The sequence below is a fragment of the Rhodococcoides sp. S146-33 genome (assembly GCF_059489205.1).
On the sequence record NZ_JCAJWY010000002.1, the window covers coordinates 115,344 to 342,678 of the forward strand.

Below are 227,335 nucleotides of genomic sequence, written 5' to 3' on the forward strand. Positions count from 1 at the left end.
CCAGCATGGCGACGCAGCTTGTGCTTTCCGCGGCAGCGGCGTTCGAAGGCATTCAGTCCAGTGACCGGTCTCCGGCCCCCAGTCGCATGATTCAACCGGGCGGTGCCGCGAGTTCGGTACCGCCCGGTGCAGGCCGAATGTCGATGTCGAGAGCTTTCAGGGCGAATCGAAGCACTTCGATGCGTTCGCGTGGGCTCCAGAGTTCCGGGTGCTCGACAGTGGAGAGCACGATGCCATTGATGGTGGCACGGATGTAGGACACCGCAGCATCGAGTTTGACGGGCGCTACAAGGGGCCTCAGGTGCTCGGTGATGTTTTCACGCATCCGCGTTTCGTTGACGTCGAAAAAGTGGTCGACTGCAGCATGGTCGCCTCGGCGAGGGATCAGCGCGAGACGTCCCGCTTCGCTCTCGATGTCGTCATCGTCGAGCGGGATCATGTACTCCAGGAATATGCGCAGCCGTTCCTCCGGTCCGGCGTCGCCTTGGAGTTCCACCAAATGCTCATCGAAGGTTTGCAGCAGGTCCGCGACAACCGCTGCCAGGAGGTCATCTCGGTTCGAGACGAAGTGCGTAACCAGCGTGATCGAACCACCGAGTTCCTCGGCCAGACTCTTGAGCGTCAGGGCCTGACTACCGCCGCGTGCCAAAATTTTCAGCGATGCGTTCGTGATTTCGCGTAGGCGCTGCTCGGGGTCAACGTGCCGTGGCACAGGACCAACCTCCTTGGGGGTGACACCCGCGATCTGCGAGATGTTGGATGGATTACACAATAGGCTGCCTTGCCCCAACCATGTCGGTTCGACGATGTTTGCGCACGATGAGTGCGGCGAGCCCCCGGGACACCTGCTGGAGTCGATTCACTCGCACTTTCTCGACGCGATGCACGACGCGCTCGGCTGGCGACTCCCCGCAGAGGTCACCGCCGTATCCATGGTCTACGTGATGGACTTCTTCTCGCGGCACGTCGTCCTGGCGATGTTCGAGTGCTGATCCAAGACGAGACTTCGGTTCGGGCCGTGGCGGAGGTGGACGCAGCCGGCAAGCTGCACTGCTGGGGAACATCACCGATGGGGAAGCACCGAGATGTCGAGACGGCTATGCAGCGACGAACCTGTTCTCCTCCGAACCAGAGTTGGGTGGGAACTCCGGGAAGTCGGTCGACATGATCAAGAGTTGCAGTCGGTGGCCGGGCCTGAGTCTGTATCCGACATGACCGAGTTCGATCGGCGACGACGTGATCGGGTCCGGGGAGCGAAGCATGCTTTGGCCGCGAACAATTTGATGCGTCGCGCCGTCGGGTGCAACATCACAGAGCTTGGCGTATACGTCGGTAGTGGGGGCCGTAGTCGAGAGGTGAAGATGTAAATCGACCGGCCCGGCCAGGTCCAGGGCATCCTGGGCAGGTTCCGAGGCGAAAGTGGAGTAATAGGTCAAACGGTTTCGTCGCCCCTTTGTGCCGGGGGCCTCGGCCCCAGACACACGGCGCTGATTTGACGTGGATCCTGCTCGAACAGGAGATCCGCCGGAACTTCGATGTGTTCGGGGAGCGGCGGGGGTCAGGCTGATCGAAGGTCATGCACGATCAACGCGACCCCGAGAGACATCGCTGACTCGGCGTCGCCCAGGTCGATGCCCAAGATCGTCTCCAGCCGGCGCAGTCGACCGTAGAGGGCTTGACGACTGAGGTGGACATCCGCAGCCACCGCTGCTTTGTTGCCACTATGACGGATATAGGACCGAAGCAGCGCAAGAAGTTCGACGCGGTGTTTGCTGTCGTAGGCCAGCAATGGGCCGAGTTCGGACTCGACGAATGCTACGACTCTGTGGTCGTCCTGGAGTTCTGCCATGAGACCTCGGACGCGGACGTTGCTGGACCGGTACCACGACCGTCCTGGTTCGGACAGCACGTGGCCGGCGGACGCTATGTGCATGGTGGTCCGCAATCGAGCTGCCGCCGCGACCAGCGTATTCGCGGCCGGACCGACGCCCAACGTCGCTGGCTGCCGAGTGCCTCGGTGGGAGTCGAGGGCTGCAGTCAAGGCGGCGAGGGCGGCGTCCTCGACGTGTTCGGAAGACAATGCGAGCACGAGTCCGACCTGACCGTCGCTCACACCGCCGGCGATGGCGTCGAGTCGCGCGGCGCGAGCGGCTTCGCTGGTCGCCTCCAGCTGGGCCCGAGCTCGGCGCTGCCGGACGATCTGGTCAGGGACGGCCGTAGATCCGAAATGCGCCACCACCGGCAAGTACGACGGTCGCGGCGGCACGCCCAATGCGCGTGCTCTGGCAATCGCATCCACTTCATCGGCAACTCGGGCTTCCATGAGGTCGAGTAAGAGTGACTCGCGGGCTTGAAACTGTAGGCCGGCTGTATCTCGTTGCACCAAACGTGAGAGCTGAAGTGCCTGGGCAGCTCGTTGCAGCACGACGGCGGTCTGGACTGGGTCCGCGACCTGCTGCGGCGCGACCAGTCGCCCCCAGGCGGACCCGCGCAGACCGACCGGGCACGTCAGCCATTCCTCGGGTCCGGTCGTGCCTGGCTTCTCCAACACCGGCGCGGACCTGGACCGTTCCTGCCATTGCGCGAGAACCTCACGGGGGCTGCTGTCGAGCGACGCGAACGCGACGACTCGACGTCCAGCGTCCTCCAGGACGAGCGGTTCGCGGATGAGAGTCGCAGCCCGTCCGATGATGGTGTCGGAGTCGGCGCTGTCCAGGCTCAGCTCGGTGAACACCTCGTGGGTCTCCTGGGCGAAGGCCAGGCCGCGATATTGCTCGCCGACGATTGCGCGGTGAACGGCTTCGGTGACCTCGACGAACTTCACCGGCTCCCGTAGGGCGACCAACGGTAGCTCCAGGCGGACGGCCTCGACGACGACCTCGGACGGCAAGGTCTTCAGCTGGGGGCCGAGCTCGACGATCAATCCGCGAGCGTCGGCAGTCACCAGTTGGCGGACGAAGTCGGCCGCGTCGGCGGCACCGTTCGCGAAGGGCAGACCGGTGGTCAGGACGACCTCGTGGCCGTCGAGCAGGTCGCGCACTTCCTTGACCTCGGCCACGTGAACCCACCGCACCGGCCGATCCATTCTGTCGCCGCCGACAACAATGTCCGGGTGCCCGATCGACAATGCGTCCAGCCGCAGCATGGAACGCAAGGTCGGTGTAGCCACCACTACACAATACGACACTGTGCGCGAAATTGGACTGATTGCGTGACACAGTGATCGTTCTCAATACTCGAACTGCGAGTCACACTCGAGTCGTGAGCAATGACGACCGCCGGACGGCTACGACACACTGGATCAACGGCTCCTCGGTAGAGAGCACGGGTGACCGGCTTGGCGACGTGACGAACCCGGCTACAGGAAGTGTGTCCTCCACCGTGGCGCTGGCGTCGCACGACGACGTACTCGCCGCAGTGGCATCGGCGAAGAAGGCGTTTCCGGCCTGGCGTGACACTTCTTTGGCTCGTCGGGTCCAGATCATGTTCCGGTTCCGCGAGCTGCTCAACGAACGGGCACCCGAACTCGCTGCAATCATCACCGCGGAGCACGGCAAGGTGCTGTCCGACGCGGCAGGCGAGGTGGCGCGCGGCCAGGAGGTCGTGGAGTTCGCCTGCGGCATCCCGCACTTGTTGAAGGGCGGTTTCACCGAGAACGCGTCGACTCAGGTGGACGTGCACTCGGTGCGTCAGCCGCTCGGCCCCGTCGCGATCATCAGCCCGTTCAACTTTCCCGCGATGGTGCCGATGTGGTTCTTCCCCATTGCGATCGCGGCCGGCAACACCGTCGTGCTCAAGCCGTCCGAGAAGGTTCCGTCCGCCGCCAACTGGATCGCGCAGCTCTGGAAAGACGCGGGCCTGCCCGACGGTGTGTTCAACGTGCTGCACGGCGACAAGGTCGCGGTCGATGGCCTGCTGACCCACCCCGACATCAAGAGCGTCTCGTTCGTGGGCTCGACCCCCATCGCCAAGTACGTCTACGAGACCGGGACGGCGCACGGCAAGCGCGTGCAGGCGCTGGGCGGTGCCAAGAACCACATGATCGTGTTGCCCGACGCAGATCTCGACCTCGCAGCCGACCAGGCCATCAACGCAGGATTCGGCTCGGCGGGTGAGCGGTGCATGGCGATTTCGGCATGCGTCGCGGTGGGAGACATCGCGGACGAGCTCGTCGCCAAGATCAAACATCGTGCCGAGGCACTGCGCACAGGCGACGGCACCCGCGGCTGCGATATGGGCCCCCTGGTGACCGCCGCCTCGCGCGACCGTGTGGCGAGCTTCGTCGACGCCGGCGAGGCCGCGGGCGCGACGCTGGTCGTCGACGGTCGCAACCCTGAGACGGACGCTGACGGCGAGGGCTTCTTCGTCGGTCCCACCCTGTTCGACCACGTCACGACCGAGATGAGCATCTATACCGAGGAAATATTCGGTCCCGTGCTTGCCGTGCTTCGTGTCGACACATACGAAGAGGCAGTCGCGCTGATCAATGCCAACCCGTATGGAAACGGTACCGCGATCTTCACCAACGACGGCGGTGCCGCGCGCCGGTTCCAGAACGAGGTCGAGGTCGGCATGATCGGCATCAACGTTCCGGTGCCGGTCCCGATGGCCTACTACTCGTTCGGCGGCTGGAAGAACTCCCTGTTCGGCGACAGTCACGCGCATGGTGCCGAGGGAGTGCACTTCTTCACTCGCGGCAAAGTCGTGACCTCCCGCTGGCTCGACCCGAGTCACGGCGGAATCAACCTCGGGTTCCCCCAGAACGCATGACCCGTCACTACCGGAAGGCGAGAACCTCATGACCGCTCATCTCACAGTCTTCGAGCGGGAGGCACCGTCTTCGAGCGCGGTCGACGAGTCTCTCCGTTCGACGAAGTCCTCCGTCTTTTGGCTGGAGGACGCCCCTAACGCGTCGTACCCGCAGCTGACCGCATCGCATATGGCCGATCTGACAGTGGTGGGCGGCGGCTACACGGGACTGTGGACAGCGGTGCTGGCAAAACGGCGTGACCCTGCGGCCCGTGTGGTGCTACTCGAGGCGCAGACGATCGGTTGGGCCGCGTCGGGCCGCAACGGCGGGTTCGCCGAGGCGAGCCTGACGCACGGCGAGGAGAACGGTCGCACGCGCTGGCCCTACGAGTTCGACACGCTCGAGCGGATGGGTCTCGAGAACCTCGACGCGATCGAGCGTGATGTCTCCGAGCTGGGTATGGACGCCCAGTTCGAGCGCACCGGGACACTGTCGGTCGCCTACGAGCCGCATCAGGTGCAATGGCTGAAGGAGTCCGAGGAGGGTGTTTACCTCGATCGTGAGGCCGCGCGAAAGAGGATCGACAGCCCTGTCTTCGCCGCTGCCCGCCTCGAACAGCATCACTGCGGCTTGGTACACCCGGGACGCCTCGCATCCGAGTTGGCTCGCGTCGCCACCGACCTGGGTGTGGAAATCTTCGAGCACTCCGCAGTGACGGGGCTGCGCACACGCGGGTCCGAGGTCGCTGTCGCGACCGACCGTGGGGTCGTGCGCAGCAAGAAGGTTGCATTGGGTACCAACGTCTTCCGCCCCCTGCTGCGACGCTCGCGTTTGTCGACCGTGCCGGTCTACGACTACGTGCTGATGACCGAACCGCTCAGTGACGCACAGATGGACGACATCGGCTGGCGCGGTAGAGAGGGTCTCACCGACCTGGCCAATCAATTTCACTACTCCCGCTTGTCCGCGGACAACCGAATTCTGTACGGCGGCTACGACGCGATCTACCATGCGGGCCGCCGGGTGCGTCCGGAGTACGACGACCGCGAGTCGTCGTACCGAACACTTGCCTCCCACTTCTTGACGACCTTTCCGCAGCTGGAGGGGTTGAAGTTCAGTCACCAATGGGGTGGCGCGATCGACACGTCGACGCAGTTCTGTGCTTTCCACGGCCTCGCACGTCGGGGTCGGGTCGCGTACGCGGCGGGGTTCACAGGTCTGGGTGTCGCGGCAACTCGGTTCGCCGCCGAGGTCATGCTGGACCGCCTCGAGGGTGACCCGACACCGCGCACGCAGCTCGAGATGGTGCGCAAGAAGCCGTTGCCGTTCCCACCCGAGCCGTTCGCCAAGATCGGCATCGAAGCGACCAAGTGGTCGCTCGACCGTGCCGACCATCGTGAGGGTCAGCGCAACCTCCTGCTGCGGACGCTCGACCGCCTCGGCCTCGGGTTCGACTCGTGAACGGGCCAGAGCTGGCTGCCCACCGACTGCTCGCTCAGGACGCCGCAACGGTGCCGATCGAGCACGCACCCGTCGACGCCGGCGATGTGATCGAAGGGTGTCCATCGCAGGGCGCACACACAATGGACGTACACAACGGTGTCGAGGTGGGCGTCTGGGAGATCACGACGGGAACAGTGCAGGACACCGAGATCGAGGAGGCCTTCGTCGTGCTGTCCGGCCGCGGCCGGATCGAGTTCGCCGACAACAGCAGCCTGCACCTGCACGCGGGCACCGTCGTTCGGCTGCACGCCGGTGACCGGACCCGCTGGATCGTCCACGAGACACTCCGCAAGCTCTACATCCTCTTGCCCGACTCCACCAAGGAAGCAGCCTCGTGACCACAGCACACACCTCGGACGTCATCCAGAACTACGTCGACGGTGCGCTGACCGATTCGGCAGCGACCGATTTCATCGAGCTCATCGACCCCACGACGGGACGCCCCGACGGACGCTCGCCGATTTCCACCGCCGATGAGGTCGACGCCGCGTTCCGCGCCGCCAAGAGGGCTTCGAAGACATGGAAGCGCTCGACTCCGAAGGCGCGCCAGCTGGCGCTGCTGAAGATCGCGGACGCGGTCGAGGCCGCCCGCGACGAGCTGGTCGAACTGCAGTCACGCGATACCGGCCAGATCAAGGCGCACATCGCAACGGAGGAGATCGACCAGGGTGTCGACCAGCTGCGCTTCTTCGCAGGCGCGGCCCGGCTGCTGGAGGGCAAGGCAACCGCCGAGTACACCGAGGGGCTTTCGTCGAGCATCCGCCGGGAGCCCATCGGCGTCGTCGCGCAGGTGACGCCGTGGAACTACCCCTTTGCGATGGCGATCTGGAAGATCGCTCCGGCGCTCGCGGCCGGCAACACGATCGTGCTGAAGCCGAGCGACACCACCCCGCGCTCTACTGTCCGCCTGGCCGAGATAGCGGGCGAGATCCTGCCAGCGGGTGTGTTGAACATCGTCAACGGTGACGCCGGTACCGGCCGCCTGTTGGTCGAGCACCCCGTGCCAGGCCTCGTGGCGATCACCGGGTCGGTGCGCGCAGGAATAGAGGTGGCCGTCTCGGCAGCCAGAAACCTCAAGCGTGCGCACCTCGAGCTCGGCGGTAAGGCGCCTGCCGTGGTGTTCGCCGACGCCGACCTGCAGACAGCGGCCGAGGGCATCGCAGTCGGTGGGTTCTTCAACGCCGGTCAGGACTGCACCGCCGCTACTCGCGTCATCGTTCACGAGAGTGTGTACGACGAGTTGCTGCGGCTGCTGGTCGCGCAAGCGGAGGCCTCCACCCCGGGCGCACCGGACGATGAGTCCGCCGCGTTCGGGACGTTGAACAATGCGGGCCACCTCGCGTCGGTCGAGCGGATGATCGCGGGGCTCGGCGAGCACACAAGGATCGAGACCGGTGGTGCGCGCGTCGACCGTGACGGCTTCTATTTCCAGCCCACCGTGATTTCCGGTGTCCGTCAGGACGACGCGATCGTCCAACAGGAGGTCTTCGGGCCCGTTCTGACGGTGCAGTCGTTCACGACCGACGACGAGGCAACCGAGCTCGCCAACGACGTGCCGTTCGGCCTCGCGGCCAGTGTCTGGACCAAGGACCACGGCCGCGCACTGCGGATGACCGCCGAGCTCGACTTCGGGTGCGTATGGGTCAACACCCACATCCCGTTCGTGTCGGAGATGCCGCACGGCGGGTTCGGGGCTTCAGGGCACGGGAAGGACCTATCGGCGTACGGACTCGAGGAGTACACCCGGGTCAAGCACGTCATGAGCAACGTGGAGGCATGAGCATGGACACCCAACACAGCAGCACCGAAACCGCGGACGTCATCGTCGTCGGGGCCGGTGCCACGGGACTGTCCGCGGCGTACGCGCTGCAGCAGGCCGGACGGTCGGTCGTGGTTCTCGAAGCGCGCACCCGCGTGGGTGGACGTCTGTGGACCGACGAGGTCGACGGCGTCGACCTCGAGCTCGGCGGTCAGTGGGTCTCGCCCGATCAGGAAGAACTTTTGCGCGTCATCGACGAGCTCGGTCTCGAGACCTACCCGCGCTACCGCGAGGGCAAGTCGGTGTACATCGGAATCACGGGGGAGCGCCGCACGTTCGAAGGCGAGCAGGTCCCGGTTCCTCCGAACGTCGAGAAGGAGATGGTCCGTCTCACCGAGTTGCTGGATTCACTTGCCGCGCAGATGGATCCGGGCAGTCCGTGGGCCAGTCCCTCGGCCGACGAGTTGGACCGCCAGAGCTTCTCTTCGTGGCTGGACGACAACTGCTGCGAGCGCGAGGCCCGCGACAACATCGCCATGTTCATCGCCCAGGCGATGCTCACGAAGCCCGCGCACAGCTTCTCGGTACTCCAGGCCGTGCACATGGCCGCGAGCGCGGGCAGCTTCAGCCACCTCGTCGACTCCGAGTTCATCCTCGACAGGCGGGTCGTCGGCGGGCTCCAGAGCGTCCCTCTGACATTGGCCCAGCGCCTCGGCGACGCGGTGCGTCTCGGCGTCGACGTCGAGCAGGTGCGGTGGAGCCACGACGGTGTCGAGGTCGTTGCCGGCGACTTGACGGTAGCAGCGCAGCACCTGGTGGTGGCCATTCCACCGACCGTCGTGTCGCGCATCCGCTTCCACCCACCGCTGCCGTCCCTGCAGCGAGAAGCACGTCAACACCAGTCTTTCGGCCAGGTCATCAAAGTACACATCACCTACCCGACGCCGTTCTGGCGTGACGCCGGCCTGTCCGGGACGGTCTTCAGCCCGTACGAGCTGGTACACGAGGCGTACGACAACACCAACTACGGCGACTCACGTGGGACGCTCGTAGGCTTCGTCTCCGACGAACGCGCCGATGAAGTACGCGCAATGGCGACCGATCGTCGTCGCGACCTGGTGCTGACGTCGCTGGCGAACTATTACGGTCCCGACGCCTTGTCCCCGGCGTCGTACTACGAGAGCGACTGGACCTCCGAGGAACTGGGCCAAGGTGCCTACGCTTCCAGCTTCGACCTCGGCGGCCTGACCCGGTTCGGTCCGGTCCTGCGGCAGCCGGTCGGGCCAATCCAATTCGGCAGCTCCGACGTCGCTGGGCTGGGTTTCCAGCATGTCGACGGCGCTCTACGCGTCGGTACCGAGATGGCCGCGGCCATCGTGTCGTCTCGCTGATCCACCACCACCCACTTCCTGAGGAGCTGTTCATGAATGTCATCAACCCCGACCACGACCGTCTGCAGCAGTCGGCCAAGGATCACCTCATACTGCACTTCTCAAAGCAGGAGGTCGACGACCTCATGGTCCTGGACCGCGGCGAGGGTCCATACGTGTACGACACTCACGGTAAGCAGTACATCGACGCACTGTCGAGCCTGTTCTGCTCGCAGCTGGGCTACTCGTACGGCGTAGAGATGGCCGAGGCTGCCACCAAGCAGCTGACGCAGCTGGCGTTCAACACCAGTTGGGGCACTGCGCACCCCGCGACAATCGATCTGGCCGAGAAAATCAGCAGCCTGGCTCCGGCCGACGACTACCGGGTTTTCTTCACCGGCGGCGGTTCGGAGTCGGTCGAGTCGGCGTGGAAGATGGTGCGCGAGCACTTCATCGCGATCGGCCAACCACAGCGCACCAAGGCCATTGCACGTGACCGGGCGTACCACGGCGTCACGCTGGGGGCACTGTCGTTCACGGGCGTCCAGCCGTTCAAAGAGGGCTTCGGCACCCCGCCGATCGAGGTCACGAAGGTATCCAACACCAACCGCTTTCGTGCACCCGACGGCCATGACGAAGCCGCATTCTGCGCGCGTTTGCTGGCCGAGGTCGAAAACGCGGTCATCGCCGCCGGTACGGACGAGGTCGCCCTGATCATCGCCGAGCCAGTGCAAAATGCGGGTGGCTGTTTCACCGCGCCGGCGGGCTACTGGACGGGTCTGCGCGAAATCGCCGACAAGTACGGCGTCCTGCTGATGGCCGACGAGGTCATCACGGGGTTCGGCCGCATCGGTGAATGGTTCGCGTCGTCGCGTGAAGGTGTCGCTCCTGACCTGATCAGCGTTGCGAAGGGTCTGACGTCGGCCTATGCCCCGATGGGCGCTGTTCTGGTCCGCGACCACGTCGTCGCACCCCTCGTGGAGCACAAGAAGGTCTTCCGCCACGGCATCACGTTCGGTGGCCATCCGCTCAGCGCGGCGTTGGCGTCCAAGAGCATCGAGATCATCGAGCGTGACCAGGTCCTCGAGAACGTCCGCTCACAAGCCGGCGCACTCGGCGACCGCGTCAAGGGGCTGCTGGACCTGCCCATCGTCGGCGACGTCCGAGGGGCAGGCTTCTTCTGGGCGATGGAGCTGGTCAAGGACGACGACGCGACCCGATTCGACCAGGCCGAGCGCGACGATCTGCTGCGAGGTTTTCTACCCAAGCGGCTTCGCCAGGCGGGGCTCATCGCACGATGCGACGACCGCGGCGACGCTGTCCTTCAGATCGCGCCGCCGCTGATCAGCGACGCCGCGCTCCTCGACGACATCGCGGAACGGCTCCGCGACGTCCTGACCGACGCAAGCACCCACATGGCGCTCACCCCCTGACCTGAGCTCGAACGTCGGTGTCGGCGTGCTCAGGGAATGTCGAGCGCCAGTACGGCTGGACCGTTCGATCCCGCGACGCGTGATACGCAGGAGCACATCTTGCGGCAGGTGTCCTTCTGGGCTTCACTGAAGAACACGTCGCGATGGTCGACGGTGCCCTGAACGTCGAGTACGTCGACCTGGCACAGTCCACACTCGCCTTTTCTGCAGTCGAACATCATGTCGGCCCCCGCCTGTTGGAGTGCATCGAGCAGTGAATCACCTACGGCGACAGTGGTTTCGATCCCCAGGCGTGGGATTGTCACAGTGAATTCCTGCGCCTCGAACCAGCCGCTGTTGCCGAACGTCTCGTAGCGCAGGTTCGGTAGCGGGAGGTCCCGCTCGATCCACGCTCGCCGCACTGCATCCATCAGCCGGATGGGCCCACACATGTACAGCTCCACCGACTGATCGGCGTCGGCCACGACAGTCGAGACGTCGAGTCCTGTTCCCTCGTCGTCGACATGCAGAACGAGTCGATCTCCGTGTGCTGCAACGAGTTCTGAGACGAATGCCATCGCTGTACGGCTGCGACCGACGTAGTGGAATCGGTACTCGGCTCCGACACGTCGGAGAGCAGCCGCGATCGCGGCCATCGCGGTGATTCCGATTCCTCCTGCCAGCAGAACGTACCGAGGGGCACCTATGCGAAGAGGGAAGTTCTGAAGTGGCTCGGTCACGGCCAGTTCGTCACCGGGGGCGAGAGTGTGCATGAAACGCGAACCCCCACGTGAGGTCGGGGAAAGGTGCACGCCCAACGTCATGCTTCGACCGTCGGCGGCTCCCGAAACGACCGAGTAGGAGCGGATGCTCCCGTCGTCGATTCGGACGTCGACGTGTGATCCGGGTGTTACGCGATGGGGGTCTTCGGTCCCGATGACGATTTTCGCAATGTGTTCCGCGGCGGGCTCGACGGCCAGGATCGTACCGCGTTGCCACCGAGTCTTGTTGTCGGTCATGTCAGTTGACCGCTCCCGCGGCGAATGCGTCCAGGTTACCGGTGTGTGCGCGTTCGGTTTCGATCATCCGTTGAATGATGCGGCGAACCCACATTCCACCGGCGTCGATGTTCAAGTTGTAGAACTCGTGGTCAGGGTTGGCGTCGATGGCACGCTGCTGCGCGGTGAGCATCGCCTCGTCTTCGCCGAAGACCCCGTGGACACCGTCTCGAAGCTTGGTCGTGATCGCCTGGCTCTCGAGGCGGTAGTTGCGCATGAATGCCCAGAAATACAGTGCTGTCCTGTGATCGACGGGCGTGATCGTATTCATCACGAAGCCGTTCACTCCCTGGCTCCGGTCACCCTCGGGTGCCCCGGTGCCGGCCTTGGCGACACCGACATCGATACAGATCGTCCCGGGAGCCTGAAATTCGATGATCTGCCAACGATCGACCTTCCCGGCGAAGCCGGGAAACTTGTCGCGCATGTTCCCGAGCCAGAACGGCGGTGGATCGATGCCTCGCATCCATCGCGTCACGGTGACAGTGCGTTCGTCGTGGCTGACCTCGAAGTCCGATTCGCTCAATTCGTCTTGGCCGATCGTGGATGCATGGACGAATTCCTCGTGGGTGAGGTCCATGAGATTGTCCAGCACCAACTGCCAGTTCGCGTTCACGTCGATGGTGCGACCGTCACCCGCCCACTCGGCGGAGTCCATCTGGAACATGTCCGGGATGAGCGCCGGGTCGGCCAGTGTGGGATCGCCCGGCCACACCCACACGTAGCGGTGGCGCTGTTGTACCGGGAACGACGAGACCATGGCCGAGGGATTGATTGTGTCCTGCGCCGGCATGCTGGTGCATCGGCCGGCCGAATTGTAACGAAGTCCATGGTACGGGCATTGGACTTCGTCGTCACCGACGCGAGTTCCCTTCGAGAGCGGGGCCAGCCGGTGCCAGCATGCGTCGGCCAGAGCCACGGGGCGCCCCTCGGCAGTTCGGTACAGAGCCATCGGTGTTCCTGCGACGGTGCGTGAGATCAAACCGGTCGTATTCAGTTCGTAGTCCCAGGCAGCGACGTACCAAGCATTCGATGGATAGGCCATGTTCTTGGCGGTTGCTCCGCCCGGGCCGAGATCTGTCATGACGTGTCCTCGCAGTGGCAGGGCTTGTCGATAACTATCGACATAGTTATTGAGTGATGTGACGCACACACTAACTATGGATGTAGTGTTTGGCAACGCATCGCCGAACGATCGGGGGGACATGAGTCTTCGCTACGCGCTGTTGGCACTGCTGACCGCCGGTCCGGTCACCGGCTACGACGCAGCAAAGAGATTTCGTGGCTCCGTCGGCCACGTGTGGCATGCACCGGATTCCCAGATCTACCCTGAACTGCGGCGTATGCAGACCGATGGGCTGGTCGATGGAGTGCAGATCCGCTGGGGACCGCGCAGCACCAAAACGGAATATCACATAACCGAATCCGGCATCGAAGACTTCCGGCGCTGGATGTCCACACCACTGGACCACGCGCCCGAACGCGATGCCCACCACATGCAGGCCGCGTACCTCGAATGGGCGGACCCCGACGAGGGGCGGTCGATCCTGCGCACCCACATCGCTTATTACACGGAGCAGGTCGCTCTGCTCACCGCGGTTCGAGAAGGTATTTCGGCAAGGACCGATCCTGCAATCATGCGGCGGTTGAAGGGCCGCCCAGAATCCGAACACGAGAAGATCATCGCCTACAAGGTATTCAGCTATTCGGGAATGATCGCCCGTGGTCTGTCCGAGATCGACTGGGCCGAAGCCGGACTCGATCTGATGGATCGGCTCGATCCCGAGCCGTCCGCAGACGATGTTGTTTGACGGATCTACACAAACAGTGACCGTCGGAAGATGTTCTGACAGTTCGCCGTGCGGCCATGCGGAACCACTGAGGTCGTAGGGAGTCAACCGTTCGCGGGTGGTGCGATCGGCGACCGGCGTAGCAGCACGCAATCTCGTCGATTGCGCTGACGAAGTGCAGGGATCGTTATACAGTGGCCGCTATATATTCCACGATCAAAGGCGCGATATGAGTCCCGAACACATCGATCCGCAGCTCACAAGTCTGCTCAACCCTGAATCCGTTGCGATCATCGGTGCCTCGAGCAAGCGTGTGGCCGGCGGCAATCAGGCAATTCGCAACCTTCGGACGGTCGGCTTTCGAGGTCGAATCCACGTGGTGAACCCTGGTGGTGGAATCGTCGAAGGAATCGAATCGGTGCGGTCGATCGCCGAGTTGCCGCAGGTAGACGTCGCTATGGTGTGCCTGCCGGCCAGCAGCACGTCAGGCGTTCTGCGTGAATTGGACAAGATCGGTTGTGCGGCAGCGGTGGTGCCGTCCGCGGGTCTGATGCCCGAGGACGTGCGGGAATTCCGCGACGCCGTCGCCGACATCGACATGGTCGTTCACGGACCCAACTGCATGGGGTTCATCAATGTGTCGGATCAGGCAGCACTGTGGATCGATGAGGGGGTCCTGATGGACCTGCCCCGCGGCGGAATTTCACTCTTGGCGCAGTCGGGGTCGGCGGCGATTTTCGTCGCCCGAACCATCACCGCGGGCGGCTTCTCGAAGGTAATTTCGACCGGCAACGAATATGGTGCGGACACGGCCGGGTACATCGAGTGGTTGGCTCATGACGACGAGACCACTGTCATCGGACTCGTTCTCGAGTCGGTCCCGGATGGTCCGAGATTCGTCGATGCGGTTCGCATCGCCCGAGACGCGGGCAAACCGGTTGTCGCCCTCAAGGTCGGGCGCACCGAAGCGGGCGGTCGCGCAACTGTTGCGCATACGGGTGCCATGCTGGCGGCAGGCGCTGCCTACGACGCGTTGTTCGCCGATGCGGGTGTCGCGGTGGTGTCGGACTACGACGAGTTGGCCTCGTCGCTCGAGCTGATCGCGGCTCTCCGCGAGCGACCGGTCGGGCAGGGCCGCATCGGTGCGGTGACGATCTCCGGTGGTCAAGCAGGGCTGATGGCCGATCTTTCGGAGGAAGTAGGCACCGACCTGGCAGTGTTCGATGATGTTCTCACGCAGTCGCTTCAGAACTTGCTACCGGACGTGGCCATCAACAATCCGCTCGATGCCGGTGGCAGCGTCGTCGCCGAGGACACTGCCTACACCGAAGCACTGCGTCTGATCGCTTCCGCCCCCGATGTCGACGTCGTCGTGGCAGTGCTCGACGCGCAATGCACTCGAGCGTCCGTCGAGGTCGACTACGAGGCAGAGTTCTTCGACGAAGTTCGAGTCGTAGCGGGAGAGTTCCCGAAAGTTCCCTTTGTCATTGCGTCGAGCTCGTCTGTCTCGATTCACGTCGATGCGGCCGCTCTGTACGAGTCGAATGTCCCGGTCGTCCGCGGACTACGCAATTCGCTCGTGGCGATTCGCTCGGCGGCGACCAGTGTGGCGACGCCGACCCCGATGCGTCCCCTCGATCTCCCCGACGAGCCGACGTTGTCGGCTCTGCGTCTTTCGATCGCCGAGGGCGTCACGCCCGCCAATACCCGAGATCTGTTGAAGGCATACGGAATCGATTTCGTTCGATCCGCAATGACCGCCGACATCGAGGCGGCGGTCGAGTGGTCGCGTGAGGCGAGCTATCCGGTGGTCCTGAAAATCGACTCACCCGACATCGGGCACCGTACCGAGGTCGGTGGCGTCGAGGTGGGCATCGGCTCGGAAGCCGAGCTTCGGGAGGCCGGTTCGCGCATGATGGCCTCGGTGGCGGCAGCCGCACCGACTGCTCGCATCACGGGATTCGAGATTCAGGAGCAGCTGACCGGATCGTTGGAGGCGTTCGTCGGCTTCGTCTCGACTCCTCAGTTGGGCGTCACCGTGGCAGTAGGAAGCGGGGGAGTGCTGGTCGAGCTGTTCGGCGATGTCGAGCAGGGACCCGCACCGATGAGTCGAGACGCCGCTGAGCGGCTGATTGCCCGCAGCAATCTGCAGCGCTTGGCGGACGGCTACCGGTCGCTGCACCCGAAGACCGGGTTGGCCCGGTACGCCGAGCTGGCCGAGCGGCTCTCGTGGCTTGCGAACGACTTTCGCGACGACTTGTCCGAGGCAGACCTGAATCCGGTGCTGATCGAACACGAAACCGGCCGAGTACGGGTTGTCGATGCGCTTCTGGTCGGCCGTTGATCCGCGCGCGAAAGGACCGTGCGTATTACTTCCTCGTTAAAACCGTGAAACAGGCCACTTTTTGTGAAGCCCACGTTATATAGTTACCGCTATGCAAAGGCCTATCCGAGGCACCGACGCAGCCATCCATAGGGAGTTCGATGATGAATAACTCGAGCGCACGGCGGCTGATTCGCCGTGCAGCGATCACCGGTACGGCGTTCGCCACAGTCGCGTCGGTCGCGGCGTGCGGCGGCGGCAGCGGAGGCACCGGCGGCGTCGGTCGAGACAACGGCAGTCCAGAACTGACCAACTCTGCACCGGCCGCGAGCGGCGACGTCGATTCGATCGTGTGGAACCTCTCCGCAGGTGAGCCCGACACGTTGAGTCCAACGGAGGCAGCAACATTGGGCGGTGGTCAAGTTGTGGAGAATCTCTGCGACGCGTTGCTGCAGGTCGATGCCGACTTCAATCTGAAGCCTCGACTGGCAGACTTCGAGCAGAAATCACCGACCGAATTGGTGTACACGCTGCGCGGCGACGCTCGATTCTGGGACGGGTCACCCGTGACCACCGAAGATGTGGTGTACAGCCTCGGCCGCGCGCAAGCGAGCCCGTTGTCGGGTGGCTCGTTCGCCAACGTTGCCTCGATCACGGCAACAGGCGATCGGGAAGTGACCGTGACGTTCACACGGCCGGATTCGCAGTTCAACGCTGGAATGTCATCGCTGGGCGGATTCGTCGTTCAGAAGGCTTTCGCCGAAGCTCAGGGGCAGAATTTCGGAACGGCGGCAGGCGGTCTGATGTGTAGCGGACCGTTCGAGCTCGAGTCCTGGAAGTCGGGCGACAGCATTGTCATGACCCGCAACGACGATTACTGGAACAAGGACCAGTTGCCGAAAGTTCGCGAGGTCGAGTTCACATTCGTGACCGACGCCAACGCCTTGACTCAAGCACTGGAAACCGGCGAAATCGACGGTGCCTACGAGGTCAGTCCCGCGTCGATCGACACCCTCAGGAATTCGTCGACCGGCACGTTGTACTTCGGTCCTTCCACCCAGAGTACGGGTCTGTCCATCGCCAATGCCGGGGGTGCAACGGCCGATCCTCTACTCAGACAAGCGCTCCAACTGATGATCGACAGGGAAGGCATCGCCCAGGCGGTGTACAAGGGTTCGGCGACCCCGTCGTACACGGCGGTCACGCCTCGAACCTGGCCCAACGATCAGACCGACAAGTATCAGGCTGCCTACGACGAGTATGCAACCGATCGTGCATTCGATACCGACAAAGCCGAATCGTTGGTCGAGCAGTCGTCGTACGACGGGCAGCCGCTGGTGATGGCTACCGTCGCAGGCGATCCGACGGCCAACCAACTTGCCCAGCTCATTCAGCAGCAGGGCAAGCAGATCGGCATGAACATCGAGATCGCGCAGCTCGGCGCGCTGGAATACTCGCAGGCCGGCTACGACGCTGCCAAGCGCCAGGATTACGACCTTTTGCTCGGATCTTCGTGGAACGGCAAGACCGATCCGCTCGAACCGGCGCTCTTCAGCTACATGCCCGGTCAGCCTTACAACTACACAGGCATCGACGACCCTCGGCTCACCGACTTGCTGGAAGAGGCTCGGTCCGAAACCGACCCGGACAAGCGCGCCGAACTGACGATCGAGGCGCAGGAACTGTGGGAAGGCTACAACGCCACGATCGGTATCGAGCAGACGAACACAGTGACGTTCCTGAACAACAGGCTGGGCGGAGCGACGACATCGTTCGCGTACTGGACCGGACCGAACTTGGTCAACGTGGGCTCCGCGGAATGACGGGCGGTGCGTGGTGACGGACACGTCGATGAATGTCGAGACGGGTCAACCCGATTCGCACGGACGGTCTCTGCCGGCAGTGCCGACTGCTATCCGAAAACTCGCAGGAGCCGTGGCGACCGTTTTCGTGGCCAGCATCGTCATCTTCGGCGCGCTGCAGCTGACTCCGGGTGACCCCGTGAGCAGGATCGTAGGCCCGAAAGCCACCGCCGAACAACGCCAGGCAGTGCGCGACTCGCTGGGCCTGGACAGGCCTCTGCTCGTTCGGTACTGGGACTGGCTGTCCAGCTTCGTCACAGGCGACTTCGGTAACTCGATCACGTACCGGCAGGATGTCGAATCCTTGGTGGCACCCCGCGTCGCAACGACCCTCACCCTGGTGCTTCTGGCCGGCACGATGATCATCGTCGCCGGAGTGCTGCTCGGATCGTTCGCCGGCACCAAGGATCGGTGGCGGCCCGTGATCACGGCGCTGATCGGTGTCGGTATTGCTGTTCCGACGTTCGTGTCGTCGACCCTCCTCATCGCCGTGTTCGCGGTGAATCTCGGGTGGTTTCCCACGTTCGGATCAGGGTCCGGCCTGGTCGATCGGCTGCACCACCTTCTGCTACCCGCTGTGGCCCTGGCGCTGGGCTGGACCGCATACGTAGCGCAAATCACGACCGCGGCAGTCCGCGATCAGGCGAACAAGGAGCACGTGACCACTGCGGTCGGGCGAGGAATCAACGGGCGGACAGTCTTTCGTCGCCACGTGTTGCGAAATGCCGCTCTGCCGGTGTTGACGGCCTCGGGACTGACTGTCGCGGGTCTCGTGGCCGGCTCCATCGTGGTCGAGACGGCATTCGGTCTCGACGGGATGGGGTCGTTCCTGGTCAAGAGTGCTCAAGGGAAGGACTACCCGGTCGTGTTGGCCATTTCGATGCTGATCGTCGTGATCTTCGTTGCGGTGACCACAGCGCTGGACATCGCGCAGAGTCTGCTGGATCCGCGATCGAGAAAATCAGGGGCCGATCGATGACCGCCTTCGTTTCCGCCGCCGTCTCCCGGCCTCACCGCGATCGTCTCGGCCGCGCGGATCCCATTCTTGCGGGCTTCGGTGTCGTCTGCGTCGTCCTCGTTTCGGTCGCTGTATTCGGAACCTGGTTGGCACCGTACGATCCGTCGGAGATCGACATTCTGGCCGCAGGTCAAGGCCCGAGCGGTACTCATCTGCTGGGGACCGACTCGCTCGGCCGTGACATCTTTTCACGGCTGTTGGTCGGTGCGAGGCTCAGCTTCGCAGGACCCGGGCTCATCGTGCTGCTGAGCATCACTATCGGCACGACGCTCGGCATAACCGCTGCCTGGCGTGGTGGATGGCTGGACAACTGGTTGGCCAAGGGTCTCAACGTGATGTTCGCTGTCCCCGGCATTCTGGTCGCCATCATCGCGGCCGCCATCCTGGGAGCGGGTTTCTGGGCTGCCGTGCTGGCATTGGCCCTGGTGTACATCCCGTACACCGCCCGGATCATCCGTAGTGCGGCAATTACCGAATGCTCGTTGGCGTACGTCGAAGCGTGCACGCTGGCCGGCATGTCGACGTGGCGCATCTGTACGAGACACATTCTGCCGAACCTCATTCCGTTGATTCTTGCCCAGGCGACGATCGGCTTCGGCTCGGCCCTGTTGGACTTCGGTGCCACCTCGTTCATCGGCGTCGGTGTGCAACCCCCGGCTGCGGAATGGGGCGTGATGGTGAGCGATGGACGTACCGAATTGCTCGCCGGTGCCGCGCAACAGAGTCTTGCGGCCGGGCTGGCGATCGTGTTGGCCGTCGTGTCCTTCAATGTTGTCGGCGAGCGAATCGCCACACGAATGGGAGTGAACCGTTGACCGCAATCAACTTGCTCGACGTCGATCGGCTGAGTGTGGAGCTCGACGGTCGGCACCGAGGTGACGAACGGCGCACCGTCATTCACGACGTCAGCCTGAGCGTGGCCCCCGGCGAGTCGGTTGGGCTCGTCGGCGAATCCGGTTCGGGAAAGTCCATGACGGTCAAGGCTGCTATGGGTCTGCTGCCGCGGGGGGCCACTACTGCCGGGAGTCTGAAGTTCGACGGCGACGAGTTGAGTTCGTTCTCCAAACAGCGCTGGTCGCAGTACCGGTCGCGTGAGGTCGCGATGATCTATCAAGATCCCCGCGCTCACACCAATCCGCTCGTCACGATCGGAGACTTTCTTGTCGAGGGTGTCGTGGCGGCGGGTCTGATGACACGAGCCGAGGCGTTGGCGCGTGCATGTGCGCTGCTGCGTGAGGTAGGTGTTGCCGATGCCGACCGTCGAATGGGCCAGTATCCACACGAGTTGTCGGGCGGCCTGTTGCAGCGCGTGATGATCGTGATGGCGCTGCTTCCCTCGCCGATGCTGATCCTCGCGGACGAGCCCACGACCGCTCTCGATGTCACGGTGCAAGAAGAAGTAGTGGGAATCTTGCAAGAGCAAGTGCGAGAAAGGTCATTGGGCCTGCTGTTCATCACGCACGATCTCGACCTTGCCGCCGCGATCACGGACTCCATCACCGTCATGTACGCGGGTGTCATCGTGGAAAAAGGCCCGTCGAGCCTCATCTACGGTTCACCCCGTCACCCGTACACCGCCGGACTGCTTCTTTCGCGCCCCAGCATCACCGAGGTCCGTCGGCTGCACGCGATTCCCGGCCGGCCCCTCTCGGCCTTCGAGGTCGACACAGGATGCCATTTCGCCGGCCGGTGCGCGTTTGCCACTGACCGCTGTCGCGCTGAACGACCACTTCTACGTCGGTTCGACGGACGAGAAGTGGCGTGCCACCGTGCGGAAGAGCTGCGCGCGACTCTGAGTGAGGAGTTGGCATGACCGACCATGTGCTCGAGGTGGAGTCACTGACCAAGACGTTCCCGACGAGACTCGGAGGCCGAAAACAAGCCGGCCATCGCGCGGTCGACGACGTCTCGTTCGTTCTCGACGCGGGTGGGTCGCTGGCCGTCGTCGGGGAGTCGGGTTCCGGCAAGACCACGGTTGCTCGAATAATCGCGGGGCTCGAGACCGCAGATCACGGTGTCGTGCGTCTCGACGGCGAGGTGATCGTCGACGGTTCGCGTCCGCGTCAACGTCCCGCCGGAAAGATCCAGATGGTTTTTCAGGACCCGTTCGGCTCGCTCGATCCGCGGCAGCGAATCGGAGCTTCTATCGAGGAACTGCTGGTGATCGGGCTCGGCATGGGGCGTCGGGAGCGACGCCTGCGCTCTCTCGAACTGCTCGAGCAAGTGGGGCTGGACGCACGGCACGCGTCCGAACTGCCGGGGAATTTGTCCGGCGGCCAGAGACAGCGCGTTGCGATCGCGCGAGCCTTGTCGACCGAGCCGAAGGTCCTGCTGCTCGACGAGGCCGTGTCGGCGCTCGATGTGAGCGTCCAAGCTCAGGTGCTGAACCTCCTGATAGACATACGCGCCAACGCTGGCATCTCGTACATCTTCGTCTCGCACGACCTGGCCGTGGTTCGACAGATCAGCGATCAGGCCATCGTCATGAAGAGCGGCCGGGTAGTGGAGGAGGGCGCGACCGAGCGAATCCTCGACCAGCCTCGTGAGCCCTACACACGCCGACTCATCGACTCGATCCCACGCCCCGGCTGGTCGCCGGCGCGTTCCCGAAAAACTCTGAGTGAAACGAAAGGACACGTCTGATGACCACATCGACCTCGGCGACAACAGAGATCGCCGCCACATGGGACGAGTTACCCGAACTGGTGGGACGTGAGTTTCTGGGGGCATGGTTTTCGCCCAGCCCCGAGCGAAACACCATGTTCGACGAGGTGACCTATGTTCTGGACAACCCCAACGAAGTGGCGTCGAGCACCTATCCGGACGGACTGATCGAGGGATTCTATTCCCTCGCGCTACTCGATCACCTGGTCAACAAGGTCGTTTCTGTCGACGACCCTCGGTGGAGCGGATGGAACTACGGATTCGACCGTGTGCGTTTCGTCAGCCCGATGACCACAGGCGACCGCTTCCGGGTGAAGGGCACGGTAGCCGACGTCATTGCCAAGGGAGACGACTATCTGGTCGTGTTCGACTGCCAGTACGAGGTCGAAGGGCGCGAGAAGCCGGGAATGGTTGCCCTCTGGAGGGTCCTGTGGACGCGTGTCGTGGACGGGGGCGAAGAACAGTGAGCGACGAGATCGTGTGGATGAGCGGCCATGAGATGGCGGCGAAGATCCAAGCGAAGGAGCTTTCGTCGACCGAGGCCGTGACCGCGGTGCTCGCACAGCTCGAGAAGGTCGAGCCGTCGATCAACGCTTTCGTGACCGTCGTCGCCGAGCAGGCACTCGAAGCCGCCGCGCGCGCCGACGCCCGAACTGCGGCGGGCGCAGAAGTCGGTCCACTGCATGGAGTGCCGATCACGGTGAAGGACCTCACGAAGACAGCGGGTGTCCGGACGACGTTCGGGACGCCTGCATTTGCCGACTTCGTCCCGGACGAGGACGACGTTTCATGGGCCCGGCTGAAGTCGGCAGGATCGATCCTGATCGGCAACACGACCACCCCGGATTTCGGCATGCTCGGCGTCACGGAATCGAAGGTCACCGGACGCACGTCGACGCCGTGGGCTGCTCCCACACATACCTCGGGCGGATCGAGCGGCGGCGCTGCCGCATCGGTCGCGTGCGGAGTGGCCCCATTCGCATGGGGATCCGATGGCGGTGGATCGATTCGCGTTCCTGCAGCGTGCTGTGGTGTCGTCGGCCTGAAGGCGTCGCCGGGTCGTATCCCGGATGAAGACGTCTGGGGCACAACGAGTGTGGTCGGGCCGCTGACTCGACACGTCCGGGATGCAGCCCTGCTGCTCGACGTCACGTCCGGGCCGCACCCGAACAGTCCGCTGAGCCTTCCAGCTGCGGGTTTCAGCTTCGAGGCTGCGACGATCGACGCATCTCTGAAGGGTCTTCGTATTGCATTCTCACCGGATTTCGGTTCGGCCGAGATCGATACCGAGGTACTCGCGGTGGTCACAGCGGCCGTCCAGTCGATGGAGTCCATCGGGCAAGCACACGTGGACCAGGTCCGGATGTCGGTGCCCGACCCGATCGATTACTTCACCGACCTGTACGCCCCGGCCTTCGCCTCCATGCTGGACCTCGAGACTCCGGCGGGCCGGCTGGGAGACTCGGGCCTACATCCGGTGACGCTGAAGATTGCAGAGCTGGGCAGGACGATGTCGGCCGTCGACTATGCCAAGACTCAGAACGAGGTCCGCACTCGAATCCTGCACGGTTTCTTGGCCGTACTCGACGATCACGATCTGCTCGTATCGCCGACGATGACCGTAGCTGCGTTCCCGCATCCAGGACCTGAGGGCGGGAACACGACCGTGAACGGCCACGCTGTGCGCGACCCGAGGCTCGATTTCCATCGAATGACCGAATCGCCCACGCACGCAGCGCTTCCCGCGATCACCGTCAACTGCGGGTTCACCGCGAGTGGGCTTCCCGTCGGGCTGCAGATCATCGGTCCGCAGCATGCAGACGCGGCCGTGCTCGCCGCAGCCGCTGCGTTCGAGGCATTCAGCCCTGTGACGGGGGCGAGGCCGCCTATTGCGTGATCGGGACCGACGGTGCTGGATCCCCCAGCCTCACCCGCAGTGAGGCGGACGTCGATATCGAGTGCCTCGATCTCTGCGGGGGATGACCGAGACGGCCGGCTCAGGTTTCGACGTCCTCGCCGTCGAGCGGAATCATGGTTTCGACTCCTCGGCAGGGCATTCAGGGTCAGCGCCTGACTACCGCCACGCTCCGAAATCTTGACGGACGCGTTGGTGAGCTCGCGCAGACGTTTGCAAGGTCGACGTGCCGGGGACCAGAGCCCACCTCGTCGAAAACCGACGAGTCGATCGACGATATGTGCGACGCGCTACACGACAGGCCAGGGTATCGCACAACTGGGCTGGGGCCGGCGATCGATTCGGACCGACGAACACATCCCGGAGTGACGAAACATCCCGGAGTGACGACACAAGGAGAACCGATGAAGCTGATGCTCACCAACGCCAACATTCACACGTCGGACCCCGACCGGCCGTGGGCCGATACCATGGCGGTGGAAGACGGTCGCCTGACGTTCGTCGGTACCCGTGCCGAGTGGTCGAGCGACGAGCAGTTCATCGTCCACGATCTCGACGGCAGCACCGTGCTTCCCGGCATCGTCGACTCGCATACCCATCCTGGGGCAGTAGCGAGCAGTCGGTGGCACATCCGGCTGCCGTGGACCCACGATCTCGACGAGGTGCTTCGCTTCATCGGGGATTTCGGCCGCGCCCATCCGCCGGAAGAAATGCCGTTCATCTACTTCGAGTACTATCCGAGCACTCTGTTCGGTGACGGAGCTCCATCCAAGGAATTGCTCGACAAGGTCATCAGTGATCGGCCCGTTCTCTGCCAGGATTTCAGCGAGCACTCCCATTGGGTCAACTCTCGAATGCTGGAATTGATGGGCGTCACCGCTTCGACGCCCGATCCCGTTCCCGGCCTGGAGATGTTCGTGCGTGACGAGCACGGTGAACCCACCGGCCACCTTCTGGAGACGGTGCATGCGCACTTTCTCGACGTGATGTACGACGCGCTCGGATGGCGTCCTCCGGAGGAAGTCACGGTCGAGACTTTACGACCTGTACTGAGCTTCTTCACCGAGCGCGGAGTGACAGCGGTATTCGACGCCCTCGTGGAAGACGAGAGCTCGGTCCGAGCCATCGCCGAGCTCGAAGCCGCAGGTGAACTGAATTGCTACTACGAAGGTGCCCCTCGATTCCGGACTCTTGCCGATCTGCCCGATGCTCTGGCGTTGGTTCGGCACTACCAGCAGACGTACGGGTCGGCCAAAATTCGATTCAGGACACTCAAGCTGTTCCTCGACGGCACCAACGAGAGTGGGAACAGCGCTGTTCTCGCACCGATCACCAGCTCTTGCTCGCACAGCACCGGTTCCATCCAGATGGAGACCGAGGACCTCACTCGGTGTCTGGTGCTGTGTAACGATGCCGATGTCGACTTCCACATTCATATGGTGGGCGACCGTGCCTTTCGAACTGCATGCGACGCCGTGCAGGCCGCGCGAGAAGAATCGGATTCCCGCGGTGTCGGGTGGACGATCCAGGTCACGTTCGCGCACTGTGAATTGGTGGACCCAGCCGATATGCGCAGGCCTTCGGAGCTCGGAATAATCGTGAATTGGACGACTCATTGGTCGGGTGGTTATTTCGGTGAGGAGGCGAAGGCTCACCTCGGCTCCGAACGCTGGGATCGGATGTACACGTTCAACGAAATGGCCGACAGCGGTGCCACATTGACGTTCTCGAGCGACGTCGTCACCGACTACGAGTTGAACAGAGGGGATCCATTCTTCGGTATGCAGGTGGCCCACACCCGAGTGGATCCGCAATATCCTCTCGACGCAGAGCGTTTCCCGATGAGCGTGCGTCCGGGTGCAGATTCGGTGTTGTCGTTGGAACGCCTGCTGAAGGGCTACACGATCGACGGTGCCAAGCAGCTGCGGATCGATGACCGGACGGGATCTGTTCAGGTCGGCAAGTGGGCCGATCTGGTGGTCATCGATCGAGATCTGTTCGACGTAGAGCCGTCGAAAATTCGCGACATCCGACCGACAGCAGTTCTTTTTCAAGGCAAAGTTGTGGCCGGATGCTTGAAGACCGACAGATCTTCCACGAACTGAGATCGACGATGCTGTTTTTCGACCCTGCCGCGTCGGTCAGTCGTCGACGGAGGGTGCCGGGTCGATGGACAGTGCGTCGAGATGAGTTTCCCCCGTGGCGGATTCAAGGCGTACGAGTGTGGCGTCCAGGTGCCGGAACACACGGTCTGCCTGTGCGGCGGGCCACCTGTCCGGCAGGAGCTGAGGGGGCAACATCGGGTCTGCTCGCCCGAGTGACAGCCACTGAGCGTGCAATCGGATGCGCAAAGCGAAAGCATCTGTCGCAGGCATGTTCGATACGTCGATTTCAGCCCAGCGGGATTCGAAATCCTCGTAGTGCCGGGCAATGTCGTCGAGGTCGTACGCTGACGACACCAGCGAGCGGTCGGTGGTCGGCAGGTCGGCGCGTCCGATCATGACGGTGAGATCGACGGTGTCGAACCCCGGACCGAGCAGTTCTTGCACCTGGTGTCGACCGGGCGCAACCCAGAGCCCGGATCCGGTGTTGCCGAAGCCCGCCCACTCGAGCCGGGATCGCGCACGATGGCGGAGATGGCGAATGTCTTCCGGGATGGAGACGGCGACAGTAGTCCACTGGCCGTCCCACGCGGGATCGCCACCGCGTCGCCACACGCGGTTCCCACCGTCCTCGAGGATGACGGAACCGCGTCGAGTCAGAGAGTAGTACGTCTTGCGGCCGGCCTTGTGTCTCGCCACGATCTGCCGCTCGGTGTTGCGCGACAACAGGGAGCGGGTCGCTGCAGGCGCGACTCCCAACCATCCGAGTACCTCGACGATCGATGCGCTGCTGACCGCTATGGGTTTGCCCAGCACGTGCACTCCGAGAAAAGTCAGGAACAGCGACTGCGGCGTGCTCGTGACCTCGTCCGGTTCCATGCTCGAATGCTAACGAATCCTCGACACAATGCAGTCTGATGACGTAACGTAATTAATATGCATTGGAATGGACTCGGTCCCATCGATTCGGACGACGGTTCGCGTCGTTCGGCGCACTCGTGACACACCGGCCCGGTGTGGCGACACTGTCCGAACGTCGAGCCCGGATGAGCGGCGACGCGGTGGCTCTGGTGTACCTCGGCGCAGAACTGACGTATCGCGATGTGCACAGGCGCGTGCTGCATCGTGCCGCGGAACTCCTCCGACTCGGGGTCGGGCGCGGCGACCGCGTCGGATACCTCGGGCCCAACCACCCCGCGCTGGTGGAGACCATGCTCGCGGCCGTGCGGCTGGGGGCAGTGTTCATGCCGCTCAATTGCCGTCTGACCGCACCCGAACTGGCGTACCAGCTCGACGACTCGAACGCTGCTGTTCTCGTTGCAGATCCGACCCTGGCCGCGCTGGATGCCCTGCGGTCCGTCACCCGCATTCATGAAGTCGAATGGTCGACCGATGACGTGACCCCGCCCGAAGACGTCCCCGCTGCGAACGTCGGCGGAGACGACCCGGCCTTTCTCCTGTACACCTCCGGAACAACGGGGCATCCGAAGGGGGCGGTGCTGACCCACGAGAATCTGTTGTGGAACAGCTACAACATGCTGCTCGACGTCGATGTCTCGTCGGACGAAGTTGCGCTGGTCTCGGCTCCGATGTTCCATGTCGCTGCACTGAACCAGGTGGTTCTCACGGTATTCCTCAAGGGCGGAACCAGTGTCATCGCGCCGAAGTGGGATGTCGACGATACCTTCGATCTCATTGCGCGCCATCGGATCACATGGATGTTCGGAGTGACGTCCATGTATGTTCAGCTTGCCAGGTCGCCGCGGTGGCGCGACGCGGATCTCGGTTCGTTCCGCAGTGTCATGTCGGGCGGAGCGCCCATCCCGCTGCAGTTGATCGAGACCTATCGCGAGAAGCGCGTGACCTTCTGCCAGGGGTACGGCCTGACCGAAACTTCGCCCGGCGCAACCTTTCTGAGCCCCCGTGATGTAGAACGCAAGGCAGGCTCCGCCGGTCAGCCGGTGATGTTCGACGATATTCGGATCGTGGATTCATCAGGTCTCGACGCTGCCACGGGCACCGCAGGCGAGGTACTGGTCCGTGGTCCTAACGTGACGCCCGGGTATTGGAACAACGCCGGTGCGACCCGTGCCGCGTTCACCGACGGCGGATGGTTCCACACCGGCGACATCGCCTACCAGGACGACGAGGGGTTCGTGTTCATCGTCGACCGGGTGAAGGACATGTACATCTCCGGTGGCGAGAACGTCTATCCCGCAGAGGTGGAGAACGTGCTCTACCGGCATCCCGCGGTGGTGGAATGTGCAGTGGTCGGTACTGCCGACGAGCGGTGGGGTGAGGTGGGCCATGCCTATGTGGTGATCGAACATGATTCGTCACTGGACGCAGAGGCTCTGCGCGGCTTCGCCCTTGACCACCTGGCCAAGTACAAGGTGCCCGCCTTCGTCACGTTCGTCGATACGCTTCCCCGCACCGGATCCGGGAAGGTGCGCAAGAACGCCCTCCGTTCCGGAAACGCTCTCGGGGCTCACGGAAACACTACGACAAGTAAGGCCCGATGATATGACCGACCGCATTTCCGAATCCCTGATCTTCGAACGCCGCGCGGATATCGGGATTCTGACTCTCGATCGTCCCCGCAAACGTAATGCATTGAACGACGACACCGTTCGAGCTCTGGGTGACTTCTTTCGTTCGCCTCCTGCAGACATACGCGCAGTGGTCCTGACATCGACCGGACAACACTTCTGCGCCGGGTTGGACCTGTCCGAGCTCACCGAACGTGATGCCGTGGGCGGACTGCATCATTCTCGAATGTGGCACAAGGCATTGGGGGAGATGGCCGGCGGCGATGTCCCCGTCGTAGCGGTACTTCGAGGGGCCGTCGTCGGAGGCGGCTTGGAACTCGCTGCAGCCGCCCACATCAGGGTGGCCGAGCCGAGCACGTTCTTCGCGCTGCCCGAGGGGCAGCGTGGGCTGTTCGTCGGCGGCGGCGCGTCCGTGCGCATCCCGCGTCTGATCGGCGTCGCGAGAATGCAGGACATGATGCTGACCGGCCGTGTTCTGAGCGCTGTGGAGGGGGAACGCCTCGGCTTGGCCACGTACCTCGAGGACGACGGAGAGAAGCGAGCGGTGCAGCTCGCCACCACGATTGCAGCCAACTCTCGGGTCACCAACTACGCAGTGTTGCAGGCCCTTCCGCGTATCGCCGAGGTCGGCCGAGACGAGGGCTCGATGTTGGAGTCGCTGATGGCCGCCGTGGCGCAGTCGAGTGCCGAGGCCAAGGAGCGCATGGGATCGTTTCTCGACGGTAGCGGTCCCAAGGTGAAAGCGAGCCACGTGAAGTCGAGCCCGGTCGATGCGATCGAGGTGACAGCGACCGAGTCGACCGAGCCCCTTCAGGTGCTTCGCCCTGTTCCGGCAGACGTGCATGCGACGTCCCGTGTCGGAACCTACCTGAAGTGGCTCTCGACCGATCGTGGTCGTGAGTTCGAGGACTGGAATGCGCTGCAGCGCTGGTCCTCCACCGAGATCGAGGAGTTCTGGGAGTCGATCTGGGACTACTTCGGGGTGATCAGCCACGCTCCCTACGACGCCGTTCTGATCGAACGTGTCATGCCGGGAGCGCAATGGTTCCCCGGAGCGCGAATCAACTACGCCGAGCATTCTCTGGGAACCGCCGCTGATCTGGACTCCGTGGCCGTCAAGGCTCGGTCGCAGACCCGCGACGATCTGAACATGACATTCGCCGAACTGCGGGACGAGGTACGTCGGGTACGGGCCGGTCTCGTCGATCTCGGTGTCACCAGGGGGGATCGGGTGGCGGGGTACCTACCGAACATCCCTGAAGCATTGGTGGCGTTTCTCGCCACGGTGAGCTTGGGTGCGATCTGGGCGGCATGCGCGCCCGAGTTCGGTGCACCGAGCGTGATCGATCGATTCGGGCAGATCGACCCCAAGGTGCTGTTCGTCGTCGGTGGATATACCTACGGTTCCAAGGAAGTGGATCGCCGCGCCGAGGTGGCGCAGATCAGTAGCGCGTTGCCGACGGTGTCGGCGGTGGTGTCCGTTCCTTACGGGCCGGTCGTCGTGGACGAGGACGTGACGCTCTGGGGCGATCTGGGGGCAGCCGAGTCCGGCGCGACCGGGTCGTTGCCCGAGTTCGAGGCAGTGCCGTTCGATCATCCACTGGTGGTCCTGTTCTCCTCCGGCACAACGGGCAAACCCAAACCGATCGTGCACGGTCATGGCGGGATCCTGCTCGAGACGATGAAGAACCACGCCCTCCACTTCGATCTCGGGCCGGGCGACACGTTCTCCTGGTTCAGCACCACGGCGTGGATGATGTGGAACGCACTGGTGGGCGCGCTGGTGGTGCGGTCGTCGATCGTGATGATGGACGGCAACCCGACGTTCCCCGATGTGCGCTACCAGTGGGAGATCGCAGCCGAGACGCAGGCAACGGTGATGGGGATGAGTCCGAGCATCGTGATGGCCTCCCGCAGAGAAGGGGTCGAGCCTGTCGAGGAATTCGAACTGTCGGCAATTCGACAGTTCGGAGCAGCCGGAAGTCCGCTCCCCGTCGAAGGCTATCGGTGGGTCGCCGACCGGTTCGGGCAGGGCGTGCTGCTCAATGTCGGCAGCGGAGGAACCGACGTCTGCACGGGCATCGTGCAGGCTTCGCCGATGACACCGGTCTACGCGGGGGAGATGTCCGGGCCCAGCCTGGGTTTCGCAGCGACTGCGTACGACGAGGACGGCAAGGAAGTGATCGGACGACTCGGCGAGCTCGTCATCACCGAACCTGTTCCGTCCATGCCCGTGAAATTCTGGGGCGACGACAACGGATCGCGTTACCGTGCAACATATTTCGAGAAGTATCCCGGAGTCTGGTGTCACGGCGACTGGATTCGGTTTCGCGCTGACGGCGGTGTCGTCATCACCGGCAGGTCCGATGCAACTCTGAACCGTGGAGGCGTCCGTCTCGGGACTGCCGAGTTCTACCGCGTTGTCGAAGAACTGGACGGAATCACGGATTCACTCGTCGTTCACTTGGAAGACGACCAGGGTGGGATCGGCCGTCTTCTGCTTTTCGTCGTGACCGGAGACGGAACCGAGTTGACCTCCGCTCTGCGCACGACGATCTCGTCGACGCTGCGCCGGTCTTTGTCACCGCGTCACGTTCCGGACGACATCCGAGAGGTTCCCGTGGTGCCGTACAACCGCACCGGTAAGAAGCTCGAAATTCCGGTCAAGAGGATCCTGCTCGGTGCGGATCCGGCGACCGTGGTGGCTCCAGGTTCCTTGGCTCGCGCCGATTCCCTCGATGCGTTCGCGAGCGTCGAATGACAGGGACGGTCGGCGTCGTTGGAACCGGAGTCATCGGAGCAGCCTGGGCCTCGAGCTTTCTCGCAGCCGGACACGATGTGGTCGCCACCGATCCGGCGGACGGAGCGCAGGCGCGCCTGATCAGGTCCGTGGAGGACATGCTCGATATTGCGTCCGAGTTGTCCGGCCGGCCCGCGTCCGTACGCGGTTCACTGCGGTTCGTCGGTACCACTGCCGACGCCGTCCGTGACGCCGACTTCGTCCAGGAGAGCGGGCCCGAGCGTCTGGAAGACAAGCGCGCTCTCCTCGCCGACATCGATTCCGTTGCGCGGCCCGGGGTCGTCGTCGCGTCGTCCACATCGGGATTCGCACCGAGTCGGTTGCAGGAACTGTGTCGCGTGGACCCCGGTCGTGTTCTGGTGGGCCATCCGTTCAATCCCGCGCATATCGTCCCGTTGGTGGAAGTCGTTCCCGGACAGACAACTACGAGGGAGCACGTCGAGTCGGCGATGTCGTTCTATCGCGGACTCGGCAAGAAGCCGATTCTGGTACGAGCAGAGATACCGGGGCACATAACCAATCGCTTGCAGGCGGCATTGTGGCGTGAGGCGTATTCGCTCGTCGACCGCGGGGTTGCGACGGTAGCGGACATCGATACCGCCATCTCGAACGGACCCGGCTTGCGGTGGGCGATCGTCGGTCCGCTTTCTACGCAACATCTCTCGGGTGGGGCGGGTGGGATGCGGCACCTGCTCGAGCACCTCGGCCCGCCCACCCAGAAATGGATGGACGATCTGGGCGAACCACAACTGACCTCAGAACTCACCGACAAGCTCGTCGCCGGTATCGACGACGAAATGGCGGGTATCGACCAAGCCGGACTCGTCGCGGACCGCGACCGTCTGCTCGTCGACATCATGCGCCTCAAGCGATCCAGCCACCACCTTCCCTAGGAGCATCGTGTCCTATACGCCCTCACTCGACCTCGACTCGATAGTCGCCATCGACGTACACACTCATGTCGAAGCCGACGATGCGCATCACTGTTCGCTCGATCGGGAGTTGCTCGACGCGTCCGAGAAGTACTTCAAGCCGGGCACCAACCGCACTCCCACAGTCGACGATCTGGCCGCGTATTACCGACACAGGAATATGGCGGCCGTGGTGTTCACCGTCGACGCACGAACGGCATTGGGGCACCCGCCGGTATCGAGCGAGGAGATCGCGGCCAAAGCTGCTCAGCATGCCGATGTCTTGATCCCTTTCGGTTCTGTCGACCCGCACAACGTGCAGGAGGCCATATCCCGGATTCGCGTGCTCGCCCGCGATTACGGAGTCCGCGGCATGAAGTTCCACCCGAGCCTGCAGGATTTCGAGCCCAACGACCGGAAGTACTACCCCATCTACGAGGCGTGCGCCGAACACTCGCTGGTTGCGTTGTTCCATACCGGGCAGACCGGAATCGGTGCTGGGCTTCCGGGCGGCCGCGGTATCAAACTGCGGTACTCGGACCCCATGCTTCTGGACGACATCGCCGCCGACTTCCCGTCCCTGACAATGATTTTCGCGCACCCGTCGGTGCCGTGGGTCGACTCGTCCATATCGATTGCCACCCACAAGGCCAACGTCTACATCGACCTGTCGGGGTGGTCGCCCAAGTACTTTCCGCCGCAGTTGGTGCGCAACGTCAATTCACTGCTCAAGCACAAGGCGCTGTTCGGATCCGATTTTCCAGTTCTGACGCCGGACCGGTGGATCAAGGACTTCGCCGAACTCGGGATCAAGGACGAGGTGGTGCCGCTGATCATGAAGGAGAACGCCATTCGGGTTCTGGGTTTGCGCTCGGAGTCCGTGTGACCGCACGTGCTGTCGCGGCACACCGATCTTGTCCCGAACGCGGGCGTCGAGGCTTTCCGGCCTCGACGCCCGCGTCCCCGTGGGGTCCGGTGGGCTGATCACCGAGGCAATACGTGTACTCCTGCCTCGCGCACGATCGTTCGACCGCCGGACACTATCTCCACGCGGCACGGCGTTGTGACAAGGATTTCCGAGGGCGTCACGGACACGCGCAGCTGCCCTTCACGTGTCACCACTATTCCTGAAGCGCTGGTGAGGGATCCGAGACGGGGTTCGATACGCCAGGTCGTGCCGCCGAAGTCCGCGGGACGAACGCCGAGGATGTTCGCGAACAGATCGCTCGTCGGAGAGGAGCTCCACCCATGGGCGTGGCTGCCCCAACCCCAGCCTTCACCGAAGGTGTCGTACCCGTCATCGAGAAAATCCGACCATCGGCGAATCGACTCGAGCAGCTCCTCGGTGCACCCCGCCGCACCGAGCGCGTCGTGTACCAGGCTCGCACCGAACGGTTCCGCGCGAACGATCAGGCGGTCGACGTCCCAGTCGGGCTCCGGATGGTGTCTCATGGACCCCTCGAACGCATTGCCGCCGATGCCCTGCATGAGTCTTCCGAGCCAGGAGTGGGTGATCAGGTGCTCGGGGTCCGAGATCGCTCGTGCGATCCGTTGCCAACGGTGATGCGGCGCGAGACCGGACAGGATGGCCGTCGCCGATCCCAGTTGTGACGCTGCCCGTGAGCGGCGCGTGCCATCGTCGACGCGGTCGAGATACAGTCCACGATCCTCGTCCCAGAAATCTTCGAATCCCTCTCGGGCGGCATCCGCGAGCTGGATCGCCCACGACTGCGCTCCGTAGTTCTGGGCCGCCGCACTCAGGGCAGCGAATTCGCGCAGTCCACGCACCCAGAGCCCAGTCAAGATACTGCTGCGACCGTCGGTGTAGACACTCGACCAGTCCACGAGCACCCATCCGGGGACATCGCGAAGAGTGCCCCGCTCGTCGACGCAGGGCACGAACCATCGCAGGACACGCTCGGCAACGGGAAGCAGCGACACCACGAGGTCGTCCACTCCCTCGTGCATCGCGTAGACGTGCAATGCATGCAACCAGTGCAGTGACCAGGCGGGTGCGGTGACCGCGTCCGCGGCCTCGATATCGCCCGCGACGCTCATGGGGAGCAGGCCATCGTCCCGGGGGGACGCGGATCGAACCAGATACCGACGCGCCATGGTGCGGTCACTGTTCGTGTAGAGGTCGACTTCGAGGTGCACGACCCCGTCACCCACCCACGCGCGTTGTTCCCGTGTCGGGCAGTCGATGTACGAGTCGGTGGTGTTGAGCGCCACAGTGCGTACGCCTGCCGCCCAGATGGCGTCGATCGACGGGTCGGCGCTCGAGAATGTCGACCCGCCGGGACGGTCTCGAACGTTCTCACGGACGGTGATTCGAGGGGCGGGAATCGCAAGCGCAGCGGCGGGGTCCGATTCGTGGTGCATGCGGACGGCCGCCACCCGAAAACCGTGCGGTTCCGTCGACGCGAAGACCCCGGGTCCTTCGGCGCACGTATAGCGAAGCCCGTGCGGCACGTCTTGGGCGGTCGCGGACAGCCCCTCACGGAGGTCGATGTCCACGACCGTTCCTGCAGGGGCATCGACGGTCAGTTCGACGACACCGAAGACGATCCGGCCGAAATCGTACGAGAACACGCCCCCTGTCGAGGTCGCGACGTCGACTCCCGAGAGTTCCTCCCGAGCCGGAGCCTCGGCGGCTCGGACTACTGCGCTCGGATGCTCCGGCGCGGGGAGATCCACTGTGCGCGCATGATTCGCGGTCACCGAGCGTGGTTCGATCGTGGCTGTCCGATACATCGGCGTGCGGTGTGACGGGACACTGCCGTAGGGATCGGCCGGTGGTTGCGACCGTCCGGCTCCGGCAATGTGTCCGACGCTGAGTAGCTGCGCTCTCGACCAGCTCAGGTCGACCGCATCCGTGCGCGACGCGGCGAGCCGACCGTCGAACACCTCGGCGGGAATTCCTTCGATGTCGGAGCGGGGAAGGCGCGTTGTCGCGATCGTCCTTTTCACCCACCAGTGCTCGTCCGTGACGATCGACTCGCGCGAGAGGGTGAGCTCCGCGAGCAGCGCGGCGTGCGCACCGAGCCCGCCTGACGTGCGGGCCGGCATCCACAGAGCATTGGCTTCTCCGTAGTACGTCACCTGAACCACCAGTCGGTTGCTGCCACGGCGTAGCTCGGACGCGACCTCGATGTCGTCCGCTTCGAGACGGCGCGGCTGAAAGCGTGCCGGACCGCGGGCAATTTCCACGCCGTTGAGCCACACGATGTATCTACTGTCGGCGGCGACCCGCAGCCGAGCGAGCAGGGGCACCGTTGTGAGGGTGAAATGGCGACTGAACAGCACCACTTCCGAACGGGCCTGGACCAAGGCACCGTCCATTCCCGCGATAGAGCCGGTCGGCTTGGCACCGTCGCCGACTCCGATCCAGTGCGCCGACCACGGTCGTGCTGCCGCCAGGGCGTCTTCCTCGGCCTCGGTCGAGGGGCCGAGACGAACTTCGTTGTTCGAGAGCAGGTCGTTCACGTGCTGTCCTTCGATCAGGCCGGTGGTCCAGGATGCCGAGTGGTGGGCCAGTGGGTTTGCCCTACGGCGAGGACGAGGCCTGGCGCGGTATTTCGCCTGTCGACGATCGGCCGGCCGTGCATCACTGGGGTGTGTCGAAAAGTGTAATCCATTTGGATAATATGCGGCAGCGTTCGGCGGGTGCTCTTCGGCCTCTTTTTTCGACGCGGCGTCGGTCCGGCCAGACGCGATACCTACCTGAGTCTCGGCGCGAGGACGGTGAACGATCGGGTAGGGCTCTTACTCACCGAACGACGGGTGCATCGTGTGCCACTCGGTGGCCGACTCGTACCGCGCAGCGGCGTGAACCGCACGCGAGTCCTCGTAGAGCGGAGCGATGAATTGCAATCCGACAGGCAGGCCTTCATCGCTGAATCCACAGGGCACGGTGATCGCCGGGAGTCCGGCGTGCGAAGGCGGTTCCGTCAATCGGTGCAAGAACAGGCCAGGGTCCACGACCTTCTCGCCTGCAACGCGCTCCGGTCCCCCCAGGTCGCCGCAGTGCGGAAAGGACGTCGTCGGTGTCGTGGGCGTGACGATGAGGTCGAACGATTCGAACGCAGTCGCGTAGGCGTTGTAGATTTCGGTCTTCTCGCCTCGCACAGCATGGCTGACACGCTGGGGAGTGAGCGCTTCGGCGCGGCGCGCCAGCGCGAGAATCGAGGGCCACGCCTCTCCGCTCGATCCGAACTGCCGGACGGCGTCCTCGAAGTCGGCACCCCAGTACGCGATGAAGTAGTCGGTCGGGTCTGGAAGCGTGAGCTCGACTGTCTCGACGGTCGCTCCGAGCAGTCGCAGATCGTCCAGGGCCGCCTCGAACCTGGCAGCGACCTGGCCGTCGACGGGGCCGTGGTGGGGATTCGTCGTCGCGGCGATCCTCCAATCACGGAGGTCACCAGGACGGCGAGCGGCGTCGGCGAACACGTCGTCTCCGGTCGGAATGGTGAATCGGTCGCGCGGGTGTCGCCCCGCGGTCGCGTCGAGCATCAGCGCTGCATCGAGAACGGTACGGGCCAGGGGACCCTCCGTACCGTCAGGATCGGAATTGTCGGCATGAGGTATGCGGCCGGTGGACGGTTTGATTCCCACTACGCCACACAAGGATGCCGGAACCCTGATCGAACCGCCTCCGTCCGATCCCCAGCCGAGTGGCGCGATGCCTGCGGCGACGCTCGCCGCGGCGCCTCCACTCGACCCGCCGGAGGCGTGTCCCAGGGCCCACGGGGTCGATGTCGAGCCGGTCAGTCGGCTTTCGGTCACGCTGAGCATTCCGAACTCAGGGGTTGTGGTCTTTCCGATCAGGATGGCTCCTGCGGACTTCAACCGTTCCCAGGCGAGAGCATCGGTGGTGGGGATGTGGTCTGCGTAGAGGGTGGATCCGTACGTCGTCCGTACGCCTGCAGTGTCGGTGAGATCCTTGACGGTGATGGGTACACCGAAGAGGTCGGGGAGCTCATCGCCCCGCTGAAACCTCGCCTCGGCTGCGCGTGCTCGAACCCGCGCGAGTTCTGCGGTGACGGTGACCATCGAATTGATTCGGTGGTCGACCTGCTCGATTCGCTGCAACGCGGATTCCACCGCGTCGACGGGAGAGTATTCCCCCGACCGGTACATCCGAGCGAGCTCACTCGCGGTGTGCCACGTCTGATCGACCATGTCTGTCTCCCACCTCGACGGCGCAGCCCGGTGGGCGGCGGTTCCGTCTTCGATTCTGTGATTCTGCGGTTTATATGTAAAGGCTATTCCATAAAAATCTGCATCGAGTCGTTCGCGATTGCGCCGCACGCGACCGATAGCATGTCCTCGGAAATCCGGCCCTCGTAGCAACTACATCGCGCTCGGATTCGTGCCGGGTGGACGCACTGCCGTTGCGGCTATCTCGGCGAAAGCGAGACCGACCGGGCGCAGGTCGTCGACGGTCACCCGGTCGAGTGTGTCGGACGGATGGAAGAGGTACATCTGTCCGGCGACCATGCTCACGACCGGAATGCCGGCCTCGGCGAAGTAGTAGGCGTCGCTGACTACCTCGTCGGGGCGAAAGACGTACGGTTCGTCGTTGTCTTCCTCCCGATGCTCGACCGGGAGGAAGACCGTGCGGCGGAGGCCGTTCCGTACGAACGCCGCTCTGACGACGTCGTAGAGGCCGGACTTCTCCGATACGTACACGAGCCGGGGCTCGGCGTGACCGGTCTCGACTGCACGATTTGCCGTGTCGAGCTCGACCTCGTTCCCCACGTGTTCGATGCAGAGGTCGAGGACTATGTCGTGGTTCGCGGCGCGGCGTTCCTCGAGGAAGGACAGGTGGCCGACGTAGTCGGTGAAGTGGGTGTCCGTGGCCGCGAACATCATGGTCCTGTATCGCTCCGCAAGGGGCCTGGATGCGAAATATTCGGCCAGGGCAAGGACCTCCGAGACGCCGGACGCGTCCTGCACCGCTCCGGAGAAGACGGCGTCATGATGAGAGTGGACGAGCACGATCTCATCTGTCGCCCCGGGCAACATCCCACTGACGTTCAGCGCGTCCACGAGCTCGTACTCGACATCGACGATCAGCGACGCCACAGCCGACCCTGCCGACGAGACCATCAGATTCTCGATGGTCGCACCGTCGTCACGCGAAACCCACACAGCCGGCATGGACATCGCGTCGATACCGAGCGCCTGTCCGTTCTCGGTGTAGTCCTCGTTGTAGTTGAACCGATCCATGTAGTTCTGGAGCACACCGACGAACCCGACCGCCCCCGACTGCTGAGCCCGGAAGAAGTTGTCCGGCCAGTTGTACGGCGAGTAGATGTCGTACTTGTTCCGTTCCTCCTGCAACGAGCCGTCCGGATCGTAGGCCTCACCCCGGGGATGATGTTCGAGGAGAGCGGCATTCGAGCTTTCGAGGAACTCGATGTCGCAAACGACGATCTTGCCCGCAACGTCGACCCCGTCGAAGTCGGACGGCCAACCGTGCCGGAGATGCACGACCTCGACCGAGTCCAGGGCACTCCGGAACCTGCCGAGGGTTCCGCTCCGACCGGTTCCGTTGACCCAGAAGCAATCGATCGCCTGATTCCCGACGTGCAGAAGCTGTTGGTGGACAACCGGACACGGGGTCGGAGCCGTCTCGATAACCACGTCGTGCAGCCCGAAGCTGCGAAGGTTGTCCGCGATGTATTCGGCCGACGCGCGCCCCTGCGGAGTTCCGGTCCTACGGTGTCCGAGTCCCGCGAGATATTCGATCCAGCCGAAGATGCGCTCCGTCGACGGGAAGGCGTCCGATTCGATCGGTGAAGGTGACGTGATGTTCATCGGTTCCTCTGCTGGACTACCGGCAACGCGGAACGATCGCCGAAACGACATGAAATATAGCAGACGCTATACAACTCTCAGCGTCGAGCTGGGGTGGGGGCTCGAAGTTGAACGACGACCGTCGGTAGATTTGCTAGATTATCCGAATGGATAATGACGTGAACGCACTTGCCTTCTCGCTCGAAGGCGACGCCCTGGCGGAGGCGATCGAGGGGGCGGCTTTCCTCGAGCGCCCAGCGGAGGGCATTGCTCCCTGCCATCTTCCCGAATGGGCGCGACGGCGTTCGGGCTCATCCCATTTCGAGGTACTCGCGCGCGCCACGACAGGTGTGAGCATCGGCTTCAGGACCCGCTCTTCGCATATCGCCATGAGCGCGATATTCACGAGATATTCGTTCCTCGGCAGAGTCGACGATGTCGTCGTCAGTCTGTCCTCCGGACCATTTCGTCGCACCGTCGAGATTCCGGCGGACGAAGGTGTGATCGTCTCCGACTCCGGCGAGGTACGCGGTGGCGTCTCGGTTGTCCGGTTCGAGCTCGGTGACTCCGACGTCGAAAGGGACGTGATCATCCATCTGCCGCAGGGCGCTGCCACCACCGTCGTCGACGTTCGAGCGGATCGGCCGTTGAGCCCCCTGATCCGCGGCGGCGGGCCGTTGTGGCTGCACCATGGAAGTTCCATCAGTCACGGAGCCGGTCTCCCGGATCCGGAGTCGCCGTGGCCGATCCGTGCCGCCCGCGCCTTGGGTGCGCGAGTCGTCGACGCCAGTTTCTCTGGAAACTGCCTGCTGGATCCCTTCGTGGCCGACGCGTTGAGCGAACTCGAGATCGATGTTTTCACCATCGAGGTCGGCATCAACATCGTCAACTGGGATTCGCATATCGAGCGGACGTTCGTCCCGGCGCTGCACGGCTTCTTGGATCGATTCCGAACCAGGCACCCGGACCTGCCCATCCTGGTGATCACCCCGCTGTACTGCTCGTTCCACGAGAATGTGGGCGGGCCGATCGACATCGATCCCGACGGGAATTTCCGAGCGGCCGACACGCAGCGACTCGGAGCACTCACCCTCACCGATATTCGTCGGCTCGTCGGCGACGTCGTTTCGGCTCGCGGCGATGAACTCATCTCGGTTCTCGACGGAAGAGTATTGATCGGCGAAGGTGACGTCGATCTGCTGACCGACCGCCTCCATCCCGGCGAAGAGGGAACGCAGGCCATTGCGGACCGATTCGTGGACAGCGTTCGCGATCGGCGAGACGCGGTCGGTCTGGCCCTCGCGTAGAAAGCCGCCGGCGCGATGCGCCGGCGGCTCGTTCGGTGGGTGAATCGGCGAAAACCGCCCGGAGATGTTTCCCCGGGCGGTTTTCGCCGATGTGCGTTGCGCAGCGGCTAGCTGCTCACCTTGATGAAACCGATTGCGACAGTGGCGAAGACCGAGATGATGATGCCGGCGATGAAGAGTCCGACATATCCGCCGAATGACGTGGTGATGATTCCGGCGAGTACGACGCTGAATGCTTGTGGCAGGTTGGTCGCGATATTCAGGATGCCGAGGTCTTTGCCCGCAGCTCCTTCCAGGTCCGGCAGCACCTGCGTCATGATGACAGCGTCGGATGTGAGGTACATTCCGAATCCGGCCCCACCGATGATCGACATGATGTAAAGGCCTGTCAGGCTTGGCGTTACGAGCATCACCGCATAGCCGACGCCCATGAGGACGCACGCGACGACAAGGAATAGTTTGCGGTGGCCGTATCGGTCACAGATGTATCCCGTTGCGTACGAGGCGACTACGGTAGGGACAAGTGCGACGATGCTGACGATGCCGATTTGAGTGTTCGCGTCCGCGAGCTCGAGCCCGATGTAATCGGTAAGGATGAAGAACTGAAACGCACTGACGACGAACGCGCCGAGGATGTACAGGAAGCGCGCGGCGAAAGCCCAGGCGAAGTTCGGGTGGCGAACCGGATTGATCCAGAAGCCGAGGACGAAAGCCTTCCAGTTCATCGGCTCGAAATGGGCTTCCTTGCTCGAACTGTCCGGTGCGAATACGACGAACCCGATGACGGCAACCGCGATGGCAAGACCGAATGAGGTGTACGCGACCCGCGTGTTCGAGGCGAGCAGGCCTGCGACGATGACGCCGACGGAGTAGCCGACGTTCAGACCGAGTCCGATATAGGCCGAGACGATGCCGCGTCGGTTCACGGCATAACGATCTGCCACGATCGCAGAGACGGGCGCCCCGAGTGTCGCGGAGCCCACGCCCATCAGGACGGCGAAGAGAATGATCGTCGGAACGGAAGTCGTGAAGCCGATGACGATGATGGAGAAGGCGCTGAGCAGACCGCCGCCGAGTATCCAGGGAGCCCGACGGCCGAGACGAGACCGAGTCCGGTCACTGAGTGCTCCGACGAGCGGTGCGAGCAACACACTGACGAACAACGAGACCGAGGAAATGAGGGCCAGGTTTCCTACCTTGGATCCCTCGTCGAGGATGGTGAGCTGGTTAGGCAAAAGGACGGCGGAAAAGCCCAATGCGCTCGCAACCGTTGTCAGATTGAGGATCCCGAGCAGCGGTGCAGTACCACGGCCCGCCGGCGTGGACAGCCGTGGCGAGTCGATGGCGTCCAGAATCGGCGAGTCGGACAGCACAGCTCGCCCCTCGTCGTAAGGCGGAGTCGACATGACGTTCCTTTCCTGCGTGCATCGTGCGATGTCGCTCGGGTAGGTCGCAGTCCGGGGTGGGAAGTGATCCGCCGCACCGGCGCGAGAATGTGTAATCCAAGTGGATAGGACTATAGGCACGTCGCATCGGCGACACAATGGTTTCGCGCAAATTGGTATCCAGATGGATTATCGAGAGTGGGGGTTCCACTCGTCGAGCCACTCGATTCGCGGGATGGCGCCCTCGAACGTCAACGGCAACCACACGTAATCCGCAATCGACGTGTTCGCTTCGTTGAGGTCGGAGCCTGCTTTCGCCGCGAGTTCTGCTACCAGGTCCTCGCTGGAAGATTCGTCGAAGAAGGCCCGGAACATTTCCCGTTGGTCGGACTGCGTCTCGTCGAGATGTGGGAGCCAGCGATCGGCGACCGTGATGTAGGTGTTCGCTTCGACGGGGTGTGGAAACACGCAGCTGATCTGCGACCGGAACGAGAGCTGCGCGCCGGGGCCGATATGAGGGCTGCCGAGGTCACGCCATGGCCCGTGGTAGTCGTCGGCCACTGCAATCCTTGTTTCGTTCGGGAAGTAGCCGGACGTCCCCGATGTCACGAGGTAGTGCGCATCTCCGTGACGGAAGTAGGCAGGGGCCTCCCTGACCTCCGGAACCTGAAGGGAATCGAAGTGGCGGGAAAAATTACCTGTGAACCCGGTGTAGTCCTCGTCGAGATCGGCGCAGATGAGTTCTGAGTGCGGGTGCTCGAAGTAGGCGTACGCTCGGCCGTCGTTCGGATCGACAACGAGATCGAAGTCGCCGGCGAGGAAGCCTGCCGGTCGGACGCCGTCGGCCACCAACTCGTAGGGGCCGAGTAGTTCGTCGGCGACGAAACACGACCAGGTGTCGCCACCACCCATGATTTTCACCCAGCACACCCACGTGGCGTTGCGATCGTTGCGGATGATGTGTGGCCGATCGACCTGGCGTGAGGGATGCATCGGACCGTTCGGATCCCCTGGGGTGGGCGGGATGAGGAGACCGCAGTCCTCCCAATCGGCCAGATTGTCGGAGCGGTAGGCGCGTACGCCCCAGTGCCAGACATCGGGGCGACCGTCGGTGAACTCTTTGTTCTCGCCGTACCAGTAGTACATGCCCTCGTGCTGTAGGACGGATCCGCCGTGAGCCTGGATGCGCGCACCCGTCGTATCGAACCAAGGCTGTCCGGGGCGGATGACGGGGGCGTGAGTATCGGATGCAGTAGCGGTGTCCGATGCCAGGGGAGGAGTGTTGGACATGGTCTTCTCTCGAATCGGGGAATGTGTAGGCGAGTGTAATCCAGTTGGATAATTGCTTCGATGCGTTCGGTGTCATCGAATTCGGACCTTCGGCCTACGCTAAAGTCGCGCAAATGGGATCCGATACCGAGCAGAGCGACACTCGTGGAGACCTCATCCGAGGTGCAATTGCCGTTATTGCAGCGAAAGGCCTCCGGGGCTTCACGCTGCGTGCTGCTGCCGCGGAGGCCGGTCTCACGCACGGGATGATCGTGCATCACTTCGGCACTCGCGAAAATCTCATCGAGGCGGCCATGCTGTACTCGATGGAGGTGTCCTTGTCCGGGGCGGCGCCTCGCGCGGAAGGCGAACCCGTGCCACCGCTCGGCGATCAAGTCGAGCAGGTCGCAGCGGACGAGCTGGGCATGGTGGCCTTCAATCGGGAGGTCCTCAACGAAGCGACGCGCAGCGAGCGATTACGTCCGGTCGCCAAACGCATGTACGACAACTACGAACACGCGGTCACGGCACAGCTTGCGGCCGCGGGAATCGTCGACCCCTCTGCCACAGTGTTTTTCGGCTCCGCCATGGACGGCGTTCTGCGCCGTCAGATGGATACGGGCGACAAGGAGGCAACCAAGGGCGCGATCCTGCTCATGACCCGACTCGTTGAGTTGCTGGCCGAGGACATGAAAAAAACGGAAGCGTGATCGCACTCGACACCGCGACGCTGTCAGCGGTTTCGTCGAGCATGCCGTAGCGCGTCGTTCTCAGCGCAACGGCCTGGCCGCGACCTGAGTCAGCGCCAGCACTTGACCAGTTGGATAGTGAAGTGCACACTACAAAACCAGTGTGTGAACACTCCATGCCGGAAAAGTAGTGGAAAGTTGGCTATGAGTACAGCGATGCCCGAAGTCGGGGAAGTTCCGTTCGAGCGATTCCGGACCAGCGACGGGGTGACGATCTCCTACCGACGTTGGGGTGATCCAGCCGGCCGAGTGGTCTTGCTCCAGCATGGTTTCACCAGCGACACCGTCGAGGACTGGGTGGATACCGGCGTCGTCGGTGCTCTCATCGAAGCAGGACTGTCCGTGATCGGCGTCGATGCCAGAGGTCATGGCAACTCGGACGCTCCGCACAACGCCAATGCCTACGGCTTCGGCAGGTTCGCTGCAGATCTACTCGAATTGACCGTCGCACTTGGTATTCGGCAGTTCGATGTGGTCGGCTACTCGATGGGCGCGGTCATCGCACTCAATGCGGCGATGACCAATGACAGCGTCCGGAAGATCGTCATCGGCGGCATCGGCGGAAGCCTTGTCGCACTGGGCGGAGTCGATACCCGGATCGTTCCGGCCACGTCGTTCGTACATGCCTTTCATAACGCGGACCCAGGCGAAATCCCCGATCCTGGGCTCCAGGCGTGGCGGGCAGCCGTCGACGCCGCGGGAAAAGACAGGATCGCTCTCGGCTACGTCGCGGCGACGATGGGTGCCGGGGGAGTCGATGTGAAAGAGGTGTCTGCGCCGACTCTGTTGTTGGCAGGTGATCAGGATCCGTTCGCCGGCGAACCGGAGTTGGTGACGGCGGCGATGTCCGACTCCACCCTCATCGTCTTGGACGGAGACCACTCCCAACCGCGGTACACCGCGCAGTTTCGGGACTCCATTGTGGAGTTTCTGACCGCCATTTGACATTTAGGCATTTCGCTCCGAATCCGAGAGGCACCCATGACGCTCACGACGTCGACTGCTCCTGACGGCACCATCTTTCGAGATCTCAACAAGAACGGGGTGATGGAACCCTACGAGGATCCGCGGCTGTCCCCCGAGGAGCGAACGGCGGACCTTCTCGCGCGCCTGAGCCTTGAGGAAAAGGTCGGACTGATGTTTCAGACCGTCATCGAGATGGGCACCGACGGCGATCTTGTGGAAGAGCCCGGTTTCATATCGAAGTCCCCGACTTCCGATGTAGTCGTGGGAAAGAACATGAGTCACTTCAACATTCACGGGATCCGTACCGCACGGCAGGCCGCCCGCTGGAACAACAACCTGCAGAAGCTCGCCGAATCGACGCCGCACGGAGTGCCGGTCACGATCAGCACCGATCCTCGTCACGCGTCCTACGACAACGCCGGTGTCTCGTTCTCCGCCGGGGCCTTCTCGCGCTGGCCGGAAGCGCTGGGGCTCGCTGCGCTCGACGACGTGGACGCCATCCGCACCTTTGCTGACACGGCCCGGCAGGAGTACAGGGCAGTCGGCATCCGCGCCGCGCTACACCCCCAGATCGATCTCGCTACGGAACCGAGATGGGGCCGACAGGCCCAGACCTTCGGCCACGATGCGGACCGGGTTGCCGAATTCACTGCCGCCTACCTGCAAGGTTTCCAGGGTGACGTCCTCGGGCCGGACAGTGTCGCGTGTACCACCAAGCATTTCCCCGGAGGCGGTCCGCAGAAGAACGGAGAGGACGCCCATTTTCCTTACGGTCGCGAGCAGATCTACCCCGGCGGATTGTTCGATTACCACCTTCGGCCGTTCCGTGAGGCGATCGCTCGCGGCACCGCCGGGATGATGCCCTACTACGGGATGCCGGAGGGTTTGACGCGTGACGGCGACCCCATCGAGGAGGTCGGGTTCGGCTTCAACAAGCAGATCATCACCGGTCTGCTTCGAGAGGAGCTCGGCTACGACGGGGTCGTGGTCACCGACTGGGAACTCGTCAACGACAACGTCGTCGGTGATCAAGTTCTCCCCGCTCGCGCCTGGGGTGTCGAGGACTTGGACCCTTTGGAACGAGTCGAGAAGATAATCCACGCCGGCGCCGATCAGTTCGGAGGCGAGGAGTGCGTCGAAATGCTCCTCCAGCTCGTAGCCGAGGGCCGTGTCACCACAACTCGGATCGACGAATCTGCCCGTCGCCTTCTTCTGGTGAAATTTCGGCTCGGTCTCTTCGACAACCCCTACGTCGACGAGGACGCAGCCGAGAAAATTCTCGCCCGAAAAGATTTCCGCGCTCTCGGTTTCGACGCACAGGCCGCCTCGATCACCCTCCTCGAGAACAAAGATCACGGCGGAACCCCCATTCTTCCTCTCTTCACAAGTCCGGCCAGGACAAAGGTTTACAGTGAAAACCTTTCAGCGAGCGCGCTGGAGCAGTGGGCTGATGCAGTTCCGAACCCCGACTCGGCGGATGTCGCCATCGTCCGCCTCGGCGCTCCTTTCGAGCCGCGCAGTGACCTTTTTCTGGAAGCGTGGTTTCATCAGGGCTCGCTCGAGTTCGCTCCCGGCCTCGTCCACAGGTTGTCGCGCATCGCCGGTCACTGCCCTCTGATCGTCGTGGTGAACCTCGACCGCCCTGCGATCATGACACCACTCGTGCCGTTCGTGTCTGCCCTCGCCGTGGAATACGGCAGCTCCGACGACGCGGTACTTGCTGCGCTCGCAGGCTCCATCCGTCCGGTCGGAAAGCTCCCGGTCGAGATTCCCCGATCGATGGATGCGGTTCGCGCGTCTCGCGAGGATGTTCCCTCCGACACCGTCGACCCCGTCTACCCGCTTCATTTCGGACTCGCCCTCGACTAGGTTCCGGTCAGCGCGCGGCGTAGCCGTGGATGCCCCTGCGGCGCAACCCGATAGACCGCAATCTCGGTGGTCTTGCCCGTTGGGGGTGTGGTTCATTCCGGTATCGCTCGTCGCCAGTCACGACGGTCGAACCGGGCGTGGAGTTTCCGCGACCGCGGGGTGGACAACTCCGCCTCCGCCCACTGTCCGAAGATCGTCGATCGTCAGTGCAGCCCCAACCCGACGCTTCATGGCGTCGAGTTGGGGCTTCTTGAATCGCAAGAGCGGTGCCAGATCGCGCACCTTCGGGGGCTTCCTCTCAGGTGAGTGTCAGTCCACGAGTGTTCGACGGCGGGATGCAGGTGCGTGCCACACGGGTGGAAATGTTGTGGCGACTGCACGTCGCAATCTGTCCAGGTCGCCTGTGATCAGCGCGTGCGTTCGCGCTTGTACGAGAACGTTTCCCAATGCCGTGGCTTCGATCGGACCGGCTACCACGGCGAGTCCGAGTCGATCGGCAAGAGCGGTGCACAGCAGTGTGTTCTGCGCGCCCCCGCCGACGAGGTGCACTTGCCGAACCGTGATGCCGGCGACCGATGCAGCGTCGTGCACTGCGCGGGCGAACGCCGACGCGAGCGATTCGACGATGGCGCGAACCATCTCGGCGCGGGAGTTCGGTGCGCGCAGATCTCTGTCGGTGTACCAGGTGCAAATTCGCTCCGGCATGTCGCCGCGGGGCAAGAAGATCGGGTCGTCGGCATCGAACGAGTGTGGTGGAGCAGGGCAGTCTGCAGCGGCGGCCAACATGGCCGGTAGGTCGACCTGCGTGCCGTCCGCTCGGCTCCATTCGCGAACGGTCTCGGACAGCAGCCACAGTCCCATGACATTGCGCAACAAGCGGTTTCGTCCGTCGACGCCTGCCTCGTTGGTGAAGCCGGCGTCCTGCACGTGGGCATTGACTACGGGTGACCGTGTTTCGGCACCGACCAGCCCCCAGGTTCCGCACGAGATGTAGACCGCCGAATCGGGGTCCATCGGCACCGCAGCGACCGCCGATGCGGTGTCGTGCGAACCGACTGCAGTCACCGCGGCGCTCGTACCGACATCGAGGACACCCGGAAGGACGCCACCCAGAATCGACCCCGGATCGACGCTCGGTGCGAACAGTGATGTACCGATGCCGAGTCGGTCGAGCAGTGCTCTATCGAGCGCTCCGTCTGTACCGAACACACCCGTGGTCGACGCATTCGTGCGTTCGGTTGTCTCGCGGCCGGTCAGCCAGTACGAGATGAGGTCCGGTATCAGCAGTAGTCGGTCGGCGGGTTCGAGCAGACCGTCGGCTCGGTCCACCGCCAGCTGGTAGATGGTGTTGAAGGGTAGGAACTGTAAACCGTTGCGCATGAACAACTCCGCGCGCCCGACCACCGACTCCACCAGCTCGACCCCGCGTTCGGACCGCTCGTCGCGGTAGTGGTGCGGAAGCCCGAGCAATCGACCGGCGCGCAGCAGCCCGTAGTCCACTGCCCAGGAATCGACGCCGATACTGACCAGGTTCTCGCCGGCGCGTACTGCGTCGTCGAGTCCTCGGCGGACGTGACCGAACAGGGCGGGCACGTCCGTGTGCAGAGCTGCCCGCGTTCCGTTCCACAATCTGAGCGGTTCGTTCGGGAACCGCGCGACGACGTCGAGTTCGAGGACGTCGCGCCCGGATGTGTCGGTGCCGACCGTACCGACCACGACGCGACCGCTCGTCGCGCCGAGGTCGACAGCGGCGACCTGTGCCGTACTCATCTCAGGAATGCGGCCGCGACACCCGCGTCGACGGGTACGTGCAGACCTGTGGTGTGCGAGAAGTCGGAGGTACACAGTGCGAACGCGGCATTGGCGATGTTCTCGGGCAACACTTCTCGCTTCAGCAGAGTTCTCTGTGCATAGAACTTTCCGAGATCGGCTTCGTCGACGCCGTAGACCGCGGCGCGCGAGGCACCCCAGCCTGCGGCGAAGATGCCGGATCCTTGGACGACTCCGTCCGGGTTGATGCCGTTCACTTTCACGCCGTGTTCGCCGAGTTCGGCAGCGAGAAGTCGCACCTGATGCGCCTGATCTGCCTTGGTGGCGGAGTACGCGATGTTGTTGGGCCCGGCGAACACCGAGTTCTTGGAGGAGATGTACAGAATGTCGCCGCCCATCTTCTGCGCGATCAATGCCGCCGCCGCTGCACGTGAGACGAGGAACGACCCCCGCGCCATGACGTCGTGCTGCAGATCCCAGTCGGCGACGGTCGTCTCGAGAAGCGGTTTGGACAGTGAGAGTCCGGCGTTGTTCACGACGAGGTCGATCCCGCCGAAGGCCAGGACCGTGGCGTCGACAGCGGCCTGCACCGCGGCCTCGTCGGTGACGTCGGCGCGCACACCGATAGCTACGTCGGTGCTGCCGATCTCGGCGGCCACGTCGGCGGCTTTCTGCGCGTCGAGGTCGGCAATGACGACGCATGCGCCTTCCGCCGCGAGACGGTGAGCGATGGCCTTGCCGATGCCCGAGGCCGCGCCCGTCACCAGTGCGATGCGAGTGGCGAGAGGTTTCGGCTTCGGCATCCGAGCGAGCTTGGCTTCCTCGAGCGCCCAGTACTCGATGTCGAACTTCTCGGACTCGTCGATCGGGCTGTACGTGGAGACCGATTCGGCACCGCGCATGACGTTGATGGCGTTGACGTAGAACTCGCCCGCCACGCGTGCGGTCTGTTTGTTGGCCCCGAAGCTGAACATGCCCACGCCGGGAACGAGCACGATTGCCGGATCCGCACCGCGCATCGCAGGGGAGTCCTCGGTCGCGTACCGCTCGTAGTACGAGCGATAGTCCTTGCGGTATTCCTCGTGCAGGGTCTGCAGACGTTCCACCGACTGTTCGATCGAGGCGTCGGCGGGCAGATCGAGAACGAGTGGCGTGACCTTGGTGCGCAGGAAGTGGTCCGGGCAGCTGGTTCCCAAGGCGGCCAGTCGCGGATGCTCGGTTGCGGCCAGGAAGTCCAGCACCACATCCGAATCCGTGAAGTGGCCGACCTTCGGCTCGTCCATCGAGGCCAGGCCGCGGATGTGCGGTGCCAACGCTGCGGCTTTGGCCCGGCGTTCGGCCTCCGGCAGGGCTGCGTACCCGTTCATTGCCGGACCGAACGGCTCCGAACGACCGTGTTCGGCGAGGTAGGTCTGTGCGGCGCGGATGATCTCCAGCGAATTTGCCTCCGACTCCTCGGAGGTGTTTCCCCAGGCGGTGATGCCGTGGCCGCCGAGGATGCATCCGATTGCTTGCGGATTGGCGGCTTTGATTGCCGAGATGTCAAGTCCGAGTTGAAATCCGGGGCGACGCCAGGGAACCCACACCACGGTGTCGCCGTAGATCGTGCGCGTCAGCTCCGGGCCGTCGGCCGCTGTGGCGATCGCGATGCCGGAGTCCGGGTGTAGATGGTCGACGTGTGGGGCGTCGACCAGTCCGTGCATGGCGGTGTCGATGGACGGTGCTGCGCCGCCCCTGCCGTGCAGTGTGTAGTCGAATGCGGCGACCATCTCGTCTTCACGGTCGATACCCGGGTAGACATCGACCAGTGAACGGAGACGATCCAGGCGCAACACGGCCAGGCCGTTCTCGGTGAGAGTGCCGAGATCGCCACCGGATCCCTTGACCCACATCAGTTCGACGTCGGAGCCGGTCACCGGGTCGGTGTCGGTGCCTTTGGCCGAGGTGTTCCCGCCGGCGTAGTTCGTGTTGCTGGGGTCCGAGCCCAGACGATTGGATCGGGCCAGCAGCGCTTCGACGGTCGGGTTCATGGTTGTCACTTCCTGATCGTTGGTCATCGGTCATGCTCCCCAGGAGGTTTGGGTTCCGCCGACGCGGTCGGTCTCGATCTTCTGCTGGTAGCCCGAGTCGGCGAACGCCCGCATCGGATCTGCGGGCAGACCGCGACGTTCGCGCCACTCGGCAAGGAAGGGGCGGACGTCGGTGTAGAAGGCGTCCATGAAGATGCCGTTGGCACCGAGCACGTCTCCGGACTCCTGCGCCGCGGTCAGAGCTCCGTTGTCCACAAGAGCGGCACGCAGCGTCATCTCCTGGACATTGAGAACCGAGCGAATCTGGCCGGGGATCTTCGCTTCCACGTTGTGGCATTGATCGAGCATCAGGGCCAGCGCGGAGGACGGGGCGAGTCCGCCGCCGCGAATGACCTCGAACATGATACGGAACAGTTGGAACGGATCGGCAGCCCCGACGATGAGGTCGTCGTCGGCGTAGAAACGAGAGTTGAAGTCGAACGATCCGAGCTTTCCGAGGCGTAGTAGCTGGGCGACGATGAATTCGATATTGGTTCCCGGCGCGTGGTGGCCGGTGTCGAGGCAGACTGCAGCACGCTCGCCGAGAGCGACCGTGTGCGCGTACGACGTTCCCCAATCCGGGACGTCGGTGACGTAGAAGGCGGGCTCGAAGAACTTGTATTCCAACACCAGTCGTTGTTCGGCACCGACGTGCTCATAGATTGCCGACAGCGACTCGGCAAGCCGGTCCTGACGACCGCGGATATCGCCCTGCCCTGGGTAATTCGTGCCATCGGCCAGCCACACCTTCAAATCTCGCGATCCGATGTCCGACATGATCTCGAGGCAGCGCATGTGATGGTCTATTGCCTTCTGCCGCACTGCTTTGTCGGTGTGCGTGAGGCTGCCGAACTTGTAGTCGTCATCCTGGAAGGTGTTGGAGTTGACCGTCCCCAACTGCACGCCGAGCTCGGCGGCATACGTCTTCAGTGCGCCGAAGTCATCGACCAGGTCCCATGGAATGTGCAGTGCAACAGCCGGAGCCAGTCCGGTCATCCGGTGGACGGTGGCTGCGTCGGCGATCTTCTCTTCGATCGTGCGCGGTGTTCCGGGCGTTCCGAAGACCTTGAATCGGGTACCGGAGTTTCCGAACGCCCACGACGGTAGTTCGATGGCAAGGGCATCGAGAACGGCCGACGCGCTGTCGGTCAGAGGTCTGGTCACGGAACTTGCTCCTCGGGGGTAACTGCGGCCGGTTGTGGGCGATGTTCGAGCCCATCGCGTAAATCTGCTGGGCAGATTTGAAACGTTTCATAAATCCAGTCGACTGTAAATGCTCGGGGTTGAGTACGTCAATCCATCACTGAGTGCAGTCTGCCCGTATCGCGATTGGCAAACTCTCGTGCTGGTGCACTGATGGGATACCCTCACGGCAATTGAACGGTTCAAGAACGGGGGAACAGATGACCATCGAGCGGCGCAGTCACGGCAACCGTTCCGTCGGCGTCCGCGACGTCGCCGAGACGGCCGGAGTATCGATGGGCACGGTCTCCAACGTCCTCAATCGACCCGATTCGGTCAGTCCCAAGACTCGGGCGCGAGTGCACTTCGCTATCGAGCAGCTCGGCTTCATCCGGAACGAATCTGCCCGCCAACTGCGCGCCGGACGTTCGCGAACCGTCGGGTACATCATGCTCGACGGCACCAATCCGTTCTTCGCGGACGTGGCGCAGGGCATCGAGCACGAGGTCGAGCTCAACGGGCTGACTCTGTTTCTCTGTAACAGCGACAATCGTCCCGATCGAGAGCGGACGTATCTGGCGCACCTCGAACAGCAGCGAGTGCAGGGCATCCTGATCACTCCATCCGATCCCGATGCCGACATTCTCGACGAATTGCCACGTAGGGGAACGCCGGTGGTCATCGTCGACCGGACTCGACGAGCCGGGACCCACTGTTCGGTGTCCGTCGACGACGTGCTGGGGGGCGACCTTGCGGTGGAGCACCTTCTCGAGATGGGCCACAGGAGAATTGCGTTCCTCGGGGGCCCGTTGACCATGGGTCAGGTCAACGATCGTTGGATCGGGGCAGAGCGTGCTTTCGCCCGGTCGGGTCTACCGGAGGTGGGCCTGACGAAGGTGGATACCGGCGCTCTGACCGTGTCGGGAGGTAAGTCGGCCGCCGAACGGTTACTCGGCCTCCCGTCGCGGACTCGTCCCACAGCGGTGTTCTGCGCCAACGATCTTCTGGCGCTGGGTTTCTTGCAGGAGTGTGTGAGCGCCGGAGTCGGTGTGCCGGACGATATGGCAATCGTCGGCTACGACGACATCGAGTTCGCCGCCGCAGCCGCCGTTCCACTGAGCTCGGTTCATCAGCCTCGCAACATGATCGGCCGCACGGCGGCACAGCTGCTGTTGCGTGAGGAACGCGAAGCCGACCACGTACACGAGCAGATTCTGTTCGCGCCCGAATTGGTCGTGCGCCGCTCCTCTCGCGCTCCGAATTCGGCCCGCTGACGGCGCTCGACGGAATGCCGTGAGCCTGGGTGCTGGGGGTCCTGGCCCGGAACGTGAGCGGAGGTCGGTGTTACCGGAGTGCCGCAAGTCGGCACGTTCTGGAACGCTCTTGGTACGGCGACCTCGCGGTGCATCGGGTGTTCTCCGCCACGATCGACGCGATGCAGACCCATCACATAGAACTCGGAGGGCGGCGAGCTAACCCGAACCGTTGACCGCGAATTTCCTTGCAGTCCAGCGCAACACGAACGGCAGCCCAGTCATCGCACCGATGAAGTGGTCGCCTATCACGGGCTCGTAGTGCACGTCGGCACCCTTGCTGCGCCACTGCTCGATCAGGGCCGTCACGCCGGCCTCGGGGATGAAGCGATCGCCGATCATCTTGCTCGCGGAACCGTGAAAGAACGCGACCGGTGCCGACGGCGCGTCGGCACCGGGACGGTTCGCGGCGATCACCCGCCGCGCGATGTCGGAGTCGAACGGGTTGGGCTCGGACGCCAAATCCTCTATCCGCATGCGTACCAACCCGCCCAGGGCCAAGGGGAAGACGGACATGTCCTTCACCCACGACGCCAACAGCAGCGCCTTCGGGCCGAACAACTCCACCATCTCGGGGTGCTCACGCGCGAGACCTATGCTCGCCGCACCCAGCAGGCCGGCCGCGACGGTGCCGTTCATAGCGTCCAGCAGCATCGTGAAGTCGGTGGGCGTTCCACCGGCGACGGCACCCACCAAACGCACGTCCGGCGCGTACCTCGGCTGCAGTTGCGCTGTCCACGTGGTGGCGATCGCGCCGCCGCTGTAGCCGTAGGCCACGACTGGGCTGTCGGTGAGCTCCGGGGCGACGACCGTCATCCCGCGTAGCGAGTCCAGGACGGCATGCCCGGCCATCGTGCCTTCGGAGTACGACATTCGTGGGCCTTGGTGATCGGCGACGAGGACGGCGTATCCGCGGGCGAGCCAGAGCGGCATCACCGGTGGGAGGTCGGCACCGACACCGTGCACGAGCCGGTACGACGGTGTGGTCTTGGCTCCGAGGGAATCGATGGCAACGTTGTGGGCGACGACGGGCCGCGGTCCGCGCCCGATCCACGGCCGCTTCGGGATCAGCAGTGAGGCGGTGACGCCGGCGGGCAGACCCCGCGCGTCCGTCGATCGCACCATGAACTGATGCAGCGTGGTTCGCGGCCGGGGCACCAGACCGCGGGTCGTGCGCTGCCGGACGACCGCACCGGGTGCGAGGTCCTCGATGCCGGGAGGGGTGAGGAAGAAGTCGTCGTTGTCGATCGGGGTCGGAAGGATTGCAGCATAGGGATCGTCCGGGGGCTCGAGGGGCAGTCGTCGAGTCAGTACACGATCGAGCACACCGAACAAAGTCATGATCCCCCGACATTCATCTCGACCCGTACCCATCCCCGCGGTCACCGTACCGCTCGAATGGCTCAGCCGGGTCAGATGGTGCAGCGCGTACCTTCATCCGGCAGTTCGAGGTCGATCAGGTAGTCGGCGATCGCTCCGTCGACACAGGCGTTGGCGGATATGATCGTCCCGTGCTGGTTGGCCTCGACCGTGAGCAATCGCGCCCCGAGTGTGTCGGCCAAGCTGATGCCACCTTCGTGAGGCGTCACGGGGTCCCCGGTGGCCGAGACCACGAGCACCTCGGGAAGCCCGTCGATGTCGGCGGCGTAGGGGTATCCGAGTGTGGGCTCGGCCGGCCAGAACTCGCAACCGTCCTGCGCAGGGGGAGGCGCTCCGGAGTCGAGGAACGGCACCGCCTCGTTGAGATCGCGGCCGAGCTGGGTCATCTCTTGTTCGGTGAACCGTTCCTCGTCGAGGCAGTTGATGGCGAAGAGCGCTTCGAACGAATTGGTGTACTTCCCACTGTCGGACCGGCCGTAGTACCCGTCGCGGATCGCGAGCAGAGCGTCGGGCCGTCCGGCTTGGAGCTCCGTCAACCCCGTGATGATGGCGGGCCAGCTGGCTTCGGAGTACAGGCCGGAAACAATTCCTTCGCTGGCGGCGAGGAAGCCGACCTCTCGTCCGTCAGCGGCCACCAGCGGCTCTTTGTCGAGGGGCTGGAGGAGCTCCTGGGCTGCAGCGGTTGCCCGCGCCGGGTCGGTTCCGAGCGGGCACGCGGCCTGTGTCGCGCAGAAGTCGGCGAAGCGCTGGAACGAAGCCTGCAGTCCTTCGCTGAGCTGGATCCTGCGGTCCGCGGTGTCCATGAGCGGATCCACCGCGCCGTCGAGAACGAGAGCACGGACATTCTCGGGGAACATCTCGGCGTACACCGCGCCCAGCCGAGTGCCGTAGCTGACTCCGGCATAAGTCAGTTTGTCGTCGCCGAGTGCGGAGCGGAGCACGTCCATGTCGCGAGCGACATCCCGTGTCCCGAGGTGGGCGAGAACTTCTGTGCTTCCGGAGCCGTCGGCGCATCTGTCGACGATGGCGCGCGCGGATTCTTCGGTCCACTCGCCGAGGGCCGACAGGGGTGCGTCGGCGTCGCGCTCCTCATCGGAGTAGCAGTCGATTGCCGGTGTGCTGAGACCGACTCCGCGGGGATCGAAGCCGACGATGTCGAAGCGCTCGGGTATCGGGCCTCCCGTCCACAGGGCATTCACGAGCGGGGCGAGCGTCGTCCCCGCCGCTCCGGGACCGCCCGGGTTCAGTAGGACAGAGCCGATCGGGTTGTCGCCGGTAGCGGAAATACGCGAGACGGCGATCTCGATGGTCGTGCCGTCGAGGTTCTCGTAATCCATGGGCACGGTGAGCATCGCGCATTCCGTCTTCTTTGCCGCCTCGACCACTTCGGGAACGGGAGGCTGGGAGTCCACGATGCTGGCGTCGCACGCCCCGAACTCGAGTTCTTGACCCATGAATCGTTCGAGGCCTACCTCGTTCGTGCTGTCGGCATTGTCGGGTGTCACACCGGAGCATCCGGTGAGCAGGAGCACTGAGGCAGCGGCGGCCATCATCGGCTTCGGCCATCGCCGTCGCTCGTTCTTCCGACGGATCAGGGCCGGAATCGTCTGAGGCATGGTGGTTTTTCCTTCTCAGGGTTCAGCTGGCGAGTTCGTCGATCCAGCTCGATTTCATCCGTAGAGCTCGTTCCGTGCTGCCGATGACAGCGGCAACTCCGATGAGCAGGTTGACGTGGAGCGGCAGTCGGATGGGTGAGGTGAATGTTCCGATCGAGTCGGCGATGGGGGGAATGAGAGAGAGGGATGCGATGATCTGCGGCACCTCCACGCAGAGTCCGCCGATGACGAGCACCATCGAGATGAGACCGATGACGCGACTCGGACCGGGGTGCCGGTGGTGCAGCCGAGCGCGGCGACCCTCTGCGGATGCAGGATCGGGAGACAGCTGCTGTTCGGTGCCGTCCTCACGCACGTAATGGCAGCGCTTGAGCCCGAATCCGGTGGCCGCGACCTCGATGTACCCACCGGGGGCGGGGAAGCGGGTCGGCATCTTGGCGTACGACTCCAGCGCGCCGTCGACGTAGAGGCGAGCGCGCACCTCACCGTCCTTCGCGTCGCCCATGTGCCGAACGTCGATTGCGTAGACCGACGTGGTGCCGTCGGGTGCGGACAGCGTGATCGACCGGAGCGATCTGCCGAACATCTGCCACCAGCGGTAGCGGCGCAGCGGCTCACCCGATCCGGCGCGAATGCGGCGGTAGCGCCACTGTTCGATTCCCATCTGCTCCATCCTCGATCCTGACTAGTACAGTGTGATAATTGCTCATGACGCTAGCACACTGTGATGGAAAATCGTCACGCAATAATGCTGAGTGCCACGCGTCGTGCCGGTCGTGGCTCTACAGAGCGCAGCGCAAGTCGCCGTCGGGAACGGTGAGATCGACGAGATAGCGTTCGACGATCGCGTTGACGCATGGGTTCGCTGCGGTGGTGGCACCGTGCTGTTCGCCGTCCACGGTGAGGAGCCGCCCGCCGAGTTTGTCTGCCAGCGCCACACCGCCTTCGTGTGGTGTCAGTCCGTCGCCGGTGACCGATACCACAAGTGTCTGCGGGAGGCCGGTGATGTTCTCGCCGTAGGGATAGTCGAGTACGTGTTCGTCAGGCCAGCCCTCGCATCCGTAATGTGTGTCCACGTCGAAACCCGGGTCCATGTACGGTGCCGCGGAATTGATTTCGGCGACGGTGGATGTCGTTTGCTCCGGTGTAGGCCGTATTTCGTCGAGGCAGTTGATAGCGAGAGTGGCTTCGGAAGAGTTGGTGTACGTTCCGTCGGGTCCGCGCTGCGCCGAGAGATCTCGCAGCGCGAGCAGCACCTCACCGCGTCCCGCCCGTAGATCGGCCAAACCGCGAATGACGCTGTCCCAGGCCTGGTTCGAGTAGAGGCCGAGGGTGATTGCTTCGATCGCCGAATAGTAGGTCAGCCGACGACCGTCAGCGGTTCGGACCGGATCGTCGAGAAGTGGTCGAAGCAAATCCTGGGCCGCGTCGGTCGCTGAGGCCGGTTCGCTTCCCAGGGGGCAGTTTCCTCGTTCGATGCAGTAGCGAGCCAGCTCGTCGAAGGAACGCTGCACGCCGGAAAACGTCTGTATTTGGCGTTCGAGAACATTCTTGCGTGGGTCGACTGCGCCGTCGAGAACCATGGCACGGACCCGGTGCGGAAACTGTTGCGCATAGATTGTGCCCAACCGTGTTCCGTAGCTGGCACCGAGGAACGTCAGCTGCTCGTCGCCGAGCGCCGCGCGCAGGACATCGAGATCGCGGGCCACGTTCTCGGTACCCATCTGGCCCAGGACATCCATACCGCCGCTGCGTCGAGCGCACTGATCGAGAACCGAGCGGGTCGAATCCGCGCTCCAGGCCAACGCCCCAGCGGGAACCCCGGACACGATGGCGTCATTGTCTCGTTCCTCGTCGGTGTAGCAGTCGATGGCCGGTTGCGAGCTCCCGACTCCACGTGGATCCATCGATACGATGTCGAAGTGTTCGCGAGCAGGACCGTTCCCCCAGGAGTCTGCGACCGCGGTCACGAATCCGAGACTCGGGGCTCCCGGGCCGCCGGGGTTGACCACGACCGATCCGACGCGATCGTTCCCGGTGGCTCGAATGCGGGAAATCCCGAGCTCGATGGTGGGCCCGTCGGCAGTCGCGTAGTCGAGCGGTACTTCGAGCGTTGTGCATTCGACCCTGTCATCGGCAATGCCTATGACAGCAGGGTCGCACGCAGAGAAGTCGAGCGTTTGTTGTTCGTAACGTGTCGGTGCAGGCGAAGGCTGCGGCTCGACCGAGGACGGTGCGCTGCACGAGGTGAGAACCCACAATCCGGCCATCGTCATGGCGACTGTTTCCAGCCCTGCCGTCTGGCGGCCGTAATCCTTCCGATTCCGGTGGGAGCGACTGTGCAGCATCGTAATTCCTCTCTCAGAGGCTCGGCGGCGTAGGTGCCAGCGCGGTGGGCTTCTCTTCCATGGCGCGACTAGTACGGCGTGATAGTAGCTGAACGGTATCACGCTGTATTAGAGTCGGGAAGGTGTCGGACAATGTTGAGACTCGAAAAAGCGAACCCAGCACCAAGGACCGGATTCTGATCGCAGCCGCGACGATGGTGTCCGAGGATCCGGGTACCCGGATCAGCGTCCGAGCGGTCGCCGCGCGAGCAGGGGTCAGTACCGGATCACTGCGTCATTTCTTTCCCACGCAGCGAGCGTTGATGGACGAAGTCGCCGCGGGAATCACCGGACTGGTGGCGAGCAAAAATGTCATCGAAGACGCCACTGTGCCTGCCGAGGAGCGACTGTTGGCGTGTATGCAGCAGGTGTTGTCGGCCACCGGGACCGGTGAGCAAGCCAGAGATACGTGGCGACGGACGTTCGGCACGTACCTCAGCTCGGAGCTCAACGCTGATGCCATCGACACGTATCTCGCTTTCAGCGCCGCCGGACTCCGGCACATAGAACACTGGCTGGACGTCCTCGACAAAGAAGGTGCCCTGCCGTCGGGCGACAACGCCCAGCGCGCCGCCTACCTCAACGTGGTACTGGACGGGCTCTCCGTAGCACGAGCCCTCCCGACCGATGCTGCTCGAATTCGCTCGGAAACTGACGTTCTGCACCACGCCATTTCGATGCTTTTTCACACCGCTGCACCCATGCTGAATGGCCACTCGGACTGACTTCGACGACGAGTTCGATTGCCCAGTCTCACATCCTGTCGATTCGCATCGACATCCACTGTGCTTCCGCATCATTGCCGACTACGGCCGCCGAGGTGCTGGGCGAGAAATTTCTCCACCGCGCGGTAGTAGCGAATACTGTTCTCCGGGTTGACGAATCCGTGGCCCTCGTCGTCGAACACGAGGTAGTCGACGTCGACGCCACGTGACCTCAGGCGCTCGACTACGTTGTCCGATTCTGCCTTGACGACCCGAGGATCGTTGGCACCCTGTGCAATCAGGAGCGGCGCGCGTATTGCGTCGAGCTTCGAGATGGGTGATCGTGCGAGCATGTCGGCCAGTTGATCGGGGTCGGTGGGGTCGCCGACGAATCGGTGCCAGCTGTTGATGATTCCGGGACCGATGAAGGCCGGTTGGGTGCGCATGAAGTTCGACAGGTCCGAGATGCCGACGCAGTCGATGGCCGCGGCAAACGTGCCGGGGGTGAACGATGCGCCCACCAGCGCGGCATAGCCGCCGTAGGAACCACCCATGATGGCCACCCGCTCGCGATCGGCGTACCCCGCTTCCACCGCCCAGTTCACTGCATCGATCAGATCGTCGTGCATCGCGCCCGCGAATTCGCCGACGCCGGCGTTCATGTGCGCCGTGCCGTATCCGACCGACCCGCGAAAGTTGACCTGCAGCACTGCATATCCGCGGTTCGACAGCATTTGGGCGATGGGATCGAAGGTCCACGAATCTCGATACCAGGGGCCGCCGTGTACCACCAGAACCATCGGCAGGCTCTCGGGCTTCACGCCGCCCGGAAGCGTCAAATACGACGGCAGAGTCAGACCGTCCCGCGACTGGATGTTCACCGGCACCATCTGGGCCATGTCTCCGGGATCCAGATGTGGGTAGGGGCGGAAGAGTCGGCGACTCGATCCGGTGCCGTGATCGTAGTAGTAGGTGACGTACGGATCGCGGTCGTGGACGAAGCTGACGATCCATTTCTTCCCGGTGTCATCGGAGGACAGTGCTCCGATGTCACCGTCGAACAGTTGCTCCAGATTCTTCAGTATCTCTGCGAAACCCGGTTCCAATGCGTGGATCACCTGGCGTTCTCCCAGATACCGAACACCGATGAGCTCGCCGGTTGCACTGTCGCAGATCAGCGGTGGCGCGGTCTGCTCGACGGCTCGTCGCGCACCGTCGAGTTCGAGTGTCGGGTGACTGTCGACGACGGTCTCCTCGCCGGTCTCGAGGTCGAGACGGCTCAGATAGGTCAGGTCGCGCCCTCGGTTGGAACCGAGCCACATGCCGGTTCCGTCCGCGGTGATCTGCATCGGATTGATGCCCATCGGGTAGTCGGTGCCGTCGAACGACGCCACCGTGGTTTCTGCTCCTGACTCGTCCAACCGCGTGATATCGATGGTGCCGTCCATGGTCATCGCGACGGCGAACACCACGCCGTCGGCACCGAGCATCGGATACCGGCCGACGCCCGGGCTCTGCCGGATCATCGTCAATTCACCTGTGGCGATGTCGATTTCGTAGAGGTCGAACTCGGCGATGTTTCTCGCGTTGATCAGGACGGTGTACACCCCTGCCCGCCCTCGCACGGGTTCGAGGGCCACCGCACGAGAACCGGGGAACGGCGTCAGATCGACTGCCGCGGCATCTGGATCCTTCAGGTCGACTCGGAATACGTGGTTGTTTTCGTCACCGCCGGTGTCTTGCAGATACAGCAGCCAGCGGGGGTCGTCGGTCCATCGGAACTCGTGCACACTCCGGGTTTCGTCCGCTGTGACGCAGCGTGGTTCGCTGCCGGGCGCGAGGTTTTCGATCCACACGTTCAGACGGTTCTTCCACGGCGCGAGGAACGCCATCGTGTTGCCGTCCGGTGAGATCGTGGCACCGGAGCGAACGGGTGGGCCGAAGAAGTCCTCGACCGAGATCAGTGGGGGTGCAGTCATGATTCGTCCTTTCGTTCGGGCTGTTACAGAGCGCAGCGGGCGTCGGTCGGTGGGGATTCGAGATCGACGAGGTAGTTCGCGACGATGTCGTTGACGCAGGTGCTCGTTGCACCGAACGCCACGGTGTGTTGGTTGCCGTCGACGGGCAGTAGCGAGCCGCCGAGGGTGTTCGCCAAGTTGACGCCTCCCTCGTACGGTGTGGACGGGTCTCCGGTGATCGAGATGGTCAGAGTGTCGGGCAGTCCGTCGATGTCGGTGGCGTAGGGGATGTCGAGAGTCGGCTCTGCAGGCCAGAATTGGCAGGGGTCTCGTGCGCCGTCCGGTCCGAGGCCCGCGTCGGTGAACGGTGCTATTTCCTGGATCTGCCGCTTGAGATCGACTTCTTGTTCCGGGGTGTTGCGCTGTTCGTCCATGCAGTTGATCGCGTACAGCGCTTCGGAGAAGTTCGGGACGGTGCCGTCGGCGTCGCGTCCGCCGAAGATGTCGTTGATCTTGACAAGGGTATCGGCTTGTCCTGCTTGGAGTTCGGCTATTCCCTTGGTGATGACAGGCCATGCCGAGGAGTCGTATAGGCCCGCGATGACGGCACCGTAGGCGGCGTCGAAGTCCATGACGCGGCCGTCGCCGGTGACGATCGGGTTGTCGATCAACGGTCTGACGATCTGTTGGAAGTTGTCGACAGCCTTGCTCGGATCGGTTCCCAGTGGGCAGTCGGGAGCGTTCGCGCATGCCGCGGCCATGTCGTCGAATGCTTTCTGAAAGTTGGTGTACTGGTAGATCCTGCGCTCAGCGGTGCCCTGGCCCGGATCGATTCCGCCGTCCAGAACCATCGCGCGCACGTTCTCCGGGAACATCTCCGCGTAGACCGCACCGAGTCGTGTTCCGTAGCTCTGGCCGAAGTAGCTCAGGCCGTTGTCGCCGAGCACGGCCCGGAGAATGTCCATGTCGCGGGCAGCGTCGCGGGTGCCGACGTGTTCCAGGACATCGTCGCCGCCGGATCGTTCGGAGCATTGGCTCACCAGCTGGCGTGCACCGTCCTCGGTGAGGGTTCTCGAGCCGGTGAGGACCGTGGTGTAGGCCTGCCCTGCCTCGTGTTCCTCATCGGTGAAGCAATCGATGGCCGGGGTGGACGCGCCGACACCGCGGGGATCGAACCCGATCAGGTCGAATCGCTCGGTCAGCGGGCTCTGTGACCAGGTGGACGTCGCACCCGACGCCGCCATACTCATCCCAGGCCCACCCGGTCCGCCGGAGTTCAGCAGGAGCGAGCCCACCTTCTCTCCGCGTGCGGGAGCCTTGAGCAGCGCGATCTGCGCAGTGCGCCCGTCCGGATTCTCGTAGTCGAGTGGCACGTCCACTCGGGCGCATTCGAATCTTGGGTCACTGGTGAACAATTGCTCGTCGGTCGTGGTGGTGCCGTAGCCTTCACACGGCTCGAAGGTCACGCTTTGGTCGTAGAACTGCTGCAACTGCGCTGACGGCTCGGAGCCGGCGTCCGGTTCCGGCGGCGACTGGCTGCAGGCACCGAGCAGCATGATGGACGCTGACGCTGCAGCGAGGCCTCTCGCTCTCCTGACGTCGAATATGGGCATAGTTCGGCTACTCCTATCGAATTGCATTGTGCTGAAAGCCTATTCGGGATCGATGGCGTTGAGTGTCGCAACCTGTCGCAGCACCTCGCGTTGCGCAGGGTTGTACAGGTCCGCCACGGCGACTGCGAGGGCGCGAGTCACCCGTTTTCTATTGGTATCGGCGAACAAGGCCGGGTAACGCAGTGCCAGTTGACGAACGTGCGGGGCCATTCGCTCGGCAAGGTCCCGCGTGGTCTCTCTGTCAGCGTCGGCCGGAAGGTCGTCGAACTCCGGATCGGTGGGTAGCTGCGGAGTGGACCGCAGCAGATCGCCGTAGGCGTCGAGTGCAGTCGGGTTCAGTACGGTGCTGGCGAAGGTGATGAACTGCCGGTCCGCTGTTGTCAGATGTGCTGCAGCAGATCCGAGTTCGGGTGGCAGATCGGTCGGAAGGGATTCGTGAAGAAGCATCGCGATCTCCAGCCGTGCTCGTTGAAGGCGCTCGATCGTCGCGCCGAGTTCGGCATCCAGGGTGCGCAGTGCCTGTTCGGGATGATCGCGTCCGTCACCCTGAGCGGCGATGTCCGCCAACGAGAATCCCAGTTCGGTCAGGCGTTTGATCTGCATGAGTCGTACGAGATGCGTTACGCCGTACTGCTTGTACCCGTTCGAGGCACGTTCGGGCTCATCGAGTAGTCCGACATCGTGGTAGTGCCGCACCGACTTCAGGGTGGTGCCGGCGAGATCGGCGATCTGCCGAGTGCTCCAGCCCATGTCACTCTCCTCCGGTTCGATCGGGTCGGAAACAGTGTCGACTGTGACCTAACGGCATAGTCAAGGGCCAACTCGTCCAGCTGGGTCTACGCGGGGTTCGCGTGAACCAATTGCGCTGTGGATCGGCGGAAGGCCCAGACGGTGACGAGCACTGCCAGAGCAAGCAACGGGGTACCCATCGCGATCCGGGCAAACGCAAGCCAGCCGGTGGCGTCGGTGTCGTACAGCCAGTCTTGAACGACGTAGCGGGCACCGAACAGGACGGCGAATGTCGATGTCGCGATGTAGTTGGCGCGGGCAACCGACTTGTTCGATCGCCAGGCGTACTCATTGCCGTGCAGCGCATTCCACAGCAGGCCGGTCAACGGTCGTCGGGCAAGTATCGAGATCAGCATCAGTGCTGTGCCGCCCAAGCTCAGCCAGATCCCGATGAGGAAGTAGCCGCCTGCCGACCCGGTCCAGGCGGCGACGCCGCCTGCCACGACGACACCCAGTAGTCCGCCACTGGCCTGCGCGATCGGTTCGCCTCGCCGGACGCGGAGGACGGTGATCACCAGCGCGATGGCGATCGCAACGCCGACGGCAATCGGAAGGGCCAGCAGAGCGTTGGCGGTGACGAATGCTACAACCGGAATCGCGGTGTAGATCATTCCGCTGGTTCCACCGAGGCTGTCGAGCAGAAGCTCTGTGGCATTGACCTTTTCAGTGGTCTTGCGACCGGGAAATGTCTGCGTCTCGTTGTTGTCGTCCGATGTCGATTCCGGCCTGTTCATGGTGCCCTCCTCGTCGATGCTTCGGTTCGCTCTGTGCATCCCCTACTGTCGTCTCGGCGACCGGGGCACAACAGTGCACACAAACATTGGATGTGGTGACAACATCATCGGCGGGACATGACAGATGTCATGTCCTGGCAGTGTGACCGTCAGGTCGGTGGTCCGAGATGCAGCGTCGACTGCGCCGCACATCGCTGTGCTATCAGGTGGCTATGCGCAGGCCGGTCCCGTACTCCAGCTACGCCGGAGACGGAACGCGCACGTTGGATCGCTGCTCCAGGGCGGACTTCTACAAGGCGTTGTGCGGCGTCGTGAGCGTCGCGCTCGTGCCATCGGGTGCCTCGGTCGCACTTGTCAGGTCGTCGAGGGCGGTTGTTGCGTGCACGGCGCGGCGGAATGCGACCGTCCCTTTTCGACGGTCCTGTTGTCGTGATGCCAGGGCGATGATCGCGGGTGGCCCGTCGAGCGCGATGTAGCGGACGTCGGGGTTCGGTAGGTAGCGCCGTGCGGGCTCGGCGTACACCCCGATCGTTCCCGACATCGCCACTGCCGATGGGATGTTCAAAGGCGAGCGCACCTGGGCCCCGTGCGGTGGGTAGCGGCCCGCAGTCCACTCGGTCAGGCCGGGTTGCCCTATCGGTCTGATGCACGGTCGATCATGAATCTCATCGGGTGTGAGACGCGTTGCGTCTGCGAGTTCCGATTCGGTGGGAACGACCGCACATCGTTCTATCCCCATCACCTGCTCGACCCTGAGGTCCTCGGCACCTCCAACGTCGTGCAGGATCGCCACGTCGACTTCTCCGGTTCGCACTGCGTCGTACTGGTTCTCCCAATCGAGTTCGACATAGGACAGCTGTATCCGCGGATGGTGACGTTCGAGGAGATGACGAGTCGCCGCCCAGCTATCTGCCAGCCCGAATCCCAACACACCGACGCGCAACACCGAATCTCCACGCTCACCCTCCCGCACCGACATCAGGGCGTCGAGATCTGCGAGCACTCGCTGTGCGCGGGGAAGAAACCTCCGGCCGGCCGAAGTGAGTTCCACCTTGCGGCTGGTCCGTAGAAACAGATCCACACCTAGTTCGCGTTCGAGTTCTTGGATGCGTCGACCGAACGGTTGCGCACCGATGAAGTGAACTTGGGCGGCGCGCCCGAAGTGCAGTTCCTCGGCCAGGGTCAGCGCGTATCGCAGGGACCGTATGTCCACAAATATTCACCACCGAGTCCGTGCCGTTGCGCGCCCGATCCGGGCCCGGAAGATCGCAACCTTTTTGCCTGATGATCTTCGCCGATGCTGGTCAGCATACTTCTTGGGCGACACGAATTGTGCAGATCACAATATCCACGAACTTCGCCGGAGGTAACAATGAGCTCGCACCGCACCTTGATTCGCAACGGCCGAGTCCTCACCATGGACCCTGCGCTCGGCGACTTCGACTCGGCAGACGTACTGATAGAAGGCGACACGATCGTCGCAATCGGACCGAACCTCGGGGTCATCGACGCCGAGGTCATCGATGCGTCCAACCACATCGTGCTGCCCGGTTTCATCGATACACATCGGCACACGTGGCAGTCACTGTTCCGCGGCATCTGCAGTGACTGGACCCTCGGCGATTACTACTTCGGTATGCGACTGGGGATCTCTCCGGCCTACACGGCCGACGACGTCCGGTTGGGCAACTTCTACGGCGCAGTCGATGCACTCAACAGCGGTGTCACCACTTTGCTGGACTTCTCGCACTGCAACAACACCCCCGACCACTCCGACGGTGCCGTCCAGGGCCTGCAGCAAGCCGGCATACGGGCATCGTTCTGCTACGGATTCTTCGAAAGTTCTCCCGAACATTCGCAGTTCGGCGACCACGCTGCACGTCTCGCAGACTTTCACCGCATCGCCGATAAGTACTTTGCCTCCGATGGCCGGCTCACACTCGGCGTCTCGTTGTCGGAGATCTTCGGCCTTCCATGGGCGGACACGGTTTCGGAACTGGCAGCTGCCCGTGAGCGAAAAGCCTTGCTGGTCAATCACGCCGGATGCGTCTTCGGCAGCGCCTTGTGCAACGGGATCCTCGAATTGGATCAGCTGGGACTGCTCGGCCCGGACATGGTTCACGTTCATTGCTGCAGCTTCGGCGATGCCGAATGGGAAGCCCTGGCACGCAGCGGCGGGCATGTGTCGATCTCGTCGCAGACGGAAATGAACATGGGCTTCGGTCGGCCGGTCTTCCAGCGATGCAAGCAACACGAAATCGACCCCACCTTGTCGGCAGATGTGATCTCCCTCAACAGTGGTGATCTGTGGCACGAGCTCAGATTCGGTCTCTCGTGCGCACGTGCAGACGCGGCCGATCCGATCAACGCAGCAGGACAGATGCCAGAGACAGTGGCCCTCTCTGCGAGGGACGCACTGAAGTGGACCACCGTCAACGCCGCCGAGGCCATGGGACTCGGTGACCGCATCGGTTCACTGACGCCAGGGAAACGCGCCGACCTACAGATCATCGGAGGGCCCTCCCTCGAACAGCATCCGGTGCACGATCCCTATGCAACCCTGGTGTTCCAGACCTCTGCTGCTGATGTGCGGACGGTCCTCGTCGACGGTCGGGTCGTCAAGCGTGACGGGATCCTGACCGTGACCGATCAGAAGTCGCTGACAGCGGAAGTCGATGCGGCGTCCGAACGGATCCTCGGCCGACTCAGGGATGCAGGTCGAGTACTCCCCGGGACCCCGTCGGGTGCGTTCACAGCAATCGAGCCGCTCACGCGCAGTTTCCACGAACAAGCAACGCTCGCAACGGCAGTCACGGCGCGACGATGAAATTCGTGACCTACGACGGTGGCGGCGGACCTCGGACCGGAATCATCGAGGGGGAAACCGTGCGCGGCCTGCGCGCCGGCGTCAGCCTGCTTTCGATCCTCGGCTCCGGCGACGATGCCCTCGCCGAGGCCGGTGAGTCGGCGCGACGATCCCCCGACGAAACTTGCGGTTTGGATCAGGTGCGATTGCTTCCGCCGCTGCCACGTCCTCCATCGGTGCGGGACGGACTCTGTTTCCTCGACCACCTGCGGGGCTGCTATCGCGCGATGGGACGTAGCCCCGATCTGAACCAGGAGTGGTCGCAGATCCCGGCGTTCTACTTCTCCAACGCCTCGTCGATCCTCGGCCCCTACGACGATGTGCCGGTCGCCCCCGGCAGCACCATGTTCGATCTCGAGCTCGAAGTGGGAGCGGTCATCGGCCGTGGTGGCCGCGACCTCGATCCGAATACTGCCGAGAAGCACATCGTCGGGACACCCTGTTCAACGACTGGACCGCGCGCGATCATCAGTTGCGCGATCTCGCACTCGGAATCGGGATGGGGAAGAGCAAAGACAGCGCACTCACCCTCGGACCCGCTCTGGTCACCACAGACGAGTTGGACGATTACCGGCACGACGGCCGGATCGCTATCGAGCTGTCCGCCGCGGTCAACGGTGACGAGATCACCCGCGGCAGTCTCGATGAAATGGACTGGGATTTCGGTGAACTCGTCGCTTTCATCTCGCGTGGAGTCGATTTGCACCCGGGTGAGGTGATCGGTTCGGGAACCGTCCCCGGCGGATGTCTGCTCGAACATGTCGACACCCCTGTGCTCGCCGACTTCGAACGCTGGTTACTCCCCGGCGACATCGTGACCCTGACCGGTCAAGGGCTCGGGCAGCTTCGGCAGACAGTCGTTCCCGGCGTCGACGTCATACCGCTGTCATCGGGGTTCTGACTCGCAGCACCGCCGAGGCACCCGAAAACAGGGCGTTCCTGAGAACGCCACCGCCGTCAGGCCCACCACTCGATATCCAACTCTCACCTCCTCGACAGGCAAGGAAGACCGATGCGAAAACTGATCGACATCTCCGCTCCCCTTCAAAACGGAATAGCGTCCGACCCTCCCGGTTTCGGACCTCGAATCGACTATTTCACCCACGCTGACACCGTCGATGACCTACTCACGTTCTTTCCCGACGCGAGCAGAGAGGATCTGCCGGACGGCGAAGGCTGGGCGTACGAATGGGTGCGCGCGACCACTCACAACGGAACTCACCTCGACGCTCCCTACCATTACTCCGCGGTGATGGACGGTGGGAAGCGCGCAGCAACGATCGACGAGGTGCCCCTCGAGTGGTGCCTCCAGCCCGGAGTCAAGCTCGACTTCCGCCACTTTCCCGAGGGATATGTGGTTACGGCGACCGACGTCGAGAACGAACTGGCCCGTATCGGGCATGTACTGGCACCACTCGAGATCGTCGTCGTCAACACTGCGGCCGGCGCACGCTATGGTCACGACGATTATGTGGCCTCCGGCTGCGGTATGGGCCGCGATGCCACGCTTTATCTCCTGGAGAGGGGAGTACGCCTGACCGGCACCGACGCCTGGAGCTGGGACGCCCCATTCGTGCACACTGCAGCCCGGTACGCCACCGAACACGACCCTTCCATCATCTGGGAAGGCCATCGTGTCGGACGTGAAATCGGCTACTGCCACCTCGAAAAGCTCAACGGGCTCGCGCAACTACCGCACACCGGGTTCGAGATCTCTTGTTTCCCAGTCAAAATCACAGCTGCCTCGGCGGGATGGACTCGAGCAGTCGCAATCCTCGATTCGTCGACAGACTGACCGGGCGACGCGCACCTCTGGGCCGGTGCTGAGGCTGACTCATCTCGATCGACGCTGCGTCGGGGTGCTTGTTACAACCTGATCAGCCCACCGTCGGCCATGATCGTCTGGCCGGGCCGGCCTTCTCGAGGACATGATCATCTCCGGCGGACAGAACATCTATCCCGCCGAGGTCGAAGCGGCACTACTCCAACTGCCCGGGATCGACAGTTGCGCGGTGTTCGTTCTGCCCGACGACAAATAGGGTAAATCTGCCGTTGCCGCAATCACTGTGGTCGAGGGAGCAAGCGTCGCCCTCGATTCCATCGCGGACGCGCTCGGCGGCCGACTCGCGCGGTACATGATCCCCAAGCGTTACATCCTCGTCGACGAAATCCCGCGCAATCCGACGGGCAAGATCCGCAACAACGAGTTGCGAGAGCACTGTTCGGTACGCCCGCAGACGTCGTTCCGGACTGTATGAACACCTAGCCACCAATGTCGCTCTTGGCCAATATCACTGCCAACTCTTCGGTTCGGCATCCTGGCACGATGAGGCCGTTGGCCTCCAGCCATGCGGCTCGTTCCATCAGCACCGGTCCGAAGTCGACGGTTCGCCTGGCGACGATCGACGCACTCGAGCCTCCCTGCTCCATCATCGCAATCGACTTCGGAACGTCAGCGTGTTCGGACTGGACCAGTAGGAGGAAGCCGTTGTCGGACAGCAGGGCTGGGGCTGCACGACACAGGGGATCCAGGAACGCTCGCCCGTCGACCCCGGCGTCCCACGCCACCGACGGGCCCTCGGTGGGTGGCAAGTGCGCACTCGGTACATACGGGGGATTGCACAATACGACGTCGTAGGGGCCGTGGGTTATTGCGACGGAGAGGTCGCCCTGACGTGCCTCGATATCGAGGCCGAGTCGACGCGCAGCAGCCCGCGTCGATTCGACGGCCGCCAGCGAGATGTCCACTGCCAAGACTCGATCTGCACCGAGCGTCGCGGCCGTCAAGGCTTGAATCCCTGACCCGGTACACAGGTCCAGTACCCGTGAGTTGCTCGAAATGCCGCGCGCAACGATTGCTTCGGCAAGCATGTGCGAGTCGTGTTGCGGTTCGTACACAGTCCCGTGTTCGAGTTGGCGCGGGTCTGAAGCTGTGCCCTTCATAGCAAATCCCCCTTCGAGCCCGGCGACACTGTCGCCGGGCTTGTGCAGCTATCCCCGTCGGTCGGCCCCCGGCCCGTGGCGAATGCGCAACGACCGTTGTCGCGAGTGTGATACTACCGTTTGTGTAGTAGTTGGTGCTGCCGCGGCGGGTGGGCCAGCGGGGGACACGTCCACTAACTGTGTAAGAGCCCCGTAGCGCGCAACCGTCGCAGCACCGCAGTCGCGCCGAGTCGCTCGGCGCGGTCACGCACCGCGTCGACCTCCGCAGCGTCGACGCATCCGGTCGCGGCCCGAATTCGCAGCGCGAGCGCGTCGGTCTCGACCGACCACGCGGCGAATCCCCGTTGCGCATGAATCGTCCGCGCCGCGTCGAGGTGACGGTGCGCGCAGGCGTCGTCTCCGAGAGCCCACGCCAACGAGGCGAGATGGTGGTGCACGACGCCGTACAGGCTGGCCCAGGTGAGCACCACACAGTCTTCGTGGTCGAGCAGGATTCGATAGACGAACTCGCACAGCCACTTCAGCATCAGCTCGGATGCTGCCCGGGCGATCAACACCATGGTGGACAACCACATCGGGTCGATGGGGATCGCATCCAGGCGCTCCGGCGTGTACCACTCGATCAGTTCGGTCGCCTCGGCATGCCTACCCACGTCCATCAGGGCGACAGCGAGCGCGGGCCGCAATACAGGGTTGTCGTGCGCGTGTGCACGCATTGTTTCGGCCTGACGCACGATCTCGCCCATGTCGCCGCGCAGTGTCCGCAGAGCGGTGAGCGCCGGCAGCAAACGTCCGTAATAGCCTGTGTCAGTAGGAGACGGCGGTACTGCTCGTATTCCGTCCAACGCCGCCTCGCACGCGATCAGATCGCCCGCCGCGAGCGACACGCCCAGTCGTCCGTAGTCGATGAGCCAGCGAAGTTCGGGGTCGCCGTCGACGTGCGCGTCGGTGATGGCGTCGAGACATCTCATGGCACCGTCGAGATTTCCTGCTTCGAGTCGCGCCCGCGAGAGCCACACCGCCACTGTTGCGTCGTGCATGACGGATGGGTGCGAGTCGACGAGTTCGTCGAGGTCTGCAAGTGCGGTCGCGACGAGGTGGGCGCAATGGGGAACGCGTAAACCGATGAGTGCGGCAACGTTGACCGACGCCAACAGCGTTGTGTCACCAACGCTTCGGGCAATGTCGGAAGCGTGAACGATCGTGCGGGCACGCTCGCTGTAGTCCGCTCCCCAGGCCTGCTCGATGACGCGCTGTATGGCGAGGACGGCGTACTCGCGTGACACCGTCCGACCCTCGGCCTCCAACTCGGCGCACATGGCGTCGATGACGGCGACTCGCTCGGCGTCGGGTGCGTACCGCTGTACGAATTCCACCCCACGCCGAGTGCTTGCTGCGATCGCGTCGTGCTGCAGGGTTCGATCGCCGAGTTGACGCGCCATCGTGAGTGCATCCATCGCAGTACTGCGGGCGCTCGGGTCCCGCATGGCTCGCTGGGACAGCCCGAGCCCGATGGACATGGAACACCGGGTGGCGGCATCTTCGACGGGCGTCCAATCGAGTGCTCGACGGTAGTGCTGACAGGCATCTTCGTAGGCACCGATCGCATAGGCGTTCTCGGCGGCTCGGTGTGCGTACGAACCCGCACGCACACGATCGTCGACGCGACCCCGGCCGAAATGAAACGCGAGCCGCGCAGCGTCTTGTCTGTCTCGAGTCGTGCGCTCCAACGCACGTCCGATGTTGGAATGGAGCGCAGTGCGAGCGCCGGGACCGATGTCCGTGTACACGACGTTGCGAACGATAGGGTGCCGCACCTCGAAGAGATCTCCGTCGTCGGCAGGCGCGATCAGTTTGGCGCGAACAAGTTCGTCGAGCGCGTCCTCGAAGCGATCGTTCGTGAGCTCACCGCTTGCGCCGCGCAGCACGACAAGCGGTATCGACATTCCTGCAACTACGCACGCATGCAATAGCACTCGGGCATCCGCGCCCAGACGATGCTCGGATCGACGGACGAAACCCACGATGGTGGAGGGATATTCGGAGCGCTCAGCTGGGCCGTCGGTGCGGCCGGCCGCAAGAATGGACGTCACGAACAGGGGATGACCGCGCGTCGTGCTCAACAGTTGCACCGGATCGAGGTTCGACTCGTGGGCCGTGACGAGCTCGCGAAGGTGTCTCAGCTCGAAGTCGCGCAACTCAAGTCGGCGGGTTTGTCCCAGCCGCGTGGCCGTGTCCAGCGTCGCGCTCAGTTCCACACCCTCGAGCGATTCGGTTCGGGCTACGACGACGAAACAGATCGAGGCCGTCGTACATACCTGAAAGAGGTAGCGCAGCATGAGTGCGACGCCGGTGACGCCCACTGCTGGTCGTCGACGACCAGCATCGTCGTCGTATTCCTGGCAGCACCGGTGAGCCAGCGCCGAACGGCGTTCATCGTCGACACACGATCGTTGCTCGACGCGTCGGACTCGACATCGATGTGGGCGAATAGCTGAGCGCTTCCCGGCAGCAGCCTGAGAACGTCGTTGCCGTGGGCGTCGACCCAATCACGCAGCTGCGCGGAGTCGACGTCGTCGAGCTGCCCTTCGATTGCGTCGACGAAGGGCTCGAACGGCACGACGGCATCCTCGCTGCATCGACCGAAGGTCACCGTGACTCCGGTGGCGCGTGCCCGTCGCATCGCTTCACGGATCAGCGTCGTCTTTCCACTCCCGGCGTCGCCGGTCACGACCACGCAGTGGCTACCTCCGGGCGCGGTCGAGTTCACTGTCCGCGCGATCACATCGAGTTCGCTGTCTCGGCCCACGATCAGCGGGGTGGCGGTCCCGGCGAGTTCTGTTGTCGCCCAGTCGTTCTGGAGGGCGTCGGCGAACAGTTGTTCGGTCTCGGGCGAAGGATCGACACCGAGGTGCTCGGTGAGTGCCTTCCGGCAACGAGCGGCGACCTCCAGCGCTTGCGCGCGGTCGCCCAACGCGATGTGGCCGCGCATGGCTCGCCGGTATGCGCGTTCGACCAAGGGATCGATGGAGATGATGGCCTCGGCGCAGGAGATGGATCGCTCGAAGGAGCCGTCTTCGGCCGATGCTTGCGCGTCGATGTCGAGAGCCGCAACGAGAAGCGATACGCGCTCGGCCTGCAGTTCCTCCGCCCATGCTCCGACAACTCCGCGCAGGAGTGGGTCCGACAGCGCACGGTGGGCGTCGTGCGCTCGATCTGCCCTGACCCGCGCAGGCAGACCGCCGCCGGAGCGTCGGCAGAATTCGCGGATCACTTCGATGTCAACGTGCACCCAATCGGGTAGTGCGAGCTGAAGAAGGCCACCGCGCGATCGCAGACTGTCACCGGGAATGCCCGCCGCGTTCAAGGCCTCCCGCACCTTCGTCAAGACACTTCGGGCCGCGGCATTCCACGACTTCGGGCGACCGTGTGGCCAGATGATCGAGGCCAGTTCTTCTGCGGAGACATCCCGGTGCCGATGCACCGTCAAGTAGGCGAGTGCTTCTACGCAGCGCGGCCCGCCGATGGTTCGCGGGTCGACCACGCTGGTGCCGCGGACCGTCGGTGTGCCGAGCAGTTCGATACAGGCACTGTGCGCGGTCACAAATGAAATGTAAGCACAGCGTGTCGGCATTGGGTTGCAAAACAATTGCACTGCGGAACTAACGTCCGGTTCATCCCTCTGATCCGCAACGAAAGGCCGTATATGTCCGCCGTTCAGTACCGCAAGGCCTCCATCGCACTCGCCACCTTCGCCGTTGCCGCCGGTGCAGCGCTAGTGCTCCCGGGTACCGCCTCTGCCGTGACACAGACAGATCAGTACACAATCGTGGCAACAACGGGTGGCTACCAGCCCACCGACTTCGTGCTGGTGGAAGGTACACCGGTGACCGTGACGGCCGAGGGATCCGCAACGACGTCGACCATGGGGACTGCTGCGTACTACGGCCCCAACGGATCGGTCGACACCTGCACCGTCGATTGCCAGGATCCTGCGGGTAAGTACGGGGCCCTGTACGCCAGGATCGGCAACGGCGACCCGATTCTGATCGGAGAGGGGCCGGTCGTCCTCAACGGCGCAGGTCCGCTGTCGTTCGCGTTCAACGACGGTAGCGAAAGCTTCGGCGACAACGCCGGCTCCTACATCGCCACCGTCACCTACGACGACGGCATCACTCCAGTGGATCCTGATCCCGGCTGCTTCGGGTCGGCCTGCTTCGACTTCATGGACTTCTTCGGGTCTTCCGCGGCCTGATTCCCGGTAGTTCTCTGCGATCACCCGCATTCCAGTCAGGAATGCGGGTGATCGTCCGTTGAGCGCAATATGTCCGCCGGGGCAATTCTTCCCGCCGTGTTCACGACTTATTCGGCGTCGACGCCAGACGTGGCATCCGAGTACCCGCCGAGAACGATCGTCATCACGTGGTTGATGTGATGATATGTTCGCCGCGCTGCGGTCTCGCCGTCTCTCTCGTTCAGCGCTGCGCTGATGGCCAGATGCTCTTGTGCACACAGAATCGAATCACCGGTGGTCTGCACGTCACGCGCCCGCAGCGCCCGCGTCAACGTAGCGGCGTCCGAAACGGCCGAGAGTAACAATGGATTCTTGGTAGATCGCGCGATCAGCGTGTGAAACTGTAGATCGCACGATCGAAATCCGTCCGCATCGTGAGCCTCGGCGTGTGCCACCGACCCCTTTGCTGCGGATTCGATGTCCTCGAGGTCTTTTTCCGAGGCTCGTTCACCGGACAGCAGCGCAGCTGATCTTTCGAGTCCCGCCCTCAATTCGTAGGCATATCGGATGAGCTGTGGAGAGGGGCTGACGACCCGCATTCCACGGTCCGCCGGTACGACCAGCCCGATATGCCGCAAGCGGAGGAGTGCTTCTCGGACAGGGGTTTTGCTGACATTGAGCGCTGACGCAAGTGATGCCTCACTGATAGCAGCCCCAGGGCGAAGTGATTTGTCGATGATGGCGTTCTGGATGGTATCGACAACCATCGCAGTCAGGTTGGCAGGCCGTGCTGCGATCGGTTGGAGCATCTCTGTCGACATATCGGTCACCTTACCGTATCTCGTATCTGACGATACGGCCAGAATTGTTGTTTCAGTAGCTTTCGGCCACCCGACGCGGCACTTGTCGCCGCTGTGCCCGACCGGGGGTGGAAACGCGTTCAGCCGCCACCCCCGGACGAGCTCGGTCAGATCGACGCGGCGTTTGCTTTCGACACAGCGACTTTGGGGGAGTGGCCGGCCATCAGGTGCAGCACTTCTTCTTCGGAGGAAGTGGCTGCGTCCACAACGGCCACGGTTTCGCCGTGGCGGACAATATAGATACGAGATGCCGTGGACAACATATCCGAGAGTCGGTGACTGACCAGCATGATCGCGGTTCCCTCGTCCGGCAACCTACGAATCAAGTCCAGAAGTGGTTGACCTGCCTGCACCGACAACGCGGCGGTGGGCTCGTCCATGATGATGAGCTTGGGCTTGAATGCAGTGGCTCGGCAGATCGCGACCATCTGTTTCTGCCCACCCGACAGGGTGCTCACCGGGTCCAGCATCGACGTCAGTTCGACTCCGAGGCGTTCGAGAAGTTCGTGTGCACCTTGCCGCATCTTCGAATGCTGCAATCTCTTGATGCCTGCAACATTCGAGGTCAGTTCACGCCCGAGATAGATGTTTTCGTAGACGTTCATGTTTTCGCACAGGGCAAGATCTTGATAAACAACTTCGACACCGTCGCGACGGGCCCGCTCCGGCGTGATGACGCCTCGCTCGTTGCCGCAGAAGCGAAGTGTTCCGCCGGTGGGGTTGTCCGCACCGCCGATGATTTTCATCAAAGTCGACTTACCGGCACCGTTGTCGCCGGCGAAACCCACGATTTCCCGATCACCGATGGTGAATGTCGCGCTCCGTAGCGCCTGCACTGCTCCGTAGGTGCGACTGACGTCGACGGCCTCGATCACTGGTGAGGTCATAGCTTGTTCTCCTTACGGGTACGACGGTCGGTCGCGACCGCAACGACGAGCAGCACGCCGGTGGCGACTTGCTGCCAAAACGTGTTCACTCCAGCAAGACTCAATCCGTTGGCAATACTCGCCATCAGGAGCGCGCCGAGCGCTGTGCCGAGAAGACGCCCGCGGCCGCCGAAAAGGCTGGTGCCGCCGATCACTGCAGCACTGATGCACGCAAGTTCCTGCAACTCTGCGGTGGACGGTGCGCCGGCGTCGAGTCGCGCGACCTGGATGATCGCGCCGATCGCCGTCATGAGCCCTGCCAGGACGAACAAGATGATCAGTACACGAGTGATCTTGATACCGGATCGACGTGCTGATTCCGGGTTGCCGCCGATGGCGTAGATGTAGCGGCCGAACCGTGTTTGGTTCGTCAGGTAACTCGCCCCGAGGAAAACAACTGCAAGGATGAGTGCGGGGAAGGGCAGTCCACGGTACGTCCCGAACGCCCACGCTGCGATTGCGCCTGCAACCACGATCAGGGCCAGCGTGACCATCTGCGACGGGCGGACGGTGCCGGCAGCTTTCTCCCCTCGAATCTCGTTGAGCTTGAACAGAACCGCAGCGATCGTGGCAGCCACGATGACAACGACGCTCATGACCGGCGGGACGTTTCCGTTACCGATCTCGACCAAGGTCGGATCGAGTCCCGCCACGGTGTTGCCATCCGAGGTCAGGTATGCCCCGCCACGTAGATACGAGAATGCGGCAAGGGTTGCGATGAAGGCAGGGATGCCGACGAACGTCACCAACAATCCGTTCACGAGCCCCGCGGCGAGTCCGACCACAACCGCGACAATGAGAGTCACCCACACAGACCATCCCTGGGTCACCTGTAGTTCAGCGACGATGACAGCAATCAATGCGATCAATGCGCCGCTGGAGAGGTCGATCTGGCGTGCAATCAGCAACCACGTCACCCCGACTGCGACGATGGCGGTGACACTCACCTGTACGGCCAGATTGCTGAGGTTCCTCGGCGTGATGAAAACTTGGCCCGTCAAGAAGTGGAAGACGACCCATACCAGCGCGATGATGCCGACCAGAACCAGTGAGCGGCGCACGGCGGATTCTGCTTCACGGGAGTACGGCAGGATCTTTCGGGGATCCTTGCGTTCTGCACTGTCTCCCGGCCCCGCTGGGGGGCTGAGTGTTTCTGCGGTCACGATCATTCTCCGTTCGAGGTCTGCGCGGCTGCCAGAAGCTCTTTGGCACCTGCAGGCAGTTGGTTGTCGGGGATGCCACCGAAAATTTGTTGTACGTCGACGTATTGCGGTGAGTACTCGCGCACGTAGTCGACCAGGTTGTCTCGCGTGATTGCTCGGCTGCTCGTGGGGAACCATGGGACCGTTCCGCCACCGGGGATGGGATAAGAATCTGGGGTCTGGATAGTTTCGCCGCGTGCAAGACGTGCACACAGATCGCCGGCTGTGCGACCCATTTCGTCGTAGGGAGTGAAGGTCGACATCGCCTGCTCTCCGAGAACGATCGCCCTGCACGCTTCACTGGTGGCATCGAGTCCGGAAACAAAAACTTTCCCGGCTATCTGCTGCGAACGAAGGGCATTGATTGCGCCGCCGGCCATTCCGTCGTTGTTCGACAGAACTGCCTGAAGATTGTTTCCAGTCCTGGTGAGGGCGTCTTCGACTTGCTTGCGGGCCAGTTCGGGGTCCCAACCCTTGTTGAACTGTTGGTTGATGACGGTCACGTCCCCGCGTGCAATCGCTGGATTCAAAGCTTCGTAGTATCCGCTTGTCATCTCCTCCGCGACTTGATCGCCGGCTTGGCCGGAGCAGATCACGACGTTTCCGCGCAGACCTCCGAGGAAGTCCTGCGCGGCGAGTACGTGGTCGCGGCCGACTTGGACGTTGTCACGGGACACGAATCCCGCGAGGTCCGGGCTGGGAATGAAGTTGTTGTACGCGACGACCGGAACACCGTCCTGTCTGCACTGTTCCACGAGGTTCACCCCAGCGCCGCCGGAGACTGCGGCGATGGCCATGGCACCCGGCTCCTGGCCGAGCAGATTGATGACGTCGTTGAGTTGTCGATCCACTTTCGAGTCGGCTTGCTGGCTCGCGGTCTGAAATCCTGCGCGGGCAGCAGCATCGCTGAAAGAGGGGAGGTCGAGGTGGATATATCTCGGCACGGTGTAGGTCGCCAACGCGAAGGCAACTTTGTTTCCGCTGGTGGCTTTGGGAGCACATCCTGTTATTGCCGATGTCGCCACCACCGCGAGCCCTGCTGCCGCGGTGATTCCGAAGAATTTGCGTCTGTTCACCGTCTGTGATGCCCCACCCGGGGCGAAATGACGAGCTTTGTCCATTGTGGTTGCCCTCACGGCGTCGAATGCGAGATTGCGCTGCAACAGCGCGCTTCACACGGTTGGTTGACAGCCTCCGCGATGACGGAGTTCGGATCGATGTGCACGAGTGACCTCCGACTACATGTCGGTTGGTGTGGGACGGTAGATCTCTCCGCGTTCGACCACCTCGCTGAGAATGTCGATATACGTATCGGTGTCATCGGAAACGGGTCTGGCCTCTTGCCCCGGATAGCCGATTGAAGCCCGCACCGAGGGTTCCAGGAAGTACGCCCCCTTGAGCAACTGCCCGAAGCCGGTGAACGCATCTTCGTTTTTCTCAGCGAAAGTATCTACAGCGCTGACGATTTCGCTGGTCTCTGCATTTTCCGGAACAGCCTCGAGGACTGCGATGAGGAATGGAAGCAGGTCGGGGCGGGCGGCAAGCGCGCGGTCGATCAGACGATTCTGAGTATTGACTGCGGTCGCGCTCGGCATGATCGCGTCACCCGGTATGAGAATGTCTGCCAACAGCCCGAGCCGTCGTCGTTGGTTGTCGTTCAGGGGCGCAGGTGCGACGGCCGGAGGAACAGCACCGATGTCGAGTGACGTGATCATACGGGGACTTTCTGATCGATTCGGGAGCTGATCAAGTTCTCGACGGAACGCAGTGCCAGCGCCATGATGGTGTTCGTCGGGTTTGCCCCCGTCGACGTGACGAACGTCGATCCGTCCATGACGTAGAGGTTGGGTACGTCGTGGGATCGACCGAAGGGGTCGACCACGCTGTCGTCGGCGCTCGTGCCCATTCGGGCCGTGCCGAGCAGGTGCCATCCGCAGTCGCGCATCAAAGATGTTGTCACGGTGCGGGTTGCGCCGGCTGCAATATGTGCCTCGCGCATCCGCTCGATGTGGAAGTCGAGGAGTGCACGCGTGTTCGCGGAGGTTGTGTAGGTGATCTTCGGCGCTGCGAGCCCGTCGGAGTCCCGAAGGACGGAGTCGAGGGTCACCCGATTGGCTTCGTCGGGGAGATCCTCTGCGACAACACCCCATTCGAAGGAATGACCGACCAGTTCGGCATTGTTGTGGAAGTTTTCACCCCACGCCGCCGTGCCGACTTTGCCGCCGTAACCCGACCGGTGCCCCTGCGGACCTCCCGTCGGCATCGTGTGCCATTTTCCGCCGCGGACAAATCCACGGGAGGGGTCGGTCTCGTAGAACTCCATCGAAATGATCGCCTGTCCTGCGGGTCCGAGCCAACTTTCGAGCTGGTCCTCGTAGTAGCCATCGACCGCTGCGTACGGATGAATCATCAACCGCTTGCCGACCAACCCGGTGCTGTTGCTCAGCCCGTTCGGGAAACGCTTGGACTGGGACATGAGCAGCAGCCGCGGTGTGCCGACGCCGTTTGCCGCCACGATCACTACGGATGCTCTCTGCCGGTGCTCTCGGCCATCGCGGTCGATGTATATCGCGCCGGTTGCCAAGCCTGCATCGTCGACTTCGATTTCTCTCACTCGGGCTCCGGTGACCAGGTGTGTGTCGGTCTTCTCCAGGATGCTCGGCCAGTGGGTCAGGTCGACAGAGGCTTTCGCACCTTCGGGACACCCGGTCTGGCAAGTGCCTCGGCGAACGCATTGCTCGCGCCCCCGGTACGGGCGTGATGCGATTGCATTCGTTCCCGGCCACCAGTGCCAGCCGAGCTTGTTCATTCCCTGTGCGGCTGTGAGTCCGACCTTGCCGATGGGCAAGGGGGGCAACGGGTATTCGACTCCGTCCGGGTACGCGGGATCACCTGCGATGCCGGAGATACCCATGTCTCTGTCGATACGGTTGTAGTAGGGAGCCAGATCCTCGTAGGTGAGGGGCCAGTCGTCGCCGACACCGTCCAGGGTCTTGGTTCTGAAATCCGACGGCATCGAGCGAGTCCAGTGCCCCCCGTAGAGAATGGTGCTGCCACCCACTCCGCTGTACATGAGTGGATTCACATCGGACTCGGAAACATCGATCGGGTAGTCACCGGCACTCCGACGAACGTTGGGGTTCGGATGCCAGGTCTTCTGCGCGTGCAACTCCCACTCGTCCGAGGCTCCGTAGAATTCACTGCGTGGAGTCCATCCGCCCTGTTCCAGACAGACGACGGTAAATCCTTGGGCGCTGAGTTCCCGTACGGCTACGGCACCTGATGCGCCGGCACCGATCACCAGGACGTCTGCAACGTCCGGAAGCTCTCTCTGTTGAGGAGTAAATCGCATTGGTCACCTTCGCGAGATTCGGTCAGGACAGGCGATCGTGGCCGACGGTGTGATCCGGCTCTCGATCTCCTAATACGATATACGGTATGTCGTGCAGATGTACACGCTGCAGTGAAAATTTCTTGTAAACCGATACGGTGGCCAGTCGTAACAATCATGTGTGGTCGACGTGGACGATGCTGCGTAATAACCTACGGCGCAGTCGGATTGAAGGATTCTCGCGCACTGCATCGGTCGGGTTGATGCCGGACGGGCGACCGGTTTCGGAAATATATGGATGAGCGGTGGTCTATCGAAGACCGGTGTCGAGATATATGAATCCCGGCCGGCTGGATTGTCAGTTCCACAAGGCCGCACATCAGCTGTGCGGGGATTGCACAATGCCTGGTCCACGCTTGGGGCGTGAACCAGGCATAGTCGGCGAACAGGACCGTGGGAACGGTCATTACGTGGATTAGGTCGGGGTCAAGAATTCTCGGCAAGAATCCGTGCGCCCGCCGCGGCGATCGCGGTATCCGCTTCGAGCGACCCACCCGAGACTCCGACGGCACCGATCACCGGTGTGCCGAGGGGGAGCCCGCCGGGAAGGCTGATGAGGGGCCTCGGCATGTGTGCCGTGTCGAGAGTGTGGAGTGGTCCGCCCGGTCGAATGTCTTCGGCGATGGCGTCGGAGGGCTCTCGCAGCACCATCGCGGTATATGCCTTGCTTATCGCCAGGTCCAGGCTGACCAGGTTGGCATCCTCGTGACGAGTGAGCGCCAGAAGGTGGGCTCCGGCATCGACGACAGCGATGGTGACACGCGCACCGAGCTGTTCTGCGTGTGCTCGAGCAGCGGCGAGCACCTGGTCTGCGTGTTCTTGAGTGAGTGTCATGGTTTCCTTGTTCTCGAGGGGCGTCGGAAGGTGGTACTCAGCTCGCGCCACCGGACACCACGATCGCCTGACCGGTCATGTACGACGAGGCGTCGGAAGCCAGGAACAGCGCTGACTGGGCTATTTCGGCGGGCGTGGACTGCCGTGCCATGGGCACCGACTGCTCGATCAGCTCTTGCTGCTTGGCTGCACCGCCCATGAAATCGATAGCTGGTTGATTGAACGGTGTGTCGACCCATCCCGGGCACAGGGCATTGACGCGAATGTTGTCTTTCGCCAGCTCGTTGGACAGCGACTTGGTGAACGAGTTGATTGCACCCTTCGATGCGGCATAACCGCTCTGGCCGGGGCCTCCGTTGATGGCCGCCAGAGAGGAGACGTTGACGATGGCTCCGCCTCCACGACGGCGGAGCGTTTCGACCCCGAACTTCGCTGTCAGGTAACACGATTTGGGATTGACGTTCATCATCAGGTCCCAATCACTGTCGTTGTAGGTCTCGATTGGTCCCGACCGTTGGACGCCGGCCACATTGACGATGATGTCGAACCCGGCGAACTCGGCGATTGCACTCGAGATCAGTTTTTCTACCTGCGGCGCGGCCGAGACGTCGGTGGGAAGGGCAAGAACGCGGGTGTTGTACGCAGCTCGAATCGACGTCGCCGCAGCCTCCAACTCGGTGGCATTCGTATCCGCGAGAACCAGTTCGGCTCCCTCCGCTGCGAACAGTTCGGCGGTAGCGCGTCCGATACCGGTGGCAGATCCCGTGATCACGGCAACCTTGCCGGCCAATTGTCCACTCATGTGTGCTGCTCCTGTTGAGTTCGGTGACTTGTCTCGTTGAAGAACGTAAGGTGTGTCTCGATCGAACCCGTACCTCGGCATGCGGGTCAGACGTTGGCGACCAGTCCGCCGTCGACTCGAATCACTGATCCTGTTATGTACGAGGCATTTTCGCTGGCCAGAAATGCGACCGTGTCGGCGTATTCCTGAGGGTTTCCATAACGCCCCACAGGGATGGAAGCTGCGCTGGTGGCGGCTACTTCGTCTACCGAGCGGCCTTCGCGTTTTGCCTTCGCTTCGTCGAGGAAAACGATCCGTTTGGTACCGATACGGCCGGGCACGATGACGTTGGACGTGACGCCGTGCTGACCGACCTCGTTGGACAGCGTTTTGGACCATCCGACAAGACTCGAGCGAAGTGCGTTGGAGATGCCCAGGTTGGCGATGGGCGCGAGGACGCCCGACGAAGTGCTGGTGATGATTCGACCCCAGCCTCGTTCTTTCATTCCCGGTACGACTCGATCGCTGATGGCGATGACCGAGAGCACCATCGACTGGAATTGTCCGGACCAGACGTCGAGGCCTTGGCCGCTGATCGGCGTGGGAGGCGGGCCGCCGGTGATATTGACGAGAATATCGATGGGGCCCAGTTCCTTCTCCACGGCCGCGATGTTCGCGTCGATGGCTCCGAGATCGGCGAGATCCCAGTTGAGACTGATCGATCGGCTGCTGTCGATTTCGGCCATTGCAGATTTGAGCGCATCATCGTTGATGTCCGAGATCGCGACGGCCGCCCCCTCTGCTGCGAGTGTCTTGGCGATGACTCGTCCGAGTCCACCGCCGCCTCCGAGTACGAGGGCGACCTTGTCGCCTAGTCCCAGTTCCATTTTTCCTCCGATGTGGCTGTTGCTTGGTGGTCTTGCGACCCGGGTGTCAGGAAAGAACAGCTTGTGCGTTGACCTCGAACAGAACTCCCGGACGCAGGGTGACCGTCACCGTCGTTCGGGCAGGCTGGTGGTCTCCGAAGAATTCGGAATAGATTGCGTTCATCGCGTCGAATTGACCTGGGTCGGTCAAGAAGACGTTGACCGTCACGACGTCGGCCAGCTGTGCGTCCGACACTGCCAGTGCGGCGCGCAAATTCTCGAGCGCGAGTGTGGTCTGAGCCTCGAAGCCGTCCGCCAACGTCTTGTCGGCTCGGTAGCCGCACTGGCCGGCAGTGAATACCAGGTTGCCGCGGCGCACGCTCGGAGAATAGGGACCAGATGGTTTCGGCGGGGAGTCAACAGTGTTGTCGGACATGGCTTCGATGTGCCTTTCTCGTGCCGTTCAGAAGAAGGTCAGGACAGCGCCGTCGACGGTGTATTCGTCGTCGATCAGCGGAAGGAACCGGCATTTGTCGAATGCGGTGCAGGGATGGGACAGCCCGGACACAACGATGTCTCCAGGACTGACGCTCACACCGTTCGGAATACGAAGGAATGCGTGTTGATCCATCAATTTGTAGATTTCCACACCTTCGACGGCAAGATCGGTCACGGAACCATTCCGGTGGTGGACTCGGATCGGGGTGGGGAGAGTGAGGTCGTGAGCGACGTCCCGCTTGCCGGTGGAGAGGATCGCAATACCCGGCTCCGGGGTCGACAGCACGGACGCCCAGGATTCGAGAGCGTTGACGAGTCGAAGGTCTTCGTTCTCGGCCCGGCGGCCGTCGAGCGGGGAAAGCTTGTGGTACTTCCCGGCGTCGTGGCTGATGTAGCAACCGCTTCGTAAGATGAGCCGTACCTGGCGCGGGAAATCGGACCAGTCGCCGAGTTTGGCTACCACCCTGTCGAAATACGAACTACCGCCCGCGGTGACGAAAACTTCGTCGGCAGTGAGCAATTGCCGTTCGACCAGAACCGTCATCCAATTCCGTACGCGATCGAAATGTGCGTCGAGAGCGGCGAAATCCTCGGGGCGGTCTCCGCCTGTGACCAGACCTTCATATGTCTCCAGACCGACCAACTCGAAGTGACGGGCCGCAGTCACTGCTTCGGCAACAGCGACAGCCTCCTCCTCGGTCCGCACGCCCGCGCGGCCCCCGGCTACGCCGACCTCGAGAAATACTTTCAACGTCACGGTGGTGCCGAGCTCATCGAGAATGTGGTCGGCATCTGCTACTACGTCGGCGTTGTCGACCAAGGAGTACAGCTCGAAGTCGGGATCCGCAGCCATCTCTCGTGCAGCCCATGCCAATGCCCCACGATCCACCAGCTCGTTTGCCACGATCACCCGTGTGACTCCGAATTTGCGCATCACGGAAGCTTGAGACGGAGTCGCTGCGGTCATCGCCCAGGCGCCGGCATCGATTTGCCGTTGAAACAACTGCGGCGACATCGTGGTCTTACCGTGGGGAGCGAACAGTGCGTCGTGTCGGCGGCAGTATTCGGCCATCACTTCGAGATTGTGCGTGATCGCATCGCTGCGCAGCGTCGTCACGGGTAGAGCGAGGTCGCCGCGCGCAACGTTCCACCCGCGCTGCGCTATCTCTGCGACAGTGACCGTTTCGCCGAGGGGTATTCCTTTGGTGGACGAGTCCAGCTGCGTGTGTGTGAGATCGAGGAGGGCGTCGGTGTTCATTTCGATCACTCTTCCGGCCGGGTGACGGTGTTGAGCAAGTGCCCGATGCCCGGGATACGGCACTCGACAACATCGCCGGCTTCGACCACAAGAGCGCCCGGAGTACCGGTGGAGATGATGTCGCCGGGAAAGAGCGGCATGACCTTGCTGTGAAACGACACCAGGTGGCGCAGGCCGAATGTCATGTTCTCGACCGTGTTGGTGCGCATGTCCTTCCCGTTGCGGACAGTCGTGACCTTTATGTCGTCGAGGTTCGGAAACTTCGACGACACTTCGTCGAGCGGGACGAGGTGTGGACCGAAACAGAAGAATGTCGGAAAGTTCTTGCTACGAGTCAGGAATCGAGGGTTTCGGGCGAGGATGTCCTCAGCCGTCTGATCGAGGATGGTGGTCACACCCCATACGTAATCGAGCGCATCGGCCTCGGAGACGTTGCGGGCTTCACGTCCGATGATCAGGCCGAGTTCGGCTTCCACCGTGACACGATCGCTCTGGCTGCGGGGTGGCAGTTCGATGGGGGCGTCGGGTCCGACAATGGTGTGATCACCTTTGATGAAGGATGCCGGTTCCGTGGGTACGGACTCGGACAGATCCTTCGCGTGGTCTTGGTAGTTGAGACCGATTCCCCAGATCTTGCGCGGATGTAGGTAAGGAGCTGTGACTGTGACGGTGTCACTGGAAACGAAGGCGCTGTCGTCGGCTTTGCGGGCACGGTCCAGGACACTTTCCGATGCGTCCATCTCCACCAGATCGCGCAGATCACCGGAAAAGCCGGGAAGGAGGACGTCTGCGAACAACACTCCGCGTTCCGAGTCGACGAAGGCAGGACGTGTTTGCCCATCGACTTTCACAGTTGCTAGATGCATGCAGTTGGAGCCTTTCCTAGTGTGGTGTGCCGGCGTCGGCAGCCGGTGCATCGATCTGCCTACTGCTCACCAGCAGCTTCATCACGAGCAGGGCAACGCTATGAAGAACGGTATACCATATTCGAATATTACCGCCGGGTTACGAACATCCTTTTCGCTGGGACGATGCTCGAGGGGTTGAGACTCACTCGCTCAACGTCATTGAGACGAATCAACGTGCGGAACCGTTCAATGCAAGATACGGTATATCAACAGGTGGGGTCAGTCCAACGGTGAAAGGTGTTTCTGTGGCAGTCAAAGCCGATAGGTACCCGGCGTTCGAGAGTCTGGACCGTATTGCGGTGACCGAGATGCGTCCGCCGACCAGCCCGGCAGGCATAGTGGCGCCGTTCTACAGTCTGGTGCGCGGACCCGAGGACTCACCGCTGACCTACCAGATATCGCGCGCGATACTCGACCGAGCTCCCGGCAAAGCCCTCATTGTGACCGGGTTGGTGGACACCCAGAGGTTCCCGGTGGGCGAGATCGACGGACCACTGGGGTCGATAGCGCTTGCACGTGCGTTGGTCGCGCTCGGGCATGAGGTGACCATCATCGTCGACCGAGAAGCGATCGCGCCCATCACTGCTGTACTGGAAGCCGCGGACATCTCAGGGATCGCTCTCCAAGCAGCGTCGTTCACCGATGCTGCTGCGGCGCAGCAGTTCGGCGCTCAATTCGGCCTGGTTGTGGCGGTGGAGAAGCTCGGGCGCAATTCCAAAGGCGGACGCCATCTCGTGTGGGGTACGCCGGTGCTGATCGGTGATGAATTCGCCGACGACTACGTGATCGGCGCTGCGGAGGCAGGGGCACTCACCGTGGGAATCGGTGACAACGGAAACGAAATCGGATTCGGCAAAATTCGCGAACTGGCGGAACCGCTCACGCCCGCCGATGTTGTGGTTGACGGAGGGTTCTTCGCGGCAACAAGCGTCGACTATCTCCTGCCCGCGTCGGTCTCCAACTTCGGTTGCTATGCGTTGATATCGGCGCTCGCCATCGCCAGTGGCCGAGGTGAGCTCGCGCTCGACGGCGAAACGATCGGCCGGTGGACCAACGTTGGACTCGACAACGGCCTGCGTAGTGGAGGTGTCGACGATATCCACTTCCGTGGTGACGATGGAATTCCTACCCGCTTCGTGGTGGCAACAGCGGAGATGTTTGCTGGCATCGTGCATCAGGCGTTGCTCGGTGACGCTTGGGTTGCCTCTACCTCCGCGTGACGCAGGACCTTTGACCCCGAACCTACCGGAAGGAAAGAGCAAGAGTGCACACAATCGAAGAGATGCGTAATGCCACACCCGAACAGATGTGGGATGCAAATCGAGCCGGCACATGGAACCAGCCGACCTCGGGGACGTGCCATGGATTCGTGCAGGCGAATCTCGCGATACTTCCGCGCAAGGATGCTTTCGATTTCTTTCGCTTCTGCCAACGGAATCCCAAGCCGTGTCCAGTTCTCGAGGTCACCGACATCGGTGACCCCGAACCCAAGCTGATTGCACCCGGTGCAGATCTTCGTACCGATCTGCCCAAATATCGGGTGTACGCCAACGGTGAACTGGCAGAGGAACGGACCGACATAGTCGATCTCTGGAAAGATGACTTCGTCGCATTCTTGCTCGGTTGCAGCTTTTCGTTCGAGCATCTCTTACTCGACGCGGGACTGCCGGTACGCAATGTTGCCCAGAACATCAACGGACCCGTTTATCGGTCGAATCGTGACTGCGTCCCGGCCGGTGCCTTTCAAGGCAAACTAGTGGTTTCGATGCGGCCGATGCCTCCGGAACTGGTGGCCGAGGCCACGACGATTACGGCCGCACATCCCGAGGTGCACGGAGGACCTGTGCATATCGGATCCCCGGCGGCTCTCGGTATCACCGATCTCGACACGCCTGATTGGGGAGAACGGGTAGAAATGGAGCCCAACGACGTTCCGGTCTTCTGGGCATGTGGGGTCACACCTCAGCAAGTGGCGATGGAAGCCAAGACGGAGCTGATGATCACCCACGCCACAGGCCATATGTTCGTGACGAAGCTACGCGTCGAATGATGGTCTGTTCAGTGGGTTCTGTGCCCGGAAACGGTGATTCCATTTCGGGCTCTGCAGTGCGGCCGGTGTTCGACGGATTCGCTGAAAGCGTGGTCTACCAACGGACTTCACGGAGTTGACGGAAGACGTCAGGTCGGGCAGGGGTCAGGATTCCTCTGGCTCGTACCCCCGAATTCGACGGTGGGTCATCCGGCTACTTGCACCGGCACCCCCGATTTGGTGGCCCGACCATTTCGACACGAATGAGTGCGCCCACTCCAACCCGAGCAATTGTGGATTTTGTCGCTTCGCCGAAACGAGATAGGCATCGGCAATTCCAGCTGCGGGATGCGCGCCCTGTGCAGCGTGCATCCCGCAGAGGCGCAGGCCGTCGGTTCGCTCCGAGGATCATCGGATCGACTTTTGATGACCGCCGGTGGGCTCGAGTGTTGCGCCCGTGCGGGAAGCGGCAGCTGTCACTCGCCGTTCAGTTACCGAAAAGACCTGCGAGTATTCGGTCCAAGCCCATCGGTCCGACAGTCGACGAACCTGCCGATCCGGTGCCCGGACCGGCAGGCGCACCCACCGTGACCAATGTCGGGGCACCTTCGGGCGATCCGGCGATCTGCTCGTAGACGAAGCCGTCGTCGCCGAAACAGCCCCAAATCACTGCGTAGGTGCCGGGATCGGTGGGGCCGACGATGATCGGAGCCGGTGGCGCATCGAACGTGAGGGGAGTTGCTGCGCTCGCGATCAACGGTCCGCCGGGCGCGGGACGGATGTCGTATATTTCGGGCGAGTTCGAAAAATGTTGCAAAGGACTGTTTTTCGAGACAAAGACCGCATCTGTCGGTCGTTCTCTCGCACGGCTCCACAGGTGCAGAGTTGCACCTTCCGTAGCGTCATGTGGTGCAGTGGACCTATCCCGCCCACCGAGGAAGGCTCCGCATATGTTCTCGTCCTTCACCCCGCCGCGCCACGTCAACATCGGGGGTGCCGCAGCCTTCGCCGGCACCACGCCGCGCGCGATCCGTCACTACCACCAGATCGGTCTGTTCCCGGAACCGGAGCGGGGGAGCGACGACCGCCGCCGGTACGGCTACGACGAGATGATCCAGCTGCTGTGGATCCGCCGGATGGCCGACGCCGGCATCGCTCTCGACGACATCCGCGACGCCTTCGCGGATGCGGCCGGCACCACAGACACCGACGTCGCGCATATCTTGGAGCGGCTGGAGGGCTCCCTCGTCGCCCGGCAGGCCGAACTGGAGCGGCAGCGGACCGCAGTGCAGCGTATGCGCGAGAAAGGAAGCAGGGTGGGCCTGCTCTCCGATGTTGTCGGCGACCGCCTCGCAGACCTGCGTGAGGGGACCCTGCGGCAGGACGACCTCGATACCCTGCTGGTAACCGAGCGGATATTCGGCGCGCTCGGCGCGTCTGTTCAGGCGTCGCGTTTCATCGCTCTGGCCGCCCGGCCGGACCTGCGAGAGCATTCCGACCGTGTCGATGCCGCCGAGGAGGCGCTCGACGACACGGTCGCCGTCGACGACCCTCGTGTGGCAGAGGTGGCGGCCGAACGGCACGCCTTCGAGACCACCCTCAGCACGGTCATCGAGAGTTCCGGCCTGGCGCAGGCCGACGACGCTCGGTTCGACGCCTGGGACGAGGTGCACCCCACTCCCTCGGACGGGGTTGCGTGCGGGTCGACGAGGCTCACCGATGCCGTACAGATGATGCCCTACGATTTTTCTCCTGCGCGCCTGCGGTGCATGGAACTGACACTGGAACTTCAAAGATCCGACACGATGTGAGTCACCAGCGTGCGGATCGACCACGTGCAATTGCTTCTTGTTCGCCTTACCCGACGGCCGCACGATACGGCCGAAAGAAGTCGCGTAGTTCCTGGGCGTACAGTTGCGGTTCCACGAACGGTGCGAAGTGCCCGCCGCGCGGAAGTTCTTCTATACGAACGACGTTCGCGACGCGGTCGAGCCAGGCGCGGGGCGGCCGCGCAAAAAGGTCACCCGAAAAGAACGAGAACCCTGACGGTACCTCGACGCGGCGGGCGTGCTGCGCCAACGGAATGGACGCGTTGGCGTTGTACATCCGCATCGAGGACCCGATGGTTTCGGTGAGCCAGTAGAGAGTGACGTTCGTGAGGATCTCGTCTTTGGTGAAGCTGCGTTCGATGTCGCCGTACGAGTCGGTCCACGCTCGGAGTTTCTCGACGATCCAGGCGGCGAGCCCGGCAGGCGAATCGGACAACCCGACGGCAGCGGTCTGCGGTTTCGTGCGGTGCATCGCAGCGTATGCGCCCTCCGCATTACCCCACGCTTCGGTCCTGTCGAGGAAGTCCTGCTCCTCCGGTGCGAGGTCGGCGCGGTCACCGGTGAACACGGGTAGTCCCGCATCCATCCGGTGAACGGCCACAACGGAGTCGGCGTGGTCGAGTGCCAGGTAGCGACTCACGCCGCTGCCGATGTCACCTCCGGCGGCCCCGTAACGGGAGTACCCGAGAGTGTGCATCAGCTCAGCCCAAAGACCGGCCACTGCAATCGAATTCAGAGGTGCACCCGTGGGCGGATCCGAGTATCCGTAGCCTGGCATGTCGGGCACGACGACGTCGAAGGCATCGGCGGGGTCTGCGCCGTGTGCGCCCGGATCGGTAAGGAGGGAAACCACTTTCGAGTAGCGCCAGAACGAGTCCGGCCACCCATGGCTGAGGACCACAGGGAGAACCGGGCCGACAGGAGACACTGCCCGCGCATGCACGAAGTGGATACCCAGATCACCCACCTCGACCCGGAATCGAGGATGTCTCGACAAGGCCGACTCCTGTGTTGTCCAGTCGAATTCGTCGACCCAGTACTCGACGAGCTCACGCAGATAGCCGATGTCGACACCGAGTGACCACCCGGCATCGGCGGGATCGTCCGGCCACCGTGTCGCCCGAAGTCGCGCTCTCAAGTCGTCGAGCGCCGCAGCAGAAGTCGACGAAACGAAGGGTTCGGGACGAGGCGTGGGACTCGACATGGGCATCATCTACGCTCGAATCTATAGGTCGTAGCTGTCAAAAACCGGTCAGTGCCGCAACGATCACGTCTGTCAGACGGTCGAGATACCCTTCGTCCTTGTCGGTTCCCCTCACGGTCGACCGCCAATACAACGGGCCGGCAACCAGATCCAGCGCCAACTCGAAGTCGACGTGCTCGGATATTTCACCTCGTCCAACCGCACGCTCGAAGATCTGAACCGCACGCTCCCGACGTGGCATCCCGATCATCTGTTTGTGGAGTTCGCCCAGGCGATGGTTGCGGGCAGACTCGGCGACCAGGTCAGGGAGAATCTTGGAAAATCGTGGTTCGTCGATCCAGTCGACGAACTGGCCGAGCGTCGCTCGTATATCGCCTCGGAACGTACCGGTATCAGGTGCTTCCGAGGCTCCGACGCTGAACTCGGACAGCACAGCGACGACCATCTCTTCTTTCGACGGCCATCGGCGATACAAAGCGCTCTTTCCTACCTGGGCTCGCTTCGCCACGCGCTCCATGGACAAACGGCCGTAACCCGCCTCGGAAAACTCGTCGAGTACTGCCTCGACGATCGACTGCGTCACTGTCGGCTTGAGTACGGCCGCACCGGTCGGCCTCCCTGGACTCATGTGCCCGAGCCTACCCGATGGACGGGACGGTACCGTCTCGCGTATGTTCGGATGAGACGGTACCGTACCGTCCACTCTTAGGAGGAAGCATGAATCAACACATCGTGGACCGCGCACTGGAATTACTTCTCGACCACGACATGGACGGATTTTCGGATCTCTGGGCCACGGACGGGACCATCGAATTCCCTTTTGCTGCAGTCGGTTACCCCTCGCGTATCGAGGGCAGAGAAGCGATCCGCGAATACATGAGCGGGTACAGCGACATTCTCGACGTTCGAGAAGTCACGTCGAAAACCGTTCACGTCACGGCAGATCCGGACGTCAGTGTCGCTGAATTCCAGCTTGCAGGCATCGCGCCCAAGACGGGAAACGCGTACTCGATGCGGTACGTCGCCGTCATTACGACTGACGGCAGTCATATCCGACACTATCGCGACTACTGGAGTCCGTTGGCAGCTGCGGAAGCGATCGGTACGACGAACGACCTCACAGCGTTCGCGGGAGGTACAGCGTGATACTCGTTCTGGGCTCGACGGGTACGACAGGAAGTCGCGTAGCGCGGGCGCTCGACGGCCGTAACGTTGGAACACGTCTCGCTACAAGGGATCCGGTACGACCGAACGATGTGTACTTCGACTGGGCCGACGCAGACAGTCACGCGCGAGCGCTGCAGGGGGTCACCGGGGTTTACCTCGTCGCACCCGTCGGCTCGGCTGACCCGATGCCGGTCGTCGCGCCTTTCCTCGAATACGCAGTGCAACAGGGTGTTCGAAGGGTCGTCGCATTGAGCTCGTCTGCACTGGACCGGGGTGCACCGGGACTCGGCGAGATTCACGACGCGGTGGCTTCGCTGGCACCGGAATGGGCCGTCCTCCGGCCGACGTGGTTCATGCAGAACTTCATTGGATCCACCCCTCTCGCTGAAGGTGTTCGAAACGGAGAGGTCGTCAGCGCAACAGGCGAGGGGCGGATTGCTTTCGTGGACGCGCTCGATATCGCAGACGTTGCTGCACACTCCTTGACGGATCCCGAGCCACACAACACCGACCACATCGTCACTGGGCCGACACCTCTCAGCTACAGCGATGCGGCCGCCGTCATATCCGCACAGACCGGTACCGAGATTTCACATCGCTCGATCACTGTCGAGGAGTTGGCTCAACGGCATAGCGACCACGGCCTCCCTGCTGAGTTTGCACGGATTCTGGCCGCCCTGGACGCCGACATAGCCCGCGGCACAGAGGATCGAGCCACAGACGTCGTAGAGCGTGTGACCGGTCACCCGGCCCGGACCTTCGAAGACTTCGTGAAGGCTCATTTCGCGACGGTCCTGTAAGAGACATGAAACGACTTCAGTGGCTCGATGAGGCCGATTCGGCATACCGGTCGAAAGGCCTCGGCCATCTGATTCGGCGATAGAACCCCATCGGATCGTCGGTCAGATTGGTTGTCCCGTTGACGCTTCGGCCATATTTCGTTCATGGTTGTGCCTGGTTCGCTTCAGACCATGGTCACAGGCGGTACCGAATCGCCACGAGGAAGACGGGACCATGCCAAATCCATCCAGCACGGAGCGGGCGGTAGTCGCAGTGCGACGAACCCCGTGGTTCGGACATCTGTACATCTGGGTTCTGATTGCCATGGCACTCGGCACTGCAGTCATCTTCGACACCGCGACCGGTGAAGAAGTGATGATGAACGACAAGCGATTCCTGCGAGCGCCCACCGTTTTCGCCGCCGCCAACGAAGCCGGCCTCGACGTCGTCATGGTGACCGCGAAGGACAAGCTGCGACGTCTACTGGGTGCCGGGCTCGTCGAAGAGGGGCCGAGCATGAACGGCAACTCGACGTTCGACGTGCCTTCTCGAACCGGCATCTGTTTCTCGGCGGAGAAGGCCGATCAGGCAACCGTGGCCGAGAACGGAATCGACGACGTCCTCGAATTGGTCGGAAAGCCACTGCCTCAGGTGTATTCGGCGGACTTGTCGGAATTCGCACTGGCTGCCGGAGTCAAGATCCTCGAGACCCGAGGTGCGGACCTGATGTATCTGACGTTGACCGATTACATTCAGCACAAGCACGCCCCCGGGACCGATGTGGCAAACGCTTTCTACGCCATGATCGACTCCTACGCGGACCGACTCGATGCGCTGGGTGCCGTTGTCATGCTGCCCGCCGATCATGGAATGAGCGCAAAGACCGACGCCGCCGGCGTCACGCGCGTGGTCTATGTCGAGGACGAGGTCCGCCGCATCCTCGGCGTCGCTCCGACAAGCACCAACAGTGAAGGAGCGGAGGGTATTCGCGTCATCCTTCCGATCACCGATCCGTACACGGTGCACCACGGCGCTCTCGGTTCGTTCGCCAGCATCTATTTGCCCGGCGACGCGGACAGGGATTTGGTCATCGAACAATTGCGAAAACTGGCCGGAGTAAAGGCAGTTCACACCCGAGAGGAAGCGGTGGAGATCTACCACCAACCGGCCGACAGGATCGGGGACGTAGTGCTGCTGGCCGAGGCCGGTACAGCGGTGGGCCGGTATGCCGAGTGGCACGATCTGAGCGGACTGGATGCACCGCTCCGCTCGCACGGCGCTCTCGGTGAACTACAAATCCCGTTCGTCGTCAACCGCCGTCTACCGCAGCCCGAACCGCTCGACGACCCCTACGGCGACCCGGCGTTCGTACACAATTACGATGCGTTCTGGATTGCTACGACAATGGTTGCCGAGACTGAGGCCCTCGCGTCCAGCTGAACTGACGACGAACGATAGCTCGGCTCGAGACACGCCTGTACCCACCTCCGAAAAGGGTGTCGGCTCGCGTTCAATGCAAGGTGATCAGGCCTGTTTGCTTGGCGTGGGCCACCAAGGCGTTGGCGTGGCCGTGTCCCAGCCCGTGCTCGGTTTTGAGCCACGTGACCAGTTCGGAGTGTTTCGTCAGCGGAGACGCGGCTATGGCATCGAGCCATTCGGACACGGGCCTGCCGTACTTCGTCTCGATGGATGGGAAGTAGCTCTGTGGACCTTTGACATCGGACATCGTGCGCACCAAATTCTCTCGGGGGATCTATCGTGTGAATCGATTAGACCTCGCGCGCCCAAAAAAGTGCTCGAAGCCCGGGCCGCTACTTCGATGGAACGAGCGCCCCTCGCCGTCGATCGCATGAAAGGGTCGTTCACCCCACGATGGGGGCCCCGATGATGCGTTCGACTTCGTTCCAGAGGAGTGCGCCGAGTTCGGGATCACGGCTGGTGGCGACGGGTTCGGCGATCATCGGTGGGCCGGCAGCGTTACTTCGTGGACCGATGTACACGTCACCGGGCGGCAGATTGCGAGCGGCGATTGCTGCAACCGCTGGTTCGGCCGCCGAGTCCTTACCCTGGACCACGGACGAGAATGCAGGCCCGAGTACTCGGGCAGCTGCTCGAACGATGCCGGGTCGAGAGTGGATTCCCGGCCGATCAGCGGTGAGCACGTCGATCGCGCCACCGGGATGGGCAACGATGGACGTGACCGAAGAATTCTTGGCGCGAAGTCTGCGGGAGAGTTCGAACCCGAAGATCTCCGTCGCATGTTTCGACATGGCGTATGCCACGCGTGGGCGGTAGGAGTCCTGTGACAGCCAGTTGTTCGGATCGAACGGAATGCGTTGCGTGAGCATGCTTCCGATGCTCACGACTCTTGCATCCGCTGCCCGCTCCAAGGACGGGAGAGCGAGACGGAGCAGCTCGACATGTGAGAGCACATTCGTGCCCACAGTCAGTTCTGTGCCGAAAGGGCCTTCCTGGAATGACTCGGGTGCAGCAATCAAGCCCGCGTTGAGCACCAGTCCATCGAGCCGATCCGTCTCGCATAACTGTTCACCCGCCTGCCGTACGGACTCGATGTTCGCGAGGTCCATTTCGACGAATCGATGACGACCGGGGTCGGGTAGGAGGCTGATGGCGCGCCGGCCACGCTTTTCCGAGCGAGCCACAACGATTATTCGGGCGCCCAGCGCGGCGATCCGTTCGGCAATGAAATAGCCGATTCCTGACGTAGCGCCCGTGACGGCGACCGTGCGCCCGTCGAGTCGCGAAAGTTCCAACATTCACATCTCCTTCAAGTCTTGAACTATCAAACTACTTCATGACTTGAACTACTGCTAGCCTGCGAACGTGGACATTCTCGACGCGACGCTGCGCATGCAGGAACTTGCTCTTCGGATCAACGACGACTTCGTGCCGTTTGCGACACAGGAGGGTCTGACGCTCATTACCGCGCATGCCCTGTGGAACGTGCTCCCTGATCGAATCGACCTGACGATGTCGGAGCTCGCAGCACGACTGAGATGCAACGCCTCGAATACCACCTTCATCGTCAAGCAGCTCGAAGCACGCGGTTTCGTCGAAAGAGCATCCGATCCTGTAGACGGGAGGCGCAAATTCGTCGGTTTGACCGATGAAGGAGCGCGGGCCCGAAAGCGCCTTGGCCAGGCCCTGACCTCCGTCAGTCCGCTGAAGAAGCTCACTCGGGAAGAGCGTGCGACGTTCGTGAGGATTTTGGACGAACTGGGCGAGTGAAGGTGCAGTTCATCGGCTGTGATTCATCGGATCGGTTGTCGTCGAGGGTTGCTGCACACAGTCGGCCGGGCCGAGGGGGATTCGGTCAGTTCGTGCCCAGCAGCTCAGCCATTCGAGCGTAGAAGGCCGAGGGATCGCCTGCGAGTGAGGATTTCACCATGGCGGTCCACTCGTCGACGATGATCTCGATGGATCCGTCGGCCAGACCGTCGAAGGCAGCGCGAGGCACTGTACGTGGATCGATTTTCGGTCCGTCGTAGCCGGCGGCGATGTCGGTGTCGGCAGCACCGAGAAGGACTCCCTGTACGAATGTCCCTTGCGGAGCGAGTTCGAGGCGTACGCCGTTCGTCATGTTCCATTCAGCGGCCTTGGCGGAGGAGTATCCACCGGAACTCGTTGTGGCGAACCAGGACAGAGCGGACAAGATGTTGACGATCGAACCACCACCGTGTGTCGCCAGTACTGGGGCGAAAGCGCGAATGACGTGCAGTGTGCCCCAGAAATGTGTGTCCATCTCTCGCCGGATTTCCGTGAGATCACCGGTGACGAGCGTGGCACCGGTGGAGATGCCTGCGTTGTTGACGAGCAGCGTGATGTCGGACGCGAAAGATGCTGCCGCGGACACTGATTCGGGGTCGAGCAGGTCGAGTGCGATCGGCACGACTCGGCTGTCGTCGAAGTCGAGGGTGTCGGGTCGGCGCGCGGTCGCGTACACCTTTTCGGCACCACGATCGAGTGACTCCAGGACGAACTGACGGCCGATGCCGCGGTTGGCTCCGGTGACGAGGACGGTCTGGTCGGAGAAGTCCATGGGGACCTTGCTTTCTTCGTGAGGCTGCGTTGTTCGGTCCTGATCGGCCCGATATCGACAAGGCTAGAACTTCACGTTAACGTCAAGGGCAAGTCTTACGGTCTGATCGTCGAGCGAGGGAGATGCGGAATGCGGATCGGCGAGGTCGCACACCGGGCAGGAGTGAGCACGCGAGCCCTCCGCTACTACGAAGAGCAGGGTTTGCTGGCATCCGAACGGACCTCCAGCGAACAGCGCATCTATCCAGAGTCTGCGGTCGAGCGAGTGAAGCTACTCCAGCAGCTCTTCTCGGCCGGTCTGTCGAGTCGAAAGATTCGACAACTGCTGCCGTGCATCGACAGCGGCCGAAGCACACCTGAGGCCTTCGAGATCATGAGAGTCGAACGTGACCGCATCACCGCGGCAATGACCGATCTGGCCGCAACACGTGACGTGCTCGACCGAATGATCGACATCGCACACAATCCGACGCCCGAACATTGCCCCGCCCTTCGAGATACGCCCTGGGGGCCTTTCGAGGTCGATGCGTCTGCGGTTGCTTCCCCGTCGTCGGCCGCCGTCTGAAGCTGCGATCGTCGACATTCTCGGTGACGTGAGGCGTTGACCCGGAGCGAACACCTCGAAGGGGTCGTTCACTCGCCGCGCAGTGCCTTGTCGATTGTTGCTCCCACCGCAGCGGCACCGACCGACGTCATGATCGTTCCGGCATGATCGAGGGCCGGCATCGGAGTGATGGATGTCAGGTCGAATGCTTCGATATCCTGCGGCGAGTACATCGGAGTGGAGTTCGCGCCAACGCTCCACTGCGCGTGCAGGAATCGAATCGGCATCGTCAGTTCCTCGAATCGCGAATCACCAAAGAACACGTCCGTGGCATCGGAGACGACCGCATCGGACGACAGCCGCACCGTGCCGTCGACCAGATCGTGTTCGGCATATTTTCGTAGCAGCGGGTCAGCGGGGTCGAGTAGCGGCAGCGACGTCGACACCAAGAATTCGATGTAGTCGTCGATCTTGTTCCAGTGCTGCTGAGTTCGAGCGATCCTGTCTGCGAACACAGCCCCCACGGTCTCTCGCGTGAGGCCGGTCGGCGGTGCTACCGGCACACCCCCGTCGACGAGAACCAGACTCTTCACTCTCGATGGATACTGGGCTGCGAACTCGACCGCCACGAAGCCGCCCATCGACATTCCACACACGTGCGCGGCGTCGAGTCCGAGGGCATCCATGACGGCATCGAGGTCGTCTGCGTGCCGAGCGAGTGACGACGGTCCTGTGACGTCGACGCTGTCACCTCTGCCGCGTAGGTCGGGTGCGACCAGTGACAGGTGCGGCGACTCCGAACGCAGCCAGCTCCACAGCATCCGTTGGCTGGACACGCCGTGGACCACGAGGATCGGCTCACTGGTTCCGGTGTGTGTTTCGACGACGAGGTCTCCACCGGACACCGGTATTCGATCGATGGTCATGACGCCGACAGTAGGGGAACGCGGCTCGGAAGAGGATGGAGTGGAACCCCATTGTTCACGTCGAAATGTGGACGGTTCATCTGTACCGCGTGGTTGATGCTGACCCGAAGGCCTTCCTCAGCTCGGTCCGAAACGCTCTGTTCGGATATTGGCTGCCGAGTGACCACGTCCCACCAACATGTCGGCCACCGTGTCGACGAAACTGGTGGGGCCGCAGATATAGCAACGCGGCTCGAACTCCGCCGGCCACCCGTGGGCGTCGAGATCGTCGAGTGTGATGCGGCCGAGCGGCCGTGCGGTGCCCGCAGGTGCCCGCCGCGTGTGGATCATGGTGACGTCCACGCCGGCCGGAGGGCGAGCCCACTCGTCGGCGAAGTAGACCTCGGCGGGTTCGCGCACGGAGTACAGCACCCGAAAGGGCACTCGTCCGCCCGTCGCGGACGCCTGCGCGCGCACCATCGCACGAAGCGGGACGATGCCGGAACCGCCACCCACCAACAGGATCGGGGGAGACGGAGTCTCGGAGGGCGTGGACGGCCGCCAGACGAACCACCGACCCACCGGTCCGCGAAGTTCGATGCGATCGCCCACCTCGACGGATTCGACCAAGTACGGCGACACCTCGCCGTCCGAGACGTTCTGCACCGCGATCTCGATGCGCGAGGTGCCGTCGGGTGCGGACGCAAGAGAGTAGCTCCGCTGCGCGCTGTAACCGTCCTCGGCGGTGAGCTTGACATCCACGTGCTGCCCGGCGAGATGGCCGGGCCACCCGTCTACGTCCAGAACAAGGGTCGACGCCGTCGGTGTCTCACGGCGCACGGCCGCAACCGTGGCAACGAGCCAGGGTTTCGCCCCAGCCGCCGATGTCACGTCAGTCGCCCTGGTACCGCTGCTCGCGCCACGGATCTCCGTAATCGTGGTACCCGCCGCGCTCCCAGAAACCTTGCTCGTTGTCCAGAGTGAGTTCGATTCGTGAGATCCACTTGGCCGATTTCCAGAAATACAGATGCGGAACGAGAAGCCTTGCAGGACCGCCGTGTTCGCGAGCCAGGGGAGCGCCGTCGAACTCGGTGACCAGCCAGGCCTTGCCATCCCTGAGGTCCTCGAGGGGGAGATTGGTGGTGTAGCCGTCGAAACCGTGCACCACGACGTACCGTGCATCGGTGTCGAGACCGTCCAGCAGAACGTCCAGGCTCACGCCCTTCCACGTGGTGTCGAGCTTCGACCACTTGGTGACGCAGTGGATGTCGACGGTCGGGGCCTCGTGTGGCAGTGCCGCGAATTCATCCCAGGTCCAGGTGCGAGTCTCGCCGCGTTCGGAGGCAATCGAGAACGTCCACGTGTCGGTCCCGACCACGGGCGCAGGCCCGATCGCGAGGACGGGAAAATCCTTGGTCAGATACTGACCGGGGGGAGTGCGCCCGTCGTCGCCGCGTCTGCGGCCGACGAAGCCCTTCGAGATCAGTGCCATAATGAAGAATTGTGCGCTCGTGGTCGGGAGTCTGACAAGTCGGAGACTCGGCGATGTCGAAACGATCGGCTGTCGATGATCGACCCGACATCTTTCGTATTCTCGAACGACAACCCATCGAGGAGGAACCGTGAGCATCGAACTGGTGAATGTCGGTATCGCCGTCCGCGATATCGAGGCCACGATCGAATTTTTCACCGACTTGGGCCTCACCGTGCTCGGCCGCGACACAGTTCGAGGGGAGTGGGCCGACACCGCCGTCGGGCTCGATGGAAACCACGCCAAGATTGCAGTACTTCAGACTCCGGACGGGTCGGGGCAGATCGAACTGTTCGAGTACATCCACCCCGACGCCATCGAAACCTCGCCGACGCTTCCCAACGAGATCGGAATGCATCGAATCGCCTTCTCCGTCGATAACATCGACGACTCGCTCGCGGTCGCAGCGCGGCACGGTTACCACCCGCTTCGTGGTGTGGCCAATTACGAAGGCGTGTACAAGCTCACCTACCTGCGCGGTCCGAGCGGCACCATCCTGATGCTCGCGCAATCGCTCACGGCCGAATGAGCAGCTGACGCCGAGGTGCTGGCCAATGTCAGACTTCGGCTGGATCGGTTTGTAAAGTCATTGTGAGAGAGGCGATCTCGGTAGAAGAGCTCAGACAATCCCGCCGTTCGAGTACACGACCTGACCATTGATCCATCGAGCGGGACCGGCCAGGTGGGCCACGGTTTCCGCGATGTCCTCCGGTCGACCCAGCCTTTCGAGAGGTGTCATCTTCTCCATCGCATCGATTGCTTCTCGGGGTTTGCCGTCGAGAAAGAGCGGAGTCGCGGTTGGCCCGGGTGCGACAGTGTTCACTGTGATGTCGCGTCCGCGCAGCTCTTTCGCGAGGATCGGGGTCAACGCGTCGACTGCACCCTTGGTTGCCGCGTACGCGCCGTAGCTCGGCAAGGCCAGCTTGACCACCGAGCTGGAAAAGTTCACGATGGCGCCGCCTGTGCGGATCCGTCGTGCAGCCGATTGGCTCACGATGAACGTGCCGCGCACGTTGGTGCGGAGCATGCGGTCGAAATCGTCGAACGACATGTCCACGAGCGGCGACAACAGCATGATCCCGGCGGTGTGGACGACGACGTCCACTCCACCGAAGGTGGCCTCGAGTTCGTCGAACATGGCCGCCGTCGAATTCTCGTCGGCGACATCGGCGGACAGTACGACCGCCTCGCCGCCCGCGGCGATGACTGCATCGGCGGTGGCCACCGCTCGCTCGCGGTTGCCCGAGTAGTGCACACCGACGGCCATGCCGTCGGCTCCGAGTCGGGTGGCGACGGCGCGTCCGATCCCGCCGGAAGCGCCCGTGACCAGTGCGATCCGGCGGTCGGCGTATCGAGTGTCATCCTCACGGGCCGGGTTTGTCGACGGTTGTGTCATCAGTGTTCTCCCCTGGTTGTGGCGGTGTTTGCGATGTGGCCGAAGGCGGCCAGTGCCGTGGGCTGCCACCGCCGCCACGTGTCGAGTCGGTCCTGATAGATGGGGACGATGTCGTCGTAGGTCTTGCCGAGAAACAGGCGATGCGGGGCACGGTCGGTATCGACGAGTTGCAGGATCGCGGCGGACGTCGCGGCAGGGTCTCCGACGTCGAAACCTCCTGCGGTCGAGGCCCGCACGTCGTCGTAGGCACTATCGACCGCGCTGGTTCGTGAGCCGGTGGCAAGCCAGTCGGTGTCGTACGGTCCTGGTTCGACGTTGGTCACCTGGATTCCGAACTGTTCCACTTCCTGCCAGAGGGATTCGGACAAACCTTCGAGCGCCCACTTGGACGCGTGGTAAGCGCCGATTCCCGGGAATGCACGGACTCCGCCTTCGCTCGTGATCTGCAGAATGCGTCCCGAACGTTGTGCTCGCATGATCGGAACGACAGCTTGTGTAACCCACAGTGCTCCGAAGAAATTGGTCTCCATCTGGGTACGGATTTCGGTTTCGGTGAGTTCTTCGACCATGCCGAAGTGTCCAAATCCCGCGTTGTTGACCAACACATCGATGGTTCCGAAGTGTTCCGCTGCCTGCCCCACCGCCGTGAACACTCCGTCGCGGTCGGTGACGTCGAGACGTAGCGGCAACACACGATTTCCGAATTCTTCGGCCAGAGGCTCGAGATCGGCTGTGTTACGAGCGGTCGCGACGACACGATCACCGCGTTCGAGCGCAGCCTGGGCCCACAAGCGACCGAACCCCTTGGACGAGCCGGTGATGAACCACGTTCTGTTGCTGACGGTCACTCTCGCACTTCCTTTCGTCGGTGTAGTCAGCCTGCGCCTCTGCCAGCCATTCCACCAGCGAAAGTTACGCATAGCCGGTATGCGAGACATGCATGACTGGATGTGGTCGAATGACAGGGTGACGGAATGGAGTCTGAGCGGACTGCGAGTGGTACGCGTGGTGTTCGAGACCGGATCGTTCACTGCTGCAGCTCAGATCCTGGGCTACACGCAGTCGGCGATCTCTCGGCAAGTCGCTTCGATGGAAGCGGCCGCGGGATCGACCTTGTTCGAGCGCGGTGCACGCGGAGTGCGGCCCACAGCGGCGGGGACACTCGTTGCGGCGCGCGCAGCGACCGTGCTGCACGAGATCGACGCGGCAACCCGCGAACTCACCGAAGCCGAGAATCTACTCACCGGAACAGTGTCGATAGGAGTATTTCCCACCGCAGCAATGGTTCTCGTGCCGCGCGCGATAGCCAGACTTCGACACTCGCACTCGGAACTGGCCGTCGAGATCGTCGAAAGTTCGACCCCAGCACAGCTGCGACAATTACGTGCCGGACGCATCGACGTCGCAGTGATCGCTGTCGGCGACGGGCTTGCCGAATACGACCTCAGCGGATTGCGCGTCGACACAGTGATCGACGGAAAGCTCCTGCTAGCTGTCGGAATCGAGCACAGGCTCGCGCACCAAGGTCGCGTACACGTCGACGAACTCGCGCGTGAATCGTGGATCGTCGGCAAGGGTGTCCGCAACGACCCGCAATTCGGGGCGTGGCCCACCTTGCCGAATCCGCAAGTCGGTGCTCGCATACGGGAGTGGACTGCCCGTCTCGGCTGTGTCGCAGCAGGATTGGGTATCACGGTCATACCCGAGCTAGCAGCAGCCGCAGTGCCGGACGGTGTAACCACGGTCCAGGTCGATGATCCAGGGTGGAGTGGGCGGACTACCTGCGCTGTAACGCTGCCACATCGCACGAACTCGACGAGCGCCGTTGTCGACTCGCTTCTCGGCGAAGCCCGCAGAATACGAACCGAGAACCGCAGCCTCTGACGACCCAGCCCTTCAGGCGAATTCAGTCGTGGCCACGCTGCCGGCGACCGTGGCCAAGCGCAACTTGGTCTCGTCCTCGGAGCCGGGGGCGGCAGTCATGATGACGATCTTCAGCTCTGCGTCGCCGTCGGTGAGGACATCGCAGTCGACCGTGATCGGTCCGACCGTCGGATGGTGGACTACCTTGTGATCCTCGCGATGTGAACCGACGGCACCCTTCGACCACAGCGCCTCGAATTCCTCACTGCCGGCGCGCAATTCCACGATCAGCGCCCGCAGTCTCGAGTCGTGGGGAAACCGCCCGGTGGCCCGCCGAAGGTCGGACACGACTGCCGCGCACACTGCGTCTTCGCCTCCTGACGGCGTCACCGGCCAGGCCGACATTCCTGGTGTGTCTGCGGCGAGGGGGAAACAATCGCGAGCAAAGTTCCTCCTGGCCGAAGCCACGGATGACGGATCGCCTACCAACGCAGCCCACGTTCGGTTCCACCACAACAGTTGCCAATCGGCCGCGAACACGGCAACTGCACCCTCATGGAGCCGGCCGACGACCCGCCTCACGCCGGGCGGGATGTGGTCGGAGATCGTGCCGTCGGCCGGCGGAATGTGACCGGCCAAGCGGTAGAGATGGTCCCGTTCGGGCAGGGTCAGCTGGAGAGCACGCGCCAAGGACGACACCACCTGAACCGACGGTGTCTTCGCTCGTCCCTGTTCGAGTCGTACGACGTAGTCCACGGACATGCCTGCCAGATCGGCGAGGTCCTCGCGCCGGAGTCCTGCGGCCCGTCGAGAGCGTCCGGTCGGCAGGCCGACAGCGTCGGGTGAGAGTCGATCGCGCCAGGATCTGATCGTCGAGCCGAGTCCGTCCGTTGTCGAGGTCACGATCCCATTGTCGCTCTTCGACCCGCTATCAGGGTGGTACCGGTTTTCCTACCGTCGTGGCGTGCCTGGAACAAGCACCGATCGACGTAGACACTGGGGGCATGACCATCACATTCATCACCGGAGCGAACAAGGGCCTCGGATACGAAACTGCACGACGACTGATCGATCAGGGCCACACCGTGATCCTCGGAGCGCGTGATGCCGAGCGGGGTAGGATCGCTGCCGAAGCAGTGGGTGCTCGGTTCGTGCAGATCGACGTCACCGATGCCGAATCCGTGGCAGCTGCAGTTTCGGACGTACAACAGCACGAGGGTGTTGTCGACGTACTTATCAACAACGCCGGTATCGCCGGCCCGCACAGCGCCGTCGACGAGTTGACCGCCGAGGATGTGCAGTCTGTGCTCGATGTCAACGTTCTCGGAATCGTCCGCACCACAGCTGCATTCCTTCCTCTGCTACGCCGCTCGACCGATCCCGTCATCGTCAACGTCAGCAGTGGAATGGGTTCTTTTGCAGCAACGCACGACTCGTCTCGAGTCGAATCCGGGGTGGTTGCTCCGGCATACACAGCATCGAAGTCGGCTGTCACGATGCTGACGACGCAATATGCCAAGGGCCTGAGCGACATTCGCATCAATGCCGCTGACCCGGGATATACCGCAACCGAATTCAACGGTAACAGCGGCCCACAGACCGTGACCGAGGGTACCGACGCCATCGTGCAGCTCGCGACCGAGGGTCCGGGTCATGGATCCGGGCGGTTCATCGATCGGCACGGAACCGTCGGCTGGTGACCGCTTACCCGATAGTCGCCAGATCCGAGGTCGTTGTCAGCGCAGACCGACGTTGCCGCTCGACGGTCGAGTGGCGGCGTCGATGGTGTCGGAATCACGGGTCGCCAGCCAGTCCTCGAATCGAAGCAAGAACGGGAATCGCACACGTAGCGACGGTATTTCAGCCCGTCCTGCCAATCGTCCGTCGTCGACTGCGGCCGCCAGTCGACCCAGCAGGTCGTTCTGCTCCAGGACGGTCGGATTCATTCGTCGATAGTCGATCGGTCGGCCCAATGCAACGCTGAAGTGCTGTGCCAGTTGATGTCCGGTGAGCGCGTCCCCGGCAATGTCGAGAGTTCGATGCCCGAATTCGTTCGGTGTGGAGAAGACCTGCCCAACTATCGAGCCTATGTCGCGTACAGCGATGAATTGCATCGGTTGCTCATCGTCCATCAGGAACGAGAACCGACCGTCGGCGAGACCCATGCCGGGGAGCAGAAGAATCTCCATGAAGCTCGCCGGGCGGACAATCGTGCTGCAGATATCGAGCCCTCTGATGTGCTCTTCGATGCGACTCTTTGTGTCGAAATGCGCGATGCCGGTCGATGTCGTGCCCGCGGCGATCGCCGAGCTGTACACGAGGTGTTCGACCCCCGCGGCCGTTGCGGTGTCGGCGACCGAGATTCCGTACGCCACCTCGTCGTCATCGGTGACCTCGGACCCGGCCTGGCCTGAACTGGGTTGCACGCTGAACACCCCATGGGCACCGGTGAAGGCCGACCGCAGCGATGTCGGGTCGGCAAGGTCGCCCCCGACCGTCTCTATCCCGACGGCCTCGAGTCGCCGGGCACGCGCGCTCGACGGATCACGCACCACGGCACGAACCCCCCACCCGCCTTCGAGCAGGGCCGCGGCCACTGACCCACCCTGCTGCCCGGTTGCACCCAATACGGTGATCACTCTGTCGGAGGCTGTTGCCCGATGGATGAGTTGCTGCTCGTTCACGGTTTCTCCTACCGCGGCATGCGTCCGAGACTCGGTCTGTTCTCGGTACTCGCTGCCGCCCGCAACGAACGCTAGCGTCATGACGCCTACCATTCGGTAGGCGTTCGTTCACCATAGGGAGGATCCGATGCGCGATGTGTTGCCCGCCGCGGCCGACTGCTTCGTCAGGCTAGGCGTCGAGTTGATCGCGCATCAGTGGGACGCGGTAGTCCTGACTGCATTGAGGTCCGGACCGACTCGACGCGTCGACCTGGTGTCGATGATCGGAGGCATCAGCGACAAGTCTCTGCACGAATCGATCAAACGCCTGCGAACTTTCCGTTTGGTCGAGAAGGACGACGTCGGTGAGATGTACCGGCTGACCGACACCGGGGAGTCGTTTGCGAACGGGCCGTTGCTGGCGCTGGCGCAATGGGCCGAGTGCCATCACCGTTCGCTGAACTCGTAGTTTTCAGCTCAGGTCATCCGGTCGGATTCGTAACTTTGCTGCGATTCGAGCCAATGCTCGGTGGTCGGTCTCGGTGAGCGGGTCGAGTACGAAGTTGCGCACTGCGCGTACATGAACCGGTGCTGCTGCCACGACGACGTCGTAGCCGGCGTCGGTGAGTTCGGCGGTGGTGACGCGACCATCCTCGGGATCCGTTGATCGAACAACCCAGCCGCGCTGCTCGAAACGCTTGACCACATTCGACAGGCGGGACAGCGATCCATTTGTCAGGTATGCCAATTCGCTCATTCGCAGCCGATGTCCGGGCGTCTCGGAGATGTGGCTCAGCGTCAGGTATTCGAAGAGGGTGAGTCCTGACTCCTGCTGCAGCGGAGACTCCAATCGGCCTGGCAGCAGCAGGATCAGCGAGACCAATCCGGTCCAGGCGGCCTTCTCGTCTGCGGTCAGCCAGGTGAGTTCTTCGGATGAGTCCGGATCTGCGTCCGCCGAGTCTGTCGTCGCCATATCGGCATCCTAGTCGAGCACAGTTACTTCATGAGTGAAGTAACTGTGGTAACTTTACTTCACGCATGAAGTTCCATGTGAGCGGTACGCCAGCGGGCCCGCCATCTACTCGAGGAGATCACCATGATTGCTGCAGAATTCTTCGTCACTCCTGGTTATGGCGATACGCAACTCGCGAACATGCGATACAGCCAAGCCGTCCGCATCGGAGATCGTGTCGATACGTCCGGACAGGGCGGCTGGGACGACGAGTTCAACTTTCCGGAAACGCTCGAGGACGAGATCGTGCGCGCGTTCGACAACGTCGAGAGGACGCTTGTTTCGGCGGGGACCACGTGGCATGACGTCGTATCTGTTATTTCGTACCATATTCCGGAGTCCGAGGTCTCGATCGGCGACGCGCACAACAGGGTCATGGTGGAACAATTCGAAAGGCGGATGGGCAACCGCGCCCCGATCTGGACTCAGATCGGGGTGAGCGCGCTGGGTGCCCCGATGATGCGGGTGGAAATAGCGGTGACGGCTGTGGTGGGTTCGCATCCTGGTGTTCACGATCGCGGCTGAAACAATCCTGGTCTTGCCCTCGCGGCGGTGAGTTTTCGTACCGATGGCAGTCGATACCGGCGACACCTCACTCAGCAAGCATCGGAGACCACCATGACCATGACGACAAAACCTGCGACCAACTCGCGCAACGCAGGACGCGTGGGTTGGGTCCTGACGGGCCTGCTCGCGCTGTTTCTGATTTTCGATATCGCCGGCAAATTGCTGAATGTGCAACAGGTGAAAGATGCGACAGTGGACTTGGGGCTGCGCGACGAGATGACGCCTGTCATCGGCGTCGTATTACTGGTGTGCCTGGTTCTGTACCTGGTACCGCGCACCGCATTTCTCGGTGCGGTGCTCCTGACCGGATATCTCGGTGGTGCCGTCCTTACGAATTGGCGAGTGGACAAGCCGTTGTTCAGTACGGTCCTGTTCGCGGTGTACGTCGGTGTTCTTGCCTGGGGCGCGCTGTATCTGCGTGATCCGAAGGTGCGTCAGGTGATGCCGATCGTGCGGTAGTCGGTGCCGCGCATCCGTCGGGTCAGGTGGGGTTGCCGGACTCGTCGCACGGGGCCGGGTGACCGTCATCGATGAAGTGCAGCGTCACGTTCATCTCGGTGGGTTGGATGCTGCCCGACCAGTCGGAGTACGGGTGGTCGAGAAACGCGACGACGACTAGCGCGGAGGCCACGAGCGCCGACACGAACGCGATCGGAACGGCCTGTACCACAGCGGATTCGCGGCGATCCGCCTGTACGCACATGTACGAGAGAATTGCCGATGCTCCGATTCCCAGCACGATCCAGAGTGGGAAGGGGACCGACGGTGTTGCCTCGGCCAGGCGATCGCGGCGACCGTCGCGGCGTTCGGCTTGCTGATCGAACCACTGTCCGTACGCCGCCTCTTGCGAGGCACCTTCCGGTGTGGTGGCCGCAAAGTCCTCGACCATGGTGTCCACCCAGTGATCGACCGCCGGGGAGGTTTCGCTGTGCGCCATCGCGGACCATTCGTCCGAGACGACAGCACGGCTGTAGCAGATGAGGCCGCCGTGCAGCCTTTCACCGTCGTGTCCTTCGAGGACATCGGCCACGTTGTGCAGCTCGGTCACGGCGACGGCTTCGACGCTGGCTCCATTGCTCGCGCGCTGATAACTCTGCAGCGCAAAGAAAATGGTGAACGCCAACAGGACAGAGAACATGGTGCCGATCACGGTCAACGCGCCGGCGGCCCGAGTGCTGTCGATGAACCAACCCGGATCGGGCGCTCGGGTGCGGGCAGCGAGTTTGGCCGTTACGGCCAGCACTACGACGAGCACGACGATCAGACCCAGTATCCAGCTCGACACTGCGCAACTGTAAGTGAGTGCGGGCCAGTACGTCGCTGGAATCGCCTACTCCTCGGCGCATGTCGACGCGGTTCTCCGGACGTTGTTTTGCTCCGCCCCTCGACGCTGCGTCCTAGAGTTGGCTGGAAGCAGCGACCGCTGTGCCGGACCGAGGGGCGATGCTGTGATCGCGAAGAAGTCGATATTCAGTGTCATGATCGCCGCCACCCTCGTGTCGACCGGATGTACGGATTCCGGGATCGACACCGATTCTGCAGCCCCGTCCGATTCGGTGCCCTATCCCAACGGCCCCGTCACCATGACGGCGGGAGCCGATCCCGGCAGTGGCTTCGACCTCACCATCCGTTCGGTCGTGGATGCCCTGCAGAAGGAGAAGATCGTCGAAACAGCTCTGCCGGTGCAGAATCGACCCGGTGGGAGTGGTGCCGACTACCTCGCCACGATGGTCGAGGACCATCGTGGCACCGACGATCAGCTTGCAGTGACGTCGTTGTCGATGATGGTGAATCAGGTGAGCGGAGTCTCGAAATACGGGTACGACGACGTCACGATGATTGCCCGACTGATGACCGAGTACTACGTCGTTGTCACGCGTCCCGGCAGTCCACTGACCGACCTACGCGGAGTCATGACTGCGGTCGCGTCCAACCCATCGGGCGTGGGGATCGGTGCAGCCCACGATGACGAGCTGCCTTTCTCCCTCCTGGTCTCGGCGGCCGGCGGTGACCCCTCCGTCGTCCGCTACGTCACCCAGGAGGGTGGCCGCGAACAGACCGCCGCACTTGCCGCGGGTGAGATCGACGTGGCCATCGGTGGCGTCAGTGAATTCGTCGAGCAACTGGCATCCGGGGACCTCGCCGGCATCGGCGTTCTGGCCGAGAATCGGATCCCCGGTCTCGACGTCCCCACGGCCCGAGAGCTGGGTTTCGATGTCACGCTGGCTAATTGGCGTGGACTGTACGGACCACCGGACATGCCCGTCGACGCAGTCGACTACTGGCGTACGGCGCTGGGGAAGATGGTGGAGACACCCACCTGGAAACAGATCGCGGAGAGCGGCAAATTCACCACAACCTTCATGATCGGCGACGAGCTCGACACCTTCCTTGCCGAGACTCAGAAGGATGTGGAGACCGGAATGCACGCGGTGCCGCGGTGAGCCCCGCATCCTAGCGGCGCAGGTCTTTTCGCATGATCACTCGAGGGAAGCCACCCGACACCGACGTTGTTTCCACAGCGAACTCGAAGCCCGCCGACTCGAACAACCCGCGGGTGCCCACGTAGGCCATCGTCAGGTCGACCTTCGCACCCCTGTTGTCCACCGGATACCCCTCGACCGCCGGGGCGTCATGGTCGGCCGCGAACCGAACGGCACCGTCCAACAACGCATGTGCGATTCCGCGCTTTCGGTGGCCGGCCTTCACGCGGAAGCACCAGACCGTCCAGACCGGTAGATCGTCGATATGCGGAATCTTGTTCGACCGCGCAAACGGTAACTCCGAGCGTGGTGCAACTGCCGCCCAGCCGACTGCCTCGTCGCCGTCGTAGGCCAGTACCCCCGGCGCGATACTGCGACGGGTCAGCTTCTCCACGTACTCACCGCGTTCGGGGCCGACGAGTGCCCTGTTGGTCGCGGAATCGATACGGTGGCTCAGGCACCAGCAGACCGAGGACGTCGGGTTCTTGGGACCGAGAATCGAACTCAGATCCGCGAACGACGTGGCAGGTCGTACCGAGAAGTTCACCTGATGATCGTACCGAGGATCGGTCGTCGACCTGCAGAACGCACGCGGTGTTGGAACTGCCGGGTCGGCAAGCGGCGAAAGCCCAGGCGGTACGGTCGAGGCGTGAACATTTCGATCGTCGACGCACCCGGTGGTGCAATATGAGTATTTCTTCGAGCGACCGCGCATTCCTGGCCCGTGCTGTGGACTTGGCGGCGGACGCAGTGCAGACGGGCAACGATCCGTTCGGATCGATACTCGTCTCGGAGGGCGGGGAAGTGTTGGCCGAGGACAGAAATCGGGTCGGCGACCGGAACGATCCCACCCAGCACCCCGAGATCGCTCTGTCTCGTTGGGCTGCCACCAATCTGAGCCCAGTGCAGCGTCGGGCATCGACGGTCTACACCTCCGGTGAGCACTGCGTGATGTGCGCTGCGAGCCACGGAATAGTCGGGCTCGGCCGCATCGTGTACGCCACGTCTACCGCTCAATTGCTCACGTGGCTCGAAGAATTGGGTGCTGCACCACTCGCCATCACACCGTTGCCCATCGAACAGATCGTGCCGGGGATCGTGGTCGACGGGCCGGTCGCCGAGTTCGGCGATGCCGTCCGTGAACTACACCGGCGACGTCACGCTGCTGCGCAGTAGCGCACTCGAACGACACAGAGGGGAAGCGCGTGCCGAACGGCATCGAGACCGACAGCGGACGGCGTACGAGTGCGATGACTACTGTGCTCGCGGTGACCGGGGGCGTCATTGTTGTACTCGCATGGCTCGAGTTCGTCCTCATCCGTCAGCAGCTCGCGGTCGGATTGTGGGTCATCGCCGTGGCAGCGGTGTCGATGCGGCTCGGCTCGTTCGATGCCGGGAAGCGTGCAGCCGTGGGCATCTCGCTCGGCGCTGTCGCCGTCGTCGCTCAGGTGGCATGGTTGGTGACCGGTGTTCACGCACTGTGGGTCCTGTGTTTGACCATGGCCATTGCACTGGGATTCTTTCTGCTCGCGTCGGCTTGGGCGGGCCGTACAGTGGGCCCGTCGAGTCGGGCCGGTACCCGTAGGGCGGCTGCCGTCGTATCGGCCGGTGTCGCTGCGGCGAGCGCGGTGGTGGTCTCCGCCCTGGTGATCACCACGGCGGCCAGTCCGGTGCCGCTGATCCGATCCCTGCATGCCTTGGGGCAGAGCAACTCGTTCGAGCCCGACGCGCAGACGGCGACGAAGGTAGTAAACGGTGCAGGACGCACCAGCGACGTCGAATATGGCTCGGCGCTACCCAATTCGTTTCTCGACATCTACATCGCGGACAACGATGCATCGATCAGTCGGCCCACGTACATCACGGTGCACGGTGGCGGCTGGATCGTCGGCGACAAAGCAGACGGTGCTCCCAGTGCAGATTCGGGTGGCGCGTCCTGGGCGGGCCCCATGCTCGACGCCGGCTACAACGTGGTGTCGCTGAACTACGCATTCGCTCCGCAGTACCGCTTTCCCACGCAGACAATCCAACTGGGCCAGGCCATTCAGTTCCTCGCCACGAACGCCGACCGGTACGGACTCGACATGAGTCGCGTCGTGCTCGCCGGAACCAGCGCGGGCGGCCATATCGTGGGCAATTACGCCATTGTGCAGACCGACCCCGATTACGCACGCGCACTAGGCGTCGAGCCGACCATGGACCGAAATGCCTTGAAGGCGGTGGTGTTCGAGAGCGCCGCCCTCGATGTCGGCAGAGCGGGCGAACCGCAATCACCGAGCCCGTCGAACGGATTCTTCTTCGACATCGCGGCCCGGAGCTACCTGGACACCACCGACACGGCTCTGCTGGCGCAGGCGAACGTCGTGGACAACGCCACAGCCGCCTTCCCGCCCAGTTTCATCTCCGACGGCAACACCGGTACTTTCCCCGACCAGGCAGCCGAATTGAGCGCCAAGCTGGACAGGGTAGGCGTCGCCAATCGCCTGAACTTGTACAGCACGAACGAGGCGAAGCTCGACCACGGTTTCATGGCAGTCAGCTCGAAGTGGACCGAGGACTACACCCGTCTGAAGATCGAGTTCCTTCGCACCTTCGTCTGATGCCCTCGGGCCGCACGTAAACTGCACGTGAGGGTGTACGGGTGGCACCAAATCCTATCGATAGCTCCGCACGAACATGCTGTCGTCCATCTTGTCGTCCACGGACAGGATCGTCACGTCGATATCGAAGCCCCCGGTGGGCTGGTCGGTGGTGGCACCGACGTAGACGCAGATCCCGGTCTGGACGTCGAGGCGCACGGTGGCCGGTGGCCCCGGAACCCAATGGTCTGCATCGAAGTCGTAGTGCCCACTCAACAACGGGCAGCATTCGCATCGGGCGTCGTACTGCTCGGTGGTGCGAACGACCGACTCCCACGCCGGCCGGCCGTGATGCTCGACGACCGTCACCTCGGACATCTCCGTGCATATCGTGGTGGACGAACGATCGTGGGCCGAGCGGGTCAGTTCGAGAGGGTTGAGCATCGCGATCCACTGATAGTTCTCGTAGAACGGGTCGTCCCAGTCCACGAGCCACGAATCGGTCTCCGACGGTAGCTCCGACACCAGCCCGTCGGCGTCGAATACCGGAGTTGTATCCGTTGCCCAACGGCCAGGTGGTCGATGGCCGGAAGGGTTCGAGTAAACCACCATCGTTCCTGCGAACGGGCCTGCTGCGGAAACCAATTCGGTGACCTGGCCGTCGGCAGTCTCCACTCGTAGGGAGTCCGGGCGGCGAATCCATGCGTGCACCGGGGAACTGTGACGAGCGGGCACGAACTCGAACTCGACAGTTCTCCAGCGCCAGGGCGACGACTGTGCCAGTCGACGAAACTGCTCGATGGACGGGGAGGCGATCATGCCCCGACTATGTCAGTCGGCAGCGACCGGGCGAAAGCTCATTTCTGTGGATCCGTGTCCTTCGGAGGGTGAGGCACATTCTCTTCGTCCACGTGCGCGCCTTCGACTGCATCGGTCTCGGGCGTATGTTCGCGCGGGCCGTCATTGCTTCCCTGGGACGGGACTGCTTCGCTTGCATCGCTCGGCATCGTCATGGAGTCTCCTATGGGTCGAGGCGACTGGTCGCCATTTTCAGGACCGTACGGGAGTGCCCCGCCGGACACAGACCTACACCTGTCAGTCGCTCCGACGTTGCATCAATCGACGGGCCCGCGGAATGCACCGATGAAGCTCGCTGGGTGCGTCGCACCGTCCTGACGCTGCACGCCGACCGTTGCGGGGAAGGGAAGCGTCATCACCGTCGTGTCTCCCGGGGCGGTGGTCAGGAATGCAGTCGGGATCCATGCCCGCTCGTCGTTCTTGTTCACCGCGCCGAGAGTCAGATCGGCAACTGCGGTCGCCCCGGGTTCGAGGGTTATCGTGGTCGACGGTGTGATGTCGCTGCGTGCAAGGTTGTACTCCGGTCCGAGACCATCGACGTCGGGCCCTTGCAGCGTTGCGCCGGGAAAGCCTGTGACGTTGCACGGCACGGATCCGGAGTTGGTGTAGCGCAACGAAACCGTGATTTGAACATCGCTCGGTGTGATGTCTCCCAGGGTGGGAGTGATGTTCGCGGCGGTGCACGCCGCAACGGCGGCTCCTCCAGAACCGACCTCGTTGTCGGCACCGCCGGCCGCGGTCCCGCCCGATGACGACGTGCCGGTGGGTTCAGCCTGAACAGGCTGTTGCGCAGCCGATGTCGACGGAGTGGGCGCGGTGTCCGACGGTGCCGTCTCCACGGTGGTGCATCCGGCCAAGGCGATCAGGCCGACTATCCCGAATACCGACACCACTCCAGTTCGGTTCATCGCTGCCTCCTGCTCGTGAAGCGTTGCTCAGGGAATCTGGACCGTGCCTGTCGCTCTGTCGGTGGTGTGCGGACCGTTGGTGGTAAGCGTGTATTGGACGAGGCCGTGCCCCGAGAAGGTTTTCAGTCCGTAGTTCACCAGACCGCTGGTGACCGGGATGTCGTCCGAACCTGTTCTGCCGGTGGCCAGTTCCTTCCAGCTGAGTGTGGCGGTGAGGTCGCATGGGCCGATGCCGAGGTACTGAATGTCCGGTCCGACGATCACGTAGGAGTTGGATTCCGCGCCGGGGCGAATCGAGACGTCGATCTTGGCGGCACAGAACCCCGACTGGGGCAGGCTGTAGGTCTCGAGATTCAGCGGTGAGGGAAGTGGATCGGCCGATGCGGTACCGACCGCGACCGAGGTTGCCGCTGCTGCTGTCAGTGCGAGCAGGGTCGAGACTCGCCGAATGTATCTGTGCACCTTGCATACTCCTTGCTGAGTTGTACCCCGGTAACCGAAGGCGTGATGGGTGTGCCGAATGCGCAAGCCCTTACTTCGTCTAACGATAACATCAAAACTGAATCGCGCAAGGTTTAACGATATGCCGGGCATCGCGCTTCAACACGACAGGGGAGGTGTTATCGATCCAGTTCGAGCAAGATGGCGGTGAACCTTCGCATGCGTCCGGCGACGTCGACGCTGGGATCGGACAGCCACTGCAGTTGTAACCCCTCGGCGAGTGCGGCGACGGCTTCGACGGCGTCGATGTCGGCATCAGGAGCGAGTCGGGTGATCACACTCACAACAGCGGCGCGGTGCTCGGCCATGAAGGTATGTGCTGGATGAGTGGGATCGGCTGCTGCAGCCGACATGTCGACGAAGAGCTTCGTGAGTCCTGGAGTGGTGGTCGTCTCCGCCAAATAGGCGTTCTGCCCCTCGGCTGTACTGAGATCGTGCATCACCGCTGCGTTTTCGTCGCGACGGCGGAGGATCGCGACGAACAATTCGTCCTTCGAGCCGAAGTGGTGGAGCACGCCCGCTTCGGTTACTCCGGCCGCCTCGGCGATGTCGCGTAGCCGTGGACCGAGTCGGTCGCTGGTCGCATAGACGTTCAACGCGGCTTCGAGGATCGCCGATCGGCGCGCGGCTCCCTTGGGTGATCGTCGGCGAGAAGTGACTCGGTCGGAGTCCTCGGTCACCGGTCGGGTTTCAACGCGTCGGCGAGCATGTGCATCGCTGCTGTGGTGGACAGGGCGCGCACGCTTGCCCGGTCGCCCGGGAGTAGGAGTGTGCGGGTGACGGTCGGTCGGTCGGCGGCGGCGATCGCAAAGCAGACGGTGCCGACCGGCTTGAGTTCCGTCCCGCCGCCCGGTCCTGCGACTCCGCTGGTGGATATTGCGATGTCGACGCCCAGTCGGTTCCGTGCGCCCTCGGCCATCGATGCCGCCACCGGTTCGCTGACGGCTCCGTGTTGTTCGATGGTCTCGGCCGGGACGTCGAGTAGGCCCGTTTTCGCCTCGTTCGCGTAGGACACCACTGCGCCGATGACGTAGGCCGACGAGCCTGCGCGGTCGGTGAGCCGGGCCGCGATCATGCCTCCGGTGCAGGACTCCGCGGTGGCGATTCTATGGCCGGTGAGTCTGTCGGCGACGATGTCGTCGATGGTGGATCCGTCGGTCGAAAAGACCTGTTCGCCATAATCTTTGACGATCAGCGCGACGAGTTCGGAGTATGCGGTTGCTGCCGACTCCCCGTAGCGGGTCACCATTTCGAGTTCTCCGAGGCTCAAGCATGTGGTGATCTCGAGTGCGTCGAACCCTTCGATGTCACGTTCTGCCGTCCGTAATGTCGCGGCGAGATCGGCTTCGGACAGTCTGTAGGCGCGAATGGTGTCCTGACGGATCTGTGCTCGTCGCGTCAAGAGCTGGGCGACGGGCGCGGACGCGAGGGCCTCTTCCCACATCGCCTGTAGTTCGCGAGGAGGGCCGGGCAGGATCAGCACCGTAGGCAGCGTCCCGGAGTCGTTCGCTGCGATCGCCACGCCAGGCGCAGTTCCGGTCGGCGAGATGGAGTGCGCGCCTTCGGGAACCATCGCTTGCTTGCGAATTCCTGCCTTCAGCGGCTCGGAGTCGACGGCAGAGCTGAGCCGGCTGCGCCAACGCTCGACGATCTCGGAGATTCGCTTCTCGAGTTGGACATCGAGGTGCATCTGTCGGCCGTACAGCGCCGCGACGGTCGCCACCGTGAGGTCGTCGGCGGTCGGGCCGAGGCCGCCGGTGGTGACGATCAAATCGACGCGCTGATCCGCGAGAAATCGCAACTGTGCCGTCAGGTCATCGGGCCGGTCGCCACAGATCGTGATGTGTGCGACGTCGACACCCAGCTCGAGTAGCTGCTGGGCGACCCACGGGCCGTTTCGGTCGGCGACCCGACCGGCCAGCACTTCGGTTCCCGTGACCACTACACCCGCTCGCACAGTCATTCCCCGACCCTACTGTCCCGGCGTTGGAGCAGAGCTGCGGTGGCCACTTGTTCGTCGCCCGTTCGTCAGTGGGTGCGTGAGGTGGTGGACACCAGCAGTGCACGTGCGGGTTCGTCACCGAGTGCTCGCACGGAGTGAGTGTTCAGTGACGGGAAGTGCAGCGCATCGCCGGTGTGGAGTCCTACGGTGTCGTTTCCGATGGTGACTTCCACCGAACCGCCGAGGATGTAGAGCCATTCCTCGCCGGCGTGTTGGGCAACCGGGGCATCCGAGGTCGGAAGGATGGTCAGCAGAACCGCATCGATGCCGGGGTAGTTGCCGGACAGGGGCGTCATCGATCCGTTGGCAGATTCATGTGGACGCTGCTCTCCGGCTTTCACCAGATGAAACGCGAGCGTCGGCTCCTCGGCGACGAGTTCACTCAATGTCACCTCGAAGGCTCGCGCAAGTTCGATCAACGTGCCCACCGACGACTGCCGGCTCCCTGACTCGATGCGTGAAAGCTGAGTTGTCGAGAGGCCGACTCGATTCCCGAGGGCGGCAAGTGTCCAACCCCGTTCGCGCCGGTGGCTCGCGATCCTGCGTCCGATCCAGTTGTCGTCACTCGGATGGTCTGGCATGGGAGAAATGGTACGCATCGATATTGCCCACGGGGTCACTTCATTTGCCTGCGTGGTTGATTTGCCGGCGTCCGCCTGCGATGGTCGACAACGGGCAATGGCAATTCGAGGATGGGAGCACCGGTGGCCGATACCGGCTCGAAACACCCGTCGGGCAGCGCGGAGGGTTCTGGTCGAACTGCTCTTTCCGTGGTGGGGACGACGGCGGCTGTGGCGGCAATCGTTCTGCTGGGCCTGGATCTGCGGTTGGTGTTCGGGAGTGCGTCGGCAGTGCTTGCCGAAATTCGGCAGTCCTACGCTCTCGGGTCCGGTTCGGCCGCATTACTGACCACCGGACCGGTCCTGTGCTTGGGCGTATTTGCTGTCGTTGCGACGAGGGCAGTTCGGCGATGGACCGTACCCGTCGTGTTGACCGGATGCCTGATGCTGATACTCGTCGGGACGGGGCTACGGGGCGCGCCCTCGTGGCCGGCGCTACTGATCGGAACCCTGCTCGCCGGGATGGGCATCGCAGTGGCGAACGTACTCGGTCCGGTGTTGATCCGACTGCTCTTTCCACACCGAATCGGATTGATGACGGGCTTGTTCACCGCACTGGTCAGTGCCAGCGCAGGAATCGCCTCGGGGGCCACGGTCCCGCTGGACTCGTCGGTATTCCACAACTGGCGAACGACCCTCATGGCCTGGGCGATACCGTCCGCACTCGCCTTGGTGGCCATGGCATTTCTCGCACTGCGGTTTCGGCACGTCGAGTGCAGGCCGACTTCCGCGACCCGGTCTTCGGTACCGAGGGGGCAGACCGCTGTTCTACGATCATCTGTCTCCTGGGCTGTGACCGGATTCATGGGACTTCAATCACTGCTTGCGTATTCGATGATTGCGTGGCTCCCCACGATCTACCGAGATCGCGGGCTCAGTGCCGAAAACGCGGGACTGCTGCTGACAGCACTGTCGGTGTCGAGCGTCGCCACGGCGCTGACCGTCCCCGTACTCGCCGCCCGCATCCGTCGGCAGAGTGTGCTCGCAACAGCGGTCGTGGCGTTGTCTGTCGCCGGTTTGATCGGCGTCCTGACAGGCAGCGTGGAGCTTGCTCCAGTATGGGCCATTCTGCTCGGACTCGGTCAGGGAGGCCAACTTTCGCTCGCTCTGACGCTGATCAACCTGAGAGCTCCGAACACTGCGACGGCAACAAGCCTGTCGTCCATGGCGCAGTCGATCGGCTACCTGGTTGCCGCCGCGGGACCCGTCGCGACGGGTGCGATCCACAGCTCGACCGGCTCGTGGACCGCGCCCCTTCTCGCACTGTTGGCGGTCATGATTCCGCTGACGGTGTGCGGATGGATTGCCGGGCGAGATTCGCCGGTGAGGTCGATGGATCGGGTGATCAAGTCGAAGAGCGGTGTGGGTGGGACATGAGCGCGGTATGCGCCATGGTCGTCCGGTCCGAGAACTGTGGGCGTACCGATCGCGCGGTCAGGCGGAGGGCGCAGCGCGGAGGTGCAGGGGCACGTTCTCGGCGAGAAATGCCAGTTGATCTCGGATCACCGAGGAGAACAGCGGCTCGGTGTAAGGATCGAAGTGACCCCCCACGTACGTACGGACGGTGGCTCTGCGAACTTTCGCCGCAGCGCGCTGCGCGACCGCCGCCGGAGTGACCGAATCGTTCGACGCGATCTGCACGAGCGTGGGGCACTCGATCTCGGACATCGTCCGGCCGGGGGAGTACCGCCAGATCTTCAGAAGAATGCGTGCTGCAACGGTTTCCGGGTAATCGCCGTCGGTCAGACCGGACTCGCCGACCAATCGGTCACGCCCTGAAATTGCGTCGGGTGAGACCATCACCGCGCGTGTGCCGGGTAGTCCGACGCTGTCCACGTAGTAAGGCGATCGCCCCAGGACTGCACGAACGCTGTCCGTGATGGCGGCCGGTGCCAGTCGCAATGCCTGTCCGAACCCGGTGGCGCGAACGGCGGCGATGCCGTCGATGTGTGGTACCTGGGCGATGACCGCTGCGAACCGAACGCCGTTGCCCGCCAACGTGAGTACGTGGCCGCCTGCGAACGATGTACCCCAGCCGACGATCCTGTTCTCGTCGACACCGTCGAGAGAGCGGGCGAACTCGACTGCGTTCCGCCAATCGGAGAGCTGTTCTTGCACATCCAACAGCTGGCGAGGTTCGCCCTCGCTGTCCCCGAAGAAGCGGTAGTCGAAGACGCACACCACATAACCGGCCGCGACGAAGCGCTCCGCATAGGCGTACAGGCGCATGGCTCGGGGGCTGCCGAATCCGTGTGCCATCACGATTGCCGGCAGAGTCGTGACAACGGGAGTCCGGGGACGAAAAACCGTGACCGCGCAACGAATTCCGTGCGAAGCGAACGATGTCTCGGTCCGGGTGAAGTCGGTGTGGTCGTCAGTGATCATGCGCTTGTTCCTCTGGTCAGCAGCAAGACGTGCAGGTTCGACATCAGTGTTTGAACGGATTGAAAGTCCTGCCGAGGTAGTACCCGATGCGCTTCGGGATCGGTTTGGACGCAGCAGCGGTAATTTTGTTCACCATGCCTGGAACGCACACCGGGGTGCCATTTTCGACTGCTCGCCATCCCTCCCTGACGACATCCTCCGGGTTCTGCCACAGCAGTGAGGGGAGCTTGGAGGTCGCGGCATCCCTGGTTCCCATGACGTCGTGGAACTCGCTATGGGTGAATCCCGGGCACAACGCAGTGACGTGCACACCGTGCGGACGCAATTCCATGTCGAGTGCTTGCGAGACGTTGAGTACATAAGACTTGATGCCGGTGTAGAGCAGGCTCGCCGCGGGTGGAAGCAGTGCCGCCAGCGACGACAGATTGATGATCCGTCCGTAGCCGCGTTGCTTCATACCGGGAACGGTGAGGTGGGCTAGTTCAGTCACTGCCGTCACCATTACCTGTATCTCCGCGGCGAGTGTCTCGAACGGTACGTCTGCAAACGCCGAATTTCCGGACATCCCGGCGTTGTTGACCAGGATATCGATGTCGACTCCCAGTGCCTGGGTGCGTTCGATGATGGAACGTGGGGCGCGCGGATCGGCCAGGTCTGCGGCTACCACGTCGCAGCGCACGCCGTGGCGAGTGGTGAGTTCGGCGGCCAGCGCGGTCAGTCGATCCTCGCGGCGCGCCACCAGGACGAGGTTGTGCCCCTCGGCGGCGAGATGACGGGCGAATGCGGCACCGATGCCTGCCGACGCGCCGGTGATCAGTGCTGTACGTCCGGTACTCGACATCTGCCAGGCTCCTTCTCTTGAACGGTCGTCAAGAACGGTAGCAGTGTCTTGATGGTCGTTCAAGATAAACTCTCGAGCATGCCCAGAAATCGTGGACTACATGACCGGGAGAGCAAGCGAGACGACATCGTCGCTGCCGCCCGCGCCATGTTCGTGTCCGACGGCTTCGATCGCGCATCGATCAGTCGACTGGCGAAGGCTGCCGGCATCACCCCGAACACGGTGTACTGGTATTTCGACGACAAAGACGACATTCTGGTCGCCGTTCTCGAAGCCATCGCCGCCGACGACACGGCGGACTACCTGAACGTCGCGGATCGCCCACTCTCGGATCGTCTGGTCTGGCTGGTGGAGCGGCTGCAGAAAGCAGGACCGCTGGTCTCGACGGTGCACGACCGTGTCGCCAAATCAACAGCAATAAAGAACTGGCACAACGGTTTTCATCACTTTGCGGAGTCGTTGTTCGCCGCCGATATCGAGAAATCGGGCCTGTCCGGCTCCGAAGCCGATGCCATGCTGCGCATCGGAACGTTCGTCGTCGAGGGATTGTTGACGCACACTCCGTCGCCCGAGGTGGTGCGAGCAGTGATCGATCGACTGGTTGCGGCAATATCTCCGACGTCGTCGGTCGACACCGCCGGCTGATTCGGCTTCGTCACCGATGACAGCCCTGCAGCGCCATCGGTGACGAAGTTTCTACTCGATCAGGCAGTGAGCAAGGATTTGACCGCGAGCAAGTCGACCTGACGGATGACCGGCGGCTCCGCGAGAAGTTCCTGCTGGCGTTCGCGAAGCGATTTCACGATGGTGCCGTGGATGTGATCCTGGCGTCCGTCCTCGTCGGGGAAGGTGTCGTAGATCGCAAATCGATTGTCGCCCAGCTTGATCGCGTACCACGTTGTCGTCCCGGGCTCGTCGACCGCGTGCGCATGCATTTCGGTCAGCCAAGTTTCGAGCGCGTCGACGGTGTCGGGCTTCGCCGTGAGTGTGACCAGGAGGCCGACGTTGCGAGGTGCCACGCGAATCGTCGTCGGCGGGGCCTGCTTGGGAGCAGTCTTCGCCGCCGGGCGGAAAGACGCACCGGGGTGGTCGTCCCGAAGCCGCGGTTGCCCGAGCACCAGTTCACGGAGGGAGGTGGCCTCGGTTCGGTTGGTGTCGGGAATCAATCCACGACGACGGAGCTCGGGGGTGATCAATTCACCGAAGTCTCGGAACGTCTCGAAGTTGGTGACGCGAGCGATGTTGAAGCCGTCCACATCTGCCACCTCCATCCACTCCTCGAAGTGGTCGACGATCGTCTTCGGCGATCCGACGATGCTCGCGCTCATGCCGCCGACGCACAGCCATTCCGCCAATTTCCGCGGAGTCCATACCAATTCGCTGTCGACCCGGGTGAGCATGTCGCTGAACGCACGAATGCCGTCGCCCCGGAACTGATCCAGGGGCTTGTCGGGGTCGGCGCCGGAGAGATCCACTCCGGTCCAGCCGCCCCAGAGCGCCAGCGCGGCGTCGACCTGAGCGTGCTTCTGAACCTGCAGCAGCTTTTCGTGAGCGAGTTCGTCGGTCTCGGCCACGATGGGCGTGAGCATCATGATGATCTTCAGGCTTCGCGGATCACGCCCCTGTTCGGCTGCGAGCATCCGGTACTGATCGACGATGGGCCGCACGTCGTGCGGGTTGACTCCCACCAGGAACACCGCTTCTGCGTGCTTCGCGGCGAATTTACGGCCTCGGGCGGACGCACCTGCTTGGAACAGAAACGGTGTGCGCTGCGGCGACGGCTCACCGAGGTGGGCACCCGGGACCGTGAAGTACTTGCCGGCGTGGTTGATGTCGTGCACCTTCGAAGGCTCGGTGTAGACGCCACGCTCGCGGTCGCGTACCACGGCGTCCTCGTCCCACGAGCCCTCCCACAGCTTGTAGCAGACCTCCATGAACTCGTCTGCGATCTCGTAGCGCTCGTCGTGCGAAATCTGCTGTGTCAGGCCGAGATTGACCGCCGCGCTCTGCTGGTAGGACGTGACAACGTTCCATGCCACGCGCCCCTTGGTGAGGTGATCGAGAGTCGTCATCGTCTTGGCGAACTTGTAGGGCAATTCGTAGGTGGACGAGACCGTCGCCCCGTAGCTTAGCGTCTTCGTGGCTGCGGCCATGGCGGAGATCGTCAACAGTGGATCGGCGACCGGAGCCTGTGCGGCAGTGCGCAACGCAGCATCGCGGTTGCCGCCGTACACGTCGTAGAAGCCCAGTACGTCGGCAAGGAAAAGAATGTCGAATCCAGCGGCTTCCAGGGTCTGCGCCAGTTCCACCCAGTACTCGATATCGGTGTATCGGTGGGTCTGATCATCGGCGTCGGTCCACATACCCGGGTTCTGGTGTACCACGCACGCCATGTCGAAAGCGCTCAGAACGAGCTGCTTGCGTGCGGTGTCCGGCCGTGCGTTCATGTCTGGCTCTTTCGATCGGTGTGTCAGTGCGAGGTCGAGCTGCGTTATCCGCAGACGGATTCAGACTTTGGCTGCGATGACGTCGAACGGCTGCACCGTCGGCGCTCGGTCCAACAGCTCCTCGGACAGTCGCGTCAGGACCGGATGGGTATCGGTGGCCGATCTGTCCGAATACTCGGAGGAGTCGAAGATTCCGAACTCGGTGTTGGTGATTCGGTACGCGTACCACGTGGCGGTCTTCGGATCTCGAGCCACGGCCCCCAGGGCTTCGCCGAGAATGGCAGCGACCTCGTCCTGCCTTCCCTCTTTCGCGACGAGGTGAATCAATGTTCCGTTGTTGAGCGCCATGCGACGGAGAGTCCTCACTGTCGGGTAGACCTGGAGTCCACCGCATCGATTCGAGCAGAGCATCGACCCTGAAGCTAACCCGTCCGCATCGTGATAGCGACGGTTCGAATCACGCTGATTCGAAGCCTGGCCTGTCGGGCGCGCGTCGTGACTCTTTTTCGCAGAGCGAGTGCGAGGTCGACCGCCTGCCAGAACACGATTCCGACGACGATCGACAGGACGAATGCCAGCACGGGGTGGTCGTCGCGTAGTGGCAGGTAGACCTGAAAATGGGTGAGGTAGATGAAAAGCGAGGCGCTCGCCAACACTCCTGCCACCCGGCTCAGTATCACGGGTAACGGAATCGACGATAGCCATACCAGCATGCACAGACCGATGGAGACGATGGCTTCTCGTTGTGTATCGCCGAAGAAGAACCCGGGCACCGTGCCCACGACTGTCACCGTCACGCACAGTCGTTTTCGGACGGTGTTCGCCTGCGCCGCAGCCCAACCCAATGCGAACAACCAGAAGACCACCGACGCGGTCAGGATGCGGTTGGGACTGTTGTCGATGTCGACCAGGCCGTAGCGGGTGACGAGTCCCAGGCCCATGAGTCCCATCGGGAACCAGAAGGGGTGACAGCGCTCGAGGCGATAGAGAAACGGCACGAAGAGCAGCGCAGCAACGGCGAGAACGATGTACACGATCGCTTCGACGAACCAGTACCGCCATTCCGCAGACCACCCGTCCGTTCCGAGGATTCCGTTGAGCAGAAAGGCACTGGTGATTCGGTAGTCGCCGGTGAGGGCGATGACCGATCCGATCCACAGCATGCTGGGAACGGCTATTCTGGCGACGCTTCGCAATACACGTCGAATCTGCTCGTTGCGATCGGCTGCGCCGAGGTGAAAGCGGGCGAAGTTGTAGCCGGCGATTCCTAGTAGGACGTGTGCTCCGCCGAGTACCGCGAACAGGTGAATGTGTGAGCCTACGATCAGAACGATCGCCAGTGCCCGCAGCACAACGTTCGTCTCCACTCGGCACCAACCGCGGTGCATGCGCGGGCCACGAACCAATTCTCGCACCGGTGTGTTGTGCCAGTTCTCGGGGAGATGGCCCAGCATGGTTTCCAGTCGCAGGGACATACGGACGTACGACAAGGAGTCGCCGCCCGAACTCACGAACGTGCTGTCGTCATCCACCTGTGAGCAGTGCAGTATGTCGGCGAACAGCGCCTTCACGTCAGCGGTGGTCGAGACGGCGTCCGTCGGGTCGAGTTCGTGCCGGTCCGCGATGGCCGCAACCGCTCGCAAATCGGGTTTGCCGGTGGGCGTTCGCGGCAGTTCGTCGACGAGGCACACTCGGACCGCGGCAACGGGGAGGCTGCTCGTTCGAGCGGCCGTGCGGCGGGCCTCGTCGACGTCTCCGCCTGCCATGACGACGACCAACTCGTCGACACCACCGGTGCAGCACGCCGTCAGCCCGTGCCGTGCGAGTGCGGACTCGAGGTGCTGTAGGTCGATGCGCAGGCCGAACACCTTCGCGAATCGACTTCGGCGCCCCACCACCTCGTAGAACCCGTCGTCCGTGAGCCGCGCGATGTCGCCGGTGTACAGTTCGCCCGCGAGGATGTCACCTAGGCGAAGGTCGTCGGGACCCTCTGCGTAGCCGAGCATGACGTTCGGTCCGGAGTAAACGAGTTCGCCTGTGCCATCGGGGAAGTCGTCGACTGCCTCGAGGCGAAAGATACCGCCGGGAATCGGACGACCGATGGTGTGCGGGTGGGTAGCGGCGAGATCGGGTGGCAGATAGGCCATTCGAGCGGTCGCCTCGGTCTGCCCGTACATGACGAACAAGTCCCATCCCCGACGTCGACCGAGTTCGGCGTATTTCCGGACGCGGTCCGCCGGCATCTTGCCACCGGCCTGCGTGATGTAGCGCAAATCGGGCAGATCCAGCTGCTCGAAGCCCATCCGGTCGAGCAGATCGAAGGTGTACGGCACGCCTGCGAACGTCGTTCCGCGCTGAGCCCGCACGAGGGTCCAGAAGTCGGGATCGGTGACGGACGAATCGGTCAGAATCAATGCGGCACCGCGCAGAAGGTGGCTGTGCACGACCGACAACCCGTAGCAGTAGTGCATGGGCAGCGTCGTCACAGCTCGGTCGGTGGAGCGGATGCCGAGATACTCGGCGATCGACTCGGCGTTGGACTGCACGTTTCGATGCGAGAGACGGACGAGCTTGGGCGAACCGGTCGAGCCGGACGTGCTCAGAAGCAACGCGAGGTCGGGGTGCAGGTGGAGCCCGGGTTGTCGGTCGTCCTTCTCGATAACACTGCGGCCGTCGACGGTGCGTACCACCACATCGGGCCGGTAGGCGTCGATCAGGCCGTCGAGGTGGCCGGAACTGTCGCCCGGAGCCACCAGCACCGGATGCCCGGCCCGCAGCGCCGCCAGATACGTGACGATCACGTCGACGTCGTTGGAACCGGCGATCAGCACGAGACGGCGCGTCGTCCCGAGTTCCGGTACACGACGCTCGACGCGTTCGTCGAGGTCACGGTAGGTGAGCGTCTCGTGTGCCGTGATCAGGGCAGGTTGGTCACCGAAGCGGCCGAGCTCGCGCGCGAAGCGCACACCGGGGCGGTCGAGGTAAGTCATCTCGCTGAGCACCGACGGAGTCTATATAAGGAATGCCGAACCTAACTAGAACCCCTGTAGGGCTCGCATTGCTCGGGATCGTCATGGTCACGCCAGGGGGCGAAGCGGCCGTGGCCTAATCTCGAGGTCGATGCGCATCGCGGTAGTGGAGGACGACGACGGCGTCGGCGACGCGTTGGTGGACGCGTTGACCGAGGTGGGGCACGCCCCTGTCCGCATGCGCCGCGGTGCCGACGTGCTCCTGGGCTATCACCGGATGGACATCGTGCTCCTGGATCTCGGGCTACCGGACATGGACGGCCTCGACGTCCTTCGTAAGCTACGGACCCTGACTTCGATTCCGGTTGTGGTACTCACCGCACGCGACGACGAGCGGTCGGTGGTGCGTGCTCTGCGCACCGGTGCCGACGATTACGTCGTCAAGCCGGCTCGGTTGGGGGAGTTGCATGCGCGGCTCGAGGTGGCGGCGCGGCGTCGGAGCACCACGAGTGATGTCGGCGCAGACAGGCTGGTTCTCGGCGACATCGTCGTCGACCTGGTCGGTCGAGAGGTCGACGTCGACGGACGAGACATCGCGCTGACCACGAAGGAATTCGATCTGCTGGCGCATCTGGTGACTCGGCGCGGCGAAGCAGTCAGCCGGGAACAGTTGATGGACGCCATCTGGGGTGATGCGTACGTTGCGATTTCGCGGACGCTCGATGTGCACATGACGGCGTTGCGCTCCAAGCTCGATCGGCCCGGCACCATCGTCACCATTCGCGGCTTCGGCTACCGCTGGGACGGCTGACGTGCGACTGCGTGTACTGATGGTGCTGATGATCTACTCGACCGTCGTCGTGCTGGCGTTGGCGGTCCCGTTGGCTCTGCTGGTGGGCCGGGAGCGGACCCAGCGATTCGCCGAGAACAGGACAGCCGCGGCAACGTTTTTCGCAGATCTGGGGTCGCGTGAGGACCGGTCCGGGATCCCTCGCCTTCAGGAATCTGTTCAGCGTTACAGCACTCTGTACGGCGAGGGAATCGCCGTCGTCGATCGCAACGGGCAGGCGCGTGCGCTTTCCGGCCTGGATTTCGAACGGGCCGACGTGCAGGAGGCAATCGCAGGAGCATTGCGAAATCAACGGGGTGAGATGCCGTCGAGTCTGGTGCCGTGGTCGCAGCCGACGGCGTTGATCGCCGCACCGGTCGGCGGCGGAACCCAGGTGGACGGCGCGGTGGTCCTCGAGGCGTCGACTGCCTCGGCACGTCGGGATGTCGGTACTGCCTGGATGGTGATCGCCGGCGGAGCTCTCCTGATTCTCGCAACGGTGGCGGTGATCGCTGTTGCGTTGTCACGCTGGGTCGTTCGGCCCCTGACTGCATTGTCCTCGCGCGTTCATTCGTTCGGCGGCAAGTTCCACGATCGGCTACCGGTCGACGAGGCACCGACGACGAAGCCGGCCGCTTACGACGGGCCACCGGAGGTTCGCGAGCTGTCCCGGGCCTTCGACGCCATGGCCGACGATGTGGAGGCAGCTACCGCGGCGCAGCGCAGATTGGTTGCAGATACTGCTCACTCGCTCCGTAACCCGTTGGCTGCGTTGAGGATACGAATGGACGTGCTCGGGATGCGTGTGCCCGATTCGGCAGCCGAATCGCACCGTCGGACCACCCTCGAGGTCGACCGCCTCAGTGCCGTCGTCGAAGACCTGCTCGCTCTCGCGGCCGCCGAAGCCCCGTCCGGCACGCGATCGACAGGGTGTGATCCGAGCGAAGTCATTGCGGATCGGGCGGAGTTCTGGTCGAACGCAGTAGTGCTGGCAGGCATGAGTGTCCACGTCTCGTTGCAGGAGTCCGAGGACGACGGCCGAGTGACGATGTCCGAGGACGACCTGACTCGGATCTTCGATGCCCTACTGAGCAACGCCACCAAGTACGCGGGGGCAGGTTCGCACGTCGAGATCGGACGTCGAACATCGGACACCGACATCACGGTGTGGGTTTCCGATACCGGGCCCGGCGTTCCTGACGACGAGCTGCCGAACGTCGTCGATCGATTCTTTCGGGCGTCGACTGCGCACGGCGATGGAACCGGCCTCGGTCTGTCCATCGTCCATGCGCTCACCGACCGGGCGGGCGGATCCCTCCGGGTCGTGTCTCGTCGTCCATCGGGACTGCATGTCGAGATTCGGCTACCGAGGGCCGTTTCCTAAGGGAGTGTTAGGAATCGCGAAACAGCTTGGTTCTGGCTGTGCTGGGGGTCACAGTGGAGGGACTCGGTTGCCGAAGCGAGTTCGGTGACCCACCCGACAACTATCCGTGGAAGGACCTGCCCATGGCCAACGAGGCCACCTCGACCGCTGGTTCATCTCGTCCGACACCGCCGGTCTCGTCTCCCGCCGCCACCCGTCGCGCCGTCTACAACACATTGCGTGGGTCGTCGGGCAACCTCGTCGAGTGGTACGACGTGTACGTCTACACCGTCTTCGCGACGTATTTCGAGAATCAATTCTTCGATTCGGCAGACAAGAACTCGACGATCTACGTCTACGGCATCTTCGCTGTCACCTTCCTGATGCGTCCGGTCGGTTCGTGGTTCTTCGGACGCTACGCAGACCGCAGAGGCCGTCGTGCCGCGTTGACGTTCAGTGTCTCGCTGATGGCGGCATGCTCGATGGTCATCGCGTTCACCCCCGGGCGGGAGAGTATCGGCGTGTGGGCCGCCGTCATCCTCATCCTGTGCCGTCTGGTGCAGGGCTTCGCCACCGGTGGTGAGTACGGAGCGTCGGCCACCTACATGTCCGAGGCGGCCACCCGTGAGCGTCGCGGCTTCTTCTCCTCGTTCCAATACGTCACGCTGATCGGCGGACACGTTCTGGCGCAGGTGACGCTGCTGTTGATGCAGGTCTTCTTCGAGCGGGAGCAGATCGAGGACTTCGGTTGGCGGATCGCGTTCTTCATCGGCGGCGTCGCCGCCGTGGTCGTCTTCTGGTTGCGCCGCAGTATGGACGAGTCGCTCACCAAGGATCAGCTCGAGGCCGTTCGTAGCGGAGCCGATCAATCTTCGGGATCCATGAGAGAACTGGTCACCAAGCACTGGCGCGCCCTGCTGATCTGCTTCATGGTGACCGCCGGCGGCACCATCGCGTTCTACACCTACAGCGTCAACGCACCCTCGATGATCAAGGCTGCCTACGAGGACCGCGGAATGACCGGAACATGGATCAACCTGTTCGGGTTGGTCTTCCTCATGCTGCTGCAGCCCATCGGCGGGTTGATCAGCGACAAGGTGGGCCGCAAGCCGCTGCTCGTATTCTTCGGCGTCGGCGGCGTGCTGTACACCTACGTGCTCATCACCTACCTGCCGTCGGCGACGTCGGTGGTGCAGTCGCTGGCGTTGGTCTGCGTCGGCTACGTCATTCTCACCGGCTACACGTCGATCAATGCGATCGTCAAAGCCGAGCTGTTCCCTTCGCACATCCGTGCTCTCGGGGTCGGTTTGGGATACGCACTCGCGAACTCTGCCTTCGGCGGTACCGCTCCGCTGATCTATCAGGCCGCGAAGAACGGTGAGCACGTCGGCTGGTTCATCCTCTACGTGACGATCGTCATCGCGATCTCGCTGCTGGTGTACATCTTCGTGCTGCGGAACAAGACGGAGACCGTGCTCGACCGAGAGCAGGGGCGCGCATTCGAGCGACCTGTGGCGTCTTACAGTAAGTGACATGTTTCGGCCCGCAGCGTTGTTCTCTCGAAGGACAGCTCTGCGGGCCGCTCTCGTTTCCTCGGTGGCCGTTGCGACGGGAGCGTGCGCTTCGGACCCGCCGCCACGGTTGCGTCTCGCCGCCGGTGAGGTCGGCGGCTTTTTCTGGGAGTTCGCCGGACTGTTGGCAGATGGTGCCGCAGACACCGGTGCAGCGGAGGTCGTTCCGCTGACGTCGGCCGGCTCCCTCGACAACCTCGAGGCGCTCGATGCCGGACGGGCCGAATTGGCGCTGACTCTCATCGATGCGGCGTACAGCCATCCGAGCGCAGATCTCGTGGCGGTCGGGTGCGTGTACGAGAACTATTTCCAGGTAGCAGTACGAGCGGACTCCGACATTCGGACTGCAGGTGATCTGCGAGGGCGTCGGGTGAGTATCGGAGCCACGGGGTCCGGTGCGACCATGGTGTCGCAACGGGTTCTCGAAGCGGTGGGCGTCTCCGGATCGGCTGCGGTCGAGCAGGTCGAGTTGTCGATGACCTCGGCCGCAGATGCGTTGGCCGACAACAAGATCGACGCGGTGATGTGGGCTGGTGGATTGCCGACTCCGGCGTTCGCCGAGCCACGCACCGCGATCCGCTTGCTCGATCTGGGAGCCGTCGTCGCTGATCTTCGCCGCGAATTCGGTACCGCCTACGAGGCGGTGCTCGTTCCGGCGAACGTATACGGCGAGCATCCGGAGGTGACCACCGTCGGGATTCCGAACGTGCTTTTGGCGCACCCCGCGGTGCCCGACGGCGTTGTCGCGACATTGGTGGGAGTACTGCTGGATCGATCGTCCGCACTGGTTCCGGGGCAGGCGGTCGGCAGTCAGTTCCTCGACGCCCGATCGCTCGTCATGACCGGAAGCATTCCCCTGCACCCCGGAGCCGAGCAGGAATACCGCCGACGACACGGGTGATCGACGGGCGCTACCAGGTCACAACCTCGCAGCCAGTCGGTGGTAGGCCGCGTTCCATCGCAATGTCTGCTGGAACCCACGAGTAGTGGTGCCGGAATCGATGGCGAGCAGCTCGACTCCGATCATGTCCGAGAATGCTTCCAGTACGGGCAGACCGATGGCCGTGCTCAGAACAGTGTGGTGGGGTGCGCCGGCGGTCAACCATGATTCGGCCGATACCGACAGTGACGGTTGCGGTTCCCACACTGCGCAGGCCACGGGCAGTTTCGGCAATGCTTCGTCGGGTTCGACGACGTCGATCACGTTGGCCGTCAATCGGAATCGCTCACCGACGTCGGACAGCCCGACGACGACCCCGTGTCCCGGATCTGCGGTGAATCGCAGCCGCACCGGATCTTCACGGCCGCCGATCGACAGGGGGTGGATTTCCAGCGTTGGGCGCGACGTCGTGATGGACGGGCACACCTCCAGCATGTGGGCACCGAGGATCTTCTCCTCTCCGGGCACCAGATGGTAGGTGTAGTCCTCCATGAAGGACGTGCCCCCGTCGAGTCCATCGGCCATCACCTTCATGCCGCGCAACAACATCGAGGTCTTCCAGTCGCCCTCGCCGCCGAATCCGTAGCCGTCGGCCATCAGTCGTTGCACTGCGAGCCCCGGCAACTGGCGAAGCCCACCGAGGTCCTCGAAGTTGGTGGTGAATGCCTTGAATCCACCGTCGGTCAGGAACTGCCGCAGACCGGCTTCGACGCGGGCGCCGTAGCGGAGGGAGTCGTGGCGGTCACCTTCCTTGTCGAGACTGGGGGCGATGTCGTAGAGCGACCGATATTCGTCGACGAGTTCGGAGACGGCCGAATCACCGACGCTGTCGACCACGTCCACGAGATCGTTGACGCCGTAGGTGTTCACGGAGACGCCGAAGCGTAGTTGTGCCTCGACCTTGTCGCCCTCGGTGACCGCGACGTCGCGCATGTTGTCGCCGAAGCGGGCCAGCTTCAGCGATCGCAACTCGGCTCGGCCGAGTGCCGCACGTGCCCAGTGCTCCGCCCGCGTCCGTACCGACGGATTGTCGACGTGGCCTGCCACGGTGGTCCGCAGGACGCCGACCCTGGATTCGATGTGCCCGAATTCGCGATCACCGTGCGCAGCCTGGTTCAGATTCATGAACTCCATGTCGATCGTGGACCACGGCAACGACATTCCGGCTTGGGTGTGCAGGTGCAGCAGCGGAACGTCCAGTGCGTCGAGGCCTGCGATCCACATCTTGGCGGGGGAGAAGGTGTGCATCCAGGTGACGACGCCGATGCAGTCCTCGGCGGCGTTGGCCTCGCGCATGCACCGCAGGATCGCGGACGCGTCGAGCAGCACCGGCTTCCAGACGACGGACACCGGTAGGGCGTCGTCGAGTTTGTCTGCGATCTCTTGTGATTGGACTGCTACCTGCTCGAGCGTTTCGGGACCGTAGAGGCCTTGGCTGCCGGTGAGAAACCATACTTCGGACATGGAGAATGTGCCTTCCGTGGAAAGAGTGCGTGGCGCTGGTCAGCGCTGGCCGTAGACGTTCTGGTATCGGTCGTACAGTGCGTCGACCGAGGAGCTCGGAATGCGAAGTGGTTGTCCCAGTTGGTAAGACAGATGCACCGACCGTGCAACGTCCTCGCACATGACCGCCGCCTTGACGGCGGATCGAGCGTTGGGTCCCACTGCGAACACTCCATGGTTCTGCATCAGGACGGCGGGAGACCGACTCCCGGCCAGGGTGTCGACGATGCCGCGGCCGATCGAGTCGTCGCCGATGACGGCGAACGGACCCACCGGAATGTCGCCACCGAATTCGTCGGCGCACATCGTGGTGACGACCGGAATGGGTTCTCCTCGCGCAGCCCATGCGACTGCATAGGGCGAATGAGTGTGCACCACACCGTTGATGTGGTCGAGGTGGCGATAGACGTATGCCTGTGCCTCGGTGTCCGAGGAGGGCGCATGCTCACCTTCGACCACTCGACCGTGCAGATCGCACACCACCATGTTGTCCGGCGTCAGTTCGTCGTAGGAGACGCCGCTGGGTTTGATGACCATGAGATCTCGTCCGGGAACGCGCGCGGACACGTTGCCGGCCGTCCACACGACCAGTCCATAGCGCACCAATTCCGCATGCAGTGCGCACACGTCCTTGCGGATTTCCTCGACGACCTCGCGGACGTCGTCGACCACCGTCATTTCGCGTCCAGCTTCCTTGTCAGGGCGGCGCGTCGAAGTGTTCGCAGCCTGCGCATCGTCGGTACGAGTCGACCGAAGTGATCGTGCAGTTCCAGATAGATCTCGTACAGCGAGTCGTACGCCTTCGATCGTGTCTCGTCCGGAACGTAAGCACCGCGGCGAACCTTGCCCATCGATTTCGATGCGACTGGCACGTCGGGATAGCAGCCCGCGGCTACAGCGGCTTGGATGGCGGAGCCGAGTGCGGGTCCTTGCGCGGAAGCGATGACGGACAACGGCATTCGCAGTACATCCGCGTAGATCTGCATCAGCAGTGGGTTTCGGGCCAGACCCCCGGCCACGACGAATTCCTCGACCGGGACGCCGCTGTCACGAAATGTCTCGACGATGACGCGGGTACCGAACGCCGTAGCCTCGAGCAGTGCGCGATAGGTGTCCTCGGGCCGAGTGGCCAGTGTGGTTCCGACGACCAGCCCGGAAAGTTCGTGATCGACCAGCACCGACCGATTGCCGCTGTGCCAGTCGAGCGCGACCAGACCGTGCTCGCCCACGTCCTGCATGTCCGCGAGACGAGTGAGGTACTCGTGCACCGACTCCCCGGCTGCCGCCGCTGCGTCGGAGTACGACGCGGGAACCGAAGTGCGCGTGAACCATCCGAAGATGTCGCCGACGCCACTCTGGCCCGCCTCGTACCCGTAGGAGCCGGCCACGATGCCGCCGTCGACGACGCCGCACATGCCGGGAACGTCGGTCAACACGGTCGAACTCATCACGTGGCAGGTGGAAGTTCCCATGATGGCGACCATGCGACCCGACTCGACTGCGCCCGCAGCCGGTGCCGTGACGTGAGCATCCACGTTGCCGACCGCGACGGCAATTCCCTCGGGTAGCCCTGTCCATGCCGCAGCTTCGGCGGTCAATGTGCCTGCGCGCGAGCCCAGTTCGCCCAGAGGCTGATCGAGTTTGTCGGCGACGAATCCAGCGAAACCGGGCGCGAGCTCGGTCAGGAAATCGATCGAGGGATATTTCCCGTCCTGGTAGATGCCCTTGTAGCCCGCGGTGCAGGCGTTGCGTACGTAGGTTCCGCACAGCTGCCAGACGATCCAGTCGGCTGCCTCGACCCAACGGTCCATGGCCTCGTAGATCTCGGCGTCTTCCTCGTGAATCTGCAGCGCTTTGGCGAATTCCCATTCCGAGGAGATCAAGCCTCCGTAGCGGGGGAGCCAGCTCTCGCCGCGTCGGGCGGCCAGGTCGTTGATGCGATCGGCCTGTCCCTGCGCAGCATGGTGTTTCCACAGTTTGACGTATGCGTGTGGTCGATCGGCGAATCGAGGGTCTTCGTTGAGCGGGGTGCCGTCCGCGTAGGTGGGCACCATGGTGCAGGCGGTGAAGTCGGTACCGATGCCCACTACCTGGTCCGGTGCAATTCCGGCGGCCGCTACTGCTGCGGGAACCGCGTGGCGGAGGACGTCGCGATAGTCGTCCGGTACCTGCAGAGCCCAGGCGTCGGGCAGTCGGACGGTACTGCCGGGCAGAGTTTCCTCGAGCACGGCGTGGCGGTATTCGTGTACGGCAGATGCTATTTCGGCACCGTCGGAGACGCGCACGACTACTGCACGGCCGGAGAGAGTGCCGTAATCCACTCCTACCGTGTACTGGTCCACCAGCATGCAAATCTCCTTCGCTGTGCCACCGACTTGTGACGTGTGCAACATAGTGTGAGCGCTAACATCGAGTGAGTCAAGTAGCGCTCGTTCTTGGTTTTACGCAGACGCGCACATGCAAAACTGTGCATACTGGTGTGATGCAGACCACATCCGCGTCCGGTCGATGATCTCGGCCCGCTGGTCATGCATTTCACTCACCGAAGAGGAGAGCTCATGGCAGACAACCGCGCAGTCACGTACGCCGGACCTGGGAAGGTGGAGGTTCAGGACATCGCCTTTCCGGGCCTCGAGCTGACCGACGGACCCGGAGTCAACCCGGCCAACGTCGGCCGCAAATGTGAACACGGTGTGATCCTGAAGGTCGTCTCGACAAACATCTGCGGCAGCGACCAGCACATGGTTCGCGGGCGCACGACTGCACCCGAGGGGCTCGTACTGGGCCATGAGATCACCGGCGAAATCGTCGAGGTCGGACGTGACGTCGAATTCCTGAAGGTAGGAGACATCTGCTCGGTGCCGTTCAACATCGCGTGTGGACGGTGTCGAAACTGCAAGGAGCGCAAGACCGGTATCTGCCTCAACGTGAACCCCGATCGACCCGGCTCGGCGTTCGGGTACGTGGACATGGGCGGTTGGGTCGGAGGCCAGGCCGAGTACGTCATGGCACCGTACGCGGACTTCAACCTGTTGAAGTTTCCCGACCGAGACCAAGCGCTGGAGAAGATTCTGGACCTGACGATGTTGTCCGACATCTTTCCCACCGGATTTCACGGAGCCGTCACCGCAGGAGTGAAACCCGGTGCGACGGTCTACATTGCCGGTGCGGGTCCAGTCGGCCTCGCTGCTGCGGTCGGTGCGCAACTGCTGGGCGCGTCGGTGGTGATAGTCGGCGACATGAATGCCGACAGGCTGGCCCAAGCGCGAACCTTCGGCTGCGAGACCGTCGACGTCGGCAAGGGCGCACCGCAGGACCAGATCGAACAGATTCTCGGCATCCCTGAGGTCGACGCCGCGGTGGACGCAGTGGGCTTCGAAGCTCGCGGTCACGGTGGAGATTCGTCGCACGAGGCACCGGCGACGGTACTCAACTCGCTCATGGACATCACCACGGCGGGTGGTGGCATCGGAATCCCAGGGCTGTACGTCACCGGCGATCCGGGTGGTGTGGACGAGGCTGCGCAGCGCGGCGCTCTCTCGCTCAGTCTCGGTACCGGTTGGGCCAAGTCGCTGTCCTTCGCCACCGGGCAGTGCCCGGTGATGAGCTACCACCGCGAATTGATGAATGCAATTCTCAAGGAACGAGTTTCGATCGCCAAGGCTGTGAACGCCACGGTCATCACGCTCGACGATGCACCACGCGGCTACCGCGAATTCGACAGTGGTGTCGCGCAGAAATTCGTCATCGACCCGCACGGCATGATCGCCGGCTGACTACGTCCGACCCGGCAGTCGTTCGAGCCACCATCGCGAGAATGCGATGGTGGCTCGAACGTGTACTGCGCCGAGTTGGGCGGTCGTTCGGGCCACCTATGCTGGGGTGATGTTCCTACTCTTCGGTTTCGGCAGCAAGCGCAAACACGTCGGCCCCGGCGCAACGCGAACTGCCCGCGATGCCACAACACCACTCAGTGGATGCGGATGAAGCAGTACCAGCAGTTCACGCTGTTCTTCGTTCCGGTCGCGCGGTGGAAGCGCGTCGAATTCGAAGAGTGCGGAATCTGCGGAGCTGCCACTCAAGTGTGAGGAAACGAGAGTCACGCCGGAGCCAACACGACCGCCGAGTTGTGTCCGCCCATGCCCAATGACGATTTGACGGTCAATCCCGGTTCTGCAGTGGTGAATCCATCGATCAGCAGGGGATGGGCATCGGAGATCCGAGGTGCCGCTGGCACGATTGCGCGCTCGAATCCCATGACCGCAGAGATGGTTTCGATCGCCGACGCCGCACCCTGGCAATGTCCGGTCAACGGCTTCACCGAATACACCTGGGCGCGAGACTCGAGCACTGTCTCCAACATCTCCGTCTCCGCTGCATCGCATTGCGCGGTGCCGGGTCCGTGGGCATTGAGGTACCGCACCTGGCTGGGTGTGACGCCGGCGTCGGACAACGCCTCCTCGAAACAGGCCCGCACCTGAGTGAGTGACGGGTCGATCGAGGTGGCGTGGAAGGCGTCGTGCGTCATGGAACCGCCCAATACCCGAGCGTACGGCGCAGAGCTCCGATCGGACAGAACGAAAGCCGTTGCCGCCTCGCCCATTCCGAACCCTCGGCTGCCTTCCTGGAACGGCCGGCAGCCCTCCTGGGGCTCCACGTCGACGACGCCGACGCCGAGTTTGACGAAATGATCGATGTTCTCCGGCGTCAGCGACAGATCGGTGGCGACGAACACGACGTCGTCGACGAAGCCGGTATCGAGCCACATCTTGGCGGTCAGTAGGCCCGCGTTGCCCGACGCACACATGGCCGAGACGTTCATTGCGGGGCCGTGGAAGCCGTACTCCTGCATCAACAGCGACACCGGCGTCGACGGCATCAGTGTCAAGTAGTCCCGAACCCGGCGCTCGCCTCCGTCCTCCAGGTAGAAGTTTCGCCACTCGTCCACCTCTCCCAGGACAACCGCATGGATGAGACCGACACGTCGACCCGGACGCCAGCCCCGTGACATCGCGTCGTCGATCGCCTCGCGCGCGGCGCCACGAAGCGCCCGTCCGAACCGACTGCCATCGGCGTGGTCTCCACCTTCGGGTACTTTCGCCAGCCACACCGGATTTCTGCCCGGTCGAGTGCGATCGTGGTGGAGACTGGCCGCCGCCTTGCCCGAGGCGAGACCATTCCACAGCGCGTCCGTGCCCCAGCCGTAGCCGGACACTGCACCGATCCCGGTGATGTCGATCCCCTGAGTACTCATCGTCGATATCCGTTTCTTTGCGAGGTATACGAACCGGACTCGGCTCGCTCCTCGATTTAGCCCCTGAAACCGGTACTCGGTCCAGTCGGGAACGGGACGTTCGTTCTATATCGGGCATGAAACTGCACCGACATACGATCTGATGGTTCAATCGGGTGTTGACCGTCTGTCTACGAACGCGAGGACCGAGAATGGCCCCAGGGGAGCGCGCGAGCGTCGGCGACCCTGAATCGAGTCCCGCGTCGCCCGGATTGGCAGACCGCTACCGGGTTCTGGTCGAGCATTCACCGGATGCGATCGGAGTTCACCGACGGGGCGTACTGGTCTATCTGAATCCTGCCGGCATGCGGTATCTACGCGCAGAAAGCGCCGGAGACGTCATAGGTCGGCCGATCGTGGACTTCATCGCGGCCGAGTCGATCGGGCCCATGTTCGAGCGCATCGCCGCTCTCGACACTCACGGCACCGCCAGCGCAGCGTCGGAAGCAACGGTACTTGCACTCGACGGGACGACGCTGACGATGGAAGCAGTGTCCGTCCGCACGGTGTGGAACGGCGAGCCTGCGTTTCAGGTCATTCTGCGAGATCTCACCGAGCACAAGGCGGCACAAAAGGCGTTGCAGTACCAAGCCGCCTTGGTCGAGCACGTCAGCGATGCCATCGTGGGTGTTTCGTCGGACGGCCTGGTGTCGAGTTGGAACCCTGCCGCCGAATCGGTGTACGGCAGGTGCTCGGACGGCGTGCTCGGTCGCAGCGTCTCGTACGCGGTCGGCGTTCCGTGTGATCCGATCTCGATTCTTCGGGCCGGTGGACAGCTGTGCGAGTCGCATCGTCATGCGGACGGCACCGCGCTCGCGGTGGTGGTGTCCGCGGCCGAGATGCCCGACGGCTGGGTGTTGGTGTGCGCCGACCGAAGCGCGGTGAGACGCGCCGAGGACCACTTCACCGCGGTCGTGGAATCACTCGAAGCCGGGGTCGTCGTGCTCGATCACACCGGCCGAGTCGAGTCGGCGAACCTCGCTGCGAAGACCATCCTCGACCTTCAGGTCGGGGCCGAGACGGCAGGGCGGGCGTCATCCCTCCCATTTCGGGTGTACGGCACCGACGAGAGTCCGATTCACCCGTTCGAGCATCCGGTCGCCGTGACGAGAAAGACCGGTCAACCGAGCCAGGCGGTGATCGGCGTCGAGCGTCGACGAGACGGCAGGAACTTCTGGCTGTCGTTGACGGCGACGATGCTGAGTTCGGGCAGCCAGGCCCCCTCCGTAGTCGCCACGTTCGTCGACATCACCGATGCCTACCGGATGAACATGAAGCTCGAACATGCCGCGACGCACGACGATCTGACCGGGTTGCCGAACCGGCCGCTGATCCTGGCACGGCTCGACGAAGAGCTGGCGCGGCCGGCTCGCGACGACGCGATGGCCGTGCTGTTCATAGACCTCGACAACTTCAAGACGATCAACGACCTGCACGGACATATCGTCGGCGACGCCGTGCTCGGTGTGGTTGCCGCACGTCTGACCAGGGCGCTTCCGGCCGATGCCTTCGTCGGACGTATCGGTGGCGACGAGTTCGTGGCAGTGATTCCGCATCGTGCGGGCACCGAAGCCGACGATGTGCGCGCCGAACTGGCCTCTCCCATCACGACCGGGGGACGGGTATTGACGGTGACGGCGAGCATCGGTGGTGTCGCCGTCGATCGCGACGACACCCGAAGCGCGATGGACATCCTCGATGACGCCGATCACGAGATGTACCAGTCCAAGCCCGCAACGCAGTTTCTCTCGCAGGGGTAACAACGGCGGTAACGATTTGTCGTACCGGTTTTCGATGTGACGCATGGTGCATGTGAGTCGTACATACTGCATCGGTGACATCGAACATTCGCAAGTTATCGGTCGCCGTGTCGATGGTCGTCCTCGCCGTAGCGGGGTTGTTGTTCTCCTCTGCGGGGACCGGCACCGCCGCACCGTCTGCGTGGCGTTACACGATGGTGGCGTTCAGCAACGACAGCGACCGCGACATGGACGTCTACCAGTCCAGCGACGCCGCGAACTACACCGCGCTGCAGACCGGGGCGTACCGACCGCCGGCCGGTGTGGTGCGTGATTCGAGCATCTTCAGGCACACCGACGGCATGTACTACGTGACGTACACGACGGGCGGAGGAGCGGAGATCGGCTTCGCGCGCAGCACCGATCGCGTCAATTGGACGTTCCTGCAGAACCTTCCGATTCCCTTCTGTTGCTTCCTTCTGCCCGGTACCGGAGCAGGCACCGGCTCGGCGGGCTCATCGGAACTACCGTCACTGTCGCCGTTCGCCACCAAGGCCTGGGCACCCGAGTGGTTCGTCGAGGGTGACCGCGTCAGCATCATCGTGTCGTTGTCTGCCGGCGGCGGGTTCGTGCCGTATCTGATGACCGCGACCGATCCAGGCCTGACCACATGGAGCTCGCCGACCCCGTTGACGGGGATCATCAACGATCACATCGACACCACGGTGGTGAAGGCGGGGTCCGTCTACCACGCATTCACCAAGGGCGAGAACAAGAAGGTCATCGAGCACTGGATCGCACCCTCGCTCGGTGGTCCGTACGTTCTGGATCCCACCTTCCGAGACTTCGGTCCCTTGAAGGAAGGGCCCGCCGTCGTCGAGTTGCCCGACGGCACCTGGCGGCTCTACTACGACGACTACACCAACCAGAAGTACTTCTACTCGGACAGCAAGGACATGGTGGGCTGGTCCGAACCGAAGGAGCTCCCGGGCCTGTCCGGAACCGTGCGCCACATCGGCGTGATGCGAGAACCTGCCTGAGGCGCGCTTACTCGTTCGTCCCGGAGAGCGCCCTGAGCCCGGCTGCGATGAACTCACCGGTGGCGTCTGCAGCGTTACGGGCACCGGCACCGGTGTCGGAACCTGCCAGCGCACGGTGGGTGATGCCCTCACCGATCACCCCGAGCTTGAAATTGGCCAGCGCGAGGTAGAAGCCCCAATTCTGCAGTTCGCGACCCGATTCCGCGGCGTACTGCTGTGCAAGGTCGTCGGCCGAGGGATACCGGTCGCTCGTCCACGCCGCGTCCGCGCCCAGGACCGCATCGAACACGGGTTGGCGGTAGATGCACATCAGCGCTACGTCGGTGAGGGGATCGCCGAGGGTGGACATCTCCCAGTCGACTACTGCGGCAACAGATCCGACGTTGTCGGCATCGAGAATGGTGTTGTCGACGCGATAGTCTCCGTGGACTATCGACGACGCCGAGTGCGACGGTATCGCTGCCTCGAGTGCGCGATGAAGTCGATCGACATCGGGTAGCTCGCGAGTCTTGACGCTCTGCCACTGCCGAGCCCAGGTGGCGACTTGACGGGTGACGAAGCCGTCGGGTCGCCCGAAGCTGCCGAGGCCCACGGCTGCGGGGTCGACGGCATGCAGCCTGGCGAGCACCCGGACCAGTTCCTCTGCATTGGACGTGATCTGCGTGTCGGTGAGGTCGGAGAGGTCCTCGCGCGTACGGACGACTCGACCGGGTACGAACTCGACGACGGTCATCGGTGCACCGAGGACCGAACCGTCGCGATCGAATGCGACTGTCCGGGCGACGGGGACGTCGGTGGATGCAAGAGCTTCGGTGACGGCCCATTCGCGGGCCATGTCGTGCGCCGATGGGGTCAGGCCACTGGTGGGCGGACGACGAACAACCCACGTGGAGGTGTCGTCGTACGCCTTGTAGGTGAGGTTCGAGCGACCACCGCTGATCATCTCGACCGACAGTCTGCCGTCGAGCTCGATATCGTTCTCGCGCAGGAACCGTTCGAGCGCATCGCGATTCATACCCCGCAGCTCGCTCACGACTGTGCCTCCCGCGCTGCGCGCTTGGCGGCACCGATCGTCCGTTTCGCGATGGCCCAGCGATGTACCTCGGACGGACCGTCGTAGACGCGGAACGGCCGCACTTCGCGTGAGAGCCTCGCCAGCGGAAGATCGTCCGAGACGCCGAGCCCTCCGCACATCTGGATGCTGCGGTCGACGATGCGGAAGATCGCCTCCGCTGCGAACGTCTTGGCGATGGATGTCTCGTTGCTCGCGTGACCACCCCGGTCCAGCTCGAAGCACGCCTTGATCAACAGTGCGCGGGTGGCGGCGATGTCGATCTCGTTGTCTGCGACCATCTTCTGCACCATGCCGAGATCGCCGAGCTTGCCGCCGAATCCTTCACGCCGAGCGACCTGGGCGACGGCGATGTCGTGGGCCCGCCGAGAGGCCCCGAGCCAGCGCATCACATGGGTCATGCGGGCCGGCCCCAGACGAACCTGGGCGTAGGCGAATCCCTCGTCGACGGCTCCCAGCACGTTCTCGTCGGGCACGAAAACGTTCTCGAAGAACACCTCGCAGTGTCCGCCGATCATGGCCTTGTCCAGGGTGCCGATATGTCGGCCGACCGTGATGCCGGCAGTGTCGGCGGGGGCCAGGAACATCGTTGCTCCGCCTCGATCGCCCGGCTTACCCGATGTTCGGGCCATGATGATGAAGAACCCCGCACCGTCGGCGCCGGTGATGAACCATTTGTGCCCGTTGATCTTCCATCCACCCTCGACCCGTTCGGCCGCGGTGGTCAACGCCGCAGGATCGGAACCGGCACCGGGTGCGGGTTCGGTCATCGCGAAAGCCGAACGCACGTCTCCCTGTGCGAGAGGAGCGAGGAATTGATCCTTCTGCGCCACCGACGCGATGTGCGCGAGCATATGGACGTTGCCCTCGTCGGGGGCACCGAGGTTCAGTGCGATGGGGCCGAACAGTGAGTAGCCGGCTTCCTCGAACACCGGGGCGCGGTCGCTCATCGACAGGCCGTGGCCGCCGTATTCGACGGGCGCATGTGGTGCGAAGACGCCCGCGTCCTTCGCGGCCGCCTGCATCTCGACGCGGAGTCGGTCGCCGCCGGCATCGGTGACGTTGCCCAGAAACCGGTCCTCGATGGGAAGCACGTGGTCTCGAGTGAATGCGCGAGTCCGGTCGATCAGCTTCTCGATGTCCGGGTCGTACGTCAGATCGATGGCCACCATATGCTCCTAGTTCAGTACCGACCGAACACTCGCTCGGTTCCTCGAAGGTTGGCACAACTGCCCGCCAGGGTCAAGGAACCCGCCTCAGCCCCTACTCGAGTATCCCGGTCACGGCACCGACCGTCCGTCGGGCGATATCGAGATACACGGCGACCACTTCGCTCGGTGTCATCGGTCCGTCGGAGCGATACCAGGTGGCGAGGCCGACGCACATGGTGGTGACGGCACGGCTGGCGTCCGCCGGGTGTGGGGTATCGAAGACCCCGGATTCGACTCCGTCGGCAACGATCACGTCGAGCAGGCGTTGCTCTTCGTCCCGCTTGGCGATGTACGCGGCGCGATTCGCTGCGTCGAGACTGCGGATCTCCGTCGAGCAGACGAAGGCGGCGTCGCGCCGGTGAATGTGGAACAGCAGCAAGGACTCCACGACTGCGTCGAATCGGTCGCTGGGTGCCGCGCCTGCTCCGTCCTCGGCCGCTCGAGTTCGGTACAACAGTTCGTCCATCGATGCGTCCATGATGCCGACCAGCAGGTCCTGCTTCGATGGAAAGTGGTGGTAGAGGCCGGGAACCGACAGCCCGGCACCGGCGGCGATCTGCCGGACCGACGTGCCGTGGTACCCCTGCTCGACGAACATGTTCAGCGCCGACGCCAGAGCTGGGGAGAGGTTCGAGCCCTCGTAGGTTCGCCAGTTGTGGGTCGCGGTCATGCGCTAACCGTAGAGGGCTCGACGTCGCGGGCCGAGAGTTTGCTCCTGACGTGGCGTCAGGTTCTACCGTTGCCTCCATGAACAGCACGGCTTCGACCACCTGGGGCATCGGCGACGTGGCCCGTAGAACCGGCCTCACCGAGCGCACGTTGCGCTACTACGAAGAGCTGGGGTTGTTGGCCCCCACCCGGGACGGAGGTGGCAGGCGTCGGTACGACGGAGGCGACCTCGACCGCCTCTACCGGATTCGGCTGCTTCGCGAATTGGGCACTCCGCTTGCAGACGTCGATCCGGAGGCAGTGGACCTCCAACACCTGACACGGCAGCATCTGGCCGATCTGGATCACCGGATGGCCGAACTCGCCCGCGTCCGTGAGCGCGTTCGGGCCGTGGAGGACCGACTTCTCCACGGTGCTCGCCCGAGCGACGACGCCTTACTGGACTTGCTGTCCGGATTGTCGACCGACGAGCCCACAGTCACTCGCCGCACCACGTTGTTGGTCTACCGCGACATCGCAGCTGCCCATACCTACCTCGTGGACGTGCTGGGACTGGCTCCCGGACAGATCGAATACGACGGCGACCGCGCAGTCCACGGCGAGGTGCACGCCGGTGACGGTGTGGTCTGGTTGCACCGCGAGGCCCCCGAACATCGCATGGTGTCGCCACTGACCACCGGCTCGGTCACCGCATCGTTGGCTATCCTCGTCGACGACGTCGATGCCCACCATGCCCGCGTGGCGGCAACCGGGGCAGCCATCGACTACCCGCCCACCGATATGCCCTACGGCGTCCGTGAATACAGCGTGCGCGATCCGGAGGGACATCTGTGGTCGTTCCAGACTCCGATCGCGGAACCGGTGGCGTCATGAACGCCGTGACTCCCTACCTCTGCGTATCGGACTGCCGCGCTGCGATCGAGTGGTATACCGCTGCTTTGGGAGCGGAGATCACCTTCGAGCCGATCGTGATGGACGACGGCCGAATCGGTCACTGCGAGTTGGCCGTCGGTGACGGCCGATGGATGATGTCCGACGAGTTCGACTCCGCCGGTGTCGCCGCTCCGGATCCCGATCGTGGCTGTGCCGTGTCACTTCACCTCGCCGTCGATGACGTCGATGCAACGGCGGCGAGGGTCACCGCGACAGGGGTCGCGATGGTGCGAGGTCCCGAGGACAGCCCGCCGGCAGGCCGGGTCGCGGTGTTCGTCGACCCGTTCGGACACCGCTGGTTTCTGAATCAGCCGATCGCGTAGTGACTCAGGACGCCAGCGCCTCGGTCACCGCGGCCGCGATGGCGGCCTCCCCGAGGGCATTGGGGTGCAGCGGCACGAACTGACTTGCGAACAGCAGTGGTTCGACCCACCGCACTCCGACGGGTTGGCATGCATCGTGCCCCTCCGACGCCACGGACATGTCGACGAACGTCGTGTCGGTGTCCACTGCAGCCTGGCGGATGGCATCGTTCAGCGCGGCCTGGAGGTTGCGCAAATACGGAACGTCGCCGAGCGCAACGGGGACCTGCGGCGCGCACGTGCTCGAGGCGGGGATCAGCCATGGATAGCCGACGATGATCACCTTCGCCTCGGGTACGCGAGTGTGTATGTCTCGCAATGCCTGTCGAACGGCCGGCAGTGTGCTGTCGAGAATTTTGTCGTCGAAGGTGCTGCCGTTCTGCTGCGTGCACGGAGCGAACGCGCCGGCATGGGTCGCCAAAGCGCTCACACACGCGGCGATCGCTCCCGAGAACACGCTGCTGTCGTTCCCGCCGATCATCACGGTCACCACGTCGGTGGAGGGCGACAACGCGTCGAACTGCGCTCGCGCGCCCTCGAACTGCGGGGCGTAGAAGTCATCGGTCGCTGCGCCGCCACAGCTGATGTCGGTGAGACTGTAACCCTGCTGACGGGCCACGATGTGCGCGAAATTCTGCTCGGATTGCAGACACCGAAGGGGAGTGCTCGGCGCGAGCGAAAGCACTCCGCTTCCTGCGCTGAAGCTGTCGCCCAGGTTGACGTGCTCGATCGGGGATGCTGCGGCGGTGGGAGGGCTCGCCAGCGCGAGCACGACAACCGCAACGACACCGAGCCCGAACCGCTTCGTCCCACTGCGCACTACAGACCCCCTGATGGCCGGATGTTGCCCGAGATCGTACCGCTGCTGCTGCGTAGTTCAGACCCAGGGCGAAAGCCGATTCGATGATCTAGCGTTGCTCACATGCGTCTGCCCGACGCGGTCGACTCCCTCGCGCAAGGACGTACTCAGATGGCCGATGACACTCTGGCAGATTTCGAGCGAACCGAGTTCACCGCGGACGGGCGCGCGGCACCTGTCTATCGCATCGGCACCGGGCCTGCGGTCATCGTGATGTCCGAAATGCCGGGCATCACGCCGAAAGTGGCGGACTTCGCACGTACTGTCGCCGGAATCGGATGCACCGCAATCGTTCCGCATCTATTCGGCGTCGACGGGAAGGACCCGCTGACCGCGCCCTTGGGAGTGCTCGGCACCGTTGCCACCATGTCGCGCGCCATGGTGCCGGCCTGCATCAGTCGAGAATTCACAATCCTGGCCACCGGCAAGTCATCGCGGATCGTCGTGTGGCTGCGGGCCCTCGCGGCCGAGGAACACCAGCGGTGCGGCGGACCGGGCGTCGGTGCCATCGGAATGTGCTTCACGGGCGGGTTCGCCCTCGCAATGGCCGCCGACGACCGATTGATCGCACCGGTGCTGTCGCAACCGTCTCTTCCGTTCGCGGCATCGACGTCACGCAGTCGTTCCATCGACATCAGTGCAGGCGACCTTTCGAAGGTGAAAAGCCGTTGTGCTGCCGGAGAACTCACTGTTCTCGGTATGCGGTTTCAGGGCGACAAGATGTGTCCACCTGCACGGTTCGAGTTTCTGAGGGAACAACTCGGCGACGCATTCGTGTCGGTGGAATTGCCTGATTCCGCGTTCAATCCGGAAGCATTCGGGCCGCCACACTCCGTCGTCACCGAAGGACTCATCGACGAGCCGGGTCAGCCGACCCGGCAGGCTTTGGACCAGATACTCGACCTGTTCCGCAGTAAGTTGCTCGCAACGTCGTGAGGCCCCGCGGTGCGAACACGATGCGAAGCCGAAGTTCGAATTCACGACCACGGAATCGTGGCCTGCAGAACCGCCTCTTTCAACGCGGCGGTCCGTAATGCCGTCACAATCTGATATTCGGGATCGGCCACCATCTCGCTGAACGCCTTGCGTGACGGGTACCGGACCAGGAGCACAGCATCCCAGGCCTGCCCGTCCTCGGCGGCAAGTGCGGTCGAACCGTCGCCCGCGTACAGCACCGTCGCGCCGTAGCGGGGGAGGAAAGTCTCGTCCAGTGCTTTCGCGTATTCCGCGTAGGAGTCGCGACCGCCCTCGGCGAACCGAAGCAGGTTGAGCATCACCACCGGACCGCCGGGATCTTGTTCGAGGTAGCGCTTCAGGTCTCTTCCGCGGGGATCGACAGCCATCGTTCGAGTATGCGTGAGCCGTCGATCCTGTGGAGTGTAAAGCGCTGGTCGCCGGTCGAGTCGATCCACTGTTCGACCCCACGAGACGGTGGCTCTGCGCTCAGCGGTAGAACTTGGAGAGCGGGAAGCAAGTGACTCCATCACAGGAAGTGTGTCGTCCATGACCGATGTTCAGAACGTGACCGTATTCGGAACCGGAGTGCTCGGTTCGCAGATCATGATGCAGGCTGCCTACCACGGAAAAACCGTTGTGGGATACGACATTTCCGACGAACTACTTGCCAAGCTGCCGGATCGCTGGGAATGGATGCGCGGATACTACAAGCGTGACCTGAAGACTTTCGACGAGGCGCGATTCGACGAGGCCATCGAATCCATCACGACCACCACCAGCGTCGCCGAGGCCGTTTCGGACGCCGACCTGGTGATCGAAGCAGTCCCGGAGGATCTCGACCTGAAGAAGAAGGTCTGGTCGGATATCGGCGCGTCCGCTCCGCCGGAAACTATCTTCGTGACCAACTCGTCGTCGCTACTACCCAGCAGTTTCGCCGAGGCCACCGGGCGGCCGGAAAAGTTTCTTGCATTGCACTTCGCCAATCTCGTGTGGCGGTACAACACCGGTGAGGTGATGGCTACTGCTGCAACGGATCCTGCCTACTTCGATGTCGTATTGAACTTTGCTTCGGAGATCGGTCTCGTTCCCGTTCCGGTCCGAAAGGAAATTCCGGGATACGTGCTGAACAGCCTTTTGATACCGCTGCTGCAGGCAGGAGCCAACCTGTACGTCGGCGGGGTTGCCAATCCCGCAGACATCGACAACGTGTGGCGCATAGCCACCGGGGCACCCGCCGGTCCGTTCCAGATATACGACACTGTCGGCTTCAACGTCGCAGCACACATCGCGCGGGCACACGGTGGCGAGGATCAGGTCAAGTTCGCCGACATACTGCAAAAAGGTATCGACGCGGGAAAGACCGGTCTCGGGGACGGGGAAGGCTTCTACACGTACGACTCCGACGGCCAGCGACTCGAAGCAGTCGAGTCGTGGAACATCAACTGAATCGCTCGACCCCGCCTGTCAGAGGTACGGATCTGCCCAGGCGCTGATGATTCGACCGGCACGAGCTGCTTGATTCTTGCCGGTGAGAAGGTGATTGGCCCCCTCGAGCGAAACGAAGCTCCGGGGGTGGCGGGCGGCCTGGAAGATCTCGCTGGCGTTGTCGATCCCTACCGTGTTGTCGGTGGGGGAGTGCATGACGAGTAGCGGTCGTCGCAGGGTGGTGATGCGCTCGCGCAGGTCTGCTTTGCGGACGTCGTCGACGAACTGTCGTTTGAGGGTGAGCGCTTTGCCGCCGGCGTGGAACGGCGCTTCGCCCTCCTCCTGGATCCGGTGGATGAGTGCGTCGTAGTTGTGCTCGACGTGCGCGGGCTGAAACGGGGCGGCGACGATGGCGACTGCTTCGACCGTCGGACAGTCGTGCGCCGCAGCAATGGCCGCCGAGCCGCCGAAGGAATGGCCGACGAGCAACTTCACCTCACGACCGGTCGCGTTCATGAACTCGACGGCCTTGACGGTGTCGTGCACCTTGTTCGAGAACGAACCGTCGCCCCAGTCGCCCTCGGAGTGACCCAGACCGAGATTGTCGAAGCGAAGCATTCCGATGCCGTCGGCCGCGAGCTGCTTGCACATTCGGTTCGCCGCCGGGCAGTCCTTGCCCAGCGTGAAACCGTGAGCGAATACGCCCCACCCTCGCGCCTCACCCTCGGGAACATCGACCACGCCGGCCAGGGTTGGTCCGGTAGCGCTGGGAAAGGTGACCTGTTCCGACATACCGGTCATCCTAATGGGACTTGATCGGCGAGTCTCCGGCTGGAATTGGCGCAACCGGAGAACGCTGGTCACCGAGCCGGGTCAACCGAGTTGGCGTAGTTGGATCGCGGTGTCCAGTGCCAGTCGATGCCACGCCGAACGCGGATCCCGACCGGTCAATTGCTGAGCCCGCCGCAACCGATAGCGCAACGTCTGCGGGTGCACCTGCAGACGGGTGGCAGCGGCCGTCGCTGTCCCGGTGGAGATGAAGGCCGAAAGGCCTTGCAGAATATGTTCGTTCGCCGCCTCGGTCAGCGGACCGAGCACGCTACGCACCACCTCGTTCGTATTGGCTGTGGGGCGCGCTGTCAACAGTGCCAGTAGTTGCCCGTCGCCGTGATCGAGCAATGCGCGGTCGTCGAACGCGTGATCCGGTGCGGTGTCGAGCGCTTCCGAGGCGAGTCGCCACGAACTACTGATACCGGCAATGGTCGATTTTTCCACCAAGCATCCACGCAGCCGCAGATCTCGACACGCGAGGTCGGCCTCGGTGCGGTGGATCGATGGTGGCAGCAGCACGATCGCGCGATGCTCGTGCCGAGTAACCAGGTGGCTCCGCTGACCGGACGTCGCGGTGCGGTCCGGTGGAACGAGTCCTACTGCGAGAACAAGCGATTCGACGGTGTCGTCGGACATGGGCCGACCCGGATCGGCAGATTGCACCACGAGCAGGTTCGGGTGTGTGGGCAGCTTCAGGTCGAGTTCGCGAGTACGGTCCGACACCGTCCCGGGTGAGTTGTGTCTGGCAGCCAGCAAGTCGTCGAGCAACGCGGCGTGCGCCTGCGCACGGTTGGATGTGAGCTGTTCGCGCGCAACGACGTACGCGCCGATGATCTCCTCGGAGATGGCATCGATGGCGTCGAGCACGCCGAGGCCGAGTTCGGCGATGTCCGGTGGGTCGAGTACATCCAGATACTCGGTTGTGACGTGCCGAACGAACACGCTCGACGCGACTCGATACGCGCGCAGCACATCGGCCAATGGCCGACCGTCTGCGGCGCGCGCGGAACCTATTGCTCGGAATCTCTTGTGGTCACGGTCGTCGATCGTCCGATCGCCGTGTGCCCACAAGGCCATCAAACGCCTCAGAGACCAATACGCGATGGCCTCGACATCGGCCAACTGTGCACCGTGCAGTGAACGATAGACCGGGATCGCCTCACGAATCGCGTGAACTGCGGAGCTGACGACGGGGCCCAGCTCCGATTCGATCTTCGCAACCACGGCGACTCGCGCCGGGTACATCGGTCTACGACCCGCTCTTTGTCAGCACCTGACAAATTCTATACGCATTCGGGTCGATTTCCTTGAGTTCCGACGCCGGCGGCAGCACAGTCGAGGGGGACAGCCGGGGCGAGTAGAAGAGTGGGGCAATGGACGCAGACGTGATCGTGGTGGGTGCGGGTTTGGCCGGATTGGTGGCAACCGCCGAACTGGCCGACGCCGGAAAGCGTGTGCTCCTTCTCGACCAGGAGCCCGAGCAGAATCTGGGCGGACAGGCGTTCTGGTCACTCGGAGGCCTGTTCATGGTCGACACTCCGGAACAGCGACGCATGGGTATCAAAGATTCGGCCGAACTGGCCTGGCAGGACTGGCTCGGCACCGCGACATTCGACCGCGGTATCGACGACCCCGCCGGCGAGGATTACTGGGGTCACCGGTGGGCGCGGGCCTACCTCGATTTCGCGGCAGGGGAGAAGCGGTCCTGGCTACACGCCCAGGGAGTGCGGTGGGTTCCTATCGTCGGCTGGGCCGAACGCGGCGGATACCTCGCCGACGGCCACGGGAACTCGGTTCCGCGCTTCCACCTGACCTGGGGCACCGGGCCGGGGGTCGTCGCACCGTTCGAGCGTCGCGTCCGCGAGGCTGCCGACAAAGGGCTGGTGCGCTTCGGTTTTCGTCATCGCGTCGACGAGTTCGTCGTCAGCGCAGGGGTGGTCGAGGGTGTGCGCGGCGCAGTTCTCGAGCCCAGCGCAGCGGAGCGCGGTGCGGGCAGTACTCGCGTCGAGGTAGGAGAGTTCGAGTTGCGCGCCGGTGCGGTGCTCGTCACTGCAGGTGGCATCGGAGCGAATCACGATCTGGTGCGAGAGAATTGGCCGGCTCGTCTGGGAACGGCTCCGAAATCTTTGATCTCGGGAGTCCCCGAACACGTGGACGGACGCATGCTCGGTATCACCGAGAAGGTCGGTGGCCGTCTGGTCAACAAGGACAGGATGTGGCACTACACCGAGGGCATCAAGAACTGGGACCCGATCTGGAAGAACCATGGAATCAGGATCATTCCAGGACCGTCGTCGATGTGGTTCGATGCGCGTGGTCGGCGCTTCCAGGCTCCCAATTTTCCGGGCTTCGACACCCTCGGAACGTTGAAAGCCATCCAGGACAGCGGGTTCGAGTACTCGTGGTTCGTCCTCACCCAGAAGATCATCGAGAAGGAATTCGCGTTGTCGGGATCGGAGCAGAATCCCGACATCACCGGCAAGAACCTCAAGCTCGTACTCGGCCGAGTATTGCCAGGAGCCAGTGCACCGGTCGAGGCGTTCAAGAAGAACGGGGAGGATTTCGTTGTCGCCGATACCCTCGGTGAACTCGTGCAGGGAATGAACAGGGTCTCCGGCGAGGACCTTATCGACGTGGCCGACTTGCAGCGGCAGATCGAGGCTCGCGACCGTGAGGTCGACAACCCGTTCACCAAGGACCTTCAGGTGTCCGCGATCCACAATTCCCGTCGTTCGCGCGGGGAGCGCATCGCGCGTACTGCGTCGCTGCACAAGATTCTCGATCCCAAATCGGGGCCGTTGATTGCAGTGCGATTGAACATCATCACCCGAAAGACGCTGGGTGGAATCCAAACCGACCTTCAGGGACGGGTTCTCGACGGCGAGGGTCGCGCGATCGAGGGGCTGTGGGCGGCAGGCGAGATCGCCGGATTCGGCGGTGGTGGAGTGCACGGTTATCGCTCGCTGGAGGGAACGTTCCTGGGCGGATGCATTTTCGGGGGCCGCCAGGCCGGACGTGCGCTCGCGGCGCAGGCGTGACGGTGTTCCGACGCCTCGGTCGGCCCCCACTGCCGGGCCCGTCGGAGATTGCCACCACCGCTTCGGCCGGTCCACGCTCGCCGGTGACGGTGTCCTTTCTCGGTGTCAGCACGGTCTTGTTCGACGACGGCGAATCCGCAATTCTCACCGATGGGTTCTTCTCGCGCCCGTCGCTGACGAAAACCCTTGTCTTACCGCTTCGTTCGAACATGCAACGCATCGACGCTGCCTTGCGCAGAGCAGGAATCACCTCGCTCGACGCTGTGCTGTGTGCCCATTCGCATTTCGATCACGCACTCGATTCAGCAGCGGTGGCTCGGATGACCGGGGCGGTTCTGGTCGGCGGTTCCTCGACCGGTTTCATCGGGCGGGGTTCGGACCTACCCGACGACCGAATCGTGGTGGTGGAGAACGGTAGAACGACCGAGCATGGAAATTTCGCCGTCACCTTCGTCGAATCCGTGCACTCTCATCCGGATCGGGCGCACGGGGAGATCGAGCGACCACTGAGCCAGCCCGCACGAGTGCGCGAATATCGGTGCGGCGAGGCGTGGTCGATGCTGATTGAACACAAGCCCAGTGGCCGGACCGCACTCGTCCACAGCAGCGCAGGTTTCCGGGTCGGCATGCTCGACGGAAGCCACGCCGACGTGGCCTACCTGTCGATAGGCCAACTCGGCCGGCAATCGCGCGCGTTCATCGAGCAGTACTGGCGCGAGACGGTTTCGGCGGTCGGAGCCCGACGGGTGGTTCTGACGCACTGGGACAACTTCTTTCGACCTGTGCACAAGCCCCTGCATGCACTCCCGTACGCCTTCGACGATATGACTACCTCGATCGCCGTGCTGAACGACTGTGCGCGAAGAGACGGAATTGTCGTCGAGCTACCGACTCTGTGGCGACGCGGCGACCCGTGGGCCCGAGGGGTGCGTCAGTCCGTCTGATCCTCGATCGACTCGACGATCAACCGCGCACACAGAGCCGGGTCGTCGATCATCGGAACATGGCCGACGACCGGTGCGGTGACGAACCGGGCGCGAGGCAGGCGCTCTCGGGCAATGGGGACGAACTCGGCCGGCGGAAAGATGCGATCGTGAGCCGCCCAGGAAACGGTGATCGGGCAGGGCAGTTCGAGCAGTGGCTCCATGCTTTCACGGGTGTTCAATAATTCGTACGCTGCGTCGCACCCGACGAGATCTCGAAACGATCGAACCGCCTGTTGCGGCGTCATGCGGTCTCCGTTAACTGCGATGTCGCGCATTGTAATTCGGCGAGCAAGCCCGAACTTCATCAGCGCTGGGGCGAGGTGACGAGTCGCGTCGGCCAATTTCTTGGTACGGATCAAGGTGGCTCGACTGGCGCCCGGCTTTTCGTCCTTCTTCCACAGTCCTGCAGGTGAGAATGCACAGACCGAGCGCGCGCGTCCCCGTCTCGCCAGCTCGACGGCCATCCATCCGCCCATCGAATTTCCGGCGATGTGTACTGCATCGAGTCCGCGCGAGTCGAGTTCGCGTTCTGCAGCATCGGTGACGGCGGCAATGGTGGCTGCGCCGGCGAGCGTCGGGCCGCCACGATGACCGGCCGCGGTGGGAGCAATGACGTCGAACCGTTCGGCCAGCAACGGTACGACGTCGTCCCACGCAGCTCCCGACATGGTGACGCCATGCAGCAACATCAAGGCCGGCCTTGTCCTCATCGGCTGAACTCTGCCAGGCGAGTCGAGACTTGCTCCGGTAAACCGTCGTTCTGCTTCTGCGCCGCCGTCAGAACGTCGAGATGGTTGTATCCGTGCAGCGTGATCGGAACGTCGTTCGGGCTGTCGGACGCACCCAGATCCAGGCCACCGTCGCCTTGCAGGGTCAGTACGGGGTTGCGGCTCACGCCGTCGCGGTAGAGGTAGTGGGCGGCAATCGACGGCGAGGTCGGTTGTCCCAGATCGGTGGTGATTGCCGTCGGGAAGTACCACTCGGTGAAGTCCAGGGGTGGTTCGCTCAGGCTCCGCGCGATCTGCGAGATGGAGGTGACCTCCTTCGACGGATCGGTGTAGTCGTTCGGGGTCATCTCGTCGTAGTCCTGCCAGGTGTAAACGACGGACGGATCTCCATAGCTCGTCGGTGCCGCCTTGCGGTCGCTGCCGAAGAGCTGGCCGAGGAACGGAATCGTGGCGATCACTTGGTTGGGCATCGGGAAGTACTTGTCCTGAACGGGGCCGCCGCCGATGAAGCCGACGCTCGTCTGCAGAAACCCGAGTGGCTGAGAATTGTCGTCGAGCAGAGCGCCGACAACTGCGTCGTTGGTCGCGTACAACGTCCGGACGTCGGGTCGACCGGTGGCGGCCATCAGCGGGTCCTTCGACAGCAAGGTTCGTAGTGTCGCGTCGAAATTGAGGCTGTGCGGAAGTCGGTCCACGATGTCGTTGATTCCGGTCGGGTTCAATCGAGCGGCAAGCCCCGCCATCGCCAGGAGATTCGTGGTCTCCGGATTGATGACGGCCGGGAGCCGCGTGACGGGATACACGTCTGTCAGCGCGCCCGACGCAGCCTCGAGTGAGCCGGCGAGTGAGGGCGGAACCTCGGGAATCTCGAAGTTCCTGATGGGATTCGGTGGACCGGCCTTGATCACGGTGTCCAGGGCGAAATACCCTGAGCACTGGTTGTATCCGATGTCGTCGGTGGTCGCCGGGTTGCCGTCGAAATCCCAGTTCGCGAAGTAGCCGGTCAGAAACCCGCCCAGTGAATGTCCGCCGCAGAGCACCTTCTGCTTGCGAACGGCCTGGTCGGGAAACTCGAGACGAAGCACGTCGTATTGGTCGCGCATGGTCTGCACCAACCCTTGGTCTTTCAACCATGCGGTGCCGGCACCGTCTGCGTATCCGGCGAAGGTGCGGCCGTCGGCGGTGCCCCCACCGAAGTAGTAGTCGGTCGCGACGTCGAGGTCGTTCGCGGTGAGTGCAGCCTGCGTGCCGGTGTGATCCTCCAGGCAGTTCGAGCGACGGTCGAGAGCCCAGAACTCGATGTGTCTGCCCTCGGCGTCGGCTGCGGCGACGGTGTTGCGGGCAACCGACTCGAAGGCACCCGCACCCTCGAAAATCCCGGGTTGCGCTACCAGCACTCGGTCGGCGTCTGCAGAATCCTCGGGACCGTCCGCAGCGCGGTATCGCAGATACGAGAGTCGATCGCATTCCGCCGGGCGTGGGCCGAAGTCGGCCGGGAGCGGTGCGTCCAGACCGACGACCGTCGCCACGACACCGGTGACGGGTGACGAAGACTCGATCCTGCGTTCGGTGCGGCCCGTCATCGACTCGGCAGCGACGGACGACGGAACCGTCACAGCCACCGATACGACCAGTGCAGCGCACACGGTTGGACCCACGAACGAGCGCAGCACATATTCCGCAAGATTTGTCATGGCCCCCACCATCGGAACGAGATCGACGTGCGTCTGGGAACCTAGCACCGAACCGAGCGCCGGGGGTCGCTATCGGTCACAGGTCGTCGAGGGTGACCAGGCCGTCCTGCAGCGCTCTCGCCACCAGCGACGCTTTGGTGGGCGCGGCCCGACCGACCCCGGCATACTTCGCGCGAATGCGGGACAGATGAGTGTTGACCGTACCCAGCGCGATATGCAGGACCGCGCACACTTCTTGTTTGGAGTCGCAACGCAACCAGGCACCAAGGACCGCGATTTCGCGCGTGGTCAAACCTGGATCAGCGAACTCTGCCGGCACCCGAGGCCTCTCGGTGCCGGGGTTTGCGGTGGTTCGGGAGCGGACCGTCGACGCGCTTCGACGAGGCGCAAATCGCTGTGACGAGTGCATCGGCGCACCGGACGCACTGTCGAGCGTCGTGGTCGTCGCACCTGTATTCGTGTTCCGCATGGCAACCGACCCCCGTTGTCGTCTTGGGTGTTTGGCTCATCCGACCACGCCGCAAAACATGAAACAACACCATTGTGTTCGAGGATCGACCCCTAATTGGATATCGATATCCAACACATTTTACAAACATATAAAGTTCGGCCTGACATGCGTATTGCTATAGTCGTCAATCCATAAGATCGAACATCCGTAGGCGGCTGTAGTTGAGCTCGAAATCCACACCACGTGAAGAACTGCTCGGGGCGGGTTTGCGCTTGCTGGCCGATCTCGATATGTCGGTGCTGGCAAAATCGTTGTCCATTGCCGCGATCGTGGACGAGGCAGGACTGTCGCATCAGACCTTTCACAACGTGTATCCCGGCTCCTCTCGTGCCGGGGAACGCGGCGGCAAGGAAGCGTTCGTGGAGGATCTACTCGCACATGTGTCGTTGCAGTACTCGCCGCTCGACGAGCCCGGCGAGCAGCCTTCCACCGAGCTCGCGGACTATTTCGAGCACCTGACTTCAGGGTTGATGCGGAGAAGAATGATCGGTGGCATGATCGCCTCCGATCATGCCGGGGCCCGATCGTCGCTGGCACCGGAATTCGATGCCATGGATCGCGCCGCGGAGCGCGCGGTTCGGAACAAGCTTCGCGCTCGCGGCGGTTCGGTGAAAAGGCCGCTGACGGTGGCCGACCTGTCCACTGTCTTCGTCGCTCTGCTCGACGGCCTCGCCTTTCGGGAAACTGTCAGCCCGGGAACTATCTCTTCGGCACGGGTGTCCGAGATCGTCGATTCACTGCTGGACTGGGCCATCGACCCGGTGCACTCGGATCGGTGGCAGGGCACCGTGCAGCAGATCGATGCTCCCCGAGCGCTCGACACGGTCGATCCTGCACACGATGACATCGAATCCGATGTCATTGCGGCTGCCGAGTCGTTGTTCTCGGAACACGCATATTTCTCGGTCACTCTCGCAGACATCGCGTCGGCCTCTTCGCTGACCGTTACCGATCTCAAACGCCTCTTTCCGAGCAAGGTCGACATCATCGTCGCCGCACTCACCCCCGAGTTCGAGCGTGTTCTTCGGCTGGGTCGCGCGGACGCTCGGCTCGCAGTCGAACCCGTTGTCGCACTGAGGCGTTCGGTCAATCGTCTGGCCGAGATGGTGACGCGCAACCGAGCCATGAGCTCGGGGATGTTGCTTGCGCTGAGTTTCGAGCAAATTCACGCGCCCGGTACCGTTACCACCATCAGGGAACATCTTCCTGTGCCGTCAGCGCTCACCCCGATCATCGAAAGTGGGCAGCGCCGAGGTGATTTCGCTACCGACGCGTCTGCACTCGAATTGGCTGCGATGCTCGCCAACAACGTGGTGATCAGATCGCTGACACGATCGGGAGAATCCCCTGAGGAAGTCACCGCCAACGTGCTCAAGGTGTTCCTGTCCGGAATACTGTCGCGTTGAACTTTGTGAAAGCTACGCCTCGACTGCGTCCGTCTCGGGAAGGGGGACGTCGAACGCGAGCAGAGCCACGTCGTCCTGAAGTCCGTCTCCGAACGACGCCAGCAGAGCGGTGAGATCATCGACGATCTTCGGAGCTGTGGTGGGCCCCATCTCGGCGACGAAGGTCTCGAGGTTCCCGTTGTCGTCGAAGCGAGTTCGGCCGGGCCCCACGATGGCTTCGGTGAGGCCGTCGGTGTAGAAAGCCATGACGTCACCCGCTCGGAGTGTCACCGATGCCGACTCGAAGTGCGGCTCGGACAGGGCACCGACGAGCTGCCCGCCGGTCGTGTCGACGAAATCGACTACAGCGTCATGGGTTACGCGTATCGCAGGTGGGTGCCCGCCGCTCGCGAGGTGCACCATCGCGCCGTTCGGTTGCGGAGTGATGGTGCCGAACACCACCGTGCAGAACCTTGGGTCGTCGCCGTGAAACTCGTGGTGCAGAACGGTGTTGAGGTTCTCCAGCACCGCGATCGGGTTGCGGTCGAACACCGCGGCAGCCCGCAAGGTGTACCGGGTCAGGGACGTGACGGCGGCGGCACCGGCACCCTTGCCGCTCACGTCACCGAGAAAGAAGCCCCACGTGTCTTTGTCGAGGGGAAACACATCGTAGAAATCACCACCGACTTCGTCGAGGGACGCGGGGTGATAGTGAGCTGCTACGTTCATGCCGGTGGGAGCGGAAAGGATCGGTGGCAGCAGAGTCCGCTGCAGCGTCGACGCCAAGATCTGTACTTGAGTTCGTTCGGCCTCGGCCAGTTTCCGGGCTTGCTCCGACTCTCCCAACGCATCCTGGGATCGATCGAGTGCTGCTTCGGCATCGTCCTGAGCTGCCTCGGCATTGATACGGGCGTCGACCAGATCCTGTTCGCGAACGCGGCGTTCGGTCTCGTTGTGCAGCGTCATCGTGACGGTCATCGCGCCCGACTCCGAGCGAAGCCTGTTGGCCAGCACGGACACCGCGGTGGACGATGCTCGCCCCGGCGCGCCGGTCAGATGCGCAGCAGTCCCGATAGGCACGTCCGACTCGGACGTGGACGCCGCGTCGAGCAGGCCGGCCAGCACGGGCGCGAACTCGGTGCCGAAGAGATCTGCGACCGGGGTTCCTTCCAAGGATTCGCGACTGCGGGCCGTGATTCGAGAGGCGGCCACGTTCGCGTACAGAATTCTTCCGCTGGCGACGTCGACCGAGAACACTCCGCAGGGCGCAGAGGCGAGTAGTTCGGCAGCCGAAGCGGTCATGTTCACTCCTCCTGGTCAGGTCGCGCGATGGGACGATCCGATGGGGCCTGCCGCGGCGAGCGGATTGCTCCACACGACGGTCACCACCGTCCCGAGTCCGGGGCGGTGATCGACCGACAACTCGTCCGACACGGCGGCGGCCAGTTGCAGGCCATGGCTGCGAGTGGTCGTCGGTGTCGGGGGGTGCCACGTTCCGGTGTCGGAGACGGTCACGGTGAGCGTCTCGTGATCGTATGCCGCGGTGATCGTCATCGTTCCGGTCTCGGGTGACGTGCGGTAAGCGTGTTCGACGACGTTGGCGAGGGCTTCGTAGACCCCGAGCACGATGTCGTCGACCAGAGCCCGGTTCACTCCTAGTTCGAGAACCCAGCGCTGCAACCGCCGTCGAAGCGTGCTTGCCGTCGTGGGCTCAGCTTGTGCTGTGTGGCTCCAACGCAGAGGAACGGACGCCGAAGTGCTTTCGGTCACGATCTTCGCTCCGGCCGGCTATTGGATGTCATCGGTCGACCTCGCCGTTGTGAGCCGACGATTGCACGTGCGCAACCGCGTCCGGAACGGTGGTGAAGGTGGCCATCACGCGATCGATTCCGCTGAGCTGCACCGGTCGAACGACGACTCCGTTCACTGCGACCAACGCCATGCGCGAGGCGTCCGGCAGTCGATCACAGACCCGCACCAGCACGGTGATTGCGCTCGATGACAGAAAACTCACGTCGGTCAAGTCCACGACCAGGCCCCCGTCGGCGGTATCCGCTGCTGGGAACGCTGTGGCGGACAGTGCGGGGATGGTGTCGAGATCGAGTTCTCCTCGAACAGTGAGTACGGTCGTCGAGTCGTGCGCAGCCGACACGATCTCGAACGGCCCTCCGGTCGGCTCCTCTGACATGGTTCCGACGTTACCCGTTATCGAGAGCGATTCACGACCGAAAAGTGTCGATCAACAGCTCACCGGCACCGAGTACGTCGAGAACCATGCGCATCGATCGCGCAGGTGCGAAGACTGCGATCTTGCCGGGATGTACGTATGTCGCGTCGATGATCGCGTTCGCGACACCCGAGTACATGAACGACGCCTCGGACAGGTCCACCACGACCTGTTCGCTGGTGGACGCCAGGCGGTCGAGACTGTGGACGAATTCGGCCCGGGTGGACATGTCCAGTTCGCCGAACACGCGCAATGTGCTGTGACCACCGTGGTTGCGAACCGTCTCGAGTCGGAATACGCCTTCGTCGTCGCGAAGGGACCGTTCCATGGTTGCAGTGCTCGTCAACATGTCGTTACCTCTTCCCCGAAGCGCTCGAACCGATCGGTGTACCCGTACGGCGCGAGGCGCTGAGTTGTTGTGCTGTCAACTATGCCAGTGCCCGATTTCGGAAGGCGTCGCCGAATGTATCGAACCGATAACGAAAGATCTCGGTTCGATAACGCCACTACCTGGCCAGTAACTCGATGAGCGAACTGGTGACTTTCTTCTTCATCCAGCCGCGTACTCCGCGCTGACCGAGTGCAGCCCGTGCCGCGTTGAGGCCTGCTGCCCCGTGTACCCCGCCGCCGGGATGTGCTGATGCAGAACCGAGAAACAAACCCTCGACAGGGGTCTCCGACCTTCCCAGCCCCGGGGTCGGCCGAAAAATCAACTGTTGCTGCAGCTGTGCTGTCCCTCCGTTCACTGCGCCCCCGTACAGATTGGGATCGGCTCCGTGCAGATCGCTCGGTCGCTGCACGACCCGACCGACGATCGAATCCAGAAATCCCGGCGCATGCGCTTCGAGAACGCTGTCCACGCGGTCGGCGACGGTGTCGGCCGACGCATCGTCGACGACGCCTCTCGGTAGATGGGTGTAGGCCCACGCGCTTTCGGTACCTTCCGGCGATCTGCTCCGATCGGCTGTGGTCATCTGGCCGAACAGCATGAACGGGCTCTGTGGGAGATTTCCGGTGGTGAGGTCGGCTGCCCAGTGCACCAGGCCGTTGTCGTCGGCACCGAGGTGAACGGTGCCTGCATCCGCCAAAGACGGTGAGTTCCAATGTATTCGACGATCGAGGGCGTAGTTGATCTTGACGACCGGGGTGTCCCACTCGAAAGTGCGGAGGTCGTCGTGCACTCGGCGCGGAACTGCGTCGAACGGAAGCAGCGAGCCGTACAGAGCCGGTGCCGACACATCGGCGACGATTGCCCTACGGGCACGGAACGTGTCACCGGCCGCCGTGTGCACAGCGCGCGCGCGACCGCCGCGAACGTCGATCGACTCGACCAGCTGTCCGCATTCGAGCGCCGCACCCGATGCGGCCCCTCGGCGAACAAGAGCGCCGGTCAGCGCTGATGATCCACCGACCGGTGCGGGATACCCGACATCCTGAGCGAGCATCGTGAGCAGGTAGCCCATCATTCCGCTCACCGGGGCATCGGTGGGCACGTCGCCGTGCATGGCATTTCCCAGCAGCAAGCAACGCGCAGCCTCGCTGTGAAACAGCTCGTGTGCCATCACCCGGGCGGGAAGGGCCGCGAAACGCACGAAACGCAGGGTTTCGGACGGTCCGAGGGCGCGGGCCAACCGAGCTGCGGGTGCCACGGGCGGGAACGGTCCGAACAGGGAACCGAGGAGCGGCCCCCGAACGAGTTCCCATTGCTCGAAGAGCCGCAGCCAGGTATCGCCGTCGCGCGCGTCGTGCTCGGCCAGCATTGCGGCCGTGGTCTCGACGGCATGATGGACCACCGGCGCGTCGGTGTCCTGTGGAGATCGGGCGTGGCCGTACACCGCTGGGGAGTGCGACCATTGCAACCCGTGTCGTTCGAGCTCGAGTGCGGTCATGGCCGGCGATGCAAGCGCCATCGGATAGAAGGCGCTGAAAAGGTCGCTGGTGAAACCCGGAACCAGCTCGGCGCTGCGCACAGCACCGCCTGGGTGCTCGGCAGCCTCGAGGACCACGACGTCCCAGCCCGCGTCGGCCATCGCTGCAGCAGCCACCAATCCGTTGTGACCGCTGCCGATGACGATTGCGTCGACTTCGGTGGAAGTCATGGGGAAATGCTCCTCTGTTCGGTGTTCCTGCTGCTGAGAACCCTACTGACGAAATACGACGCGACTCCCACCGCAAGGAGCAGTCCGGCCCGAAGCCACGTTGCTCCCGACTGTTGGGTCAGCAGTACCGCGCAGGTGATGAGCGCCAGGACGGGAAGTGCTGTGGGCGTTCGGAAGTGGTCGGTATCCGCACGATCACCGCGCAGGACGAGAACCGCGACGTTGGTGCTCACGAAGACGAACAACAAGAGCAGTACGACTGTCTCGGCCAATGCTGCCACGGAACCGGTCGAGCACAGAATCATTGCGACGAGGGTGGTGCCCACGATGGCCGTCCACGGTGTCTTCCTACCGGGCAGAACCTTGGCCAACGCTCCGGGGAGGAGACCGTCCCGCGCCATCCCGAATGTCAGTCGCGACGCCATGATCATCGTCAGCAATGCGCCGTTGGCCACCGCGACGAGTGCGATCAGGCTGAACACCCAGGGCGGGATACCGGCGTCTGCGGCGGTGACGACCTCGAGCAGTGGGCCGGTCGACTGCGCCAACGTGTCGGCAGGCACGACGGTCGAGACAGCGAGCCCCACCAACACGTACACCGCGCCGGCCACCGTGACGGCACCCAGTAGGGCGCGGGGGTAGACCCGACGCACGTCCTCGACTTCCTCGGCGATGTTCGCCGAAGTCTCGAAGCCCACGAACGAATAGAACGCGAGCAGGGCCGCTCCGAGCACGGCCAGCGTCGGGGTTGTTTCATCGGTGAATTCGAGGACGCGAGAGGGGGTGCCATCGCCGCGGCTCAGTACGAGACCGGCCAGCGCGATGACGACGACCAGACCGGACACTTCGACCACCGTCATGACGAGGTTGGCCCGAAGAGACTCGGTGATCCCGCGCGCGTTGAGCAAACCGATGAGCAGCAGGAAGATCACCGCAGCGGGTACGGCCGGCACGTCTAAGAACACGCCCAGATAGTCGCCCGAGAATGCAAGCGCCAGACCGGCCGCGCTGGTGACTCCAGCGGCGAGCATCGAGAACCCGACCAGGAACGAGACGAGCGGTTTTCCGTACGCCTGTTGCGCGAACACGGCTGCGCCGCCCGCTCGTGGGTACTTGGTGACCAACTCCGCGTACGACGCCGCGGTGAGCAGCGCCATCAGCAGGGCGACGAGCATAGGAAGCCAGATAGCTCCGCCTACCTCACCCGCGATCTCGCCGACGAGAGCGTAGATTCCGGCACCGAGCACGTCGCCGAGAATGAACACGAACAGCATCTTCCCCGAGACTGCTTGTCGCAGTGGAGTGTTGCTCACGGTGCAGTGGACCGCTCGGCCAGAAGTGCAAGCCTGCGCAACGCCTCGGCGTTGCGTGGATGCGCGAGCACATGCTGAATGCGGTCCGGCATCAGGTCGAACGGTGCAGTGATCGCATGTTCGATGATCTCGATGCGGCATCCGGTCGCTGTCGGATGCAATCGCACCACGATCGACGCCTTTCCGAAGGGCAGTGCACGCGCCTCGAGTCGGATTTCACGCCCGACGTGCATTCCCACCGATCGGGTCACGTCACTGAGTACCGCGGGCCACGCGCCGACCGAATGATGGATCGAGCTCCCGGCAGCAGGCCAATTGCTGTCGACGGCACGTATTCGAGAAGCGCCGACAACCCATGTCGCGTAGCTCCATCCGTTTGTGAGAACGTCCCATACGTCGTCACAGCTGGCTGTCGTGTTCCGCTGGGTGGGCACGATTCGGCCTCCGAACTCTCGTGGTGTCCGCTGCTCCTGGGCTCGAAGTCGATGTACAACGCGGGGTGGGGTCGTCGGAAAACGCCCCGAACCGGTCGTATGCCCCGAAACTGCCGGACTCAATCGGATGCCGACCACCTGATTCGCGGTCGACCGCGAATTGTCATACTGAGTGCATGTCGACAATCGCGTATGTCATTGCAGGCTCGGAAGCCACCGGCGGAGCTGGTCTGCAGGCAGACCTCAAGACATTCGAGCGGCTCGGGGTGTACGGCGTCGGAACGATCACCTGCATCGTCTCGTTCGACCCGAAGTCCGGCTGGGGTCACCGGTTCGTCCCCATCGACAGTTCGGTCATCGCCGATCAGATCGAAGTCGCCACTGCCGCACACGATCTCGATGTCGTCAAGATCGGCATGCTCGGTACCCCCGGCACCGTCGACGCGGTCGCGAACTCGTTGCGTTTGCAGCCGTGGCGGCACGTGGTCGTCGACCCGGTGTTGATCTGCAAAGGCCAGGAACCCGGTGCCGCGCTCGATACCGACAATGCCCTCCGGCGCGACATTCTTCCGCTGGCCTCCGTGATCACCCCCAATCTGTTCGAGGCGCAGACGCTGTCCGGAATGGACCAGATCGTCACCGTCGACGACCTCGGCGAAGCCGCGAAGAGAATCGCCGACCTCGGACCGCGGTTCGTGGTGGTCAAGGGTGGTGCCGGGCTGCCCGGCGACGAAGCCGTCGACGTCGTCTACGACGGTTCCGACCTGACGGTGCTGCGCGCTCCCAAAGTAGGCGAAGAACGCGTGTCGGGTGCGGGCTGCGTATTCGCAGCGGCCATCACCGCAGAGCTGGCAAAGGGCGCGGACGTGCTCGACGCCGTTGCGACGGCCAAGGACTTTGCGCACGCCGGCATCGTCGGCCGGCTCGCGAGCCGGGCTCCGTTCGCTGCGGTGAGTTGGCACGACTGACCGTCCGGTCCAACGCCAGGTTTACCTCCGGCCTCGATCGGGCAGGCAAGGTGGACGGTTTGTCTCGAATAGAGCAAACGGTCCGAATCCGGAGGGGATCCACATGGCAGACCAGAACTCGCGCGAAGCCGACGCCGGGGCGACCGACGACGATCGGACAACCCGCGGGCACGCGGGTGAGGCGATTGTCGACACCCGCAACTGGCCCGGCTACATCTGCATCGGAGTGGCATTGGTGAGCCTCGGTCTCACTCTCACCGCGGCGGGGTACGGATTCAGCGGGTGGGTGTGGATCGGGGCAATTGCCGCTCCGGTTCTTCTCCTGGCCGGTGTTGCCCTGGTCCTCTTGGAGCGCAAGCGTGTCAAGGCCATGGAAGGCAAGTCGCTGACCGACCCGGCGGGACACTGATCGAAATCCGAGTGCCCCGTAGAACCGGTCGACGTGTCCGCCGACCGGCCTAGCGCAGGGATTTGCTGGACTTGCGTTCCTTCTTGCCCTGAGCCTTGTCGGCCCGCCGTTGTGCGAAACTGCCGGCTGATTTCAAGCCCCTGGACACGACGTTGTCCTTGCCCGTTCGCTTTTCGAGGCTCTGCCCAGCGAAAGCCAACAGTCGAGCGAGGATGGGAAGCCCGATTGCCACGATGAGGTAGCGGTACAGGTACTTGCGTGCCAGCAGGGGAAGCATCGAAAAGATCCTCTCGTGTGGGAGTCGGTCAGCGGACGGCGCGTCGAACCTTCAGTGCGGCGGTAGCAGTGAGCGCGATGACGGCACCCACGACGGCTGCGCCGAGCAGCGAAACGCCTTGGCCGAGATCGAAGTTCCAGCCCAGGAAGTTGATCGTGGTGTGCACGGTGTTCTGCAGTACGAAGATCACCAGTGCTGCGACGAGTACGAGGGTGATGAGCAGGGCGAGCTTCGAGGCGAATCCGCCGCTGCGCTTGGTGGTTTTCGTGTCGGTCGATGCGGTCATGATGGGTTTTCCGTTCTCGGGTGTGAAGGTCGATGAAGTGCAAGTGCCGCCGATCATCGAGATCGGCGGCACTCGATGGGGTGGGGGTTACTTGAAGGTGTCCTTGATGTTCTCGCCGACCTTCTTCACGCCTGCCGAACCCTGATCCTTCTTGCCCTCGGCCTCGAGGTCCTTGTTGTTGGTGGCGTCGCCGACAACTTCCTTCGCCTTGCCGATGGCGTCTTCTGCTGCGTTCTTGGCCTTGTCGATGAAGCTCATGGTGTTCGCCTTTCAGGTGGCTGTGAATGTTGGTAACGGATAGATAGTCGGTTTTCTCGACCGAAAGCAAACGCCGAGGAAGTGTGATCTACATCACTGATGCGACGAGGGCGATCAGGTGAGGGAGACCAGCTCGGTGATGTCGTCGTGCGGAAGCTCGCCGTCGACCACGGCGGTGACCACGGAACTGTTCAGCGTGATGGCACCCTTGTGGTTGTCCAGGAATGCCGTGTCGGCGGCATCGCGACCGACGGAGATCCGCACCAGTGTCGACCGGGGTGCGAGGCAGGTGGCGTCGACAACGCGCCATTGGCCGCCCACGAACGCCTCTGCCACGGCGTGGAAGTCCATCGGATCGCAGCCGGGTGCGTACACCGCCACCAGGCGGGCCGGCACGTTGACCGCACGCAGCATGGCGACCACCAGGTGCGAGTAGTCCCGGCAGACGCCCTGTCCGGCGAGCAACGTATCGACAGCACCGTCGATCGGATCACTGCTTCCCGGAACGTAACTCAGCCGAGCGCCGACCCACGCCGAAATCTTCGCCAGCAGTTCCTCGGAGTCCGCGTAGTCGCCGAATTCTGTTGCGGCGAAACCGTAGAACTTGTCGGCCTCGGCGTACCGACTCGGTCGCAGATAGAGCGACATGTCGTAATCGGTGACCGGAGCCGGAGCGGTGTTGCCCAGGATGGTGGCGTCGTAGGACACCTGCAGATTGCCCACGTCGGCAGGCATGACGTGAATTCGGTTACCGTGCGGCCCGCTCACTTCCTTCGCCTCGATCGGGTTGCCGTCGAGGACGAAGGACAGAGACTCGGTGACCGTCGTGCCCGGGTGCGGAGCAATCGCGATTTGGAATTCGAGTGTGGTGGCGGCGGTGATGTCTACATCGAGGCGCGCGGATACGTCACGTTTGAGCATGGGGACTCCTGGCAGGTGGCGGTGGGTGAACCTGCTGCCAGTACCCGTATTCACCGAAACCAATCGCGCCTGGTCACGGAGTGATCAGCGCCACCCCAGTGCGGGGGCCACCTCGCTGAGCAGCGTCTCCACTACATGAGCGCAATAGTCCACGCCCAACTGGTTCGGGACGGTGAGCAGGAGAGTGTCCGCGGCGGCGATCGCCTCGTCTGCGGCGAGTTCTTCGATCAACCGATCGGGCTCACCCGCGTAGGTCTTGCCGAATCGCGCCTTGCCGCCGTCGAGGTAGCCGACTTGGTCGTCGCCACTTCCCTCCCGTCCGAAGTAGGCGCGATCGAGGTCGCTCACGATCGGAAAGATGCTGCGGCTGACGGATGTTCGAGGAGCGAAGTCGTGGCCTGCGTCGCTCCACGTCTTGTGAAAACGCTCGATCTGCTCGGCTTGCAACTGATGGAAGGGCACTCCGGTGTCTTCGCTCAGCAGGGTCGAGCTCATCAAGTTCATGCCCTGGCGTGCTGTCCACTCGGCCGTCTCGCGGGTGCCCGCACCCCACCAGATGCGTTGGCGCAGACCTGGTGCATGAGGTTCGAGGCGCAGCAGTCCGGGCGGGTTGGGAAACATCGGCCGCGGGTTCGGCTGAGCGAAGCCCTTGCCTTCGAGGAGGTCGAGGTAGATGCGGGTGTGCTCGCGAGCCATGTCGGCATGATCGGAGCCCTCCGCGGGGGAGTATCCGAAGTACCGGTAGCCCTCGATGACCTGCTCGGGCGATCCTCGGCTCACGCCGAGTTGCAACCGTCCACCCGAGATGAGGTCGGCCGAGCCGGAATCCTCGGCCATGTAGAAGGGATTCTCGTATCGCATGTCGATGACGCCGGTACCGATTTCGATTGTGCTCGTTCTCGCACCGACGGCGGCGAGCAACGGAAACGGAGAGGCAAGCTGGTTGGCGAAGTGGTGCACGCGGTAGTACGCGCCGTCGGCTCCGAGTTCCTCGGCTGCCACCGCAAGATCGATCGACTGCAGTAGCACATCCGACGCCGATCGCGTCTGTGACTGCGGGGACGGGGACCAGTGACCGAAGGACAGGAATCCGATCTTCTTCATCACGTGCTCTTTCGTTGAAGGATCAACTATGTTCACTGTACTTCAGCACGAGTCTGGGTGAATTCATTCCCGACTGCGCTGCTATGCCCCGATTCCGGCAGTCAGTAATTTCGCCAGTTCGAGGTACGCATCTCCGTCACTCAGGCCGGTCAGACGGAACACCTCTCGCGTCTGAATTCGGACCATTACCGAGGATGCGACGTCGCCGACGAAGGCCGCGTGCACGTCACGCACCTCGCCGCTGGCGACTCCTTCGCTGATCAGCTCCTGGACGCGTCGTGCGGCGATTGCGGTGTTGCGTTCGTACACCGAACGCGCCGACTCCAGTGATGCCAGATCGGTCATGAACTGTTCCGATGCCGATTCCAGTGCTGCTCCGACGGCGGTGAGATAGGTAGTGATGCGATTGCGCGTGCCGTCCACCTCGGCTACGGCGTTCTCGACCTGGGTGGTCATGGACTTGAAGTAGTGCACTGTGGCTGCGCCGACCAGCTGATCTTTGCTGGACGCCAGGGTGTAGAGGGTGGACTTGGAGCAGCGAAGCCGTGCCGCGATGGTGTCGAGGGTGAGGTGCGCGAATCCCTCGGCCAAGAACAGGCTCACGAGTTGGTCGAAGAGCTCGGAACGGCGCGCCGTGGCGTGCGAGGTCACGGGTGCGTTCACACCAAGGATGGTACTGCATCGACTTGTGCAGTACTGTGCATCAGTACTGCGGATCACCCTGCAGTACTGATGCTGAAAGTCCCGGAGGTTGTCCGTGCCCGTCGATCGCCTGTTGCCCACCTCAGAAGCACGTGACCTCATAGCGCTCACCCGAGATGTGGCGGACAAGGTACTCGACCCGATCGTCGACGAACACGAACGCCGGGAGACCTACCCGGACGGGGTGTTCGCGACACTGGGCGAGGCGGGCCTGCTGAGCCTGCCGTACGCCGAAGAGTGGGGCGGTGGCGGCCAGCCCTACGAGGTTTACCTGCAGGTTCTCGAAGAGTTGGCATCACGTTGGGCCGCAGTGGCTGTCGCGGTGAGCGTGCACGGTCTGGCCTGCTATCCCATGATGGCGTTCGGTACCGATCAGCAGAAGGAAGACAAGCTCCCCGGCATGCTCGGCGGCGCACAGATCGGCGCGTACTCGCTGTCCGAGGCGCAGGCCGGTTCGGACGCCGCCGCGCTCAGTTGCAAGGCCACGGCAACCGACGGCGGCTACACAGTGAACGGATCGAAGGCCTGGATCACGCACGGCGGTGTGGCCGATTTCTACAATCTCTTCGCTCGCACCGGAGAAGGCTCGAAGGGAATCTCGTGCTTCCTCGTTCCGAACGGAACCGAGGGACTGAGCTTCGGCAAGCCCGAGGAGAAGATGGGGTTGCATGCTATCCCGACGACCTCCGCGCACTACGACAACGTGCACGTACCCACCGAATGGCGAATCGGAGCAGAGGGCCAAGGACTTCAGATCGCCTTCAGTGCGCTGGATGCCGGAAGGCTCGGAATTGCCGCTGTCGCAGTAGGAATCGCCCAGGCAGCGCTCGACGATGCAGTGAAGTACGCCCAGGAGCGCACTGCGTTCGGCAGGAAGATCATCGACCATCAGGGGCTGGGCTTCGTGCTGGCCGATATGGCGGCTGCGGTCGATTCCGCCCGTGCCACATATCTCGATGCAGCACGTCGCCGGGATGCAGGACTTCCCTACTCCCGCAATGCTTCTGTGGCAAAGCTGATCGCCACGGACGCCGCCATGAAGGTGACCACCGACGCAGTTCAGGTGTTCGGCGGTTACGGCTACACCAGGGACTTCCGCGTCGAGCGATACATGCGCGACGCCAAGATCACCCAGATCTTCGAGGGCACCAACCAGATTCAACGTCTGGTCATCGCGCGATCGCTCGCAACCAACTGACTGTCCGTACCCGGCTTTCCAACAACGTAGGGGACATCTGCATGACGACAACCGAACCCGATATCCATACCACTGCGGGTAAATTGGCCGATCTTCGTAAACGTCTCGCGGGTGCGGAGCATCCCTCGGGTGAGGCGGCGGTGGAGCGGGTCCACGCGAAGGGCAAGTTGACTGCGCGCGAGCGGATCACCGCCCTGCTCGACGAGGGCTCGTTCGTCGAACTCGATGCGTTGGCGCGGCACCGGTCCCAGAACTTCGGGTTGGGAGACAACCGCCCCCTCGGCGATGGTGTCGTCACCGGCTACGGCACGGTCGACGGCCGTGATGTGTGCGTGTTCTCCCAGGACGCGACCGTCTTCGGTGGCTCCCTCGGGGAGATCTACGGCGAGAAGATCGTCAAGGTCATGGATTTGGCGGTCAAGACCGGACGTCCCCTGGTGGGGATCAACGAAGGTGCCGGGGCCCGCATCCAGGAAGGGGTGGTCTCGCTCGGGTTGTACGGGGAGATCTTCCACCGCAACGTCCGCGCGTCCGGGGTGATCCCGCAGATCTCGCTGATCATGGGCCCCGCCGCCGGTGGGCACGTGTATTCGCCCGCCCTGACCGATTTCGTGGTCATGGTCGACGGCACGTCCCAGATGTTCGTCACCGGCCCCGATGTCATCAAGACCGTCACCGGGGAGAACGTCACCATGGAAGAACTCGGTGGCGCGCACACCCACATGGAGAAGTCCGGGGTCGCGCATTACGTCGCGTCCGGGGAGCACGACGCCCTCGAATACGTACGAGACCTCCTGTCGTACCTACCGTCGAACAATCGTGCCGACGCGCCGCGGACGGTGCCCTCGGACCCGGTTGTCGGGGCGATCGAGGATTGTCTGACGGCGGAGGATCTCGAGCTCGATACGTTGATTCCGGATTCGCCGAACACTCCGTACGACATGCACGAGGTGATTCGCCGGATCCTCGACGACGACGAATTCCTGGAAGTGCAGGAGGGGCGGGCCCGCAACATCATCGTCGGGTTCGGGCGGGTCGACGGCCGGTCGGTGGGGATCGTGGCCAACCAGCCCACCCAGTTCGCGGGGACGTTGGATATCGATGCCTCGGAGAAGGCGGCGCGGTTCGTGCGTACGTGTGATTGTTTCAACGTTCCGATCATCACGTTGGTGGATGTGCCGGGGTTCCTGCCCGGGACGGGGCAGGAGTTCAACGGGATCATTCGGCGGGGTGCGAAGTTGTTGTATGCCTACGGGGAGGCGACGGTCGGGAAGATCACCGTCATCACCCGTAAAGCGTATGGCGGGGCGTACGACGTGATGGGGTCCAAGCACATGGGTGCCGATGTGAATTTGGCGTGGCCGACGGCGCAGATCGCGGTGATGGGGGCTTCGGGTGCGGTCGGGTTCGTCTATCGCAAGCAGTTGCTCGAGGCCGCGAAGAACGGTGAGGATGTCGATGCGTTGCGTTTGACGTTGCAGCAGGAGTACGAGGACACGTTGGTCAACCCGTATGTCGCTGCCGAGCGTGGTTACCTCGATGCCGTCATCCCGCCCAGTCACACCCGCGGGCAGATCGTGACCGCGCTACGACTGCTCGAACGCAAACAAGTCACCCTCCCACCCAAGAAACACGGAAACATCCCCCTATGAGCGAAGCGAATCATGTTGCTGTCCAGGGTAGTTGGACGTTCAGTGGGCGTCCGACCGATGCCGATATCGCCGCGGTTGTCGCAGTGCTGACTGCTGCGCAGACTTCCGTGGTCCAAGAATCTCCGCCGGTGCTCGATCTGTGGGGTCGACCGGAAGATATGCATCGATATGGACTCGCCAGCGCCCCAGCTCTTTTCGTCAATGCCCGATACGGCCAGTGAAGGAACTCGACAATATGACCACGTCCAATTCTCATCGGAAGATCACCAAGGTTCTTGTTGCCAATCGTGGTGAGATCGCGGTGCGGGTGATCCGGGCGGCTGCTGATGCCGGGTTGGCCAGTGTCGCTGTCTACGCCGAACCCGACGCCGATGCCCCCTTCGTCCGCCTCGCCGACGAAGCATTCGCACTCGGCGGGCAGTCGTCGGCGGAATCTTATTTGGTGATCGACAAAATTTTGGATGCCGCCGCCAAGTCCGGAGCCGACGCCATCCACCCCGGCTACGGATTTCTCTCCGAGAACGCCGACTTCGCCCAAGCCGTCATCGACGCAGGCCTGATCTGGATCGGACCCTCCCCACAATCGATCCGCGACCTCGGCGACAAAGTCACCGCCCGCCACATCGCCGCCCGCGCCAAAGCACCCTCGGTCCCCGGCACCTCCGAACCGGTCAAGGACGCCGACGAGATTTTGGCGTTCGTCGACGAACACGGCCTCCCCATTGCGATCAAAGCCGCCTTCGGTGGCGGCGGACGCGGCATGAAAGTGGCCCGCACCCGCGAGGAAATCCCCGAACTGTTCGACTCCGCCACCCGCGAAGCCGTCGCCGCATTCGGGCGCGGGGAATGCTTCGTCGAACGCTACCTCGACAAGCCCCGCCACGTCGAAGCCCAGGTCATCGCCGACCAGCACGGCAACGTCATCGTCGCCGGCACCCGCGACTGCTCCCTGCAACGCCGCTTCCAGAAACTCGTCGAAGAGGCCCCCGCCCCGTTCCTCACCGACGCCCAACGCAAAGAAATCCACGCCTCCGCCAAAGCCATCTGCCTCGAAGCGGGCTACTACGGCGCCGGGACGGTGGAATACCTCGTCGGCCAGGACGGCCTCGTCTCGTTCTTGGAAGTGAACACTCGTCTGCAGGTCGAGCACCCGGTCACCGAGGAAACCTCCGGCATCGACCTCGTCCTGCAACAATTCGCGATCGCCAACGGCGAGGAACTGTCCATCACCGAAGACCCGACCCCGCGGGGGCATTCGTTCGAGTTCCGGATCAACGGTGAAGACGCCGGACGTGGGTTCCTGCCCGCCCCCGGACCGGTCACCACCTTCACCGCCCCGTCCGGTCCGGGAGTGCGCGTGGATTCGGGTGTCGAATCCGGCTCGGTGATCGGTGGCCAGTTCGATTCGATGCTCGCCAAGCTCATCGTCACCGGAGCCACCCGCGAACAAGCCCTCGCCCGCTCGCGTCGGGCGTTGGCCGAATTCACCGTCGAAGGGTTGGCGACGGTGATCCCGTTCCACGCTGCGGTGGTCTCCGATCCGGCGTTCGTCGGCGACGGCGACTCGTTCGATGTGCACACTCGGTGGATCGAAACCGAATGGGACAACCAGGTTCCCCCGTTCACCGCCGGACAACCGATCGACGACGAGGAGATGCTGCCGCGCCAATCGGTGGTCGTCGAGGTCGGAGGCCGCCGCGTCGAGGTGTCCCTGCCCGGGGAACTGTCCCTCGGCGGCAACGGAGGCGGCGGCAACGGTGGACCTGCCGGTGCGGTGCGGCGCAAGCCGAAAGCCCGCACCCGTGGCGGTGCCGGAGCAGGGGCGGCGTCCGGTGACGCGGTCACCGCCCCGATGCAAGGCACCGTGGTCAAAGTCGCCGTCGAAGAAGGACAAACCGTCGAAGCCGGAGACCTCATCGCCGTCCTCGAAGCGATGAAGATGGAAAACCCCGTCACCGCCCACAAAGCCGGCACCGTCACCGGCCTGTCCGTCACCGCAGGCGACGCCATCACCCAAGGCACCGTCCTCACCGAAATCAAATAGGGAGTATCCGATGACTGCCCTCGCCGAATCCTTCGACGGTGATACGTCTCCGGCGCATTCGACCGAGCTCGAAATCGTGTCGACGGTGCTGCGCATGGCGTCGGCCGCGCGGGTCCGTCTGGCGGAGGCACTGGACGCGCAGGGGCTGAGCTGGGCGAGGTACGAGGTTCTGGAACTGGTGTGCAGGCGAGGGCCGACGTCGTACAGCATGCTGTCGCGAGAGTTGGTGCGGCACAGAACAAGTATCACCGCGACCACCGCGACCCTGGTGGACGCCGGAATGCTTGTTCGAAGCGTCAATCCGCGGAATCGGCAGCAGTACTTGGTCGAGGCCACCGACTCGGGCCACCGTGCCGTGACGCGCGCCGAGCGTGCGCTCGAGCGCGCTCGGGCGCGGATGGCCGTCGATGCAGACTCGGCCCAGACGCTCGAGGTTCTGCGGGGGATAGAGAGGCAGTGGAACGGCCGCCGCTGATCGACGACTGACGTCAGCGGCGCGTCCGCTGTGAATTCGAGTACCCCTGGGGGCCGGTACCCCCAGGGGTACTTGCATACCCCCTTGGGTATATGCGATGGTGGTCCCGTTCGATCGTTCGGGGTTTCGTCTACTCCGATCGATACCCCCACCCGTATAGGAGCACCATGTCGCTGCGCGATGCCGAACTTCTTCGTCCACCGGATGACAGGCCGGTAGCCGGGCCTGGCGTGCTCGGCCGCGCCGGCGGCTCGATGGTGACTCTTCGGCGATGGGTGTTCGGCATATGGCTCATCGCGCTCGTGGGCCTGGGTTCTTTTGCGCCCACGGTGTTCTCGTCGCTGGCCGGAGCGGGATGGCAGGCGAACGGATCCGAATCCGTCCAGGTTCGAGAGTTGGCCCAGCAGCACTTCGGCGGTAATTCCTCGGCTGCGGTGCAGGTGGTCGTCCACTCCAACGCGGCACCCGTCACCGATCCCGCGGTTCAGGCAGTGATCGGCGATGTGTCCGATGTGTTCTCGGGAGACACCAGATTCGGTGATGTCGTCCTGCCGCAGCCGGGGATGACGATCAGCCCGGACGGACGAACCGGCATCGTCATGGCCGGAGCGAACGGCACGACCGACGAGATGGTCAAGGCCGTCGACGATGTGAAGGAGCGGTTGACCGCGCTCTCGACCGACGGAATCGAGGTGTATCCCACCGGCTCGTCGGCCCTGTGGTCGGACTTCGACAAGGCGAACCACGATGCCATGATTCAGGCCGAATTGTTCTCGTGGCCGGTCACATTGGCGATCATGGTGCTTGCGTTCGGATCACTCGTCGCCGCCGGCTTGCCGCTGCTGCTCACCGTCGCCGGACTCGTCGCGTCCGCTGGTGGTCTCGTTCTGCTCAACGGTGTCACTCCGATCTCGGTGTGGGCCATGAACTTCGCGATGATGTTCGCGCTCGCGCTCGGGATCGATTACGCCCTGTTCATCGTCGCTCGATTCCGCGACGCGTTGCGCACCGCCGACCCTCGGGCCGCGGTGGCCGAAACCATGGATACGGCAGGTAAAGCCGTCGTGTTGTCCGGGCTGACGGTGCTGGTGAGTCTGTCCGCCGTGCTGCTCGTTCCGGCACCTGCGGTACGCACGATGGCTGTCGGCATCATGCTGGCCGTCGCTTTCGTTTTGCTGGCGACCATGACGCTGCTGCCTGCGGCATTGGGGGCGCTCGGACCGAAGGTCAACGCCGCCTCTTTGCCGTATGCCAAGCGGCAGGAGCATCGATCCCCGAAGTTCGCGGCATGGGGCGAGTTGTTGCACAAGCACCCGTGGCCGTTCGCGGTCGTCTCCGTGGGAATTCTGATCGCCCTGGCACTTCCGGTACTCGGCTTGAAGGTGGCGATGCCGTCGATCGCGGTGGTGCCGGAGGATGCACCGGTGCGCCAGGGGTACGACCTCGTGCAGGCCCAGTTCGGACCGGGTGCGCCGGGAGCGCTACAGATCGTCGTGCCCGACGCGGCAGCAATCGAGACCGCGACCGTCGCTGCCGCGGTCGACGGGATCTCGATGGTGACGCCGCCGCAGAGTGCCGCAGACGGCTCGGGATATGCACTGCTGCAGGCAATTCCGTCGGTGGATCCGTCCGACGAAGCGATGGGCTCGATTCTCGCGGATCTGCGCGCCACGCTGCCCGATTCGGCACTCGTCGGTGGCGCACCTGCAGAGAACTTGGATCTTCAGCAGGCTTTGAACGACTACCTGCCGATCGTCGTCGGGATCATCCTGGTCCTCGGTTTCGTGCTGCTTCTGGTGGCGCTGCAGGCCCCGCTGATAGCGCTGCTCGGCACTCTGGTGAGCCTGCTGTCCACGGCAGCAGCCTTCGGAGTCGCCAAGTTGATCTTCCAGGACGGCCACGGCGCATCATTGCTAGGTTTTACCCCACAAGGATTCTTGGACGGCTGGGGACCGGTGTTCTTCTTTGCGATGATCTTCGCCATCGCCATGGACTACACGGTGTTCCTGCTGGCCACCGCGAAGGAACACTACGAGCGCTCGGGCGACGCCAAGGTTGCTCAGGTCGACGGATTGGCCCATTCCGGACGAGTGATCTTTGCCGCTGCGGCAGTGATGGTGGCAGTGTTCTTCACATTCGCACTGTCGGATCCGTTGCCTCCGAAAGAGATGGGCATCATCCTCGGCGTTGCGGTACTGCTCGACGCGTTCCTGGTTCGACTCGTGCTGCTTCCGGTCCTGCTACGGCTGACCGGACACGGCGCGTGGTGGTCGCCGGCATGGCTACGTGCCGCGTTGCCCTCCATCCGCTTTTCTCACTGACATCTCATCACACACGACAACTTTTCAGGAGTCACCATGAACATCGCATTGTCCACCACGTTGACCGACACCGATTTCGACATTGCGATCGACAGCACGAGAAAGGCGTTGTCGGAGCAAGGATTCGGGGTTCTCACCGAGATCGACATGCAGGCCACCCTGAAGGCGAAACTCGGTGAGGACATGGAGCGCTACATGATCCTCGGTGCCTGCAACCCCGGACTTGCCCATCGCGCTGTCGGAGTGATGAAGCAGATCGGTCTGCTGCTGCCGTGCAACGTGATCGTGCGCGAGGACACGAAGGCACCGGGGTCCGTGATCGTCGAGGCGATGAACCCGGCCATCATGGTCGAGGTCACCGGTGAGCCCGAGTTGGGTGCGGTCGCCTCCGAGGCCACCGCGAAACTTCAGGCAGCGATCGCGGCACTGGGCGGTACCGGATCCGATCACGCTTGATGCCCCCGGGGGTACCATCGGGTTCAACACCACAACCACCGAGGGGATCGACATGATCGGCGACGAAGACAGCATCGCATTGGTACTCAACCGACTCAAGCGCGCGCACGGCCAGCTCGCCGGCGTCATCGGAATGATCGAGAACGGTCGGGACTGCAAGGACGTCGTCACCCAGCTCGCCGCCGTCTCGCGTGCACTCGACAAGGCCGGATTCAAGATCGTGGCCACCGGTCTACGTGAGTGCATGACGGGAGAAAGCGCAGGCGACAAGGAGCCGATGACCGAGGCGGAACTCGAAAAACTGTTTCTGGCGCTGGCCTGACGGGTTGCTCGGATGAGCTGCGTGAAGAACGGCCGGTAAATTCCAACCGAATACTTGACTTGGTCCAGAAAGCGGGTGGATACTGATCCCGTGATGCCGATCTCGCCGCATGCGGAGCAATTGCGCGCCGCCGGTATGCGCGTGACCCGTCCCCGGGTCGCGGTACTGGAGGTTGTCGAAACCAACCCGCACGCAGATACCGACACCATTCTCGGTCTCGTGCGATCCATGCTGCCCGAGGTGTCGCGGCAGACGGTCTACGACGTGCTCAATGCATTGACGTCGGCGCGCTTGGTTCGGCGGATCGAGCCGGCGGGTTCGCCCGCACGCTACGAATCGCGCGTCGGAGACAACCATCATCACGCCGTGTGTCGTTCGTGCGGCGTCATCGCCGATGTCGATTGCGCCGTCGGCGAGACGCCGTGTCTCACGGCATCGGACTCCGTCGGTTTCACGATCGACGAGGCGGAGGTCATCTACTGGGGCCTCTGCGCACAGTGTTCGGCCGCTCGTGAGCAGCCGGCGGTTCCCGTTCAGTTCCCTCCCCGGTCTCGAACACAGCAGAGTTCGTGACCACCGATCACAGCCCGATCGTCATAACTTGGAAGGAAGCACGTGTCTGAAGACCACGTAACACGCGAAAAAGAGATGAACGAGGATCAGCCGCAGGATGGTGGCGGCGGCAAGTGTCCGGTCATGCACGACTCGATGCCGATGCCCGTCGAAGGCGGTAGCAATCGTGAGTGGTGGCCGAAGTCGCTGAATCTGAAGATCCTCAAGAAGAACCCGGCAGTCGGCGACCCCATGGGGCCGGACTTCGACTACGCAGCCGAGTTCAACTCTCTCGATCTCGCTGAGGTCAAGCGCGACATCGAAGCCCTGATGACGAACTCGCAGCCCTGGTGGCCCGCGGACTTCGGCCACTACGGCCCCTTCTTCATTCGCATGGCGTGGCACGCAGCGGGCACCTACCGCAAGCAGGACGGACGCGGCGGTGCCGGAGCAGGTATGCAGCGCTTCGCGCCGCTGAACAGCTGGCCCGACAATGCCTCGCTCGACAAGGCACGCCGCCTCGTCTGGCCGGTCAAGCAGAAGTACGGACGCAAGCTCTCCTGGGCCGACCTGATCGTGCTCACCGGCAACGTCGCCATCGAGTCGATGGGTCTGCCGACCTACGGCTTCGCCGGCGGACGCGTCGACGCCTGGGAGCCGGACGAGGACGTCTACTGGGGCCCGGAGCAGACCTGGTTGGGCGACGAGCGCTACCACGGTGATCGCACGACCCTCGACAACCCGTTGGCCGCAGTGCAGATGGGCCTGATCTACGTCAACCCCGAAGGCCCGAACGGTAACCCGGATCCCGTGCAGTCCGCACTGGACATCCGCGAGACGTTCGGCCGCATGGCCATGAACGACATCGAGACCGCCGCATTGGCTGTCGGTGGACACACGTTCGGCAAGACACACGGCGCTGCCGATCCCGACGCGCACATCGGGGCAGAGCCCGAAGGCGCTCCCATCGAACAGATGGGTCTCGGCTGGAAGAACAGCTTCCAGAGCGGCGTCGGCGCAGACGCGATCACCAGTGGTCTCGAGGTCATCTGGACCCCGACGCCCACGCAGTGGGACAACAGCTTCCTCGAGACGCTGTACGGATTCGAGTGGGAGCTCTACAAGAGCCCGGGCGGCGCGCACCAGTGGCGCCCGAAGAACGGCGAAGGTGCGGACCTCGTTCCCGACCCCGCCGATCCCTCCAAGCGTCGTCACCCGTCGATGCTCACCTCCGACATCGCGATGCGCGTCGACCCGATCTACGAGCAGATCACCCGGCGGTGGCTCGACCATCCAGAGGAGCTCGCAGAGGAATTCCAGAAGGCCTGGTTCAAGCTCACCCACCGCGACATGGGACCGGTCACGCGTTACCTCGGCCCCGAGGTTCCGGCGGAGCCCCTGCTCTGGCAGGACCCGATCCCGGCCGTCGATCACGAGCTGATCGGTGACGCACAGATCGCCGAACTGAAGCAGGCCATCCTCGGATCCGAATTGACTCAGGATCAGCTGATCTCGGCTGCGTGGGCGGCGGCGTCGTCGTTCCGCGTCAGTGACAAGCGCGGCGGTGCCAACGGTGGCCGTCTGCGTCTGCAGCCGCAGGCCGGCTGGGAGGTCAACGAGCCCGACGAGCTCGCACAGGTCATCCGCGTTCTCGAAGGAATCCAGCAGTCGTTCTCCGGAACTGTGTCCTTCGCCGACCTCGTGGTACTCGGTGGCGTCGCAGCCGTCGAGCAGGCCGCCAAGAACGCCGGCGTCGACATCACGGTCCCGTTCACCCCGGGCCGCATGGATGCCACGCAGGAGAAGACGGACGTCGACTCGTTCTCCGATCTGGAGCCCAAGGTCGACGGTTTCCGTAACTTCCTGGGCAAGGGCCAGAAGCTGCCGGCCGAGTTCAACCTGGTCGATCGGGCAAACCTGCTCTCGCTCAGTGCACCCGAGATGACCGTGCTCGTCGGTGGTCTGCGCGTGCTCGGAGCAAACTTCAAGCAGTCGACCCACGGCGTTCTGACCGACAAGGTCGGCACGCTCACCAACGACTTCTTCGTCAACCTCCTCGACATGGGCACCGAGTGGGTTCCCGCCGCCGAGGAGGGCATCTACGAGGCCAAGGATGCCGCTACCGGTGAGAAGAAGTGGACCGGAACTCGTAACGACCTGGTCTTCGGCTCGAACTCCGAGTTGCGCGCCATCGCAGAGGTGTACGCCTGCGACGACGCCAAGGAGAAGTTCGTCCGCGACTTCGTTGCGGCGTGGGACAAGGTCATGATGCTCGATCGCTTCGAACTGAGCTGAATCGAGTAGTACACACAACACCCCGCGAACCTGTGGTTTGCGGGGTGTTGTGCTGTGGCAGAAAGCGTTCGATCAGCCCTGCGACATCGCTTTCGCGGCTGCCTTGATGGCCCGTCGAATTCGGGGATAGGTACCACACCGGCAGACGTTTTCGATGGTGTCGATGTCCTCGTCGGTCGGATCGGGGATGCGCTTCAGGAGAGCAACGGCAGCCATGATCTGGCCCGGCTGACAGTAACCGCATTGAGAGACGTCCTCGTCGATCCACGCCTGCTGCACCGGATGGAGAACATCGCCGTCGGCGAGTCCCTCGATGGTCGTGACCTCTTTGTCGACGGCATCGGAGACGGGTGTGACACAGGGGAGTACCTCCTTGCCGTCGAGGTGACTGGTGCAGGCGTGACACACGCCGATGCCGCACCCGTACTTGGGGCCGCGGACGCCGAGTTCGTCTCGCAGGGCCCAGAGCAACGGCATGTCGTCGGGTAGGTCTACCGACACTTCGACCCCGTTGACGACGAACTTCTGTTCAGCCACGGATCCTCATTTCGGGAACGGTTCGAAGTCGACGTCGAACAAGATCGGAAAGCTGGTGGGGGTGGTGCCGGTGGCGCGTGCGTACGCGTTGGCCACCGCAGCGGCGGCAGCGGGCACCCCCAGTTCTCCTGCGCCACCGGGGGTCTCGGTGGTGGGAGGCATGATGACCACCCGCACATCCGGTGGTGAATCGCGTTGGCGGGCATAGTGGAATTGGGAGTAACTACCTTCGAGCGGTAGCCCCTGCTCGTAGTGCAGCCCGGCCCTGAGGGTGGTCGAAATGCCGTCCATCAGGCAGCCGATCATTTGAGCCTCGAGGCTGCGAGGGTTGACCACGCGGCCGACGTCTACGACGATGACGGCCTTACTCACGCGGGGCACCCGCGGGTCCTGTGCGTCGATCTCGACGAGATATCCCGCACTGGAACCGAATTCGGCATGGAACCCGATGCCCTGCGCGCGGCCGGGGCCGAGATCTGCACCCCAGTTGCCCTCTGCGGCGAGCGTGCGCAGGACGTCACGGTGGCGGTCGCTCGCCACCGCACCGATGCGGAGCTCCAATGGATCGGTGTCGAGGGCGTCGGCGATGCGATCCACCATGATCTCGGCTGCGGTACGTACGGTCCCGGAGAACACCGATCGCCAACTGCCGGTGGGCATCTGGACCGGTACCTCGACGAGGGTTCTGATACTGCTCTCGGTGAACGAGTACGGGTCGCGGGTGCTGTGGAACAGCGTCTGGGAGATCAGCGGGGACGGTGCCAGTGCGTCGGTGACGAGGTCACCGAAACCGCCGTCGAAATCGGTGCAGACTGCGGCCACGCGTTGCTCCCACGAGATCACCGAGCCGCGTGCGAGTACTGCGTCGAACTTGGTGTGTACCGCGGGCCTGGCGCGGCCGTGCCGCATGTCGTCCACTCGCGACCACATCAAGCGCACCGGTCTGCCCATTGCGCGGGAGATGACGGCCGCCTCGAGCGGGCCGTCGAGGTAGAGCCTTCGCCCGAACGAGCCCCCGCCGTTCATCACATGGGTGGTGACCCGATTCAGCGGAATGCCCAGTGTCAGAGCAATTTTCTGCCCGGCGTAGTTGGGCAATTGCATCGACGCCCAGACGTCTGCACGATCGGATCGCACGTCGGCGACCGCCGAATTGGTTTCCATCGCGGCATGCGAGACGGGAGCGAAGTCGAAATCGACGTTCAGCTTCGTCTCGCCCGGCAGCTCGGGCCTACCCACTCCGCCGAAGCCGGTGAACGCCGGAGTACTACGGCGGAGACGGTCCTGAATGGACCCGGTGGACTCGTTGTCGATAGTTCCGGCGTTCCACGTGACCACCGCAGCATCCTTCGCGGCGAGCGCGTATCCGAAGGTTCTCGCCATGATGGCGACCCCGGTGGACACGACCGCGACATCGATCACCCCTGGCATCGCTCGCAACCCCGCCTCGTCCACCGAAGCGACGGTTCCGTTGATCGTCGGTGGGCGCCGGACGACGACCGGCATGGCGTCGGGCACGTCGAGATCGAGCGTGTAGGTGAGCCGGCCGGTGACGATCGCGAGAGCATCCTGGCGCGTGGTCGGTGTGCCGACCACGCGCAGATCTGCCTCCGACTTCGGGTCCATCGCTTCGAAGCGCAGTTCCGGAGCCGCCGCCGCGGCCACCAGCTCGCCGAAGTGTGCGGCCCGTCCGTCCGGTGCACTGACGACGCCGTCGACGATCCCCAGCGTGCCGACGTCGACACCCCATCGATCGGCGCCCGCGCGTAACAGTCGCGCCCGCGCGGTCGCAGCGGTGAACCGAGCGGGCTCCCACAGAGATTGGATGGAGTTGGAGCCGCCTGTGTAGTGGTTGCCGATGAGTTCTTGCCGGCCGCGGGAGAGTGACACGACCGTCTTGTCGAGTGGGATGTCCAGCTCTTCTGCGATCAGCATCGCCACCGAGGTGGTGAGCCCCTGTCCGATCTCGGCACGGGGTAATGCGCAGTGCACGGATCCGTCACCACGCACCTCGAGGATCACCAGATTCGAGTCGGCCGGAAGCGTGGTGAGGACCTGTTCGGGTTCATCGATGCGGGCCGGATCTGCCGAGGCCCTGGCCCGCGTCACGAGCATCAGCGTCGAGCCCGCCACCACAGCGGTGAAGAAAGAGCGGCGCGATACGGTGCGCCGTCCGGGTGTCGCGTCCGTCACATCGTCCCTTCGGTCTGGCCCGACTCTACCGTCGCACTTCCGACAAACCGCGTACGTCGAGGGGCGGCCGTGCGCGAACCCGAGAACACCGTCGGCCAGTTGTCACTGGTCACGACGGGTATCTTGGCGGCCGTTATCGATTCGTTATACTTTGTGGCCCTATCGTGATACTTCGCCTGGATTTTCCGACATGTCCGAACGGCAGCATCGGAGGCATGGAATCAGACAATGCGGCGGTCGGACCCGCACAGGACACACGAGACAAAGCAGCGGGTGGCGAGAGCTTCGGATCCTTCCTGGAGATGTTCCAGAGCGCGTCGACGACGGACTCGGAGCGCGAGCACTGAAGCGCTCGATGCGGGAATGACTTCCTCGTCGAGTTAGCGTGAAACGATGCAGTCACCGATCACCCGTTACCTCGAATCCGTCCTCGACGATTGCCGTCGACTCGACGGCGGGGCAATCGCGAAGGGGAATGCCGAACTCGAGCGAGCAGACCCCGATACTTTCGCGGTGGCCCTCGCGACCGTCGGCGGATCGGTGTATGCCGCAGGTGATTGCGATACCCAGTTCTCCATCCAGTCCATCTCCAAGGCGCTCGCCTATGCATTGGCTGTCGAAGACAACGGACTCGCACGCATGCTGGAGGCCACCGACGTCGAACCTTCGGGCGATTCGTTCAACGAGATCTCGCTCGAACGCGCCACTGGCAGGCCGCGCAATCCGCTGATCAATGCAGGCGCACTCGCTGTGCACTCCATGATTCGCGGGAGCTCGGCCCAGGAGCGTGCCGAACGCGTAAGGGACTTGCACAGCCGCTGCGCCGGAAGACAGTTGAGCACCAATACGTCCGTCTACGAAGCCGAGATCGCATCGGACGATCGCAACACCGCGATCGCACATCTTCTCAAATCCGTAGGAATTCTCGCAGCCGATCCGGCCGAGGTGGTCGACGGCTACGCCCGTCAATGTTCGGTCGACGTCAACTGCGTGGATTTGGCCACCATTGCGTCGGTAATGGCCAACGGGGGAGTCGATCCCGTGAGCGAAGAACGGTTGATCGACGGCGCAGTCAACCGCCACGTACTGTCGGTGATGTCCACCTGCGGGATGTACGACGGGTCGGGCAGTTGGGTTGCGACAGTCGGGATTCCGGCCAAGAGCGGCGTGGCCGGTGCGATCGTGGGTGTGCTGCCGGGCCAGGTCGGGTTGGCCGTGCTGTCGCCGAAGTTGAACGAACACGGCAACAGTGTGCGGGGCGTCGCGGTGTTCGAGCGTCTTTCTCGGGATCTCGAATTACACATGATGCATGTGGCACCGAGTGGTACGTCGGCCATTCGTGAGGTGACGGGTGAGGACGCAACGATCGTGCACCTGCAAGGTGACCTACGTTTCGCCGGAGCCGAATCGGTACTGACGACTCTGGCCGAGGGCATCGGTGCTCATCGCCGCATCACCCTCGATCTGAACCACGTGCGGGCAATGGACAACGTCGCCCGTCGGCTGCTCGACGATGCGGCCGCCGGTTTGCGTGAGGACGGCCACGAGGTCGACATCCATGATCCCCATGGCCTGATGGCAGCAGTCGAGGTCGATTGATTGCTGGGCGGTGTTGTCTAGAGCCGTCCGCGGAGAATCATGTTCCAGTAACTCAGTGGCAGGCCGTAGCGGTCGAACAGCCAGGCCGATCGTCGTGCTTTCAGCGGATCGAGAAACGACGGTAGCGATGGTGTGAGCGACCCGGTCCGGTCGAACTCGGCCGCAACGAGACGGTGGGCGTCGGTCGTCACCGGTGCCACGGTGTACCCGTCGTACGAGGACAGTTCTCGTCCGGCTCTGGCGGCCAGCAGATTATCGATCAGAACGGCGATCTGCTTTCTCAGCCCACCGCCGGAAGAATCGGTGTCGATTCCGGCACCGTCACCGGCGGCCCAGATCTCGCTGTGTCGGCGGTGGCGCAGAGTGTGGGGGTCGATGTCGACGAGACCGTGTTGTCCGTCTGAAGCCAGGTTCGACGCCTCGACCCACGGCTGTCCGCGGAACGGGGGCACCAGGTGCAGCATTCGGTAGTCGATGATCTGCTGGGTGCCGAGGTGATCGGTGACGGTGATCTGCCGAGTGTCGGGGGACAGTGCGGTCACCGCGGTGCGGTGCAGTATCCGCACGTCGAGGGCCCGAAGGTGATCGAGCAACATCGAATCCAGCCGAGGGACACCGAGTAACCCCTCGCGGTCGATCACCAGGGTGATGTCGATGTCGGCGAGCTGCCCCTTCGCTCGCCAGTGGGCGGCGGCCAGGAACAACGGTTTCAGTGTGGTTCCGGTGCAGCCCACGGGCGGCCGCGGCACTGTGAACACTGCCGTCCCGCGCGCGGATGAGTCGCCGACCTCGTGCGACGGCAGGTGGGAGATCAGTTGCCAGGTCTTCTCTGCTCGCCCCAGATAGTTGCTCGTCACCGCGTACGAGTCGGCGGCGTCATCGATCCCGGGCAGCGCGTCGTGATCGGGCACCAGACCGGTTCCGATGATCAGGTCCCGATAGCCGTAGCTCCGACCGGATGCGGTCGTAACCACCTTGTCGTTAGCGTCGACTCGGGCTACCGTGTCCTGAATCCAGGTGCTGCCCTTCGGCATCACCGAACGCTGGGTTCGCTCCGCGTCGCCGAGTCGGGCTTGGCCGCCGCCGACGTACGACAACAGTGGCTGATAGGTGTGCACGGACTGGGGTTCGATGACTGCCACGTCGTCGATACCGAGTCGAAGCGCTCGTGCTGCCGCGCTGATGCCCGCGTTGCCCCCGCCGAGTACGAGAACGTCGTGGTGGCCGTCGACGCCAACCGAGGTCAAGCCGACATCTCTCTGAATGCGAGTGCAGCGTCGACTGTGGTGTGAAATACGGTGCGGCCGAGTGTGTCCGCGGCCAGCACTCGGGTCGACTCGACAGCGGCGACCACAGCCAGACGAGCGCCCCACCGGCTCAGGTGCATCGACGTGGCATCGAGGATTGCTGCCGTGCCCGCGGGCACCACGTCGACTGCGGTCAGATCGAGCACCAACCTCGAGCCTTCGACCGATGCTTCACCGAGTGTCTCGGCCAGCACGCCGAGATCCTGACGACCGAATTCTCCGGCAACGCGAACGACGGTGGCACCCCCGAGTTCGGTGACGGTAATGCCGGCACCGGCAGTCGGTGCCGGAACCACCTGCCGAAGCGACGGTACGACGACGGCAGGAACAGGGTCGATGGACGGTAGAACCGACAAGAGAATCTCCTCGAAGAACGACGCGGCAATGTTGCCGACGCAGACGAAATGGGTCCGACTCGGCCGAACGGCGGCATTTTCTTCACCGCAAGGTATCGATGGACTACCCGATTCGTGCGGTTTCAAGCGGCTTGTTTGCGGCCGATGCAATCGGGCATACGAAACCCACCTTCGAGTGGAGTCCACGCTCGGCACACAGCCCGCCAGGGCACGTCTTGCGATGACGACTTTCGAGAGGACACCTCGATGACGACGGCCGATTTCGATACGTTCAATTCCACCCGCGCGGTTCACGCCGATCCCGGAGTGTATGAGCCGCAGGATGATTCATGGCTGTTGTGCGAGATGGCGTCACGGGCAGGGGTGGTGCGGGGTGCCCGTGTGCTCGATATGTGCACCGGCAGCGGTGCCGTCGCGCTCGCTGCGGCGTCGTTGGGTGCACGTGAAGTGCTGGCCTTCGACATCTCGCCGCTCGCGGTGGCGTGCGCTCGTCGTAATGCAGCTGCCCTCGATGTGGACGTCGACGTCCGCCTCGGGTCGTTCGCGGACGCGTCTGTGCTCGATCCGTTCGACGTCGTTCTGTGCAATCCGCCCTACGTGCCATCCGAGTCGGTGCCCGCCGGCGTCGGTCCGCACCGAGCGTGGGACGGCGGCCATGACGGCCGAGTGGTGTTGGATCCGTTGTGCGACGCCGCGTACGACCTGCTAGTTCCCGGCGGGACCCTCATGGTGGTGCAGTCGGAGTATTCCGACCCTGCACGAACAGAGGCGATGCTGCGTCGTACGGGCATGACTGTCTCCGTTGCGGCACGTCGATCGATCTCGTTCGGTCCGGTCATGACCGAGAGGGCTGCCTGGCTCGAGCGGGTCGGACTTCTCGAAGCATCTCGCGACATCGAGGATTTGGTGGTCATTCGTGCCGACCGATGACGACGACACCGCCGTCGAGGACAGAGCCCTCGAGGACAACGCCGATCCATCGGCGTCCACAACGAAGCGCACGACGGTCCGCATCGTCAGGGGCGGGCCCATGGTCATCGACGGCCCCGTCGACATCGTCTTGGACGACGGCACGCGAGTGTGTTCCGACAGGTTCGCGGTGGCGGTGTGCACATGCCGGCGGAGTAAGAACTATCCGTTGTGCGACACCAGCCATCGCGCCAAGAAGCGTCCGGCTCAGTCGAGCGAGGACCGACCGGTGGACCAGCGCGACATGACGTGATCGGCGAGTTCGTTCTCGACGAAGTCCAGTGCGCGCATTCCGAACACCACATCGGCCTCGAGTTCGGGCTCGTCACGGAGTAGATTCCCGACGACATCGTGTCTGAGCACCTGCTCGTGCATCGCATCCGCCTCGACGTGCTCTGCGTAGAACGCGATGCAGGCCTGGGGTGCCTTCAACCTTTTCAGACCGTGTACGTATCGCTGTGAGCCCGGCGACGACGTGATCTCGGTGGCGGCAAGGTGCCCGACAGTGGCACCACGGAGCCTTCTATGTAGACCGAAGAGCGACATCAGGTTCACCCACGCCAAAGTCTGAGCGGGCACACGATCGACGTAGCCGAGGTACGACGCATCGAGTTCGGCGGCCACCATCGAGTCGGCCCACAGCTTCTGGTGAACACGGTCACCTTTCCCGCCGCCGTATTCATCGAATTCGACTGCCACATAAGAGGCTTTGGCTTGACCGGTCAACCGGGGGATGGCCCAGGCGTGCGGATCGGCTTCCTTGAGATGGTAGATCGACCGATGCACGAAGTATTCGCGCATCTGCTCCCACGAGCCCTCGTCGCGCAGAAACCACGAAGGGCCGGTTCCCGAGGTCGCCTCGACGGAGAGGGAGTCCATCTCCGCGGCTGCATCGTGCCCGGGTTCGACGTGAGCCCGAACGTACGCGAGAAAAGCGGATTCGAGGGATGCGCGCAGGCGCAGGAGGTCAGGGTCCCACTCCCATGCGTCGGCAACGCCGACGAAGCCGCGATAGTGCAATTCGTAGCAGATCAACAGGGCGAGTTGTACGTCTCGTGACGTCGAATCGACATCCGTGAGAGTCGGCAAATTCGAGGTCTTGCCCGGCTCACCTGTGGTCAGGCACTGTACGACGGCTTCGGAAATCGGCCCACACGGTACCGGCAGGACTGGAGAGAGTGCGACGGTCGGGCGGGCGTGGAGAAGCTCGGTCATACCTGAGGCTACCCACCGCCGGACGGTACCAATCGCAGTCCTTTCAGGTGTTTGTGAGTCGCCACAACCGGCAATGCGTTCTGCACGACATCGAACTTCGGTGTCGAATCCACCGGAAGGACCTCATGCGCGCAGTCACGTGGCAGGGCAAGAGAAAAGTCAGCGTGGACACCGTTCCAGATCCGCGGATAGAGCAGCCGACGGATGCGATCGTCAAGATCACGACCACCAACATCTGCGGCTCCGATCTGCATCTGTACGAAACTCTCGGTGCCTTCATGGACGAGGGCGACATCCTGGGTCACGAGCCCATGGGCATCGTCGAGGAAGTCGGTTCGGACACCGGTGATCTGGCCGTCGGAGACCGTGTGGTCATCCCGTTCCAGATCTCGTGTGGGCATTGCTACATGTGCAATTCGAGTCTGTACACCCAGTGCGAGACCACACAGGTTCGCGAACAGGGAATGGGCGCAGCACTGTTCGGCTTTTCCAAGCTGTACGGACAGGTGCCGGGCGGACAGGCCGAGTATCTACGTGTTCCACAGGCGCAGTTCACGCACATCAAAGTCCCCGAGGGACCGCCGGACTCGCGATTCGTCTACTTGTCGGACGTATTGCCCACCGCGTGGCAGTCGGTGGAATACGCAGCGATTCCCCAAGGCGGATCGGTGACCGTGCTCGGTCTCGGGCCGATCGGTGACATGGCCGCTCGCATCGCGCAGCACAAAGGTGCCCGAGTGATCGCGGTCGACCTTGTTCCCGAACGGCTTGCCCGAGCAGCTGCGCGGGGGATCGAAACGGTGAACCTCGCCGAACACAGCGGTGGCGTCGGCGACGTGATTCGGGACATGACCGACGGCAGGGGAACGGACTCCGTCATCGATGCGGTGGGCATGGAAGCTCACGGATCACCGGTCGGCAAGATGGCGCAGCAGATAGTCGGGATGCTCCCCGACGCTGTTGCAGCTCCGATGATGCAGAAAGCCGGTGTGGATCGCCTCGGTGCGCTGTACTCGGCTATCGACATCGTTCGCCGCGGCGGAACCATCTCGATCATCGGCGTGTACGGCGGCATGGCCGATCCGCTACCGCTGATGACCATGTTCGACAAGCAGATTCAGCTTCGCATGGGGCAGGCGAACATCAAGAAGTGGGTCGACGACATCATGCCGTTGCTCGGTGACGACGACCCTCTCGGCGTCGATTCGTTCGCCACACACGAACTACCTCTCGACGAGGCTCCGCACGCGTACGACATCTTCCAGAAGAAGCAGGACGGTGCCATCAAGGTTCTGCTGAAGCCGTAGGTCTTCGAATACAGCGATGCGGCCCGGAAACTCACGGGCCGCATCGGTATTCGCAAAAGGGTGAATCGATCTACATCAGTCGACGGAGATGACGTCCTTGGCGATTGCTGCCACGCGCGTCTGTCCTGCGGACACGACACCGTGGCGGTTCTTGTGTGCCTCCTCGTACGTCACGACGGTGCGAACGTCGGTCGGGTCAGTGAGGTCCTTGATCGCGGCGACCGCGTCCGAGACGTTGAGATCGTCGTAATCTGCGATCGGTAGCTCATCGGCATCGAGGGTCCCGCTGGCCGTACGGGCAGTGTGGATCGCGTCGGCGACGGCGTCGACTCCTTCGCTGCGGGTGACGTCCTCGGCAGCTTCGAGTGCTGCATCGCGGCTCGCGGTCAGTGTCTTGACTGCGACGTCACCGGCATGTGCGCCGCGGCCGAGCAGTGCGCTGAGGCGGTCCGGGGTGGCGCGAGCTGCATCCAGCGCGCGGTCGATGCCTCGTGCCGACCACGTTGCCGGCGCGTTGACGATCTTGACCGCGGTACCTGCGGCGGCCTGGAACGGAGTGCGACGCAGTGCCGCGGGTCCGCCCAGTGCGTCTTCTGCGAGGACCGTTTCGATCCACTCGACTGTGGCCGTGTGGGCAGTGGCCAGTCGAGTCGCCAGAGCAACCACGGACGGCTCGTGCGCAGCGGTTGCCAGCGCCTTGATGTACTTGGCGCGGCCGAGCAGCTGCTGCTCGAGGGCGAGATCGCCCAGCAGGGCCTCGTCGAACGGCTGAGCCTGCTCGGCGACGGCCTTGACGGCAGCGAGTGTGCGTCCCAGGAATGGCGACACGAGATCGGGCAGGCCGCCGAGACCGCGGAGGGCCTCTTCTATGGCTGCGGCGCGATCGCGACCGTTCGCGGCGTTCTGTGCAAGTTCTCGACGAACCGCCTCGGTGCGCGCCTGAACGACGCGAGTTTCCGCGATCTGGATTTCCGTGTTCGTCAGCTGCAACGCGACGCGCAACTGGGCGATCAAAGTGGATGTGCTCATGGTGCTCCCCTTTCGGTTGTGGTCGATAAATGGCCGAGGCCTGTGGGTTACAGGGTCGTACTCGGCCCTGAAAACTCATTACCCGTGAGTAGGTTCGGTCAAACGGCCGCAGCTGATTTGTGAACATCGACACGATCGTCCGGCGATCGCGGCTCGACGCTGCGCGTCGGTTTCGATCTACCTGTCAATGGACATCCAACAGACATGAATACCGAGCTCTACACAGCAACCGTGTCCGCCTCCGCGACCGGTGTCACCTCCGACGACGGCGTCCTCTCGCTGAGCGTGCGTGAACCCGAACAGCTCGGCGGTCCGGGTGGAAGCACCAATCCTGAGCAGCTCATGGCAGCCGCGCTGGCGAGCTGCTTGGTCGAATCCTTGAGAATCGCCCTCGGAACGGTGGGTGGCAGCGTCGACGAGTTGGCGGTCAAGGGCACCGTAGTTCTCACCGACTCCGACGCATCCGGATACGACGCGAAGTTTGCCCTCTCGGTCTCGCTGCCCGGCACGGATGACCCCGATGCGGTGCTGGCACAGGCGACGTCGATCTGCCCGTTCCTCAAGTCCATCGACGGGGTCGACGTCACCCTGGCATGACACCTCGTCGGGATGCTGTGGCACATTTCCGACATGACAACTATCCGAACCCGAACGGGCAGCGGCCTCGCCGCGATCAGAGCCGGGTTCGCTCGCGAGGACACCACGCTGATCGCAGGTGGACTCACGTTCTACGCCGTCATCGCTGTCGTTCCGTTGCTGCTACTCACCATTCGCGCGACTGCTCTACTGGTATCGGCGGAGTGGGTCAGGTCCGGGTTCGATGCGGTGGCGGCGCTGCTGCCCGACGCGCTGGATGCGCGCGCCGCAGTGGACGGGCTGGCTACCGCCGGGATCGAGCTGAGCCCGATCGGGATTCTGATATCGATCTTTCCGGCCACCTTCTACGGAGAGGGGCTGCGCAGAGCGATCGTGCGGTTCTCGCCGACCCGCGAGTCGTTCACCGGATGGCGTGGCCGACTGGCGATGGTCCCGTTCTTCGCGGCCGCCCCGGTCCTGCTGGCCGGCGTGTTGTGTGTTGCGCGGCTACTGGGGGCGACAACCGGCGACGGCGGGATCGGGGCGATGACGTTGCGCGTGTTCCTCGGGTTCAACTGTCTATGGCTGATTCTGTCGGTTCCTCTCGCGTGGACCTACCGAGTGATTGCTCCACGGGCGGTGGGTTGGCGAGCGTTGATCGTCGGATCGCTGGTCACCTCGTCCATCGTCACCGGGTTCGTACACGGCTTCATTCTGTTCCTGGCCATTCCGGTGGATCTCGGCGCGCCGTTCGGCGGTCTCACCGCGATTGGCGGGGGCGTGGCAATCATGCTGTGGATGTTCGTGTTCCACATCTTGGCGCTCGCAGGTTGGCTGGTCACCGCGGAGTTCGATCGGCCCGACGATGCAGCCCGAACATCAACTGAGTGAAGCCGACAACGGCCAGTGTGCACGTCACGGAAATACCGATGGTCGCCGATGAACCGGCACTCGCCGGAGCGGCACCGGCAACGGTAGCAGTGACTGCAGCAGCGATAACTCGGGAAGGGCGCTCCCATACCGTCAGAAATCCGACGTCGGGTATGCCGGCACCGACGGCCCGGGCTCGCGCCATCTCGTGCAGGAGAGTCGTCACCCCGACCGCGACGACCAGGGGCATCGGGGCTCCCAACGCGAAGCCGCTCGCGAGCAACAGCAGATCGCTGCAGCGATCTGCGACCGTATCGAGGAGATAACCCCATTGTGACTGGGATCTGCCGATCATCGCGACGCCGCCGTCGATGCTGTCGAGCAGGCCCGAAAACGCGATGAGCACTGCCGCGAGCAGGGGTGCCGAGGTGCCGGGCCGAGACAGAGCGACTGCCGCGCCGGCCACGACAACAGCGGTGAAGGTGACGGCATGGGCGGACACGGATGCGCGAACCAACGGCGCACTCAGTGTGTAGACCACCCGGAGCCACCATCTGACCAACACCGACGACGACGGATCGATGCCGTTGTGCAGCGTCGACCAGGTCGCCAGGTATTCGTCGCGAGTCGCCGGGTGACTCGCGGAATCCCGCTGACCGGACACACTGTGCTGACTGACCATCGACGATCCTTGCTCGGTGTTGCTGGGAACTCGGCCGAGCGCCGAGCAGGACGGTGCGCGTCGAGACTTCGAAACCGAATACCCGTCGCCGACGTTCTCAATCGTTGTCGGAGTTGCTCTCTCGTCTGCGGGCCTTCAACCGAGAGATCTTGACGCCTGCGGCAACGAGCACGATCAGCCATCCCGAGACCAGCACTCCGCCACCGACGAACGCCGCGCGGCGTAACGGGTGGGAATCGGCATAGACGTAACCGACTGTGCCCCACAGCAATGCGACAAAAGCGATGATCGCCATCATGCAGATCATCGAATACAGCGTTCTGTTCATCTTCATCCGACCTTGCTCTTCACTTCGTCCCGACGAGCCTCGACACGTATACGTCCCAGGCCTTCGTTGAATCGTTTGCTCGACACGGTATTGCTCGTCACCAGGCCAGATTCGGCTGCTGCTCGCCGATCGAGAGCCCGAATTCGACACCGGTGCGGTGCATACGGCCGAACATATCGTCGGCAACGTCCTCCGGTGTGCGCCCCAGAGCCGCTGCCCACCGCGCTGCACGTGCATTGGACCGAGATGTGCTCAATTCGACGACTCCCGTACCCCCGACGTCCACGATCATTCGATCGGCCCCGGTGGCGAGCATTCGACGCAGGGCGTACTCGCCGAACAGCACCGGGCCGTGCACCTGCACAACAGCGTGGCTGCGGCCGGTGTCGTTCGGCTGCCCGTGCTTCACCCGCGGATCGACGTCCCCCCACGGCCGTCGCAACTCAGCTGCGTCGGGACCCTGAAGCCATACCGCGCAATCGCTTCCGCGAAGAACGGATCCGACGGTGCGAAGCAGAGACGCCGAGCTGTGCCCCGCGGAATTCACGACCACGACGATTTCGGGCACGGCGTAGATCAGACCGTGGGTGCGCGCCGCCGGGTCGGTGATCCGTGACGCCAGCGTCATCGCCTCGAGGTTCTTGCGTTCGCGGTCTCCGCCCGTCCGCTCGGCCCATTCCGGCCCGTCGTGCCAGGCGACCGCGCGCGGAAGGTGTGCCAGGACGGCTCCGGCGTCGTAGGCGCGGTGCGCGAAATCCCAGTCCTCTCCGCCGTATCCGACGATGCTCTCGTCGAACCCGCCGATCTCCGTGAAGAGCTGCCGAGTACAGGACATGACCGCGCTGATGATGTACCGATACGAGCGTCGATCGGCGTCGAGCAAGTCGCGCGATCCTGCGTATCCGTCTCGGAGCCACCGCGGTTCCGTCAACTCGGGCGGTCCGGCCGATCGTCCGCCGAGCCACTCCGCCACATCACTCGAGGTCCAGCCCGCCATGTCGGCATGGCGTCGACGTCCGACGGCGAGGGCGTCGGGCAGGGCCGCGAGCAGCCGAGCCGATTCAGCGATGTACCCGGGCTCGGGAACGGTATCCGCGTCGAGGAAACACAGGACCTCACCGTGGGCGGCCGACGCGCCGAGATTGCGGGCAGCTGCAGCACGAAACCCCATGTCGGACTGTCGTACGACGGTGACGTCGAGCGTGGAACGAAACGCATCGACGTCGGGCACGGTGGAGGAACCGTCGTCGGCCACGATCACGTGAATGCGGGAGGCCGGATACGTCTGTGCGGTCAGCGCGGTCAGAACCAACTCCAACCGGCCTTGTTGCTCGAAGTACGGGATCACCACCGACACCGACGGGTTCCGGTCGACGGGTGGCACCAGGTCCCACCGATTGCCCGGTACCACCCAGCGTCCATCGGGCAGCTCCTGAATTGTCCGCTCGCTCTGTTCGCGAAACAGTGCGGAATACAGCGCCGCTGCCTGGTCGAGTGTCGGGTAGGGAACGGCGCCGGGTTGTTGCCACGTCCAGTCGGGATGATCGAGCGCTTCGGTCATGGCCGCAGCGAGTCCGTCGACGGAATTCTCGTGGATCCACAGTGTGCCTGGAGAATTGGCCTCGATCTCCTCCACATATCTCCCACGGGGGACCAGCGGTCGACGGCCTGCAGCGATCCAGGAGTTGATCGAACCGGATGCCGACAGGTGCCGGTGAAAGGCGACGGGTATCGCGATCGACCGAAGAAGTTCGTCGAGGTCGGCGTCGGGAACGAAGCCGGTGGAGTCGAACGATCGGCCGACTTGTTCGGCAGCACAGGTGAGTTCGTCGATCATGGTCTCGTGGCCCGGCGACGCGGATCCGATCGACAGTAGGTCGACGGCATTGTCGAGAGGTCTCATGGCCTCCAGTACTTCCTCGTGGCCCTTGCCCGGGTACACGAAACCCAGTACGCCGACAACGTTGCGCATGGCGGCGCGCCGTCCGGGCCTCGGCGTCGCACTGTGGATCGGGAGCGGAACGACGCGAACATCGACGGAACGGTTCGCTATGTCGTCGAGCAGTAGTCGTTCGTGCCTGCTCGAGACGACGACTGCGGATACACAGGCCATCACCCGCCGATAGCATGTCGTTCGCGCCTCGAAGGCGGTTCCGTCCGATGCCTGAGGGATGTCGTGCAGTGTGACGGTCACCGGGGCTCGGTGCCGCTCCACAATGGAGACGAAGGCATCCGCGGCCTCGGTTGCGGTTCGGCCGAACAGCCGGTCGGTGAAGTGCACGTGTATCGGAATGTCGATGGGCAGATCCTCGAAGTCCGAGATTACCGGACTGGCTGTCGCAGAGGCGAGTTCGCGTGCGCAGCGAATCACTCCATGCTCAGGAGGGCCCACGACGAGATGGTGCACAGCCTGCGTCACGGCACGAGCCCCAGGATGCGAATCAGTTCCGCATGCCGTTCCAGTGCCGCATCGACGAATTCTGGATGAGCTGCGTACCACCGCAGATGGGCGCGGTGCACCGAACTCGGTGAATGCGGCGTGCCGTCCACCGACCACTCGGGCCGTGAATCGCCGTCGAGATGGAGTGCGTCGAGGACTCGTTGCTCGACCGGTGCCCGAACACCACCGAGCAATTCGCGGCCCGGATCCGCGGCGGTGCAGCCGGTTCCGAGCTGGTCGAGTACTCGCTGGGCCAGCGCAGTCAGCACCACATTGGTCGCATGATTGATCGTGTGGGTGGCAGCGCGCCCGGCATCGGCGAACAGGTCGGACGCTGCAATGTCGGTATCTCGGCTCTCGCGTCGACGTAATTCGTCGAGGCTCGCCTCTGCGGCGTGCCGCAGACCGTCGCCGGAGACAGAGCGGTCCCAGTCGTCGTCTTCGCCGAGTCCGCTGTCGGCGGCAAGTATTGTGCGCAGGTCGTGGTATGGAACCAGGCTCGGAACGGCGGCAGGATCGCTCGGATGTCGAACGATGACCTGAAAGGGATGCAGCCCTGCATATCTGAGCACCGGCCATCGCACGACGGTGGCGTCGCGTGGCAAGGTCTCGGTCAGATCGGGTACTCCGAGCGGTAACGAACGATAGCCAGCTCGAACCGGTTGGGTGAGAAGGACCGACGCTCGGCCCACGAGCCGGTCGACGTAGGGCAAGTCCGAGGACTCGAGTTCGTGGACGGGCGGTATCCGCACCGTCCGCAGCGGCATGGCCGGATCGGAATCGAGGAGAATGCGCAGTGCCTCGGCCTGACAATTTCCCCAGACCAGAAGGAGCGGCCGGTCGTCGTGTTCCAGGGCGTGGATGCCCTGTTCTCGTTCGGCCAGTTCGTAGAATTCGCCGTAGTGGCGGGTGCGCCCGTCCATGCTTGCCCCGACGTCGTGTGCTCGTTCGTAGTGGACCATTTCCTCGTCAAGGTAACCCCGCAAGACCTGCTGCGCCAACCCCGATTGAACCCGGGCAAAAGTGGGTACAGGACACGTATCGCGTGTCGGGACCAGGCACGATTGCCCTGCCTGAACCCGAAGGAAGTCATGATTCCTGTTGCCTCGGTTCCCTCCTCGCATGTCTACGTTCAGCATCTGCAGCCGGTGCTCGGCGACGGTACGGCGCCCACCTCGGAGCGCGTCGTGTTGTTGCCCGACCCTCCTCCCGTCCGCGTGGATGTACCCGGCCAATGGTGGCCGCCGCGACTTCTCGACGCTCAGTGGCTCGCCGAGCAGACCGACGTCCAGTTCGACGTGCTGCACGTGCATTTCGGCTTCGAGTCCTTCGGTCCCGAAGAGCTCGCTCGGACCGTCGAACACCTACGTGCCCATCGGCAGGCGTTGGTTCTGACCGTTCATGATCTGCACAATCCCCACGTCGCCGACAACGCCGATCATCTTCGGCAACTGGACGTTCTGGTTCCCGGAGCCGATGCGGTGATCACCCTGACCGAGGGCGCAGCCGCGTGGATCCACGATCGATGGGGGGTGCGCGCGACGGTGGTGGAGCATCCGCACGTGGTGCCGCTCGAGCGAATGAAGCGCGCCCGAGCCCGGTCGGAGTCGTCCGTGATCGGTGTTCACGCCAAGAACTTACGATCCAACATGGACCCGCTGGCGGTAATGGACGCGGTGGTCGAGGCAGCGAGATCGCTGCCCGATGCAACAGTTCGGTTGGACATCGACCAGGATGTCTTCGAGAGCTCGAGCCACTGGTACAGCCCCACTATCGGCGCAAAACTATTGGATTACAACACGTTTCCCGACGTCGATGTGCGGGTCCATCAGCGGTTCGACGACGGCGAGCTCTGGGACTATCTCACCGAGATCGACGTGTCGTTGTTGCCGTATCGATTCGGCACCCACTCGGGCTGGCTGGAAGCATGTCGCGATCTGGGCACGACCGTGGTCGCGTCGGATTGTGGCTTCTATTCGGACCAAGCCCCGGTGCACAGTTTCCGAATGGGAATCGACTCTTTCGACGCGGTCGGCCTCGTTGCCGCCGTGCAGGCTGCACACGACGATCGAACGCCCGCACTCGATCCCGACTTCCGAGCGAAGCAAAGACGAACGATCGCAGAAACCCACGCAGCAATCTATTCAGCAGTGACAAAGGAGATGCGTTGAACGAGAACCCACTTCGCATCGCGGTGCTGGCGTCATCGAGTTTTCCGGTGGCCCAGCCTTTCGCGGGCGGTCTGGAGGCACACGTCTACAACCTGGTGCGTGCGCTCACCGAGCGCGGGCACCGAGTGAGTTTGTTCGCAGCGGACGGCTCGAGTGTCGATCTGGACGCGACGCTGCTGCCGGTCCGAACGTTGGATCTGACGCCGATATCGATAGCCGATGTCTCGATCACGCCGACCGCGATTCGCGAGCACCATGCGTATCTCGCGGTCATGATGGAATTGGCCGGGACGTTGTCCGAGTCTTTCGACATCGTGCACAACCACAGCCTGCATTACCTGCCGCTGGCCATGTCCTCGACGTTGTCGGTGCCGATGGTGACGACCCTGCACACACCGCCGTTCGCCTGGTTGGAGTCGGCTGTGGCGCTGGCCCCTGCCGGAGCCAATACCTTCGCCGCGGTCAGTGAGTTCGCGGCCTCGCAATGGGCCGACGTCACGACCGGCACCGTCGTCATTCGTAACGGAATCTCGTTGGAGGAGTGGCCTTTCGGTAGCGGTGGTGACTACGTGGTGTGGTCCGGCCGAGTCGTTCCCGAGAAAGGACTGCACCTGGCCATCGCCGCCGCGAGGCTGGCAGGACGCTCACTCCGCATCGCGGGTCCACTGAGTAATCTCGACTATTTCCACGACGTCGTCGAACCGCTGCTCGACGACGACATTCGTTACGTCGGTCACCTCGATCAGCCGGCTTTGGCGGCCTTGGTGGCAGGTGCCGAGGTGGCGCTGGTATCACCGGTGTGGTCCGAGCCGTACGGCCTCGTGGTGGCGGAGGCTCTGGCCTGCGGCACTCCCGTCGCCGCGTTCGCGCGTGGCGGCATTCCGGAGATCGTCGATGCATCGTCGGGCGTTCTCGTACCGGCCGATGATGTGCAGGGCCTCGCCGCTGCGATCCCACGAGCAGCGGCCCTGAAGAGAAGCGACGTCAGGGCGCGCGCAGAAGCGGTGTGCTCGATGGATCGGATGGTGGACGAGTACGAGGCGCTGTACCGCTCGACGCTCCGTGCAGTCGAGGACCCGGTCGACGGTCGGCTCGCGATCGCATGATCGGCTACTACGCGCACCATCACGGGGTCGGTCACGTCACCCGCGCCGACGCCATTGCACGCTCGATGTCGGAACCGATGACCGTCTTGTCCTCGAGAACTCGACCTCCCGCGCACGCGGCGGCGGAATGGATCTCGCTGCCGCTCGATGTGGACGACTCCACAGATGTAGTGGCGCAGGACAGTTCGGCGGGAGGAGTGCTGCATTGGGCACCGCACGATGTGGACGGGCTGACCGAGCGGATGGCGATCATCGCGCAGTGGGTGGCGCGTGAGAAGCCGTCGGCGGTAGTGGTGGACGTGTCGGTGGAAGTGGCGACGTTCCTGCGTCTCATGGGAGTTCGGGTGATCGTCATGGCAATTCCGGGGGAGCGCACGGATCCGATCCACGGTCTGGCCTACCGGGCCGCGACACACATTGTCGCGCCATGGTCACGCGAGGTCTACGACCCGATCTGGCTGTTGCCCTACGCGGACAAGACGACGTTCTCGGGCTCGATCAGCCGATTCGCCGGACGTGAGCGAACCTCGCCTTCTGCTGTTCCGACGGTGGTGGTGCTGGGTGCGGCAGGCGGCACGTCGCTCACCCGCGATCTGGTGGACTCGTGGTCCGCGGTGGACGCCCGCTTCGAGTTTCGCACCCTCGGGGTCGCCGGCGGCGAATGGATCGACGATGTCTGGCCGGTGCTCTGTTCGGCCGCTCTCGTCGTCACACACGCCGGTCAGAACGCCGTCGCGGACGTCGCCGCCTCGGGCGCGCCGGCCATCGTCGTCCCACAGGCCCGGCCTTTCGGCGAACAGTCGGCCACCGGCCGGGCCCTGGCCGACGGGTCGATCGCCGAGGTGCTCGATACATGGCCGTCCGTAGCCCGGTGGCATGCCGCGGCGGATCGCGCACTCGGTCTCGGGGGTGCCCGGTGGTCGGCACTGCACACCGACGGTGCGCCCGCGCGAGCAGCCCGAGCCATCGAGCAATCGATACCTCGACGGAGTCGGCAGTGAACATCGCGGTCGTCACCGTGGTGGCCGGTCGACATGAGCACCTGGGCGCTCAGGTGCGCGGTCTGCGGCGGACCACAGTGGGACCGGTCGACCACATCGTCGTGTCCATGGGCGACGACGCAATTGCCGACGTGCTGACCCGCACCGGTTCCGCCGCCACCTGTATCGAGATCCCCGCCGACGGCGCGCTGCCGCTCGCCCGTGCTCGTAATCTCGGCGCGGCAGCTGCGGTCGAGCGCGGCGCGGAGTTGTTGGTGTTCCTCGACGTCGACTGCATCCCGGCCCAGGAATTGCTGGAGCGATACCGTTGTGCGGCAGGCGCTCCGGGTAACGAACGATCCTTGCTGTGTGGTCCGGTGACCTACCTGAAGGAACGCGACGTCGGTACCGAGGGTCCGGCGTTGGCGGCACTGACTGCGCCGCATCCGGCCCGCCCGAATCCGCCGGTCGGAACCGTCGAGCACGGGGACAACTTCGATCTCTTCTGGTCACTGTCCTTCGCCGTCACCACGCAGACCTGGACCGAACTGGGTGGTTTCTGCGAGGACTACACCGGCTACGGCGGCGAGGACACCGATTTTGCTGCCACGGCGGTGGCGTCGGGCATCGGGTTGCGGTGGGTGGGTGGAGCGCATGCGTACCACCAGTGGCATCCGGTCTCGAATCCACCGTTGGAGCATCTCGACGACATCGTTGCCAACGCGCGCACGTTCTTCGATCGGTGGGGTCGGTGGCCGATGGTCGGTTGGCTCGATGCGTTCGCGTCCCGCGGTCTCATCGAGTTCGGCGACTCCGGGATTCGGCGCACATCCGGTCACCTCGCCTAAGCTGGTCGAACCTTCGGATCGAGGAGTAAGCAAGTGCCCCAGCCTTCTCAGCCGCTGCGCTCGCTCGGCTTCCTCACTATCGGCGTGTTCGAAGAAGCCGATCCGGCGCGAGGGCACGAATCGACGCTGAGCATCATCGAACTCGGCGAGCGACTGGGCTTCGACAGCGCGTGGCTTCGACATCGACATCTGCAGTACGGAATTTCTTCACCGATCGCTGTGATGGCTGCGGCGTCGCAGCGGACCCACCGGATAGCGCTCGGTACGGCGGTGACGCCGTTGGGGTGGGAGAACCCGCTGCGCTTGGCCGAGGATCTTGCGACGGTCGACGTGGTCTCGGGTGGACGGATCAATCCCGGTGTCAGTGTCGGTCCACCGATGCAGTTCGAGCGCGTCAAGCACTCGCTGTATCCCGACACCGCGAACGACGAGGATTTCGGGTACGGACGCGTATCGAGGTTGCTCGGTTTCGTTGCCGGTGAGCCGGCGTCGACGTGGGCGGGAACCGAAGGAATCGAATCGTATTCCGATCGTGTGCAACCGCATTCGCCCGGCTTGCGCCATCGCATGTGGTACGGCGGCGCAAGCCTTCGCTCGGCGCAGTGGGCCGGTGAAAACGAGATGAATCTCCTGGTGAGCAGCGTGGTACGTGCCGAGGAGTCGATCGATTTCGACGAGATTCAGCTCTCGCACATCGACAGGTTCCGGCAGTTCCACCCGACAGGGCCCAATGCGAGGGTGTCGCAGGGACTGGTCGTGATTCCGACCGACAGCGCCAGTGCCACTCAGATCGCCAAGTACGAGGAGTATGCGCGGGGTCGATCGGTACGTACGCACGAGCCGCAGGGCCCGGCGCGCATGATGTTCGCACCCGACCTCGTCGGTACCTCGGATCGGATTGCCGAGCAGTTGTATGCCAACAAGTCGTTCTGCGCGGTGGACGAGGTGGCGTTCGCATTGCCGTTCAGCTTCGACCACGAGGACTACGTGCAGATCCTCACCGACATGGCGCTCGAGCTGGGTCCGGCCCTGGGGTGGAGCCCTGCAGCGCAATGAGGACGACCGACCGTACGGCCGATCGTCCTCATCAGTGCTGTTCGTGCGGGGTGACTATCCGCCGGTGATCGGCGAGTTGTACGCACACGGGATCGACTTCGTGGGGAAGCCCTTCGGATCCAATGCGTTCTTCACGATTCCGATCGCGCGCTGCGAGACCGAGATCGACAGGTGGTCGGACAGGTCGATTCCGCAGCCGTCCTGCAGGGTGACGTTGTTGACCGTGGCGCCGGGGCCTGCGGTGAGGAACGTTGTCTTGTAGGGGGTTACCACCTCGTCGTACTTGGTGCCGATCACGGTGTACTTGATTCCGGGGTCGGTGTCACCGCCCACGGCCAGTGCTTTGACCAGCGGGGAGTCGATGACCTGGTCGGAAGCTGCGGGACCGGCAATTGCACCCACGACGCCGAGCACGTTCAGGCCGATGTTGTTGATGGTGCGACCGAGGGTGCCGATTCCGACCAGCGTGGTGCCGTGGTTCGAGCCGGCGACGCTGACAACGGTGTTCACCTTGTTCTTGGTGGGATCGGCCGGATTCGCGCCACCCTCGAAGCGGAGGTACTGGCGGGTGACGAGACCACCCTGCGAGTGACCGACGATGTCGACCTGCGCGGAGCCGGTGGCGGTGCGCACAGCGTCGATGTAGGTAGCGATTTCCTTGGCGCTCGAGGCGACGGAGTCGGTGCCGCGCAGCGACTTGAGGTGACCGGCGATGCTGGCGTCCGTGTCACCGTAGTTCAGCGCGAAGACACAGTAGCCTTCCTTCTTCAGCGCAGGTGACATCCGAGCGAAGTTGTTGAATGCGTTCTCCCAGGTGCCGTGCAGCAGGACAACCGGTCGTGGATGCGCTGCAGATGGCTTGCAGTTCCAGTCGTTGGCACCCTGCGGCGCGATGTTCGGGTTGACGACGCTGTACAGGAAGCCGGCGATGAAGTTGGTGAATACCGGGCCGGTTCCCTTCGTCTCGGTCTTCGGATCGTAGGTGCTGGTCGCGGGGAGCGCAGAATCGAGACTCGGGGGAACGATGCCCTGGTCGGAGGCCTTGGGAGACGCCTCGGTCGGTGCGGGCGGGATGACGTCGTCGCCCTGCACGGTGGCGGGCGGAGCGGGAGCGGTAGTGGGCTGCGCATGTGCTGCAACACCGGTACCGAGGGCAAGCGAGCACGCCATTGCCGCGATCATCGCAGCGCGCACCGTGGTGGCTTTCCGCGTTGCGCGGAAAGTGGACCGAGAAGTGGTCATGGAGCCTGACTTTCGACGAGGGTTGATGGACAAGCCGGAACAGTAGGCGCGGATTTCGGTCGAATACGGTCTCTGGCATGGCGTTTGGAATCTGCCCGTAACCACTGCGTCATTTGTGAGATGGCATCACAAGTGAGTTGGGCCACCTCGATTCAAGATGAGCTGCCGGATATATTGGCCAAAACAATCCATAGGTTTGATTTTTGTTCTACGGTTCGTGTGTTCGCTTCGCCGCTCGGTATACCTGCGCGGGCTCAGTGGAGAGCGACGCACGAGGTCGATGCCGCAGCAGTGGGGTGCCGAGCCGATACGACAGACAAACCTGTTACAGGTTTCGAGTGCGAGGGGTGGAGTCGGGTGACCACAACAGAGAGCGTGCACGTGTCACAGGAGGATTATGTGGGCGGGCGACGTGCATCCGATCGCCTGCGGACGCCGCGGGAGACGGTAGCCCGGATGTTGGATCAGGACATCGGGGAACCGGAAGACACTCCACCGCCCCGAGACTGTGCTCGCGGTGAGCTCGACGACATGACTACCACCTGTTGCGAACTGGCAACGGGGGTCCTGGAATCCGGCCGTCTGCCGATAGCAGGTGCAATGGATATTTTTCGTGACGCCGCAACCAGGTGGGCCCGCGACGGCGTGCCGCTCGGCCGGATCCAGCACGCGATAAACGAGGGCTGTGCACTGGGACTGCGCACTGCCCCACGCGTGGCCGACGAGAATGCCGATGCTCCGATGGTCGACGGCACCGTGTTGATCATGGAGCTACTCGACGCCGTCACCGAATCCGTCTCCGATGCGTACCTCACAGAATTTCGCACGCTGACGCAGAACGGTCCCCGGCACGACGCGGAACTGCTCGACGCACTGCTGACCGGCGACGGCACGGCTCGCAAGATTGCCGATCGAATGGGTGCACTGCTCGCCGAGGATTATCACGTGGTGGCCCTGCACTTTCCGAACCACGCCGACGAAGGTGCCCGCAGGGGCGACGCCGGCATGATGGCGGCCCGGAAGCTGCGAAGAATCCACGCTGCCCTGGCCACGCTGGACGCGGATTGTGCGCCGATCGCATCCGTCAGCGCTACTGGGGGCACCATTCTGTTGCCTGACATACCCGGCGTCGACGTCGACGAACTGGTCGGTCGTTTCGCAGACGGCGGGCAGATAGCCGTGACCGCAACCACTGCATCGGCAGCGATCGACGATATCGCTGCTACTGCGCCGCATCTGTACGAGCTGCTGAGTCTCGTTCGTCGGCTGCGATACTCGCCGGGAACGTATCGGATCGCGGATCTGGTGTTCGAGTATCAGGTGAGCAGGCCAGGTCTGGGACGCAAGCATCTCGTGACGTTGATCGATCCACTGCGTGATTCGGTCGATCTGTTGCCGACGCTGCAGGCCTTCGTCGAATCGGACTCCAACCGAAAGAAGACGGCTACCTGGCTGACGGTGCACCCTAATACGGTCGACTATCGACTCAAACGCGTGGAGCAGCTCACCGGATTGGATCCGATGAAGCCGTCGGGACTGCGTCGACTGCACGCGGCACTGATTGCCGACCGCCTCGAAGCCCGGCGCGCTCCGGTCGACGAGCGAATATCGTGACCGTGTCGGACGGCGCGGTACTGGCAGCATCGGCGGCCCTCGACTCGGTCGAGTCGGTGGCCGCGATGTTTCAACCCGTCGTCGAGCTGTCGACCGGGGCGGTCGTCGGCTACGAGGCGCTTGCCAGGTGGCCCTCGCCCAGCCTGGCTGTTCCCGAGGCCGTGTTCGCCCTGGCCCGCGAGCGCGGCATGGTGGGCCGTGTGGACGTCGCATGCCGGGCGGCCGCGCTGCGGGCGGCTCGCGAGCGCGCGTACTCGCGCAGAGTGCGATTCTTCTTGAATATCGAGCCGGGCTGCTTCGTCGACGAACGTGACGTCGACATCCACCTCGATGCAATCGGCAACGACCTCGATGTGGTTCTCGAGATCACCGAGCGAGATCTCGATCGAAATGTGCCGATGCTGTTGGCGCTGGTTCGAGGTGCCCGCGCGCGCGGGATGTCCGTGGCGATGGATGACGTCGGCGCTACCCCGGCAACCCTGGTTCTCTTGGCGTCGGTCAGGCCGGACATCGTCAAACTCGACGCGTCGATCGTCCGGTCGCCGTACCGATCCCGTACCGCGATGCGGCAGGTGCGAAATTACTTGGCCACGAGCGAGGCAACTCTGCTGGCGGAAGGAATCGAGACTCGTCGGCATCTTCGACGTGCACTGGCATTGGGCGCGACCCTGGGACAGGGCTGGCTGTTCGGCCGTCCGATGCCGCTCCCGAATCCGCCGATGTGACGCGGACATCGTGCACCGACGACAAACCCCGCACCTCGAACAGTTCGAGGTGCGGGGTCGAGTGCGATCGTAAGGATCAGTTCTTGAACTTGTCCTTGATGTTGCCTGCAGCGTCGGAGACATCGTCGCCGACCTGCTTGGTCTTGCCCGAGGCCTGATCCTTTGCGCCTTCGGCAGCAAGATCGTCGTTGTCGGTCTTGTGACCGATCTTCTCCTTGGCTTCGCCCACCAGCTCTTCGGCCTTGTGCTTTGCCTTGTCGATGAAATCAGCCATGTGAACTCCTCGAAATAGATTGTCCTACTCGTTCTCGGAGAGCTATACCCACGATCTGACGCGGTAATCCCCGTTGTGGGTGCGGTTGTACGGATGCGATCCGGGTAACCGTCGACCATGAACTCAGACAGCGACGCCCTCCCCGCCCACGAGACGCCGTCTCCGGAGCATCGGCGTCCGAGCGGTGTGAACGACGCAACCGTGGCCGCAGTAGGCAAATTGTCCGAGGCGCTCGAATGCGTCGAGCGGGCCCGCGGGCACCTCTATTCGTTCCATCAATTGATGGGGCATTCCGATCTCCTTCTCGGAGAAGCGGTCGAGGCACTCGCCGACGCAGACCACGATGCGCTCGCGCAGAGAATCGGCGACGACATGATCGGCAGGAACATCGCGCCCGGCCGCTGGACGTTCCAGCTCGTCGAGGAATTCGACGACGGATACTGGAGTCCTCTGCGCGAACATGAACGGGCGGTACGAGACGAACTGCTCGACGGTCGCCGACACGTCTTCGAGGCAGAAATGAAGGAGCAGCGTCGTTCGCACGGCCGCCGCGGGCACGAGGCAAGACCGACCGATTGACGTCGTCCGCACGAAAAACACCGCCCCCGCCGGTATCGGCGGGGGCGGTGTTGTAGTGGAGAGGGTCTAGCCTGCTTGAATTGCTGCGTCGACCTCGGTGGTTGCGCTCGCGGTGGACAGCTGCCCGCCGGAGTTCTCCAGGTGCGCGCGGACGAACCAGTGGAACAGTTCGAGCTGGGCACTCTGGCCGATGAGCATGTCCTCGGTGATGGGGTCGATGTCGCCGACCTCTTCGATGTTCTTGCGCGTGGTCTCGATGACGCCGGTGTAGACGAGATCGAGAGCGCCGAGGTGCTCGATAGCCGTCGCGCGTCCGATCGAGTAGTCGTCCCAGCTACGTTCGGAGACGATGGTGCCGGGCGTGCCCTTGGCGGATGCGCCGAGGGTTGCGATGCGCTCCGCGACGTCGTCGGCGAAACCGCGAACGGCCTCGACCTGCGGGTCGAGCATCTCGTGCACCGAGATGAAGTTGGGTCCGACGACGTTCCAGTGAATGTGCTTGAGCGTCAGGTGTAGGTCGTTGTACGCGTTCAGTCGATCTTGCAAGATTTCGGCGACGCGCGCGCCCTTTTCCGAGGTGAGTCCGGGAACGGTGTACGAGTTCTTTTCAGCCATGATCAGTGTTTGCCCCAACGCCCCGGAACACAAACATGCCCCGCCGAACTGATCGGCGGGGCATGTTCGGTGCGGTGCTAGGACTTGTCGAGTCTCGGTGAATCCGTACCCGACGTTGTCGTTGCAGAGCTGCCGGCGGCGGATGTTCCATCCGTCGGATCGACGATCGGACTGTCGGCCGCGACCTTGTCGACGGCGTCTGCGCTGTCGTCTTCGGGCGGGGGATTCTTCAGGCTCAGGATGATCGAGCCTGTCAGGACCACGATGATGACCACCAGGCTGACCAGGGAGGGAATCTCGGGGATCGACGTGCTGATCACCTTGTGTCCGGCCTGCAGCATCAGTTTGACGCCGATGAAGGCCAGGATGATCGCCAAACCCTTGGACAGGTAGTGGAATTTCTCGAGCAACCCTGCGAGCAAGAAGTACAGGGCACGCAGTCCGAGGATGGCGAACGCGTTCGAGGAGTACACGATGAACGGGTCGTCGGTCACGGCCAGAACAGCAGGAACGCTGTCGACTGCGAACACCAGGTCAGCGGCCTCGATCGCCACTACTACGGCGAGCAGCGGCGTGGCCACCCGCTTGCCCGCTTCCTTGACGAAGAACTTGGTACCGGCGTATTCGTCCTGAACGGGGACGATCTTCTTGAGCAAGCGGACTGCGATGGAGGTACCGGGGTCGTACGAGTCGTCCTCGTCCTTCATCAGCTTCCATGCGCTGTACAGCAGGATGGCTGCGAAGACGAACAGAACGGCAGCGAACTTGCTGACGATGGCCACACCGGCGGCCAGGAAGATGCCACGGAAGACCAAGGCACCGATAACACCGAAGAACAACACGCGGTGCTGATACTCACGGGGAACCTTGAAGTAACCGAAGATCAGCGCGAAGACGAAGAGGTTGTCGACGGACAGACTCTTCTCCAACAGCCATGCCGTGGTGTATTCGACGCCGGCCGTCGTGCCGAGCGTGAAGAACACGACGATGCCGAAGATGATGGCCACGCCGACCCACAGGGCACTCCACCATGCGGCCTCTTTGAAGCCGATGATGTGGGCACCGCGGTGCGCCAGCAAGTCGATTGCCAGCAGGATGAGGACGACGGCACCGAAAGCCGCCCACGCCCACCATGGAACGACGTTCATGAACGACCACCCTTACCGGTGAACTTGCTGCCGAGCTGCTTCAACTTCGCCTGATTCTCCGGCTTGGTTGCGTATCTACGTGCCTGATCGACCATCTTCTTGCCCTGTGGGCTGCGAGCGAATGAGGTCAACTTCTGAACCAATGACGACATCTGTCACATGCTCCTTCACGTTCTCGTTCTGCTGATTCGGTGGCGTTCCGGCCGAGCGTTCTGCTCGACGGGAATCGTGGGTCCTTCCGCGGGGCCCCACGCTTGGTGGGTCCGACCGCGACTACTCCAGTGTGACTGTTCGGTTTCAAGCAGGCAGGGTAGTTTTGCGGACATGTTTCGTCGGGTTTGGTTGCCGGAACCCGGCAAGTTGGTCAACTTGACCCGTCATGACGGCACGCGATCGCCGGGCCAATCGAGCAACCTGGCACCGAGTACGGCTGTATGCAGCGCAAATGCCTCGACGGGATTGCCCACATCCTGACCGGTCAAATCATGTATTCGCGACAATCTGTACGTGACCGCCCTCACAGAGAGGTGCATACGTCTCGCCGTGGATGCGGAGTTCGCGCCGGTGTCGAAATACACCTGCAAGGTCTCCAGTAAGGGACCGGCACCCCCGCGGGCGACCAGCAGCGGTGTCAACAGCGTGTCGACCAGATCGGCGATGGCGGGGCGGTCACTGATGAGAACCCGATAGACCAGCAGATCGCGAGCATCGACCATCGGTGTCTCGAGCCCGAGAGAGGCGGCGAGTTCCAGGGTATCGAGCGCCTCTCGGTACGACGCGGCGACGCCCGCTGCTCCTCCGCGTGGGCGACCGACGCCGATCTGCGTCCTGCCGTACTCGCCGTCGCGACGGAGGTCGACGGAGTCGGTCGGGGTCCGCGCAGACGTACCGAGCACACGTCCCGCTCTGGTGAGCACGTACTCGACGGCCTCGCGGTCGGGCGCCGGGAATACCAGAATCAACCGGCCCTGTTTGGTTGCGACGAGCAACTCGGCGTCACCCTTGCTGCCCTGCACGCTGCGCTCGACGAGCCCGATCGCCGAACTCGCATCGGTGAACGGCTTGCTCGACGTGACCACCGCTACCGCGTGCGGACTCGACAGATCCAGTCCGAACGTCTGGGCGCGTCCGAGTACCCCGGCGACGTCGGATGTTCCGGACAGCAGATCGTCGACGAACTCGCGGCGGGCGAGTACCTCGGCACGAACGAGCGTGCGACGGGCGAGTTGAAAGCCCTCGGCGAGTTCGGCCACTGCGTCGTCGACGGCCCGCAGCATCACCTCGCCTGCCGTCACGACGCCGGCGGGATTGTCGGCGGCTGCCGTCACTGCGGGCAGTTCTCGCCACAGCCGCCATGCCGAGGACAGATACAGGTCGAGCAGTGCGCGCAATGCGACTCCGGCCCGCGCAGCAGCATCACCCTGTGCCCGGAACGCTCTGAGCTGCTGTCGTCTGAGCGGAACACCCGCGTTCACCGCATCGGTGAGGACGTCGAGAAAGTTGCCGAGGAACACGACGTCGAGGCCGCCGGCGTCCGACGCGGCCAGCCCTGCGACCGTGTCGAGCCGTGCCCCGCCCTCCTGTGTGGCCATGTGTTCGCCCGTCTCCCATCCGATCGAAGCTCAATCGTAGGCATCGCGGTGGCAGTCCCGAAACGAGTCGCTGCGTGAATCGAGACCTTTCGCGGCGTGTTCGATATGCGACCGGCACCATCCGGGAGCACAATCAGCCGATCCGCACGTTCGCCTCCACGGTGGGAGAGCCGACCATGACTTCGTCGAAGAGACCCGCATCGGGGCTGCGATCACAGTTGCTCCGCAAGAAGCCGATCGTGGACCCCGATCAGCAGAGCAGCGGGGGGCTCGAACGCACCATCGGCACGTTCCAACTGACGATGTTCGGAGTCGGTGCCACCATCGGCACCGGTATCTTCTTCGTGCTCTCGCTCGCCGTCCCGGAAGCCGGTCCGGCGGTGGTGCTCTCGTTCCTGGCGGCCGGTATCGCGGCCGGTCTCGCCGCTATCTGTTACGCCGAAATGGCGTCGGCAGTGCCGGTTTCCGGCTCTACCTACTCGTACGCGTACGTGACGATGGGCGAGGTGGTCGCGATGGGGGTCGCGGCCTGTCTGCTGCTCGAGTACGGGGTGTCGAGTGCCGCCGTAGCGGTGGGGTGGAGCGGGTATCTCAACGAACTGCTCAACAATCTCTTCGGTTTCACCATCCCGCATGCGTTGTCCGCTGCACCGGGTGACGCCGATCCGGGAGTGATGAACCTGCCTGCTGTGGTGCTGATCGTGTTGTGCGCAGTGCTCCTCATTCGCGGTGCCAGTGAATCCGCTGCAGTCAATGCGGTCATGGTCGTCATCAAACTCGGTGTGCTCGCACTGTTCGCGGTCGTCGGATTCTCCGCCTTCGATTCGGGGAACTTCTCCGATTTCATGCCCCTGGGTACTGCCGGTGTCACGGCGGCCGCAGGCACCATCTTCTTCTCGTTCATCGGACTCGACGCGGTGTCCACCGCGGGCGACGAGGTGAAGAATCCGCAGAAGACCATGCCGCGGGCCATCATTGCGGCGCTCATCGTCGTCATCGTCTTCTACCTCGTGGTCGCGGTGTCGGCTCTGGGGACTCAGCCGTGGACCGCCTTCGCCGGTCAGGAGGAAGCGGGCTTGGCCGAGATTCTCCGCAACGTGACCGGGCAGGCCTGGCCGGCAACAATTCTGGCGGCCGGCGCAGTCATCTCGATCTTCTCGGTGACCCTGGTGACGATGTACGGGCAGACACGCATTCTGTTTGCCATGGGCCGAGACGGCATGTTGCCGAAGGCGTTTGCGAAAGTCAGTCCGCGCACGCACACCCCGGTCAACAACACGATCGTGGTCGCGGTGATCATCTCGATACTCGCTGCGTTCATTCCGCTGGACAAGCTGGCCGATCTGGTGTCGATCGGAACACTCGTCGCGTTCATCGTCGTCGCGATCGGGGTAATAGTGCTTCGTCGGACGATGCCGGACCTGGAGCGCCCGTTCAAGGTGCCGGGCTACCCGGTGACGCCGGTGTTGTCGGTCGCTGCATGCGTGTACATCCTCTCGGGTCTGCGGTGGACTACCTGGTTCTGGTTCGGGCTCTGGCTCGCCGTGGTTCTCGCGTTCTACTTCCTGTGGGGTCGACATCATTCGGCGCTTCGATCGGTTGGAAAGGACGCGGAATGAGCGTTCTGATCGCCTTCGCGCCGGGAAAGGGCAGTGTCGGTGCCCTCGACCTCGGTGCCCAACTCGCGCGGTCTTCGGGTACCGATATCGACGTTGCGACGGTGGTGCCCAAGCCGTGGTCCACGCCGTCCATGGCTCGCGTCGATGCCGAGTTCGCGGATTGGGCGGCGGTGACGGCCGCCGAGTCCGAGGCCAAGGCCCGGCACTACCTCGAAGACCGGGCCCCGGACATCACGGCATCGTTTCATCGTCTGGCGCATCGCTCGGTGTCGACCGCGTTGACCGAAGCAGCACTGAACCTCTCCGCGTCGGTTCTGGTACTCGGTTCCTCGGGCGACGGGGCGCTCGGGCAGGTGGTCGTCGGGTCGACCGCAGACAAGTTGCTGCACTCCTCGCCGGTGACGGTAGCGCTCGCGCCGCGCGGATATCGCATGCGTGAACGTGCGACGTTGACACGGATCACCTGTGCGTTCTCCGGTGACAGCGAGGCCTCGCGTGTGGTGGGACCGACCGCGGAACTGGCCAGGGATGCGGGCATTGCACTGCGATTGGCGTCGTTCGTCGTGCGCGGGGCGACGATGTACCCACCCGAGATCGGACTGCGTGCCGAGGACGATGTTGCCGCCGAACTCGCCCGAGGGCTGAGCGAGGCACTCACCGCGGCGGTGGACGACGCTGTTGCGGTCGGACTTCCGGCCGAACAGGTGACAACGGAGCTGGCCTCGGCCGGCAGCTGGCGCGAAGCCCTCGACGAATTGCACTGGCAGGACGGCGAAGTACTGACCATCGGATCGTCCGGACCGTTGGGGCCCATTGCTCGGGTGTTCCTCGGTTCGCGAGCGACCAAGATCATCCGCCATTCGCCGGTGCCGATCCTGGTGTTGCCCCGGCGGTGACGTTCTATCGGTTGAGGGCCAGCACCGAAAGCAGTTCGTACGCAACGTGGGCCGCCGCTATTCCGGTGATCTCGGCGTGGTCGTACGCAGGAGCGACCTCGACGATGTCGGCGCCGACCACATTCAGTCCGACGAGTCCACGCAGTGTGTTCAGCAGTTCGCGAGAGGTCATTCCTCCGGCTTCCGGAGTACCGGTGCCCGGAGCGTGTGCCGGGTCGAGTACGTCGATGTCGACCGAGACGTACACCGGGCCACCGTCGAGGCGGCGACGCATCCGCTCCACGATGCTCGCCACGCCGTCGAACTCGTAGTCGTCGGAGCGGATCACCTGGAAGCCGAGCACCCGGTCGTCCTCGAGGTCCTGCTCACTGTAGAGAGGGCCGCGAATGCCGATGTGCTGCGAGCGTTCGAGGTCGATGAGCCCTTCCTCGCTGGCTCGCCGGAACGGCGTCCCGTGTGTGTAGGGCGCGCCGAAGTACGTGTCCCACGTGTCGAGGTGAGCATCGAAGTGCAGCACCGCTATCGGCCCGTGATCGCGTGCGAGCGATCGCAGGATCGGCAGAGCGATGGTGTGGTCGCCGCCGAGGGTGAGAACCGACGAGCCGTCCGCGCGCAAGTCCGTCACCGCGTCGTGCACCGTGGTCAGGGCCTCGCTGATGTCGAACGGATTGACCCCGATGTCGCCGAAGTCCGCCACCTGTTGACGGGCGAAGGGTGACACTTTCAGCGCAGGGTTGTAGGGCCGCAACAGTTTGGAGGCCGCTCGGATGTGACCCGGGCCGAAACGCGCTCCCGGGCGGTAACTCACGCCGGAATCGAACGGGACGCCGAGGATGGTCACGTCGGCCCTGGACACCTCGTCGAGACGGGGCAGCCGCGCGAAGGTGGTCGGCTCGGCGTAGCGGGGGACCTTGGTGGCGTCGACCGGACCGATCGGTGGGTGCTCGGGATTGCTCGGGTTCATCGAGAATTCCTTTCGAATTTCGAGGGCTCCGGTGACGAAGGTCGACCAGTTCGCCCGGCAAGCGTTACTCTGATGCTCGATCTTGTCAACACGAGTTTCCTGAGAGGCGATAACGGTGTCGGTTGCTGCTTCGGTCGAGAACGACGCACCGCGTATCGGCGCGCGGCTCAAGGAGGCACGGCAGAAGAAACGGTTGACCCTGGACGCGCTCGCCGATACGTGCGGGGTGACCAAGGGGTACCTCTCCAAGCTCGAGCGTGATCAGGTGAATGCGTCGGTCGCGTCGTTGGTGCGGGTCTGTGCTGCGCTCGACGTACCGGTCGGCTCGCTGTTCGACGATGCCCCGGCGGGTGACGTCGTTCGAGCACAGTCGTTGCCGCGCATCGTGTTCGGTGGTGAGGCGATGACGGAATATCTGCTGACTCCGGCGGGGGAGCGGCGTGTGCAGGTACTGCTGGGCGATATCGAGGAGGGCGGCGGCAGCGGCGCGGAGGCATACACCCTGCCGTTGGACGTCACCTTCGTGCACGTCTTGTCCGGTCAGGTGCGGGTGACCTTCGAGGCGGACCCCGACGGCACCTTCGGCGGTGACGACGTTCTGCTCGGTGCGGGCGACGCGTTCACCTTCTCGCCCAGGCGACCGCACAGTTTTCGCAGCGAGGGCGGCGGTGGTGCGCAGGTGTTGTGGGTTCTGGCCCCGGCGTTACCCGAGACGACACAGGGTCCTTCCTCGTGAGCGTCACCGCAGCGCTGTTCCAGGGTCCGGAGTTCTCCGGCGATGTCGAGAGCAACCTCGCGGCGATCGACGCTGCCGCGGCGAGCGCGTCCGCAGCAGGGGCGTCCATTCTGGTGACGCCGGAGATGTCGGCCAGTGGCTACGACATCGGGGATCTCGTGCGCGAGCGCGCCGAACCGTTCGACGGTCCGATCTTCGAGCGCATCGCCGCGATCGCGCAATCGAGGACTGTTGCGATCGTGTACGGGTATCCCGAGAGCAGCGGTGATTCCGTGTTCAATTCGGTGCAAGTGGTGGACTCTTCCGGGCGCTCGATCGCGCGGTACCGCAAGACCCATTTGTTCGGTGATCTCGATCGCACGCATTTCACTCCTGGGCCGGAACTGTTGGTGCAGTTCGACTTCGGAGGTCTGCGCTGCGGCCTGCTCACCTGCTACGACGTCGAATTCCCGGAGACGGTGCGTGCCCACGCCGATGCCGGAACGCACTGGTTGATCGTCCCGACCGGTTTGATGACGCCGTTCGAGATCATCGCAACCCACGTGGTCCCGACGCGGGCGTACGAGAGTCAACTGTTCATCACCTACGTCAACCGCTGCGGATTCGAGGCGAGTCTGACGTACTGCGGACTGACGTGCGCCGTTGCGCCGGACGGCACGGACATCGCCCGGGCAGATGCGCACGAGCAGCTGCTGACGGTGGATCTGGATCCGGGCGAACTCGCTCGATCCCGTTCCTTCAACACCCATCTGGCCGATCGCCGTACCGACCTCTACCCGACAGGACCCTCGCGGGCCGAGCAGGAGACCGACCGATGACCACACCCGTCACCCCGGACAGTTCGATCGAAGTCGAGAACGATCAGCCGCTCACCATGTTCGGCCCGGATTTCCCGTTCGCGTACGACGACTACCTCGCGCATCCGGCGGGTCTCGGGAGCATTCCGGAGTCGGCCCTCGGTACCCAGGTCGCGGTGATCGGCGGCGGACTCGCAGGGATGGTCGTCGCGCGCGAGTTGCTCGCGCTCGGTCTGGAACCGGTTGTGTACGAGTCGGATCGGATCGGTGGGCGCATGCGCTCGGTGCCGTTCGAGGGGCACCCCGGTGTGGTGGCCGAGATGGGTGCGATGCGGTTTCCGCCGTCGTCGACCACGCTGTTCCACTATCTCGACGCCGTCGGGCTCGAGACGACACCGTTTCCGAACCCGCTGGCCGAGGTGACCCCCAGCACGGTGATCGACCTCAAGGGGGAGAGCCATTATGCACGCAAGCTCGACGACCTGCCGCCGATCTTCGCCGAGGTGGCCGACGCGTGGAACCGGACGCTCGAGGACCATGCCGAACTGATTCCGCTCCAGCGCGCCATTCGCAAGCGGGACGTCGTAGAGATCAAGCGAATCTGGAACGAGCTGATCGTGAAGTTCGACGATCAGACCTTCTACGGCTTCCTCGCTGCGTCCGAGCACTTCTCGTCGTTCCGGATGCGAGAGTTGTTCGGGCAGGTGGGTTTCGGAACGGGTGGTTGGGACACCGATTATCCCAACTCGATTCTCGAGATCCTTCGCGTCGTCATCACGGCAGCGGACGATCACCATCGCGGAATCGTCGGCGGTTCACAGCAACTGCCGATGCGGTTGTGGACCGACTCGCCCACGAATATGGCGCACTGGCCCGCGGGTACGTCGGTGTCCTCCCTGAACGGCGGCACCACGATGTCGCGGGTCACCGAGATCAGGCGTACCGACGGCGGCACCACGATCCACGACGACCGCGGCAACATTCGAACCTATGCCGCTGCCGTTGTGACTGCGCAGAGCTGGATGCTGCTCAGCAACATCAGATGTGACGACGATCTGTTCCCCATCGATCACTGGACCGCCATCGAACGCACCCACTACATGGGGTCGACCAAAGTGTTCGCACTCGTCGATCGGCCGTTCTGGAAGGACAAGAATCCGGTCACCGGGCGAGACCTGGTCAGCATGACGCTGACCGACCGAATGAGCCGCGGCACCTACCTGCTCGACCAGGGCGAGGGCAAGCCCGGGCTGATCTGCCTGTCCTACACCTGGTCCGACGATTCGCTCAAGCTCCTCGCCCTCGACCCGACCGAGCGCATGAACATCATGCTGCGCTCGCTCGAGGAGATCTATCCCGGCGTCGATTTCCGCAGCCACATCATCTCGACGCCGGTGACGCTGTCCTGGGAAACCGAACGCGATTTCATGGGGGCCTTCAAGGCGAACCTGCCGGGTCACTACCGCTACCAGGAAAGACTGTTCACCCACTTCGTGCAGGACGAGCTCGACCCCCGACACCGAGGGATATTCCTGGCCGGCGACGACATCTCGTGGACCGCGGGCTGGGCGGAAGGTGCAATTCATACGGCCCTGAATGCGGTGTGGGGCGTCGTGCATCATCTGGGCGGTTCTTCGGCCGAGGGCAATCCGGGACCGGGCGACGTATTCGAGGCCATTGCGCCACTTCGATTGGGCGACTAGCCCTTCGGCGGCAGCGACCGCGGTGCTCGCTCGTCGAACACGAACAGCGCCAACGCGATCGTCAACATCAGGGCTACGACCCAGATCGCTCGTAGCCCGAACAGTTCTACCGCAGCTGCGCCCACCATCGCCCCGCCGAGAAACCCGGAGATCACCGCGCCGAACCGTCGTGCCCGCGTGCCGGCCTCGCGATCGTGGTCTACGACCCGATGGAATGCCGCCATCGCCATGCTGCGGAGGTTTCCGGTAGTCATCGTGGTGTTGAACGGCGAATCCACCAACACGCGAAAGGTGGTCACCTGCACGCCCGCCACGTGCGCGAGGATGACCGCGACCACGGCGTCGGGCACAGTGGCCGGGAGAAAGCCGACGATCAGGACCACCAGAATCTCGAACACCAGCACCGCGCGCACCGGCCGTCGCACGATCTTTGCCACCGCGGGTAAGGCGATGAACTCCGCGGTCGCAACGCCGAGTACGAATGACGTCAACGGGGGTAGGAACGCCAGCGCTTCGACCCACCGACCGCCGGCTACATCGACGCCGAGAAGGACCACGTTTCCGGTCTGCGCACCTGCGAACACGCCGCCGCGAGTGACGTAGGTGTAGGCGTCGAGAAACCCCCCGACTGCGGCCAGGAGTACCCCGAGTCGAACCGACTTCGCAGTAGCAACAGCGATGTGGGGTTCAGGACGAGGCGTGGTCATCGACAGATCCTGACACGATTGCCGACGGTCACGCCGTCGTCGCAAGCAGTGAGAGCAACAACTCCGCGCGCACCCGCGCGGATGTCAGATCCACCGCGAGTAGTTCCTCGCAGCGCGTGATGCGGTTACGGAGCGTGTGCCGGTGAACGGACAATTGCGCGGCCGCGGTCTCCCAATGCCCGTTGGCCTCGAGGAAGGCCCGAAGTGACGCCACCAGATCGGCGGTGTGGACGCGGTCGTACTCGGCCAGCACGGCGATGGTCACCGCGGCCATGGCGCGCAACGACTCCTGCACCGGTTCGGAGGCCAACAACATCGATCCGGTGAATTCGACGATGCGATCGTGGGATCCGGCAGCCGCGCAGGCGAGCGAGGCTTGTCGGAGCGCTGCGGGAGAATCGGTGATATGCAGGCGGGAGCTGAGGCCGGCGCACGTCGATCGGGGTAACGAATCCAATAGGCGCGCAACGAATGTGATGTCGTCGGAGCCGCGGAGCAGAAGCGTGCAGCCTGTGTCGGTGGTTCGGGCGAAGGTGGGCCGCCCCCGGAGCCGACACTCGGCATCGATCGCGTCGACGATGCGCTCGGATGGTCCGCGAACCACCGCCACCCTGATGTGAGAGTCCTCGTCGGCGGCATCGGTGAGGTAGCTGGGAACGTCCGTGGTCAGGTGTCCGTCGAGGAGCAGTCCGAGCGCCAGGGTGTTGAGCCTGGACTGTTCGGCGCGTAGGCGCGCCGGTTTCTCGAGTTCGAGCGTCACCAGTGACACGGCATGCCCGAGGAGGATTTGCTCGACGCCGGTCATCGGTCCAGCGGTGCGGATGGCCAGGAAAGTCGCAGCGCTGCCGGTGATCGGGACAGAATGCAGACTCACCGTGCGACCCGGTTCGCTCACCGAGACCGTGGCGGGCGACGCCGACGGACGGATGCTGCGAGCGATGTCACGAGCCTGGTCGACGAGGTTCGATGCGTCTGTCGGATGGAACGATTCGGTGCGCCGGCCGATCAATGCCACCGATGTCGATGTCGCAACGGCGAGTTCCCGGACGATCGCGTCGACGCCGCCGTGCAGAGCTGCCCGGGTGATGCGGTTCTGCACCGACGCAGCGCGAACGACCTGCTCGTACTCCTGCTCGGAGATTCGCTTCATGACCGCCCGAATGACGGCAGCGAACGGAGTGTCGTACGGAACTTCCACGACCGGCAGGCCCACGTCGTCTGCGGCGTCGAGAATGTGTTGGGGAATAGTGCTGTGGGACAGACCGGTTCCGAATCCGAGGCACGCGACACCCGCGGTCGACAGGGTGCGAACGTAGGTGTCGAGCGCGGGACCGTCGGAGTCCAAGCCCAGCCCGGTCGTCAGAATCAGCTCGCCACCCGATAGCCAGGGGCTGGGGTCGATCAGTTCGGTTGCTTGCGCGAAGGTGATGGACGCAGAACTGCGCTCGGGTCCGCCGCGATGACTCAGTCGAAGGTGTCGCTGCCTCAGCAGCCAGGACATCTGCACGCTCACCTCTCGCACTGTAATCCCAGGGTCGACGAAACGGAGTGTGATCGGCCTATGGGTTGGACGAAATGGCAGCCGACGCGGCGATCGAACAGCCGCATACTTGCTGGACCAGCCCAGATGAAAGGTGCGACCATGGCCTCGATCGAGTACCGACTTCCGCAAGAGCGCAACATCGTCACCGCGTTCCCCGGACCCAAGTCGTCGGCATTGGCGGAACGCCGCAAGGCCGTCGTCGGTGCAGGCGTTGCGTCGACGCTGCCGGTTTATGTGGCGGACGCGGACGGCGGCGTCGTCGTCGATGTGGACGGAAACTCGCTGATCGATCTCGGTGCCGGAATCGCCGTGACGACCGTCGGTGCCTCGAACCCGGCTGTCGTTGCCGCCGTGCAGGATCAGGTCGCGCACTTCACTCACACCTGCTTCATGATCGCGCCGTACGAGGGGTACATCGCCGTTGCCGAGAAGTTGGCCGAGCTCACCCCCGGAGATCACGACAAGCGCACGGTCCTGTTCAACAGCGGTGCCGAGGCAGTCGAGAATGCGGTCAAGATCGCCCGGCACGCCACCGGACGCACAGCGGTCGCCGTGTTCGACCACGCCTACCACGGCCGCACCAACCTGACGATGGCACTGACCTCGAAGTCGATGCCGTACAAGAGCGGTTTCGGGCCGTTCGCTCCCGAGGTCTATCGGGCCCCGATGTCCTACCCCTTCCGGGAAGGACTCAACGCCGACGGTTCTACGGTCACCGGCGCGCAGGCTGCCGCACGAGCAATCTCGGTCATCGAGAAGCAGGTGGGCGCAGCCAATCTCGCGGCCATCCTCATCGAGCCGATTCAGGGTGAGGGCGGCTTCGTCGTACCGGCCGAAGGGTTCCTGCCGGCACTGGCGAACTGGGCGCGCGAGAACGACGTCGTCTTCATCGCCGACGAGGTGCAATCCGGATTCACCCGAACCGGTGCCTGGTTCGCCAGTGAGCACGAGGGCGTCGTGCCGGACCTGATCACCATGGCGAAGGGCATCGCGGGCGGAATGCCGCTGGCTGCGGTCACCGGCCGCGCCGACCTGATCGACGCCGTGCACCCCGGCGGACTCGGCGGGACGTACGGCGGCAACCCCGTCGCGTGCGCCGCCGCTCTGGCGTCCATCGAACAGATGGAGACGCTCGACCTCAATGCCCGCGCCCGCGAGATCGAACGCATCGTGCTCGACCGACTGCATGCGTTGACTCCGGACGTCTCCATCATCGGTGACATTCGCGGACGCGGAGCCATGCTGGCCGTCGAACTGGTGGTGCCCGGTGGACGCGAGCCCAACCCCGAGGCCACCAAAGCCGTTGCGGCTGCGGCACTCGAGGCCGGGGTGATCGTGTTGACGTGCGGTACCTACGGCAACGTCATCCGCTTGCTGCCGCCCCTGGTGATGTCCGACGAGCTGTTGGACGACGCGCTCACCGTCCTCGAAGGTGCACTTCGCTCTGTGGCACAGGGGAACTGACATGTCGGCTCAGGATTTGATCGCCTCGCTGCCCACCGATCTCTGGCTCGGCGGAGCCCAGTCTCCGTCGGCGTCGGGTGCCCGATTCTCGGTACTGAACCCGGCGACCGGCGAGGAGTTGACCACCGTCGCCGACGCCACGGCGGCCGACGGGATCACCGCGCTCGATCTGGCGGCTGCGGCACAGGGAGGGTGGGCGGCAACTCCGGCCCGCGAGCGGGCGGAGATTCTGCGGCGTGCCTTCGACCTGCTGCAGGCGCGCGCCGCCGATTTCGCTTTGTTGATGACCCTCGAAATGGGGAAGTCGTTGGCGGAGAGCCGCGGTGAAGTGAATTACGGCGGCGAATTCCTACGCTGGTTCAGCGAGGAAGCCGTTCGGATCGGCGGACGATACACCCCTGCGCCGGCAGGCAACGGCCGAATTCTGGTGACCAAGATGCCCGTCGGCCCGGTGCTGGCCATCACCCCGTGGAACTTTCCGTTGGCCATGGGAACGCGCAAGATCGGGCCCGCCCTGGCTGCCGGATGCACCGTCATCGTCAAGCCGGCCGAGGACACTCCGCTCACGATGCTCCTTCTCGGGCAGGTGTTCGCCGATGCGGGGTTGCCCAGTGGGGTGCTCTCGATACTTCCGGCCTCCGACGCTGCGGCGGTCACCGGACCGCTGATGGACGACCCGAGACTGAGGAAGGTCACGTTCACCGGATCGACCGGAGTCGGAAAGCTGTTGGTACGCAACGCAGCCGACCGTTTGCTTCGAACGTCGATGGAGCTCGGTGGCAATGCCCCCTTCATCGTGTTCGACGACGCGGATATCGACGCGGCCGTGGACGGGGCGATGCTCGCCAAGATGCGCAACGGCGGCGAGGCCTGCACGGCAGCCAACCGCCTGTATGTCGCGAACTCGGTGCGGGAGGAATTCACCACGAAATTGACGGCGCGAATCGAGGCCTTGACGGTCGGTGCGGGTGACCGAGAGGGCACCGACATCGGGCCGCTCATCAACGACAAACAGCGTAGAACGGTCACAGCCTTGGTCGACGATGCCGTCGCGAAGGGTGCTCGGGTGCGCACGGGCGGCACAGCACCGGACGGGCCCGGATTCTTCTTCACGCCGACGGTTCTCGACAGTATCCCGGCGGATGCGAATCTGTTGCAGGACGAGATCTTCGGACCCGTCGCGGCCGTGATCGGATTCGACACCGAGGACGAGGCGGTGGAGGCCGCCAACGACACCCGTTACGGGTTGGTGGCGTACTTCTACACCGAGAACCTCGACCGCGCCCTCCGGGTGTCGGAGGCTCTGGACACCGGCATGGTCGGGGTCAATCGCGGTGCGATCTCGGACGCGGCTGCCCCGTTCGGTGGCGTCAAGGAATCGGGCTTCGGGCGCGAAGGCGGGTCGGAGGGCATCGAGGAATACCTCGAAACCAAGTACATCGCGCTGCAGTAGCCGGCGCACATAGCGCTCCACTCTGCGACCGTCCGTGCGGAGAACTCCGATCGACGGCCGGGAGTGGAGCGACACGTGCCGGCCCGCTCTCAGCCCTGCGCGGCGGCGATCCGGTCTTCGGCCAGACGATCGGCTGCGGCTCCCAGCAGAATGCCCTCGGCACGCGCGATGGCGAAGATGCCGGAGACGGTGTCGCGGATCTTCCCGATCGTGGCCATCACCTGGGCCGAATCCTTGCCGCGCAGTTCGCCTTCCACCTGGATCAGTCCACCGGCATTGGCGACGTAGTCCGGTACCCACACGATTCCGCGCGCCGCCAGCATTGCCTCGACCTCGGGTGTGAGCAGCTGATTGTTCGCTGCACCGCAGACGATGGATGCCGACAACCGGGCCACCGAGGTCGCGTCGAGGGTGGCACCCATGGCGCACGGTGCGTAGACGTCGACATCCGCACCGATGATGTCGGATCCGATGGTGACCCCGGGGAAGTCCAGGGCGATGCGATCGAGTGCGGGTGCGTAGGAGTCGCTCACGAGCACGTCGGCACCGGCGTCACGAAGCAGGGCCACGAGGTTGTACCCCACTTTGCCTGCCCCCTCGACGCCGACGCGCTTGCCGGTCAGATCGTCGGAGCCCCAGACCGATTCGGCTGCTGCCCGGAGTGACAGGAAGACTCCGAGTGCGGTCTGTGGACCGCTGTCTCCGGTGCCGCCCGCGGTGGTGTTCTTGCCGACGACGTGCGCCGTCTCTTCGGCGATGATGTCGAGATCGTTGCTGTTGGTGCCCACGTCGCCTGCGGTGACGTAGGTTCCGCCGAGGGACTCGACGAATCGACCGTATGCGTTCAACAGCGTCGGGGTCTTGATGGCGTTGGGATCACCGAGGATCACGGCTTTTCCGCCGCCGAGATCGACGCCCGCGACGGCTGCCTTGTACGTCATTCCGCGGGAGAGCCGCAGTACATCGGTCAGCGCATCCTGCTCGGATGCGTAGGGGTAGAAGCGCGTTCCACCGAGCGCCGGTCCCAGGGTCGTGGAATGCACCGCGATGATCGCGCGCAGCCCGGTGTCGCGATCCTGGCAGAACACGACACGCTCGTGCGCGGAGTCGCGCGGCATATCGGAACGATCGAAGACACCTGACTGCAGGTGGTCGGGCGGGGTGGTCACGGCGGCGGGGCGGTCGGCAACGACGGACACAGGCGTCTCTTTCGGTGGTGAGGCGGCGGTACCGGAAATGGGTGGTATCCGGGATCATGTCCGTCGAAGGCTGCCGTGAACGTGCACGCTGGTCAACCGCCGTTGCCGAGATCATGCATCTTGCACGGTGGCGAGCGAATCGGTCTGGCAGAGCTGGTCTGCCTGCTCAGCGTCGGCCGTCTTCGGCGAGCTGTTCGAGCAACGGCTTGGTGCGGTATTGGATCAATTCCGACATGGCGATGGACATGTTGGTGCGCTCGACTCCGGGTATCTCGAGAATCAAGCCGGCTATGCGATACAGGTCGTCGGCGTCGACGGCGGCGATGCGGATGTGCATATCTGCAGCTCCGGACAGTCCGAACACCTCGAGTACCTCGGGGATGGTGCGGAGATTCTCGGTGACCGCGGCCAGCATGTGCTGACTGACCCGTGCGGTGACGAACGCCTGCAGGGGTCGCCCCAGCGACTTCGGTGGGATGCGGTGATCGATCGGGGTGAGAGATCCCTTGTCGTCCCATCGACCGAGACGCGCTTGGACGGTGTTGCGCGACAAGCCCAGTGTCGTCGCGAGTTCGACCCCGGTGGCCCGTGGCTTCGCACACAGTGCGAGGAGAAGCTTGGCGTCGGTCTTGTCCAAATCGGTCATTGCGCACTTTCTGTAGCTCGGTCGTTACCCAATATTGTGCAGGCTGCGCAGTTGTGAAGTCATCACTTGTGCACTCTGGATGTCGGTGGTGTCCTTGTGAAGGACATCACATCAGGACGGAGAGTGCCAGGACCATGAACACCAACTCGCTGGTTCAACTGATCAAAGAATCGGGAACAGTGGTGCGCAACGAGACCTACTCGCCTCTCGTCGCCGATATCGACACGGCCGCGATGATGGAGATGTACCGCGATCTCGTCGTCGTCCGGCGCATCGATGCCGAGGCCACCGCGTTGCAGCGGCAGGGCGAACTGGGTCTGTGGGCACCGTTGCTCGGTCAGGAAGCGGCGCAGGTCGGATCCGCTCGTGCGCTCGACACCGAGGACTTCGTATTCGCGAGCTACCGCGAGCACGGCGTCGCCTACTGCCGCGGAGTGGACCCCACCCAGATGCTCCGGTTCTGGCGCGGATCGACGCTGTCCGGCTGGGACCCGTACGAATACCGCATGACCACGCCGGCGATCATCGTCGGATCTCAGGGCTTGCACGCAACCGGATACGCCATCGGCATGCAACTCGAGGGAGCCGAAGGCGCGGCCATCACCTACTTCGGAGACGGTGCAACCAGCCAGGGCGACATCTCCGAAGCACTCGGTTTCGCCGCCAGTTTCCACGCGCCGGTGGTGTTCTTCTGTCAGAACAATCAGTGGGCGATCTCCGAACCGGTGACGGTACAGACCAAGACGACGATCGCCGCACGCGGCGAGGGATACGGAATCCCGTCGGTGCGTGTCGACGGCAACGACGTCCTCGCCGTCCTGGCCGTGACCAGGGCAGCCCTCGCTCGAGCCCGAGAAGGCAGCGGCCCGACGCTCATCGAGGCCGTCACCTACCGGATGGGCCCGCACACCACATCCGACGATCCGACGCGGTATCGGTCGGGTGCCACCGACGACGAGTGGCGCGCGAAGGATCCGATCGACCGAATCGAGAAGCTGCTCAAGCGAATCGGCGTGTTCGACGACGCGTTCGCCGCTTCGGTGAAGCGCACCGCCGACGACGTCGCTGCGGAACTCCGCCGTGGGTGCCTCGAGACCGTCGAGCCGGAAGCGATGTCGGTGTTCGACAACGTCTACGCCGATCCACACCCCCTCCTGGACGACGAGCGGGCCCAATTCGCCTCGTACCAAGCTGGATTCGAAGGAGCAACGTCATGACCACCCTGGAACGGCCCACCAGTCTTCCGTTGGGCAAGGCCATCAATGCAGGTCTGCGACGAGCGATGGAGAACGACCCGAAAGTCCTGCTGATGGGTGAGGACATCGGCAAGCTCGGCGGCGTCTTCCGCATCACCGACGGGCTGCAGAAGGACTTCGGACCCGGCCGCGTTCTCGACATGCCGCTGGCCGAATCCGGCATCATCGGCACCGCAGTCGGACTCGCGATGCGGGGATTCCGGCCGGTGTGCGAGATCCAGTTCGACGGGTTCATCTACCCGGCCTTCGACCAGATCGTCTCGCAGGTCGCCAAATTGCACTACCGCACGAGTGGCAACGTGAAGATTCCGATGACGATTCGCGTGCCCTACGGCGGCGGAATCGGTGCCGTCGAACATCACTCGGAGTCTCCCGAGGGCTACTTCGCGCAGACCGCGGGCCTTCGTGTCGTCACCTGCAGCAATTCCGCAGATGGCTACTCGATGATCCAACAGGCCATTGCCAGCGACGACCCCGTGTTGTTCTTCGAGCCGAAGCGGCGATACTGGGAGAAGAGCGCGATCGACCTGGACTCCACCGACCTCGACGCGTCGTACCCGCTGCACCGGGCACGGGTGGTCACCGAGGGCACCGACATCACCCTCATCGCGTACGGCCCGCTTGTCGCGACCGCCCGCAAGGCCGCCGAAGTTGCTGCCCACGAGGGAATCTCCATCGAGGTCGTCGATCTGCGTTCACTTTCCCCGATCGACTTCGAGACCATCGAAGCCTCGGTGCGCAAGACCGGACGTCTGGTCGTCACCCACGAGGCACCGGTGTTTATGGGTATCGGCTCCGAAATCGCCGCACGGATCTCGGAACGGTGCTTCTACAACCTGGAGGCACCGGTGCTGCGCGTCGGTGGCTTCGGGACCCCGTACCCCGCGTCGAAGCTCGAGAAGTTCTATCTCCCCGACGTCGACCGGATTCTCGACGCGGTCGACCGCTGCCGCTCCCACTGACCTTCCGCTCGCTGCCGCCGACAGACACCGAACAGGATTCGACGATGCCCACCATCCAGAGTTTTCCGTTGCCCGATCTCGGGGAGGGCCTCACCGAGGCCGACCTGTTGACCTGGCTCGTCGCCGTCGGTGACACGATCGAGTTGAACCAGAACATCGCCGAGGTCGAAACGGCCAAGGCTGCCGTCGAACTTCCGTCACCGTTCGCGGGGGTGGTTGTCGCGCTGCATGTCTCGGAGGGTGACACCGTCGAGGTCGGGGTACCGATCATCGACATCCGAGTCGGCGGCGACAGCGAAGATGACACACCCGCACCAGCTGTGGAGGAAGCAAGCCCGGCCGAAGACAGTGACGAGCGCGTCCCGGTTCTCGTCGGCTACGGCGTGGCGAAAGAGGGCTCCAGTCGACGCGGCGGTCGGGGAACACCACCGGTCACTGCGGCACCGAACGGGCAGAACGGAAAGCCGCTCGCCGCACCGCCGGTCCGAAAGTTGGCCAAGGACAACGCCGTCGATCTTGCGGAGGTACCCGCGAGCGGAGTCCGCGGCGACGTCACCCGCGAGGACATCGAGTCGTACCTGCAGGGCGAACCCACGGCCGCCGAGCTGGTCCCTCAGAGGCGCGGCCGCGAAGAGCGCACCCCGATCAAGGGAGTGCGCAAGCACACGGCGGATGCGATGGTGCGCAGTGCGTTCACGGCCCCGCACGTCACCGAGTTCGTCACGGTGGACGTCACCGAGACCCTGGAACTGCTGGATTCGCTGCGAGCGTCCGACCACTTCACGGATGTGCGGCTGACACCGCTGGCACTGGTGTCCAAGGCAGTTCTCGTTGCCCTGAAATCGAATCCGTCGCTCAACTCGTCCTGGGACGAGGCGGCGCAGGAGATCGTCACCAAGCACTACGTCAACCTCGGCATCGCCGCGGCGACTCCACGCGGCCTGATGGTGCCGAACATCAAGGACGCACACGAGCTCTCGTTGGTGGACATCGCGCGTGCACTGGCAGATCTGACGCGTACCGCGAAGGAAGGCAAGAGCAGTCCGGCCGACCTCGCCGACGGCACAATCACGATCACCAACGTCGGCGTGTTCGGAGTCGACGCCGGCACGCCCATTCTCAATCCCGGCGAAGCGGCCATCCTGTGCTTCGGTTCGATTCGCCGAATGCCGTGGGAATACGAGGGTGCCATCGCTCTGCGTTCGGTGACGACGCTGTCGCTGTCGTTCGATCACCGTCTCGTCGACGGTCAGCAGGGATCGCAGTTCCTCGCGCTCGTCGGTCGGTTGTTCGGCACCCCGATGGATATGATCGCCTTGAGCTGATGCACGCAGCTCGGCTCGCTGGAGACAGCTCGACAGAGACAAGGGTGCGAGAGTGGCCGAGGCGATCGACGAGTACTTCCTGAAGCAGGTTCGGTCCGCCCGGTCCGGTGGCTCCGTCGTCGCCGACCCGGATCGTCTGCTCCGGTACTTCGATGCGCAGCTCGCCAGCCGGCATCTCGACTTCGCGGCTCGGTGGTTGCAATCCGAGGGCTTCGGTTACTACACCATCGGATCGTCCGGCCACGAAGCCAACGCAGCCGTCGGGGCAGCAACCGAGATCACCGACCCGGCGCTACTGCACTACCGCTCCGGTGGCTTCTATGCCGCACGTGCACAACAGTATTCGGATTCGACCCCCATCCGGGACGTGCTGGCGAGTCTGGTCGCCTCGACTCGCGACCCCATGTCCGGCGGACGCCACAAGGTGTTCGGACATCCAGCTCTGGGCATCGTCCCGCAGACGTCGACCATCGGATCCCAGGTGCCGCGCGCGGTCGGTCTGGCGTTCGCGCTCGGTCGGGCGAAGGCGCTGCGTCATCGCACTCCATGGCCCGAGAACGCCGTTGTGGTGTGCAGCTTCGGCGACGCTTCGGCCAACCACTCGACGACGGTGGGTGCGCTCAATTCGGCTGCCTACTGTGCGCATCAGTCCGTTCCGATGCCGATCCTGTTCGTCTGCGAGGACAACGGGATCGGCATCAGTACCCGATCGCCGCGGGGATGGATCGCTCAGTCGCTCTGCCGATTTCCGTCGATCGAGTACGTGCGTGCCGACGGCGACGATCCGGTAGCACTGATGCGCACCGTCGACTCCGCCGTCGCTAGGGTGCGCAATCGGCGGCGTCCAGTGGTGCTCCACCTCGAGACGGTGCGGCTGATGGGACACGCCGGCTCGGATGCCGAACTCGCCTACCGCTCGAGTGCGGACATCATCGGTGACTACGAGCGCGATCCGTTGCTGACCAGTGCTCGTGCGTTGGTCGACGCCGGGATCCTGACCGTCGCCGACGTCGAGGGCCGCTACCAGGCGATGCGCAAGACCGTGATGAGCGAGGCCGAGGCGACGGTCGACTCCCTGCGCTCCGGCGAAACGGCGCGACTGGCGACCGCAGAGGCGGTGATGGCTCCGCTGACCGATCGGCGACCGACCGCTGTAACCGCCACCGAGCAGAGCCTGCGACCTGCAGTGGGCAGGGACCGTCTGACACTCGCCGCCATGATCAACCGGACCCTCACCGACATCATGACGGCGCGACCGGACGTGCTCGTGTTCGGCGAGGACGTGGCCGTCAAAGGTGGCGTGTACGGCGTCACGAAGGGTTTGCGCAAGAAGTTCGGCGCAGCACGAGTTTTCGACACTCTGCTCGACGAGCAGACGGTGCTCGGCACCGCCCTGGGTGCTGCGCTCGCCGGCTTCGTCCCGATACCGGAGATTCAGTATTTGGCGTACCTGCACAATGCCGAGGACCAATTGCGCGGTGAGGCCGCGTCGCTCAAGTTCTTCTCGGATGCGCAGTTCACCAACGGGATGGTCGTGCGTGTCGCCGGTCTGGCGTATCAACGCGGTTTCGGTGGGCACTTCCACAACGACAACGCGGTCGCCGTTCTACGCGACATTCCGGGCATCGTGGTTGCGGTTCCGAGTTCGGCGGCCGAGGCCGCCGGTCTTCTGAGAACCTGTGTGGCACTGGCCGTTGAAGAGGGGCGAGTGTGCGTATTTCTGGAGCCCATTGCGCTCTATCACCGCACCGACCTTCTCGACGGGGACGGTGCATTGCGCTGTGCCGACAATGTCTCGACCGAATTCGGCACAGTTGGTACGTATCTCGATGGCGATGATCTGGTCATCGTCACGTTCGGTAACGGAGTGGTGATGAGCCGATGCGCGGCGTCGACATTGCTCGAACGCGGGATTGCGGTGACGGTCGTGGACCTACGTTGGATAGTTCCCCTGCCGGCCGAGGATCTGTTGCACCGGCTGGCACGTTTCGATCGAGTGCTGATCGCCGACGAGACCCGGCACGACGGGGGAGTCGGGGAGGGGGTCGTGACCGCTCTCGTCGAGGGCGGCTACGACGGTGCCATCACCCGAGTCTCGA

General features: G+C 63.5%; 215 protein-coding genes and 4 pseudogenes (1 of these 219 running past the window's edge). 105 read left to right on the forward strand and 114 right to left on the reverse strand.

The window, feature by feature from the left end:
• Window positions 1–91: 91 nt before the first annotated feature.
• Window positions 92–712 (reverse strand): TetR/AcrR family transcriptional regulator, encoded by a 621-nt coding sequence (locus tag AC5WEY_RS09210; RefSeq protein WP_495645657.1) that lies wholly within the window; start codon window positions 710–712, stop codon window positions 92–94.
• A 94-nt stretch (window positions 713–806) separates the two neighbouring features.
• Between AC5WEY_RS09210 and AC5WEY_RS09215 the strand changes: the two genes are divergently transcribed.
• Window positions 807–992 (forward strand): hypothetical protein, encoded by a 186-nt coding sequence (locus tag AC5WEY_RS09215; protein WP_495645658.1) that lies wholly within the window; start codon window positions 807–809, stop codon window positions 990–992.
• A 105-nt stretch (window positions 993–1,097) separates the two neighbouring features.
• Here AC5WEY_RS09215 and AC5WEY_RS09220 read toward each other — a convergent pair whose 3' ends face one another.
• Together AC5WEY_RS09220 and AC5WEY_RS09225 are read right to left on the reverse strand one after the other, a co-directional pair.
• Window positions 1,098–1,481: a CocE/NonD family hydrolase C-terminal non-catalytic domain-containing protein gene (locus AC5WEY_RS09220; RefSeq protein WP_495645659.1), complete on the reverse strand. Its 384-nt coding sequence runs from the start codon at window positions 1,479–1,481 to the stop codon at window positions 1,098–1,100.
• A 77-nt stretch (window positions 1,482–1,558) separates the two neighbouring features.
• Window positions 1,559–3,169, reverse strand: coding sequence for a PucR family transcriptional regulator (locus AC5WEY_RS09225; RefSeq protein WP_495645660.1), 1,611 nt, complete (start codon window positions 3,167–3,169; stop codon window positions 1,559–1,561).
• A 131-nt stretch (window positions 3,170–3,300) separates the two neighbouring features.
• On the opposite strand from AC5WEY_RS09225, the gene AC5WEY_RS09230 reads away from it, so the two are divergent.
• The 6 genes from AC5WEY_RS09230 to AC5WEY_RS09255 are packed head-to-tail and all read left to right on the forward strand — an operon-like array spanning window position 3,301 to window position 10,815.
• Window positions 3,301–4,770 (forward strand): CoA-acylating methylmalonate-semialdehyde dehydrogenase, encoded by a 1,470-nt coding sequence (locus tag AC5WEY_RS09230; protein ID WP_495646516.1) that lies wholly within the window; start codon window positions 3,301–3,303, stop codon window positions 4,768–4,770.
• Between the two features lie 28 nt (window positions 4,771–4,798).
• Entirely contained in the window at window positions 4,799–6,211 is a 1,413-nt protein-coding gene (locus tag AC5WEY_RS09235; protein ID WP_495645661.1) for an NAD(P)/FAD-dependent oxidoreductase, read from the forward strand.
• Window positions 6,208–6,591 carry a cupin domain-containing protein gene (locus tag AC5WEY_RS09240; RefSeq protein WP_495645662.1) on the forward strand — a complete coding sequence of 128 codons (384 nt, stop codon included), beginning with the start codon at window positions 6,208–6,210 and terminating at the stop codon, window positions 6,589–6,591. The genes AC5WEY_RS09235 and AC5WEY_RS09240 overlap by 4 nt, the downstream gene beginning before the upstream one ends.
• Window positions 6,588–8,033 (forward strand): gamma-aminobutyraldehyde dehydrogenase, encoded by a 1,446-nt coding sequence (locus AC5WEY_RS09245; RefSeq protein ID WP_495645663.1) that lies wholly within the window; start codon window positions 6,588–6,590, stop codon window positions 8,031–8,033. Before AC5WEY_RS09240 ends, AC5WEY_RS09245 begins: the two co-directional genes overlap by 4 nt.
• A gap of 2 nt (window positions 8,034–8,035) precedes the next feature.
• The gene (locus AC5WEY_RS09250) at window positions 8,036–9,403 is read left to right on the forward strand and encodes a flavin monoamine oxidase family protein (RefSeq protein ID WP_495646517.1); all 1,368 of its coding nucleotides are present in this window, start codon (window positions 8,036–8,038) and stop codon (window positions 9,401–9,403) included.
• Between the two features lie 32 nt (window positions 9,404–9,435).
• Window positions 9,436–10,815, forward strand: a complete 1,380-nt coding sequence (locus tag AC5WEY_RS09255; protein ID WP_495645664.1) for an aminotransferase class III-fold pyridoxal phosphate-dependent enzyme — start codon at window positions 9,436–9,438, stop codon at window positions 10,813–10,815.
• Window positions 10,816–10,844: 29 nt separating this feature from the next.
• Here the strand turns inward: AC5WEY_RS09255 and AC5WEY_RS09260 are convergent, their stop codons facing one another.
• Window positions 10,845–11,813: a PDR/VanB family oxidoreductase gene (locus tag AC5WEY_RS09260; protein WP_495645665.1), complete on the reverse strand. Its 969-nt coding sequence runs from the start codon at window positions 11,811–11,813 to the stop codon at window positions 10,845–10,847.
• 1 nt (window position 11,814) lies between these two features.
• The gene (locus tag AC5WEY_RS09265) at window positions 11,815–12,936 is read right to left on the reverse strand and encodes an aromatic ring-hydroxylating dioxygenase subunit alpha (protein ID WP_495645666.1); all 1,122 of its coding nucleotides are present in this window, start codon (window positions 12,934–12,936) and stop codon (window positions 11,815–11,817) included.
• A 121-nt stretch (window positions 12,937–13,057) separates the two neighbouring features.
• Here AC5WEY_RS09265 and AC5WEY_RS09270 point away from each other — a divergent pair, with 121 nt between their 5' ends.
• The 10 genes from AC5WEY_RS09270 (at window position 13,058) to AC5WEY_RS09315 (ending at window position 25,529) form a co-directional block, all read left to right on the forward strand.
• The gene (locus tag AC5WEY_RS09270; protein ID WP_495645667.1) at window positions 13,058–13,663 is read left to right on the forward strand and encodes a PadR family transcriptional regulator; all 606 of its coding nucleotides are present in this window, start codon (window positions 13,058–13,060) and stop codon (window positions 13,661–13,663) included.
• A 208-nt stretch (window positions 13,664–13,871) separates the two neighbouring features.
• Window positions 13,872–15,986, forward strand: a complete 2,115-nt coding sequence (locus AC5WEY_RS09275) for an acetate--CoA ligase family protein (protein ID WP_495645668.1) — start codon at window positions 13,872–13,874, stop codon at window positions 15,984–15,986.
• A gap of 143 nt (window positions 15,987–16,129) precedes the next feature.
• Window positions 16,130–17,788, forward strand: a complete 1,659-nt coding sequence (locus tag AC5WEY_RS09280) for an ABC transporter substrate-binding protein (protein WP_495645669.1) — start codon at window positions 16,130–16,132, stop codon at window positions 17,786–17,788.
• A gap of 28 nt (window positions 17,789–17,816) precedes the next feature.
• Window positions 17,817–18,806 carry an ABC transporter permease gene (locus AC5WEY_RS09285; RefSeq protein WP_495645670.1) on the forward strand — a complete coding sequence of 330 codons (990 nt, stop codon included), beginning with the start codon at window positions 17,817–17,819 and terminating at the stop codon, window positions 18,804–18,806.
• Complete coding sequence (locus tag AC5WEY_RS09290) at window positions 18,803–19,660, forward strand: ABC transporter permease (RefSeq protein WP_495645671.1); 858 nt, start codon at window positions 18,803–18,805, stop codon at window positions 19,658–19,660. The genes AC5WEY_RS09285 and AC5WEY_RS09290 overlap by 4 nt, the downstream gene beginning before the upstream one ends.
• Window positions 19,657–20,658: an ABC transporter ATP-binding protein gene (locus AC5WEY_RS09295; RefSeq protein ID WP_495645672.1), complete on the forward strand. Its 1,002-nt coding sequence runs from the start codon at window positions 19,657–19,659 to the stop codon at window positions 20,656–20,658. The genes AC5WEY_RS09290 and AC5WEY_RS09295 overlap by 4 nt, the downstream gene beginning before the upstream one ends.
• Window positions 20,655–21,488: an ABC transporter ATP-binding protein gene (locus tag AC5WEY_RS09300; RefSeq protein ID WP_495645673.1), complete on the forward strand. Its 834-nt coding sequence runs from the start codon at window positions 20,655–20,657 to the stop codon at window positions 21,486–21,488. Before AC5WEY_RS09295 ends, AC5WEY_RS09300 begins: the two co-directional genes overlap by 4 nt.
• Window positions 21,488–21,976, forward strand: a complete 489-nt coding sequence (locus AC5WEY_RS09305) for a hotdog family protein (RefSeq protein ID WP_495645674.1) — start codon at window positions 21,488–21,490, stop codon at window positions 21,974–21,976. Before AC5WEY_RS09300 ends, AC5WEY_RS09305 begins: the two co-directional genes overlap by 1 nt.
• Entirely contained in the window at window positions 21,973–23,406 is a 1,434-nt protein-coding gene (locus AC5WEY_RS09310; RefSeq protein WP_495645675.1) for an amidase, read from the forward strand. The genes AC5WEY_RS09305 and AC5WEY_RS09310 overlap by 4 nt, the downstream gene beginning before the upstream one ends.
• Window positions 23,407–23,828: 422 nt before the next feature.
• Window positions 23,829–25,529 carry an amidohydrolase gene (locus tag AC5WEY_RS09315; RefSeq protein ID WP_495645676.1) on the forward strand — a complete coding sequence of 567 codons (1,701 nt, stop codon included), beginning with the start codon at window positions 23,829–23,831 and terminating at the stop codon, window positions 25,527–25,529.
• Between the two features lie 36 nt (window positions 25,530–25,565).
• Here AC5WEY_RS09315 and AC5WEY_RS09320 read toward each other — a convergent pair whose 3' ends face one another.
• Entirely contained in the window at window positions 25,566–26,405 is an 840-nt protein-coding gene (locus tag AC5WEY_RS09320; protein ID WP_495645677.1) for a PaaX family transcriptional regulator, read from the reverse strand.
• Between the two features lie 137 nt (window positions 26,406–26,542).
• Between AC5WEY_RS09320 and AC5WEY_RS09325 the strand changes: the two genes are divergently transcribed.
• From AC5WEY_RS09325 to AC5WEY_RS09340, 4 genes are read left to right on the forward strand one after another with little or no spacing between them, the layout of a single operon-like run.
• Window positions 26,543–28,048, forward strand: a complete 1,506-nt coding sequence (locus tag AC5WEY_RS09325; protein ID WP_495645678.1) for an acyl-CoA synthetase — start codon at window positions 26,543–26,545, stop codon at window positions 28,046–28,048.
• Window position 28,049: 1 nt separating this feature from the next.
• The gene (locus AC5WEY_RS09330; RefSeq protein ID WP_495645679.1) at window positions 28,050–30,836 is read left to right on the forward strand and encodes an acetoacetate--CoA ligase; all 2,787 of its coding nucleotides are present in this window, start codon (window positions 28,050–28,052) and stop codon (window positions 30,834–30,836) included.
• Window positions 30,833–31,768, forward strand: a complete 936-nt coding sequence (locus tag AC5WEY_RS09335) for a 3-hydroxyacyl-CoA dehydrogenase NAD-binding domain-containing protein (protein ID WP_495645680.1) — start codon at window positions 30,833–30,835, stop codon at window positions 31,766–31,768. Before AC5WEY_RS09330 ends, AC5WEY_RS09335 begins: the two co-directional genes overlap by 4 nt.
• A gap of 4 nt (window positions 31,769–31,772) precedes the next feature.
• On the forward strand, window positions 31,773–32,672 hold the full coding sequence (locus tag AC5WEY_RS09340) for an amidohydrolase family protein (RefSeq protein ID WP_495646518.1): 900 nt from the start codon (window positions 31,773–31,775) through the stop codon (window positions 32,670–32,672).
• Between the two features lie 98 nt (window positions 32,673–32,770).
• Here the strand turns inward: AC5WEY_RS09340 and AC5WEY_RS09345 are convergent, their stop codons facing one another.
• The 3 genes from AC5WEY_RS09345 to AC5WEY_RS09355 all read right to left on the reverse strand — a co-directional run bounded on the left by AC5WEY_RS09345 (window position 32,771) and on the right by AC5WEY_RS09355 (window position 38,608).
• A complete protein-coding gene (locus AC5WEY_RS09345; protein WP_495645681.1) occupies window positions 32,771–35,272 on the reverse strand; it encodes an alpha-L-rhamnosidase-related protein in 2,502 nt (833 codons plus the stop codon).
• Window positions 35,273–35,551: 279 nt separating this feature from the next.
• A complete protein-coding gene (locus AC5WEY_RS09350; protein WP_495645682.1) occupies window positions 35,552–36,967 on the reverse strand; it encodes an amidase in 1,416 nt (471 codons plus the stop codon).
• A gap of 171 nt (window positions 36,968–37,138) precedes the next feature.
• Window positions 37,139–38,608 carry a M28 family peptidase gene (locus AC5WEY_RS09355; protein ID WP_495645683.1) on the reverse strand — a complete coding sequence of 490 codons (1,470 nt, stop codon included), beginning with the start codon at window positions 38,606–38,608 and terminating at the stop codon, window positions 37,139–37,141.
• A 146-nt stretch (window positions 38,609–38,754) separates the two neighbouring features.
• On the opposite strand from AC5WEY_RS09355, the gene AC5WEY_RS09360 reads away from it, so the two are divergent.
• The gene (locus AC5WEY_RS09360) at window positions 38,755–39,894 is read left to right on the forward strand and encodes a GDSL-type esterase/lipase family protein (protein WP_495645684.1); all 1,140 of its coding nucleotides are present in this window, start codon (window positions 38,755–38,757) and stop codon (window positions 39,892–39,894) included.
• Window positions 39,895–40,001: 107 nt separating this feature from the next.
• Here AC5WEY_RS09360 and AC5WEY_RS09365 read toward each other — a convergent pair whose 3' ends face one another.
• A complete protein-coding gene (locus AC5WEY_RS09365) occupies window positions 40,002–41,300 on the reverse strand; it encodes an MFS transporter (RefSeq protein ID WP_495645685.1) in 1,299 nt (432 codons plus the stop codon).
• Between the two features lie 168 nt (window positions 41,301–41,468).
• The gene (locus AC5WEY_RS09370) at window positions 41,469–42,569 is read right to left on the reverse strand and encodes a family 43 glycosylhydrolase (protein WP_495645686.1); all 1,101 of its coding nucleotides are present in this window, start codon (window positions 42,567–42,569) and stop codon (window positions 41,469–41,471) included.
• Between the two features lie 44 nt (window positions 42,570–42,613).
• Between AC5WEY_RS09370 and AC5WEY_RS09375 the strand changes: the two genes are divergently transcribed.
• The 3 genes from AC5WEY_RS09375 (at window position 42,614) to AC5WEY_RS09385 (ending at window position 46,132) form a co-directional block, all read left to right on the forward strand.
• A complete protein-coding gene (locus tag AC5WEY_RS09375; RefSeq protein ID WP_495645687.1) occupies window positions 42,614–43,258 on the forward strand; it encodes a TetR/AcrR family transcriptional regulator in 645 nt (214 codons plus the stop codon).
• 183 nt (window positions 43,259–43,441) lie between these two features.
• Window positions 43,442–44,242 carry an alpha/beta fold hydrolase gene (locus AC5WEY_RS09380; protein ID WP_495645688.1) on the forward strand — a complete coding sequence of 267 codons (801 nt, stop codon included), beginning with the start codon at window positions 43,442–43,444 and terminating at the stop codon, window positions 44,240–44,242.
• Between the two features lie 36 nt (window positions 44,243–44,278).
• Entirely contained in the window at window positions 44,279–46,132 is a 1,854-nt protein-coding gene (locus tag AC5WEY_RS09385; protein ID WP_495645689.1) for a glycoside hydrolase family 3 protein, read from the forward strand.
• 180 nt (window positions 46,133–46,312) lie between these two features.
• Here AC5WEY_RS09385 and AC5WEY_RS09390 read toward each other — a convergent pair.
• From AC5WEY_RS09390 to rhaI, 4 genes and pseudogenes are all read right to left on the reverse strand, one after another.
• Window positions 46,313–46,414, reverse strand: a pseudogene (locus AC5WEY_RS09390) (hypothetical protein); the annotation flags it as partial.
• 27 nt (window positions 46,415–46,441) lie between these two features.
• The gene (locus tag AC5WEY_RS09395; RefSeq protein ID WP_495645690.1) at window positions 46,442–47,902 is read right to left on the reverse strand and encodes a rhamnulokinase; all 1,461 of its coding nucleotides are present in this window, start codon (window positions 47,900–47,902) and stop codon (window positions 46,442–46,444) included.
• Entirely contained in the window at window positions 47,899–49,959 is a 2,061-nt protein-coding gene (locus AC5WEY_RS09400) for a bifunctional aldolase/short-chain dehydrogenase (protein WP_495645691.1), read from the reverse strand. The genes AC5WEY_RS09395 and AC5WEY_RS09400 overlap by 4 nt, the downstream gene beginning before the upstream one ends.
• A 3-nt stretch (window positions 49,960–49,962) precedes the next feature.
• The gene (gene rhaI, locus AC5WEY_RS09405; protein ID WP_495645692.1) at window positions 49,963–51,135 is read right to left on the reverse strand and encodes an L-rhamnose isomerase; all 1,173 of its coding nucleotides are present in this window, start codon (window positions 51,133–51,135) and stop codon (window positions 49,963–49,965) included.
• A 239-nt stretch (window positions 51,136–51,374) separates the two neighbouring features.
• Here rhaI and AC5WEY_RS09410 point away from each other — a divergent pair, with 239 nt between their 5' ends.
• Entirely contained in the window at window positions 51,375–52,427 is a 1,053-nt protein-coding gene (locus AC5WEY_RS09410; RefSeq protein WP_495645693.1) for a LacI family DNA-binding transcriptional regulator, read from the forward strand.
• Between the two features lie 198 nt (window positions 52,428–52,625).
• Here AC5WEY_RS09410 and AC5WEY_RS09415 read toward each other — a convergent pair whose 3' ends face one another.
• The 4 genes from AC5WEY_RS09415 to AC5WEY_RS09430 all read right to left on the reverse strand — a co-directional run bounded on the left by AC5WEY_RS09415 (window position 52,626) and on the right by AC5WEY_RS09430 (window position 57,810).
• Complete coding sequence (locus tag AC5WEY_RS09415; protein ID WP_495645694.1) at window positions 52,626–53,807, reverse strand: lipase family protein; 1,182 nt, start codon at window positions 53,805–53,807, stop codon at window positions 52,626–52,628.
• A gap of 71 nt (window positions 53,808–53,878) precedes the next feature.
• Window positions 53,879–55,462 carry an alpha/beta hydrolase gene (locus AC5WEY_RS09420; protein WP_495645695.1) on the reverse strand — a complete coding sequence of 528 codons (1,584 nt, stop codon included), beginning with the start codon at window positions 55,460–55,462 and terminating at the stop codon, window positions 53,879–53,881.
• A gap of 22 nt (window positions 55,463–55,484) precedes the next feature.
• Window positions 55,485–56,126, reverse strand: coding sequence for a hypothetical protein (locus tag AC5WEY_RS09425; RefSeq protein WP_495645696.1), 642 nt, complete (start codon window positions 56,124–56,126; stop codon window positions 55,485–55,487).
• A gap of 118 nt (window positions 56,127–56,244) precedes the next feature.
• Entirely contained in the window at window positions 56,245–57,810 is a 1,566-nt protein-coding gene (locus tag AC5WEY_RS09430; protein WP_495645697.1) for an alpha/beta hydrolase, read from the reverse strand.
• Between the two features lie 122 nt (window positions 57,811–57,932).
• On the opposite strand from AC5WEY_RS09430, the gene AC5WEY_RS09435 reads away from it, so the two are divergent.
• Window positions 57,933–58,574, forward strand: coding sequence for a TetR/AcrR family transcriptional regulator (locus tag AC5WEY_RS09435; protein ID WP_495645698.1), 642 nt, complete (start codon window positions 57,933–57,935; stop codon window positions 58,572–58,574).
• Window positions 58,575–58,645: 71 nt separating this feature from the next.
• Here AC5WEY_RS09435 and AC5WEY_RS09440 read toward each other — a convergent pair whose 3' ends face one another.
• The 5 genes from AC5WEY_RS09440 to AC5WEY_RS09460 all read right to left on the reverse strand — a co-directional run bounded on the left by AC5WEY_RS09440 (window position 58,646) and on the right by AC5WEY_RS09460 (window position 64,860).
• On the reverse strand, window positions 58,646–60,532 hold the full coding sequence (locus tag AC5WEY_RS09440; RefSeq protein ID WP_495645699.1) for a S9 family peptidase: 1,887 nt from the start codon (window positions 60,530–60,532) through the stop codon (window positions 58,646–58,648).
• A gap of 23 nt (window positions 60,533–60,555) precedes the next feature.
• Complete coding sequence (locus AC5WEY_RS09445; RefSeq protein ID WP_495645700.1) at window positions 60,556–62,124, reverse strand: alpha/beta fold hydrolase; 1,569 nt, start codon at window positions 62,122–62,124, stop codon at window positions 60,556–60,558.
• 39 nt (window positions 62,125–62,163) lie between these two features.
• The gene (locus AC5WEY_RS09450; RefSeq protein WP_495645701.1) at window positions 62,164–62,874 is read right to left on the reverse strand and encodes a MerR family transcriptional regulator; all 711 of its coding nucleotides are present in this window, start codon (window positions 62,872–62,874) and stop codon (window positions 62,164–62,166) included.
• An 86-nt stretch (window positions 62,875–62,960) separates the two neighbouring features.
• Window positions 62,961–63,647: a DUF3159 domain-containing protein gene (locus AC5WEY_RS09455; protein ID WP_495645702.1), complete on the reverse strand. Its 687-nt coding sequence runs from the start codon at window positions 63,645–63,647 to the stop codon at window positions 62,961–62,963.
• A 289-nt stretch (window positions 63,648–63,936) separates the two neighbouring features.
• The gene (locus AC5WEY_RS09460; protein ID WP_495645703.1) at window positions 63,937–64,860 is read right to left on the reverse strand and encodes a LysR family transcriptional regulator; all 924 of its coding nucleotides are present in this window, start codon (window positions 64,858–64,860) and stop codon (window positions 63,937–63,939) included.
• Window positions 64,861–65,019: 159 nt separating this feature from the next.
• On the opposite strand from AC5WEY_RS09460, the gene AC5WEY_RS09465 reads away from it, so the two are divergent.
• From AC5WEY_RS09465 to AC5WEY_RS09485, 5 genes and pseudogenes are all read left to right on the forward strand, one after another.
• Window positions 65,020–66,474, forward strand: coding sequence for an amidohydrolase family protein (locus AC5WEY_RS09465; protein WP_495645704.1), 1,455 nt, complete (start codon window positions 65,020–65,022; stop codon window positions 66,472–66,474).
• Window positions 66,471–66,887 (forward strand): annotated as a pseudogene (locus AC5WEY_RS09470) (fumarylacetoacetate hydrolase family protein); the annotation flags it as partial. The gene AC5WEY_RS09465 and the pseudogene AC5WEY_RS09470, both read left to right, overlap by 4 nt.
• Entirely contained in the window at window positions 66,770–67,414 is a 645-nt protein-coding gene (locus AC5WEY_RS09475) for a fumarylacetoacetate hydrolase family protein (protein WP_495645705.1), read from the forward strand. The pseudogene AC5WEY_RS09470 and the gene AC5WEY_RS09475, both read left to right, overlap by 118 nt.
• A gap of 111 nt (window positions 67,415–67,525) precedes the next feature.
• Entirely contained in the window at window positions 67,526–68,308 is a 783-nt protein-coding gene (locus AC5WEY_RS09480; protein ID WP_495645706.1) for a cyclase family protein, read from the forward strand.
• A 271-nt stretch (window positions 68,309–68,579) separates the two neighbouring features.
• Window positions 68,580–68,771: a hypothetical protein gene (locus AC5WEY_RS09485; RefSeq protein ID WP_495645707.1), complete on the forward strand. Its 192-nt coding sequence runs from the start codon at window positions 68,580–68,582 to the stop codon at window positions 68,769–68,771.
• 4 nt (window positions 68,772–68,775) lie between these two features.
• On the opposite strand, the gene AC5WEY_RS09490 is transcribed toward AC5WEY_RS09485, so the two are convergent.
• The 3 genes from AC5WEY_RS09490 to AC5WEY_RS09500 all read right to left on the reverse strand — a co-directional run bounded on the left by AC5WEY_RS09490 (window position 68,776) and on the right by AC5WEY_RS09500 (window position 73,060).
• Window positions 68,776–69,456 carry a HemK2/MTQ2 family protein methyltransferase gene (locus AC5WEY_RS09490; protein ID WP_495645708.1) on the reverse strand — a complete coding sequence of 227 codons (681 nt, stop codon included), beginning with the start codon at window positions 69,454–69,456 and terminating at the stop codon, window positions 68,776–68,778.
• Between the two features lie 173 nt (window positions 69,457–69,629).
• On the reverse strand, window positions 69,630–71,819 hold the full coding sequence (locus AC5WEY_RS09495; protein ID WP_495645709.1) for an ATP-binding protein: 2,190 nt from the start codon (window positions 71,817–71,819) through the stop codon (window positions 69,630–69,632).
• A complete protein-coding gene (locus AC5WEY_RS09500) occupies window positions 71,738–73,060 on the reverse strand; it encodes an AfsR/SARP family transcriptional regulator (protein WP_495645710.1) in 1,323 nt (440 codons plus the stop codon). Before AC5WEY_RS09500 ends, AC5WEY_RS09495 begins: the two co-directional genes overlap by 82 nt.
• Before the next feature lie 102 nt (window positions 73,061–73,162).
• On the opposite strand from AC5WEY_RS09500, the gene AC5WEY_RS09505 reads away from it, so the two are divergent.
• Window positions 73,163–73,711: a hypothetical protein gene (locus AC5WEY_RS09505; protein ID WP_495645711.1), complete on the forward strand. Its 549-nt coding sequence runs from the start codon at window positions 73,163–73,165 to the stop codon at window positions 73,709–73,711.
• 107 nt (window positions 73,712–73,818) lie between these two features.
• Here the strand turns inward: AC5WEY_RS09505 and AC5WEY_RS09510 are convergent, their stop codons facing one another.
• The 12 genes from AC5WEY_RS09510 to AC5WEY_RS09565 form a co-directional block, all read right to left on the reverse strand.
• A complete protein-coding gene (locus tag AC5WEY_RS09510; protein WP_495645712.1) occupies window positions 73,819–74,511 on the reverse strand; it encodes a GntR family transcriptional regulator in 693 nt (230 codons plus the stop codon).
• 146 nt (window positions 74,512–74,657) lie between these two features.
• A complete protein-coding gene (locus tag AC5WEY_RS09515; protein WP_495645713.1) occupies window positions 74,658–75,437 on the reverse strand; it encodes an ATP-binding cassette domain-containing protein in 780 nt (259 codons plus the stop codon).
• Window positions 75,434–76,639 carry a sugar ABC transporter permease gene (locus AC5WEY_RS09520; protein ID WP_495645714.1) on the reverse strand — a complete coding sequence of 402 codons (1,206 nt, stop codon included), beginning with the start codon at window positions 76,637–76,639 and terminating at the stop codon, window positions 75,434–75,436. The genes AC5WEY_RS09515 and AC5WEY_RS09520 overlap by 4 nt, the downstream gene beginning before the upstream one ends.
• Window positions 76,640–76,641: 2 nt before the next feature.
• On the reverse strand, window positions 76,642–77,754 hold the full coding sequence (locus AC5WEY_RS09525; protein ID WP_495645715.1) for a sugar ABC transporter substrate-binding protein: 1,113 nt from the start codon (window positions 77,752–77,754) through the stop codon (window positions 76,642–76,644).
• Window positions 77,755–77,916: 162 nt separating this feature from the next.
• Window positions 77,917–78,393: a hypothetical protein gene (locus AC5WEY_RS09530; RefSeq protein ID WP_495645716.1), complete on the reverse strand. Its 477-nt coding sequence runs from the start codon at window positions 78,391–78,393 to the stop codon at window positions 77,917–77,919.
• Window positions 78,390–80,030: a GMC family oxidoreductase gene (locus AC5WEY_RS09535; protein WP_495645717.1), complete on the reverse strand. Its 1,641-nt coding sequence runs from the start codon at window positions 80,028–80,030 to the stop codon at window positions 78,390–78,392. The genes AC5WEY_RS09530 and AC5WEY_RS09535 overlap by 4 nt, the downstream gene beginning before the upstream one ends.
• Before the next feature lie 465 nt (window positions 80,031–80,495).
• Window positions 80,496–80,903, reverse strand: coding sequence for a GlcG/HbpS family heme-binding protein (locus AC5WEY_RS09540; RefSeq protein WP_495645718.1), 408 nt, complete (start codon window positions 80,901–80,903; stop codon window positions 80,496–80,498).
• A gap of 37 nt (window positions 80,904–80,940) precedes the next feature.
• Window positions 80,941–81,705: an SDR family NAD(P)-dependent oxidoreductase gene (locus AC5WEY_RS09545; RefSeq protein ID WP_495645719.1), complete on the reverse strand. Its 765-nt coding sequence runs from the start codon at window positions 81,703–81,705 to the stop codon at window positions 80,941–80,943.
• Window positions 81,706–81,791: 86 nt separating this feature from the next.
• Window positions 81,792–82,571: an SDR family oxidoreductase gene (locus AC5WEY_RS09550; protein WP_495645720.1), complete on the reverse strand. Its 780-nt coding sequence runs from the start codon at window positions 82,569–82,571 to the stop codon at window positions 81,792–81,794.
• Between the two features lie 46 nt (window positions 82,572–82,617).
• The gene (locus tag AC5WEY_RS09555) at window positions 82,618–82,986 is read right to left on the reverse strand and encodes a RidA family protein (protein WP_495645721.1); all 369 of its coding nucleotides are present in this window, start codon (window positions 82,984–82,986) and stop codon (window positions 82,618–82,620) included.
• A gap of 27 nt (window positions 82,987–83,013) precedes the next feature.
• Window positions 83,014–84,306: an alanine racemase gene (locus tag AC5WEY_RS09560; RefSeq protein ID WP_495645722.1), complete on the reverse strand. Its 1,293-nt coding sequence runs from the start codon at window positions 84,304–84,306 to the stop codon at window positions 83,014–83,016.
• Between the two features lie 5 nt (window positions 84,307–84,311).
• Entirely contained in the window at window positions 84,312–85,172 is an 861-nt protein-coding gene (locus AC5WEY_RS09565; RefSeq protein ID WP_495645723.1) for a fumarylacetoacetate hydrolase family protein, read from the reverse strand.
• A 287-nt stretch (window positions 85,173–85,459) separates the two neighbouring features.
• On the opposite strand from AC5WEY_RS09565, the gene AC5WEY_RS09570 reads away from it, so the two are divergent.
• Together AC5WEY_RS09570 and AC5WEY_RS09575 are read left to right on the forward strand one after the other, a co-directional pair.
• Window positions 85,460–86,434 (forward strand): glutamate cyclase domain-containing protein, encoded by a 975-nt coding sequence (locus AC5WEY_RS09570; RefSeq protein WP_495645724.1) that lies wholly within the window; start codon window positions 85,460–85,462, stop codon window positions 86,432–86,434.
• Between the two features lie 62 nt (window positions 86,435–86,496).
• Window positions 86,497–87,264: a putative hydro-lyase gene (locus tag AC5WEY_RS09575; RefSeq protein WP_495646519.1), complete on the forward strand. Its 768-nt coding sequence runs from the start codon at window positions 86,497–86,499 to the stop codon at window positions 87,262–87,264.
• Window positions 87,265–87,730: 466 nt separating this feature from the next.
• On the opposite strand, the gene AC5WEY_RS09580 is transcribed toward AC5WEY_RS09575, so the two are convergent.
• The gene (locus AC5WEY_RS09580; protein WP_495645725.1) at window positions 87,731–88,060 is read right to left on the reverse strand and encodes a hypothetical protein; all 330 of its coding nucleotides are present in this window, start codon (window positions 88,058–88,060) and stop codon (window positions 87,731–87,733) included.
• A 133-nt stretch (window positions 88,061–88,193) separates the two neighbouring features.
• Between AC5WEY_RS09580 and AC5WEY_RS09585 the strand changes: the two genes are divergently transcribed.
• Window positions 88,194–89,054: a MerR family DNA-binding transcriptional regulator gene (locus tag AC5WEY_RS09585; protein ID WP_495645726.1), complete on the forward strand. Its 861-nt coding sequence runs from the start codon at window positions 88,194–88,196 to the stop codon at window positions 89,052–89,054.
• A 46-nt stretch (window positions 89,055–89,100) separates the two neighbouring features.
• Here AC5WEY_RS09585 and AC5WEY_RS09590 read toward each other — a convergent pair whose 3' ends face one another.
• Together AC5WEY_RS09590 and AC5WEY_RS09595 are read right to left on the reverse strand one after the other, a co-directional pair.
• Complete coding sequence (locus AC5WEY_RS09590; RefSeq protein WP_495645727.1) at window positions 89,101–90,276, reverse strand: epoxide hydrolase family protein; 1,176 nt, start codon at window positions 90,274–90,276, stop codon at window positions 89,101–89,103.
• A 37-nt stretch (window positions 90,277–90,313) separates the two neighbouring features.
• Window positions 90,314–90,904, reverse strand: a complete 591-nt coding sequence (locus tag AC5WEY_RS09595) for a TetR/AcrR family transcriptional regulator (RefSeq protein WP_495645728.1) — start codon at window positions 90,902–90,904, stop codon at window positions 90,314–90,316.
• Window positions 90,905–90,993: 89 nt separating this feature from the next.
• On the opposite strand from AC5WEY_RS09595, the gene AC5WEY_RS09600 reads away from it, so the two are divergent.
• The 3 genes from AC5WEY_RS09600 (at window position 90,994) to AC5WEY_RS09610 (ending at window position 93,663) form a co-directional block, all read left to right on the forward strand.
• Entirely contained in the window at window positions 90,994–91,422 is a 429-nt protein-coding gene (locus AC5WEY_RS09600) for a nuclear transport factor 2 family protein (protein ID WP_495645729.1), read from the forward strand.
• The gene (locus tag AC5WEY_RS09605; protein WP_495645730.1) at window positions 91,419–92,243 is read left to right on the forward strand and encodes an NAD(P)H-binding protein; all 825 of its coding nucleotides are present in this window, start codon (window positions 91,419–91,421) and stop codon (window positions 92,241–92,243) included. Before AC5WEY_RS09600 ends, AC5WEY_RS09605 begins: the two co-directional genes overlap by 4 nt.
• Window positions 92,244–92,457: 214 nt before the next feature.
• Complete coding sequence (locus tag AC5WEY_RS09610) at window positions 92,458–93,663, forward strand: alkaline phosphatase family protein (RefSeq protein ID WP_495645731.1); 1,206 nt, start codon at window positions 92,458–92,460, stop codon at window positions 93,661–93,663.
• A gap of 70 nt (window positions 93,664–93,733) precedes the next feature.
• Here AC5WEY_RS09610 and AC5WEY_RS09615 read toward each other — a convergent pair whose 3' ends face one another.
• Both AC5WEY_RS09615 and AC5WEY_RS09620 read right to left on the reverse strand, forming a co-directional pair.
• Window positions 93,734–93,949: a DUF4287 domain-containing protein gene (locus AC5WEY_RS09615; RefSeq protein WP_495645732.1), complete on the reverse strand. Its 216-nt coding sequence runs from the start codon at window positions 93,947–93,949 to the stop codon at window positions 93,734–93,736.
• A 136-nt stretch (window positions 93,950–94,085) separates the two neighbouring features.
• A complete protein-coding gene (locus tag AC5WEY_RS09620) occupies window positions 94,086–95,000 on the reverse strand; it encodes an SDR family NAD(P)-dependent oxidoreductase (RefSeq protein ID WP_495645733.1) in 915 nt (304 codons plus the stop codon).
• A 67-nt stretch (window positions 95,001–95,067) separates the two neighbouring features.
• Here AC5WEY_RS09620 and AC5WEY_RS09625 point away from each other — a divergent pair, with 67 nt between their 5' ends.
• A complete protein-coding gene (locus AC5WEY_RS09625; RefSeq protein WP_495645734.1) occupies window positions 95,068–95,472 on the forward strand; it encodes a MarR family winged helix-turn-helix transcriptional regulator in 405 nt (134 codons plus the stop codon).
• An 85-nt stretch (window positions 95,473–95,557) separates the two neighbouring features.
• Here the strand turns inward: AC5WEY_RS09625 and AC5WEY_RS09630 are convergent, their stop codons facing one another.
• Window positions 95,558–96,283, reverse strand: coding sequence for an SDR family oxidoreductase (locus AC5WEY_RS09630; RefSeq protein WP_495645735.1), 726 nt, complete (start codon window positions 96,281–96,283; stop codon window positions 95,558–95,560).
• Between the two features lie 129 nt (window positions 96,284–96,412).
• Here AC5WEY_RS09630 and AC5WEY_RS09635 point away from each other — a divergent pair, with 129 nt between their 5' ends.
• On the forward strand, window positions 96,413–96,847 hold the full coding sequence (locus tag AC5WEY_RS09635) for a MerR family transcriptional regulator (RefSeq protein ID WP_495645736.1): 435 nt from the start codon (window positions 96,413–96,415) through the stop codon (window positions 96,845–96,847).
• Window positions 96,848–96,915: 68 nt separating this feature from the next.
• Here the strand turns inward: AC5WEY_RS09635 and AC5WEY_RS09640 are convergent, their stop codons facing one another.
• The 3 genes from AC5WEY_RS09640 to AC5WEY_RS09650 all read right to left on the reverse strand — a co-directional run bounded on the left by AC5WEY_RS09640 (window position 96,916) and on the right by AC5WEY_RS09650 (window position 99,223).
• On the reverse strand, window positions 96,916–97,752 hold the full coding sequence (locus AC5WEY_RS09640; protein ID WP_495645737.1) for an alpha/beta fold hydrolase: 837 nt from the start codon (window positions 97,750–97,752) through the stop codon (window positions 96,916–96,918).
• Window positions 97,753–97,869: 117 nt separating this feature from the next.
• The gene (locus AC5WEY_RS09645; protein ID WP_495645738.1) at window positions 97,870–98,622 is read right to left on the reverse strand and encodes a ferredoxin reductase; all 753 of its coding nucleotides are present in this window, start codon (window positions 98,620–98,622) and stop codon (window positions 97,870–97,872) included.
• A 1-nt stretch (window position 98,623) separates the two neighbouring features.
• On the reverse strand, window positions 98,624–99,223 hold the full coding sequence (locus tag AC5WEY_RS09650) for a sulfite oxidase-like oxidoreductase (RefSeq protein ID WP_495645739.1): 600 nt from the start codon (window positions 99,221–99,223) through the stop codon (window positions 98,624–98,626).
• Window positions 99,224–99,353: 130 nt separating this feature from the next.
• On the opposite strand from AC5WEY_RS09650, the gene AC5WEY_RS09655 reads away from it, so the two are divergent.
• On the forward strand, window positions 99,354–99,791 hold the full coding sequence (locus AC5WEY_RS09655) for a VOC family protein (RefSeq protein WP_495645740.1): 438 nt from the start codon (window positions 99,354–99,356) through the stop codon (window positions 99,789–99,791).
• A gap of 90 nt (window positions 99,792–99,881) precedes the next feature.
• Here AC5WEY_RS09655 and AC5WEY_RS09660 read toward each other — a convergent pair whose 3' ends face one another.
• Together AC5WEY_RS09660 and AC5WEY_RS09665 are read right to left on the reverse strand one after the other, a co-directional pair.
• Window positions 99,882–100,658, reverse strand: coding sequence for an SDR family oxidoreductase (locus AC5WEY_RS09660; RefSeq protein WP_495645741.1), 777 nt, complete (start codon window positions 100,656–100,658; stop codon window positions 99,882–99,884).
• Entirely contained in the window at window positions 100,658–101,506 is an 849-nt protein-coding gene (locus tag AC5WEY_RS09665) for an SDR family NAD(P)-dependent oxidoreductase (RefSeq protein ID WP_495645742.1), read from the reverse strand. The genes AC5WEY_RS09660 and AC5WEY_RS09665 overlap by 1 nt, the downstream gene beginning before the upstream one ends.
• A 118-nt stretch (window positions 101,507–101,624) precedes the next feature.
• Between AC5WEY_RS09665 and AC5WEY_RS09670 the strand changes: the two genes are divergently transcribed.
• Window positions 101,625–102,542, forward strand: coding sequence for a LysR family transcriptional regulator (locus AC5WEY_RS09670; RefSeq protein ID WP_495645743.1), 918 nt, complete (start codon window positions 101,625–101,627; stop codon window positions 102,540–102,542).
• A 12-nt stretch (window positions 102,543–102,554) separates the two neighbouring features.
• Here AC5WEY_RS09670 and AC5WEY_RS09675 read toward each other — a convergent pair whose 3' ends face one another.
• Complete coding sequence (locus AC5WEY_RS09675) at window positions 102,555–103,424, reverse strand: helix-turn-helix transcriptional regulator (RefSeq protein ID WP_495645744.1); 870 nt, start codon at window positions 103,422–103,424, stop codon at window positions 102,555–102,557.
• 101 nt (window positions 103,425–103,525) lie between these two features.
• Between AC5WEY_RS09675 and AC5WEY_RS09680 the strand changes: the two genes are divergently transcribed.
• On the forward strand, window positions 103,526–104,221 hold the full coding sequence (locus AC5WEY_RS09680; protein WP_495645745.1) for an SDR family NAD(P)-dependent oxidoreductase: 696 nt from the start codon (window positions 103,526–103,528) through the stop codon (window positions 104,219–104,221).
• Window positions 104,222–104,257: 36 nt separating this feature from the next.
• Here the strand turns inward: AC5WEY_RS09680 and AC5WEY_RS09685 are convergent, their stop codons facing one another.
• Window positions 104,258–105,286, reverse strand: a complete 1,029-nt coding sequence (locus AC5WEY_RS09685; RefSeq protein WP_495645746.1) for an NmrA/HSCARG family protein — start codon at window positions 105,284–105,286, stop codon at window positions 104,258–104,260.
• A gap of 46 nt (window positions 105,287–105,332) precedes the next feature.
• Here AC5WEY_RS09685 and AC5WEY_RS09690 point away from each other — a divergent pair, with 46 nt between their 5' ends.
• Window positions 105,333–105,653, forward strand: coding sequence for a winged helix-turn-helix transcriptional regulator (locus tag AC5WEY_RS09690; protein ID WP_495645747.1), 321 nt, complete (start codon window positions 105,333–105,335; stop codon window positions 105,651–105,653).
• 3 nt (window positions 105,654–105,656) lie between these two features.
• On the opposite strand, the gene AC5WEY_RS09695 is transcribed toward AC5WEY_RS09690, so the two are convergent.
• The gene (locus AC5WEY_RS09695; RefSeq protein ID WP_495645748.1) at window positions 105,657–106,157 is read right to left on the reverse strand and encodes a MarR family winged helix-turn-helix transcriptional regulator; all 501 of its coding nucleotides are present in this window, start codon (window positions 106,155–106,157) and stop codon (window positions 105,657–105,659) included.
• A 123-nt stretch (window positions 106,158–106,280) separates the two neighbouring features.
• Here AC5WEY_RS09695 and AC5WEY_RS09700 point away from each other — a divergent pair, with 123 nt between their 5' ends.
• Both AC5WEY_RS09700 and AC5WEY_RS09705 read left to right on the forward strand, forming a co-directional pair.
• Complete coding sequence (locus AC5WEY_RS09700; protein WP_495645749.1) at window positions 106,281–106,721, forward strand: Rid family hydrolase; 441 nt, start codon at window positions 106,281–106,283, stop codon at window positions 106,719–106,721.
• A 93-nt stretch (window positions 106,722–106,814) separates the two neighbouring features.
• Window positions 106,815–107,222 carry a DoxX family protein gene (locus tag AC5WEY_RS09705; protein ID WP_495645750.1) on the forward strand — a complete coding sequence of 136 codons (408 nt, stop codon included), beginning with the start codon at window positions 106,815–106,817 and terminating at the stop codon, window positions 107,220–107,222.
• Window positions 107,223–107,244: 22 nt separating this feature from the next.
• Here AC5WEY_RS09705 and AC5WEY_RS09710 read toward each other — a convergent pair whose 3' ends face one another.
• Entirely contained in the window at window positions 107,245–108,048 is an 804-nt protein-coding gene (locus AC5WEY_RS09710) for a bestrophin-like domain (RefSeq protein WP_495645751.1), read from the reverse strand.
• A gap of 163 nt (window positions 108,049–108,211) precedes the next feature.
• Here AC5WEY_RS09710 and AC5WEY_RS09715 point away from each other — a divergent pair, with 163 nt between their 5' ends.
• Window positions 108,212–109,207, forward strand: coding sequence for a Bug family tripartite tricarboxylate transporter substrate binding protein (locus tag AC5WEY_RS09715; RefSeq protein ID WP_495645752.1), 996 nt, complete (start codon window positions 108,212–108,214; stop codon window positions 109,205–109,207).
• Between the two features lie 10 nt (window positions 109,208–109,217).
• Here the strand turns inward: AC5WEY_RS09715 and AC5WEY_RS09720 are convergent, their stop codons facing one another.
• Window positions 109,218–109,793, reverse strand: a complete 576-nt coding sequence (locus tag AC5WEY_RS09720) for a GNAT family N-acetyltransferase (RefSeq protein WP_495645753.1) — start codon at window positions 109,791–109,793, stop codon at window positions 109,218–109,220.
• A 140-nt stretch (window positions 109,794–109,933) separates the two neighbouring features.
• On the opposite strand from AC5WEY_RS09720, the gene AC5WEY_RS09725 reads away from it, so the two are divergent.
• Complete coding sequence (locus AC5WEY_RS09725; RefSeq protein WP_495645754.1) at window positions 109,934–110,422, forward strand: nucleoside deaminase; 489 nt, start codon at window positions 109,934–109,936, stop codon at window positions 110,420–110,422.
• A 74-nt stretch (window positions 110,423–110,496) separates the two neighbouring features.
• Entirely contained in the window at window positions 110,497–111,846 is a 1,350-nt protein-coding gene (locus tag AC5WEY_RS09730; RefSeq protein WP_495645755.1) for an alpha/beta hydrolase, read from the forward strand.
• 54 nt (window positions 111,847–111,900) lie between these two features.
• Here the strand turns inward: AC5WEY_RS09730 and AC5WEY_RS09735 are convergent, their stop codons facing one another.
• From AC5WEY_RS09735 to AC5WEY_RS09760, 6 genes are all read right to left on the reverse strand, one after another.
• The gene (locus AC5WEY_RS09735) at window positions 111,901–112,644 is read right to left on the reverse strand and encodes a hypothetical protein (RefSeq protein ID WP_495645756.1); all 744 of its coding nucleotides are present in this window, start codon (window positions 112,642–112,644) and stop codon (window positions 111,901–111,903) included.
• Between the two features lie 296 nt (window positions 112,645–112,940).
• Entirely contained in the window at window positions 112,941–113,591 is a 651-nt protein-coding gene (locus tag AC5WEY_RS09740) for a DUF4232 domain-containing protein (RefSeq protein ID WP_495645757.1), read from the reverse strand.
• Window positions 113,592–113,618: 27 nt separating this feature from the next.
• Window positions 113,619–114,053 (reverse strand): hypothetical protein, encoded by a 435-nt coding sequence (locus AC5WEY_RS09745; protein WP_495645758.1) that lies wholly within the window; start codon window positions 114,051–114,053, stop codon window positions 113,619–113,621.
• Between the two features lie 158 nt (window positions 114,054–114,211).
• Complete coding sequence (locus tag AC5WEY_RS09750) at window positions 114,212–114,772, reverse strand: TetR/AcrR family transcriptional regulator (protein ID WP_057476494.1); 561 nt, start codon at window positions 114,770–114,772, stop codon at window positions 114,212–114,214.
• Entirely contained in the window at window positions 114,769–116,055 is a 1,287-nt protein-coding gene (locus AC5WEY_RS09755; RefSeq protein ID WP_495645759.1) for a competence/damage-inducible protein A, read from the reverse strand. Before AC5WEY_RS09755 ends, AC5WEY_RS09750 begins: the two co-directional genes overlap by 4 nt.
• Window positions 116,056–116,120: 65 nt before the next feature.
• Window positions 116,121–116,675: a helix-turn-helix domain-containing protein gene (locus AC5WEY_RS09760; RefSeq protein WP_495645760.1), complete on the reverse strand. Its 555-nt coding sequence runs from the start codon at window positions 116,673–116,675 to the stop codon at window positions 116,121–116,123.
• A 123-nt stretch (window positions 116,676–116,798) separates the two neighbouring features.
• Between AC5WEY_RS09760 and AC5WEY_RS09765 the strand changes: the two genes are divergently transcribed.
• Window positions 116,799–118,091 carry a CynX/NimT family MFS transporter gene (locus tag AC5WEY_RS09765; RefSeq protein WP_495645761.1) on the forward strand — a complete coding sequence of 431 codons (1,293 nt, stop codon included), beginning with the start codon at window positions 116,799–116,801 and terminating at the stop codon, window positions 118,089–118,091.
• 57 nt (window positions 118,092–118,148) lie between these two features.
• Here the strand turns inward: AC5WEY_RS09765 and AC5WEY_RS09770 are convergent, their stop codons facing one another.
• Window positions 118,149–119,099, reverse strand: coding sequence for an alpha/beta hydrolase (locus AC5WEY_RS09770; RefSeq protein WP_495645762.1), 951 nt, complete (start codon window positions 119,097–119,099; stop codon window positions 118,149–118,151).
• Between the two features lie 43 nt (window positions 119,100–119,142).
• Window positions 119,143–119,940, reverse strand: a complete 798-nt coding sequence (locus AC5WEY_RS09775; protein ID WP_495645763.1) for an SDR family NAD(P)-dependent oxidoreductase — start codon at window positions 119,938–119,940, stop codon at window positions 119,143–119,145.
• Between the two features lie 78 nt (window positions 119,941–120,018).
• Between AC5WEY_RS09775 and AC5WEY_RS09780 the strand changes: the two genes are divergently transcribed.
• Entirely contained in the window at window positions 120,019–120,585 is a 567-nt protein-coding gene (locus tag AC5WEY_RS09780; RefSeq protein WP_495645764.1) for a TetR/AcrR family transcriptional regulator, read from the forward strand.
• 416 nt (window positions 120,586–121,001) lie between these two features.
• On the opposite strand, the pseudogene AC5WEY_RS09785 reads toward AC5WEY_RS09780, so the two are convergent.
• The 3 genes and pseudogenes from AC5WEY_RS09785 to AC5WEY_RS09795 form a co-directional block, all read right to left on the reverse strand.
• Window positions 121,002–122,387: pseudogene (locus tag AC5WEY_RS09785) on the reverse strand (LLM class flavin-dependent oxidoreductase); the annotation flags it as partial.
• 60 nt (window positions 122,388–122,447) lie between these two features.
• Window positions 122,448–122,735, reverse strand: a complete 288-nt coding sequence (locus AC5WEY_RS09790; RefSeq protein ID WP_495645765.1) for a hypothetical protein — start codon at window positions 122,733–122,735, stop codon at window positions 122,448–122,450.
• Window positions 122,736–122,809: 74 nt separating this feature from the next.
• The gene (locus tag AC5WEY_RS09795; RefSeq protein ID WP_495646520.1) at window positions 122,810–125,377 is read right to left on the reverse strand and encodes an AMP-binding protein; all 2,568 of its coding nucleotides are present in this window, start codon (window positions 125,375–125,377) and stop codon (window positions 122,810–122,812) included.
• 130 nt (window positions 125,378–125,507) lie between these two features.
• On the opposite strand from AC5WEY_RS09795, the gene AC5WEY_RS09800 reads away from it, so the two are divergent.
• From AC5WEY_RS09800 to AC5WEY_RS09815, 4 genes are all read left to right on the forward strand, one after another.
• Window positions 125,508–126,167, forward strand: a complete 660-nt coding sequence (locus tag AC5WEY_RS09800) for a response regulator transcription factor (RefSeq protein WP_495645766.1) — start codon at window positions 125,508–125,510, stop codon at window positions 126,165–126,167.
• A 1-nt stretch (window position 126,168) separates the two neighbouring features.
• Complete coding sequence (locus AC5WEY_RS09805; protein WP_495645767.1) at window positions 126,169–127,569, forward strand: sensor histidine kinase; 1,401 nt, start codon at window positions 126,169–126,171, stop codon at window positions 127,567–127,569.
• A gap of 122 nt (window positions 127,570–127,691) precedes the next feature.
• Window positions 127,692–129,080, forward strand: coding sequence for an MFS transporter (locus AC5WEY_RS09810; RefSeq protein ID WP_495646521.1), 1,389 nt, complete (start codon window positions 127,692–127,694; stop codon window positions 129,078–129,080).
• 1 nt (window position 129,081) lies between these two features.
• Window positions 129,082–130,020: a TAXI family TRAP transporter solute-binding subunit gene (locus AC5WEY_RS09815; protein ID WP_495645768.1), complete on the forward strand. Its 939-nt coding sequence runs from the start codon at window positions 129,082–129,084 to the stop codon at window positions 130,018–130,020.
• Between the two features lie 18 nt (window positions 130,021–130,038).
• Here the strand turns inward: AC5WEY_RS09815 and araA are convergent, their stop codons facing one another.
• The 3 genes from araA to araB are packed head-to-tail and all read right to left on the reverse strand — an operon-like array spanning window position 130,039 to window position 133,910.
• Window positions 130,039–131,523 carry an L-arabinose isomerase gene (araA, locus tag AC5WEY_RS09820; protein WP_495645769.1) on the reverse strand — a complete coding sequence of 495 codons (1,485 nt, stop codon included), beginning with the start codon at window positions 131,521–131,523 and terminating at the stop codon, window positions 130,039–130,041.
• A gap of 39 nt (window positions 131,524–131,562) precedes the next feature.
• Entirely contained in the window at window positions 131,563–132,240 is a 678-nt protein-coding gene (locus AC5WEY_RS09825) for an L-ribulose-5-phosphate 4-epimerase (RefSeq protein ID WP_495645770.1), read from the reverse strand.
• A complete protein-coding gene (gene araB / locus AC5WEY_RS09830) occupies window positions 132,237–133,910 on the reverse strand; it encodes a ribulokinase (RefSeq protein WP_495645771.1) in 1,674 nt (557 codons plus the stop codon). The genes AC5WEY_RS09825 and araB overlap by 4 nt, the downstream gene beginning before the upstream one ends.
• A 210-nt stretch (window positions 133,911–134,120) precedes the next feature.
• On the opposite strand from araB, the gene fdhA reads away from it, so the two are divergent.
• Together fdhA and AC5WEY_RS09840 are read left to right on the forward strand one after the other, a co-directional pair.
• A complete protein-coding gene (gene fdhA, locus AC5WEY_RS09835; RefSeq protein WP_057476509.1) occupies window positions 134,121–135,338 on the forward strand; it encodes a formaldehyde dehydrogenase, glutathione-independent in 1,218 nt (405 codons plus the stop codon).
• A gap of 109 nt (window positions 135,339–135,447) precedes the next feature.
• A pseudogene (locus tag AC5WEY_RS09840) lies at window positions 135,448–135,650 on the forward strand (zinc-ribbon domain-containing protein).
• 11 nt (window positions 135,651–135,661) lie between these two features.
• Here AC5WEY_RS09840 and AC5WEY_RS09845 read toward each other — a convergent pair.
• On the reverse strand, window positions 135,662–136,816 hold the full coding sequence (locus tag AC5WEY_RS09845; RefSeq protein ID WP_057476510.1) for a beta-ketoacyl synthase N-terminal-like domain-containing protein: 1,155 nt from the start codon (window positions 136,814–136,816) through the stop codon (window positions 135,662–135,664).
• Between the two features lie 191 nt (window positions 136,817–137,007).
• Here AC5WEY_RS09845 and AC5WEY_RS09850 point away from each other — a divergent pair, with 191 nt between their 5' ends.
• Together AC5WEY_RS09850 and AC5WEY_RS09855 are read left to right on the forward strand one after the other, a co-directional pair.
• The gene (locus tag AC5WEY_RS09850; RefSeq protein ID WP_495645772.1) at window positions 137,008–138,615 is read left to right on the forward strand and encodes a sensor domain-containing protein; all 1,608 of its coding nucleotides are present in this window, start codon (window positions 137,008–137,010) and stop codon (window positions 138,613–138,615) included.
• 113 nt (window positions 138,616–138,728) lie between these two features.
• Window positions 138,729–139,634, forward strand: a complete 906-nt coding sequence (locus AC5WEY_RS09855) for a glycoside hydrolase family protein (RefSeq protein ID WP_495646522.1) — start codon at window positions 138,729–138,731, stop codon at window positions 139,632–139,634.
• Between the two features lie 7 nt (window positions 139,635–139,641).
• Here the strand turns inward: AC5WEY_RS09855 and AC5WEY_RS09860 are convergent, their stop codons facing one another.
• The 3 genes from AC5WEY_RS09860 to AC5WEY_RS09870 form a co-directional block, all read right to left on the reverse strand.
• Window positions 139,642–140,667: a phosphotransferase family protein gene (locus tag AC5WEY_RS09860; RefSeq protein WP_057476512.1), complete on the reverse strand. Its 1,026-nt coding sequence runs from the start codon at window positions 140,665–140,667 to the stop codon at window positions 139,642–139,644.
• Window positions 140,664–141,875: an acyl-CoA dehydrogenase family protein gene (locus AC5WEY_RS09865; RefSeq protein ID WP_495645773.1), complete on the reverse strand. Its 1,212-nt coding sequence runs from the start codon at window positions 141,873–141,875 to the stop codon at window positions 140,664–140,666. Before AC5WEY_RS09865 ends, AC5WEY_RS09860 begins: the two co-directional genes overlap by 4 nt.
• Window positions 141,876–141,969: 94 nt before the next feature.
• Window positions 141,970–142,587: a TetR/AcrR family transcriptional regulator gene (locus AC5WEY_RS09870; protein WP_057476513.1), complete on the reverse strand. Its 618-nt coding sequence runs from the start codon at window positions 142,585–142,587 to the stop codon at window positions 141,970–141,972.
• A 77-nt stretch (window positions 142,588–142,664) separates the two neighbouring features.
• Here AC5WEY_RS09870 and AC5WEY_RS09875 point away from each other — a divergent pair, with 77 nt between their 5' ends.
• Both AC5WEY_RS09875 and AC5WEY_RS09880 read left to right on the forward strand, forming a co-directional pair.
• Window positions 142,665–143,459: a MerR family transcriptional regulator gene (locus tag AC5WEY_RS09875; protein ID WP_495645774.1), complete on the forward strand. Its 795-nt coding sequence runs from the start codon at window positions 142,665–142,667 to the stop codon at window positions 143,457–143,459.
• Window positions 143,456–143,842, forward strand: a complete 387-nt coding sequence (locus tag AC5WEY_RS09880) for a VOC family protein (protein WP_495645775.1) — start codon at window positions 143,456–143,458, stop codon at window positions 143,840–143,842. The genes AC5WEY_RS09875 and AC5WEY_RS09880 overlap by 4 nt, the downstream gene beginning before the upstream one ends.
• Before the next feature lie 4 nt (window positions 143,843–143,846).
• Here the strand turns inward: AC5WEY_RS09880 and AC5WEY_RS09885 are convergent, their stop codons facing one another.
• Complete coding sequence (locus AC5WEY_RS09885; protein WP_495645776.1) at window positions 143,847–144,701, reverse strand: SGNH/GDSL hydrolase family protein; 855 nt, start codon at window positions 144,699–144,701, stop codon at window positions 143,847–143,849.
• 150 nt (window positions 144,702–144,851) lie between these two features.
• Here AC5WEY_RS09885 and AC5WEY_RS09890 point away from each other — a divergent pair, with 150 nt between their 5' ends.
• Window positions 144,852–145,676: a dienelactone hydrolase family protein gene (locus AC5WEY_RS09890; protein ID WP_495646523.1), complete on the forward strand. Its 825-nt coding sequence runs from the start codon at window positions 144,852–144,854 to the stop codon at window positions 145,674–145,676.
• Between the two features lie 41 nt (window positions 145,677–145,717).
• Here AC5WEY_RS09890 and AC5WEY_RS09895 read toward each other — a convergent pair whose 3' ends face one another.
• Window positions 145,718–146,083 carry a DUF1330 domain-containing protein gene (locus AC5WEY_RS09895; protein ID WP_495645777.1) on the reverse strand — a complete coding sequence of 122 codons (366 nt, stop codon included), beginning with the start codon at window positions 146,081–146,083 and terminating at the stop codon, window positions 145,718–145,720.
• Between the two features lie 160 nt (window positions 146,084–146,243).
• On the opposite strand from AC5WEY_RS09895, the gene AC5WEY_RS09900 reads away from it, so the two are divergent.
• Window positions 146,244–147,143 (forward strand): 3-hydroxyacyl-CoA dehydrogenase, encoded by a 900-nt coding sequence (locus AC5WEY_RS09900; RefSeq protein WP_495645778.1) that lies wholly within the window; start codon window positions 146,244–146,246, stop codon window positions 147,141–147,143.
• 18 nt (window positions 147,144–147,161) lie between these two features.
• On the opposite strand, the gene AC5WEY_RS09905 is transcribed toward AC5WEY_RS09900, so the two are convergent.
• Window positions 147,162–147,914, reverse strand: coding sequence for an alpha/beta hydrolase family protein (locus tag AC5WEY_RS09905; RefSeq protein WP_057476560.1), 753 nt, complete (start codon window positions 147,912–147,914; stop codon window positions 147,162–147,164).
• Between the two features lie 81 nt (window positions 147,915–147,995).
• On the reverse strand, window positions 147,996–149,177 hold the full coding sequence (locus AC5WEY_RS09910) for an RsbRD N-terminal domain-containing protein (RefSeq protein WP_495645779.1): 1,182 nt from the start codon (window positions 149,175–149,177) through the stop codon (window positions 147,996–147,998).
• Window positions 149,178–149,326: 149 nt separating this feature from the next.
• Between AC5WEY_RS09910 and AC5WEY_RS09915 the strand changes: the two genes are divergently transcribed.
• A complete protein-coding gene (locus AC5WEY_RS09915; RefSeq protein ID WP_495645780.1) occupies window positions 149,327–150,991 on the forward strand; it encodes an FAD-binding dehydrogenase in 1,665 nt (554 codons plus the stop codon).
• A complete protein-coding gene (locus AC5WEY_RS09920; protein ID WP_495645781.1) occupies window positions 150,988–151,935 on the forward strand; it encodes an MBL fold metallo-hydrolase in 948 nt (315 codons plus the stop codon). Before AC5WEY_RS09915 ends, AC5WEY_RS09920 begins: the two co-directional genes overlap by 4 nt.
• Here the strand turns inward: AC5WEY_RS09920 and AC5WEY_RS09925 are convergent.
• From AC5WEY_RS09925 to AC5WEY_RS09935, 3 genes are all read right to left on the reverse strand, one after another.
• Window positions 151,923–152,687, reverse strand: a complete 765-nt coding sequence (locus AC5WEY_RS09925; protein WP_495645782.1) for an alpha/beta fold hydrolase — start codon at window positions 152,685–152,687, stop codon at window positions 151,923–151,925. The two genes, AC5WEY_RS09920 and AC5WEY_RS09925, sit on opposite strands and share 13 nt — an antisense overlap.
• On the reverse strand, window positions 152,684–154,399 hold the full coding sequence (locus tag AC5WEY_RS09930; protein ID WP_495645783.1) for a hypothetical protein: 1,716 nt from the start codon (window positions 154,397–154,399) through the stop codon (window positions 152,684–152,686). Before AC5WEY_RS09930 ends, AC5WEY_RS09925 begins: the two co-directional genes overlap by 4 nt.
• Before the next feature lie 76 nt (window positions 154,400–154,475).
• Window positions 154,476–154,691 (reverse strand): LuxR C-terminal-related transcriptional regulator, encoded by a 216-nt coding sequence (locus tag AC5WEY_RS09935; RefSeq protein ID WP_495645784.1) that lies wholly within the window; start codon window positions 154,689–154,691, stop codon window positions 154,476–154,478.
• A 380-nt stretch (window positions 154,692–155,071) separates the two neighbouring features.
• Between AC5WEY_RS09935 and AC5WEY_RS09940 the strand changes: the two genes are divergently transcribed.
• A complete protein-coding gene (locus AC5WEY_RS09940) occupies window positions 155,072–156,316 on the forward strand; it encodes a hypothetical protein (protein ID WP_495645785.1) in 1,245 nt (414 codons plus the stop codon).
• A 12-nt stretch (window positions 156,317–156,328) separates the two neighbouring features.
• On the opposite strand, the gene AC5WEY_RS09945 is transcribed toward AC5WEY_RS09940, so the two are convergent.
• From AC5WEY_RS09945 to AC5WEY_RS09975, 7 genes are all read right to left on the reverse strand, one after another.
• Window positions 156,329–157,597: a PP2C family protein-serine/threonine phosphatase gene (locus tag AC5WEY_RS09945; RefSeq protein ID WP_495645786.1), complete on the reverse strand. Its 1,269-nt coding sequence runs from the start codon at window positions 157,595–157,597 to the stop codon at window positions 156,329–156,331.
• A 15-nt stretch (window positions 157,598–157,612) separates the two neighbouring features.
• A complete protein-coding gene (locus tag AC5WEY_RS09950) occupies window positions 157,613–158,065 on the reverse strand; it encodes an ATP-binding protein (RefSeq protein ID WP_495645787.1) in 453 nt (150 codons plus the stop codon).
• Between the two features lie 28 nt (window positions 158,066–158,093).
• Entirely contained in the window at window positions 158,094–158,483 is a 390-nt protein-coding gene (locus AC5WEY_RS09955) for an STAS domain-containing protein (protein ID WP_057476520.1), read from the reverse strand.
• 31 nt (window positions 158,484–158,514) lie between these two features.
• The gene (locus AC5WEY_RS09960; protein ID WP_057476521.1) at window positions 158,515–158,871 is read right to left on the reverse strand and encodes an STAS domain-containing protein; all 357 of its coding nucleotides are present in this window, start codon (window positions 158,869–158,871) and stop codon (window positions 158,515–158,517) included.
• Window positions 158,872–159,028: 157 nt separating this feature from the next.
• Window positions 159,029–160,621: a phytoene desaturase family protein gene (locus AC5WEY_RS09965; RefSeq protein ID WP_495645788.1), complete on the reverse strand. Its 1,593-nt coding sequence runs from the start codon at window positions 160,619–160,621 to the stop codon at window positions 159,029–159,031.
• On the reverse strand, window positions 160,618–161,895 hold the full coding sequence (locus tag AC5WEY_RS09970; protein WP_495646524.1) for an APC family permease: 1,278 nt from the start codon (window positions 161,893–161,895) through the stop codon (window positions 160,618–160,620). The genes AC5WEY_RS09965 and AC5WEY_RS09970 overlap by 4 nt, the downstream gene beginning before the upstream one ends.
• A 35-nt stretch (window positions 161,896–161,930) precedes the next feature.
• Window positions 161,931–162,185, reverse strand: coding sequence for a hypothetical protein (locus AC5WEY_RS09975; RefSeq protein ID WP_495645789.1), 255 nt, complete (start codon window positions 162,183–162,185; stop codon window positions 161,931–161,933).
• Window positions 162,186–162,544: 359 nt separating this feature from the next.
• On the opposite strand from AC5WEY_RS09975, the gene thiD reads away from it, so the two are divergent.
• Window positions 162,545–163,336: a bifunctional hydroxymethylpyrimidine kinase/phosphomethylpyrimidine kinase gene (gene thiD, locus AC5WEY_RS09980; protein WP_495645790.1), complete on the forward strand. Its 792-nt coding sequence runs from the start codon at window positions 162,545–162,547 to the stop codon at window positions 163,334–163,336.
• 103 nt (window positions 163,337–163,439) lie between these two features.
• Entirely contained in the window at window positions 163,440–163,745 is a 306-nt protein-coding gene (locus AC5WEY_RS09985) for a hypothetical protein (RefSeq protein WP_495645791.1), read from the forward strand.
• A 49-nt stretch (window positions 163,746–163,794) separates the two neighbouring features.
• On the opposite strand, the gene AC5WEY_RS09990 is transcribed toward AC5WEY_RS09985, so the two are convergent.
• The 6 genes from AC5WEY_RS09990 to AC5WEY_RS10015 all read right to left on the reverse strand — a co-directional run bounded on the left by AC5WEY_RS09990 (window position 163,795) and on the right by AC5WEY_RS10015 (window position 167,254).
• Window positions 163,795–164,022 (reverse strand): hypothetical protein, encoded by a 228-nt coding sequence (locus tag AC5WEY_RS09990; RefSeq protein WP_495645792.1) that lies wholly within the window; start codon window positions 164,020–164,022, stop codon window positions 163,795–163,797.
• Between the two features lie 28 nt (window positions 164,023–164,050).
• Window positions 164,051–164,308, reverse strand: coding sequence for a lipopolysaccharide assembly protein LapA domain-containing protein (locus AC5WEY_RS09995; protein WP_495645793.1), 258 nt, complete (start codon window positions 164,306–164,308; stop codon window positions 164,051–164,053).
• A gap of 87 nt (window positions 164,309–164,395) precedes the next feature.
• Window positions 164,396–164,566, reverse strand: a complete 171-nt coding sequence (locus AC5WEY_RS10000; RefSeq protein ID WP_027495724.1) for a CsbD family protein — start codon at window positions 164,564–164,566, stop codon at window positions 164,396–164,398.
• 114 nt (window positions 164,567–164,680) lie between these two features.
• Window positions 164,681–165,487, reverse strand: a complete 807-nt coding sequence (locus AC5WEY_RS10005) for a transglutaminase-like domain-containing protein (protein WP_057476529.1) — start codon at window positions 165,485–165,487, stop codon at window positions 164,681–164,683.
• 84 nt (window positions 165,488–165,571) lie between these two features.
• Window positions 165,572–166,591 (reverse strand): LLM class flavin-dependent oxidoreductase, encoded by a 1,020-nt coding sequence (locus tag AC5WEY_RS10010; RefSeq protein WP_495645794.1) that lies wholly within the window; start codon window positions 166,589–166,591, stop codon window positions 165,572–165,574.
• An 81-nt stretch (window positions 166,592–166,672) separates the two neighbouring features.
• A complete protein-coding gene (locus tag AC5WEY_RS10015; protein WP_230592549.1) occupies window positions 166,673–167,254 on the reverse strand; it encodes a TetR/AcrR family transcriptional regulator in 582 nt (193 codons plus the stop codon).
• A 94-nt stretch (window positions 167,255–167,348) separates the two neighbouring features.
• Between AC5WEY_RS10015 and AC5WEY_RS10020 the strand changes: the two genes are divergently transcribed.
• The 10 genes from AC5WEY_RS10020 (at window position 167,349) to katG (ending at window position 178,608) form a co-directional block, all read left to right on the forward strand.
• Window positions 167,349–168,491 (forward strand): acyl-CoA dehydrogenase family protein, encoded by a 1,143-nt coding sequence (locus tag AC5WEY_RS10020; protein WP_495645795.1) that lies wholly within the window; start codon window positions 167,349–167,351, stop codon window positions 168,489–168,491.
• Window positions 168,492–168,532: 41 nt separating this feature from the next.
• On the forward strand, window positions 168,533–170,143 hold the full coding sequence (locus AC5WEY_RS10025; RefSeq protein ID WP_495645796.1) for an acyl-CoA carboxylase subunit beta: 1,611 nt from the start codon (window positions 168,533–168,535) through the stop codon (window positions 170,141–170,143).
• Window positions 170,140–170,364: an acyl-CoA carboxylase epsilon subunit gene (locus AC5WEY_RS10030; RefSeq protein ID WP_235581648.1), complete on the forward strand. Its 225-nt coding sequence runs from the start codon at window positions 170,140–170,142 to the stop codon at window positions 170,362–170,364. Before AC5WEY_RS10025 ends, AC5WEY_RS10030 begins: the two co-directional genes overlap by 4 nt.
• A 14-nt stretch (window positions 170,365–170,378) precedes the next feature.
• Window positions 170,379–172,187, forward strand: coding sequence for an acetyl/propionyl/methylcrotonyl-CoA carboxylase subunit alpha (locus AC5WEY_RS10035; RefSeq protein ID WP_495645797.1), 1,809 nt, complete (start codon window positions 170,379–170,381; stop codon window positions 172,185–172,187).
• Between the two features lie 10 nt (window positions 172,188–172,197).
• Window positions 172,198–172,662: a MarR family transcriptional regulator gene (locus AC5WEY_RS10040; RefSeq protein ID WP_495645798.1), complete on the forward strand. Its 465-nt coding sequence runs from the start codon at window positions 172,198–172,200 to the stop codon at window positions 172,660–172,662.
• A 167-nt stretch (window positions 172,663–172,829) separates the two neighbouring features.
• Entirely contained in the window at window positions 172,830–174,983 is a 2,154-nt protein-coding gene (locus AC5WEY_RS10045) for an MMPL family transporter (RefSeq protein WP_495645799.1), read from the forward strand.
• Window positions 174,984–175,019: 36 nt separating this feature from the next.
• Complete coding sequence (locus tag AC5WEY_RS10050; RefSeq protein WP_495645800.1) at window positions 175,020–175,439, forward strand: DUF302 domain-containing protein; 420 nt, start codon at window positions 175,020–175,022, stop codon at window positions 175,437–175,439.
• A 52-nt stretch (window positions 175,440–175,491) separates the two neighbouring features.
• Window positions 175,492–175,761 (forward strand): metal-sensitive transcriptional regulator, encoded by a 270-nt coding sequence (locus AC5WEY_RS10055; RefSeq protein ID WP_057475771.1) that lies wholly within the window; start codon window positions 175,492–175,494, stop codon window positions 175,759–175,761.
• A gap of 93 nt (window positions 175,762–175,854) precedes the next feature.
• Complete coding sequence (locus AC5WEY_RS10060) at window positions 175,855–176,334, forward strand: Fur family transcriptional regulator (protein WP_495646525.1); 480 nt, start codon at window positions 175,855–175,857, stop codon at window positions 176,332–176,334.
• Between the two features lie 42 nt (window positions 176,335–176,376).
• Window positions 176,377–178,608, forward strand: a complete 2,232-nt coding sequence (gene katG / locus AC5WEY_RS10065; RefSeq protein ID WP_082520768.1) for a catalase/peroxidase HPI — start codon at window positions 176,377–176,379, stop codon at window positions 178,606–178,608.
• Between the two features lie 72 nt (window positions 178,609–178,680).
• On the opposite strand, the gene AC5WEY_RS10070 is transcribed toward katG, so the two are convergent.
• Together AC5WEY_RS10070 and AC5WEY_RS10075 are read right to left on the reverse strand one after the other, a co-directional pair.
• Window positions 178,681–179,145 carry a (2Fe-2S)-binding protein gene (locus AC5WEY_RS10070; protein ID WP_082520767.1) on the reverse strand — a complete coding sequence of 155 codons (465 nt, stop codon included), beginning with the start codon at window positions 179,143–179,145 and terminating at the stop codon, window positions 178,681–178,683.
• Window positions 179,146–179,151: 6 nt separating this feature from the next.
• On the reverse strand, window positions 179,152–181,338 hold the full coding sequence (locus AC5WEY_RS10075) for a molybdopterin cofactor-binding domain-containing protein (protein ID WP_495645801.1): 2,187 nt from the start codon (window positions 181,336–181,338) through the stop codon (window positions 179,152–179,154).
• A 215-nt stretch (window positions 181,339–181,553) separates the two neighbouring features.
• Here AC5WEY_RS10075 and AC5WEY_RS10080 point away from each other — a divergent pair, with 215 nt between their 5' ends.
• Entirely contained in the window at window positions 181,554–181,685 is a 132-nt protein-coding gene (locus AC5WEY_RS10080; protein ID WP_268793482.1) for a hypothetical protein, read from the forward strand.
• A 46-nt stretch (window positions 181,686–181,731) separates the two neighbouring features.
• Window positions 181,732–182,937: a glutaminase A gene (gene glsA, locus AC5WEY_RS10085; RefSeq protein ID WP_495645802.1), complete on the forward strand. Its 1,206-nt coding sequence runs from the start codon at window positions 181,732–181,734 to the stop codon at window positions 182,935–182,937.
• 17 nt (window positions 182,938–182,954) lie between these two features.
• Here glsA and AC5WEY_RS10090 read toward each other — a convergent pair whose 3' ends face one another.
• Both AC5WEY_RS10090 and AC5WEY_RS10095 read right to left on the reverse strand, forming a co-directional pair.
• Window positions 182,955–184,184, reverse strand: coding sequence for an NAD(P)/FAD-dependent oxidoreductase (locus tag AC5WEY_RS10090; protein WP_495645803.1), 1,230 nt, complete (start codon window positions 184,182–184,184; stop codon window positions 182,955–182,957).
• Window positions 184,181–184,600 (reverse strand): hypothetical protein, encoded by a 420-nt coding sequence (locus AC5WEY_RS10095; protein ID WP_495645804.1) that lies wholly within the window; start codon window positions 184,598–184,600, stop codon window positions 184,181–184,183. Before AC5WEY_RS10095 ends, AC5WEY_RS10090 begins: the two co-directional genes overlap by 4 nt.
• Before the next feature lie 246 nt (window positions 184,601–184,846).
• Here AC5WEY_RS10095 and AC5WEY_RS10100 point away from each other — a divergent pair, with 246 nt between their 5' ends.
• Together AC5WEY_RS10100 and AC5WEY_RS10105 are read left to right on the forward strand one after the other, a co-directional pair.
• Window positions 184,847–185,530, forward strand: a complete 684-nt coding sequence (locus AC5WEY_RS10100; RefSeq protein WP_495645805.1) for a HemK2/MTQ2 family protein methyltransferase — start codon at window positions 184,847–184,849, stop codon at window positions 185,528–185,530.
• Window positions 185,517–185,822: a CDGSH iron-sulfur domain-containing protein gene (locus AC5WEY_RS10105; RefSeq protein ID WP_495645806.1), complete on the forward strand. Its 306-nt coding sequence runs from the start codon at window positions 185,517–185,519 to the stop codon at window positions 185,820–185,822. The genes AC5WEY_RS10100 and AC5WEY_RS10105 overlap by 14 nt, the downstream gene beginning before the upstream one ends.
• On the opposite strand, the gene AC5WEY_RS10110 is transcribed toward AC5WEY_RS10105, so the two are convergent.
• Window positions 185,777–186,784, reverse strand: a complete 1,008-nt coding sequence (locus tag AC5WEY_RS10110; protein ID WP_495645807.1) for an iron-containing redox enzyme family protein — start codon at window positions 186,782–186,784, stop codon at window positions 185,777–185,779. The genes AC5WEY_RS10105 and AC5WEY_RS10110 overlap by 46 nt on opposite strands.
• A gap of 125 nt (window positions 186,785–186,909) precedes the next feature.
• On the opposite strand from AC5WEY_RS10110, the gene AC5WEY_RS10115 reads away from it, so the two are divergent.
• A complete protein-coding gene (locus tag AC5WEY_RS10115) occupies window positions 186,910–188,091 on the forward strand; it encodes a zinc-dependent alcohol dehydrogenase (protein WP_495645808.1) in 1,182 nt (393 codons plus the stop codon).
• A gap of 75 nt (window positions 188,092–188,166) precedes the next feature.
• On the opposite strand, the gene AC5WEY_RS10120 is transcribed toward AC5WEY_RS10115, so the two are convergent.
• Window positions 188,167–189,120, reverse strand: coding sequence for a hypothetical protein (locus tag AC5WEY_RS10120; RefSeq protein ID WP_057475814.1), 954 nt, complete (start codon window positions 189,118–189,120; stop codon window positions 188,167–188,169).
• A 204-nt stretch (window positions 189,121–189,324) separates the two neighbouring features.
• On the opposite strand from AC5WEY_RS10120, the gene AC5WEY_RS10125 reads away from it, so the two are divergent.
• Entirely contained in the window at window positions 189,325–189,717 is a 393-nt protein-coding gene (locus tag AC5WEY_RS10125) for an OsmC family protein (protein ID WP_495645809.1), read from the forward strand.
• Between the two features lie 33 nt (window positions 189,718–189,750).
• Window positions 189,751–190,587 (forward strand): YihY/virulence factor BrkB family protein, encoded by an 837-nt coding sequence (locus tag AC5WEY_RS10130; RefSeq protein WP_495645810.1) that lies wholly within the window; start codon window positions 189,751–189,753, stop codon window positions 190,585–190,587.
• On the opposite strand, the gene AC5WEY_RS10135 is transcribed toward AC5WEY_RS10130, so the two are convergent.
• The 4 genes from AC5WEY_RS10135 to AC5WEY_RS10150 all read right to left on the reverse strand — a co-directional run bounded on the left by AC5WEY_RS10135 (window position 190,535) and on the right by AC5WEY_RS10150 (window position 194,978).
• Window positions 190,535–191,248, reverse strand: a complete 714-nt coding sequence (locus AC5WEY_RS10135; RefSeq protein WP_495645811.1) for a CDP-alcohol phosphatidyltransferase family protein — start codon at window positions 191,246–191,248, stop codon at window positions 190,535–190,537. The two genes, AC5WEY_RS10130 and AC5WEY_RS10135, sit on opposite strands and share 53 nt — an antisense overlap.
• Window positions 191,249–191,345: 97 nt before the next feature.
• The gene (locus AC5WEY_RS10140) at window positions 191,346–191,576 is read right to left on the reverse strand and encodes a hypothetical protein (protein ID WP_495645812.1); all 231 of its coding nucleotides are present in this window, start codon (window positions 191,574–191,576) and stop codon (window positions 191,346–191,348) included.
• A gap of 97 nt (window positions 191,577–191,673) precedes the next feature.
• On the reverse strand, window positions 191,674–193,968 hold the full coding sequence (locus AC5WEY_RS10145; RefSeq protein ID WP_495645813.1) for a glycosyltransferase: 2,295 nt from the start codon (window positions 193,966–193,968) through the stop codon (window positions 191,674–191,676).
• 23 nt (window positions 193,969–193,991) lie between these two features.
• Window positions 193,992–194,978, reverse strand: coding sequence for a WcbI family polysaccharide biosynthesis putative acetyltransferase (locus tag AC5WEY_RS10150; protein WP_495645814.1), 987 nt, complete (start codon window positions 194,976–194,978; stop codon window positions 193,992–193,994).
• A 129-nt stretch (window positions 194,979–195,107) separates the two neighbouring features.
• Between AC5WEY_RS10150 and AC5WEY_RS10155 the strand changes: the two genes are divergently transcribed.
• The 5 genes from AC5WEY_RS10155 to AC5WEY_RS10175 are packed head-to-tail and all read left to right on the forward strand — an operon-like array spanning window position 195,108 to window position 200,177.
• Entirely contained in the window at window positions 195,108–196,187 is a 1,080-nt protein-coding gene (locus AC5WEY_RS10155; RefSeq protein WP_495645815.1) for a glycosyltransferase family protein, read from the forward strand.
• Window positions 196,184–197,293, forward strand: coding sequence for a glycosyltransferase (locus AC5WEY_RS10160; protein ID WP_495645816.1), 1,110 nt, complete (start codon window positions 196,184–196,186; stop codon window positions 197,291–197,293). Before AC5WEY_RS10155 ends, AC5WEY_RS10160 begins: the two co-directional genes overlap by 4 nt.
• Window positions 197,290–198,294, forward strand: a complete 1,005-nt coding sequence (locus AC5WEY_RS10165; protein WP_495645817.1) for a glycosyltransferase — start codon at window positions 197,290–197,292, stop codon at window positions 198,292–198,294. The genes AC5WEY_RS10160 and AC5WEY_RS10165 overlap by 4 nt, the downstream gene beginning before the upstream one ends.
• Window positions 198,291–199,121 carry a glycosyltransferase family 2 protein gene (locus AC5WEY_RS10170; protein WP_495645818.1) on the forward strand — a complete coding sequence of 277 codons (831 nt, stop codon included), beginning with the start codon at window positions 198,291–198,293 and terminating at the stop codon, window positions 199,119–199,121. The genes AC5WEY_RS10165 and AC5WEY_RS10170 overlap by 4 nt, the downstream gene beginning before the upstream one ends.
• A 33-nt stretch (window positions 199,122–199,154) precedes the next feature.
• A complete protein-coding gene (locus AC5WEY_RS10175; protein ID WP_495645819.1) occupies window positions 199,155–200,177 on the forward strand; it encodes an LLM class flavin-dependent oxidoreductase in 1,023 nt (340 codons plus the stop codon).
• 54 nt (window positions 200,178–200,231) lie between these two features.
• On the opposite strand, the gene AC5WEY_RS10180 is transcribed toward AC5WEY_RS10175, so the two are convergent.
• Window positions 200,232–201,419, reverse strand: coding sequence for an esterase/lipase family protein (locus AC5WEY_RS10180; RefSeq protein ID WP_495645820.1), 1,188 nt, complete (start codon window positions 201,417–201,419; stop codon window positions 200,232–200,234).
• A gap of 456 nt (window positions 201,420–201,875) precedes the next feature.
• Between AC5WEY_RS10180 and AC5WEY_RS10185 the strand changes: the two genes are divergently transcribed.
• Together AC5WEY_RS10185 and AC5WEY_RS10190 are read left to right on the forward strand one after the other, a co-directional pair.
• Complete coding sequence (locus AC5WEY_RS10185) at window positions 201,876–203,033, forward strand: PucR family transcriptional regulator (protein ID WP_495646526.1); 1,158 nt, start codon at window positions 201,876–201,878, stop codon at window positions 203,031–203,033.
• Window positions 203,030–203,758, forward strand: a complete 729-nt coding sequence (locus AC5WEY_RS10190) for an EAL domain-containing protein (protein WP_495645821.1) — start codon at window positions 203,030–203,032, stop codon at window positions 203,756–203,758. Before AC5WEY_RS10185 ends, AC5WEY_RS10190 begins: the two co-directional genes overlap by 4 nt.
• A gap of 76 nt (window positions 203,759–203,834) precedes the next feature.
• On the opposite strand, the gene AC5WEY_RS10195 is transcribed toward AC5WEY_RS10190, so the two are convergent.
• The gene (locus AC5WEY_RS10195; RefSeq protein ID WP_068050352.1) at window positions 203,835–204,032 is read right to left on the reverse strand and encodes a CsbD family protein; all 198 of its coding nucleotides are present in this window, start codon (window positions 204,030–204,032) and stop codon (window positions 203,835–203,837) included.
• 117 nt (window positions 204,033–204,149) lie between these two features.
• On the opposite strand from AC5WEY_RS10195, the gene AC5WEY_RS10200 reads away from it, so the two are divergent.
• Window positions 204,150–204,611 carry a hypothetical protein gene (locus AC5WEY_RS10200; protein ID WP_495645822.1) on the forward strand — a complete coding sequence of 154 codons (462 nt, stop codon included), beginning with the start codon at window positions 204,150–204,152 and terminating at the stop codon, window positions 204,609–204,611.
• 66 nt (window positions 204,612–204,677) lie between these two features.
• On the opposite strand, the gene AC5WEY_RS10205 is transcribed toward AC5WEY_RS10200, so the two are convergent.
• The 4 genes from AC5WEY_RS10205 to AC5WEY_RS10220 form a co-directional block, all read right to left on the reverse strand.
• Complete coding sequence (locus AC5WEY_RS10205; protein ID WP_057475809.1) at window positions 204,678–205,226, reverse strand: Dps family protein; 549 nt, start codon at window positions 205,224–205,226, stop codon at window positions 204,678–204,680.
• 77 nt (window positions 205,227–205,303) lie between these two features.
• Complete coding sequence (locus tag AC5WEY_RS10210; protein ID WP_495645823.1) at window positions 205,304–206,374, reverse strand: TerC family protein; 1,071 nt, start codon at window positions 206,372–206,374, stop codon at window positions 205,304–205,306.
• Entirely contained in the window at window positions 206,371–206,526 is a 156-nt protein-coding gene (locus AC5WEY_RS10215) for a hypothetical protein (RefSeq protein ID WP_200936494.1), read from the reverse strand. Before AC5WEY_RS10215 ends, AC5WEY_RS10210 begins: the two co-directional genes overlap by 4 nt.
• 225 nt (window positions 206,527–206,751) lie before the next feature.
• Complete coding sequence (locus AC5WEY_RS10220; RefSeq protein ID WP_495645824.1) at window positions 206,752–207,966, reverse strand: PucR family transcriptional regulator; 1,215 nt, start codon at window positions 207,964–207,966, stop codon at window positions 206,752–206,754.
• Window positions 207,967–208,142: 176 nt separating this feature from the next.
• On the opposite strand from AC5WEY_RS10220, the gene AC5WEY_RS10225 reads away from it, so the two are divergent.
• Together AC5WEY_RS10225 and AC5WEY_RS10230 are read left to right on the forward strand one after the other, a co-directional pair.
• The gene (locus AC5WEY_RS10225) at window positions 208,143–209,585 is read left to right on the forward strand and encodes an amino acid permease (protein ID WP_495645825.1); all 1,443 of its coding nucleotides are present in this window, start codon (window positions 208,143–208,145) and stop codon (window positions 209,583–209,585) included.
• On the forward strand, window positions 209,582–210,481 hold the full coding sequence (locus tag AC5WEY_RS10230; protein ID WP_495645826.1) for a universal stress protein: 900 nt from the start codon (window positions 209,582–209,584) through the stop codon (window positions 210,479–210,481). The genes AC5WEY_RS10225 and AC5WEY_RS10230 overlap by 4 nt, the downstream gene beginning before the upstream one ends.
• Before the next feature lie 4 nt (window positions 210,482–210,485).
• On the opposite strand, the gene speB is transcribed toward AC5WEY_RS10230, so the two are convergent.
• A complete protein-coding gene (gene speB, locus AC5WEY_RS10235; protein WP_495645827.1) occupies window positions 210,486–211,445 on the reverse strand; it encodes an agmatinase in 960 nt (319 codons plus the stop codon).
• Window positions 211,446–211,560: 115 nt separating this feature from the next.
• Between speB and AC5WEY_RS10240 the strand changes: the two genes are divergently transcribed.
• The 3 genes from AC5WEY_RS10240 to AC5WEY_RS10250 are packed head-to-tail and all read left to right on the forward strand — an operon-like array spanning window position 211,561 to window position 214,681.
• Window positions 211,561–212,181: a helix-turn-helix domain-containing protein gene (locus AC5WEY_RS10240; RefSeq protein ID WP_057475744.1), complete on the forward strand. Its 621-nt coding sequence runs from the start codon at window positions 211,561–211,563 to the stop codon at window positions 212,179–212,181.
• Entirely contained in the window at window positions 212,178–212,999 is an 822-nt protein-coding gene (locus tag AC5WEY_RS10245) for a carbon-nitrogen hydrolase family protein (protein WP_495645828.1), read from the forward strand. Before AC5WEY_RS10240 ends, AC5WEY_RS10245 begins: the two co-directional genes overlap by 4 nt.
• A complete protein-coding gene (locus tag AC5WEY_RS10250; RefSeq protein WP_495645829.1) occupies window positions 212,996–214,681 on the forward strand; it encodes a flavin monoamine oxidase family protein in 1,686 nt (561 codons plus the stop codon). The genes AC5WEY_RS10245 and AC5WEY_RS10250 overlap by 4 nt, the downstream gene beginning before the upstream one ends.
• Here AC5WEY_RS10250 and AC5WEY_RS10255 read toward each other — a convergent pair.
• On the reverse strand, window positions 214,678–215,388 hold the full coding sequence (locus AC5WEY_RS10255) for a YoaK family protein (protein WP_495645830.1): 711 nt from the start codon (window positions 215,386–215,388) through the stop codon (window positions 214,678–214,680). The two genes, AC5WEY_RS10250 and AC5WEY_RS10255, sit on opposite strands and share 4 nt — an antisense overlap.
• Window positions 215,389–215,416: 28 nt before the next feature.
• Window positions 215,417–216,901: a PucR family transcriptional regulator gene (locus AC5WEY_RS10260; RefSeq protein WP_495645831.1), complete on the reverse strand. Its 1,485-nt coding sequence runs from the start codon at window positions 216,899–216,901 to the stop codon at window positions 215,417–215,419.
• 129 nt (window positions 216,902–217,030) lie between these two features.
• On the opposite strand from AC5WEY_RS10260, the gene gabT reads away from it, so the two are divergent.
• Together gabT and AC5WEY_RS10270 are read left to right on the forward strand one after the other, a co-directional pair.
• Window positions 217,031–218,395 carry a 4-aminobutyrate--2-oxoglutarate transaminase gene (gabT, locus tag AC5WEY_RS10265; protein WP_495645832.1) on the forward strand — a complete coding sequence of 455 codons (1,365 nt, stop codon included), beginning with the start codon at window positions 217,031–217,033 and terminating at the stop codon, window positions 218,393–218,395.
• A 1-nt stretch (window position 218,396) separates the two neighbouring features.
• Window positions 218,397–219,848: an NAD-dependent succinate-semialdehyde dehydrogenase gene (locus AC5WEY_RS10270; RefSeq protein ID WP_495645833.1), complete on the forward strand. Its 1,452-nt coding sequence runs from the start codon at window positions 218,397–218,399 to the stop codon at window positions 219,846–219,848.
• Window positions 219,849–219,937: 89 nt separating this feature from the next.
• Here the strand turns inward: AC5WEY_RS10270 and AC5WEY_RS10275 are convergent, their stop codons facing one another.
• Both AC5WEY_RS10275 and AC5WEY_RS10280 read right to left on the reverse strand, forming a co-directional pair.
• Window positions 219,938–220,966: a Glu/Leu/Phe/Val family dehydrogenase gene (locus AC5WEY_RS10275; RefSeq protein ID WP_495646527.1), complete on the reverse strand. Its 1,029-nt coding sequence runs from the start codon at window positions 220,964–220,966 to the stop codon at window positions 219,938–219,940.
• Window positions 220,967–221,213: 247 nt separating this feature from the next.
• Window positions 221,214–221,693, reverse strand: coding sequence for an Lrp/AsnC family transcriptional regulator (locus tag AC5WEY_RS10280; RefSeq protein WP_495645834.1), 480 nt, complete (start codon window positions 221,691–221,693; stop codon window positions 221,214–221,216).
• Between the two features lie 134 nt (window positions 221,694–221,827).
• On the opposite strand from AC5WEY_RS10280, the gene pdhA reads away from it, so the two are divergent.
• The 4 genes in view from pdhA to AC5WEY_RS10300 are tightly spaced (at most 52 nt apart) and all read left to right on the forward strand, a layout consistent with a single transcriptional unit that may run on beyond the window.
• On the forward strand, window positions 221,828–222,910 hold the full coding sequence (gene pdhA / locus AC5WEY_RS10285; RefSeq protein WP_495645835.1) for a pyruvate dehydrogenase (acetyl-transferring) E1 component subunit alpha: 1,083 nt from the start codon (window positions 221,828–221,830) through the stop codon (window positions 222,908–222,910).
• On the forward strand, window positions 222,907–223,911 hold the full coding sequence (locus AC5WEY_RS10290) for an alpha-ketoacid dehydrogenase subunit beta (RefSeq protein WP_495645836.1): 1,005 nt from the start codon (window positions 222,907–222,909) through the stop codon (window positions 223,909–223,911). The genes pdhA and AC5WEY_RS10290 overlap by 4 nt, the downstream gene beginning before the upstream one ends.
• A 44-nt stretch (window positions 223,912–223,955) precedes the next feature.
• Window positions 223,956–225,236 carry a dihydrolipoamide acetyltransferase family protein gene (locus AC5WEY_RS10295; protein ID WP_495645837.1) on the forward strand — a complete coding sequence of 427 codons (1,281 nt, stop codon included), beginning with the start codon at window positions 223,956–223,958 and terminating at the stop codon, window positions 225,234–225,236.
• Window positions 225,237–225,288: 52 nt separating this feature from the next.
• Window positions 225,289–227,335, forward strand: partial view of a thiamine pyrophosphate-dependent enzyme gene (locus AC5WEY_RS10300; protein WP_495645838.1) — the 5' portion only. It continues 101 nt past the right edge of the window; only the first 2,047 of its 2,148 coding nucleotides appear in the window; the start codon lies at window positions 225,289–225,291; its stop codon lies beyond the right edge, outside the window.

Excerpts from the sequence above, each read along its gene's own strand:
- AC5WEY_RS09215 (WP_495645658.1), top strand. The coding sequence starts at position 807 with ATGTTTGCGCACGATGAGTGCGGCGAGCCCCCGGGACACCTGCTGGAG.
- AC5WEY_RS09235 (WP_495645661.1), top strand. The coding sequence starts at position 4,799 with ATGACCGCTCATCTCACAGTCTTCGAGCGGGAGGCACCGTCTTCGAGC.
- AC5WEY_RS09250 (WP_495646517.1), top strand. The coding sequence starts at position 8,036 with ATGGACACCCAACACAGCAGCACCGAAACCGCGGACGTCATCGTCGTC.
- AC5WEY_RS09255 (WP_495645664.1), top strand. The coding sequence starts at position 9,436 with ATGAATGTCATCAACCCCGACCACGACCGTCTGCAGCAGTCGGCCAAG.
- AC5WEY_RS09260 (WP_495645665.1), bottom strand. The coding sequence starts at position 11,813 with ATGACCGACAACAAGACTCGGTGGCAACGCGGTACGATCCTGGCCGTC.
- AC5WEY_RS09265 (WP_495645666.1), bottom strand. The coding sequence starts at position 12,936 with ATGACAGATCTCGGCCCGGGCGGAGCAACCGCCAAGAACATGGCCTAT.
- AC5WEY_RS09270 (WP_495645667.1), top strand. The coding sequence starts at position 13,058 with ATGAGTCTTCGCTACGCGCTGTTGGCACTGCTGACCGCCGGTCCGGTC.
- AC5WEY_RS09275 (WP_495645668.1), top strand. The coding sequence starts at position 13,872 with ATGAGTCCCGAACACATCGATCCGCAGCTCACAAGTCTGCTCAACCCT.
- AC5WEY_RS09280 (WP_495645669.1), top strand. The coding sequence starts at position 16,130 with ATGAATAACTCGAGCGCACGGCGGCTGATTCGCCGTGCAGCGATCACC.
- AC5WEY_RS09285 (WP_495645670.1), top strand. The coding sequence starts at position 17,817 with ATGAATGTCGAGACGGGTCAACCCGATTCGCACGGACGGTCTCTGCCG.
- AC5WEY_RS09290 (WP_495645671.1), top strand. The coding sequence starts at position 18,803 with ATGACCGCCTTCGTTTCCGCCGCCGTCTCCCGGCCTCACCGCGATCGT.
- AC5WEY_RS09300 (WP_495645673.1), top strand. The coding sequence starts at position 20,655 with ATGACCGACCATGTGCTCGAGGTGGAGTCACTGACCAAGACGTTCCCG.
- AC5WEY_RS09305 (WP_495645674.1), top strand. The coding sequence starts at position 21,488 with ATGACCACATCGACCTCGGCGACAACAGAGATCGCCGCCACATGGGAC.
- AC5WEY_RS09315 (WP_495645676.1), top strand. The coding sequence starts at position 23,829 with ATGAAGCTGATGCTCACCAACGCCAACATTCACACGTCGGACCCCGAC.
- AC5WEY_RS09320 (WP_495645677.1), bottom strand. The coding sequence starts at position 26,405 with ATGGAACCGGACGAGGTCACGAGCACGCCGCAGTCGCTGTTCCTGACT.
- AC5WEY_RS09330 (WP_495645679.1), top strand. The coding sequence starts at position 28,050 with ATGACCGACCGCATTTCCGAATCCCTGATCTTCGAACGCCGCGCGGAT.
- AC5WEY_RS09335 (WP_495645680.1), top strand. The coding sequence starts at position 30,833 with ATGACAGGGACGGTCGGCGTCGTTGGAACCGGAGTCATCGGAGCAGCC.
- AC5WEY_RS09350 (WP_495645682.1), bottom strand. The coding sequence starts at position 36,967 with ATGGTCGATCAGACGTGGCACACCGCGAGTGAGCTCGCTCGGATGTAC.
- AC5WEY_RS09355 (WP_495645683.1), bottom strand. The coding sequence starts at position 38,608 with ATGAACATCACGTCACCTTCACCGATCGAATCGGACGCCTTCCCGTCG.
- AC5WEY_RS09360 (WP_495645684.1), top strand. The coding sequence starts at position 38,755 with ATGGATAATGACGTGAACGCACTTGCCTTCTCGCTCGAAGGCGACGCC.
- AC5WEY_RS09365 (WP_495645685.1), bottom strand. The coding sequence starts at position 41,300 with ATGTCGACTCCGCCTTACGACGAGGGGCGAGCTGTGCTGTCCGACTCG.
- AC5WEY_RS09370 (WP_495645686.1), bottom strand. The coding sequence starts at position 42,569 with ATGTCCAACACTCCTCCCCTGGCATCGGACACCGCTACTGCATCCGAT.
- AC5WEY_RS09380 (WP_495645688.1), top strand. The coding sequence starts at position 43,442 with ATGAGTACAGCGATGCCCGAAGTCGGGGAAGTTCCGTTCGAGCGATTC.
- AC5WEY_RS09385 (WP_495645689.1), top strand. The coding sequence starts at position 44,279 with ATGACGCTCACGACGTCGACTGCTCCTGACGGCACCATCTTTCGAGAT.
- AC5WEY_RS09395 (WP_495645690.1), bottom strand. The coding sequence starts at position 47,902 with ATGAGTACGGCACAGGTCGCCGCTGTCGACCTCGGCGCGACGAGCGGT.
- AC5WEY_RS09400 (WP_495645691.1), bottom strand. The coding sequence starts at position 49,959 with ATGACCAACGATCAGGAAGTGACAACCATGAACCCGACCGTCGAAGCG.
- AC5WEY_RS09410 (WP_495645693.1), top strand. The coding sequence starts at position 51,375 with ATGACCATCGAGCGGCGCAGTCACGGCAACCGTTCCGTCGGCGTCCGC.
- AC5WEY_RS09415 (WP_495645694.1), bottom strand. The coding sequence starts at position 53,807 with ATGACTTTGTTCGGTGTGCTCGATCGTGTACTGACTCGACGACTGCCC.
- AC5WEY_RS09420 (WP_495645695.1), bottom strand. The coding sequence starts at position 55,462 with ATGCCTCAGACGATTCCGGCCCTGATCCGTCGGAAGAACGAGCGACGG.
- AC5WEY_RS09425 (WP_495645696.1), bottom strand. The coding sequence starts at position 56,126 with ATGGGAATCGAACAGTGGCGCTACCGCCGCATTCGCGCCGGATCGGGT.
- AC5WEY_RS09430 (WP_495645697.1), bottom strand. The coding sequence starts at position 57,810 with ATGCTGCACAGTCGCTCCCACCGGAATCGGAAGGATTACGGCCGCCAG.
- AC5WEY_RS09440 (WP_495645699.1), bottom strand. The coding sequence starts at position 60,532 with ATGACTGCACCCCCACTGATCTCGGTCGAGGACTTCTTCGGCCCACCC.
- AC5WEY_RS09445 (WP_495645700.1), bottom strand. The coding sequence starts at position 62,124 with ATGCCCATATTCGACGTCAGGAGAGCGAGAGGCCTCGCTGCAGCGTCA.
- AC5WEY_RS09450 (WP_495645701.1), bottom strand. The coding sequence starts at position 62,874 with ATGGGCTGGAGCACTCGGCAGATCGCCGATCTCGCCGGCACCACCCTG.
- AC5WEY_RS09455 (WP_495645702.1), bottom strand. The coding sequence starts at position 63,647 with ATGAACAGGCCGGAATCGACATCGGACGACAACAACGAGACGCAGACA.
- AC5WEY_RS09465 (WP_495645704.1), top strand. The coding sequence starts at position 65,020 with ATGAGCTCGCACCGCACCTTGATTCGCAACGGCCGAGTCCTCACCATG.
- AC5WEY_RS09480 (WP_495645706.1), top strand. The coding sequence starts at position 67,526 with ATGCGAAAACTGATCGACATCTCCGCTCCCCTTCAAAACGGAATAGCG.
- AC5WEY_RS09490 (WP_495645708.1), bottom strand. The coding sequence starts at position 69,456 with ATGAAGGGCACAGCTTCAGACCCGCGCCAACTCGAACACGGGACTGTG.
- AC5WEY_RS09505 (WP_495645711.1), top strand. The coding sequence starts at position 73,163 with ATGTCCGCCGTTCAGTACCGCAAGGCCTCCATCGCACTCGCCACCTTC.
- AC5WEY_RS09510 (WP_495645712.1), bottom strand. The coding sequence starts at position 74,511 with ATGTCGACAGAGATGCTCCAACCGATCGCAGCACGGCCTGCCAACCTG.
- AC5WEY_RS09515 (WP_495645713.1), bottom strand. The coding sequence starts at position 75,437 with ATGACCTCACCAGTGATCGAGGCCGTCGACGTCAGTCGCACCTACGGA.
- AC5WEY_RS09530 (WP_495645716.1), bottom strand. The coding sequence starts at position 78,393 with ATGATCACGTCACTCGACATCGGTGCTGTTCCTCCGGCCGTCGCACCT.
- AC5WEY_RS09535 (WP_495645717.1), bottom strand. The coding sequence starts at position 80,030 with ATGCGATTTACTCCTCAACAGAGAGAGCTTCCGGACGTTGCAGACGTC.
- AC5WEY_RS09540 (WP_495645718.1), bottom strand. The coding sequence starts at position 80,903 with ATGACACTCACTCAAGAACACGCAGACCAGGTGCTCGCCGCTGCTCGA.
- AC5WEY_RS09545 (WP_495645719.1), bottom strand. The coding sequence starts at position 81,705 with ATGAGTGGACAATTGGCCGGCAAGGTTGCCGTGATCACGGGATCTGCC.
- AC5WEY_RS09550 (WP_495645720.1), bottom strand. The coding sequence starts at position 82,571 with ATGGAACTGGGACTAGGCGACAAGGTCGCCCTCGTACTCGGAGGCGGC.
- AC5WEY_RS09555 (WP_495645721.1), bottom strand. The coding sequence starts at position 82,986 with ATGTCCGACAACACTGTTGACTCCCCGCCGAAACCATCTGGTCCCTAT.
- AC5WEY_RS09560 (WP_495645722.1), bottom strand. The coding sequence starts at position 84,306 with ATGAACACCGACGCCCTCCTCGATCTCACACACACGCAGCTGGACTCG.
- AC5WEY_RS09565 (WP_495645723.1), bottom strand. The coding sequence starts at position 85,172 with ATGCATCTAGCAACTGTGAAAGTCGATGGGCAAACACGTCCTGCCTTC.
- AC5WEY_RS09575 (WP_495646519.1), top strand. The coding sequence starts at position 86,497 with ATGCGTAATGCCACACCCGAACAGATGTGGGATGCAAATCGAGCCGGC.
- AC5WEY_RS09585 (WP_495645726.1), top strand. The coding sequence starts at position 88,194 with ATGTTCTCGTCCTTCACCCCGCCGCGCCACGTCAACATCGGGGGTGCC.
- AC5WEY_RS09590 (WP_495645727.1), bottom strand. The coding sequence starts at position 90,276 with ATGTCGAGTCCCACGCCTCGTCCCGAACCCTTCGTTTCGTCGACTTCT.
- AC5WEY_RS09595 (WP_495645728.1), bottom strand. The coding sequence starts at position 90,904 with ATGAGTCCAGGGAGGCCGACCGGTGCGGCCGTACTCAAGCCGACAGTG.
- AC5WEY_RS09600 (WP_495645729.1), top strand. The coding sequence starts at position 90,994 with ATGAATCAACACATCGTGGACCGCGCACTGGAATTACTTCTCGACCAC.
- AC5WEY_RS09610 (WP_495645731.1), top strand. The coding sequence starts at position 92,458 with ATGCCAAATCCATCCAGCACGGAGCGGGCGGTAGTCGCAGTGCGACGA.
- AC5WEY_RS09615 (WP_495645732.1), bottom strand. The coding sequence starts at position 93,949 with ATGTCCGATGTCAAAGGTCCACAGAGCTACTTCCCATCCATCGAGACG.
- AC5WEY_RS09620 (WP_495645733.1), bottom strand. The coding sequence starts at position 95,000 with ATGTTGGAACTTTCGCGACTCGACGGGCGCACGGTCGCCGTCACGGGC.
- AC5WEY_RS09630 (WP_495645735.1), bottom strand. The coding sequence starts at position 96,283 with ATGGACTTCTCCGACCAGACCGTCCTCGTCACCGGAGCCAACCGCGGC.
- AC5WEY_RS09635 (WP_495645736.1), top strand. The coding sequence starts at position 96,413 with ATGCGGATCGGCGAGGTCGCACACCGGGCAGGAGTGAGCACGCGAGCC.
- AC5WEY_RS09640 (WP_495645737.1), bottom strand. The coding sequence starts at position 97,752 with ATGACCATCGATCGAATACCGGTGTCCGGTGGAGACCTCGTCGTCGAA.
- AC5WEY_RS09650 (WP_495645739.1), bottom strand. The coding sequence starts at position 99,223 with ATGGCACTGATCTCGAAGGGCTTCGTCGGCCGCAGACGCGGCGACGAC.
- AC5WEY_RS09660 (WP_495645741.1), bottom strand. The coding sequence starts at position 100,658 with ATGACACAACCGTCGACAAACCCGGCCCGTGAGGATGACACTCGATAC.
- AC5WEY_RS09680 (WP_495645745.1), top strand. The coding sequence starts at position 103,526 with ATGACCATCACATTCATCACCGGAGCGAACAAGGGCCTCGGATACGAA.
- AC5WEY_RS09685 (WP_495645746.1), bottom strand. The coding sequence starts at position 105,286 with ATGACGCTAGCGTTCGTTGCGGGCGGCAGCGAGTACCGAGAACAGACC.
- AC5WEY_RS09690 (WP_495645747.1), top strand. The coding sequence starts at position 105,333 with ATGCGCGATGTGTTGCCCGCCGCGGCCGACTGCTTCGTCAGGCTAGGC.
- AC5WEY_RS09695 (WP_495645748.1), bottom strand. The coding sequence starts at position 106,157 with ATGGCGACGACAGACTCGGCGGACGCAGATCCGGACTCATCCGAAGAA.
- AC5WEY_RS09700 (WP_495645749.1), top strand. The coding sequence starts at position 106,281 with ATGATTGCTGCAGAATTCTTCGTCACTCCTGGTTATGGCGATACGCAA.
- AC5WEY_RS09705 (WP_495645750.1), top strand. The coding sequence starts at position 106,815 with ATGACCATGACGACAAAACCTGCGACCAACTCGCGCAACGCAGGACGC.
- AC5WEY_RS09725 (WP_495645754.1), top strand. The coding sequence starts at position 109,934 with ATGAGTATTTCTTCGAGCGACCGCGCATTCCTGGCCCGTGCTGTGGAC.
- AC5WEY_RS09730 (WP_495645755.1), top strand. The coding sequence starts at position 110,497 with ATGACTACTGTGCTCGCGGTGACCGGGGGCGTCATTGTTGTACTCGCA.
- AC5WEY_RS09735 (WP_495645756.1), bottom strand. The coding sequence starts at position 112,644 with ATGATCGCCTCCCCGTCCATCGAGCAGTTTCGTCGACTGGCACAGTCG.
- AC5WEY_RS09740 (WP_495645757.1), bottom strand. The coding sequence starts at position 113,591 with ATGAACCGAACTGGAGTGGTGTCGGTATTCGGGATAGTCGGCCTGATC.
- AC5WEY_RS09755 (WP_495645759.1), bottom strand. The coding sequence starts at position 116,055 with ATGACTGTGCGAGCGGGTGTAGTGGTCACGGGAACCGAAGTGCTGGCC.
- AC5WEY_RS09760 (WP_495645760.1), bottom strand. The coding sequence starts at position 116,675 with ATGCCAGACCATCCGAGTGACGACAACTGGATCGGACGCAGGATCGCG.
- AC5WEY_RS09770 (WP_495645762.1), bottom strand. The coding sequence starts at position 119,099 with ATGATCACTGACGACCACACCGACTTCACCCGGACCGAGACATCGTTC.
- AC5WEY_RS09775 (WP_495645763.1), bottom strand. The coding sequence starts at position 119,940 with ATGTCGAGTACCGGACGTACAGCACTGATCACCGGCGCGTCGGCAGGC.
- AC5WEY_RS09780 (WP_495645764.1), top strand. The coding sequence starts at position 120,019 with ATGCCCAGAAATCGTGGACTACATGACCGGGAGAGCAAGCGAGACGAC.
- AC5WEY_RS09790 (WP_495645765.1), bottom strand. The coding sequence starts at position 122,735 with ATGGCGCTCAACAACGGAACATTGATTCACCTCGTCGCGAAAGAGGGA.
- AC5WEY_RS09795 (WP_495646520.1), bottom strand. The coding sequence starts at position 125,377 with ATGACTTACCTCGACCGCCCCGGTGTGCGCTTCGCGCGCGAGCTCGGC.
- AC5WEY_RS09800 (WP_495645766.1), top strand. The coding sequence starts at position 125,508 with ATGCGCATCGCGGTAGTGGAGGACGACGACGGCGTCGGCGACGCGTTG.
- AC5WEY_RS09810 (WP_495646521.1), top strand. The coding sequence starts at position 127,692 with ATGGCCAACGAGGCCACCTCGACCGCTGGTTCATCTCGTCCGACACCG.
- AC5WEY_RS09815 (WP_495645768.1), top strand. The coding sequence starts at position 129,082 with ATGTTTCGGCCCGCAGCGTTGTTCTCTCGAAGGACAGCTCTGCGGGCC.
- araA (WP_495645769.1), bottom strand. The coding sequence starts at position 131,523 with ATGTCCGAAGTATGGTTTCTCACCGGCAGCCAAGGCCTCTACGGTCCC.
- AC5WEY_RS09825 (WP_495645770.1), bottom strand. The coding sequence starts at position 132,240 with ATGACGGTGGTCGACGACGTCCGCGAGGTCGTCGAGGAAATCCGCAAG.
- araB (WP_495645771.1), bottom strand. The coding sequence starts at position 133,910 with ATGCTGGTGGACCAGTACACGGTAGGAGTGGATTACGGCACTCTCTCC.
- fdhA (WP_057476509.1), top strand. The coding sequence starts at position 134,121 with ATGGCAGACAACCGCGCAGTCACGTACGCCGGACCTGGGAAGGTGGAG.
- AC5WEY_RS09845 (WP_057476510.1), bottom strand. The coding sequence starts at position 136,816 with ATGAGTACTCAGGGGATCGACATCACCGGGATCGGTGCAGTGTCCGGC.
- AC5WEY_RS09850 (WP_495645772.1), top strand. The coding sequence starts at position 137,008 with ATGGCCCCAGGGGAGCGCGCGAGCGTCGGCGACCCTGAATCGAGTCCC.
- AC5WEY_RS09855 (WP_495646522.1), top strand. The coding sequence starts at position 138,729 with ATGGTCGTCCTCGCCGTAGCGGGGTTGTTGTTCTCCTCTGCGGGGACC.
- AC5WEY_RS09870 (WP_057476513.1), bottom strand. The coding sequence starts at position 142,587 with ATGACCGCGACCCACAACTGGCGAACCTACGAGGGCTCGAACCTCTCC.
- AC5WEY_RS09875 (WP_495645774.1), top strand. The coding sequence starts at position 142,665 with ATGAACAGCACGGCTTCGACCACCTGGGGCATCGGCGACGTGGCCCGT.
- AC5WEY_RS09880 (WP_495645775.1), top strand. The coding sequence starts at position 143,456 with ATGAACGCCGTGACTCCCTACCTCTGCGTATCGGACTGCCGCGCTGCG.
- AC5WEY_RS09890 (WP_495646523.1), top strand. The coding sequence starts at position 144,852 with ATGGCCGATGACACTCTGGCAGATTTCGAGCGAACCGAGTTCACCGCG.
- AC5WEY_RS09895 (WP_495645777.1), bottom strand. The coding sequence starts at position 146,083 with ATGGCTGTCGATCCCCGCGGAAGAGACCTGAAGCGCTACCTCGAACAA.
- AC5WEY_RS09900 (WP_495645778.1), top strand. The coding sequence starts at position 146,244 with ATGACCGATGTTCAGAACGTGACCGTATTCGGAACCGGAGTGCTCGGT.
- AC5WEY_RS09905 (WP_057476560.1), bottom strand. The coding sequence starts at position 147,914 with ATGTCGGAACAGGTCACCTTTCCCAGCGCTACCGGACCAACCCTGGCC.
- AC5WEY_RS09915 (WP_495645780.1), top strand. The coding sequence starts at position 149,327 with ATGGACGCAGACGTGATCGTGGTGGGTGCGGGTTTGGCCGGATTGGTG.
- AC5WEY_RS09925 (WP_495645782.1), bottom strand. The coding sequence starts at position 152,687 with ATGAGGACAAGGCCGGCCTTGATGTTGCTGCATGGCGTCACCATGTCG.
- AC5WEY_RS09930 (WP_495645783.1), bottom strand. The coding sequence starts at position 154,399 with ATGACAAATCTTGCGGAATATGTGCTGCGCTCGTTCGTGGGTCCAACC.
- AC5WEY_RS09945 (WP_495645786.1), bottom strand. The coding sequence starts at position 157,597 with ATGACCGCTTCGGCTGCCGAACTACTCGCCTCTGCGCCCTGCGGAGTG.
- AC5WEY_RS09955 (WP_057476520.1), bottom strand. The coding sequence starts at position 158,483 with ATGTCAGAGGAGCCGACCGGAGGGCCGTTCGAGATCGTGTCGGCTGCG.
- AC5WEY_RS09960 (WP_057476521.1), bottom strand. The coding sequence starts at position 158,871 with ATGTTGACGAGCACTGCAACCATGGAACGGTCCCTTCGCGACGACGAA.
- AC5WEY_RS09965 (WP_495645788.1), bottom strand. The coding sequence starts at position 160,621 with ATGACTTCCACCGAAGTCGACGCAATCGTCATCGGCAGCGGTCACAAC.
- AC5WEY_RS09970 (WP_495646524.1), bottom strand. The coding sequence starts at position 161,895 with ATGCTGTTCGTGTTCATTCTCGGCGACGTGCTCGGTGCCGGAATCTAC.
- thiD (WP_495645790.1), top strand. The coding sequence starts at position 162,545 with ATGTCGACAATCGCGTATGTCATTGCAGGCTCGGAAGCCACCGGCGGA.
- AC5WEY_RS09985 (WP_495645791.1), top strand. The coding sequence starts at position 163,440 with ATGGCAGACCAGAACTCGCGCGAAGCCGACGCCGGGGCGACCGACGAC.
- AC5WEY_RS09990 (WP_495645792.1), bottom strand. The coding sequence starts at position 164,022 with ATGCTTCCCCTGCTGGCACGCAAGTACCTGTACCGCTACCTCATCGTG.
- AC5WEY_RS09995 (WP_495645793.1), bottom strand. The coding sequence starts at position 164,308 with ATGACCGCATCGACCGACACGAAAACCACCAAGCGCAGCGGCGGATTC.
- AC5WEY_RS10000 (WP_027495724.1), bottom strand. The coding sequence starts at position 164,566 with ATGAGCTTCATCGACAAGGCCAAGAACGCAGCAGAAGACGCCATCGGC.
- AC5WEY_RS10005 (WP_057476529.1), bottom strand. The coding sequence starts at position 165,487 with ATGCTCAAACGTGACGTATCCGCGCGCCTCGATGTAGACATCACCGCC.
- AC5WEY_RS10010 (WP_495645794.1), bottom strand. The coding sequence starts at position 166,591 with ATGAAGAAGATCGGATTCCTGTCCTTCGGTCACTGGTCCCCGTCCCCG.
- AC5WEY_RS10025 (WP_495645796.1), top strand. The coding sequence starts at position 168,533 with ATGACGACAACCGAACCCGATATCCATACCACTGCGGGTAAATTGGCC.
- AC5WEY_RS10030 (WP_235581648.1), top strand. The coding sequence starts at position 170,140 with ATGAGCGAAGCGAATCATGTTGCTGTCCAGGGTAGTTGGACGTTCAGT.
- AC5WEY_RS10035 (WP_495645797.1), top strand. The coding sequence starts at position 170,379 with ATGACCACGTCCAATTCTCATCGGAAGATCACCAAGGTTCTTGTTGCC.
- AC5WEY_RS10040 (WP_495645798.1), top strand. The coding sequence starts at position 172,198 with ATGACTGCCCTCGCCGAATCCTTCGACGGTGATACGTCTCCGGCGCAT.
- AC5WEY_RS10045 (WP_495645799.1), top strand. The coding sequence starts at position 172,830 with ATGTCGCTGCGCGATGCCGAACTTCTTCGTCCACCGGATGACAGGCCG.
- AC5WEY_RS10050 (WP_495645800.1), top strand. The coding sequence starts at position 175,020 with ATGAACATCGCATTGTCCACCACGTTGACCGACACCGATTTCGACATT.
- AC5WEY_RS10055 (WP_057475771.1), top strand. The coding sequence starts at position 175,492 with ATGATCGGCGACGAAGACAGCATCGCATTGGTACTCAACCGACTCAAG.
- AC5WEY_RS10060 (WP_495646525.1), top strand. The coding sequence starts at position 175,855 with ATGCCGATCTCGCCGCATGCGGAGCAATTGCGCGCCGCCGGTATGCGC.
- AC5WEY_RS10080 (WP_268793482.1), top strand. The coding sequence starts at position 181,554 with ATGGAATCAGACAATGCGGCGGTCGGACCCGCACAGGACACACGAGAC.
- glsA (WP_495645802.1), top strand. The coding sequence starts at position 181,732 with ATGCAGTCACCGATCACCCGTTACCTCGAATCCGTCCTCGACGATTGC.
- AC5WEY_RS10100 (WP_495645805.1), top strand. The coding sequence starts at position 184,847 with ATGACGACGGCCGATTTCGATACGTTCAATTCCACCCGCGCGGTTCAC.
- AC5WEY_RS10110 (WP_495645807.1), bottom strand. The coding sequence starts at position 186,784 with ATGACCGAGCTTCTCCACGCCCGCCCGACCGTCGCACTCTCTCCAGTC.
- AC5WEY_RS10115 (WP_495645808.1), top strand. The coding sequence starts at position 186,910 with ATGCGCGCAGTCACGTGGCAGGGCAAGAGAAAAGTCAGCGTGGACACC.
- AC5WEY_RS10120 (WP_057475814.1), bottom strand. The coding sequence starts at position 189,120 with ATGAGCACATCCACTTTGATCGCCCAGTTGCGCGTCGCGTTGCAGCTG.
- AC5WEY_RS10125 (WP_495645809.1), top strand. The coding sequence starts at position 189,325 with ATGAATACCGAGCTCTACACAGCAACCGTGTCCGCCTCCGCGACCGGT.
- AC5WEY_RS10130 (WP_495645810.1), top strand. The coding sequence starts at position 189,751 with ATGACAACTATCCGAACCCGAACGGGCAGCGGCCTCGCCGCGATCAGA.
- AC5WEY_RS10135 (WP_495645811.1), bottom strand. The coding sequence starts at position 191,248 with ATGGTCAGTCAGCACAGTGTGTCCGGTCAGCGGGATTCCGCGAGTCAC.
- AC5WEY_RS10140 (WP_495645812.1), bottom strand. The coding sequence starts at position 191,576 with ATGAACAGAACGCTGTATTCGATGATCTGCATGATGGCGATCATCGCT.
- AC5WEY_RS10150 (WP_495645814.1), bottom strand. The coding sequence starts at position 194,978 with ATGGTCCACTACGAACGAGCACACGACGTCGGGGCAAGCATGGACGGG.
- AC5WEY_RS10155 (WP_495645815.1), top strand. The coding sequence starts at position 195,108 with ATGATTCCTGTTGCCTCGGTTCCCTCCTCGCATGTCTACGTTCAGCAT.
- AC5WEY_RS10165 (WP_495645817.1), top strand. The coding sequence starts at position 197,290 with ATGATCGGCTACTACGCGCACCATCACGGGGTCGGTCACGTCACCCGC.
- AC5WEY_RS10180 (WP_495645820.1), bottom strand. The coding sequence starts at position 201,419 with ATGACCACTTCTCGGTCCACTTTCCGCGCAACGCGGAAAGCCACCACG.
- AC5WEY_RS10185 (WP_495646526.1), top strand. The coding sequence starts at position 201,876 with ATGTTGGATCAGGACATCGGGGAACCGGAAGACACTCCACCGCCCCGA.
- AC5WEY_RS10195 (WP_068050352.1), bottom strand. The coding sequence starts at position 204,032 with ATGGCTGATTTCATCGACAAGGCAAAGCACAAGGCCGAAGAGCTGGTG.
- AC5WEY_RS10200 (WP_495645822.1), top strand. The coding sequence starts at position 204,150 with ATGAACTCAGACAGCGACGCCCTCCCCGCCCACGAGACGCCGTCTCCG.
- AC5WEY_RS10205 (WP_057475809.1), bottom strand. The coding sequence starts at position 205,226 with ATGGCTGAAAAGAACTCGTACACCGTTCCCGGACTCACCTCGGAAAAG.
- AC5WEY_RS10210 (WP_495645823.1), bottom strand. The coding sequence starts at position 206,374 with ATGAACGTCGTTCCATGGTGGGCGTGGGCGGCTTTCGGTGCCGTCGTC.
- AC5WEY_RS10215 (WP_200936494.1), bottom strand. The coding sequence starts at position 206,526 with ATGTCGTCATTGGTTCAGAAGTTGACCTCATTCGCTCGCAGCCCACAG.
- AC5WEY_RS10220 (WP_495645824.1), bottom strand. The coding sequence starts at position 207,966 with ATGGCCACACAGGAGGGCGGGGCACGGCTCGACACGGTCGCAGGGCTG.
- AC5WEY_RS10225 (WP_495645825.1), top strand. The coding sequence starts at position 208,143 with ATGACTTCGTCGAAGAGACCCGCATCGGGGCTGCGATCACAGTTGCTC.
- AC5WEY_RS10230 (WP_495645826.1), top strand. The coding sequence starts at position 209,582 with ATGAGCGTTCTGATCGCCTTCGCGCCGGGAAAGGGCAGTGTCGGTGCC.
- speB (WP_495645827.1), bottom strand. The coding sequence starts at position 211,445 with ATGAACCCGAGCAATCCCGAGCACCCACCGATCGGTCCGGTCGACGCC.
- AC5WEY_RS10250 (WP_495645829.1), top strand. The coding sequence starts at position 212,996 with ATGACCACACCCGTCACCCCGGACAGTTCGATCGAAGTCGAGAACGAT.
- AC5WEY_RS10255 (WP_495645830.1), bottom strand. The coding sequence starts at position 215,388 with ATGACCACGCCTCGTCCTGAACCCCACATCGCTGTTGCTACTGCGAAG.
- gabT (WP_495645832.1), top strand. The coding sequence starts at position 217,031 with ATGGCCTCGATCGAGTACCGACTTCCGCAAGAGCGCAACATCGTCACC.
- AC5WEY_RS10270 (WP_495645833.1), top strand. The coding sequence starts at position 218,397 with ATGTCGGCTCAGGATTTGATCGCCTCGCTGCCCACCGATCTCTGGCTC.
- AC5WEY_RS10275 (WP_495646527.1), bottom strand. The coding sequence starts at position 220,966 with ATGCCGCGCGACTCCGCGCACGAGCGTGTCGTGTTCTGCCAGGATCGC.
- AC5WEY_RS10280 (WP_495645834.1), bottom strand. The coding sequence starts at position 221,693 with ATGACCGATTTGGACAAGACCGACGCCAAGCTTCTCCTCGCACTGTGT.
- pdhA (WP_495645835.1), top strand. The coding sequence starts at position 221,828 with ATGAACACCAACTCGCTGGTTCAACTGATCAAAGAATCGGGAACAGTG.
- AC5WEY_RS10290 (WP_495645836.1), top strand. The coding sequence starts at position 222,907 with ATGACCACCCTGGAACGGCCCACCAGTCTTCCGTTGGGCAAGGCCATC.
- AC5WEY_RS10295 (WP_495645837.1), top strand. The coding sequence starts at position 223,956 with ATGCCCACCATCCAGAGTTTTCCGTTGCCCGATCTCGGGGAGGGCCTC.